Below are 230686 nucleotides of genomic sequence, written 5' to 3'. Positions count from 1 at the left end.
TTGCCGCGCCGCAGCCTGAACATTGATACGACCGAAATGGTCCCGCCGGGCAAGCTGCCGGACGGGACCAGTGTGCGTAAGTGGAAACTTTTAGGTTGCGCCCTGCACCGTGAGCTTGTACATTAGTAAATGACGACAATGGAGAGGGGAATCGGCTGTATGCAGATGCAGAGCATCGCGATAGACCGTGCGTTGTTTCAGGGCGCCGTGTCGGTGGAGCAGAAGGAAGACGGCTGGAAGCCGTGGCGCATTCCGTATAAGGAGTTTTCGCTGTTTCCGCCCAACGGCATAGGCGGAACCGCCGAAATATCGGCCGGGGTTCGTCTGCGGTTTTCGAGCGATACGACGACGGTCCGTTTGGAGCTGGCTCAACTGGAAACCCAGGTGCAAGTTGATTTGATATACGGGGAAGATACACTCGTGACGCGCGAGCTGGAGCCGGGCCGCACGACGGTCGAGTTCGATGGTTTGCCTGGTCAGGAGAAGCTGATCGAAATTTATTTGCCGCAGAAGGTGCCGACGATCGTGAAAGCGCTGACGATCGACGAAGGCGCGGTCTGGAATATCCCCGATATTGCAAGAACGAAGTGGGTGACGTACGGCAGTTCGATTACACAGTGCAACGCGGCATTCAGTCCGGCCCGGACGTGGCCGGCTCTCGTGGCGCGCCGGTTCGGGCTTGATTTGACGTGCCAGGGATTTTCGGGTAACTGCCATTTGGAGCCGATGGTCGCGCGGCAAATTCGCGATTTGCCAGCAGACATCATTTCCCTCTGTCTCGGCATCAACGTGTATGGCGGCGGAACGCTGAACCGGCGGACTTTCCAAGCGGCTGTTATCGGCTTCGTGCAGATTATCCGCGAGAAGCATCCCGATACGCCGATCGTGCTGATGTCGCCGATCTGGTCGCCTTCGAGAGAGCAAGTCACAGGGGCCTCCGGCTTCACGCTTTCCGAAATGCGCTCGGAAATCGAGGACGCGACGGCAAGGCTGAGCGCGCTCGGCGATCAAAACCTGCATTACGTAAACGGCTTGACGATATTCGACGAAACGTCCGCCGAGCATTTGCCTGACCAGCTTCATCCGAACGGACAGGGCTACTCGATTATGGGCAGCAACTTCGGCAGTCTGGTCATGCAGCCTTTACTGGAGCGTTACGGGTTGGACCGCCGGCCGGCAGTGGCGAACGGGTAGACGATTATAATTGATTTTTCGCTCCGAGGCGATTGACAGGCGAATTGCCCGCATGATAACGTTACAGGGTATCTACCGATTGCGATTCGGAAAGGAGAGACCGTTATGAAGATCGAACAATTCCGCACTTTTCCCACACGGCGGGCTGCCGGTATGGAATTCGATCGTGACAGGTCTTTCCGAAGCGTCGGGATTACGTCGCGGACGCGTTAACGCGCCGCAAGGTTATCGCACAACGCATGTCGGGGCGCCGTCACGGATACTCGTGGCGTGCGCCTTTTGCATATGGCGAAGCACACCGCTCACGGGCGGTGTGTTTTTTGTAGGAAACGGATGGGTAGAGAGGAGAGAGACAACACAGATGCTTTCCGTAATACGCAAGCTGAGTTGGTTTTTCCGTCAGGAGTGGAGACGCTACACGGTTGCCGTGGTGCTGCTGGTTATATCCGGCGTATTGGAAATTATTCCTCCGATGCTGGTCGGCCGCTCGATCGATACGATTCATATCGGCGGGATGGACTGGAACGTTATCGTACTGACGCTGACGCAACTGCTGACGATTACGGCCGCCGCGTACATCATCAACTTCGCATGGCATTACAAGCTGTTCGGAGGGGCCTTCGTCGTCGAGCGCCTCATGCGTTCCAGGCTGATGCGCCATTTTTTGCGCATGAGGCCTTCGTTTTACGAACGCAACCGGACCGGCGATCTGATGGCGCTGGCCACGAACGATTTGCAGGCGGTGTCGCAGACGGCCGGCTTCGGTATCTTGACGTTCATGGATTCGACGCTGTGGATGATGACGCTGCTCGTGACGATGACCGTTTTCGTTTCCTGGAAGCTGACGCTGGCGGCGATCCTGCCTTTGCCGGCTATGGCGATACTCGTCAGCGTCTACGGCAAGTGGATTCATAAGCGGTTTATGGCCGCCCAGGACGCGTTCGGTTCGATGAACGACGGTGTGCTGGAAACGATATCCGGCATCCGCGTCATTCGCGCTTATGTGCAGGAAAGGGCCGCGGAAAGCCGGTTTGCGGCGGTCACGAAAGACGTGCTGGACAAAAATATCGCCGTCGTGAAGATCGATGCCCTGTTCGAGCCGACGATGAAAATATTGACCGGAGCGAGCTATCTGATCGGCCTCGGCTACGGCGCCTATCTGGTGTACCACAATGAGCTGACGATCGGCGGGCTCGTCGCCTTCAACGTCTATTTGGGCATGCTCATCTGGCCGATGTTCGCCATCGGCGAGCTAATCAATATTATGCAGCGCGGCAACGCCTCGCTGGATCGCGTCAGCGGCACGCTCGACTGGAAGCCTGACGTCGAGGAGCCGGAGGAAGAGAAGCAAGCCCGGGTGCCGGATCGGCCCGGCGCCATCGAATTCCGTGATGTTACGTTCCGCTACCCGTCCTCGTCGGTAGACAATTTGCGCGACGTCTCGCTTGTGCTCCAGCCCGGTCAGACGCTAGGCATCGCCGGGCGGACCGGCAGCGGCAAGACGACGTTGATGAAGCAACTGCTGCGCGAATATCCGCCGGCCCAAGGAACGGTTGCGATCTCCGGTGCTCCGATCGAGACGATCGATATGGATCTGCTGAAATCGTGGTACGGCTATGTGCCGCAAGAGCAGTTTCTATTCTCGCGGACCGTAAGGGCCAACATTTTGTTCGGCACCCGTCGGGGAGAATCGACGGAGGAGGAGCTTCAGAACGCGATCGCAGCTTCGGCGCTGGCCGGCGACATGGCGTTTTTGCCCAAAGGACTGGAGACGACGGTGGGAGAAAGAGGGGTATCGCTATCTGGCGGGCAAAAGCAGCGGGTATCGATTGCTCGTGCGCTTATCGCCGATCCGGACATCCTGATGCTGGATGATGCCTTGTCCGCCGTAGACGCGAGGACGGAAGCGGAGATCGTGAACAATATCCGGACGACCCGCGCCGGGAAGACGACCTTGATCGCCACCCACCGGTTGTCGGCCATTCAGGAGGCCGACTGGATCGTCGTCCTGGACGACGGCGCCATTGCCGAGCAGGGAACGCACGAACAGCTGATGGAACGGGGCGGCTGGTACAAAGAGCAGTACGAACGGCAGCAAGTGGACGCCAAACGCTCGGAAGGCGGTGATGCATAATGAGTCAGGAGCAGGAACATTACGATCTGGATATCGACAAGACGGCGGCCAATCCTCTGCGTACGCTGCGCCGGCTCGTCGGCTACGCGTTGCATTTCAAAACCCAGCTGCTGCTGGCGCTGCTTATGCTGACCGTTGCGGTCGGCACCGAGCTGGCCGGTCCGCTTGTGGCGAAGCGGCTGATCGACGTGCATATTACCGGCATCGAGAAGCCGTGGTACGTAACGGCGCAGAGCGATTCCAGCCGTTTCGCCGTACCGCTTGACGGGGCGCTTTACAAACGGACGGACCGCTTTGCCGAGGGCGAGGCGCGGGGGGCGGAAGCGCGCGTGCTGCAGGTCGGGCGCAGCTATTATTTTATCGGAGAGCCCGTTCTCTTCGACGGGCAAAGAAGTCTGACGGCTGAAGGCGGGTTGTTCATCAAGCGGGGCTCCCAGGAGAAAACGTACGCGGCGCGGGAGCTGACCGCCTCGGAGATGTACTCCTTCTTCCGCCCCGAGCTCGGCGGACTGATCTGGCTTTGTTGGGCCTATTTCGGATTGCTCGTCGTGTCGGCCGCTTTCTCCTACGGACAGCGATTCGTGCTTCAGGCAGCTTCGAACCGGATTATCCGCAATATGCGCAGCGACGTATTCGGACAGATGAACCGGCTGCCGATCCGCTACTTCGACAATTTGCCGGCAGGCAAAGTCGTATCGCGGATCACGAACGACACGGAGACGATCCGCGAACTGTACGTAAACGTGCTGGCCAATTTTTTTACCGGAACGATCTACATGGCCGGCATCTTCGTCGCTCTGTTCCTGTTGGACGCGCGGCTCGCGGCGATCTGCCTGTTCATCATTCCGGTGCTGGTGGCGTGGGTTTATATCTATGGCCGGAAGGCGAAGCGCTATAACCGGGCGATCCGTTCGGCGGTAGGCGAAATTAACGGCGTCATCAACGAATCGATCCAGGGGATGCCGGTCGTGCAGGCATTTCGCGGCGAACGGCGGATGGAGGCGGAGTTCGAGCTGATCAATACGCGGTTGTTCGCGTTCCGTAATAAGCTGCTGAGCCTGAATTCGTGGACCGGCTATAACTTGGTCGGGGTGATCCGCAATATCGCGTTGGTGGCGCTGATTTGGTATTTCGGCGGAGAAGCCGTGGCCAGTCCGGAGGCTGTCGTTACGCTCGGCGTGCTGTATGCGTTCGTCGATTACTTGAACCGGCTGTTCAATCCGATCGTCAACATCGTCAACCAGCTGCCGAATCTGGAAACGGCTCTCGTATCGGCCGAGCGGGTATTCGTGCTGCTCGACGAAGAAGGGGAGGACGTCTCCGACCGCAGCATGCTGCGATTTGCCGGCAACGTGAAATTTGACGATGTGGCGTTCGCTTACAAAGACGACGAGTATGTGCTCAAGGGCATTTCATTCGAGGCGAGCCAGGGCCAAACGGTGGCGCTTGTCGGCCATACGGGCTCGGGCAAAAGCTCGATTCTCAATCTGCTCTTCCGTTTCTACGATCCCAATTCCGGCAGCATTACGATCGACGGCACCGATACCCGCCAGCTGCCGCGCCAAACGATGCGCGAGCATATGGGCATCGTGCTGCAGGATCCGTTCCTGTTCACGGGGACGATCGCGTCGAACGTCTCGTTGGACGATCCCGGCATCTCCCGGCAGCAGGTGGAGCAGGCGCTTGTCGATGTAGGCGCGGGACGTTGGCTCGCCCAACTGCCGAAAGGCGTCGACGAGCCGGTCATCGAGAAAGGCAGTACGCTGTCCGCCGGCCAACGGCAGCTTATCTCGTTCGCTCGCGCGCTCGCCTTCGATCCGGCGATTCTCATCTTGGACGAAGCGACGTCGAACATCGATACCGAAACCGAGGCGCTGATCCAGAACGCGCTCGAGGTCGTTAAGCAAGGGCGGACGACGTTCATCATCGCTCACCGGCTGTCCACGATCAAGAACGCGGATCTAATTCTTGTGCTTGATCGCGGTGAAATTGTCGAGCGGGGCAGTCACGACGAACTGATGCGGATTCAGGGAAAATATTATCAGATGGTTCAAATTCAGCAGGGGGAGCTTGCGCCGACCGTTACACGGTAACGGGGCGCAGCTTCTTTTTTTCTGCAGCGCGACATGTTCGGTCTTCACGGCGGCTGCCCGATTGACGGAGCGAAGGGGCGGCTTCCCCAATCGGCGATTTGTGCTATAATGCATAGGGGCTTGTGCAGCCCGGTTTAAGGGAAGGATGAGGACATGAACAAAAAAAGTAACGGTTCGAACCAGCAAGCATTGGTAGATGCGTTGCAGCAGCTCAAAAGCGAAGCGAAAAAGACGGAAGCCCGCGAAGAGGAGAAGCGCTGGTCGCCGATCGACGCGCCGCTTTCTCTCGAAGACGGATTATCCAGACTGACGAAGTCAGATCTTTCGGCCATCCGGTCGAATTGGAATATACGCGGGGCCAGCACGCTGAAAAAGCAGGAACTGATTGCCGTTTTGGAGAAAAATGCCGCCGCGGCGCTCGATTCGCTATGGCTGCTGATGGACGAGACGCAGTATGCGGTTATGAAGAAGGTTGCCGATAACGGCGGTCAAGCATTCGTCTCCTTGGAAGCGCACCAATTGGATTATTTCCAGGAGCGGGGCATGCTTTTTGCCGGTACATATGCAGGGGAAAAGACGCTGATTATGCCGCAAGAAATCGTCAAGCTATTCCGGGGATACGACACCAAGCAGTTGAGCGAGACGGCACGCCAGAATACGGAAACGATCACCCTTGCGCAAGGCATGCTCCACTATTACGGAATGATGAGCGTCACCGAGCTGTTGGATCGACTGAAGCCTCTGGTCGAAACGGAGTCGGAAACGTGGAAGACGATGCTTGTCCTCGAACAAGCGTCCGAGTATTACCGGTTGATGCGCATCGACGGCGAAACGATCATGCACGGCCGCGCATGGAATACGGAATTGATCCGGAAGGAGCTGGAGCAGCGCCCGACCGTGTCCCTTTATCCGTTCACCAAGGAGCAACTGCTGCGCGCGGGAGCGCCCGGCTTTTTGGATCGGTCTGCGAACCATGCGGCTCTTGTCGGCTTGCTGTTGAGCCATTACAACATTTCCGCAGAGGAAGCGGACTCCCAGGTAGAAGATATCGTATACAGCATCCGCAACGGCGGCGCTCTCGGTTCCTTGATGCAGCTGCTGCAAAGCCGCTTCGAGATTCACGATTTGGCGCTTGTTCAGCAGCTGATGGAGCATCTCGTCATTTTGTACAATGCGACCCGGCAATGGATACTTAAGGGCTACGCCCCGTCCGAGCTGTCGCCTTCCCGCAATGCGCCTGCCCGCCCGGTTCCGGCAAAAGGCGGTACCGTCATTGACTTTACAACGCGCAAAAAAGTCGGACGGAACGATCCTTGTCCGTGCGGCAGCGGCAAAAAGTTCAAAAAATGCTGTGGAAGCTAAGACGGAAGGGCGTATAGGCTGCGGCGGGAATGGAAAACTAGCCTAGAATGACCATTTCCGCAAGGAGGTTGCCTCTATGGCTTTGATTCCGTTCGAACCGTTCCGCAATATGGACGGCTGGAAGCGAGATTTTGACCGCATGTTCAACGATTTTCCCGCTTTCTTCCGCGGGGAGCAGCAGTTTGGGTCGCATCGGATCGACGTGCACGAGACGGACAGCGAGGTTGTCGCCACGTGCGATTTGCCGGGCCTGGAGAAAAAGGAAGACTTGCAGATCGACGTGCAAGGCACTACGCTGACGCTCTCCGGCTCGATCAACCGAGCCAACGATGTGAAGGAAGAGCATATGCATCAGCGCGAGCGTTTCTTCGGCCGCTTTCAGCGCTCGGTTGGACTGCCGTCGCCTGTCGACGAGGAGGGCGTGAAGGCGACCTACCGCAACGGCGTGCTGGAAATCCGCATGCGCAAGCTGCAGCCGCCGCCCAAGAAGCAGATCGATATCGAATTTCACTAAAACGATGGCGTCTGGCGTACAAAGCCCGAAATGCGTTGTGACCTTTGCGGTCTCAACGGTTTCGGGTTATTTGCGTCGCCCGGTCTGCCGGAGCCTGCTACTGTCCCCGCGAGGAATAGGCGAATCCCGTTTACCGAATAGAAGGGGGGCAAGAAGGTTGCTGGCACCGCTTCGACGGGCAAGAAGCAACGATTCGACCGGACGCGGCCTGCCTTTAACTGGCGTACGCTTCGTAATGTTCTTTTCTTGCCTGAACGGTTCATTTGTTGCCTGCGTCCGAATACGTGATTATTGCGCTTTCGTGCCGCTTCGACTTATAGTGGTTCATCATGCGGTTGCGGAGTTCGCCCCGATTGTCCCCGCTCCGGCACATGACAGTTATCGGATGATAACTGTTTTTGTCATTTTCCGAAAAAAGGAAGCCGGGTTCCGGCATCGAATTTGCAAATAAACAGCAATCATGCCAACGGGCTTGGGGGATAAGGGATGGAACGCAAAAAACGGTTGTTTCGAGCAATAACGTTCAAAAGAAAATTGATCTTCTATTCGATCCTGATCAGCACGATTCCCGTACTCCTGGTCGGACTGCTTGCCTCCTCCATCGCGGCGCGCATTATCCAGGAGGAAGTCAACATCAATCATCAAGCGTTGTTGAAGCAAGTCGAATATCGCCTGAATCACCTGATGGAAAATTTGAACATACATTCCGTTACGATCGCCACGAATGCAGCAGTGGAACGATCGGTCGAATCGGGGCCGCCGGACAAAAACGATGTCAGCCAATCGATGGAGATGATCGAAACGCTGCGCAAGCAGGTGAATTATTCGCCCATCCGCTACGATGTATCCCTGATTTACAAAAAATTCGATTACGTCTATTCTTCCGTCCATCAATCGATTGCCTATACTCGTTCCGTCTACGACACGATATTCCAGCATACGCGTACGAACCGCAACTTCCCGTTCGTCGTGACGCCGTATACGTATGGTAATAAAGAACTGATGCTGTTAAGGCCTGTTCCGCTCTATTCCTACTATACGGAAGGGGTCGTCGCGTTGAACGTCTCCATCGACGAATTGTCCAAGGTACTGGACGACAGCGGTTCGCCGGACAATTACCGCAGCACAATAGCGGTCGTGGACAAAGAAGGCAAAATGATGATCAGCAGCAACCACGACGATATCGGCTCGAAGCTGACTTCGATGACGGAGCTGTATCAATTTTGGCAAAACCCGCAAGGATATACCGGTTCGATCCGAATGAACGGCATAGCCTACAAGCTGGCGGCGCAGCGATTGCCCGTATACGACTGGACGATCATAGCAATGACGCCGACGCGCGAATTGACGAAGAAGTCCGACGCCATCATCCGGATCACGTGGGAAATTATCGGGGCGCTGGTCGTTTTCTGGATTTTCATCGCGTTTACCGGTTCGAACCGGATGTATGTTCCAATCGAACGCATGTTGCGGAAGATGCCGGCGGAATACGTCGGCTCGACGGATAGCGGCGACGGGCTGAAGACGCTGGAGATGCTGTTGCACGATACGATCCGCGACAACCGCCTGCTGCGGGATCAAATCAACGAGCATATGCCGTCTCTTCAAGAGAACATGTCCCATCACCTATTGTGGGGCGACATGACCGATGCGGAAATACGCCGGAAACGGGACCAGTTCGGCTTGCCGCTGCACGGCTCAACATTTCGGGTCTGCCTCGTCGCGGCGGACGATTATGCCGTTGTGGCGGAACATTACCGGGACAAAGACCATTCCTTGATTCATTATGCGCTGCGGAAAATGGCGGAGGAAATATGTGAAACCGCTTTCTCCTGCATTGTACTGACTCCGCAGCCGGGACAAGTGGCGGTCATCGTCAGCGAATCCGGCACAGAAGACGCGGACGGCGCTACGGAAGCAAAGCTGCATGACATCGCGGCGGACATACGGGGAAGCGTCGCGAAGTATTTCAAGTTCACCGTAAGCGTGGCGATCAGCCGCGCGTACGAAGGGTATTCGGGGATCAGGCATGGCTACCGGGAAGCGCTGGAGCTGTCCGCTTACCGGATGCTCATGGGGCCCGACGTCACGATCACCGAGCAAGAGGTCGAGCCGGCGATCAAGCAGTCGAGCCGCGATATCGTCCAATTGCAGAAGAGCATCCTATCCAATCTGATAGGCGGCAGCACGGACGAGGCGAAGGCTCTGTTGTCGCGGCTCGCTGAACGGATCGGCCAATCCGTCAACAATCCGGAAACGATGTTCGGTATTTTCGATTACTTGCTCGTCGAGCTGGATGCGTACATGCACGAGTTCGCATGCGAGCTGCGAGGGGCGTTCCGCGAAGATATTCATAAGAAGCTGCACAGTCTGAATTCTTTGGCAGCGGTGCAGGAGTGGCTATCGGATACGGTGTTCCCCGTCGTCGTCGCGCAATTGGAGACGGTGCGCGTATCGAAGCAAGAACGAGTCGTCCAGCACGTCCTGCAAAGCATACATAGCGAGTGGGATGCCGATTTGCAGCAAATCGCCCGCCAATACGCCATTTCGGTGCCGCATTTGAGCCGATTGTTCAAGGAAAAGACGGGCGAGCCTTTCTCCGACTATTTGATCCGGGAGCGCATGACGAAGGCGCAGGAATGGCTCACCCGCACCGGCGTGCCGGTCAAGGAAATCGCCGAGCGGCTCCATTATTCGACCATACAAAACTTCAACCGGGCGTTCAAGCAATATACCGGCATGCCGCCAGGGGAGTACCGGAAGCGGGCAGAGGCCGGGGAGCAGGCGGACGGATAGCCGGGAAGCAGCGATCTCGGACACTGGAAGGGGAACGAGGAGCATCGTTTGAAGGGCTTCACATGACGCGGGAAGCACCCGCCAGCGGTAACTTGTTCATATTTTGCGAAATCTGCTCATTTGTTTCCGGCAGGAAATAGGCGAATATTGCGCTTCACAACCATGGCGGAATACGATGTCCATGCCGGCGAAGCGCTTGGCGACAAATAACGATCAAAAAGGAGGAGACGCATGAGACAGATAGGCACAAAGCTCACCATGGGGTTGACGCTGCTTACGATTGCCATGCTTCCCGTATTATCGGCATGCAGCAAAGACACGGGGAGCTCGGCCGCGGGGACGACCGACTCGCCGAAGGCAAACAGCGTCAAGCCGAAAGAGCCAGTCAAGCTGCAAATTTTGACCACGCATGCCGGTGCGGAATATGCGAAGGATGTGAAGGTCGCCGACGATCCTTATATCAAGGAGTTGGGGAATCGCTCCGGCTACGACTTGAAGTTTGAATTTTTAGGGCAAGGCGAAGATTTCAACCAGCAATTGACGGTTCGGTTTGCCTCCAACAATTTGCCGGATTTGATCCGTACGGGCGGGATCGAGGCTTCCACGCATCCCGGAGCCCTGGAACAGGGCGTATTTCAGGATCTTGGCCCGTTACTTGATAAATACGGCCCGAACCTGAAAAAGAAAATCCCGAAAGAAGCATGGGATAGTCCGCAGGTCAGCAAAAACGGCAAAATATTCGGCATCCCCGCGTTTAGCGCCTTATCGGCATCCAAAGTGATTTATATCCGTCAAGATTGGCTGGACAAATTGAAGATGCCGCAGCCGAAGACGCTGGACGAATATGTTGCTTTCTTTGAAGCCGTGAAACAGAACGATATGAACGGCAACGGCAATCCGAACGACGAGTACGGTATTTATGTACAGGAAAATATGCTGTATGCCGATTTGTTCTTCACGGAATTTGGCGTATCGCCTCATGCGTGGCATGTGCAAAACGGCCAAATGGTCCCCGACATGATCCGGCCGGAAATGAAGGATGCCATCAAATTTTGGAAAATGCTGTACGATAAAGGTTACGTGAACCCGAATATGTTCACAACCAAGGGAGTCGACTGGGGGGCGGGCATTTGGCAAGGCAAAGCGGGATTGTGGGAAAACGATGTTATCCAATTGAATTCCACATGGTCGCTCGATAGATTCGTCAACCAGCCCGGCGCGGAAGTGAGCATGATCGCTCCCCCCGTCGGACCGAAAGGAAAAGGCGCCTTATCTTTGCCGTTTAACGGCATCTACTACGTCTGGGTTATTCCATCCTCGTCCAAACATGCGGAAGATGCCATCAAATTTTTGGACTGGGCCTGGTCGGATGAAGCGGACAAATTTTTTGCTTATGGCATAGAAGGGAAAAATTATTCGGTTGACAACGGAACCGTCAAATGGGATCCGGCAGCCCCCAGTAACGCGGAGAAAGGGGCGTCCATTTTCTACCAGATCGTCGTCAACCCGCGCGGAGACGGCCGCATGGTTCCGGATGTGCTGAAATTTACCCAAAATGGCGAAGCGATCACGCAAGGCATCGAGATAGCGAAGAATGCCGTTATTCAAATCGACAATACAGACATGCCGAAGCTGAAAGCCTTCGAGACGCATCCCGAGCTGGTGCCCGGGAACGGCTGGACGATCGGGGGACTTTTCCTCGATATGTTCGCCAAAGTGGTGACAGGCAAGGAGGAGCTTGAGCCGGCGTTCGACAAATTCGTCAGCGAATGGAAACGGCGGGGCGGGGATGAAGCGATTAAGGAAGCGACGGCCTGGTACAACAGCAAAGCCAAGAAATAATCACAGACCGGGACGGACCTGTACGGCGGGACAGTCAGGACGGACCATCGGCAGGCACCGGCCGCACGTCTATTACACTTACGATTATACGAGGAGAGAACGTCGTGCTGAACAGAACGATGCGAAACGACCGTTGGGCTCTGCTGATCCTGATGCTGCCGGGAATGCTGCATTTTCTTGTTTTTCGTTATGCGCCGTTGGCAGGCAACGTGATCGCTTTTCAGGACTATAACATGTTCAAGGGCATTTGGCATAGCGACTGGGTCGGACTCAAACATTTTATGACCATTTTTACGTACAAGGAATTTTATACCGTTATTCGCAATACGCTCGCCTTCAGCTTGCTGTCAATCGTATTCGGCTTCCCGGCACCGCTCGTTCTGGCCCTGCTGCTGAATGAGGTGAGGCGGATGTGGTTCAAGCGGCCGATTCAGACGCTGCTTTACTTGCCGCATTTCCTGTCCTGGGTCATCGTCGGAGGCATTTTCATCAATTTGCTTTCTCTGGATGGAGTCGTCAATTCCATACTTGTATGGTTCGGCGGAAAGCCAATCGATTTTTTGACGCAAGATGGATATTTCCGCGGGATCATTGTGGCGATCGGGATTTGGAAGGAGGTTGGCTGGGGAACGATTATTTACTTGGCCGCCCTTGCCGGCATCAACCCGAATTTGTACGAAGCGGCCGTCGTCGACGGAGCGGGCAGGTGGAAGCAAATGCGTTACGTGACGCTGCCGTCGCTGCTGCCGACGATCGTCGTCCTGCTGCTGTTGCGGATCGGAACCGTGCTGGATGGAAATGCGGAACAACTGCTCATTTTCCTCAATCCGCTCGTGAGGGATGTCGGCGAGGTCGTGGACACTTACGTTTACAGGGTCGGGCTGCTCAAGGCGCAATTCAGTTACACGACGGCGATCGGCCTATTTCAGTCGCTTGTCGGTCTGCTGCTCGTTACCAGTCTGAACGCGTTAAGCAAAAAAACGACCGGCGAAAGCATTTACTAGGAGGAAGGGAACTTGAACACAAGCCATTCCAACCGCATATTTCCTTGGGTGAACGGTGCCTTGTTAACGATAACGGCTCTGTCGATGGTGGTCCCGCTTATTCATCTGGCCGCCGTCTCGTTAAGCTCCCCCGTCTATGCGAATGCGAAACTCGTTTATTTGTGGCCGAAAGGCTTTCAATTGGATGTGTATCGAACGATCTTCGGCATGGAGACATTATGGCGTTCCATGGGCGTCACGATCGCCATCACCGTCGGGGGGACGTTCCTGTATCTTTTTTTTACGTCGACGATGGCGTATGGGTTATCCCGACCTCACGCTCCGGGCAGAAGCTTGATCATGCGACTCGTCCTCATCACCTTTATTTTTACTTCACCGTTAATTCCCGGTTATTTGGTCATCCGCTCGTTGGGACTGGAGAATACGTTGTGGGTGCTCATGCTGCCCGGAGCGATAAGCGCTTTCGGCGTCATTATTATGAAAACTTTTTTTCAAGGACTGTCGTCCGAGCTGTTCGATGCCGGAAAAATCGACGGATGCAGCGAGTTCGGAATTTACGGCCGCATTGCGATGCCGCTCTCGATGGCGGTCAATGCTACGCTTGCGCTCTTTCAGGCGGTAGGGCTATGGAACTCTTATTTCAGCGCGCTGATCTACATTCGCAACAAAGAGTTGTATCCGCTGCAAATTCTTCTCCGCAGCCTAATTCTTGAGGACGACAGCAGATTGAAGCCGCCGGGTGCAGGGAACCTGATGCCCGCTACCCCGGAGATGATGAAAGCCGGCGTCGTGTTGTTCGCGACCGTTCCGATTTTGCTCGTATACCCTTTCCTGCAAAAGTATTTTGTCAAGGGAGCGCTGCTGGGATCGCTCAAGGAGTAAGCGTGTTATCGCCAGTACGTTATCGTTTTGCAAAAAGAACCAACGATAAGGAAGGTGGCCCTGTATGCGCAAGTGGTTCACTCGGATAGTCTGCGTTGCCTTGCTGCTGCAAATGACTTTGCTCCTTGCGATCGGTCAATCAACCGCCTACGCGGATCAACCGGCGGAAACGGGAACGTTGATCTACAGCACGTCGTTCGAGAACCCGGGCATTACGACATGGAATTCCGCCCTGAGCAGCTACGACACCGCAGAGAAGCATACGGGGGCATATTCGTTGAAATATACGAAAACGACTGCCGGTTACGTGCTGCCATCGATGAAGGTCATGTCGTTCGACCCGGCCGCCCGCTATTATGCGACGGTATGGATCAAGACGAGGGGCTATTCGTCCAACGGAACGAGCGGCTCGAATTATGGCGCCTCGGTCATTTTGGACGCCTATGATGCCAATTGGACGAGTTGGAAAGGGGGAGTGGCAAGTCCGGGGGTAACAAGCAACGATTGGACCTTCGTGCGGACGCCCGTGTTCGCCGTTCCTGCCGGTACGGGGCGGCTTCACCTCGTTCCGAGTATGCCGCAAGGCGCGACCGGAGAAGTATGGTTCGACGACTTGCAGCTGTATCAGATCGGCGGCCAGCTGCCTGGCGCCGAACCGCCGGCCGATGTGAATGCGCAGCTCATTTACGACACCTCCTTTGAAAATATGGCCGACTCGACGTGGGTATCCGGCGTATCCAGCTACGATTCGAGTACGAGTCATTTGGGCGATTATTCCTTGAAATATAGGCGGACCGATCCGGCCAATTATACGCTGTTGACGAAACCGTTCGCCTTCGTTCCGAGCCAGAGCTACTACGCCTCCGCTTGGATCAAGACGTCGGGGCTTAGCGGAAACGGGGGCGGCACGATTGCGATCGAAGCGTGGGACGCCGCCGGGAACTGGCTCGGCGGCCAGTACAAGGCGGGCGTCAAATCCGGCGATTGGACGTTCCTCAAGCTGGACCCTTACAGCATTCCCGCTAACGCCGCCAGCGTGCACGTTACCCTGTATGTAGAGCGAAATACGACGGGCACCGTCTGGTTCGACGACTTGAAGCTGTACCGAATCAAGCCGGACATTTTGACCACCAAGCTGTTATCTCCTTCGTACCGTGGCTTGCTGATCGACGGCGATCATGACCAAATCGAAGTTGCGACGCATTTGAACGCCGACGCGAACGTGCTCGGCCAGTACCGCACCACAGTCAAGCTGCTCGATTCCGCCGCTCAGACGGTGGATACCCGGACCGCTCCGGCGGGTTCGGCGGATTACGGCGCCATATTCCCGTCTGCCGGGTTGTCCCCGGGGGCGTACAAGGTGCGCATCGAAGTGTCGGAGCTGGCGACGAACGCCGTCGTCGATTCGGACGAATGGACGGTCAAGAAGCTCGGGACGAACGAAACGAAGCCGGCTTCCTACGTCGACAAGTACGGGCGGCTGCTGGTGAACGGCGAACCGTTCTTTCCGCTCGGCTTCTTTGCCGGCGCCGTCGGAAACGCCGAATTGAGCGACTTGGCGAACAGCCCGTTCAATACGGTGCTGGCCTACAACTATCAAACGTTGACGACGGAAAAGCTCAACCAGATCGCCGCGAACGGACAGAAGCTGATTTTTTCGATCAAGGACTTTTTCCACGAAAGTCCGTATAAGCCGTCGTCCATTCAGACCGAAGCCGACGAAACGGCGGTCATCGCCCAGTATGTAAACCAGTTCAAGAACCATCCTGCGCTTCTGGCGTGGTACGTAAACGACGAGAGGCCCGCCGTCGAAAACCGGGAGCGGCTGATCGCCCATCACCAAGCAGTCGTCGCGAACGACGCCAACCATCCGACGTACTCCGTCGATTTGGCGTTGCCGCGCGCAGACATCATGATGAAGGCGACGGACATATTCGGCACCGACCAGTACCCTGTCTTCGGCCGTGCGGGCGACAACTTGACCATACCGGGTTCCTGGCAGCGAAGCACGAAGGCCTTGCTGCCGCACCGTGCCGCTTGGCAGGTTATCCAGGCGTTCAACTGGGCCAACTATAATGTGGACGGACTGCGGGCGCCGACGGTGGCGGAGCTGCGCTCGATGTCGTGGCAGTCGATCGCCGAGGGCGCGACCGGTCTTATTTACTATTCGTTGTTCGACATCCAGAACGACGCGAGCGGAGTGCCGTACGCCACCTTGCTGGCCAATATGAAGCTAGTCGGGCAGGAGATCAAGGACTTGGTCCCGGTTATTATGTCGGTAGAAGAGACGCCGGCTGTGACGGTGACAGGCGGAGGCAGCTGGCTGAATTGGACGGTGCGCCAATATAACGGGCGCCTCTACGTGATCGCGGCGAACAACGGCAAGGACAGCCATCCGAACGTAACGTTTCAGGTGCCCAACACGGTTTCCGCCAGCGTGTACCACGAGAATCGCTCGCTCCCCGTCGTCAGCGGTTCCTTTACCGATTCCTTCGCACCGCTTGCGGTTCATGTCTACGAGTTGACCCCGGCCCAGGCGCCGGCCGCGTTCGACGCGGCGATTGCGACGCCGGGCAATACGGTCGTAACCGGCACGCTGGCCGCCACGGCGAACGACGGAAGCGCGCTTACGTACAGTGTGACGGCGAACGGGACGAAAGGGACGGTCACCGTCACGAACGCTGCGTACGGCGCATACACGTATACGCCGCACTTGGGTCAGTCGGGGACGGATACGTTCGCGTTCCGCGCCTTTGACGGGAAGCGGTACTCGAACGAAGCGACGGTGACGGTGACGATTACCCCGCTGACGTTGGATGCGATGCTCGGACACGTCAGCCGGTATGAGACATCGGGCGACATCCATCCGGTCTTCGCGGCCGAACTGCGGTACCGGCTGTCGATCATCCGGCTGCTGCTGGAGCAGGGAGAGTGGAAGCAGGCTAGCGCGTACATGCGGGACTTCCGGGAGCACGTGAACGACCCGGCCGTACAGGCGCAGCAGCTGGTATCGCCGGCGGCGACGTAATTGCTCGATGCCGATGCCGCGACGTTGATGGAAAGCTGGACCTGACTCCTGATGCCGCCATAATCACGGACCTTCATGCTCCGATGCGAACATGGGGCAGTATCGCTGAGCTAGTACAAGTCGGACCGGATCAAGCTCTGATTTTGTACTAGTGGTTGCACAAAAAAAACCTTCCGGAAGCACGATTGTCGTGTTTCCAGAAGGTTTTTTTTGCATTGCGCGGCCCCGTTCGCTTCGCTCAATAGCCGTCTGTCGTGCGGCCCAGCTCTGCGGCCATATCTACCCCCTGCTGCTCCCCGACCGAGCCCGTAAGCCCGCCGGCCGAACCGGCCTGCATCAAGCTTTCGGACACTCTGCGACCATAATCCGGGTCCGCGTTCGTGAAGTATTCGATCATTTTCTCGCGTATGGATGGGCGGCAAACGAGGAGCGCTTCGGTCAAATTGGCGATAAGCTCGTCCCGCTCCCAATCCTCGAAGCGGCGGAACGTCTCGCCGGCTTGCTCGAAGTCGTTGGAGCGTTCGAGTTTGCGGCGAGTCAATTTATCGGCATAGGCCGGCTCGTGCTCTTTTCCAGATGGAGCGGCTTCTTTCAGACCGCCGATCGAAGACGGCTCATAGTTGACATGCGGATTTTGCCCGGGAGCCCCGTCGACCGCATAGGCCATCTGTCCGTCGCGCTGGTTGGTCGCGACTTGTTTTTTTGGGGCGTTGACCGGCAGCTGCAAATAGTTGGTGCCGACGCGATGCCGCTGAGTGTCCGAATAAGAAAAGGTTCGTCCCTGCAGCAGCTTGTCGTCCGAAAAATCAAGCCCGTCCACCAGCACGCCGGTGCCGAAAGCGGCCTGCTCCACTTCCGCGAAGTAGTTGTCCGGGTTTCGGTCCAGTACCATTTTTCCGATCGGCAAAAAAGGAAATAAGTCGGCGTCCCATAGCTTGGTCGGATCGAGCGGATCGAAATCAAGCTCCGGATGCTCGTCGTCGCTCATCATCTGTACGCACAGCTCCCATTCCGGGTACTCGCCGCGCTCGATGGCCTCGTACAAATCTTGCGTGGCATGGCTGTAATTTTTTCCCTGAATGACGTCCGCCTCTTTCTGAAGCAGGTTGCGGATCGGGGCGCCGAGCGGCTCCCAATGGTATTTCACAATAACGGCTTTCCCTTCCGCATTGACCCATTTGTACGTGTTGACGCCCGAGCCTTGCATTTGCCGGTAGTTGGCCGGAATGCCCCATGGCGAGAACAGGAACGTTACCATATGGGTTGCCTCCGGAGAGTTGGACAAGAAGTCGAACATTCTCTCCGGGTCGTTGACGTTCGTGACCGGATCGGGCTTGAATGCATGAACCATATCGGGAAATTTCAACGGATCGCGGATAAAGAAAATTTTCAGATTGTTGCCGACCAGATCCCAATTGCCGTCCTCCGTATAAAACTTTACGGCAAAACCGCGCGGATCGCGCAGCGTCTCCGGCGAATGCGCGCCGTGAACGACGGTCGAGAAGCGGACGAAGACGGGTGTGCGTTTGCCCGCTTCCTGAAACAGCTTGGCCCGCGTATAATCGGCGATTCGCCGGTCGCCCGCCCGTCCGTAGGCTTCAAAATAACCGTGCGCGCCGGCTCCGCGGGCATGGACGACCCGTTCGGGGATGCGTTCCCGGTCAAAATGCGATATTTTTTCGATAAAATGGTAGTTCTCGAGCGTGGACGGTCCGCGGCTCCCGATCGTACGTATATTTTGGTTGTCCGAGATAGGGTGACCTTGACGGTCGGTTAGCGTCATTGCGGCATCGCTCGCCGCAGACTTAGCTGCTTCATCAGGTGCGGTTGAAGCGGTCCCGCTTGCAGGTTGACGAGGTAAAGTCATAAGATTCGGTGGCCTCCTGGAACGTATTTGCATCCTGTTCCATTTTTTGCTTGCCGTCAGCGGATTATGCACGTCGGCACGCAAGACCTCCCGGCCAACCTCAGCCGGTCCCGTGTTCGTTTAAAAATCGGATTCTAAGGGAGCAGTTCCAGCAGCCGCTGCGCTGCGGCGGACAACGGTACGTCGCGCAGCGTGACGAGGCCGATATGACGGGCAGGCAGCGGCGGTTCGACGTCGACCTCGCGCAAGGCGCCTGACGCCAACTCTTCGGCGACGAATTCGCGGATCACGCAGCCGACGCCGAGCCCGATCCGGGCGAATTGGACAATCAGCTCGATGCTGCCTAGCTCGATTTCCGGATTCAGACGGATACCCTGTTGTTCGGCAAAAGCGTCGGCGTAGCTGCGGATGCTGCTGCCCTTCTCCAGCATAAGCAGCGGAAGGTCGTTCAGCTCCTTCCAGGACAACGGCGGCCGGGCGGTGAAAGCGGCAGCTTGTCCGGCAACGAAACAGTCGTGGAGAGCCATGCTTTCGCGAACGGTCAGCTGCCGCTCGTCGATGGGCAGGTTGACGACGCCGAAGTCGATCCGTCCTTCCTTGAGCAGAACGAGCGTTTCGCGGGTAGTGCGGTTCGTCACCTGGATTTTCACATCGGGGTACTGGCCGTGAAACGATTCCAGATACGGCAGCAAGTAATAGCGGCATAGCGTGTCGCCCGCCCCGATTTTGACTTCGCCGGTGATCAGATTGCGCATTTCGGCGATTTTTTTCTCCCCGTTTTCGAGAAAATGATGCGCCTGCGATACGAACTTCAGCAGTACCTCGCCTTCGGCCGTAAGCTTGACGCCCCGCGAAGTGCGAAAAAACAAAGGCCCGCCAAGGCGAAACTCCAACTGCTTGATCGAATGGCTGACGGCGGGTTGAGTAATGAACATCCGTTCGGCCGCTTTGGAGAAGCTGCCGGTTTGCGCTACCTCGTAAAAGGCGCGGTACCATTCCATGTTGTCGATCATCGTATACAGCTCCATTTGCTATCGATTTAACTTATATCAGATATTAGTACTATTGATTTTATTTATGGTATTCCTTTTATTATAATCGGTAGTGCAACAGCATAACAAGACCGGAAAGGGGAATGGCACATGCCGGTTACGGCGATTGTGGGAGCGAACTGGGGAGATGAGGGGAAGGGTAAAATAACGGACGCATTGGCCGGGACGTCCAAGTATGTGGTCCGGTTTCAAGGCGGAAGCAATGCCGGGCATACGATTATAAACGAATACGGCAAAATTGCCTTGAATTTGCTCCCTTCGGGCGTATGCCGTCCGGGAACGGTCAATGTGATTGGTCCGGGCGTCGCTTTTCATGCCGGAGATTTCTTCGCGGAGCTGGACGATTTGGCGCGCCGAGGAATTCCCGCGCCGGAGATAAGGCTGTCCGAGAGAGCCCAACTCGTGCTGCCTTACCACCGGCTGTTCGACTCTTTGGAAGAGGAACGGCTTGGAGACCGGCAGTTCGGATCGACGAAGAAAGGGATCGCGCCTTTTTATTCGGACAAATATTTGAAGCTGGGCGTTCAGGTTGCCGATCTGTTCGACAGGCCGCGGCTGCTCGGACGGCTGGAAGCGGCGCTTGAGACGAAAAATGTGCTGCTGGAGCATTTGTACGGCAAGTCCGCGTTGAATGCGGAAGCGTTGGCGGAGGAACTGCTGCTTGATGCGGAGCGGCTGAAGCCTTACGTATGCAACACGACCGAACTGCTGCAAGGAGCTTGGAAACGCGGCGAGTCGATTTTGGTGGAAGGTCAGCTCGGTGCTCTGCGCGACCCGGACCACGGCATATACCCTTACTCGACGTCCTCGTCGACGCTGGCCGGGTTCGCGCCGGTCGGGGCGGGGCTGCCGCCTTACGCCATCGATCGCGTCGTCGCGGTAACGAAGGCTTACTCGAGCTGCGTCGGCGCCGGTCCGTTCGTTACCGAGCTGTATGGCGACGAGGCCGAGGAGCTGCGCAAACGCGGCGGGTCCTCCGGAGAGTACGGAGTCGTGACCGGTCGACCGCGTCGGGTCGGCTGGTTCGATGCGGTGGCCACGCGGTACGGCTGCATGGTACAAGGGGCGACTGAGGTTGCGTTGACCAACCTGGACGTACTTGGTTATCTCGATGAAATACCGCTGTGCACCGCGTATCGGACAGCGACTGGCGGACTGACGGAGTCGTTTCCCGTCAATGCCGGGCTCGAAGCCGTGCAGCCCGTTCTCCAAACGATGCCGGGTTGGCGCACCGATATCTCGGCTGCGCGCGCGTTCGACGAGCTTCCGGCTGCGGCGCAAGCTTACGTACTGCGGGTGGAGGAACTGCTCGGCGTACCGGTGCGTCAAGTATCGGTCGGACCGCGCCGGGAGCAGATGTTCGTGCGATAATTGACCCCTCCATGGCTGCCCCTTGAGGCGCTGAGGCTGCTATAACCGGAACGGCTGCGCCTTCTTCGCGGAAGAGGGCAGCCGTTCCGTTTTATTGTCGCCACCCTGTCATCAAAGTGCCAAAACAAGTCATCAGCATCCTTGAATTGGAAGTTAGCCCCATACGATAATAGATTTGTATGATCAACTTATTGGAAGAGGAGGAAATGTTAAGATGAAGCGCAAACGGGTTTGGATGGGGCTGGCGGCACTGGCGGCGCTGCTCGTCATGCCGTTCACGGCCATGGCCTATTCGCCGGGGGAGGAAGTGACGATAAACTTCCCCAAAACGTTTTTGCCGTTCGACGCGACGAACGTCCATTTCGAAAAAACGGGAGGGCAGGTATTCGTTTCGAACGCGCCGGAAACGATCAACGAGAACGGGGCGTTGCGAGCGGACGGAAGCGTTATTGACGGACAATACAATGCTACGTTGTACCGGGACACGGTTACCGGCGCTTTTCGCTTCTGGGGGTCCCACTACAACAAAACGACGCACCCGCTGACCTTTTGGATTCATGTCAGCAATCCGTCTCAGCAGGAGATCCAATTTTATCGGTGGAACGAAGCTTATTCTGCCGCTTATGTCACGGTGGCAGCCAGCGAAGTAACCCGGACTTTTATGGATGCGCTTCCACAAAAAAGTTTGCTGGCGACAATTCCGGCCGGAGGCTCTTACTATTTTGCATATTCGGATGCGAACCATGTAGCCGTTGACCAGTCAGTCGTTTATTTCGCCCAGTTTTCGGCGGAATCGGCGGCGGACGGCCAAGATGCAGACGTGCTCGTCTCCCATGTCGTGACCACCGCGGACATTACCGATCCGACCCCTTATGCCACGGCGTCAACGATCGCCCGCACGAATGCGACCGATGCCAAATCCGACGATTACCGGGGACTGCTCGATCATTGGGGGCGGACCGGTACGTTAGATGCGACGTTAACCGACGCGAAACCCGTTATCGGACTGCGCCTCGGCGATTTGGGTTATTCCGGCGAACAGGAAAAGCTGCTTACGCGGTGGAACGTACTTGGCCAAGCCGTCGTACAGCAGGAAGTCCGATTCGTGACGCCGACGGTGAACAAGCTTCGCTTGGCATACTGGTATATCGATTACGACATGCATATTAGCATCACCAACGACACCGCCTTTCCCGCAGTCCATACGTTATACGGAAGCAACGGCACTAACCCCGGATTCGTCAATTACCAGCTTAACGGAGGACCGGCTAACAATTATCATTTTGCCGCGAACAAGGTCGTACCGGTGACGACCGCCACCGATTATCAGTTGCGCATGCTGGTCATGCCGTCCGCCTCGCTGCCATATGGCTTGTATGTGGTCGCAGGAAACGCTTCGGCAGTACCGGACGGGATAACCGTCGCCAGGGCGGAACATTCGCTTCCTGCGGCCGACGCCGATCAAGCGGCGGTTCTCGCGAATGCGCTGCACGCCGGTGCTGCGCGGGAGTAGTTGAACGCACGGCTCGGGCTCGTACGGCAGCGGATCTTCGCAGCGAGCGACCTTGGCGTCACGGAATAGAAGCTCCAACCTCAAACCGCCGGAAACGGCGGTTTTTTGTCGCGCATTTCATGTCGAAGCACAGCAATAATTTGAACGTCAATCAAAACATTATCCTATTTTTTCGCCGGCTGGAAATCTATATAATCCAAGTAACAAGCAAATTCCAGGCTCCCGGAAAACGATTCGGAAGCAAGGATAGCTTTGGAGAACTAGCAATCTTTTGCGATAAGCTCAAAATGTAAGCGTTTGCTTAATGGATTCGAATTACAGGACAACCCAAGGGAGGGAAAACGTTATGACGATGGAGCTCCACGACAACAGGTGAGAACGGCCCTACATGTAGACCGCAAAACGGCCATCGCTTGCCGAAGAGAAATCAATAGGAGGTCATGTTCATGAATAAAAAGATCGGATTGCCGCTGCTGCTCGGTGCCGCCATGCTGGGCGCGTCTGCCTGTGGCCAAAGCCAAACACCCGCCGGAGGACCGCAATCGCCGCAAGCCCCGTCCCAGACTCCAGCAACGCAAACGCCCGAGGTGAAGAAGGACCCGATTACATTAACCGTATTCGGACTCGGGGTGCCGGAGCAGGAGTTCAACGACCGGTTTCGGACTGCGCTCGAGAAGAAGTTTCCGTACATCACATTCAAGTATATCCCGCCGGATAAAGGCAACTCGCTGCCGGAACTGGTCGCTCGCGGCGAAACTCCCGATTTGATTCGCACCGACGTGCCCAATCTGAAAAACAACTACCTGGACCTGAAGCTTGGAACCGACCTGAACGAATATGTGCAAAAATTCAAAGTCGATCTGACCCGATTTAACGCGCCGTTCATCCAGGAAATGATCGATGCCGGGCAAACGGGAGCTTTGTACGGCATTCCATATTCCCCGTACTTCCCGATGGTGCTCACCTACAATAAAGATCTGTTCGACCAGTTCGGCGTCGCTTATCCGAAGGACGGGATGACGTTCGACGAGGTGTACGATCTTGCCCAGAAGATGAGCAGAGCCGAGGGTGGCAAGGTGTATCGCGGTTTTAGCGCCAATATTATGGCGATGCTGCGCGACAATACGTTCGGCTACCCGATTCTTGACCCGAATGCCGACGGTCTGTACGACCCGGAGAAATGGAAGCCGCTGTTCAACAACTTCAAGCGGTTTTACGAGCTGCCGAACAATACGATCGAGGTCACGCGGCCGGCGGAAATCAACGACGCCTTCAAGAAGGGCAATGTGGCGATGCAAATCAACCAGTACAGCCAATATTTGCCGATCCCGCCGGAAATCAATTGGGATATCGTATCGTACCCGACGCTCAAGGACGCTCCGCAAAAAATGGCTTGGCGCGGGCCGGCTTACTGGTCCGTCTCCGCGACGAGCAAGCACAAGGACGAGGCGTTTCAGGTCATCATGGAGATAGCGTCCGACGAAGTGCAGCTTGCCGATGCGAAGAAAGGGCTGCTTCCGACCGTTGCGAGCAAAAGCATCCGGGACGCCTTTGGGCAGGAACGGCCGGATCTGAAGAGCAAAAACAGCAAAGCGCTGTTTTATTACTCGGAATGGGCTCCTTACTCGCCAAAACGGAAGGCGGGATTGGCCAACGTCGCTACCGTCGTCCAGCAGGATGCCATGGCGCAGACGTTTCACGACGTGGCCACGAACAAGGTAGATGTCAACACGGGCTTGAGACAACTGGACGAGAAGCTGAAGGCGGAGCTGGCGAAGGAGAAGAGCAAGTGACAAGGGAGCGGCTCCTCCCGGGCTACTTCTCGATGCGCAGGGCATGCGCCGTCTGGACGCCGACGGTCTGACGGTATTGGTTCGGCGTCATGCCGACAAGCGATTTGAACACGCGGATGAAGTAATTGCTGTTGTCAAACCCGGTATCGCGGGCGATCGTCTCCAGCGTCTTGTTCGTCTGGCTCAGCAGGGCGGACGCTTTCTCGATGCGGATTTTGCGCAAATATTGCATCGGCTGTATGCCGGTTTTGCCCAGGAAGACGCGGCTGAAGTGGTATTTGGACAACCCCGACTTGGCGGCAATGTCGTCCAGGGAGAGAGGTGCGGCATATTGCGACTGCATGTGCCGGATGGCGATGCGGACCGGCTCGGGAGAATCTTTGAACTGCACGATATCGTAGCCCTCGGAAATGCGGTTCAACTCCATGACGAAGCGGTACAGCTGAGAGGAGACGTAGTATTTGTCAAGCTGGGCGTTGCTGTAAATGAGCGAGTACAGCTCGCTGATGCAATGAATCGGCTCCAACTGCTGCTCGAACGAGATGACCGGACCGAACCGCTCGATCAGCGACTGCCAATGGCGGACGGCATCCTCCCCGCGCACGGCGATGAACAGAAATTCCCAATGGCCGAACGATTCGTCGAAAAAGTACAGATGATCGCTCGGCAGCGTGCACAGAAAGCCGCAATGCTTCGGTACCATAAATTCGCGGTCGCCGTAGCGGATCGCGCCTTGGCCGGATAACGTGAACTGGAAGATGACGCCTTCGCCGTCGGTTCGCTTGATGCCGTCATAGCGGTAGCTTGGCGAATCGACATGCTGCCAGCCGATGCCGCCGAGACGCATGCTTAACATGGATGGGGTCAAGTACCGGTACTGGAACGTTTTACGGCTGCATTGCTCATGCGGGAACAGCAATATTATCCACCCCAATCATAAGAAATTGCTATATATACTCAACAGTATAGCAGATAAGATAACCAGTGTAAGGAGAATTATGGAATAAATAAAGAGCAACCAAATGACATGAATTTCGGAGGGAATGGAAAGTGGACAAAATTACGTTTATTGGAGCGGGAAGCGTGGCGTTCGCCAAAAACGTGCTGGGCGACTGTATGCTTGTACCGTCGCTGCAGTCGTTCGAGTTCGCCCTGTACGACATTGACGCGGAACGGTTGAAGGATGCCGAGCGGATGCTCGTTCATCTGATCGGCAAGCTTGGCAGCGGATGCGCGGCGAAGGCTTACGCCGATCGCAAGGAGGCGCTGCGGGGAGCGAAGTATGTGATCAACACGATCCAGGTCGGGGGCTACGATCCGTGCACGATTACCGATTTCGAGGTGCCGAACCGATACGGGCTGCGACAGACGATCGCCGATACGGTCGGGATAGGAGGCATTTTCCGCAGCCTGCGCACGATTCCGGTTATGCTCGATATAGCCCGCGATGTGCGGGAGGTTTGTCCGGAAGCTTGGTTTTTCAACTACACGAACCCGATGGCTGTGCTGACGAACGTCATGAATACGTATGGCGGGGTCAAGACGGTCGGCCTGTGCCACAGCGTGCAGGTGTGTGCGCCTCGGCTGCTGAAGCATCTGGGCATGGACCCTGCGGGCGTGCAGTGGAAAGTCGCCGGCATCAACCATATGGCCTGGCTGCTCGAGGTGACGAGGAACGGGGAGGATTTGTACCCGGAAATCAAGCGCCGGGCCGCCGACAAGCAGCAGGAGAAGCACAGCGACATGGTCCGCTTCGAGCTGATGCGGAGGTTCGGCTTTTACATCACCGAGTCGTCGGAGCATAACGCGGAGTACCACCCGTACTTCATTAAACGCCAATATCCGGAGCTGATCGAGCGGTTCAACATTCCGCTTGACGAGTACCCGCGCCGCTGCGTCTGGGCGATCGAGCGATGGAAGACAATGCGCGACGAGCTGGTGGGCAACGAAGGGCTGACGCATACTCGTTCCCATGAATACATCTCGTATATTTTAGATGGCATCGAGACCGACGTTCCGTTTAAATTCGGCGGGAACGTGATGAATACCGGGCTGATAACGAACTTGCCGGACGAGGCGTGCGTGGAGGTCGCCTGCATCGCCGACGCTAGCGGCGTGACGCCGACCTATGTTGGGAAGCTGCCCGCGCAATGCGCGGCGCTGAACCGGACGAATATCAACACCCAACTGCTGACGATCGAGGCGGCGATTACGCTGAAAAAAGACGCGATCTATCAAGCCGCGCTACTCGATCCGCATACGTCGGCGGAGCTGTCCATCGACGACATCGTGGCCATGTGCGACGATTTGATCGAACGGCACGGCAGCTGGCTGCCCGCTTATCATTGATTGCGGAGGAGGAAGAACCGATGACGACAAGACGATACGAGCTTAAGGCGGGCAAACTGGTTATTGTCGATAAGGCGGAAGGGGAACGGCTATGCGCCTTTCCTGCCGCCGCCGCATTCTCCGTCGGCGAGGGGAGCGAAACGTTCACGAGGCTGTTCGTCTTTTTCAGCCAGACGAAAGACGACGCCAACCTTCCTCCCTCCGTGGGACTGCGGATGTCCGATGACGGCGGGGCGACGTGGCCGCATTACCAGTCGCACGAATGGTTTCCGATCTCTCTGGTCAGGCTGCCGGACGGCGCGATCGGGGGACCCTCCTTCGTAACGGAGATGATCGGCGGCGAAGTATCCGACGAGCAGTGGGTACGCTGGATCGAATCGGCGGACGGGGGGATGACCTGGACCGTTGCCGAAGGCAGGCTCGTCACGCCGGTTCCAATGCGTTCCGTCGTCTCCGGCTCGGGGCGCGGCGGCTTTGCCTTCACCTGGCTGTTGGATATGGGGGAGGGCATGCTCGGCGCGGCATTGTACGGCTACTACGAAGCCGATACGAAATATCGTACGGTGTGGGCGCAGTCGACGGACCGGGGCGCGACGTGGAGCATCGTCTCGACGGTCGCTTACGACCCGCAGGCCGGTCCGGAAGGATATTGCGAGCCGACCGTTGCCCGCGTCGCCGACGGTACCCTGCTATGCGTCATGCGGATCGGCAGCAACAAGCCGCTGTACCAGTCGCGCTCCGCAGACAACGGACGGACGTGGAGCGTGCCGGTCATCGTGCCGGGACCCGCCCCGGAGCTTGCCCATAGCGTCCTGCCGGCTTTGCGATCGCTTCCCGACGGCAAGCTCGCGCTCAGCTACGGCCGACCGGGTACGCGCATGCTGCTGTCGGAGGACGGCTCCGGTCAAAGCTGGACGTCGTTTGCCACAACCTACGAAGGGTCGACGACCGGCTATACCGGCATTGCCATTGCGGGAGACGGCCGGCTGTTTTTGGCCGGAGACAAAGGGGCGAACTGGCAATACGATTTTTCCGCCGGCTTTCCAAGACCGAATCCGTTTACGATTTGGGGCAGATGGGTGGATATCGTCGAATGCGGCGAATAGGAGAAGAAGGCGGCCCGGACAGGCCGGGCGGGAACAGGCATATTCCATAAGAAAACGGGAGGTTTCGAATATGACGGAACAGCGCGAATCGACAGGAATGCCGGATGAACGTAACGAAGGGGAGATCAGGCCGCAGCAGCTTTCGCGGAGAGCGATGCTCGCCTCGCTCGGAATGGCCGGGGCCGCTATAGCCGTGGGCGGCGTCATCGGCGGCGGGACAGGCACGGTGCTGGGGGCGGAATCGACGGTGACCCATCAGATGTACGGCGGCGGATCGTTCAGCGAAGAGGGGGCGGACTGCTGCCTGTCCGTCACCATGGACGAGCTCCGTTCCTTGACCGATCCGGAGGAAGGACGCGTGTATTTCGTCACCGACGACAAGCGGGCGGGGCCTTTCGTCTACGTTTCGGGGGACGCGACTTCCGCCGATAACGGAGGGACCGTGCTTGTATCGGCTTTGGGCGCGCGCTTCAAGCGGCTGTTCGACGGCTCGCTGAACGTGAAATGGTTCGGAGCCAAGGGCGACGGAGCGAACGACGACGGCCCCGCCATCCAAAGCGCGATCAACGCCGGCGGGGCGAGGAGCAACATTTATTTCCCGCAGGGGTCGTACAGAATTACCGGTTCGCTGACCGTCAGCCAGCCCGAGGTGACGCTGTATTCCGACTTCAAGAGCGAATATACGCCGCGCATCGTTTGCACGACGCCGAATACGTGGATCGTCCGGGTGAAGCACTATTCCTTCTGTATGCGAGGGCTGCAGTTGGAAGGTGACGGGAACCTGACGCAAAACCCGTACGTGCCGACCGTCAGCGGCATCCTGTTCGATCGCTCCGACGGCAGCGGGGCGGAAACATTGTCCAACGTGGACGCCGACATCCAGTTTTGCGGATTTTTCAAGCTGAATGAATGCGTCCGCTGCGTCGGCCGCAACGTCTTTTTCAACTACAATATCTTTTCCAATAGCGTCAAGGCGGTTGTCGTCGATCTATACCCGAACGCCGAATGCCGGGGCTACCGGTTCGTCCAGAACCGATTCCACTCGATGGGCAAAGACTTAAGCTCGCTTGCGCCGGGCGTCGAATCGTGGTGCATCGAGTTCACGTCGATGCGGGCTTACGGCAATCAGGTAATCGGCAATATGGCCGATTTTTGCAAAGGCTTTTATAAGGGACCGGTCGACCGCAGCACGATCAACGACAACCAGGCGTACAATTCGTTCGGCGACGGCGTGAGGATCGTCAATTCTGACGGTACGACGACGCTATTCCAGCAAGGGTACGAAATTTGCGGCAACATCTTCGTGGGCGCGCAAAATCTCGGCTGGAACAAGGCGACGAGCGATGCCACCCAGCAAATGAATTACGGCATCGTCGCCGAAACGCCTTTGCTGCAAAACGGAATGATAAACAACAACGTCATTACCTTTTGCAATAAAGACGCCATTCGCCTCCAGAACTTGAGCGCGGGGGTCGTTCAGGACAACTACATATTGTCGCCGAACAAGCGGGCCGACATCGACGGCTCGATCTACGCCGGCATCAGCATCGCGACAGGCTCGCAAAATATGATTGCCGGCAATATGATCCGCTCTACGGTGCCGAACGGGGCTGCGCACAAAAACGGCATTTTTAACGGCGCGGGTGCATCCAAGCTGATCGACAACTTCGGCTTCAACCAATCGGGCGACTTTATCGTCAATCTGACTCCGGATACGACTGACGTCGTCGAAGCGGGCATCCCCCGATATGCGGAAACGTACAAGCGCAGCACTGCCGCCGAGACGTTCGGCATGCGGCTGTACACCCATAACGCCGCTGCGCAAAAAACGCTGTACGCCGAAGTCGTAGCCATGCAGCAAAGCTCTTCGGCGGGCGCGGAGAAGGCCGATCTGCAGTTCAACGCCATGTCGAACGGCACGGTTAAGCTTCTTATGCGGGCGTCGTGGCAGGGCGCTTTGTCGGTCGGCGACAGGGCGGGCAAGGAAACGATACAGAACGGCTATGTCAACGCCAAGGCGTTGAACGGGGAGCATGTGTCTTTCCTGCCGAGCACCGCCGCTTCCGTGCCGAACAGCTCGCTCTTTGTCGATGCGTCCGACGGGAAACTGAAATTCAAGGACGGCTCCGGCAGCGTGACTAGTTTAATCTAACGCGCGGAGACGCTTGAGGCGGCGCATGGGTAAGTTCCGGAAAGCGGGAGAAAGCTGACCCGGAAATAAGAAGATGAAGGAGGAGTCGTTTTGGCGCTTACGTCTTTCCGGCATATCATTCTGTACAAGGACCGGCAGTACAATGCGTTCCCGAACATCGTCATGAACAAGGAAGGGACGTACGTGACCGCCTTTCGTCAAGCGCCGGACCGGCAAGCATATGGCGGCGTTCAGCATATTGATCCTTCGTCCAAAGCGGTCTATATTACGTCGACCGACGGGGAAAACTGGAACGCCGAGCCGGGTATCCTGTACGACGATTTTTTCTACGGCGTGCAGGATCCGTGCCTGAACGTGCTTGCGGACGGCACGCTGTTCGCCACCTGCTTCATGTGGAAAGTGGCGGAGCGGGGCGACGTGCGGGACGATCCCGATTACAAATATAGCGCATATGACAACTGGCTCTGCAAGCAAGCCGGGGCGTATTCGCTAAGATCGGCGGACGGCGGCAAAACGTGGGATCGTCCGCTGCCGGTCGGCCTCGGCACTTTGGCGATTCGCGGCAATGCCGTCGAGCTGGACGATGGCAGTCTGCTCGTCCCCTTTTACGGCGAATCGAACGAACGGAAGGACGGCATTTCGCGGGCGATTGTGGCGAGAACGATAGACCGGGGCCGCTCGTGGACCGAACACGCCGTCATCGAGCCGGAGGAAGGGTACGGCCTGTTCGAGCCTAATCTGTACCGGACGCTGTCGGGCAAGCTCTTCTTGTTCGCCCGCTGCCACAAACGGAAGCCGCTGCCGGAGGACGGCCGCACGGCCTATCCGCTCGTGACCGCGGAGTCGCGAGACGGCGGCTTGACGTGGAGCGAGCCGATTCGGCGCCCCTTTTATTCGCCGAGCCCGTTTCACCCGCTGCGTTTGCACGACGGCCGGGTGCTGCTCACTTACGGCTATCGCCACAAGCCGTACGGTATTCGCGCCGTTCTGCTGGATGCGGAATGCGAGCGTTGGACGGAGGCGCAGGAGACGATGATCCGCGAGGATGGACATGGCGGCGATATCGGCTACACGTGCGCGGTTCAGCTCCTCGACGGCCGGGTGCTGATTACGTACTACTATTCCCGGGATGGCGAGCGCGAGCGCTATATCGCGGGGACGATATGCGAGCTGGCTTCCTTGGGCGGTTAGCCGATTGTTCAAACGACAAAGCCGCACTCTTCAAGAGAAGAATGCGGCTTGCCCGATGTATGTTAAATCTCCACTTTGATAACAACTTTCTTGACCGGGGCCGGGACATCGTTGACCGCAACGCACGGCATATGGACGTCCTGGGGAGCGAAGAAGGCGAAGTAGCCTTCCTGAAGCGTGAAGAAATTGCCGTTGGCCGAGAACAGGGCGTAATCGGAATCTTCCTTATAAGCGGTCGTAACCTCGGTCAAACCGATCGGCGAATGTCCCATCGACTCCTCGCCTTCGACTACGAGCTGGATGTCGAAATAGTTGCGGTGGGCTTCCCAAATGCTTTCTGCTTTCGGCTTCGTTTCATAATGCTGAACCAGGGCGAACAGATGGGTGCCGTCGATTTCGTATTTCCCCGGCTCCAGTTGTTTCACGTCGTGCGTGTTCAGAAACTCGATCGCTTGCTTGAAGCGGGGGTGAAAGCCGGCATATTGGCCGAGGTTGGCAATGGAATCCAGAATCAAATTCGATCTCTCCCTGGAATAAAATGGATGGAATGATGGCGTAGCATGATTAGAGACAATGTGTTTCCCGTGTTCATTGTAGTTGTTATGGATCGGATTGTAAAGACACCGGAAAGCGGCGTTTGCCAAGAGTGCCGAGGAGGGATAGTGGATGGAGGATGCTATTCGCATCGGTTCGAGAATCGAAATGTTTACGGACGACCGGCTGATTGCCGAGAGGTGCGGAATCCGGCTTGCGATGCACCCGCCGGAACGGAAAGAAGTGGTGCTGACGTTCCCTGAACCGTGGGAAGGACCGCACACCAGCTATTTTACGGTCATTCAGGACGAAGGCAGGGTACGGCTTTATTATCGAGGCAATACGGCTGCCGACGACTCCCACGAGCAGGTGACCTGTTATGCGGAAAGTGAGGACGGCATTCATTTCGTCAAGCCCGAGCTTGGTCTGGTCGAGTTTGCCGGCTCCAAGAGAAACAACATCGTGCTGAAGGGGGTGCTCGCGCACAATTTCGCCCCGTTCCGCGACCGATCGGCCCAAGCCTCGACGACCGGAACATACAAGGCGGTCGCCGGCATCGGCAATGCGGCCCAGACCGTGAACAATCGATCGCCGTTATATGCGCTGCGATCCGAGGATGGCCTCCGCTGGTCGATGCTGCAGGATGAGCCCGTCATGACGGACGGAGCGTTCGATTCGCAGAACATCGCCTTCTGGGACGGCGAGGCCGGGCAATACCGCTGCTACAATCGTTATTTTACATCCGACGGAATCCGTGGCGTGCAAAGCGCGCTTTCCTCCGATTTTATCCACTGGGGGCCGCAGCGGCGCAACACGTATTCGTATGGAGCGCCGATGGAGCATTTTTATACGAATGCGACGATTCCGTGCCCGCAGGTCGAGCATCTGTACTTGTCGTTCCCGATGCGCTTCGTGCCGGAACGCAAAAGGGTGGCCGGCCACGGGGAGCGGGGCGTCAGCGACGCCGTGTTCATGACGAGTCGCGATGGTACGACATGGGACCGAACGTTTATGGAGGGCTGGGTGCGGCCGGGCCTGGACGAGCGCAACTGGACGGACCGGAACATCATGCCGGCTTACGGCTGTGTGGAGAGCGATACGGAGTTCTCCTTCTACATCGGTGAGCATTACCGTTTCGACAGCGTGCGGCTGCGCCGCGTAGCGGTTAGAAAGCACGGTTTTGCTTCCGTGCAGGCGGATTACGCCGGCGGAGAGATGACGACGAAGCCGCTGCTTACAACCGGCGAACGGCTGGAGCTGAACTTCTCCACCTCGGCGGTCGGCTCGGTGCAGGTCGAGGTCGCGGACGAGTCCGGTCGCGCGCTGAACGGATTGTCCTTTGACGATATGGAGCCTCTGTACGGCGATTCGCTGCAGGAGACGGTGGTGTGGTCATCGGGAACAAGCTTGCGCGGGCTGGAAGGCCGGCCGATCCGTCTCCGCTTCCGGCTGAAGGACGCCGACGTGTATTCGTTCCGTATGAAAGGTTAAAGCCGGATAGCATGAAAGTGCCGGTTTGTCCGGTTTGGAAAGCTTGGGCTTCGGGTTCTGCTGCGGCGGGCCCGGGGCTTTTATTTTTAGGCGACAGATCGACAACTTTCGCAAACAATCGTGACAAAAAAATACAAATCGGTTACAATCGAACTATCGGATTATACAACTAAAAAGCAATAGGTTGATAGTATCAAAATCGTGTTCATAAACGAATCCAAAGGCACACTTATCGAAAGATAAGGTCGCAAAACCATTGGGGCTACCGTGTAACTTTCGTTACATCACGCCAGCCAGGTCGCCGAATTGTGAGACGGGCGCCCTCGATTTGATGAGGGCTTTTTTTGTTGATCGGATCTCCCGTATTTACAAGGCCACATTCGAACCTGAAATCGCTTTATGCCGAAAAGGGGGATTTATTATGTTGAGCGCGATCACCCGTCTATTGATTCGATTGTCGGATAAAGACAGGGAGACGCTTGAGCACGTTATGCGGGTAGGATCTTTGGCCCATTGCTGGACATCGTTCCATCAATTGTCGGATCAAGACGACCGGCAGGCTTTCATTGTAGGCTGTTTTGTCCACGACGTCGGTAAAATCATGATCGACGGCTCTATTTTGCAAAAATCGTCCAAGCTAGACCGGAGCGAATGGGATACCATGAGAACGCATCCGGAATGGGGCGAAAAGCTGCTGATCGAGGAACAGATGACGGACGGACGGCTGCTGGATATCGTCAAGCACCATCACGAACGGTGGGACGGCCGCGGGTATCCGATGGGGCTGCAGGGCGAGGAAATTCCGGTTCTTGCCCGCATGTGCTCGATTATCGATGCGTTCGATGCCATGATTTCCGACCGGCCTTACAAAAAAGGAATGTCGGTCGAACAGGCGAAAGAAGAGTTGGCCGTACAAAGCGGCATTCAGTTCGACGAATTTTACGTTCGGCAATTTCTCAGCTTGCCGGATCAATTGCTGCGCAATCCGATCCCGCTTAACCTGGAGCAGCTTGCCGTGGAAGGAACGTTATTCTACGAGCACTCCTCCTGGAAGGGGAACTGATTGGCTTAAGGAGTATACTCACCATGAATCAGAAACGTATTTATTCCCGCAGGGCCACTTTATCGTTAAAAATGTCCGAGTTCGAAGTTCCGCCGATGCAGGATCTGCTCGTGATCGGCCGCAGGGCACCCATCGGACCGGAAGCCGTCAGACGCATGGCTGAGGCGCTCTCGCCGGAGCAGTTCACGATTATGATGATCGACCATCCGAAGGTGGAGGCGGTGCTTATCCGCAATTCGCTTTTGCAAATGCTGGATAAGGACGTGCTGATCAACATCGTACTGGAGGAGGCGGATCGATTGATCAGCGATACGATGGTCATCCGGTCCGAGCTGAAAATCGAGGTGATGGTCCAGCGGGAGGTCGAACTGTCGTGAAGGTGGGCGAGCTGATGACTTCCCCGATCCGGACCGTGTCGTCGGACAAAAGCGTAAGACATGCATCCGAGCTGATGGCGAAGCTGGAGATCGGTTCCCTTGTCGTACAGGACCACGGGACGATCATAGGAATCGTCACCTCCCGCGACGTCAGGCAAACCCATCCGAACCGGATTGTCGCCGATGCGATGACGCCCAATCCGATGAGCGTGCATCAGGACCATTTTATATGGGATGCGCTCGGCACGATGGAGCGGCTTCGCATCGAGCGGCTGCTGGTCTCCGATGGAAATCGGGTGTGCGGGATCATAACCCGCGATACGATCCGGATTCAGCTGAGCGAGCTGCAGGACCCGCTCACCGGCCTGTTCCGTCCGGGCTATGTGCAGGCGGTCGGCAAGGAGATGCTGCGCAAACACGAATGGTTTCACCTGCTGTTCGTCGATCTGAACAACTTCGGCGAAATCAATAAACGATACGGTCACCCGGTCGGCGACGATATGATCAAAGGGTACGCCGACCGGCTGCTCTCCCTGGCAACGGCTGACGATTATTTGTGCCGCTATGCGGGCGACGAGTTCGTCATCTTGACGGTTCGCCCGGAGGGCGAGCTTCAGCAGCTTCTGGAAGCGCTGCGGGAGCCTCTCGTTATCGAGCACATTCCCGTGTCGACTACGGTCGGATTCGTATCCGGTCTGCGGGAGCCCGATTTTTTCTCCTTCTCGTTCCGCGATCTCATCAGCAAAGCCAGCCTGCTTTCCACTTCCTTGAAGCGGAACGGCTTATTAACCTCCTGACAGTCCGTTTATCTCGACCTAAGGCCTTCGCGGCTGCCGCGAAGGCTTGTTTCGTATGCGCGCAAGGGGGTATACTGACATTGTTCCGGCGATATAAGGAGTCGAAAACAACTTCTATCGCTTATTCCTGCATAGGGATGGCGGGGGATGCGGACATGCTGTCTCAGGCAAAGCGGAGGACGAAATGACGATCAAAAGACCGGTCGAGGCTGTACGCGGGCAGTCGTTATTCGACTTTGATTTTCCCGTGTACGTCAACAGAGCGAGGGAAACGTTCGCTCTTCAGGAGCATTCCCACGATTTTGTGGAGATGGCTTATGTCGAGGAAGGAAAAGGGTTTCATTATATAGACGACCAGGTCGTGCCTGCGGGCAAGGGCGATCTGTTCTACATACCGGTCGGCGTCTCCCACGTGTTCCGGCCGGCGGATGCGGCTGCGAAGCCGTTGATCGTATACAACTGCGTGTTCAGCCTCGAGCTGTTCGATCGGATCATCGACAGCCACTCGTTGCTGCTGCCGGCCGAGAAGGCCGACGCCCTGCTCGCGATTCGCAGCAGGACCACTTGGCTGCGAACGGAAGGGCCGATGGCGGACGAGGCCGGAAGACTGATGCTGAGACTGCACCAGGAATATGCGTTAAGGCGGGAAAATCGGGGGCTGATGATCGTAACGTATATCATCCAGCTGCTGCTGACGCTGGTTCGCTCGTTGGACGAGGAGAACCGCGGCACATTCGCCGGCGACGATTCGCGTATGGAGGCGGCTACCCGGCTTATTCGGCAGCATGTCCAAAACCCTTTGTCGCTGACGGACATTTCGACGAAAATCCATATCGGAAAACGCCAGTTTAACCGTCTGATCAAGAAGGCGACAGGCCAGACGTATACGGATTATGTCCATTCCCTGCAAATCGAGCGGTGCTGCGAGCTGCTCCGCACGACGGGCGGGAAAATCTATGAAATCGCCGAAAAATCAGGCTTTAAGGACATGAAGCATTTTCACGCCATCTTCAAACGCAAACTCGGTCTTTCGCCGCGGGAATACCGCAGGCGGGCAGAGCAGGCGGCAAGCGTAAAGGCAAATGCGATGCCGGAACAATGAGAGCGGGACGGACCGCCCGCCAGTCTCCGCCACGTCATGATGCTACAGATGCAAATCGTCCCCGACGGGCTCGATCTTATAGAAGTCTTTGGATCCGTCATGCGGTTTTCAAAGGCTTGTTCGGCGTATACCGGTCAATTTGAAGATTTACAGCCCCGGTAAAGTGGGATATAATGAAAACGTATTATTGAATACGTCGTATCATAATGAGAGACAATAACTTCTTTTTAAAAAGGTGAGAGAAGGGAAATCGACATGACTGAGCGAAAATCCGCCGGTTCTTCGGCCGGTGGGCCGTTAGTGGAGCGAGATACGATTCGTCTTGCCGTGCTCGGCATGGTGGACGGCAACGGACATCCTTATTCGTGGAGTGCGATGTTTAACGGCTACGACCCCGATGAGATGAAGCATTGTCCATATCCGGGCATCCCGGTCTATCTGGACAAAGAGCCGAAGCATACGCTGCGAATCCGGGGCGCGAACGTGACGCACATCTGGACCGACGACCCCGAGGATGCGGTGCGCGTATCCCGCGCCTCGCTCATTCCGCATATCGCGGACCGGCCTGAAGACGTGATCGGACATGTCGATGCGGTCATTATCGCAACGGACAAAGGCCACGAGCATGTGGAACGATGCCGCCCGTTCGTGGAGGCGGGTCTTCCGGTATTCGTCGACAAGCCGCTTACGGACAATGAGGCCGACCTGCTCGTCTTTGCCGACTGGGTCAGGCAGGGAAAGGCGATCATGTCCTCCAGCTCCATGCGCTACTGCAAGGAATTCATGCCTTACCGGATATCCACCTCCGAGCTGGGCGAATTGCGGTTCGCTTCGATCACGACGCCGAAGTCGTGGGAGCGCTACGGCATTCACGCGCTGGAGGGCATCTACCCGATCGTCGGCCCCGGCTTCGTGTCTGTCCGCAATGTCGGCAGCGAGCGGCAAAATATCGTTCACCTCAAGCACGAATGCGGGGCGGATATCGTAGTGGCGGCCACCGCCGACATGTACGGCGCATTCGGCTTGCTGCAGCTGTGCGGCACGGCGGGGCACGCGGTGACGAAAATCCAGGATACGTTCTATTCGTTCAAAACGCAGCTTCAGGCGTTTGTAGACTATTTGCGCAGCGGAGAGCGGCCGTTTCCGTTCGAGGAAACGATCGAGCTGATGAAGCTCGTCATCGCCGGCATCCGCAGCCGCGAGCAGGGCGGGCGAGAAGTGAGTTTGAGCGAGATCGCGCCGAAGCTCTAGCCCGATTCGGCCAACCAACCATCCAAGGAGGACGACAAACATGCCGCAAACCTATGCCATGCGCCACAGCCGGGTGCTTCAGAAGCTTAGAGCCGGACAGGTCGCTTATGCGACAAAGCTGAATTTGGGCGATTCGAGGGCGGCGGAGATCGCCGCGATGAGCGGCTTCGACTGCATCTGGACCGATATGGAGCATGTTCCGAACGACTGGTCTGCCATCGAAAAGCAAATATTGGCCGCCAAAGCGCACAATGTCGATACGGTCGTCCGGGTCGCCAGGGGCAGCTACAGCGACCTGGTCCGTCCGCTCGAAATGGACGCTACGGCGATTATGGTGCCGCATATTATGAGCGCCGCCGATGCCAAGGGCGTCATCCGCAGCACCAAGTTTCATCCGCTCGGCTTAAGGCCGGTCGACGGCGGCAACGCGGACGGGGCTTATTGCAACATCGGCTTCACCGACTATTTGCGTCAGGCGAACGAGCAGCGGTTCAATATTTTGCAGATCGAGGACGTGGAAGCGCTTGACGAGCTTGAGGAGATTATCGCTTTGCCCGGACTGGACATGATCTTTTTCGGACCGGGCGATTTCAGCCAATCGATCGGCGCGCCCGGGGAGATGAATCACCCGCTGATCGGCGAAACCCGCAAACGGATCGCGGAGCTTGCCGCCAAGCACGGCAAGTTCGCCGGCACGGTCGGCTCGACAGCTAACGCGGAGGAACTGGCCGCGATGGGCTACCGGTTCATCAGCGTCGGAGCGGACGTCATCGCCTTGACCCAATATTTCGGAGGCATCGTAAGCGAGCTGCACAAGCAGGAGGCGACGCGGATCGAGAGCGTATACGCCGATAAGCCGACCGGAGCGGGGGTATCCCCATGACAGTGCTGAATTCGTTCTCGCTGGAAGGAAAAGTGGCGGTCGTCACCGGCGGGGCCGGACTGTATGGCAGGCAGATCGCAATGGCGCTGGCGCAGGCCGGAGCGGCTACCCATATGACGTCTCGCAGCAGCGAGCAGCTGCCCGAGCTGGAGCGCAGCTTCGCGCAGGAGGGAGTAACGGTAACGGCCCATTGCTTCGATCAGGAGCAGGAATCGTCTATTCTGGCTTTGCGCGATGCCGTAATCGCCCGGCACGGGCGCATCGATATTCTCGTCAACAACGCGGTAGCCCGCACGATGGGGTCGTGGGACGATCCGCTCGAGGCGTTCGACCGCAGCATGCGCATCAATGCGACCGGCATGTTCGGCGTCACCCGGGCGTTCGGCGATCGGATGGCGGAGCAGGGCTCCGGCTCGATCATCAACATCGGCTCCATACAAGGCATGGTCGGACCGGATGGCACGCTTTACGAGGGCATGGGCTTTCACGGACTCGTCCCGGACTACTTCTTTCATAAAGGCGGCATGCTGAACTTCACCCGGTTCGTCGCTAGCTATTACGGTCCGAAAAACGTGCGCTGCAACTGCGTCAGTCCCGGCGGGCTGGCTTCCCACCGGACGCCGCAGGCGTTCGTCGAGCGTTATTCGCAGCGGACGCTGCTGGGCCGGATGGCCAACGAGACCGACCTGATGGGCAGCATCGTATTCTTGGCCTCGGACGCCTCGGCTTATGTAACGGGCGCGAACTTGGCGGTTGACGGCGGGTATACGGCGAAATAAGCATACTTCGGAGGGGAAGCCATGTTTGAGCACATCTTTTCGCTGGAGGGGAAAAGCGCGATCGTCACCGGCGGCAACGGGTATTTGGGAAGCGTTATTTCCCGCGCAATGGCCGACTTCGGAGCCGCTGTCGTCGTGGCCGATCTGGAGGAGCGCGAGCAGGACCACGAACGGCTTATTCCGATGGCGTGCGACGTCTCCGACACCGAGTCGATTCGCCGTTCGTTCCGGCTCGCGGCAGATAAGCTGGGTCGCATCGACGTTCTCGTCAATTGCGCCACCTACGGGGCCGGCTATGGGCCGCTCGGCACGATCGGGAGAATGAGCGACGACGATTGGCAAAAGGGTGTAGACGGCGCCGCCGGAACGGTGTTTCGCTGTACGCGCGAGGCGCTGCCTTATATGGAGGCGGCCGGAGGAGGCAGCATCGTCAACTTCGGCTCGATGTACGGCATCGTCTCGCCCGATCCGTCCATCTATGGCGACAGCGGGGCGAACAATCCGGCCAATTACGGTGCCGGCAAGGCCGCGGTGCTGCAGTTCACGCGCTACAGCGCGGCGCATCTGGCCGCCAAAGGCATTCGCGTCAACAGCATCTCGCCGGGACCGTTTCCGAATCCCGGCACGCAGCAGGATCGGGCGTTTCTGGAGAAGCTCGGCAGCAAGACGATGCTGGGGCGGCCCGGCACGGCCGAGGAAATCGCCGGGGCGGTCGTGTTCCTTGCCTCCGCGGCTTCCAGCTACATGACCGGCGCGAACATCGCCGTGGACGGCGGATGGACGGCATGGTAAAGAAGAAGGAAGCGATGCCGACTGAGCCCGATACCGGGACGCAGGCCGGGCAACGGCCGACAGCCGGAACAACGACGGGGAGAGGGACAACGGTGGAAACGATATCCAAACTGACGCTCGGCACGGTGCAGCTAGGTATGCCATACGGCATTCATAACCGGGACGGCATGCCTTCCGAGGAAAGCAGCTTCGAGCTGTTGAACCGCGCGTGGGAGGGGGGCGTCGTCTCGTACGATACGGCGGCCGCCTACGGGCAGTCCGAAACGATACTGGGCCGTTTTTTTCACGGCAAGCATCCGCTTATTACGACCAAGATTCATCTGTTTCCGCAGCCGGGAGACAGCGGAGCGCAGATCGGGCGGGATATGCGCGAGCGCGTCAGCGGCTCGCTGAAGAGGCTGGGGCTGGACTCGGTTCCGATTCTGATGCTGCACAATACCGACGTCATGGAGCATTTCGGCGGAGCGATCACCGAAGCGTTTGCCGAATTGAAGCAAGAAGGGCTGATCGGCAGAGCGGGCATCTCGGTATCGCAAAATTCCGCGGAGGAATACCGCTTTCTGTGGCCCTACTTGCAAAACGACCTTTATGAAGCCGTGCAAATTCCGATGAACGTGCTGGACCACAGGCCGATCCGCAACGGCTGTCTCGGGATGCTCGGCCAGGCCGGGAAAACGGTGTTCGTGCGCAGCGTGTTTTTGCAGGGGCTGTTGTATATGAAGGACGAGGAGCTTCCCGTCAAGCTCGCTGCCGCCAAAGCCCCGCTCGCCGCGCTGCGCGAGCTATCCGAGCGGTATGGGATCGGCATCGCGCAGCTCGCCGTCTCGTTCATCCGCGATATGGAGGGCGTTGACAGTCTCGTGATCGGAGCCGAAACAAGGGAGCAGGTAAGCGACAACCTCGCGCTGCTTGACGGACCGCCGCTGCCGGAGACGCTGCGGGAACAATTGGCATCGGCCTTCCACGACGTGCCCGAGCAGGTAATTACGCCGCATATGTGGAAGTAAACAGTGGACCTGAAACGTGACGGAAGTCCAGGCAAACATAGAGAGGGAGGTCGCCTATGAACATAGTCCGCAGTGCAAGCCGCCGGTTTCACGATATGACATTGGCGAGGAAAATGTGGCTGTCCGTCGCTTTCGTTTCGCTGCTTACGCTGGCCACCTTTGCCCTCCTGGCTTCGACCCAGATCAAGAATCTGATGACCGAGCGCGAGGGCAATATCCGGGTGCAGCAGCTCGACTATTACACAGGCAGCATCAACCATTACTTTCAGAATATCCAGAAGTCGGCCCAGGTGCTGCTGTACAACCCCGATATCCAGAAGCGGTTCAGCGGGGACATGGAGGAGCTGAGCGGCTCCGAGCGGATTCGCGCCTTCAACGAGGTGTACGACCAGCTTCACCGGATGTGGGACAATTTGTACGGCATCGACGCGATTTATTTGATCGACCGGCACCAGAACGTATTCAAAATAAGCGTCGAGGATGCCAACATGCCGACGTTTCTCACCGGTGCGGAGTTTGCCGAGCAAGGCTGGTACGACCGCCTCGATAAGTCCGAGGGCTCCTCCTATTGGTCGTTCGTCCGATGGAGCGATAATAAGGCGTCGATCCTGATGCTCGGGGCGATGTACAACAAAGCCGATCTGTCGCTGATCGGGCATTTGGTCATTTCCGTCTCCCCGCAGGTGTTCGACAGCTTCCTGTCCGCCTCCAAGCTGGGCGAAGGCACCAACAGCATCATCGATCTGGCAGGGATGGCCTATACGTCGGGGAGGGGACTGTCCTCCGACTCGCCGTACGACATTACCGCCATGTCCGGCAATAGCGGTTATTCGTCCATCCGCCAGAACGACGAGCCGTACATGGTCGCTTACGCCAAAAACGAGCTGACCGGCTGGACGTTCGTGCATGCCGTGCCCCAGCGTCTCGTGCTGAAAGATTTGAAAAACGTCAATACGCTGTGGCTGTTTTTCCTGTTCGTCTCGATCCTGCTGATGACCGTCGTATCCGCCTTCCTGCTGCGCACGATTACGATGCCGCTCGGCAAGCTGGTGCGCCTCGTGCGCGAGGTCGAACGCGGCAAGCTGGGCGGACGGTTTCACGTCCAGTACAAGGATGAGCTCGGCAAGCTCGGCCACGCCTTCAACCATATGCTCGACAAGCTGCAGGAAGGCATTCCGCTGATTCGCGAGAAATTTATCCGCTCGCTGCTCGAACGCAAGCTGAGCGAGGAAGAATTGCGGGATTACGAATCGAAGCTCGATTTCCGCTTCGAACGGCCGTTTTTTCAGGTTGTGCTGCTGTATGTGCATGAAGAAAACGACGAAAGCGCATTGCAGGCGGTCGGGACGGCGGTCCGCGATATGGAGCAGCATGGCGGGCTCATTACGGATACGCTGTCGGCGAATCAATACTGCCTGATCTTCAACTGTCCGCAGGAAGAGACGCTCGCGCTCGTCGAGCCGCTGCTCGACCGGCTGCGGAGCGAATGTGGGGTGCGTCCTTACGCATTCGTCGGCAATTGCTACGAGAGCATCCAACTGGTGAAAAACTCGTTCGAGGAAGCGAAGACGCAGCTGAAATACCGGGTCAGCGACACCATGGACGAGGAGCCTGCGGTCTTTTTTACCGGAGATTCGTGGGAGCAGCATTACCCGGAATCGTACGAGAACCGGCTGTTGTATTATATGGACGAGGGCGATTTCGATATGTGCGCCGCCGTGATGGAGGAACTGATCGCCGCGATGCGCGTCAAACCGATCGCCCCGCCGGTCATCCATACGTTTCTGACGGCAATGCATTACCATCTGAACAAGCAGCTCATACAGATCGGCGCCGCCGACCGCGGTCCCGATGCCGATTGGCTCGGCAAGCTGAACCGCAGGCTGTCGCTCGAGCCGTTCGAGAAGAATGCCCGCGATTTTATCGCGCTCGTGCGCAAGCAGCTCGGTCCGCTCGTGCACAAGCGTATTCGGCATAGTCCGAATATCGCGAGATCGCTGCAATTGATTCAGGAGCAGTACGAAAGCCCGAACTTGAGCGTCGACTACGCGGCGCGTACGCTCGGCTTGAATACGAACTATTTCAGCCAACTGTTCAAGAAAGAACTGGGCGTCGGTTTTGCGGAATATGTAAGCGGTTTAAGAATGGAACGGGCGCAAAAGCTGCTGAGCGAAACCCCGCTGAAAATCAAAGAAGTGGCGGAACAGGTCGGCTTTGCCGACTCCCACTATTTCGGCGTCTGGTTCAAGGAAAATACCGGCTTGTCTCCGACCCAATACCGCAAAGGCAATCAGGCGGTTTCCGACTGGATCGGGCCGGCGGAGGCTGTGGGGCGCAGTTCGGCCAATTAGGCCTACAATAAGGCGCAAACTGACGAATCCCCCTCATATCTGTGGAAATTCACCTACCGTTCCCTTTGTCGGACGTGGTACGTTGATAGCGCGGCACAATGCTGGAAGCCGCCTACACTATACTTACGTACCGATCAGGAGGGGCGAATATGGGAAAATCAAGGAACTTGGGGTTCCAGCGGGAATGGAGCGGCTGGTTGTTCGTTTTGCCGATGCTGCTGTTTTTTCTCGCATTTGTCGTATATCCGATTTTGTCTTCCATATGGGGCAGCTTGTATGCGTTCGACTATACCGGCTATACGTTCGCCGGGCTGGACAACTACAAGCAGCTGCTGGGAGACTCGCTGTTCTGGAAGGCGGTCTGGAACACCATCGTCTTCGTGCTTTACCTCGTTCCGTCGATTACGGTGATCGCGCTGCTGCTGGCCGCTCTGATTCACAAGTATCCGCAGAAAATGCAATCGTTTTTCAAAGCGGCGTTTTACGTTCCGGGCGTTACGTCGATCGTCAGTCTGGCCATGGTCTGGGAATATATTTATAACAACCAGTTTGGCATCGGCAACTACGTGCTCAAGCTGTTCGGTCGGGAGCCTATTAATTTTCTCGGCGGCGAATACGCTTACACGTCGTTGGCAGTCATTCTCGTCACGATCTCGCTAGGCGCCTCGCTGGTCGTCTTTTCCGCGGCGCTGAACGGCATTCCGCGCGATTTGTACGAATCCGCATCGCTGGACGGGGCCACTCCGACACAGACGTTTATGCAAATTACGCTGCCGATGCTGAAGCCTTCCGTGCTTTATGTCGTCGTTACCTCGACGATCGGCGCTTTCCAGGTGTTCGCCATTATCCTGCTGATGACCGGAGGAGGGCCGGCCTACAAGACGACGACGATCCTGATGCTCATCTACCGCGAAGCGTTCGTCAACATGAACTTCGGTCTGGCTAACGCCATGGGGATCTTGCTGTGTCTGCTCATCTGCCTGATCGCCTTCATTCAGTTCAAACTGCTGAAATCCGACGTGGAATATTGAGGGGGGCGACCAGTATGCTAAGAAAACTGCCGTTCGCCGTCGGAAATGTTTTGCTGTGGATCAGCACCTTGTTTTTTCTGTGGCCGATTTACTGGATGCTTGTCAGCGCCTTCAAGCAGTTGAAAGTAGCTCTGCAAATTCCGCCGCAATGGTACCCGCACGAGCCGACGCTGGAAAATTTCAAAATACTAGTATTCGATTTTCCATTGTTCCGCTGGTTGTACAACAGCATGTTTATTTCGGTCGTGGCGACGCTACTCGTCGTGGCGGTAAGCTCTTTGGCCGCCTATGCATTCGCCAAAGTGCCGTTCCGCGGCTCGAAGTGGCTATTTGCCGGCATGATCGCTTCGATGTCGATCCCGCATACGGTGCTGCTCATTCCGCTGTTCCAAATGATGAACAAGCTCGGGCTGACCAATACGCTGTGGGGCGTGCTGCTCCCGCTCGTCGGCTGGCCGTTCGGCGTGTTCCTGCTCAAGCAGTTTATGCAAACGCTGCCGGGTGCCTTGATCGAGGCGGCGATGATCGACGGCTGCAACGAATGGCAGACGTTCTCGCGGGTCATGCTGCCGCTCGCCAAGCCGGGCCTGGCGGTGCTGGGCATCTTTACTTTCGTCAATTCTTGGAACGACTACGTATGGCAGATGGTCATGCTGAAAGACAAGCTGATGTATACGCTCCCGGTCGGGGTGAAGATCGCCCGGCAAGTGCAGGAGGTCGATATCAATTACGGCGTGGCGATGGCTGGCGCCTTGTGCGCTACTTTGCCGGTGCTACTCGTCTTCCTGTTTTTCCAGCGCTTTTTTACCCAAGGCATTACGTTCGGGGCATTGAAAGGATGACGCACGGAACTTAACCAGAATGCGGAGGAAAGCGTTATGAGCGACAACAGCAGCCGCATCACGGCCATCGTGAATGCGAAGCTGGTCACGCCATGGTCCGTCGTAGAAGACGGGGTGGTGCTGATCGAGGGAGAGCGGATCGTCGAATGCGGTCCGCGAGACCGTGTGGACGTTCCCGCGAACGCCCTCGTGATCGACGCGGGCGGCGATTACGTCGGACCGGGCTTTATCGACATCCATTGCCACGGCGGCGGAGGGCACTGGTCGTGGGAGGAGCCTTACCTGTTCGCGCTATCCCATCTGCGGCACGGTACGACGGGCGTGCTCCCTACGCTCGTCTACAACCAAAGCCGCGAGGAGATGCTGGCGGGGGTGCGGAACATCGTGGAGATGGAGGAGCGGCCCTACAGCTCGGCGATCGTCGGCATCCACATGGAAGGCCCGTATATCAATAAAAAGTACGGGGCAGTGACGTCGCCGATCCGCGCGGTCGACCCGGAGGAATACAACGAGCTGCTCGAGCTTGCCGGCGACCGCATCAAAGTATGGACGCTCGCTCCCGAGCTGCCGGGTCAGGAAGCGTTCGCCGAAGCCGCCTCCCGGTACGGCATCGCTTTATCGGTCGGGCATTCCGAGGCCGATGCCGACACGATCTTCTCGTTCGTTCGCCACGGCCTGCAGATCGGTTGCCATTGCACGAACGCGAGCGGAACGACCCCGTCGCCTTCCCGGTACGGAGGGACGAGGGAAATCGGCGTAGACGAGGCAGTGCTCGTTCATGACGATATTTACGCCGAAGTGATCCCCGATGCCAACGGCATCCATGTGCGTCCGCTTATGTGCCGGCTTATTCGCAAGGCGAAAGGAACGGACCGTGTCATCATCATCACCGATGCGATCGATGAAGCCGGCCTCCCTGTCGAGCCGGACGATCCGTACGAGGATGTGCGGTATATCGAAGGCGTCGGCTTGTCCGGCAGCAAGCTGACGATGGACCGGGCGGTCCGCAATATGATGCGGCATACCGGGGCGGGCATCGCGGAAGCATTCGTGATGGCTTCGCTTAACCCGGCCAAGGTGCTGAAGACCGACCGCGACATGGGCAGCGTGGAGAAAGGCAAGCTGGCTAATCTCGTGATCGTCACGGGAGACATCGAAGTGCGCCGAGTGCTGTTGCGCGGACAGATTGTGGAATAGGAAACGAAATACGGGCTGTCCATCGCGTCTGACGCGACGGGGCAGCCCGATTTTCGCTCCATAGGGCGTATTGGGTAACGATGGAGGCGGTAGGATACGAATAAGGATTCGCATGGCGGAACGCCTTTCCGATTTTTGCCAAGTGGCACAAAGAGGTCGAGCAGCGCGAATCGACCGGAGGATGTGAAATCCGCCTAACCTCTGATATGGTGTGAGGGAAGCGTGCGGCTGATTCGCTTCGTCCCGAGGCGAGATAGGGGCACTGTTTTTGCGGAGTGCGGCCAGAATGCATCTCGCGGTGCCTGACAGACGCGACCGTAATCCCTACTCCATGTGCAGATTGATCTGGAGGAGCCTCGGGGGTATACTTCTATTATTGTCCCGCTGGGGAGGCTTAAGGGAGGCAAATGGCGTTCGAGACAGACGGCGATCATGCTCGACAGAGCAGCCAGCTTCTGCTTGAAGCGTCGTTTTTCCCATTTTCCGGTTCAATCCTTCAGTTGCGGGGCCATACTGATCATTTCAACCCAAACCTTACGAATTTCACCTACTGATAACAGCGGTTCCATGCTACAGTGGCATCAGGTTTTCGGCTGTCCGAGTGAAGGGCTGCCGGAACATGGAACGAGATATGATTCAAGGGAGGGTTTACAGATGGGCAAATTAACGGGCCTCGGCACATGGGGCATCAAGCGCACAGTCGCTTTGCCGGTCGCTTTGGCTTTATCCGTATTCGCTTACGGATGCAGCTCGGGTTCGGGCACGACGAATACCGCGAACGAACCGGCGAAGAGCGGTCAAACGGCTGCGGTCAGCGAGAAAGACGAGAAGACCGAGCTGACGCTGTGGATGACGCAAACCGGAACGCTCAAATCCGGGCAGAAGCCGGGCGAATGGGTGAAGGACGATCTCGTGCCGGAATGGAACAAGCTGTATCCGAACATCAAGATCAATGTAGAGATTATTCCATTTGACGGCATCAACGAAAAAATTACGACCGCGATCGCCTCCAGTACGGCGCCGAATTTATTGTTCGATACGCCGGTGCGTACACTCGCTTACGCACAAATGGGTGCGCTTGCACCGTTAAACGACGTCATTCCGGCCAGCGATCTGGAGCTGATCAAGAAAAATCCGGATGTCATGAAAATGGTGTCGGTCAATAACAATATCGTGACCATGCCGTATTCGGCCACCGTCTCCGCGCTGATTTTGAACAAATCGCTCTGGAGGGAAGCAGGCGCGGAAAATTTGCTGCCGCAGGATGAATTCCGCACGTGGACGCCGGATCAATTCAAAGCAGCTTTGAAAGCGGTTGCCAACAAAGACAAGGGCGTATACGGCACGACGCTGTTCGCTCTGAACGAGCAGGGCGACCAGTTGTACAACAACATCATGGTCGGATACGGCGCCAAGCTGTTCAGCGACGACTATTCCAAATACACGGCGCCCGACAGCCCGGCAGGCGAACAGTCAATGGCCTTCTTCAAGTCGCTCGTCGACGAAGGGCTCGTGCATCCTCATCCGGAGACGCTGTCCGCCGTGAATGCGCTCGACTATTGGAAGCAGCGGAAGACCGGCATGATCGTAGCCGGTACGTCCCACGCAGGTCTTGTGCAGACCGGACTTAAGGACGGCTCCGTTATCGGCCCGCACGAGTACATGTACGTGAACTATCCTTCTCCGAACAAAGGGCAATCGGCGCTCAAGATGGAATTCGGCTTCGGCGTCGTCTTTAAGAACAAGGACGCATTGAAGGATAAATGGGCGAAAAAATTCCTGTATTGGGCGCAAACGCAAAACCAGGTTTACAGCGCTGCGATGAAGACGTTCAACCCGTTCGGCGAAGCGCCGGCTTGGACGAAAGACGATCCCGAGCTGCAATTCCTGTTCAAGCTGACGACCAAAGCGAAGGAATGGCCGGTCGTCGATCCGGGCTGGGGCATCAAGGGTTACCCGGAAATGCGCGCGGCGATGTTCCCGGAAATGCAGCGAATGTTCATCAATGAGGCGACGCCGAAGCAAGCGCTCGACAACATCTCCAAAAAGTTCAACGATATTATTAAAAAATACAATAAGTAAGCCGCAGTCCAGAGCTGCCCCGGAATCGTTGAGATCCGGGGCGGCTTTATTATGCGTTGATAGACTGTACAGGCTACCAGTTCGCATCGCGGAAAGCTGCAGAAAATGCGGGGGCCCGCCTGCAGCCGAATTTCCCGGATCGTTGTTCCTTTTCTCCGTCCCTTTTTGCTATAATATATCGTAACGCGATAAGAGACAACGGAGTGAAAGATGACTCCGTCAGTATGAAAAGACGAGTCAAACCTTAAGGAGACTGTGAACCGACGATGGAAGAACGCAAGCCGGCCAAAGAAGCCCCTTATTTTATGATTCAGTCCGTCGACCGGACGCTGATGATTTTGCAATGCTTTATCGACGAACGGCGCCCTCTGGGCGTTAGCGAAGCGGCACGCATGCTGAAGCTGAACAAAAGCGTCGTGCATCGCCTGATGCTGACGCTGCTGACGCACGGCTACCTGGAGCAGCTCAAAAACACGGACAAGTACATGATTGGGCCGAAAGCGTTCGAGCTCGGCTCGGTGTTCACCAACTCCACCAATCTCGTCGACGAAGGGAAAAAGGTGCTCATCGAGCTGGTCGACCGGATCGGCTGTACTGCGCATTTGGCCATCCTGGAAAAAGATTCGGTCCTGTACCTCGTCAACGTCGAGCCGGATCATCTCAAATATTTGTTCGGCGCGGTAGGACAGCGCCGGCCGGTGTACAATACGGCGCTCGGCAAATGCTTGACCGCCTGGTTGCCCGAGGAAGAGACGCGTCGGGTGCTGGAGCACTGCACGTTCGAGAAAATTACCGACCGTACGATTACGTCGCTTGAAGGGTTTCTGGAGGAGTTGGAGCGCGTCCGCCAGCGCGGCTTCGCCGTGGACGACGAGGAGACAGGCTTCGGCGTCCGCTGCTTCGCCGCTCCGGTGCGCAGCAAGGACGGGGACGTGATTGCCGCGATCAGCGTCAGCGGTTACGGCGTCGAGGAGGAGAAGCCGAACGACATCGGCCTTACAGTGAAAAGCCTCGCTTCCCAGCTGTCGCGGCGTATCGGCTATTTCGCCGAGCCGTGACCGAAGGCTGCTGCGGTCAAGACTGGTAGCGCCTGCTGTCTTGTCCGGCGGGCGTTCCCGGACGCAGCGTCCCGCACTTGAAGGCTCGACTGCATAAGCAAGGGGCAGCCGGTCTCGCGTATGGCGAGTCGGCTGCCCCTTTTCATCGTGTTGTTTTTCACACCGTTGTTAACACCCGGCGTGCGCTGGTGCGCCGCATGATGCGGTCAGCATTAGAACGGCCGGTCGATTACCGCGCCGCCGAGGCATGTCTCGCCGTCGTAGAAGACAACGGCTTGTCCCGGCGTGATTGCCTTTTGAGGCTTGTCGAACACGACCTCCAAGCGGCCCTCGCCGAGGAAGCGGACGGTTACGCCTTGATCCGGCTGACGGTAGCGGAACTTGGCCGTGCACGCGAACGGCGATTCCGGAAGCGCCTGGGCGATCCAATTGAGATCCGTCGCGAGCAGACCTTGCGTGTACAGATGCGGGTCGGTTTCGCCCTGCACGACGTACAGCACGTTGCGCTCCAGATCTTTGCCGGCGACGAACCAAGGCTCTCCGTTGCCCGATCCGCCGATGCCGAGCCCTTGCCGCTGCCCGAGCGTGTAGTACATCAAGCCGTCGTGTCGTCCCTTCAGCTCGCCGTCGTACGTGCGGATCTCTCCGGGCTTGGCCGGCAAGTATTGGCTGAGAAACTCCTTGAAATTGCGCTCTCCGATAAAGCAGACGCCGGTGCTGTCCTTCTTCTTCGCCGTAGCCAGTCCGGCCTCCAGCGCAATGGCGCGCACTTCGGCCTTCGGCAGATGGCCGATGGGGAACATCGCCTTGGACAGCTGCTCCTGGTGGAGCGCGTTCAGGAAATAAGTCTGATCCTTATTGGCGTCGACCCCGCGCAGCAGCCTATAGACGCCGTCTTTCCGCTCGACCCGAGCGTAGTGGCCAGTTGCCAAGTAGTCGGCGCCGAGCGAGAGCGCCTTCTGTAAAAATTCCCCGAACTTGATCTCGCGGTTGCACATAACGTCGGGATTCGGCGTACGGCCTTTGCGATATTCGTCAAGGAAATATTGAAACACTTTCTCGGAATATTGTTTCTCAAAATTGACTGTATAGTAGGGGATATCGATCTGGGCGCATACGCGCCGTACGTCTTCGGCGTCTTCCTCGGCCGTGCAATGGCCGAACTCGTCGGTATCGTCCCAGTTTTTCATGAATATGCCGATCACGTCGAAGCCCTGCCGCTTCAAAAGCAGCGCGGTGACCGAGGAATCGACCCCGCCGGACATGCCTACGACGATTCTTGTATTCGCGTTGTTGGTTGCCATCTGCGCTTTCCCTCTTTCCCTTGTTCCATCTGAAGCTTATCCTCCTATATTACCACAAATGCAATAAAATCGCTTTTTCCGGCGAAAATTGCACATTAGGGCGCAAAAGTCCACAAAAACGATAGAAATTCAAAACTTTTCATGAAGATGCCATCGTTTACGGATACCATAACCGGGTTTTTTATGTTAACATATAGTTGATATTCGTCGCCATATTGAATTTATTTCCAACTATGTGCCTTCCGGCACGTAAACATAAGTCTCAACTTGGCAATGATAGAAGAGAGAACGAATTGAAGCTATGAATGAGGTGTCATTTTGAAAATATCGACAAAAGGCCGTTACGGGCTTACTATCATGATGGAACTGGCCTCGAAGTTCGGTGAAGGACCTACTTCATTGAAGAGCATTGCCGAGAAAAATCAGCTATCCGAGCATTACCTCGAGCAGCTTATCGCGCCGCTCCGCAACGCCGGGCTGGTCAAGAGCATTCGCGGTGCGTACGGCGGCTACATACTGTCCCGTCAGCCGGAGGACATTACGGCCGGCGACATTATCCGCGTCCTGGAGGGACCCATCAGTCCGGTCGATTTTACCGACGAGGACGATCCGGCCAAGCGCGATTTGTGGATTCGGATCAAGAACAGCATTGCCGAAGTGCTCGATTCGACCACGCTTGCCAACCTGATTACGTATCAGGACGAAGGCAAAAACGAAAATTTCATGTTTTACATCTAGGCCGGCCCTCATGGACCCGATCTATTTCGATCATGCGGCTACGACCCCGATGCGCGCCGAGGTGGTGGAAGCGATGCTTCCCTACTTCACGGAGAAGTTCGGCAATCCGTCCAGCCTGCACGCATTCGGAAGAGAGGCGCGTACGGCGCTGGGCCGCTCCCGCGACCGGCTGGCCGGTCTGATCGGCTGCGAGCCGGGAGAGCTGCTATTCACGGGCGGCGGCACCGAGAGCGACAATACGGCGCTGTTCGGTGCCGCAGCGCAATACGGCGCGGTCAAGAAGCATATCATCACGACCGAGATCGAGCATCATGCCGTGCTGCACGCTTGCCGGCAGCTTGAGCACAGCGGCTACGATGTGACCTACCTGCCCGTCGACTCCGCCGGCAGGGTGCACCCGGAGCAGTTGGAAGAAGCGGTGCGCGAGGATACGTTCCTCGTCAGCGTCATGCACGGGAATAATGAAGTCGGCACCGTTCAGCCGATTGAGGCTATCGGGCAATGGACCCGGGCACGGGGCATTTTGTTTCACGTCGACGCCGTCCAGTCGCTGGGCCTGCTGCCTGTCGACCTGGCGCGGCTGCCCGTGGATATGATGAGTTTCTCCGCGCACAAAATATACGGTCCGAAGGGCGTAGGCGCCTTGTATGTGTCCAAGCGGATCGCGATCGTTCCCCATCTGGTCGGAGGCTCTCAGGAGCGCAAGCGCCGGGCCGGCACGGAGAATGTCTCCGGCATTATCGGATTCGTCCGCGCGGCCGAGCTGGCAGTCTCCGAACAGGAGCGCAACCGGCTGCACGTGCAGAGCTTGCGCGATCGTATGATCGAAGCGTTGAATCGGACGGTTGGCCCGTCCGCCTTTACTGTGAACGGCCACCCTACGGATGTTTTGCCGCATATTCTCAACGTTAGTTTTCCCGGCGTCGATACCGAAACGATGCTGATGAGCTTGGACCTCGAAGGAATAGCCGCAGCCAGCGGCTCCGCCTGTACATCCGGTTCCCTGGAATTGTCGCACGTACTGCGCGCAATGAAGCTGCCGGAGGACGTTATGCGCTCCGCCATTCGATTCAGCTTCGGTTTTTCGCAAAATATCGAACAAATTGATACTGCAACCGAAAAAGTTGCAACCATTTTACGGCGTTTACGTAAAACATAATAGGCTACGGCCGTATCGTTTTTTCCAAGGAGGTGGGACAAGCCGCATTTGCGCGAAACGTCTATTTTTTCATACGCCAAGGCATACCGGCGCAAGGTTATGGAATAACATTCCGCCAAGCGCGCATCATATATAAAAAGTTTTCAGGAGGTTCACCTTGCGTAGAGCACAAGACATCATCGGACTTCCCGTCATTTCCATCGGGACGGGCAAGCAGTTAGGAACAGCGAAAGACGTTCTGATCGACAAGGATTGGAACGTTCAGGGTGTACTTCTCGACTCCAAGCATTGGTTCGGCTCTTCCCGTCATATCGGCTGGGACGATGTCGTATCGGTCGGCTCCGACGCGGTCACCGTCAAGGAAGAAGGCGTAGTCCGCGAGTTGGACGATCATACGGCTGGGACGCTCCTGTCGTTGAACGGCGAGTTCAAGCTGAAAGGGTTGCCGGTCATTACCGAAGCGGGAGATCAACTCGGATACGTGGAAGATGTTTATTTTGCCAAACAATTGGATAAAAAGATAGTAGGATACGAATTGTCCGGGGGGTTGATTGACGACCTCAAAGAAGGGCGTAAATGGCTCCCTTCGTCGGAAGAGGCGAAAATCGGAGAGGATGCGGTCATCGTACCGCTCCATTGCGTAGTGCAAGAAACACCATCATTTGAAGAAATAGGGTGAGAATCATGCTCAGATGTCCGAATTGCAACTCCAAAGATATTGGGAAGATCGGCTCCCATCAATTTTATTGCTGGAGCTGCTTTATCGAATTGACCGTAAATGGCGATAAAATGTCCGTCTATCAGGTAGAAGAAGACGGGACGCTCAGCTCGCTTGACGATTTGTTCTTCGAGGACGAGATTCCCGAAGTACACGCCAATTGAAAGACTGGCCCTCGGGCTGCTAATAGGAACGGAATAAGGGCATTCGCTTCTCTTTAAGAGAAACGGGTGCCCTTTTGCTGTCAGAGCCGATGCTTTTTGCGGAATTCCGAAGGCGGAATGCCCAGCTTGCTGGCGAACAATCGACTAATATACGAACCGTTGCGGTAGCCACATTTTTCGGCAATTTCCTCCAGATTCAGATCGGTTTCCTGCAGCAACTGGCCCGCCCGCTCCAATCGCAGCGAGGTCAAGTAGCCCAGCGGGCTGATCTTGTACGCGGAGGTAAACCGTCTGGAGAATTGTACCGGCGTCAGTCCGAACGAAGCCGCCACCTGCAGCAGGCTGATCTCCGAGAAAGCTTGAAGCTTGATAGCCAAAGCGGCCTGATCCATCAACGGGTCGGAAGACGGGCGTTTCGTGTGCATGGGGACCAGTTGTTGCTCCGTTACATAAAGAAAGAGAAGGTCGTCCAGTAAATGACCGATCCACCTCAGGACGTGCTCGGGGGCGCCGATGTGAGGGAAAGAGCGCAAAAAGGCGAAGCTGGACTTCAGCCGATTGGTTTGGGCTAGCGCTGCTTTTCTCGGCAGAGCGGCCAGCAGCTCTTCCGGGTCCGACACGAGCTCCCCGGTCGCGATATGGACCCAGTCGATGTAAAAGTAATGAAACGACAGCGGTAACACCACATTCCTCTGAAAGGGCACCCCGGGCGGACAGAGCACCAAATCCCCGTTCATGGCTCTCCCTGTGGCATCTCCGATCCGATAGGCAAATTCGCCGTCCTCTACAGCAAACCCGCACCATTTTTCATAAATGGCCGTTTCGATGGAAAATTGGCTTTTTCGGTTCCAATAGGCATAATATTTGACCTTCGAGCGGATCTGTCCAATTTCTGTCATTCGTTCATCTCCCGATTTGAACTGAAATAACGTATAAGATTTATTATAAGTTTGTTTATTCAAAAGTAAATAGAAGCCAAGTAGACTTGAAATAGCGTACATAGAGGTCCAAGGCATGGCGGGAAGCGAATCTAGGCGAATCGCCCCGAGCAAGCCAAGGGTCGCTGTATATCCAATACGGAAGGGGATTTCGCATGAAAGCATGGAGAGAGAAGAGCGTTTTGGCTTTAGTACCGTTGATAGCGCTATCATTGAGCGCGTGCGGGGGAAACGAAACAAGCGGTAAGACCGGGCAAGAAGGGAAGTCGGCCGGTACGTCTGCTCCGAAGGAGGTGACGCTCAAGATCGGGCTGCCCGGCGCCTACGACATTACCAAAAAAGAGATCATCGACGGATTTCAGGCCAAATACCCGCATATCAAGCTGAAGATCGACGAGTCGCCGTGGTCCGATTTTTCGCAAAAAATTACGGCCCAGGTCGCTGCCGGCAATCCGCCGGACGTGTGGTTTCAGGAAAATGCGGTCATTCTCGGCTACGGAAAGCGCGGCGCCGCCGAAAACCTCGCTCCCTACATCAAGCGCGATCTGAAGCAGGACGATTACAACAAAGGGCTGTTCGCCGCGCAAACGGCCGATGGCAGCGTATGGGGCGTCCCTCACGGCTTGAATCCGGCGACGCTTGTTTACAACAAAAAGCTGTTTGCGGATAACGGCATTCCGGCGCCCACGAACAACTGGACGTACCAGGATATGCTGGATGCGGCGAAAAAGCTGACGAAGGATACGAACGGCGACGGCAAGACCGACTTCTACGGCTTTAATGTCGCTTCCTCCATTACGGTGGGGTGGTTCCCATGGTCGAAAATTTACGGGGGCGGCATACTCGACGAGACGAAGACGAAAGCGATCGTTACCGATCCGAAGACGATTCAGGGGCTGGACAAATGGGTGAGCGTCGTCAAGGAAGGCATTTCCCCCACGGAGGATATTTTGAAGGCAGGAGGCGGAGAGGCGCAGATGTTCGGCAGCGGCAAAATCGCTATGCTATTCTCCCAGTACAGCAACCAGCTGATCTATGCGAAAAACTACCCCGATCTGGATTACGATGCGGCGCCTATGCCGAAAGGCATGGACGGCAAGCGCGTCGTTCCCCTCGTCACCAACTCCTGGGTGGTCTACTCCAGGGCGTCGCAGGAGGTCAAGGATGCGGCATGGCAGTTTCTCCAGTATTACTTGAGCGACGAAGCGCAGGAGACATTGGCGAAGAGCGGCAATGCCTTGCCGGTGAAGAAGAGTGCGGAAGCGAAGCTGGATCCGACGACCCGTCCTCAGAACAAGAAGGCTTACGCTGACGGGGTGGCGGAAGCGGGGACGACGACAGACGAGAACCCGTCCTGGCAAGAATGGCGTCTGGCTGCGCAGCCGATCTTCACCGAAATCTATCAGCAGCGCAAAACGCCCGAGCAAGGAGCAAAGGAAATTCAGGAGAAAATTCAGGCCGTGCTCGACAAGAACAAGTAACAACGTCCGATCGGCGCCCTGTCCTCCGGACCGGGCACCGAGAGGCTTGATGATTGGAGACATGCGCGTTGCATAAGTATAACCACTGGGGCTACATTCTGACTTCCCCGTTTGTGCTCGGTTTTCTGCTCTTTTCGGCTTTTCCGTTTCTGTACTCGCTGTACTTGACGTTTACCGATTGGGATATGTTCAATCCGCCGCGGTGGATCGGGGCGGCCAATTGGATACAAGTCGTCCAAGAAGCTCCCTTCTGGTATTCGCTGCGCAATATCGTTTATTTTGCCCTTCTGTTTGTGCCGCTGCAAACGTTTTTTGCCTTGATTGCGGCTTATGTGCTGAACCAGTCCATCCGCGCCAAAGGTTTGTACCGGGTGCTTTACTTTTTGCCGGTGGTGACGCCTTGGATCGCCGGCGGCCTTCTATGGAAGTGGCTCCTGGATTCCAATTTTGGGCTATTGAACTTGATAGCGGGCTATGTGGGGTTCGGTCCTTACAAATTTTTGGACAACCCGCACTGGTGGGTGGTGATCGCGAGTATCGCCGTCGCCAACGTCTGGAAGGGCGTCGGCTCCTCCATGGTGATTTTGCTGGCCGGCATGCAGAACATTTCGAAAGAAATCTACGAAGCGGCGGAAATGGACGGCTGTCCGAAATGGAAAATGTTCACGAACATTGTCATTCCGCTTGTATCGCCGATGGTGTACATGGTGCTGATCCTGTCGACCATTTCGGCCTTCCATGCCTTCGACGTGTTCCTCGTCATGCTAGACTCGCCGGCAACGGTGAAGGATCAGCTGTTGACGACCAACATTCTCATTTACCGGGATGCGTTCATGACCTTCAAGATGGGACCGGCGTCGACTACGGCCTGGCTGCTTTTTATATTGATCTTGGGCATTACGCTGCTTCAGCGGATGATGGAGAAGAGGTGGGTGCACTATGAATAGCTCGCGTATCGCCAAATCGCTGCTGCAGCACGTGGTCATCGGCATAGGGGCGCTCGCGATGTTCATCCCGTTCTACTGGATGGTGGCAACCTCGTTCAAGACCGGGGCCAAGGTGCTGGAGCTTCCGCCCAGTTGGATTCCCAACCCGATCACGCTGGAGCATTACGTCGCCGCATGGACGAAGGTCAACTTTGCCCGCTATATGTTCAACAGCACCGTCGTGGTTATTGCCGATCTCGTCGGCACGCTGCTGTCCTGCGCAATGGTCGGATTCGGGCTGGCCATGTTCCAGTTCCGCATGAAAACGCCCATTTATATGGCAATGCTGTCCACGCTCATTTTGCCTGCGCAGGTGACCCTGGTGCCGACGTACTTCATCTGGAAAAACCTGCACGCGTTCGACACGTACTTTCCGCTCATCGTCCCGAGCTTTCTCGGAGGAGCGTTCGGTATTTTTCTGATGCACCAATTTTACAAAAGCTTGCCCAAGGAAATGTTCGAGGCGGCGATCGTCGACGGTTATCGTCCGTGGAGCGTGCTGTGGCGTATCTATTTCCCGCTTTCGCGGCCAGCCTTGTCAGCGCTGGCGGTCTTTACGTTTATCGGCGCATGGAGCAACACGCTTGGCCCTTTGCTGTATCTGCAGGATAAGAAGCTATTTACGCTGCCGCTCGGACTGCTGTTCCTGCGCTCCAACCTGCAGCCTTCGGAAACGCCGCTCATTATGGCAGGGGCTGTCATCGTGACGCTTCCCGTCATTGTGCTGTTTTTGCTGGCGCAAAAGCAATTCATTCAAGGCATGGCTTCGACAGGCATCAAGGGATGACAGCCGGCTCATATCCGCTTATTAGGAGGAAATCCTTATGCGATTGGTACACAAAGGCTTGTCAAGATGGACCGCTATGCTTCTTATTCTCGCGCTTGTCCTGCAATCGGCAACCCTGGTCGGGGCGGCAGGCTCGCAGGAGGGGCGGCAGTCGGACGGCGTGACGGGTGCGGTGTACGACGCCGTATATGGAACCGAGCCCGTTTCGCTGGTGCTCAACGGCGGCTTTGAAGAGGAAGCGAACGGCATTCCTCTTCACTGGAAGGCAATGAACGACAACTGGAACGGCGGCATCGCTCGGTCGGCGGCTGCGGCATATGCCGGGCAGTACGGAATCTCGATACAGACGGCTACGACCAACAACCCGTGGGTGGTTCAGATTGTCCCGGTGGAGGAGGGCGTCACGTACGAGCTCTCTTCCTTCATCAAGGCGACCGGCGTGACTCAGAGTGCGGGCTACAAGGTCGAATATTACAAAGGCTACCAAAATACCGGCGAAAACTGGATCAACGCCTCGGGCTACTCCCTTGACGCTTCCCGACTAACCGGCGACTGGCAGGCTTACAAGGAGGAGACGACCGCTCCCCGAGGAGCCCGGTACGCGTATATGTACTTGCGCCTGTACGGTACGGGGACCGTCTTCTTCGACGAGGTGTCGATGCGGATGAGCAAGCCAAAGCCTTCCATGACGTTCGCTCTCGACCACCAATTTTATTATACGGATTGGACGGAAGGCCATGTACGGCTTGATTTGCAAAAAACGGCCGATGCGGAAGGGCCATGGACGGCGGATATTCGGATTGCCGACAAGGAGACGCAAGCCGTCGTATTCCAAAGCATGGGTATCGCTGCGGCACCGCATCTGGACATTCCGTTCCTATTAAGCCTGCTGAATGTCCGCAAGCCGTACGAGGTGGAAGCGACGCTTCGCAACGGCAGCGGGCAAATCGTCGAGCAGGAGCGAAAGGAGGTATACCGCTGGGAGCGCCCCGTCGCGCTGCCTCAAAACGGACCGATTCTGGTGGATGGCGAGCCCTTTTATCCCATCATCATGTATCACGTGGATATTGGCGACTTTGCCCGGGTGAAGGAGATCGGGGTGAATACCGTCCAGGGGAAAGTTACGACAAGCGAGGCGGTTCTGCAAAATACGCTGGATGCCGCCCAGCTCTACGGCCTGAAGGTGATCGTGCCGTTGTATCCGAACATGAAGGTCAAGGAAAACGCGGATTTGCTCGCCCGGCTGGTCAACCGGTTTAAAACGCATCCGGCCGTCCTGGCCTGGATGATTATGGATGAGCCGACGCCGAACGGGATTCCTTTGACGGAGCTTCTGGATGCGTACCGAAGCGTGCGGACGCTGGACCCGCTTCACGCGACGTATATGGTCGAGATCAGCGCGGAGGACTACGATATTGCGGCCAAGGCGACCGACGTATTTGTGATCGATCATTATCCTTTGCCGAGAAGTCCAATCGCGACCTTGACCGAGCATGTGCAGGCGGCCGAACGTGCGGTCGGGCACGGCAAGCCGATCTGGTCGCTGCTGCAGGCATTCCGTGTCCCGGGAACGGTCTGGTCGTATTTGCCCACGATCGAAGAGATACGCAACATGGCCTATCAAGGCGTATTGTCGGGCGCTACCGGGCTAGGCTACTATTCCTTGCGCGATCCGGGCTGGAATCTGGCCACGTCCGAGCTGTGGTCGGGGCTTGTGGACTTCCGCGAGGAACTGGAGCTCATCTCTACGCTTGTGACGGACTCGGAGAAAATAGACGGAGTCCTTGGCACTTCTACGCAATGGGGGCTTTGGCGCCACGGGGACGAGCGCTACGTCGTTGCGCTCAATTTGACGAAGGAGCCTCGGACGCTGTCCGTACCGCTGGATGGGAGCGGTTACGGCTACGAGCGCATATTCGGAAGCCCGCCGGTCTCGGGAGGCAGCACGGGCGAGGAACTGGAGCTGACTCTTGGCGCGGAGCAGACCGTCGTCTTCCGGTTGACCCCGTTCACGACTGCAGCCGATCGCTCCTTGTCTGTCATGGAGGAAGCGTCCGGCCAAATTTTCGAAAACGACTGGAGGCTGCAAACGTCCGAAATAGTCTCCCTTCTGGAACAGCTTGAACAAAAGCTTGCTCTGGACGATACAGGGGCTGCGGTCTGGAACGCGCTTCTGGCCCGTGAGAAGTTACGCTTGCTAAACGAGTGGGTGCGCGAGCAGGTAGACGCAACCTTGGAGGGTAAGCGGGACCTTTTGCTGGATCGCATCGCCGTCGCGAACGAGACGCTTCACGGAATGGCCGCTACCTTGGCGGAAACGGAGCTGCAGGTGACGGCGCAGCCGGTCGTGGCCGACGATAGCGTGACCGTATCGGTTTATGTGCGCAATCAAGCGGATGCCGCCTTTGCGAATATGGTCGTGACGGTCGAGCAAGAAAGTGGCTTTGCCGTCGAGAATGTCGGTACGCTGGCGGCTGGCGACAGCGTCTCGTTTGCGAAGACGTTTGCTGTCGCCGACGAAGCAGCCGGTCCATGGTCCTTGCGGATGAAGGCGAGTTTCGTCTATAAAGGGATCCCGGTCACCCTTGTCCAAAGCCGAACGTACGAAGGGAAGCCGCGCATTCAAATGAAGGTGGGTCCGGACCTGCTGAACATCAAGCAGCCCGGCGCCTATCCGTTTACGCTGGAGCTGTCCAATGGTTCGGGAGCGTCTGTTCCAGTAGAGCTGACGGTTCAATCGCCCGGCGCCGGAGGGCTTGCGGTCAGTCTGAACGCCTCGTCTGCCATATTGGCTGCCCGCGGAGTCATGACGGTTCAAGGAACGGTCTATGCGGACGCCTCGGTCGAAGAGGGGAATTACTCCATCGCGCTGCATGCCGGGTCGGGCGGCGCCTATGAGGCATCCGCTGCGCTGCTTGTTCAGGTGGACGATAACAAAGTCGTGAACGGCAGCTTCGAACCCCATCCGAAGCTGGGCTCTTTGGAAGGATGGTCCTTGCGTTCATCCGGCGTCTGGGATTTCCGAACGTACCGCAGCGGAAGCTATGCCGTTCGCTTATCGCCGGACGCCGCCAACGCCAATAACCGGATCAATACGTCGGGCTATGCGATCGACGTGACGCCGGGGGAAACCTATTTGCTTCAAGGCTGGATGAAAAATGCTTCTACCGCCGGCACCGTTGTGTTTGGAGTCCGGGAAGTGAACGCATCGGGAGGAACCGTGCGGCAAAACTTCGCAACCGCGGCCAAAGCGTCCGACTGGAGAAGGTACGAGGTGGCGTTCACCGCCCAGCCGGCTACAGTCAAGGTCGAAATCGTTTTCCTTATGGACGTCTATGCGAACGGAGATGCCTGGCTGGACGACGTTTATATGCAGAAGCAGCGCAACCGGGTACGCAATGGCGATTTCGAGGCTCCCGACGCATCGGGCGTCAAGCCCGACGGATGGGCGCTGAGAAGCGCCGATGCGGCATGGGTGCACGATGTGTCGCATAGAGGGAATAGCTCGGTCCGGCTCCAGCCGAATAGTCAGAATGCGATGATACGCGTCAATACGACCATCTATCCGATCATAGTTTCGCCGGGAGACGCGTTTACGCTGAAAGGCTGGATCAAAAATGAATCGTCTGCGGGCAGCGTAGCTTTCGGCGTGAGGGAAATCAACGCGTCGGGAAGTACGGTACGCCAAAACTTCGTGGAGGCGGCCAAACAATCCGACTGGAGCCCCTATGAGGTGACATTTACGACACAGCCTGCCACTGTTAAGCTGGAGATCGTCTTCCAGATGGATACGGCAGCCAACGGGATGGCCTGGCTGGATGATGTATTCATGAGCAACTTGGGGAATTAGTTACAAAAAATGGAATGAAAAGACATCTGCCCTTCAATATTTGGGCCGATGTCTTCTTTTGTCTTATAGCCCCTGACAGTTCCGTCTTTTTGATTCTCTCTCCGTTTTTTGACGCTTCCGATTGCAAGTATGCTCGTTGACGGTGCCGTTGGCTCTCTAGGTTTATTTTGAATGAACTCGACGGGGTTGTACATATACTGTAATGTACCGATGGGAAAGGGGGCCAAAACCGATGGAGAAGTTTTTAAAAAGCAAGCTGTTCGTCACGCTCGTCTACGTGCTGCTCGGGCTTGCCGTTCTGTTTATGATGCAGCAGATCGAGCCGCTGCTATCGACGGCTTACGGTTTTTTGAAGGCGGTACTGGCGCCCTTCCTGATTGCTCTTATCATTTCTTATGTGCTCAATCCGGTCGTGCGGATGCTCAACGAACGGAAAGTGCCGAGAACGGCCGCCGTGCTGCTTATCTACGCCGTGTTTATAACGTCGCTCGTCGTGGTGGTCATGAACTTGACGCCGATTTTCGTCGACCAGATCGGGGAGCTGAACGAACATATGCCCGAACTGACGATGCGCGCCCAAGGGCTGGTAGATGGTTTGAACGACAACCGGATGCTGCCCGAAGGGGTGCGGAGCGGCATCAACAATGCTTTGATGAAGGCGGATGAAGGACTCTCGACGTTTATTTCCAACTTCGTCGACGGAATCGGCAGCACGATCAATATGCTGATGATCGCCTTTATCGTGCCGTTTCTCGCGTTTTACATATTGAAGGATTATCGGGTTATCGAGAAGACGATGCTGGCGACCGTGCCGCGCGCTCACCGGACGAATGCGATCAAGCTGGTGATCGATATCGACACGGCGCTGGGCAATTACATCCGCGGGCAATTTATCGTCTGCATCCTTGTCGGCCTGCTCGCCTATATCGGGTATTGGCTGATCGGCATGCCGTATGCATTGCTGTTGGCCAGCATCGTAGCCGTCTTTAACATAATCCCGTACCTCGGACCTTTTTTCGGAGCGGCGCCGGCCATTGTAATGGCCTCCACGGTATCGTTCAAAATGGTGCTGTTCGTCGTCTTCGTCAATTTGCTCGTGCAAATATTGGAGGGAAACGTTATTTCCCCCCAAGTGGTCGGACGGACGCTGCACATGCACCCGCTGCTTATCATATTCGCCCTGCTTGTCGGGGGCGAGCTGGCCGGCATTGTGGGCCTTATTTTGGCCGTGCCGTGCTTTGCGGTATTGAAAGTAATCATTCAGCACATTTATGTGTATTACGTGCACCGGCGTCCGACCGTATAACGGCCGGGAGCTTCTCCCGATTAGGAGGAAGGGAGCCGTGTAGCGGCGGAAGCATACAGCTCGGGCCGGCGGTCGTAGAACGGGGAAACCCCGCCCTCGGCGCGGTTTTGCGCGAGCAGAGCCAAATCCGCCGCTCCGGTAACGAGTCCGTTGCGATTGGGCGAACCGACGGCGATAATGCCGTTATCCGGAAACGGTTTGTCGCACGGGGCAAACACCCCGGCTTGACAGTACCCGGCGTCGACCTGCTCCACCCCCGGCATTTGCCCGACCAGCCCGCTCAGCACGACATACAGCTGATTCTCGACCGCCCGCGCCTGACTGCAATGACGGACCCGCCAATAGCCCGCGGCCGCATCGGTGTAGGACGGACACAAAATAATTTCCGCGCCCATATCGGCTACAATCCGCGTGCTTTCCGGAAATTCGATATCGTAGCAGATTTGCATCGCTATCCGCCCCATTTCCGTATCGAGCACGGTGTAGCGGTCGCCCGCCAGCAAGGGCCAAGCCCGGCGCTCCTCCGGGGTAAGGTGGATTTTTTTATACCCTTCGATTCGTCCGTCGGGGAAAAACAGAAACGCTTCGTTGTAGTAAGCCGCCGCTCCCGAAGGGCCGCTGGGGGCGCCTTCGCGGTGAATGTGGGTACCGGCCAAAATCATCAGTCCGGTTTCGCGGCTCATCCGGACGAAACGCGATTTATATTCATCGGTAAAGCGATGCAAATATTCGCATGCCTGCTCGTTATTCATGGCCGAGGCGAGGGAAAGCAAATGACCGGTCAAATATTCGGGAAACACGATTAGTCCGGCTCCTTGCGTTTGCGCCTTGGCGACGTGACGGCGAATACGGTTCCAGAACTCGTTCTCGGAACGGAGCGGTCCGATGCCGTACTGGACGGCGGCAATGCTGCTCGTTTTCATATCAGCTGTCCCTTCCTTTCCGTGGATTCGGCGAAAGCCGGGTTGGTCCATTCGACAAGCACCGCTTTATGGAGCGACTCCTCGTCCTCTACATAATCGTCCAACACCTGGATAGGTCTCAATCCTTGCCGCAGCATAAACGACAGGACGAGATCTTTATACTCGCCCGCCGCCACCCGCCGCACGTATTCGTCCGCGTCCATCCGGTCTGCGTACCGGCAGAAGCCCGGAATGCGGCATCCGGCCAGAAATCGCTTCAGTCCGGAGCGGACGACCAACTGCTTGCGCGCCTCGTACAGCGCTGCGGCAATGCCCCGCGACCGGAAGGCCGGGCGGACGCACAGATCGATGCCGTACAAGCTGTCCCCGAGCGGCTCATGGGTGTTGCGGATACAGCCGTTGTCGGATATGTCGACCCATGTATGCGGGCGCCCGGTATGGGTGACGATCAAGGATGTAGCGGAGCCCGCTGCGATTCCGTCGCAGAAGGCGATCATGGCGCCTTGCGGATACACGTCCTCATGAGCGGCAATTTGCTCCTTCCGCCACCACAGCTCTTCCGGGAACGGCGGGGGAAAAGCTTCCCGTTGAATGGCGACAAGCTCTTCGTAATCATGGATACGGTAAGGACGGATTTCAATGGATTCGGTCATGACGTACCTCCTTTCACCAAAAAGCGCGAAACGAGCGCAGAGGGGACGTGGTCGCCAGCAAATAAGCGATGCCTCCGCATTCCCGCAGCGTATAGTAGGCGAGCCGCAGCGGCTTGATTTGCACCGGCTCCACCGTTGAGGGGATACCGAGCGTTTCGGCTGTCATACGGGCCCGCAGGGCGTGATAGCCGTGCGTCACCAGAACGGCGCTGCGCATATCGTGCTCGCGCATCAGTTCCTGGCTGTTGGCCAGATTTTCCCGCGTGTTGCGGGAATTGTCCTCGACCAGAATGGCTTCCGCGGGAACGCCCCGGGCTGCCAGATACGATTTGATGACGGAAGCCTCGGAAGGTTCGCCGGGCAGCCCGATGCCGCCGGTCGCGATAATCATGGGGGCCAGCTTATGATTCCAGGCGTCAAGCGCGACATCGAGTCTCTCGCGCAGCGCCGGGCTCGGCTTGCCGTTCCAGACGGCGGCTCCGAGTACGATGATGCAGTCTGCCGGGGACCCTCGCGACGTTTTCCACGTATGCATAATCATCCAGCTCATGCTGCCGACGTATAAGCCTGCAAGAAGTAAGGCCGACAGCAGAAGGCGGAGGATGAGCCAGATCGGATGAAGCTTCTTCGTTTGTTTGCGCATGTCTAAAAGCTCCCCGCCATCTTGTCGAATAAGTTTCATTATACCCCTTGTCCGTTCGCTTCGCCATTGCCGCGGTCGGCGAAACGACATTTTTGTCGAAATTGTGAAACTTGACATCGCCGGGCGCGTATTACTAATTGACTGGCAAGGTTGTGTACACTTTGGAAAAATGTACGTGAAAGGAAATCGGGAGGGGAGCGACGTGGAGCAACTGTTTTGGGCTTGCCTGGCCGGAGGCGTTATGTTTGCCGTCGTCACCGTCATATTCGGAGATCTGATCAGCAACGCGGTGGACGGCGTCCTCGATTTTTTGTCCGTGGATCAGCTGCGCAAAATTCGCCCGATGGTCGTGGTCAGCGCGATTACGGCTTTCGGAGGAGCGGGCCTGCTCCTTCTGCATTACACGCAGCTGCCGGCGGCACTGGACGTCGCGTTGGGAGCGGCCGCGGGGATCGCGGTCGGCGCGCTTGTCTATGTGGTCTACGTGCGGCCGATGGAAAACAGCGAGAACTCCACGGGCTTCTCGATCCGCGAGCTGGCCGGACGAATCGGCGAAGTGCTCGTCCCGGTGCCGCCAAAAGGCTACGGCGAAGTGATGGTCAAGATCGGACATTCGCATACGAACCAGATCGCCGCCAGCTTTGACGGCGATACGCTGGAAGCGGGTGCGCGGGTCGTAATCGTGGAGGTCCGGGAAGATACGTTATTCGTCAGCCGTCTGGACAAAGACACGGGCCTGAGAGACAGTCAATAACAGGGAGGAGAGATGGAATGGAATTTACTGAAGCGTTGGTCGTCCCCGGAGTGGTGATTGCGGTTATTATCGTGCTGGGCTTGGCGTTCTGGGCCCGCTACAAGACGGTCAGCCCGGATCAGGCGATGATCGTAACGGGTTCATTTCTCGGCAGCAAAAATACGCTCGTCGACGAATCCGGGCGACGTATCAAAATCGTACGGGGAGGCGGAGCGTTCATCCTGCCGATATTCCAGAATGCGGAATTTTTATCGCTCTTATCGCATAAGCTGGATGTCTCCACCCCCGAGGTGTATACCGAGCAGGGCGTCCCGGTCATGACCGACGCCGTGGCGATTATTAAAATCGGCGGCTCCGTAGAGGACGTGGCAACGGCGGCCGAGCAGTTCATGGGCAAGCCGACGGAAGCGCTGAAGAGCGAGGCTCAGGAAGTGCTGGAAGGCCATCTTCGCTCGATCCTGGGCTCGATGACGGTAGAGGAAGTGTACCGCAACCGCGACAGATTCGCGCAGGAAGTGCAAGGCGTTGCCGCCAAAGATTTGAAGAAGATGGGGCTGCAGATCGTCTCCTTCACGATCAAGGATGTCCGCGACAAGCACGGCTATCTCGATTCGCTAGGGAAGCCGCGGATCGCCGCAGTGAAGCGCGACGCCGAGATTGCCGAAGCCGAGGCGGTACGGGACGCGCGCATACAGAAAGCAAACGCCGAGGAGCAAGGGATGAAGGCGGAGCTGCTGCGCGACACGAACATCGCGGAAGCCGCCAAGGAGAAGGAATTGAAGACCGCGGCGTTTAAAAAAGACCAGGATATGGCGAAGGCCGAAGCGGATCAGGCTTATTACATCCAGGAGGCGCGTTCGAAGCAAAGCGTGGTCGAAGAGCAGATGAAGGTCGAGCTCGTCCGCAAAGAGCGTGAGATCGATATGGAAGGCAAAGAAATTTTGCGCCGCGAGAAGCAGTACGACGCCGAAGTGAAGAAGAAAGCCGACGCGGACCGCTATGCGGTCGAGCAGGCGGCGGAAGCGGACAAGGCGCGCCGTCTGCGCGAAGCCGACGCGATGCAGTATACGATCGAGGCCGAAGCGAAGGCGAAAGCTGAGCAGAAACGGCTCGAAGGTATGGCCATCGCCGATGCGGAGCGGGCCAAAGGGACAGCGGACGCCGAAGTCATCCGGCTGCGCGGTCTGGCCGAAGCGGAAGCGAAACAAAAGCTGGCCGAGGCGTTCGAGAAATTCGGCGAAGCGGCAATCCTCGACATTATCGTAAAAATGCTGCCGGAACTGGCCGGCAAAGTGGCCGAGCCGATCTCTGCGATCGACAAGCTGACGGTCGTCGATACGGGACACGGCGAAGGAGCCGCTCGTGTCAGCAACTACGTCACTTCGCTTATGGCAACAGCACCGGAAATGCTCAAGAGCGTATCCGGCATCGACCTTGACCAATTGGTCAAAGGGCTGACGAGCAAAATCGCCGGCAGCGGTGCGCCGAAAGCCGCATCGGTCCCGTTCCCTGTGGCATCGCTCCCGGTCCAGCCGGCAGCCGCTCCGGAAGGGAACAGCAACGTCAATAAAGATGAAGGCTGATAAGCCAGGCGCTCTTGCGTCGAGTCATCGGAAGCTGCGGACGACCCGAACGGTCGCTCCGCGGCTTTTTTTCATGCATGGACTGTGACGGATAGGGAATCCTACTCCTAAAACGAGGAGGGATCGCCTTGCGAAACAGCGGAATCGGAACAGGCCGTTTGACGGCGGCAGCTCTTGGATTGACGCTCGCTCTGAGCGTCGCTCTGACGGGATGCGGAGGGAAGACGGAAGGGAAAGACAAGTCCAAAGCGCAGCAGCAGCAAGGAAGCCAGCCCAGCGCGATTGATGAGGAGTTGAAGCGGCAGTACAAGATGTATAAGGAAATGCGGCAGTATCAGCTCCAGGAGCAGGAGAAAGCCGAGAAGGAAGCGGAGAAAAAGAAAAAGCAGAGCGATAAAGCTTCGAAAAGCCAAGATCAGGAAAAGGGTGGCAGCAAGAGCGGGGGCGACGAGAAGGAGTAACATCGGGCTATGACTTCGTCAAAGGTCGCATCTTTGCTTGACTCGGGGTTGTTGGGTTGGAAGGGCTTCAAATGGATAACAGAAGGGTCAGCAGAGTCATTCAACGGGTCGCAGCGCGCTGTCCAATAAAAGACCGGAAGGAAACGGCGAAGAGCGTTTTCCTTCCGGCGGATTAAGCGGCCAGGCGGTGGGAAGATAGCGAAAATGAAGTCAAGTCTATTACGGAAAAGGTAACGGATTCCGGATGGCAGGCAGGTTAGAACAACCACGCCGCCTAATGCCGGTCTATTTGTCGTTGGCGTCGATTTTGGACAAATACTGCTTGGGCGTGCAGCCGTTAAATCGTTTGAACAGCTCGTAAAAATGCGCCATGTTCTCGATGCCGACTGCCCTGGCGATTTCGCCTACGTTTTGTCCGCTCGTAACGAGCAGCCGTTCCGCTTTGGCGATTCGCTTCCGGTTTACATAATCGGTAAACGAAGCGCCCATCGATTTTTTGAAATATTTGGAGAAGTAGAAGTAGCTCATGCCGGCGATCTGGCTGACCTGTTCCAGCTCGATTTTCTCTGCCAGGTGTGTGTCGACGTATTCGAGAATCGGCTTGATGACGCCTGGATCGACGGAATCGTGCGCCTTCAGCAAGCCGCGCGTATCCCCGCGCAGCAGCGTAAGCAGCAGATGCTTAATGTGCATGCTGGCGGCAATTTCGTAGCCGGTCGATTTGCCCATGATTTCGTCGTGAATCCGCTCGATGATAAGCCCGACTTCCTCCCGTACGCGCGGGTTGTCGCGGAACATATAGTTCAATTCCTCAAGCGGCTGGTGCACCTCGGAAAAGTGGCGATAATACCTCATCATGGCCGGATCGAAGTATGGCTCCAGATCGACATGGAGGACAATATAGATTAGCTTTTCCTCGCCTACGAGGCGAGAACGGTGAAGCTGGGAAGAGCCGACGACCATCACGTCTCCGGCTTGGAGCATATATGCGTGGTTCGGGGTATGCATTTCGTGCATCCCCTGCTGGACAAGAATAAACTCTACCTCTTTGTGATAATGCCAGCGAACCTTCTGAATCGACGAGGGCAACGTGGTCGTGCTCTGGGCCTGAAACTGCCAAACTTTGATGCAGAGCACGGGGTTCTGGTAATGAATCGGTTCCTTATATATATCCATGACGGAAAAACACCTGCGCTTTCGGACATGACAAAATTGGATACAAAACCGACAAATGACGGCATATACGTCGGCAGGGAAAGGTTGTATCGTTGGCCTTAGGTTTATTATACATCGAAATGAAGAGAGGGAAAGCTATGAAAGTAGCCATCGTCGGCTGCGGAGGCTTGGGCAACGTCCATGCCAGCTGTTATGCCCAAATTCCCGGCGTAACCGTTGTCGGTGTATGCGACACGGATCGGGAGCTCGTACAGCAAATGGCCGAGCGCACCGGAGCGACCGCGTACGAATCGTTCGACGACATGCTGGAGCAATCCGGCTGCGAGGTCGTCAGCGTCACCTTGCCGAGCTTCCTGCACAAGCCGTTCTCGATCAAGGCGGCGCAAGCGGGCAAACACGTCATCTGCGAAAAGCCGATCGCTTTGAATTTGGAGGACGCCGCTGACATGATCCGTGTCTGCGAAGAGAACAACGTCCGGTTGTTTGTCGGTCATGTCGTTCGCTTTTTTCCGGAATATGCCCAAATGCACGACAAAATAAAGCAAGGCGCTCTCGGACGCGTCGGCGTCGCTCATGCGAAGCGGATCGGCAGCCATCCGGGAGAACGCCGCCACTGGTTCAAGGAAGACGACAAGAGCGGCGGCGTGGTCATCGATCTGATGATTCACGACATCGATTTCTTGCGCTGGTCGATCGGCGAAGTGAAATCCGTGTTCGGCTTCCGCAAAGTGGAAGGCTTCGTGGACTATGCGACGGCGACGCTCGTGTTCGAGAACGGCGCGGTTGCGAACGTGGAAGCGCACTGGGGTTACCCGGGGCCGTTCACGACGGCCGCGGAAATCGCCGGCAGCAGCGGTGTCATCCGCAGCGACAGCTCGAAGACGATCTCGCTGCAGGTGCGCAAGGCGGCCAGCGAAAGCTCGTCCGGACCGTTCGTGGATATTCCGCAAAGCCCGGGCTACCGCAGCCCGTTCCAGCTCGAAATCTCGCACTTCATCGAGTGCATTCGGGACAGCAAGGAGTCGCTCGTAACGGCTCGGGACGCGTACAAGGCGCTGGAAATCGGTCTTGCGATCGAAGAGTCCGCGCGGTCCGGTCAAGCGGTTCTGTTGAATCATAGCGCACAGGAGGGATCGCGATGAACAAGCTGAAAGTAGGCATGATCAGCTTCGCGCACGGCCATGCCAACTCCTACCTGCATTCGCTGCTCACGCTTCCTCAGGCGGAGGTCGTGGCGATCGCGGATGAAGTCAAGAGCCGCGTGGAAGGCTCCCTGGACAAGTATGGAATCGATTATTATGCGGATTACCGCGATTTGTTGGCCAAGGCGGATATCGATGCTGTCGTCATCTGTTCGGAGAATGCGCTGCATGCGCAGCACGTCATTGCTGCCGCGAAGGCGAAGAAGCATGTGATTTGCGAGAAGCCGCTCGGCATCGACGTGAACGAGATGGAGCAGATGATCGCTGTTTGCCAAGAAAACGGTGTCGAGCTGTTTACTGCCTTCCCTTGCCGCTATTTGGCGGCGGTCGTCAATGCCAAGCAAGCCGTCGACAACGGGGAGATCGGGGATATTTTGGCGATCAAGGGTACGAATCGCGGTACGATGCCGGGCAAATGGTTCGTGGAGCCGGAGCTTTCCGGCGGCGGGGCGCTGCTGGACCACACGGTGCATGTCATGGACCTGATGAACTGGATCACCGGCTCCAAGGTGACTGACGTGTACGCCTATGCGGCCACGCTGTTCCATGAAGGGCTCAAGGTGGACGACGCCGGCATGATCAGCGTCCGTTTCGAGAACGGCGTCGTCGGTGTGCTCGATACGAGCTGGTCGCGGCCGAAGGTGTTCCCGACGTGGGGCGACGTGACGATGGAGATCGTCGGCACGAAAGGCACCATTTCCGTCGACAGCTTTGCGCAAAAGAACGAGCTGTTCAGCAACGAAATCGGCAGAGGCCTCTACCTGCCGTGGTCGGAATCGATGGACTATTATATGATAGAATCGTTCGTCGACGCGCTGCTGCAGGGCAAGCCTGCCCCGGTGTCCGGTCTGGATGGACTCCGTTCGGCAGAAGTGGCGCTTGCCGGCTACCGGTCGGTCCAATCCGGCCAGCCTGTGAAGCTGCACGGCTAAACACCGCCATGATGGCGGTCAAAGACGCTTTCCCTTCCGCTTGCTGCGGTAGGGCAGGCGTCTTTGTTTTTTCTTGGACAAGCTCGCGGAATCCCCTTATACTGGGAAAAAAGAGGCAGGTAAAGGGGAGCAGGACTGTATGACCAATCGTTATGCTATCGTTTTCGATGTCGGCGGTACGTCGATCAAGGCGGCCGTTGTCCGCGACAACGGGGAAACGGTTGCCGGAACCGTCGATACGTTTCCGGCAAGATCGGGGGAAGACCGGGAGACGCTGCTCGACCATTTCTACGGGCTGATCGCCGGAAGGGCGGCGCTGCTGGAGCAGGCGGAAGAGGGGCGGCCTTACGAGATCGCCGGCATCGGCTACGCATTTCCGTCGCCGTTCGATTTCGAGAACGGAATATGCTACATTCGCGGACAGGACAAGTATGACGCTTTGTACGGAACGAATATACGCGAAGCGATGGAAGGGAGGATCGCCGCCGATCCCGCCGTAGCCGCGAGAATGGGGGCAGGGGCGCCGATCGTATTCGATAACGATGCGGCCTTGTTCGCCGCAGGCCAGCTTCACTTCGGCCATGCCCGCCGCTACAGGCGGTCGCTGTGCATAACAATCGGAACGGGGACGGGCTCTTCGTTCATCGACGAGGGCGGGATTGTAAAGGGCCGCGAGCTGTGGGCCGATCCTTTCCGCGACAGCATCGCCGACGATTATATTTCCAAGCGGGGCGTGCAGCGGATTGCGGCGCAATGCGGCTTCGGCGGAGACGCCGACGTGAAGGCGATTGCCGACGCCGCAAGGGCCGGGGACGAGCGGGCTGCGGCGGTGTTTGCGGCGTTCGGCCGCCTGTTCGGCGAGCTGCTCGTCCCGTATGTGCGGGAGTTTCGGCCGGAGGCGGTGATCGTAGGCGGCAACATTGCCAAGAGCGCCGATCTGTTCATCCCTGACGCGCGCGCGGAACTATCCGCAACCGGCTTCGGAGAAGCGGACGTGCCGGCGTTCGAGACGGTTGAGGATACGTCGGGAAGCGCCTTTGCCGGCGCGCTGGCGCTCGTCAAGGCCCGGCTCCGGAAGACCGCCGCCGAGCGGTTCGGAGTTTAAGAGCGAGGTTTACGCGTATTTCAAAGTCAGACTGCGCAGCTCCGCATGCGGCGGCGACCAGGCGGGCGCCCCGTGCTTGGCGACGTAACCGAGCTGGTTCACGTAGCCGTCCACGGGCTTCTCGCGGTTCATCTGCTGCAGAAGCTCCCAGCAGGCGACGACGTCGTTGAGCGCGCGGTGGCTGCCGTTCAGCTGTACGCCGTAGCGCTTGCACATTTCGGTCAATGTATGCGGATACGTCTGCCGGTCGCGGGCGATCGTCAGCGTATCGATAAAATCGTTGGAAAACGACCTGCCGGCAAAGCGCATCAGCCCGTAATGCAGAAAGGCGAGATCGAAAGCGGCGTTATGGGCGACGATCGTATTGGAGCCGATCAGCCGGTTCAAAATCCGGAACGAGGTTTCTTCGTCCATTCCGGCTTTCAGATCCTCGTCCGTAATGCCGGTCAGCTCGGTGATTTTGGGCGCAAGCGGACGATCTGTCTTCACCAGCGTGCTGAACTGGCTGACGATACCGGTGTCGTCGCAGCGGACGACGGCAATCTCGATTACCCGATCGTGCTGCGGATTCAGACCGGTCGTCTCGAAGTCGAGGACGGTAATATCCGATAAATGCATGGACGTATGCTCCCTTCTGCGGCCCGGGCTGCACCTTTTTCCATGCTCGGTGGAAAGGGCTGCCAGAGGGCGGTTGTACATGGAAACATTCTACGCGTTCGACAAATTTCCTGCCTTTTCCACACGTAGAACGGTCAAAAAATGGCGCAAAGCAAATACCCGCAACATTTTCACTTGTCCCATCCACCCGGATCTTCACCGCCCCCAAACGTCGGCCGAAACCAGATAGAGCGGAGAGGCTGCATGCTTGAATGCAAAAAACGCTTCCGACGCCACTTCTGCTAAGTGGGTTTGGAGGCGTTTTTGCCAATGTTTCGGGAGCGATGCGCTTGCGGCAATCGGAATGTGCAGTTCCTGCTACGATTATGCAGCCCTTGCTAGGATTGCGAAACTCCTGCTATGACTGCGCAACCCCTGATACAATGCAGCTCCTGCTATTCGACTTCGGCGTTCGCCGGGCCTTGCAGCTCATCGTCCTCTTTGTTGTCGCGGACCGTCTTTTGCAGCACGAACGACGACATGGTCAGAAACAGGGCGCACACCGCATAATAGCCTTGCACCGAAAGCGGCTGCTGCAAATTGAAGATGCCGATAAACATGGCGATCAGAGCGGTGGAGAAGGCGGCCCAGGCGAGGAAGTTGAAGGCGCCGCTGTTGCGCTTTCTCCCCGCATCCGCATCTTCCTGGTTGTCGCGGATCGTCTTCTGAAGGACGAAAGCCGACATCGTCAAGTAAAGTGCGGCCACCGCGTAGTATCCTTTGACCGACAACGATTCTTCCAGCGTATAAATACCGATGAACATCCCCGCGAACGCGCAAGCGAACGAAGCCCAAGCCATAAACGAAAATGCCGTCGTATTTCTTTTTCTCATCATATCCAACACCCCGATCGGAAGTTTTGACGCCTGCCTGCCCGCGTTAGCCGGCTGCCGTTTATACGGTCCGGGCTTTTCTGCGCTTGGTTTGGCGCCTCGTCTTAGTACCTGCTCCTATCATAAAGCGAACTGTCCCCGCCGGACAGTTCTAACTTTTCGTAGTACCTTCTTTTGCCATTCCAAAAAGTTGAACGAAAGAACTTCTTGGAAAAGTGGAGCTTTGAACTCCTACCGCTACAAGGTTTATTCCATAAAAGGAGTTCAAAACAACATGTTTGAAGCGGCAAGGCCATCCTTTTCGGAATGCAACGGGCTTCAATCATTCGTTCAACTTTTATAGTCATTTTCGATTATTTTTTCGAGTTTTGATTCCCGAAGTTAAGCGCTTATACAACAATCTCTTATGGGGAGCATGTCTCTTTTTATCGTTTAAACGCGAAATACGTTCGAATTTGCTCCGTTTACAACCGTTCATACAACTAAAGTTGCTTGAGCGGAGCTTAGAATGCTGCGATACTTCTTGGTAGAAGAACCCGATTTTAATTTGATATCCGAGTTATCTCATGTGAAAAGTGAGATAAACGAGGGAAGAGCGACTATTCATAGAGGGGGGAATGTCCGGTGAAAAAAGTCATCGTCATCGCAAGCGCAGCATTGATAGGCGGAGCGCTTCTGGGGGGCTGCGGCAAAGAAAACGCAAGTGTGGGAGCGACAAAAGACGCTAAGGAGGAGATCACCCAGGAAGCGATCGAGCTAACCGTTTACAACCAATATGTACAGAACATTACCGACGACGAATTCGAGCTGCTGATTGCCAAGCCCGTCAAGGCCAAATATCCGAATATTACGATGAAGCTCGTTCGCTCGTCTACAGCCGGAAAGCTGGAGGATCTGGTGGCGGCCGGAACGTTGCCCGATATGGTCTTTACCGAAGACGGCGGCATCAATAATTACGAAATGCTAAAAATCGTCGATGATTTGAAACCTCTTGCGCAAAGCAGAGGACTGGATATCGGCAAGTTCGATCCGGGCGCCATCCAAAATCTCACTTCTCAGACTACCGCGGGTCAGCTGTTTGCCATTCCCTTTTCTTTAATTACGCCCGTCTTGTTTTACAACAAGGATATCTTCGATAAATTCGGCGCCCCCTATCCGAAGGACAACATGCTGTGGGAGGAAGCGATCGACCTCGCCCGCAAAGTCACCCGTCAGGACGGCGGCATCCAGTACAAAGGGCTGCATCCGCAAAATATGCAGAACGTGTCCAGCGCTCTGGCTCTTCCTTTTGTAGACGCAGGCGGCAAGGCGCAGCTCGTTACGGACGGCTGGAAACGGGGCATGGAAGTGTACAGTACGATTATGCAAATCGAAGGAAACAAATGGCCGGCCGATGTGTCGGACGTAGCCGCCTTCACCGTACAGCGCGATACGGCCATGCTCGCCAATTACAATGCGCGGATCGGCGAATTGGACCGGCTGCAGAAGGAAGGCAATGGCATCAATTGGGATATGGCCTCCATGCCGACTTTCAAGGAAGCGCCCGGCAAGAACTGGCCCGTCATCCAGCATGTGCTCATGATCTCGTCGACATCCAAGCATAAGACGGAGGCGTTCCGGGTCATTGAACTGCTTACCGATGCGGAAAACCAGACACGCGTGGCGAAACGCGGCCGTGTTCCTTCCTTGAAGGATCCGAAAGTCAAGGAGTCGTTCGGAACCGATTTGGCGACGCTGAAAGGCAAAAACACGAATGTCATCCTGAACGTGAATCCCGCCAATAAGCGGGCGTTCAGCCCTTATAACAAATATGTCAGCGCCGAAATTGCCAAAGTCGTCCCGCTCGTCGTGAACAACAAGCTGGACATTAACTCCGCGCTGCGTCAAGCGCAAGATGCGTCCGACCTGGCCATTAAGGATGCGAAATCCAGAGGCGAATAAAGTACCGACCGGAAGAAGCGGAGGAACTTTCATGAAAACCGTACTGTTCAAAGACCGTCTGATCCCGAAAGAGGAAGTAAGCGTATCGATTGACGACAGAGGCTATTACTTTGGAGACGGGGTCTATGATGTATTCCGAATCTATAACGGACGGCTTTACGAGCAAGAAGCTCATTTGCTGAGGCTGGAACGAAGCGCCTGGGAAGCGCGGATCGCTCTTCCGTACCCCATAAGGGAAATCGGGCGAAAGCTGGAGGAACTGCTGAACGAGGAAAAGGTGCTCGGAGGTACGCTCTACGTGCAAATTACGAGAGGAGAAGCGGAACGGATCCATCATTTCCCGGAGCGGGCTTTTCCCGTACTTTCGGCTTTTTGCAAAAGCGCGGAGCGGCCGCTCGAAAAAATTCGCGGAGGCATCCGTGCCTTGCTGCTGCCCGACCTGAGATGGCTGCGCTGCGATATCAAGTCTCTCAACATGATGCCTAATGTGATGGCGAAGCAGCAGGCGATCGATTCGGGTTACGATGAAGCCATTTTCGAGCGCAACGGGATCGTGACGGAATGCACGTCCTCCAATCTTCTGATTGCCAAAGAGGGCACGTTATATACTCATCCGGCCAATGAATTCATTTTGCACGGCATTACGCGCGGGGTCGTCATCCGGCTCGCTGCCGAGCTCGGCGTTCCGCTTCTCGAGCAAGCTTTTACCGTAGAGCAATTGATGAAAGCGGACGAGGTGATGGTAATTGGGACGATGGCCGAAGTGACCCCCGTCGTTCAGATCGACGGCAAGCCGGTCGGCGCCGGACAGGTCGGCCCTCTTGCCCAAAAGCTGCAAGCCGCCTTCGAAGCCACCTTCGATCCGGATCGAACAGGAGGAACGGAACCATGACCGAGCCCGATTGGAAGCTTTTCGAGGACGACACGAACGTTCTCATGGAAAAATATCGCATTCCGGGCATCGCGGTCGCGGTCGCCCGCCACGGTCAGATCGAGTTTGAACGCGGTTTCGGCGTCCGCGACGAGGCGGGTTCTGCTGTAACCCCGGACACGGTATTCGGCATCGCCTCGATTACCAAATCGTTTACTTGCATGGCCATTCTTCAGCTACAAGAAGCAGGGAAGCTGAAGGTGACCGATCCGGTCGTCAAGTATTTGCCGGAATTCCGTACCCCGAATCCGCAGCATACGGAACAGGTTGCGATTCATCATTTGATGACGCATACAGCCGGTCTGCCGCCTTTGCCGACGGTGGCCAAAGGGATGGTCAGCTTCATGAATAAAGGGCTGCCGGATAGCGGCGGCGAACATGCGCCCGGCTTCATTCATTCTTTGGAGCACCTGCTGGAACGTATCGGCCAACTGGACTACGAGCTGCTTGGACCCCCGGGAACAGAGTTCAGTTACTCCAACGACGGCTTTGCCCTGCTTGGCGGAATAGCCGGCAGGGTGTCGGCAAAACCGTTTGCCGATCTGATCGAGGAAACGATCGCGAAGCCGGCGGGAATGATGAGAACCGTCTTTGACCGCATCCGATTGCCGGAAGGAACGCACACCACGGACCTATTTATCCGAAACGGGCAAGGCGGCATTCAAGCTTCTCCGCACTGGGAAGGAGCACCGGCTGTGCTTGGTTCCGGCTTCCTCTGGTCTACCTTGAGCGACCTGATGCGGTATATGGAGCTATTCCGCACCGGCGGCACAGTCGGCGGCGAACGGATTTTGTCCGAGCAAAGCGTGCGCGAAATGCTGCATCCTCATGCGGCTCTCGGTATCGGCAACGGTTACGGATATGGGATGATGGTTTTGCCGAATGCAGGCGGCATCGGGGTTACTTTAATCGGTCATAACGGTGGACAGCGCGGCATCTCGTCGCGAATGAGCCTTATTCCCGAGAAGGGGCTCACCGGTGTTGTGTTGACGAATCTCGCCGACGTTCCCGCCTCCCGCATCTTGCGCGGAGCCATGAACGCAGCGCAGGGCCTCGCACCTTCGGCGCCGCTGCGAACATTTCCCGACTTCACTCCGGACCCGGGCGAATTGGACCGTTACGCAGGTACCTATCAATCCATGGAGGGCGGCACGGACGTAGTGACGTTCCATGAGGGCGTGCTGCGGATTTCCCCGTCGGCACAAGCGGAGGGCGAGCCGCTGCGGCCGTTCGCGCCGGATTTATTTACGGTCAGCGCAGGCGAGGAGCAGCTGCCTGTTCGATTTATTCGGAATCGCCAAGGCAACGTCGTTCGAGTGCTGCTCCGTTCGAGGCAGCTGACCAAAATAAACGATATAAGTTGAACGAAAGAACTTCATGGAAAGGCGGAGTGAAATGGAGAAAAGGGATGAGCCTTGCAAGCGAGTTTTGGCTTTGAACTCCTACCGCTACAAGGTTTATTCCATAAAAAGGAGTTCAAAACAACATGTTTGAAGCGGCAAGGCCATCCTTTTCGGAATGGAACGGACTTCCATCATTCGTTCAACTTATATAGAGGAGGATTCACCGCATGAAATTGTTTATAACCGCCGACATGGAAGGGATTACCGGACTGACGGATTACAGCTTCGTACGCCAAGGCGAGCTGAACTATTTGCGAGGCCGGGAAATCATGACCGACGATGTGAACCACGTCATCGAAAGCGCCTACGCAGCGGGAGCCCAAGAGATCGTGGTGAACGACAGCCACGGCAAAATGCACAACTTGCTGATCGAGCGCATTCATCCGGATGTGCGCCTTATAACGGGCAATGTTAAACCGTTAAGCATGGTGCAAGGGCTCGACTCCAGCTATGACGCCGCTTTATTCGTGGGCTACCATTCGAGTGCGGCGAAGAAAGGAATCATGTCCCACACGATGACGAATTTCACCCATCAAGTGTATATCGACGATGCTCCCGTTGGCGAGATCGGTTTGAACGCTTATGTCGCCGGCTATTACGGCGTACCGGTTATTTTGGTAACGGGCGACGATCAAGCCGCACAGGAGGCGGAGGAGCTGATCCCGGGAATTACGACGGCAGTCGTAAAGGAACAAATCACCCGGTCGACCGCCATCTGTCTGACTCCGCAAAAAAGCGGCGAGCTGCTTCGACGGCAAACGAGCGAGGCCCTGCAAAACCGGAGTCGCGTGAAGCCGCTCGTCCCCGCGGATAAGCCGCTGCTTCGCGTCCATTTCAACTCGAACGGGCATGCGGAATGGGCCAATTTGATTCCGGGAACGGAGATCGAAGGCAATACGCCGGTCGTTCGTTACCAGGCAAAGGATATGCTGGACGCTTATAAAACGTTTATGGCGATGGTGAATTTAGCCAAACATACGACCTACAGCTGAGCACATGGCGGAGCCAAAAAAAGGAGCGGGTTTGATGGGGGAAGCGGACATAACGATACCGGTCCGCCGGCAGCTCACGGCTTATAACGACCGAAATATAGAAGATTTCATTCGTTGCTTTGCCGAGGATTGTATCGTCGAGGACGGAATTGGACGCGTGCTGATGCGCGGTACGGAAGAAATTCGCCCGTTTTACGGGAAGCTGTTTGCCAATAGCCCGAATTTGCGCTGCGAGCTGGTCTCGAGGACGGTCATTAACGATTACGTCGTCGACGAGGAACGGATTACCGGCCGCGGAGAGCAAAACGAGATTAGGCGGGCCGTAGTCGTTTATCACCTTACGGAAGGCCGGATCGATCATATGCGCTTATTAAGGTAGGAGAAATTTCGCTTAAGCCAAGCTGCCATTTCGAACGGGAGAAGGGAGACTTCACGATGGAAACCGATCTGCAGGCCAAGCGCCGCTCGGCCGTCGTCTTGCTGCTAAGCATGTTATGCCCGCTCCTGCTCGTTCTGACGGCATGCAGCGGCGATGAAGGGAAGGTGGCGGAGAAGATGTCGGAGGCTGCGAACGTAACCGCGAACGTGAACCAAAACCAGAACAACGGAAACGCACAGCAGGACGAATGGAAACGGCAAGCCGATCTCTATTTGGAGAAGAACAGCTTCAACGGGGCGGTGCTTGTCGCAAGGAAAGGGGAGGTTCTCTTCAGCAAAGGATACGGCAAAGCGACGGAGAGCGCGGCGAACACGCCGGATACCGTTTTCCGTATCATGTCGCTGTCCAAGGCGTTCACGGCTGCCGCGATTTTGCAGCTGCAAGAAAAAAACCTGCTTCAAGTAACCGATACTCTCGACAAATACGTTCCGGATTTCAAAAACGGCTCCACCATCACGATTCATCATCTCTTGTCGCATAGTTCGGGTATCCCGAGAGAGTTTCCGAGAATGCTGAACGTGCCGATTAAAGAGACGATCGATGCGATCAAGTCGCGCGATCTCGAGTTTGCGCCCGGCACCAAATACAGCTACAGCAATTCCGGTTACATCATACTCGCCTACATCATTGCGACGGTCTCGGGACAATCTTACAAGCAGTATATGGAGGACCACATTTTCGGGCCGCTGAACATGACCAAGTCCGGCGAGTCCATTGTGCCCGAAGATAAGAAGGAGCCCATGTCGACGGGGTATGTGAAGAATGGCAATGCAGTGACTCCGGCCCCTTATTTCGTCACCCAATCGGGAGGCGGCAGTTTGTATTCGACGGTCGGGGATTTATTGCTGTGGGATCGCGCGCTTTACGGGGAAACCGTATTGAAGCAAAGCTCCATAACGAAGTTGTTCGCGCCCAATCTGGACAATTACGGATACGGGTGGAGCTACCGGCCCAAGAAGGGAAACGTCGTCGTGCATAACGGATCCGGCAGCGGATACTCCACCTTCATCTATCGCAAGCTGGATAGCCAGGACCTGGTCGTCGTCTTGAGCAACGTATCCGACGTTCCGGCTGAGCAAATTGGCTTCGAGCTGGCCGGGAAAATGCCGCATAACTGATCGATCCGTCCGAAGAAGAAGGGAGAAGCAAAGATGGGACTCCGACTATTAGCTACATCTCGATTGGCGGCCATTCCTCTTTTCGGCCTGTTAATCCCTGCGCTGTTTCTGACGATGGCGGGCGCCAGCGGGCAAGGGGATTCGTCTCCGCAAAGCGTTACGGTAAGCCAATACACCTACTCGGAACCGTGGAAGCAGGAGGTCGATCTCTATTTGCAGCAAAACGGCTTCAACGGAACGGTTCTGATCGCCCGGGAGGGCGAGGTGCTATTTAGCAGCGGCTACGGCAAGGAAACGGAAAGCACAACGAATTCGGAGCAAACCGTTTTCCGGCTCATGTCGATGTCGAAGCCGTTTACGGCGACCGCAATCATGCAGCTCGAGGAGCAAAATCGGCTTGAACTGACCGATACGCTCGATCAGTACGTTCCGGACTTTCTGAACGGCGATCAGATTACGATCCATCATCTGCTGTCCCATAGCTCCGGCATCCCGCGGGATTTCCCCAGAGTGCTGAACGCCACATTGCAGCAGACCGTGGACAGTATCAAATCGCGCAGCCTCGACTTCACGCCCGGTACGCAGTACAACTACAGCAACTCGGGTTATGTCGTGCTCGCCTCTATCATCCAGACCGTCTCGGGACAGTCGTATGAACAGTACATGCAGGATCATCTATTTGGACCGCTCGGCATGACGCATTCCGGCGAATCCTTGCTTCCTACGGACACGATGCCCCATAAGGCTGCGGGGTACCGGAAAAACAGCGCCGGCACGGCTTTGATCGCGGCTCCTTTTTTCGTCACTCAATCGGGAGGCGGCAGCCTGTATTCAACCGTGGGCGATTTGCTGTTATGGGACCGGGCCTTGTACGGCAACACTGTCTTGCAGCAGAGCTCCATCGCCAAGATGTTCACGCCCAATCTGGGCAATTACGGCTACGGTTGGAGCATAAGGCCGAAGAGGGGCAACGTCGTCGTCCATAACGGATCGGGCAACGGATTTTCCACTTTCATTTACCGCAATCTCGATAGCGAGACGCTGGTCGTCGTTTTGAGCAATGTGACCGATGTAGCTGCGGAACAAATCGGCTTCGACCTCGCCGCCAAAATACCGCCCGGCTGAGCAAGGCAAAGGGTCACCGCAGCCTCGCTTTGCCGCCGATTTTTCTTGTGCGACTGCCCTGCTGACGAGCCGGCCAAACATTGACAAACGGTATTCCCGACGATAAAATAGTGGGGATAAATGCGGGTTATGTTTTCTTTTATGAAACCCCTTAACGATATCCCCAACGCTATGATGAAACGAGTAGGTCGTAGTCCTTGATCCAGAGAAAAGGCTCCGGCGCGGGACAATATTCCGCCGCCGCGCTGGAAGAGCCTTTATGAAGAAGGACGACTGAAGCTGCTTCGGAGCGTGGATGAACTCCACCGGCGCGGAACCGTTATTTTCCGATAAAGGCGATTGCGGGCTGAAGCCCGGAGGCAGGCCGATAAGAGCGGCATTCCCGTAGCGGATGCGGCGGGGCGGAGCGTTCCGGAGAACAAGCGCAATAACCAGGGTGGTACCGCGAGAGAAGACTCGTCCCTGATCATTTCAGGGGCGTTTTTTGTTTTTCGGCAGTTTGGCGTATAGATCGCACCCCATAACCCCAAATGACGGAGGAATAGTTATGAAAGCAAGTGAAATTCGCAGCAAATGGCTGGAGTTTTTCGCCGAAAAAGGACATAAAATCGAGCCGAGCGCCTCGCTCGTGCCCCATAACGACCCGTCGCTGCTCTGGATCAATGCCGGGATGGCGCCGCTGAAGCCGTATTTCGACGGACGGGTCGTGCCGGAAAACCCGCGTATCGCCAATTCGCAGAAGTGCATCCGCACCAACGACATCGAGAATGTCGGCAAGACGCGCCGCCATCATACGATGTTCGAGATGCTAGGCAATTTCTCGATCGGCGACTACTTTAAAGAAGAAACGATTACATGGGCGTGGGAATTTTTGACGAGTCCGAAGTGGATCGGCTTTGCGCCGGAACGGATGTCGGTCACCGTCTACGAGGAGGATGCGGAGGCGTACGAGCTGTGGCACCGCAAAATCGGCCTGCCCCAGGAGCGTATTTACAAGCTCGGGCGCGACGAGAACTTCTGGGATATCGGCGAAGGTCCCTGTGGTCCGTGTACGGAAATTTTTTACGACCGCGGCGACAAATACGGCGATCTGAGCGATCCCGAGTGCTGGCCCGGCGGAGAGAACGAGCGGTTTCTCGAGGTGTGGAACCTCGTTTTCTCGCAGTTCAACCATAACAAGGACGGCAGTTACACGCCGCTGCCGAACAAAAACATCGATACCGGCGCCGGTCTGGAGCGTTTCGCTTCGATTTTGCAGGATGTCGACTCCAATTTCGACACCGACCTGTTCCAGCCTATCATTCAAGCAACGAGCAAAATCGCCGGCGTTGCGTACCACTCGAATGCCGAACACGATGTGGCGCTGAAAGTGATCGCCGACCATATCCGTACGGTCGTCTTCTCCGTCGGCGACGGGGTGCTGCCGTCCAACGAAGGCCGCGGCTACATTATCCGCCGTCTGCTGCGCCGCGCCGTGCGCTATGGGAAGTCGCTCGGCATCGGCAAGCCGTTCATGTTCGAGCTGACCTCCGTCGTCGGCGATATTATGGGCTCGTACTACCCGGAAGTGGTCGAGAAGCGGGAGTTTATCGAGAAGGTGATCCGCACCGAGGAAGAACGGTTCCACGAAACGTTGTCCGACGGATTGGACATGCTGACGACGATTATCGCCGGGTTGAAGAAGGAAGGCCGCACCGTGATCGGCGGACAGGACGCGTTCCGTCTGTACGATACGTACGGGTTCCCGCTTGATCTCACCGACGACTTCGCTGCGGAGAGCGGTTTTACCGTCGACAGCGAAGGCTTCGAGCGGGAGATGGAAGCCCAGCGCAGCCGGGCCCGGTCGGCCCGTCAAGAGACGGACAGCATGAAGGTGCAGGGCGGTCCGTTCGCCGAATACACGGTTAAAACCGAATTTGTTGGATATACTGAGCTGGTAACAAGTGCTAAAATTGCCGCCATCGTGCACGGGGATTCGTTCGTCGATCTCGTCGGGGCCGGCGAGACGTGCCAGGTCGTATTGGACCGGACGCCGTTCTACGCCGAAAGCGGCGGTCAAGTAAGCGACCGCGGTACGCTCTCGAACGGCCAGGCTCAGGCCGCGGTCGAGGACGTATGGAAGGCGCCCCACGGGCAAACCGTGCAGACGGTCAAGGTGCTCCAGGGCACGCTGCGCAAAGGCGATACGGTGGAAGCCGCAGTCAACGGCGGCAAGCGCGGCGATATCGTCAAAAACCATACCGCCACGCACCTGCTGCACAAGGCGCTCAAGGAAACGCTCGGCGAGCACGTCAACCAGGCCGGATCGCTTGTAGAGCCCGACCGGCTGCGCTTCGACTTCTCCCACTTCGGCAGCATCAGCGCCGAAGAGCTGGCGGCGGTCGAGCAGCGGGTCAACGAGCAGATCTGGAAGCAGACCGGCGTAACGATACAGCAAAAACCGATCGCCGAGGCGAAAGCGATGGGCGCCATGGCGCTGTTCGGCGAGAAATACGGCGACGTCGTTCGCGTCGTGCAGGTCGGCGACTACAGCATCGAGCTTTGCGGCGGCTGTCATGTCGGCAATACGGCGGAGATCGGTTTATTCAAAATAGTGAGCGAAAGCGGCATCGGCTCGGGCGTACGCCGGATCGAGGCGGTAACCGGCCGCAGCGCGTACGAGTATTTGGACGGCCAGCTCCAGCTGCTGCGCGAAGCGGCGGCGCTGCTCAAGTCCAACGTACCGGATGTGCCGAAGCGGGTGGAGGGAGCGCTCGCCCAGATCCGGGAGCTGAACCGCGAGAACGAATCGCTGCGCGGCAAGCTCGGGGCGATCGAGGCGGGATCGCTGGTCGACAGCGCCAAGACGGTTGGCGGGGTCACCCTGCTGACGGCGAAAGTCGGCGCCGGCGATATGGATTCGCTGCGCAACATCGTCGACCAGATGAAGGCAAAGCTCGGCTCTGCGGTTATCGTGCTCGGTTCGGTCAGCGACGACAAGGTCAACCTGGTCGCTGCCGTCACGCCCGATCTGGTGCAGAAGGGCTTCCATGCCGGCAAGCTGGTGAAGGAAGCGGCGGCCCGCTGCGGAGGCGGCGGAGGCGGCCGGCCGGATATGGCGCAAGCCGGCGGCAAGGAGCCGGCCAAGCTGGGCGAGGCGCTGCAAGCGGTCGAATCGCTCGTAGCGGCCCAAGGCGCCAGCGCTCAATAAGCGAATTTGCGAGTAAAGTGTGAATTTTTCATCGGTTCGACAGGAATTTTGCGGAGAATGGCGAATAAATAGATGTATAGCGCATGCTAAATATTTACAATCGCAGGAAACCATGGCGTTTCAGCAATCGGGGGGTGTTCTGGTAATGAATCCGATGGACAAAACGATGAAATTCGACGTAAAAGCCGAAGGCGTGGAAACTTCGCCGAAGGAGGTCCTTCTGGCCGTGTATGACGCCTTGCAGGAGAAGGGCTACAATCCGATTAACCAAATCGTCGGCTATTTGTTATCCGGCGACCCTGCGTTCATACCCCGCCATAACAACGCGAGAAGCCTTATCCGCAAAAGGGAACGGGACGAACTGATCGAGGAATTGGTCCGGTTCTATCTGCAGCACCATAAATAACCGCCGGCCGGTGGAGTTATCCATCGGCTTCCCGTATTGCGCGCCCTTCCGGGCGCCTAGGCGGGCGAGACGATAAGGACCGGGGCGGAGCAGCACGGAAGGACACGACGAGACAATGGGCAGGATCATGGGTTTGGATTACGGCGATAAAACGATCGGCGTCGCCATCAGCGACGCGTTCGGCTGGACGGCGCAAGGCGTCGAGGTCGTCCGGCGGCGCAGGCCGGAGGACGATATGGCCCGGCTGCGCCAACTGGTTGGCGAGAACGAAGTCACGGACATCGTGCTGGGCTTGCCGAAGAACATGAACAACACGATCGGACCGCGCGGGGAGATGTGTTTGGCGTTTGCCGAGTCGCTCCGCGAAGCGCTGGAGCTGCCGGTCGTCATGTGGGACGAACGACTGTCCACCGCGGCCGCGCAGCGGACGCTGCTGGAGGCCGACGTGAGCCGCAAGAAGCGGAAGCAGGTTGTCGACAAGATGGCGGCGGCGATTATTTTGCAAAACTATCTGGATTCCAAATCGAACAGGTGAGGTGTGTTATGACCAAGGAAGAGCTTAACGCGGAAGAGCCGGAGATCATCTACATTCCTGACGAGGACGGCAACGAAGAGGAATTCGAAGTCATCATGAAATTCGAAGTCGAAAGCGGCCAGTTTGCCGGCAACCTGTATATGATGGTCGTTCCGGTCGAGACCGACGAGACGGACGAGGAAACCGACGAGGTATACGCGTTCCGTTACGAGGAAGACGGCGACGATCTTCAGCTGTATACGATCGAGAACGAAGAAGAATGGAATGAAGTGGAAGAAACGTTCAATACGCTCGTGGCCGAGTCGGAGCTGGGGGAAGAAGACAAGTGAGCGACCGTTCGGATTGGCACCGGGCCGAGTCGGCCCGGCGGCTGCGCGATGCATACGGGGACGAAATCGAGCTGTTCGACGAACAGGAGGAATCGGTCGTTCACCGGATATTGGCCGAATTTCGCCATGAGGGCGCTTTGTACGCCGTGCTCCAGTCGAAGCAGTTGAAGAAGGAAAAGGAAGTAGCCATCTTTAAAGTGACGGAGTCCGGCGACGGGGAACTGACGCTGGAAACGATCGAAGATGACGACGAATGGGAAACGGTCTCGGAGCTGTACGACGAGATGTCGTTTCCTATTCAAGACCGGCCTTGATCCGGGCGTCATCGCCCGGCAAGACGGTTCAACAAATGGCGCGACCACGGGCGGCTGACGGTACCGCTCTTTTTTTCGTATACCGGTCCGTACTCCGCTCCAGGATCGGCGCCTGACGGCTTAGTGTCTGTGACAACAATCAGAGATAATGGGAGAGAGTCCGTTGAAACGAATCGCCTGGATTACGCTCTGGTGCGTGCTGCTCGTACTGGTGTTGGCCGGAATCGGCACGGCGATGTATGCCACGTATGCGATGAAACCGACCGAAGCGGACGGGAAAGAGGTGCGGTTCACCGTACCGTCCGGTTACGGATCGGGGCGAATCGCCAACATACTGGAGCAGAACGGCCTTATTCGCGATGCCCGCGTATTTCGCTATTATTTGATTTATAAAAAAGAAGGCGGCCGGTTTAAGGCGGGCGAGTACGCCATGACGCCCGGCATGGAGCTGGACGAGATTATCGACACATTGAATGCGGGCGGCACAACGAGGGAAGAGGGGCTCCGTTTTACGATACCGGAAGGAATGACCGTGCTGCAAATCGCAGACAAGCTGGAGGAGCTGCCGGGAGGCTTCGACCGGGAGGCGTTTCTCGCCTATGCGGAGAACAAGCAAGAGTTCGCGTCGGTCAAATGGGCGTCGGACATCCCCGACGATGCCCGGCTGCGGCACCGGCTGGAGGGCTACCTGTTCCCCGAAACGTATGAAATGAAACTGGAGAGCACCGCGCCGGATATCGTCAAACGGATGGTTGCGGAGCTGGACAAGAAGCTGGCCAGGCTGCCGGCCGATTGGCCGGACATGCTGAAGCAGAGAGGGCTGACGTTCCATCAGCTGTTGACCGTAGCTTCCTTGATCGAGCGCGAGGTCGTCCACGACGAGGAACGTCCGCTCGTCGCGAGCGTCATTTACAACCGGATGAAAATCGGCATGAAACTGCAAATCGACGCCACCATACAATACGTGCTGGACAAGCCGAAGGAAAAGCTGTACGAGAAAGACTTGCTGATCGACAGCCCGTACAATACGTACAAAATCTCCGGATTGCCGCCCGGGCCGATCGCTAGCCCAAGCCTGCAATCGATCGAGGCGGCGCTTTATCCTCAGGAGACGAACTATTTGTTTTATGTCACGAAAGGCGACGGATCGCAGAAGCATGCGTTCGCGGAAACGTACGACCAGCATTTGAAAAATAAAGCGGACAGCCAGAAGAGGTGACAACGCGATGAGCGATACGACAAATAAGCCGGACGCCGCCGTCGGCGGCTCTCCGCAGCCGGTCGAAGAGGGAAGGCTCCGCAAGCCGGAGCTGTTGATCGGCGCCGGTTCGGTCGAGGAGATCGGACGGCTGGCGGACGCCGGAGCCGACGCGTTCCATATTGGAGACGAGCGCTTCGGCATGCGCCTGTCCGGACATATTCCGCCCGAACGGATCGCGGATGTTATTCGACAGGCCCACAACCGGAAGACGAAAGCCTATGTGGTCTGTAACGGTATTCTGCACAACGAGGCGCTTCCGGCGCTGCCCGGCTATTTGAAGCTTGTGGCCGAAGCGGGAGCCGACGCGATTGTGTTCGGCGATCCCGCGGTGCTCATCGCAATGCGGCAGGCCGGCGTGCGGCTGCCGCTTCACTGGAACGCCGAGATGACCTCGACCAACTACGCGACGGCGAACTACTGGGTCGGCAAAGGAGCGAGCCGCGTCTATTTGGCGCGGGAGCTGAATATGGACGAGGTGACGGAAGCCAAACGGCACGTGCAGGCGGAAGTCCAGGTGCAGGTTCACGGCATGACGAACATTTACCACTCGAAACGGGGACTCTTGACGAACTACTGGGCCCACCAGAGAAAGTCCGCCGAGGGCGAGCGGCTCGATGCAGAGCGGGGGCTCTTTCTGATCGAGGAGGAGCGCAAGGAAGAGAAGCATCCGATCTTCGAGGATGCGAACGGGACGCATGTGATGAGCGCGGACGATATGTGCATGCTGGAAAGCTTGCATGAGCTGATGGAGGCCGGCATCGACAGCTTCCGCATCGAGGGGCTGCTGCAGACGCCGGCGTACAACGAGACGGTTGTCCGCTGTTACCGCCGCGTCATCGATGCATATGTCTCCGATCCCGCCGGGTACGAATTCGACGAGGAATGGCTGGAGCCGATCCGCGCGCTGCAAAACCCGGATCGCGAGCTGTCGTTCGGCTTTTACTATAAGGAACAGGTATATTGATAGACCGATTGCGTGCAAAAGCAAGCCGGCACGAACTAACGAAGAGGTGTTGAAAGTTGAGCAAGGTGCTGGAACGAAGCGTTCCGACGACGTTGAAGCCGGGGCAGAAGCCCGAGCTGCTCGCTCCCGGCGGCAGCCTGGAGAAGCTGAAATTCGCCATCCATTACGGCGCCGACGCCGTCTATATCGGCGGGCAAAAATACGGGCTGCGCTCCAATGCCGACAATTTCACGTTCGAGGAAATGCGCGAAGCCGTCGAATTTGCCGACCGGTATGGGGCGAAGGTGTTTGTCGCGGCGAACATTTACGCCCATAACGAAGATATCGCGGGCATCGAGGACTACTTGCGCGAGCTGCAACATGCCGGGATCGCGGCGATTATCGTGGCCGATCCGGTCATTATCGAGACGTGCCGGCGGGTGGCGCCCAAGCTGGAAATCCATCTGAGCACGCAGCAGTCGACGGTTAACTGGCAGGCGGTGCAGTTTTGGAAGGAAGACGGCGTTCACCGGGTCGTTCTCGGGCGGGAAGCGACGATGGAAGAGATCCATGAGATCAAGCGGAACGTCGAGATCGAGATCGAGACGTTCATCCATGGCGCGATGTGCAGCTCCTACTCGGGCCGCTGCGTATTGTCGAACCACTTCACCGATCGCGATTCGAACCGCGGGGGCTGCTGCCAGTCGTGCCGCTGGAAATACGAGCTGTTCGAGGACAGCGACGCCGAGATCGGCCAGCTGGTGTCAACGGAGCAAGCCGCAGCGGACAAGTCCGTCGCGCGGTACAAGGAAGGGATGACCGGAACGCCGCTGTTTCCCGGAGAAGATCCGTTTATGATGAGCGCCAAAGATTTGTGCATGATCGAGCATATTCCAGAGATGGTGCTGTCCGGCGTGGAAAGCTTTAAAATCGAGGGCCGGATGAAAAGCATTCATTATGTGGCGACGGTGGTCAACGCCTACCGGCAAGCGATCGATGCCTATTATGCCGATCCTGAAGGGTATGTGCTGAAGGAAGAGTGGCTGCAGGAAATTTACAAGGCCGCCAACCGGCCGCTGAATACCGGATTTTTCCTCGACGAACCGGATCACGAGGATCATATTTTCGGTCCCGAAGACAAGCGGATCGATTACGATTTTGCCGGGCTGGTCGTCGATTACGAGGAAGCGACGGGGATCGCGACGGTTCAGCAGCGCAACCATTTCAAACCGGGTCAGGACGTGGAGTTTTTCGGCCCGGGCGGCACGCTGTTCAAGCAACGCGTCGGCGAGTTGACCGACGAGGAGGGCAACGTGCTGGACGCCGCCCGCCACCCGCTGCAGCGAGTCCGATTCAAGGTCGAGCAGCCGGTGAAGCCGATGGATATGATGCGCAAGCAGGTCGGACGAAAAAAATAGACCGTTTCGCCGTTCCGGGCGAATGCAGAAAAGGGAAGAGAGACGTCGCCGTCCTCTTCCCTTATTTCATTCCGCTCAATTGGCCAGCAAAAGCCGCTTGATCAGTTTAATGTCGGAGTCATGCTCCTGCACTTGGCGGTACAGCTCGACGATGGGGACTGCAGCTCGCTGGCGCTTGCCGTCTGCTCGATGACGCTCATTTTGCGTTTGACGTATGCGATATCCTGCTGCGCCAGCGCAACCTTCGTTTCCAGCGTATCGAACCGGTTGTTCATTTCGCCTACTATAGTTTCCATATATTTACTAGTTCGTATAGACTGCATTCGACAGGAATTGCGGTTTTTCCCGTTTGTTCGCTGCGTCCTTTGTCGATACTGGTAGGTAAAGGGACGCGACAACGACGAAAAGGGATGACCCGATGAGACAGCGTAGAATCTGGTTCGGTCTGCTCGCCATGACGGCGGCGATCGCGGTATTGCTCGGCCGTCTGGCCTGGATTCAAGTGATTGACACAGCCAGCTTTTCCCGCCGCGAGGTGGATCTTGTGGCGAATTCGGTCGCCCAGCGGGAGCAGGGCATCGAGCTGGACAGCGGCAGAGGACAGTTTGTCGACCGCAACGGCAAGCCCATTACCGGAGAAACCGTGCGGGCGCTTGTCGTTTTCCCGGTGAGACAAGGGGAATTCGACACAGCCGGGGCGATGCGGCAGATCGCCTCCATTTTGCATGCCGACGAACGGGCATGGACCGATTTCTATAAGCAGGCGAAGGCGCCAGCCATGTGGAGCGAAGCGGCGACAGGGCTGCCCGTTCCACTGACCGCCAGCCAGGCGGCGAATATCGATAAGCTGGGCGTGCCCGGCGTGAAGACGATGGACACCGTCAGGCGCTATCCCGTCGATACGGCCGCAAAGCATGCTATCGGATTTATCGGGCAAAACCCGGAGCTGGTCGGAACGTTGTATCGCAAGCAGCTGTCGCGGGGCAGCCTGTCGCTGACGAGCCGGATCGGCGCTTCCGGGCTGGAGAAGACGATGGAGTCGTATTTGCAGGGCGTCGGCGGCACGTCGGTCAGCCTGTTCACCGACGGAGCCGGCCGGCCGCTGCCGGGGCTCGACGTGCGGCTCGTGCGGCCCGGCAACCCGTTTTACCCGCTGCGCATCGGGACGACGCTCGATCTGGATATTCAGGGGCAGGTCGAGCGCATTCTTGACAAGGCCGGCATCGCCTCCGGAGCGGCGGTCGTTCTCGATGCGGAGCAGGCCGACGTGTTGGCGATGGCGAGCCGCCCCGATTTCGATCCGTACCGCATCGCACCGGGAAGCGATGCCTGGGGCAACAAGGCGCTCAAAGCGATTCCGCCCGGCTCGATATTCAAAACGGTCGTTGCCGCCGCGGCACTGGAGCAAGGGGTCGTCAAACCCGGCGAAATGTTCGAATGCAACGGCTCGTTCGGCAAATACGGCTTCACCTGCTGGCTGCATGGCGGCCACGGCCACCTTACACTGGAGCAGGCGTACGCCCAATCCTGCAACGTCGTCTTCGCCAAAGTGATGCAGCGGCTGAGCGGGGCGCAGCTTCAGGCGGCGGCGTGCCAGCTCGGCTTAGACCGGCTCGTGGGCTGGTCGGAGGAGACAGGGCAAGCGGGATGGAGCCAGTTCGATGCGGAGGAGCGGGGGCAAGTGTTCCATGCGAGGACCCCTTCCGAAGACGAAGGTATACGCATCCAGACGGCGATCGGCCAGCGTGACGTGCTCGTCTCGCCGCTTCAGGCGGCCAATCTGGTCGTTACGCTGCTGCACGGCGGGGAGGTGCTGAGCCCCCGGATCGTCAAGGATGTGCGCTATGCGACGGGGGGCGTCGCGCGCGTATTTGCCGATCGCCGGCTGCCTGCGGAAGGAGCGCAAATCGCTCCGCGTACGGCCAATACACTGTTAAAGTGGATGCAGGAGGTCGTGAGCGAAGGGACGGGGCAATCGCTGCAGCGGTCTAAATGGCGCGTAGCCGGCAAGTCCGGCACGGCGCAAACGACAGTCGGCGGGCATGCGGCGGTTCACCAATGGTTTATCGGCTACGGGCCGGTCGAGCGGCCCCGGTATGCGGTGGCGGTCGTCGCCGAGAACGAGCCGGAGAACGGGGCCAATCGGGCGATCGCGGCCTTCCGCGACATTATGGATGTCTTGGCCGAACAGTGAGAAGCGGCTTATGCCCGGGGGCATATGAACAGGAAGATGTCCGTACCCCGGCATACGATATAGCGTTATCCGTACCGGTACTGCTGCAGCATGGCGCTTTCCGCGGAAGGATTTGGCCGCCGGACTGAGCTATGGCGACATCGAACGGAATGGCTGCTTCAGAAACTTGGAGGAGGGATATGAATGGAACAGATGCCTCAAGAGGAGGGAATGGAAGCGAAAATCGCGTCGGCCGAGCCGGCAACGGCCTCGGCCGCTGCCGCGGGACCGCCCGTAGCGCAAGAACCCGGACATACGGCGGATACGGAGGAGAAAGCGACCGTATCGCGCCAGGTGGCCAGCAAATGGGTAAAGACGTCGGTCCTCCGTCAGGACAGCCGGGTGGCGCCTTATATTCCCGAGACCCGCATTTTTTCTCCGGATAACCTGTCCGCCATGCTTGGCCATTACGGGAGAGTCGTTATCAAACCGGTGGTGGGCACAGGCGGACAAGGCGTTATTATGATCATAAAATCGGGTTCTTCCTACGTGATGCGCCACCGCCGCAAAGTGCGTCGCTTCGGCAGCTTCGGCGGCCTGCTCGCGGCGGTCCGCTCGCTGCGGCGCAAGCGCACGTATTTGATCCAGCGGGGAATTCAACTGGCGACAATCCGCGGAAGACCGATCGATTACCGGGTCAAGATGGTGAAGGAGAAAGGCAACTGGGTAACCCGCTCCATGGTCGGGCGGCTGGCCAATCCGGGCATGTTCGTCACGAACCTGTGCCGGGGAGGCACGATGATGTCGTCCGCCCAAGGGATTCGCCGTTCGTTGTCCAGTAAGGTCGTTCGGCGCAAGAAGAACGAAATGCGTAATGTGACCCGGATCAGCATCCCTCTGCTGGAGCGGCATTTTCCCGGCATCGGGCAGTTGGGCTTCGACTACGGCTTCGATCGTTCCGGGAAGATGTGGATCTTCGAAGTCAATACGCGACCGCATTGATGGCTTCCGACAGGAGGCTGCCTGCGAATAAGGACGCTTTCGACGACTGCTTGCAAAGGGTCTCGACGGCATCCTTCTATGCGCTGTGATTGTTCGTCGCCAACCGCTCGCCCGATGCGACGGTTGACGTTGCATTGGAGGGTCTCGCGGCCTCGCCCCGGCCGGAGTCGGCCGTCGTGCTAGCCGCGGACGATTACCGGTCGCCGATGAGGGAGGTCGAGCCCCGGTTCGAGGGCGGCAAGCTGCTGCCGCCGCCGCTGGCCGTCGCGAGATTGCGCTACCGTCTCGGCTTTGACCGGGAAGCGAACGGGTGACGATCTGATTCGATGAAAAAGAAAGAAGCTCAAGCCGGATTCGGGCTTGGGCTTCTTTGGCGATCTTTGGCGACACGGTACGTCCGGACTTGAGCGGTTCGGGACTAACCCGACCGGAAGGCGATTGAAAGACTGAACCGATTAACCGCTGCGATTTGTCCGGCTGTGCTATATTCCTCTTGCTCCGGCTTCGCACCACCAAACGCTTGCGAAACCTTGCGAAACGCTTCGCGCTGCCTGGCTCCGCTTGTTCAGACGGAGCCGAATATTTTGTCCCCTCGCGGGCGGTCGCCCTTGTCGTCGGGTTCTAACGTGATGCCGATGGCGTCGAAGGTCAGCGTGTCCGACTGAATCGGCATCGCCAGCACGCCGACGCCTTTGTCATCGCCGTTGACCCGGAATGTGCCCGCACTGCGCCGCACGCCGTTTTCGATCAGCCATACCTGATAAGCCTGGTCGCCGACCGTGGCGGCCGCACCGTATACATAGACGACAAATTGCTTGCTCCTGCCGTTGTCGACCACGCAGGCGATGCCGTACGCCCGTGCTTGCGCCGCCGACTGGGATTGGAGCGAGACGACCTGCTTGACCTGCGAGGCGGGCACGGACAACGCCTGCTCGATCGGGATCGGCGCGCGGCTGTGGTCGCGGTACAGCGACACGTTCCATGCAGTGCCGACGGCCAGCGCGGCGAGCAGGAGAGCGCCGGCGGTCGCAGGCAGCCACCGTCTTGTCCGGGCAGGCGCGGTTCTGCCCGGCTTGCTGTCATTTGGCGTTTGGGCAACGCCTTCCGGCAGGTCCGCATCGGCAGCCAGCGCCGCATTCATTACCTGCTGCTTCAAATCGCGCGGCGGTTCGATCAGTTCCATATCGGCGTATAGCGCCTCCCATATGAGCTGCAGCTCTTCGTTTTCGGCTCGGCAGGCGTCGCATCCGGGCAGATGACGTTCGAAAGCAAGCCGCTCTTCCTTTGTGCACGAGCCGGACAGCACGTCCAGACGCAAGTCGCATGCGGATGCCGGATTGTTTTTCATCGTCATCCCTCCCCTTCCGTAAGCAGATGTCTGCGCAATATTTTTAACGTTTGATGGAGTCTGTTTTTTACGGTGCCGATTGGCTCCTTGTAATGGTCGGCCAGCTCCGTCAAGCTGTACCCTTGCCAGTAAAAATGCTCCAGCAGCTCGATTTGCCGCTGGGACAAATAGCGGTAGGCGCTGCGGATCTGCTCTTTCAACGACTGCTGCTCGGCCTGCGCCTCCGGCGACGCCCCCCTGTCGGGAATGCGCTCCAGCTCCTCGGGCAAGTAGGGGAGCAGCCCCTCGGCATGCCGCTGCCGCTTGCGCAGCAAGTCGGTGGTCATATTCCGGGTAATCGTAATCAGCCAGCTCGTGAACCGGCCCTTGTCGGGGCTGTAGTCCGATTCGGTCGTCCATAGACGGACGAATACGGATTGAACGATATCCCTGGCCGCCTGCTCGTCCCTCAGCGCCTTCCAGGCGAAGGAGAAGACGAGTGACGCGTACCGGTCGTACAAAACGGACAACGCCTCCTGCCGCTTGCGCTTGACGAGCAGCATCAATTCGTAATCGGAGAAAGTATGCATGGAATATGGCCTCCAGGGTATAACCCGATCTTATCATACTGGAAAGGCGGCGATATGGCGAGCCGGGAGCGGCAATGAGCAGGGAAACCGGCGCGCGGTAGCCCTGCTCATGGCGGACATCGATTCGTTACACATGTCAGTTGGTATTGACAAGGATGGTGCCTTTCATACCCGGATGGGGGGCGCAAAAATAATCGAAGGTGCCCTCCTTGCCGAAAGTGATCGTCTTGGACTCGTCTTTTCCCAGCAGGTCGGTGTCGAACGACTTGTCCGTTGCAGTGGCCGTATGCTTAATGTCATCGCGGTTCACGAACCGGACGGAGTCGCCGGCGCGAATGTCCAGCTTGGCGGGCGAGAAGGCGAAATCGACAATTTCGACGACATGGACCTTTGCCGGCGGTTTCTCCGCCTGCGTCGGAATCGCGGGCGATGTCGCCGGAGGTTCGACCGAAGGCGGAGGGCTGGCGGGCTGCGCCTGATCGGTACTGCCGGGGGCGGCCGTGCCGGGTTGAGCGTCTGCGTTAGCCGAGCCCGAGCTGGCGGACGGGGCCGCAGCCGTTTGCCCGGCGGGTATCTCGGGTTGAACCGCCGGAACGCCGCTGCCGGCTTTTTCGCCTGCGTCAGCGTGAGCCGAGCCCGAGCTGCCGGACGTAGCCGCCACCGGCTGCCCGCCGGGCATCCCGGGGTGAGTCGCCGCAGCGCCGCTGTCGGCTTTTTCGCCTGCGTCAGCGTGAGCCGAGCCCGAGCTGCCGGACGTAGCCGCCACCGGCTGCCCACTGGGAATCCCGGAGTGAGCCGCAGGAGCGCCGCTGCCAGGATTTCCGCCTGCGCCATTCCCCGCTCCGGCCCCGCCCTTTTCCGTCGCGGTGGCCGCCTGAGGGCTTGGTACGCCGCCTGCCTGATGCCCGCCGGTATTCCCGCCATCCGCGGAGCCGCAGGCGGACAGCAGCGCAATCCCGATCAAGGCGCCAATAAAAGCCGTATGCTTCGCGCGAATGGCCCTCATTTTACGACGATCTGGCCGGTCATAAAAGCTTTATGCGGCTCGCAGTAGTAGTCGTACGTGCCCGGCTCGTTCAGCGTAATCGTGTAAGACTCTCCTTTGGCCAGCAGCGGAGTAGAGAAGCTGCCGCCTGTCGCCACCGCGTTATGCTTCATATCGTCGTAGTTGGTGAACACGATGCTTGACCCGGCTTCGACGGTAAGCGGGCCGGAGCCGAACGAAAATTGCTTGATATCGATGCGGTACGTTTTCGCTTCGTCCGCCGGTGCGGCCGGTGCGGCCGGTAGCTGCCCGTTCGCTTCGGTGGCCGGCTGTTCCGCGGGAGCGACGCCGAAGGTCGCCGTATCGACGACGAACCAAACCTGATTGACATTTTGACCTGTCGCATCGCCATGCTTCGCGTCCTTGACGAAATAATAGAGCGGGTACCCTTTATAAGTCGCTTGCGAGCTGCCGTCCGCGCGGGTAATGAAGCCGAAGTCGGCGGCGTTCAGCGTGGAGGGCAAGCTGCCGGACACGCTCCCGTATGCGGGCCAATTGGTCAGGCACATCCCCTCGCATGCGCTCATTTGCGGCATGTCTTTGGCGAAATAGTACAGCGTGCGGCCATAGCCGTCGGTCAAATAGCGACCCAACTCGGGACTGGAGCCGATCATGACGCGGTAATCGGGCTTGGCGGCAAACCATACGCCGTTCACGCCTTCGCCCAGTGCGCTGCCCGCAGCCTTGTCTTTTACGAACGTATAGAGCGGCCAGCCTTTGTACATCCATTGCTGCGTACCGTTGGCATGGGTCGTCTTGGAGAAATCCGCTGCGTCGAGCGTGGCGGGAATTTGCAGCTGCTCCGAATCCAGGAGCGGCCAGTTCGCGATGCACGCGCCTTGGCAGGCGTCCAGATTTTGCGCGTCGTTGGAGAATACGTACAGCGTTTGCCCTTCCTTATCGGTCAACACCGTGCCGAGCGCGGCGTCGGCGCGCAGGCCGATTCGTTCGCCAGCCGGCAGTACCGACGCTGCGGGAACGGAGCCGGATTGTTTCAGCTTGTCCAGCAAAACGCCGCCCCCGGGAAGCTTCGCCGATAGCGATTCGACCAGCGCCGTAGCGATATGGGCGTTGGTTAGAGTGGAGACGCCGGCTATGCCTGTCAAGCCTTTGCCGGCAGCGAACGTTTCCGTATCCTTATAGGCGAAATCGGAATCGGATTTGTAGCCGGCGGCCTCGAGCAGCACTTTGTACAGCTGCTGCGAGCTGATCGGCGCGAGCGGGTTGAAGCGGTTCGCGCCTTCGCCGGTCCAGCCGTATTCCGGATGGCTGTGCAGGTACGCCATAATGGCCTGGTTGCCGGCGCTGACCAGCGAAGCGTCGTCAAAGTTGCTTTTGCCGGTAAACGCGGTCGCCTCGTCCAGCTTGCCCTGAAGCCGAAGCGAAACAATCGCGGCCTGAATGCGCATCGACCCTTTGGCCAAATAGTCGGCATTGACGCCGTTCCCGTCTCCGGCGAGCAGCCCCAATTGCTCGGCCGTCTGCGCATCCGTCTTCACGTTCGCCGCGCCCCCGGCTTGACCCGGCGCGGTTTCCGCCGATGCCAAAGCGGCTGGCAGCAGCAGCGCCGCGCCGAGCGCTAGCGCAATCAGCTTGCGTCCAAACTTGTTCATCCCCAAACAACCTCCTTCGTGATTGGCTATCCGTTAGAGGTAACGCCGGGAATGGACAAGCGGTTCGAGGCCGCCTGATTTTTTTTGAAAAAAGCATTCGCCCCGCGTCGGGAGCTTCTGTCCGGCTCCCTCCAAACGGACCGAGGCCGGCAACCGACTGTTACTTTGCGGAGACGGCCAAATAACGGGCGAACTGATACGGAAGCATGAAGCAGCGTTTGGCCGCTTCTTCGCCGTAGACGCGGCGAATGACCGATTTGCCGGGCTTGATGTTGGCCTCCAGCAGCCAAAGGGCCCCCGAGCGGTCGACGGCAAAGTCCAAGCCGAACTCGACGAATCGCTTGCCGTAATCAGCTTCCAGATGCGCCGGAATATGTGTCGAGAGGCGGCAAATCTGCTCCATAAGCTCATCCACCTTCTCGGGCTCGAACAGCTGCAGCAGGTAGGCTTTCGTCTCGTGCGCCGATCCGCCTCCACATATGTTCGAAGTGATGCTGTGCCGCGCTCCCTCGCGCACCGCCGTGCCGGTCGTCACCCATTGTCCGGAGCCGTCCTTCTGCACCAGCGAGCGGATGTCGAACACGCGTCCGTCCGGATTGCGAATATCGATCCAGCGCTGCAGCAGGTAGCCGCCCTTGCCGAGGGTGCGGCGCAGCGCGTTCCGTACGGCCGCCTCCGAACCGCTCACCGGCTCCCTGCTCCCGGCCTGCATCGACCAGCCGCGTTCGGTCGAGCCGAGCCGCACGATGCCTTTGCCGCCCTTGCCGTTGATCGGCTTGATCATGATCGAGCCGTGCGTGCGGGCGAAGGCGAACGCGTCCGCAGCCGACTTCATCGGCACGGTCGGCAATAGATGGGGCTCCAGCTCCGCCGAGGCGAGCAGATGCTGCTGGATCGTCCATTTGTTGCCGGAGGCGAAGCCCGTAAAGCGGATCGGCGTGGCATGCTTGACCCGGATCGACTGGAGCACGGTCTCCCGCCTCGTATAGTAGCCGATGTCGACAGCCACGTCCGGATAGGCGCACAGCGTCTTCGTCCAGCCTGAGCCGGGCGTGTATACGCTGCCGACAATGCGCTTCCGCGCCATCCGTACGCCGTCCGGCGCGAACAGCACGACGCCCGAGAAGCCGGCGGCCACGGCGGCTCGCGCATGCCGCAAATACCGTCCCGGCCGGTCGGCCCGGTGCGTCATGATCCCCAGCAGGTTCGCTTTCATCTGATATCCCCCGTCATTCGTTATTGGTCCTTATGCTTTTCCATGGTTCAGCATATGCCTCTCGTCCGGCATGGTGCTGTCGTCCATCCTAATTCGGGCGCGCCTGTTTAAGGCTGATGGGAAAAGTAAACAATGTTAAATGTACGTTCGACTGTACACCTATTCGATCAGACAAAAGGAGGAAACCGCATGATTCGCAACAAGCCCGGCCTGCTTGTCCTTAGCCTGCTGATGCTGGCCGCGGCCGGTTGTCAGGCCAAGCCGGCTTCGGTCGGCGCGGCGGAAGCGGCCGGCTCCGTCGTGAACACGACGATTGTGAATACCGCAGGGAAGACGATCGGCAGCGGCACGCTGACGCAAGAGCCGGAAGGCGTACGCATTCGTCTGGAAGTGAAAGGGATCGCCGAGGGCGTGCACGGGTTCCACTTTCACGAGAAGGGGCTGTGTGAGCCGCCCGAGTTTACATCGGCCGGGGCTCACTTCAATCCGGCGCACAAAAAACACGGCTTGCTCAGTCTGGAAGGACCGCACGCCGGGGATTTGCCGAATCTCGTCGCCGGAGCCGACGGAAGCGCCAAGGCGGAATGGCTCGCTGCGGGCGTGACGCTGCAAAAGGGACGTCCGAACTCGCTGCTCAAGGAAGGCGGCACGGCCATCGTCATTCATGAGAAAGCCGATGACGGCATGACCGATCCGGCAGGCAATTCGGGCGCGCGCATCGCGTGCGGCGTTATCCGTTAAGGACAGGACAAGGCAAGCGCTACGGCCGCTAGGGCTACGTTGGCCGGACGGGCCAGCAACGGGCCTTCGCAACCCGGAAGCGAAGCTGAACGCATGCGGGAGCGTTTCATCCCATTTTTAGTCATGTCATTAAATAGTCTTTAAGTGAAAAGGGTCGTCTCCGACGATCCTTTTTCTGTTACACTTTGTGCATGAAAGCAAGGGCTTGTCCGGCGAGAGCCGGTCGAAGGGGAAACGACTGACGGAGCAAAGGGGGAGCGAACGCATGACATTGCTTGGCGGAGTCGATATAGGGGGCACGAAGTGTGCCGTTACGCTTGGGGAAGCGGAAGAAGGGGTTGTACGGATCGTCAGGAAGGAGCAGTTTCCGACGCCGGTCGCGCCGGAGGAGACGATCGCGCGCCTTCGGGAGCTGTTGGCCGCGCATCTGGCCGAATACAACGGCGGAACGCTTGAGGCGATCGGCATCAGCTGCGGAGGACCGCTCGACAGCCGCAGCGGGCTCGTACTGTCGCCGCCTAATTTGCCGTCGTGGGATCGGATCGATTGCGTCACGCCATTCAAAGAGCAATTTGGCGTGCCGACGGCGCTGCAGAACGACGCCAACGCCTGCGCGCTGGCCGAGTGGAAGTGGGGAGCTGGGAAAGGAACGCGCAATATGGTGTTCCTGACGTTCGGCACCGGCATGGGAGCGGGGCTTATTCTGGACGGCAAGCTGTACGCCGGTACGAACGATATGGCCGGCGAGGTCGGACATGTCCGTATGGCCGAGGAAGGGCCGGTCGGCTTCGGCAAGGCGGGCTCGTTCGAAGGGTTTTGCAGCGGCGGCGGCATCGCCCGGCTGGCCCGGGCCAGAGCGGAGGAGGCGATCCGGCGAGGCGTTCCGCCGGCGTTTTGTCCGGTACCGGAGCAGCTTGTGCATGTTACCGCCAAGTCGGTCGGGGAAGCGGCGGAGCGGGGCGATCCGCTGGCGCTTGGCATTTACCGCACCGTCGGGGAGAAGCTGGGGCGCGGCTTGGCGATCCTGGTCGACCTGCTCAACCCCGAGGCCATCGTCATCGGCAGCATTTACGGACGGCAGCGCGCGCTGCTGGAGCCGATCGTCAGAGCGGAGCTGGAGAAGGAGGCGCTGCCGATCGCGCTTGGCGTCTGTCGCATCGTGCCGGCGGGCCTGGGCGAGAAGGTCGGCGATTACGCCGGGCTGTCGGTCGCGCTAAACGTGCTGGAACGGTAAACCGTCCTCGTCTGCAAGCTAAAGGAATCATTCGCAAAGCGCTTTTCCGATCGGCCGTTCCGCTTAGGCGGAGATCGGAAGGGCGCTTTTTTTGTCGTACCGCTGCGCCGCGCCAGCCCGGCTGCCGATCCCTTCCCTGTCGGGGCCTGAAGACGACAGTCAGCGCGGCTCGCCGTTCGGTGCTTTTGGTCGCTAATCGGCTCGAAGGAATATAAACGTTGGATGTAGAATCGTTTACATGGTGTATTCTGTAAAGTTATGATGAAAACGGCGAATTGGAATGTTTGGATTGGGAAGAGGTGCGGCATGTATAAATTGTTTATCGTTGACGATAACCCTCGCGACCGCGGCGGCGTGGCCGGTTTGCTCGACTGGGGGTCGATGGGGCTTCGCATCGTCGGCATATTTCCCGACGGCGCGGAGGCGTTCCGGGAAGCGGAACGGGAATGTCCGGATATCGTGCTGACCGACGTGCAGATGCCCGGCATGGACGGACTCGAGCTCGGACGCCGCATCAAGGAGCGGTATCCCGCCACGAAGCTCATCTTCATGAGCGGGCACGACGATTTCGCATATGCCAAGTCGGCGCTCCAACTCGACGCGGAAAATTATGTTTTGAAGCCGATTCGCAAAAACGAGCTGCGGGAGGCGGTCGCCAAGGCGGCGGACAAGCTGTCGCAGGAGCGCACCGCAATGCAGGAGAAGGACGAGCTGCAGCAGCAGATCAAACGCTCGCTGCCGCTTCATCAGGACCGGTTCGTACGCGAGCTGCTGTTCGGCTCGTTCTCCGGGATGAGCGGGGAGCTGCTGCGCAAACGGATGGAGCTGCTGGAAATCCGTCTGCCTGCAGACGGCCATTACCGCGTGCTGCTGCTGCAGACGGCCGGGGCCGGCTCCGGCGAGACGGAAATTCCCGACTACGTCCGGCTTATGCACCATCTGGACGACGAATTGTCCGCTCTGCGCGATCAGCCGCCGGGACTCCATATCCGTATGGTTCCGCTGTCGGACCGGCAGCTCGCCTTTATTGCCGGCAGCGAGACGGCCATTGCGCAGAGCGACATGAAGGCGCTCGATTGGGTGCTGCAAGCCGAGGAGCGGATGGACGAATCGCTCCAGCATGTGCTTTCGATCGGCATCAGCAGGCAGGGCCGTCTGGCCGATCTGCCAAAGCTGTACGCTCAGTCGGCGCGCGCGCTCGAGGCTAAAGTGTACAGCGACCGGACTCCGCGCATCATGTTCTACGAAGAAATCGACGAGAGCGAGGAAAGCCCCGGCATCGTAACGCCCGATGCGGACGAATGGCTGCAGGATATCCGCGAGCTGTTGTTTTCGGAGAAGGCGCCGGCTATCGAGCCGCTGCTCGACCGGTATTTAAGCGGCAGCGGGGCGCCGCTGACCGACCGCGAATTGAAGCCGTTTCTGCTGCTGCTGTCGGGGACGCTGCAGCGCATCTACGTAGAAGCGGGCAAATCCGTCAACGGCCTGATCATCCTGTTCCTCAGCCTGTGGAACAAGCTGGAGACGGCGACCGGACTGAACGATATCCGCACGGCGGTCGATCAGCTGATCGGACTTGCCCGCAGCCAGCTTGTCGACGAGCAAAGGCCCTACTACGATCAGGTCGTCAAAGACATTAAGCGGATCGTCATGAAGCGGTACATGGACCCCATCACTATCCAGGAAATCGCCGACGACGTGTTTTTAAGCCTGAGCCATGCGAACAACATTTTCAAAAACAAGACAGGCCGAAAAATTTTCGACTATTTGACCGAATACCGGATGGAAAAGGCGAAGTCGCTGCTAAGGGAGCCGGGCAGCAAAATTTACCTGGTCGCGCAGCAGGTCGGCTATACGAACAAATCGCATTTCTGCCTGATCTTCAAAAAATATTCCGGGCTAACGCCGTCGGAATACAAAAACCGCTCGGAATAAAGGGGGGATGACAGGTGGCCATAACGGTGCGGCAGCGCGTCCGGGCGGTATTTGCCCGATTGCAGTACAGGCAGAAGCTGCTGGTGGCGATCTTGTCCGTGGCGCTCCTTCCGGTAATCGCCGTCTCCTCCGTTTATTTGATCGCCTATGCGCAGGCGAAAACCGGAGACATTTTGGACGGGGAGAAAAACCGGTTCGCCGGGGAGTGGCAGCAGCTCGACAACAAGTTTTATTCCGGGATTAAGAAGTCGGTATATATTACGAATAATTTGCAGATCGTGCAAATGCTCAAGGCCGACTACCAGGACGATCTGCTGGCGTATATGAACAATCTGGAAAACGTGAAGGCGGTATTGGAAGCGCTTAAATCGGACGATCTGCAAAGCGAAATCGCCATCTACGGGTACAATCCCTCGCTGTACCGCACTGACATCGTCAAAAAAATCGGCGACATGGACCCCGCGCTCAAAGACCGGGTCATGCAAAACCGCGATACGTACCCGGTGCGCACGTTCGGCAGATCGCCCGCGAACGGCAGAATGGAAGTGCGCATTTACAGCAAAATCATGGATCTCAGCGAAACGCTGGCCGTGACGGAGGTCGTCCTCCCGCTGGAAGAATCGTTCGACCGGCTCCGTGCGCTGCTTGCGCCCGGAAGTTTCTTGACGTATCGGGCCAAAAACGGGGAAACGTTTCTCGTCGGGACGAACGGCGTGAAGGGCGAGCCGGACGCGAAGGGTTATTACGCCATCCCGTTCGAGCTCAAATCGGCTCAGGACCGGATGGTGCTGTTCGTCGGGAAAACGTCCGTTTGGCAGCGTCTCGGGAGCAAGCTGGCGATTCCGCTCGTCATGCTGCTCGGGCTCGTGCTTACGATCGCCTTCACGATCAAGTCGGTCACTTTTTTGCTGACGAAACGGCTGACCGATCTGATGGGAACGGTCCGTACGGGGATGGATGGGCTGGAACCCGCGGCAGCAAGTACGGCCGAGGAGGGCAACGACGAACTAGGCCAGCTCGACCGTACGTTCAAAGAGCTGGTCGTGCACATTCACGAGCATTATCGGCAGGCGGCCGCCCACGAAGTGGAACGGAGACTGCTGGAGACCGAACTGCTGCAGCTGAACATCAATCCGCACGTGCTGTACAATACGCTGTCGTCGATCAAATGGGTGTACGGAAGCGGGGACGGCAAGCTCGACAAGCTGATCGACGACATGGTGGACTTTTACCGCCTGTTTCTGAACCGCGGGGAGGCGTCCCGTCCGCTTGTGCAGGAAATCGGCATGGTCGAGAAGTATATGGAAATTCACAAATTTTCGTACGATGCCGAGTTTGATTACGAGGTGAGCATCGACGAAGCGGTACGGGAGACGGTGCTGCTGCGCAACATGCTGCAGCCGATCGTCGAGAACGGTATCGTGCACGGGATCAGCCGCCTGCACGAGGGAGGGCGTCTGACGATTACGGCGGGGAGGGACGGGGACTGCGTCGTCATCGAGGTGGCCGACAACGGGCCGGGCATGGACCGTGCGCCGGCGGCGCTCTTGGCGGAAGAGACGGCCTCGGGCGGGCGCGAATCTTCGGCGGCTACGCGGTTCGGCAGCGGTTACGCGCTGACCAACATCGACCGGAGAATCAAGCTGTATTACGGGGAAAGCTACGGCATCCGCATTGCCGGCTCGCCGGGCGCCGGAACGGTCGTCACGCTGCGCCTGCCGTTTCATACGGCGACTTAGCGAGTGCAACATTCCGTTCCTTTTTACAACATTCGAATCTTGATCGGGAAACCGTTTTCACAGACAATAAAAGCAAGGGAACAGCGCCGGTATCTTCCCCCGGTCGGCGGCGGCGGGGGAGCAGGAGCGGAGCATTGCTGTTCGCTAACATGTAATAAAATTCAATAAAATAAATTATTTAGTAAAAATCCTTTCCGGCCGGAATGGAGAGAGGGAGCCTGCTGTTGATGAAAAGGATGACCGAGACCTGGGGCCAACTCCGTAAAGACCGCTACGTCTATTTGCTTCTCGTCCCCGCCGTATTGTTCGTGTTCGTTTTCGCTTATATGCCGCTGCCGGGCATTCTCGTCGCGTTCAAGGATTACGACGTGTTCAAAGGATTTTGGGGCAGCTCGTGGGTCGGCCTGAAGCATGTTCGCGAAGTGTTCGAGCTGCCGATGATGCGGGAGGCGATCGTCCAGACGCTGTGGATCAGCTGCCTGACGCTGATCGTCGCGTTTCCCGCCCCGATCGTGCTGGCGCTGCTACTGAACGAGCTGCGGCTGCAGCTGTTCAAACGGATTGCTCAAACGCTGCTGTATTTGCCGCACTTCCTGTCGTGGATATCTGTCATCGGGATCGCCTACGCGTTCTACTCGATGTACGGCCCGCTCAACGACATCCGCCTCGTGCTGTTCGGGGAAGGCACGGAGCGGCTCATGTTTTTGTCCGACGAAAGCTTCTTCATCCCGAATGTGCTGCTGCTGACGCTGTGGAAGGAGACCGGCTGGAGCACGATCATCTTCCTCGCCGCGATCTCCGCCGTCGATCCCCAGCTGTACGAAGCGGCCTACATCGACGGGGCGAACCGGTTCAAGCAAGTGTGGCATGTGACGCTCCCGACGATATTGCCGACCGTCATGATTATGCTTATTTTCCAGCTCGGCGGCCTGTTCCAGAGCAACTTCGAGCTGATCTACGGCTTACAAAATCCTTACGTCGACGTGGAAGTCATCTCGACCGTCATTTACAAGCAGGGCATCCAGCAGGGGGCTTACGCTTTGTCGACGACGCTTGGCTTTATCCAGGGGCTGATCGCCTTGCTGCTTACGGTAGGAGCCAACCTCGTATCCAAAAAAATCAGCCGCGTCGGCATCTGGTAACGAAAGGGACGATTTCGGACATGACATTCCATAGAGGCGCCGCTTACCGCATGTTTACCGTGTGCAATATCGCGTTCATCGCCCTGCTCTCGCTGGCGGCGCTGTATCCGTACTTGAACACCGTCGCGGTCGCCCTGAACGACGGAGGGGACAGCTCGCTCGGAGGGATAACGTTTTACCCGCGCGTCCCGACGTTAAGCAATTTCGCCACGCTGCTGAAGGACGAGACGATCTTGAAGGCGCTGGTCGTCTCGACGGCGAAAGTGCTCGTCGGCACGCTGCTTGCCTTGATCGTGCAATTTACGGCCGGGTATGCGCTTACCAAGCGCAGGCTTGTCGGCAGAAACGCCGTATTGCTGTACTTCATGATTCCGATGTTTTTCAGCGGGGGCTTGATTCCCACATACTTGCTGTATTCGAAAATCGGCCTGCTCAATCATTTTCTCGTCTACGTGCTGCCCGGTGCGTTCGCCTTTTTCAACGTCATCATTATCCGCACGTATTTGTACACGATTCCGGAAAGTCTGGAGGAATCGGCGAAGATCGACGGCGCGAACGAGCTGACGATATTGTGGCGCATCGTCATTCCGCTATCCCGCCCGATTTTGGCGACGATCGCCTTATGGACGGCGGTTACGCATTGGAACGATTGGACGACGACGCTCAATTTCGTCACGAATCCGGGCCTGCAGACGCTGCAGTTCAAGCTGATGCTCATGATCAAGGAAAGCGATATGATCGCGAGCCTGATCCAGGAGGCGTCCCAACGGGGGGCGACGGACATGGGCGGCTACCTGCGCGTCACGCCCGAGGCGATACGCGCGGCGCAAGTCGTCATTACGACAATCCCGATCATCATCGTCTATCCGCTGCTGCAAAAGCATTTTATTAAAGGCGTCATGATCGGTTCAGTCAAAGAATAAGGCAAAAAGGGGAGGAAAGGTCCGCATGAAGCTATGGAAAAAGGGCGGTTCGCTCTTGATGGCCGGGGCGCTCGGGCTTACCGTCATAAGCGGCTGCACGGGCGGCGGGAAAGAAGCTGCATCGACGCCGGACAAACCGGGCGGGGCGAAAGGTACGGAAACGCTAGCCGCGATACCGGCCGGCGTGAAGGACAGCTCGGATTTGCCGGACTGGGGCGGCAAGCAGTTGAAGCTGAAAGTATGGTTCAATCACGGCACGGGCGGCATCTTCGCCGGGGCGCGCAAATACAAGGACGATCTGGTCACGAACGAAATCGCTCGCGTCACCGGGGTCCGAATCGATCTGGACAATTCGTTCGACAATGGAGGGAATACGACCGGAGCGGTGAAGCTGGGCATGCTGGCCGCAACGAACAGCTGGCCGGATCTGGTCGTCAACGGCAACGAGCTGAAATCGCTCGTCGACAACAACAAGCTGTACGACTTGACCGATCTGCTGCCGAAGTATGCGCCGAACTTGATGAAGAAAGTGCCCAAGACGCTCGACACGGTATGGGGAAAGCCCTATATCGGCGTCGACGGCAAGGTGTATGCGATCCCTACGTCCATTTACGAAAACGCTCTGCCCCTGCTCGATCCGAGTCTCGACGCCAGCCAGTTTCCGATCTCGCACCCGATGGGCTACGTATACGTCCGCGACGATATTTTGAAGCAGCTTTACCCGAAGGCGAAGACGCAAAAAGAAATCGAAGATTTGTATATGAAAAACGGCAAGTTTGCAAAAGAAGACATTTTGGACGTGCCCATCAAGTCGACCTCCGAATTCGTGCAGTTTCTGTATGACATCAAGAAGCTGGGCGTCAAGGAAGGCAATCAGGAAGTGTCGCCGTTCTTCCTGTACTCGGGTCAGGACAACTGGAACCTGATGACGATTCTGTTCAGCGCGCTGGCCGGCGGGGGAAGCACGAGCGGCGACAATTCGTATTTCACGTATTGGGACAACAAGACGAAGAAAACGGAATGGGGGTTCAAGCAGCCGTTCTTCAAGGATTTGTCGAAGCAGATGAACGTGCTGCTGCGCGACGGCGTCACTTCCAAAGAAGCGATGGTCGATCCGTACACCACCTTCCAGCAAAAGCTGAACAACGGATTGTACGCGGTTTCCTACGGTTATCTCGTCCCGGACAACGTAGCCTTGAAAAAAGCGGGCAAGCCCTACCAATACCGCAAAGTGTTCCTGGATATCCCGTACAAAAACGACCAGTTCGTGTTCCCCGCCTCATTTCCCGACACGGGTACGCGTATCGCCGTATTCAAGGATTCGGTCAAGGAGGAAGACCTTCCGCAGGTGCTTCGCTGGATCGACTTCCTCGTCTCCGACGCGGGGGAGAAGCTATGGTTCTGGGGGCCTCGCAGCGCCGGTCTGTTCGAAGAGAAGGACGGCAAGCGCGCCTACAAGGACAAGGAGCTGGAGGAGCAGATGGTGTACGGCAAGCCGGGCGCGAAGGCGCAGCAGTACGGTTTGAAGCTGACGAACGGCTCGAACGACGACCGCAGCAAAAGCGACTATTTCAGCTTCACCGGCAAAGGCAAGTTTTACCCGCCGAACTGGTACGACAAGATGCGCAGTCCGGACGAGGCGGCCGGTTACTTCGAGATGAGCCGCGTCGAGCGTGCGCCGTCGACCGACACGCTTACGCCGAAAATCTACAATTTCCTGACGGCCGTCCCGGAGGCGGATAAGGCGTGGAAGGCGCGAAAATCGTTCGAGGACGCGTTGACCAAAGTGTTGGTCGCCAAAACCGACGAAGAGTTCGAGAAGCTGTACGCCGATTTTACGGCTGCCGCCGAAAAGAGCGGGTACACCGACGATCTGCTGGCCAAGGTGGACGCCGCGTTCCGCAAGGACAACGGGAAATATATGCCGAATCTGCTCAAGTAGACCGCAATTTACGTGTACGCGGGAAGAAGGGAAACGCGGGGGCGGCGTTCCCTCGCCTTCTTCCCGATTAAATCGATCGGGGAAGGGGAATATGCAATGTCCATGCTGCCATTCCGCAAGCTGGAACGGTTCCTGACGACTCGTCTGCTCTGCCTTTGTCTGCTCGCCGCTCTCGTCCTCCCGTCCGCCGCTTATGCGGACGATCCGCTGAATGTGTGGGATACGCATATATACGGCAATACGCAAGGAAGCGCTTTGTTCGGCTCCGACTCGTTCGCGATCAAAACGAATGGCTCCAACGTCTGGGGGGCGGCCGACGAATTTACGTTCGTCTCGCGGCAGATGCCGTTTCTGTTCGACGAATGCAGCCGAATCGTCATTACCGCGAAGATCGACTCGATCGAGGATTTCCAGAACTTGAACGCCGCGGCGGGACCGATGTTCCGCGACAGCGATACGCCCGAATCGAAAAACGTCATGTGGCGCGTGCTGCCGGACGGCGGCTTGCGATTTACATATCGGCTCGTGGACGGCGGACCGTCAAGTAACGTCAGCGGACCGAAGCTTACGTTTCCCGTCGAGCTGAAGCTCGTGCGCCAAGGCAATATCTTCACCTCGTTCTACAAGCAGGACGGCGTTTGGAAAACGCATAAATATATCCAGATCGATATGGGAACGAACGTTATGGCCGGCGTCGGCGCTTTCTCGATTACGTCCCATCCGATTACGGCGCATTTCTCCAACGTCTCCGTTGCCGGCGAGGATGACTATACCCCGCCAGACGGCGAATACGTCGACCCCGGTCCGGTTACGGATCATCTGCTGCTGCGCGACAACTTTGAAGACGGCTCGGTAACGAACAAGCCGGCCTCGGTGACGAATCCGCTGTGGGATGGCGTCAAGCTCGCCTGTATCGTGAAGGAGCCGGACGGCAATCATGTCTGGAAGCGGAACGGCATGAACGGCATCGTCTTGGCCGGGAGTAAAGCGTGGACCGACTACGAGGCGTCGCTGGACGTCCGGTTCGATCCCGCCAGCGCGGGGAAGAACGTCGCCGAGCTCGTCGTGAGAGGCCGCAAAACGGTGCTGTTCGGAGACTTCTATTACGCGGCGGGCTTTGCCGACGGGAACAAGCTGGTGCTGGAGAAGGCTAGTGCGGGCGGCGCGACCCGTGTGAAGGAAGCGGCGATCGGCAGCTACGTCGATGGCGTCATACGAACGCTCAAGGTCGTCGTCCTGGACAATCAGATTGAGGTCTACGTGGACGGAGCGCTCAAAATCCGGTATACGGACGAATTGCTGCCCAATTTGAAAGGCGCCGTCGGCATCCGGACCGAGGAAAGCTTCGTTACTTTCGATAATGTCGTCGTCAACCGGATCGACGATCCGCTCGGGGGCAACTACGACAACGAGGTCGGAGGCAACTTCGACAAGCCCGCTCCTGTGGATTGAGTGTACGGCGGCGCGGTTCCATCTCTTTCTGCCGGCGTTTTTGTTTCGCATTTCCCATTCCCTTCCCGAGGAGGTATCGGTTTCGGATGAACAAGCTGCATCGCATGTTCGCTCCCGTCTCCCAGTTTCTCGTTATGGTCCTCGTCATGGCCAGCATCGGCGGTTTATTCGCCGTTTCTTATCCAGCGCCTGCTGCGTATGCGGATTCCCCGTCCGGGAGCCCGGCCAGCGCTTTCGCGACGATTCAGGCCGAAAGCTACGCCGAAGCGACTTATGCGAAAATTATCGGCACGTACATTGGAGATTTGCGCGGAGGGAATTGGATCAAATACAGCCAGATCGACTTCGATACCGGCGCCAAGGACGCCGTATTCCGGATCGGGCTACCGCCGAGCGCGGCGGGCAACAAAATCGAAATCCGGCTGGACGGCCCGACCGGCCCGCTGATCGGAACGCTGCGGACCCGCTCCACGGGCGCCTACGGCACGTTCGCGGAGCAAGCGGTTGCCGTCTCCGGCGCGACCGGCGTTCATGACGTCTATCTGGTTCTGATCGGCGGCACCGGCATCGGCAATCTGGACTGGTTCAAATTCAACAGGGAATACAGCAGGACGGATACGGTCGCTCCGGTTACGACCGCAGCCGTTCAGGGCGAATGGAACGGAAGCCATTACGTATCTGCCGTTACCGTTACGCTGTCGGCCTACGACGATTACCGCGGAGTCGCGTCTACCGTGTACAGCCTGAACGAAGGCGCAACTTGGCAAGCGTATACGCAACCGATCGAAGTCGCCCAGGAAGGGAGCCTCGAGCTGCTGTACCGGTCGGTCGATTACGCGGGCAACGAGGAAACGTCCCATCGCTTGCCGCTTGTGTTAAGCGGTCTGCCTTCCCCGGTCGTCTTCTGGGCGGCGAACCGGCTGGAGCCGGGCGACGCCGGCATGCTGACCGGCGAATATATGGCAGCGGCGGCAAGCGTGAAGCTGTACCGGCTGCATGACGACCCCGTGATCGGCAAAGCTCCGCTTTACGTGAAGCAGCCGAAACCGGGAGCTTCGCTCGCGGCGGACGATAATCCGCGCTCCGTCGAACCGGTCTGGGAGGAAGCGCAGGCTATATCGTTGGCGATTCAGCAGAAGACGCAGCAATCGCTCAAATTCGTCCTCCCCGATACGCTTGCCCGCGGCGTGTACGCGGTTGTACCGGTCGTCTACGGCAAGACGGTGAGGCCCGTCTACCTGAATGCGCCTGAAGTCACCTGGGCGCAAGGCGATCAGGGCACGAGCGGCACACCCGGCGGATGGATGAGGCTGTTCGGGCAAAATATCGCCGGGAAGGACGGTACGCCGCCGCAAGTCGTGCTGGAGGCCGTATACGGAGGACCGCTGCTGCGTCTTGCCGCCGACCGGGCGTACGACGACTACTCCGCCGAAGTGCGGCTGCCGGCCGATCTGGAGGAGGGGGATTACCGCGTATACGTGCATAACGGATCGGGAGGAGAGACGGCCTGGAGCCCGCCCGTAAAGTTCCGCGTCGCAGCGAAGGAAGTTTGGCTGCAGACGGTATTTAATGTGAAAGATTACGGCGCCAAAGGCGACGGTGCATTTAACGATACGGCAGCTGTCCGCGATGCGCTTCGCGCGGTCCGTGCAGCGGGCGGAGGCATTCTTTACTTTCCGCGGGGGCGCTACCATTTGTCCAATACGCTTGAGCTGCCCGCCTATACGGTCATGCGTGGAGAATCGCGGGAATTGACACAGGTGTTCTGGTCGCCGTACGTCTGGGATTTGGGCGAGCTGCCTGCCGCGATGATCAAGGGAACGCATCATTTTGCCATCGAGGATATTAGCTTCAATACGTCGCGGACAGGCAATTTTATCGTCTCCGACATCAAGGTGCCGGAAGCGGGCCATATTGCGATCAAGCGGATTCGCATCCGCGCCAACCCGTTCGTCGGACATCTGACGACGGAGAAGCACAAACTGCTCGGCGACGAAATCGGCGCCAGCCTGTTCGATCTGCTGAAGTTGGGCGGGGAGAACGTGCAGATCGTCGACAGCGACCTGTACGGCCCGAACCGTCCTTTCTCGTTGAACAGCGTTAAAGGGGCCTACGTGAAAGGAAATACGTTCTATAACGGTTATGCCGGCTGGTGGTCGATCGGCGGTCCGGACGGCGTCATCTTCGAGGACAATCGGATCGTGTCGGCCGATATGACGTCGGCCGGAGGCGGGGCCAACAACCTCGGCTACTACAAGACGCAGAACGTGTATTTCGCCCGGAATACGATCGAACGCACGCCGGGCAACGACCGCGAGCCGATTACGACCGACGGCGGGGGCGGCGTCTATCACGGAAAGCTCCAGTCGGTTGCGGGCAATACGCTCGTCTTGCCGAATGGGGGCAAGGACGCCAGCTGGGTTGCGAACACGTGGATCGGCGCGGGCGTGTTTATCCTGTCCGGCAAAGGCGCGGGCCAATACCGCGAAATCGTCAGCCATACGAAGGATACGATCGTGCTGGACAGCGCCTTCGAGGTAAGCCCGGACGCAGTGTCGCTCGTCTCGATTACGTCTCTGTCGCGCAACGGCTATTACGTGGGCAACACGTTCGAGGATACGGGGACGTTCCAGTTTTACGGAACGGCGGTTCATGTCGTCGTGGATGGCAACCATATGAGCCGCGGGAACGGCTTCCATGGCTGGGGACGGTTCGTGTATGGCGGCTTTCAGCCGAATTGGTACGTCGACTATGTGAACAACCGGATCGACGAAGGCAATTACTATCATTGGTACGGAGCCGGGGACCGCTGGTCCGGCATGGCGTTTTTGCGAATATCGGCACAGGGCGACGATACGCTGAATCTGGGCACGATGGTCAGGCGCAACCGGTTGAGCGAGAATTCATTTATCTCCGTGCTCGGCGGCACGCCCGCTAGCAGCTTGAAGGACGCCATCGTGAGCGATAATACGGTGACCGATTCTGAGAAAGGGATCGAAGTGAGCGGCGGGGTAAGCGGCATTCTGCTGCACGGCAATCGGTTTGAGAACGTCGTCAAGCCCCTGACGGTCGCGCCGCAGCTGCTGGACAGCGGCCGCGTGAAGATCGTCGAGCCGTCCGGCGGCGGTCAATAGCCGATCGTCCCGGGGGAGTGCAACCACACTTCAAGCCTAAGAAGGAGCAAACACATTGGACATTTTCATGAGTTTGCCCTAGAGCAGAACGTAAAGGGAGGATCACGTATGAGAACCCGGGTAGCGGGCATACCGGTGAACGCCGTTGTACGGGGAGAGGCGAGGAGCGTCTTTTCCTTGGACGGGACATGGAAGCTGAAGCTGGACCCTGCAAACAGGGGCATGGCGGAGCAATGGGCTTCCCGGCCGCTCGAGACGGAGCAATTCTGCTCCGTTCCCGGCGGCATCCAGTCGGTCAAGGAGCTGGCGGAGCCGTACCCGTCCGTCGTCGGCATGCAGAACGGATATCTGGGGACGGCTTGGCTTGAGTGCGGGTTCGGGCTTCCCGAAGCCTTCGCGGGCGGGCGGCAGGTCTGGATCAAATTCGGCGGGGTCGCTCCCGCCGCCCATATATGGATGAACGGACAATATGTCGGCTATCATTCCCACGCCCCTGTAAGCGCAAAATGGAACGTAACCGATCTGGTGTCGTCCGGGGAAGGCAACCGGGTGACCGTGGCGGTCGTCGAGGAGGACAAAGGGATGCTTGGCGGCCTCCGGTTCGGCGAAATGTTCTGGTCCGGCGTGTACCGTTCGGTCGAGATCGAAGCGGCCGGCGATATCCGGCTGGAAAACGTTTATCTTCGCCCGGATGAAGAAGGAAAGCGGCTGATCGTCGAAGGCGTCGTTTGCAATGACCGGAGCGTTGCCGTTCAAGTCGTTCCTGCCTTTCGCGCCGATTGGCGGGCAAACTTGGAGAACGCGCGTCTCTACCGGGCCGAACAAATCGAAGTCCGGCCAGGGGAACAAGCCCCGATTTCCTTTGCGGCAAAGCTTCCGGACACGAAGCGATGGAGCTGCGGCGAGCCCCATCTGTACACCATGTCCGTCGTGCTGCTGGAAAAGAAGCAGCTTATCGACGAATACCGCACGAGGCTCGGGATACGCCATTTCGGCCCCGAGGGAGCGGCTTTGCGGCTGAACGGCAAGCCGTTTATGGCGCGGGGCGTCGGACAGGAATATTTCTCGCCGACGATTGCCCCGCTCGTCGATCGGGAGCTGATCCGCGCCCGCTTCCGCTCGGTCAAGGAGCATGGCTTTAATTTCGTCCGCTACCATACATACACGCCGACGCCGGAGGAGCTGGACATAGCCGACGAGCTCGGGCTGCTGCTCGTCTCGGAAATCAGTCTCGTCTCGAATTTCGGCAAAACGTTCCCGGTTCCGGAAGGGCTGGAGCTGCTGCGCGAGCATATCGTGCAGACGCGCAACCACCCTTCGCTCGGCATGTACGGCCTCGGCAACGAAGGCAGCCAGCTGATGATTATCCGGGAGGACGAGCGCGAGCACGCGAGGGCCGGCTATGCCGCGATCAAACGGCATGCTCCCGGTCATCCGGCGATTATCGCCTTCGGCATGCAGGGCGAGCTGCCCGGGCTGCCGAACGATGCGGAGACGCCGCATCTGTGGAGCCACCAGTTTCTATGGGCCTACGACGGGCTGAGCCGCATTCCTTGGCGCGCACTGGCGCCGCTTGCGGCAGAAAAGCCGTGCATCGTGCACGAGTACGGCAAATTCGGGGTATGGCCCGATGCCGCAGAGGAGTCTCTGTACCCGCCCGACGGCTTCGCCGCCTCGTTCGGCGTAAAAGGACGGAAGGCGCTGCAGGCAGCCGGAATCGGCGAGTGGGAGACGGCGATTATCGCCAATTCGCGCAAGCTTGCGTTTCTGTGCAACACGTCGGCCATCGAGCAGGCACGCCGGCAGCCGAATGTGGACGGCTACGTCATGTGGACGTTTTTCCGCCACGGCGGGCGAAATGCCGGGTATGTCGACGATATGGGCGGGAAACCGGATTTCGATCCGGCGTTGTACCGGGAAGGCTGCAACGCTCCGCTCGCCGTGCTGATCGACCGGGACTTCGATAGGCGGACGTGGTTCGGCGGCGAACAGATCGAAATCGGCGTCCATCTGTCCAACTACTCCGGCTCCGCCCTCCGCGGGGCGATCGTGGAATGGCGGATCGGCGACAGCGGCGAAACATGGCTGGAAGGGCGGTTCGAGGTCGCCGGCTTTGCCGACGGGCGAAACGGCCCGGCCGGCTCCATCCGGGGTATCGTACCGGTCAAGCCGTCCCCCGCGAAGATCGGCTTGTCCATTCGGGTGAGAGCGGGCGAACGGATCGTTTCCGCCAATCGCTGGGACTTCTGGGCATTCCCGCTGCGGCGCAGGGAAACGGAGACCATGATCGCCTGCGATTTTGCCGATGCAGCGTATGCCCGTTCGTTTCGTTCACGAGTGCCGGGCGCGGTTCGTCTGGCCGATCTGGATTCGATGGTGCGCGGCTGCCGGTCCTGGGCCGGTCCCGATTATGCGGCGACGCTCGAATCGTTCCGTCCGCAGCTATTCGTAGCCGACCGGTTCGGGGAAGAGGCGCGCTTGATGCTGGGGCACGGCATCCCGGTGCTGCTGCTGGACACGGGCTGCTTCGGGGACGATTGGTATCCGGCGACGCATCCGTCCGGAACGAACGGTTTCGATTATTACCGGCAGTTCAGCAGCTTTCGGGCGGGGTGGGACAAAGGCAACATCGCGACGATCGTGCACGACGATCCTCTGCTCGGCGATTTCCCGCATGAAGGATACTGCGACGCCCAGTTTTACTCCATGGTGCAGGAGGCAAGCCCGCTTCGCCTGGAGGCGGTGGCCGGGACCATCGGCGTCCGGGGCGCTGCTGTCGTCCGTTCCGTTCCGCGAATGCAGACGGAGGAGACGGATTCGGTCATCCTGCAGGACCCGAATGCAAGAAACGAGCAAAAGCAATGGATTATGCGGCAAATCGCCACCGAGGACCGGGCTTATTTGCTCAAGACGGAGACGGCCGGAGTACAGTTGGCCGTATGCTCTCTCCGGCTGTTCGACGATCCGGCGGGGAGTTATATGCTCGACAGCCTGCTGGAGGGAATGATTGGGGACCCGGCGTAATGATCGGCTGCGCAGGCGGAATGCCGAACGGACAAAACACGCGTACGAAAGGTGGAGCTTGGCTTGGACTTTTTCCGATTGGACGGACAGACGGCCGTCGTGACCGGGGGGAACCGGGGGCTAGGCCGCGCGATGGCGGCGGCTCTGGCGGAGGTTGGCGCGGACATCGCGCTCGTGCAGCGCCGAGGCGACGAGGGCGAGACGAAGCGGCTCGTCGAGTCGTACGGTCGCCGCTGCGAAATCGTTCCGTGCGATCTCGGCGACAAGGAGCAGGTGCTCCGCGTCATGCCGGAAACGGAAGCCAGATTGGGACGAATCGATATTCTCGTCAACAATGCGGGCATTCAGCGGCGCCATCCGGCGACGGAGTTTCCGGAGCGGGACTGGGAAGAGGTGCTGGACGTCAACCTGAAATCCGTCTTCCTGCTCTGCCAGCAGGCGGGCGTTCGCATGCTTCGGCAGGGGCGCGGCAAAATCATTAATATCGCTTCCCTGCTGTCGTTCCAAGGCGGCATCACGGTTCCGGCGTACGCGGCGGCGAAGGGCGGAGTGGCGCAGCTTACGAAGGCGTTGTCGAACGAATGGGCGGCAGGCGGCGTCAACGTGAACGCGATCGCTCCGGGTTACATGGGAACCGAGATGAACGAGCGGCTGATGAACGATGCGACGAGAAACCGGCAAATCGTCGAGCGCATTCCGGCAGGCCGATGGGGGCAGCCCGACGATATGAAGGGGGCGGTCGTCTTCCTCGCCTCCCGCGCCTCGGACTACGTGCACGGTCACATTCTTCCGGTGGACGGCGGCTGGCTCGGCCGGTAAGCGCCGGAAACGCCGGTGAAACAGACGCGCCGGTCAAACAGGACGCAGATTCATTGCCCGGGAGGAAGAACGCATTTCAGTAATCGGCGGACGCAGGTGAATCATTTTAAAGCACCGGTACCATGGATATGAGGAGGAAAACGGATGATGGAACAATCCGATACGGCGCATTTGGATACGCAGGGAAACCGGAGGCCGGGAGACGGCTGGCACTATGCCTCTTCCGAAGCGGAAGGGCTGCATACGGTGATCGCGCCCGACCGCTCGGAATGTCGGGTGACATATGCGTTTCGGCTCAATTTGCCTGAGGGCGGCTCGCACGTATTGGAGTCCGGGGAGCTGGAGCTGAACGGAGCGGTCATTCGCGGCGAAGCGGAGATCGAATGGGAGCCGGGGCGTCATACCCTCGGCCGATACGACAGCTTTTATGTGCCCAGCGGACATACGGTGACGATCCGGACGGTTAAGCCCCTCACGATGTACATCGGCGGGGCGCCGTGCGACGGGATTGGTCGGCCGTTCATGCGCAAGTACGACGACGCGCTTCCGCTCGGAGCGGTCCGGCAAGTTCACGGGGAAGGTCGGTCGAGAAGGGATGTATTCCTGACGCTGGACGACGCCGTGCCCGCTTCGCGGCTTATTTGCGGTATTACGCGGAGCGGGATCGGGCAATGGACGAGCTGGCCGCCGCATCAGCACGAGCTGCATCTGGAGGAGGTTTACTGCTATTTCGATATGCCCGCGTCGCGTCCGGGGCTGCATATCGCCTATACGGAGCCCGGCAAGTTCAGCGAGGCCGCCGTTCATGTCGTCACGGACGGCAGCATGGTGGCGATTCCGCGCGGCTATCATCCGACGGTCGCTTCGCCGGACGGCACGAACCGGTATTTTTGGATCATGGCGGCGCATACGCCGGAAAGCCGCAGCTACCGGCTGGCGGTGGCGGACCCGCTGTTTGTCGAACCGGACGGGGGCGTAAGCAGCTGCGAACAATAACAGTGCAGCCCTTCGCGCTCGGAAGCGAAGGGCCTATGGCGTTTGGGGGGAATGTCCATTTCATAACGAAGCGGTGTTCTGCCGCCGACTTGACGGGGGACGGTATAAACGGTTTAATGGAAGTAAACGATTGCTGGGAGAATGAATGGTTTGATGAAAAAATCGCTCACGATACACGATATCGCCAAAATCGCCGACGTTTCGTCCGCCACCGTATCGCGCGTGCTCAGCAACAGCAGCTACCCGGTCAGTCCCGAGCTGCGTTCCAAAATATTGCGGATTGCCAAAGAGCATAACTACGTGCCCAACCTGCTCGGCAAGCAGCTCAAGACGAAGACGAGCATGACGATCGGAGTCATTATTCCTACCATTACGAATTCTTTCTATTCTTCCGTTATTCTCGGCGTCGAGGAGATCGCCCGTAAAAACAACTACCAGGTGCTGCTGTGCAACTCGTTCCAGAACCCGGAGCTTGAGGACAAGTACATCCAGGGCATGTTCGAGAAGCAGGTCCGAGGCCTGATCATCTCGTCTATTTCGAGCGACAAGAAACAGCTTAAACATTTTATCGATATGGGCTTGAACGTTGTGGCGCTCGACCAGAAAATGGATATGCCGGACGTATGCGAGGTCGATTTCGATTACAACAAAGGCGGCTATATGGCCACCCGGCATTTGATTGGCAAAGGGCACAAACACATCGCCTACGTCACCGCTCCGCTCGATCGCCCTAGCCGGCTGAGCATTCACAACGGCTATCTGACAGCGATGCGCGAAGCCGGCCTTGAGCCGCTTGTGGAGGAAGGCGGACGCGAATCGTACAGCGGAACGTACGAGTTCGAGAACGGCAAGATGCTTACCCGCAGGTTGATGAATGGCGGCTGGCGACCGAGCGCGATCTTCGCCTGCAACGACATGACGGCCTTCGGGGTAGTCGGCGAGCTGGCCGCCCTCGGTCTGAAGGTACCTCAGGATGTATCGGTCATGGGCTTTGACGGTATCGACTTTGGGCAGATGATCACGCCCCCGTTGACTACGGTGCTTCAGCCGACCTACGAGATGGGGCGGATCGCTTGCGACATGCTGCTGGATATGCTGTTGGACGGCAAGAAGCCGAACTCGGGCATTATGCTTCTTCCGGAGCTGCTGGAGCGGGATTCGGTGGCCGAGCCCAGCGTCGGGCCGGCTGCGGAAACCGCGGCGGGTACGATGCACTGACAACCGCCACTCCAAGCCAGGCCCCGGCTCGACAGGCCAGGCGAAGAAGGAAGCCGAGACACCCGTATCCGTTTGGCGTCGAAGCGCCGTCGAATACAGGGGCATCGTTCGTCTCCGGAGCGGAATTCTTCACCGGATATATAGATGAAAAAAAGACCGTTTCGGCTTATGCCGAGCGGTCTTTTTTTGGGGGATGGACGCCTTTCCCGGGCGCGTCGCTCATTCCCGGCATTTGGCCAAGGTGCCTCCGGGAAATAGCTCGTAGTCCGAGATGTATTCGTTTAAAATATCGGTTCGTTTGCGCTGAATGATATCGATCAGGCGCAGGACGGGAATTTCCTTTTGACTGCCGCCATGGAGCATCGTCGTCAGCTGGGGCACGCTCAGCCGGACCAGCTCCGTAAACTCGTTGCCGATGAGGCTAATTTCCCCCGGCACGTCGATGCCTAGCCGTTTCAAACCTTGCAGCACGCCGAATTGAATGATCGTATTGGTGCAATAAGCGGCCGTATACTCGATGTTCATTTCATGAAGACGGTTGCACAGCTCGTCGCCGTCTTCTTCTTTTCCAGTCTGGATGAGCGATTTGTCTATCTCGATGCCGGCTTCCTCCAGAGCTTCGGTGTAGCCGGCCAGCTCGCGCTTGTTGACGAGCAGACCGAGGCTGCCGGAGAAGAAGGCGATCCGCCGATGGCCGAGTTCGATCAGCTGGCGCACCGCCAAGTACGCCGCTTTGTGGTGATTCGATACGACCACATGGATATCGGTCCGTTCGGTGCAGCCGAAATAAAGATGAGGGACCTTCGATTCCTCCAAAATGCCGATCACCGTTTCGTCCAGCAAGCCCGATACGATGATGCCGGCCGTGTCCTGACTTCGGGCGAGTTCGTTCAGCCGCTGATGGTCCTGCGGGTTCGGGCGGATGCTCATGAACAGAAGCGTGTACCCGAAGCGGGCCGCCGCCGCCTCCGTAATCTTCAAGTGCTGGAGGTAACGCGGATCGTTGGATTCGCGGTTATAAAAAACGTAGCATATTTTTGGCTTGACTTCCGTATCTTTATAACCCATCTCCTTGGCGGCTTTCAATATAAGCGCCCGCGTTTTCTCGGAGACGGTGCTGTTCGGCGCGTTGTTCAGAACGAGCGAGACGGCTGTCCGGGATACGCCGACATAATCGGCGATGTCTTTTTGTGTTACCATTACCTTCATCCTCATTCCATATGATTGAGAAAATATAAACGAGTTTATGCTACTTCATATTATCGGCGATGCTGCCGGGCGAGTCAACGATTTTGCAGAAAAACCCCGTAAAATCGGCTATTATTAAGGTTTTGAGACAAGCTCGTTCACACGCTCGGGATGTTTTTTTGAATAAGATCTTTTAAATCTGCATAACATATGTTATACTCAACGCAAGAGAAATCGATTTCTAGAAAGCGGATACTTTACGAAAATGCATGAATTCCGGCTGGAATTAGTAGATTTCATGGAATTTGTGAACATTTTTCGTATAAATCGCGTTATGAAGTCGGTTGCTTTGCAAGTACAAGGCAATCTTAAGTTTACCATCGTTGGTTCCGGAATGCGAGACATGAGCTTTAAGTCGCCAGAATTGCCGTCTTTTTTGTTAGCGATTGTCCTGCTTAAGCCGCCCGGGAGTATGATCTGGCGGGCGCCGATCGATGAAATGCGTCGGAAGACGTTTTTCTAAAAAACGAACATTTCAGTTGGAGGGGTTACGGTGAACAAAAAGTTTGTCATTGCAACGACAACAATGCTAGCGCTTTCAATCGCAGGCTGTTCTTCGAAGGACAGCGGCGGCACGAAGGAAGGGACAACCGGCGCAGGGACGGGCGCGCCCAAAAACGTAACGCTGAAGATCGGTTTGCCGGGTGCATACGATGTAACGAAAAAAGAAATTATCGACGGCTTTATCGCCAAGCACCCGAATATCAAAGTTGAAGTGCAGGACGCTCCTTGGGGAGATTTCGTCGCCAAAATCGCCACCCAGATCGCCGGCAGCACGACGCCGGACGTATGGCTGCAGGAAAACGCCGTTATTCTCGGCTACGGCAAGCGCGGCGTAGCGGAGGACTTGTCGGCCTACATCAAGCGGGACCTGAAGGACGCCGATTACATCTCCGGCCTGTACGCGGCGAAGACGCCGGACGGCAAAGTATGGGGCGTTCCGCACGGCATTAACCCGATAGCGCTCGCCTACAACAAGAAAGCGTTTACGGATGCCGGCGCGGCGCTTCCGAACGACAATTGGACGTTCAACGATCTGATCGAAACGTCCAAAAAGCTGACGAAAAACGGCGCGGACGGCAAGCCTTCGACATTCGGCTTCGTCGGTTCCTCCAGCATTACGCAAGGCTGGTTCCCGTGGATCAAGCAGGCCGGCGGGCAAGCGCTGGACAGCACGCTGACCAAATCGATGTTCAACGATCCGAAGACGATTACCGGCTTGAAGCAGCTGGCCGACGGCATCAAGCAGGGCTATTTTACGAACAACGACTTCCTCAAGGCGAACGGCGGCGAGGTGCAAGCATTCGCTACCGGCAAGGCGGGCATGTATTTCCTGCAATACAGCAATCAGGTGACCATGAACAAAAGCTTCCCGGACGCCGACTGGGACGTCGTGAAAATTCCGAAAGCCGTCGACGGCAAACGGTACGTGCCGATGGTGACGAACTCCTGGCTCATATCGTCCAAAGCGAAGCAGGACGTGAAGGATGCCGCATGGGAATTCTTGAAGTATTACTTGGGCGACGAAGCGCAAAACCTCGTAGCCGAAAGCGGAGCATCGCTGCCGGTCAAGAAAACGGCGCTGCAAGTAGTCGAGAAGTCGACAACCAAGCCGCTGAACAAGAAAGCATTCACCGACGGCATCTCCGAAGGCGGTGTGACGCTCGACGAGAACGCCAGCTGGAACGAATGGCGCGGCGTGGCTCAGCCGATCATCAATGATATTGTCGTCACCGGCAATATTTCCGCGGAAGAAGGAGTCAAGCAAATTCACGAGAAAGTGCAAGCGGTTCTGGATAATAATAAGTAAGTAAATCGCGTTATGGCAGGCTTCTTACCGGGAATGGAGCAGAGCGGGGACGATCGGCACGCAGCGTTGCGCAGCAAAAAAACGCGCAGCGGCGCGCCGGTGCCGCTCTCCCGCCGTTCCCGGTGGTTGTCCGGCCGTGGTGGAGGTTCCGCCGTGCTGGCGGGTTTTGACGGAAAGGTGGTGTCCGGGTGCATAAACAAAATTACTGGGGATATATATTTACGTTGCCGTTTACGATCAATATTCTCGTATTCACGGCGTTTCCCGTCGTTTTCTCCGCGTATGTCTCGTTTGTGAAGTGGGATTTGTTCAACCCGCCCTTATGGATCGGTTTGGAAAATTGGAGGCAAGTATTCGGGCAGCAGGTGTTCTGGATTTCGATTCGCAACGTGTTTTATTTCGCTCTCGTGTTCGTGCCGCTGCAAACGATTTTCGCGCTGGTCGTCGCGCATTTGCTCAATCAGGCGATCCGCGGGCAATCGCTGCTTCGGTTGTTCTACTTCCTTCCGGTCGTAACGCCGTGGATTGCCGGCGGCGTGCTGTGGGCGTGGCTGTACAATACGAAGTACGGCTTGCTGAACTGGGTGCTGGAAACCCTCCACATGAGTCCGGTGAAATGGCTGGACAGCAAGTACTGGTGGGTCGTCATCGGCAGCATCGCGCTCGTCAACGTATGGAAGGGCGTCGGTTCGTCCATGATTTTGCTGCTTGCCGGGATGCAGAACATCTCGAAGGAAATGAAGGAAGCGGCGCAGATCGACGGAGCGTCGGGCTGGATGTATTTTACGAGAATCGTGTTCCCGCTCGTCTCGCCGATGATTTACATGGTCATGATTTTGTCCACGATTGCTGCCTTTCAGGCGTTCGACGTGTTCCTCAGCATGTTCGGCTCGCAGATGAGCAACGTGCCGGAGCGCAACATGGTGACCAACATGCTCATCTACCGGGATGCGTTCCAGCTGTTCAAAATGGGACCGGCTTCGGCGGCCGCGTGGGCGCTGTTCGCGATCATTTTGATCATCACGCTTTTCCAACGGTATTTCGAGAAAAGGTGGGTGCACTATGACTAATTTTCGCGTAATCGGCCGGGGCTTGACGTATTTCGTGCTGTTTTTCGGGGCGCTGCTGATGCTGTTTCCGTTCATCTGGATGCTCTCCACCTCGCTCAAGACGACCGGAGCGGTCGGACAACTGCCTCCGCAGTTGATCCCGAATCCGGTTAGCTGGGAAAACTACAAAATCGTCTGGGATAAAGTCAATTTCGGGCGGTACACGTTCAACAGCTTGTTTCTTGTCGTGGCGGATATGATCGGCTCGCTGTTGTCGTGCTCGATGATCGCTTTCGGGCTGGCGCTGTTCGATTTCAAGCTGCGCAAGCCGCTTTACATCGCCATGCTGGCGACGCTGATGATTCCGTTTCAGGTTACGCTCATTCCGAGCTACTTTATATGGAAAACGTTCGGCATGCTCGACACGTATTATCCGCTTATCATTCCGAGCTTTCTCGGAGGAGCGTTCGGCATTTTTCTAATGCATCAGTTCATCAAGGGGCTGCCCAGGGAGCTGTATGAAGCGGCCGTCGTCGACGGCTACAATCCGATGGGCATCTTCTGGAAAATTTACATTCCGCTATGCAAGCCGGCTTTGGCCGCGCTCGGGGTATTTACGTTTATGGGCGCGTGGAACAATACGCTCGGACCGCTTATTTATTTGCAGGACAAGAAGCTGTACACGCTGCCCGTCGGACTGCTTTATCTGAAAAACGACACCGAGGTCAGCACGGCGCTGCTGATGGCGGGGGCCGTCATCGTCACCATCCCGGTCGTGATCATCTATCTGATTGCGCAAAAGCAGTTTGTGCAGGGGATTGCTTCCACCGGCCTGAAGGGATAACCGAAAGACGACTATTCATGCTTGCCGGCGGACGCGCGGACCTGGACCGGCAGGTTCGATCGAACGTCGGCATGGGCATTCCATACGACAATATTTCCGTTGGCAAATCGGTTTCCCTATGGTAAACTGAGTACAGAAATCGATTACTACACATTCTGCAGTTTTTTCAGACGCTCACCGGGCGGTTTGCCCCAACGTTAATCGATTTCTTGCCTTTACATGGACTAGGGAGAGAGCAGATGAACTCGGATATACGAACAGCCCGAAGATTCGATACCGGCGAAGTCGTGGACGTTCGTTTTGCGGGGGGCGCCATTACCGAAATCAGCCCGCATAGCGACCGATCCGGCGACGCGGCCGAGGCCCCGGACGTGAAGTCCGGACTGCCATGGATATCCCCCGGGTGGATCGACCTGCAGGTCAACGGGTACGCAGGCTTTGATTTCAATGCCGATCCGATCACGGTACGGGACGTGCTTGGGGTTACGGAGCAGATGAACCGGTACGGGGTAACCGCGTATTTGCCTACGGTCATTACCGGCAGCTACGAGCGGATGAAGCAAGCGGTCGGTCTGATCGGCCAAGTATGCGACGAGCAGGAGTCGGCGACGGCTTCGATCGTAGGCATCCATGTCGAGGGGCCGTACTTGTCCCGCGAGGACGGACCGCGCGGTGCTCACCCGCGGGAGCATGTGCGCGAGCCGGACTACGGCGAGTGGCAGCGGCTGCAGGAGGCGAGCGGCAACCGCATCCGGATGATCACGATCGCGCCAGAGCGCGAAGGAATGGCCGGCTTCGTCAAGCGGCTGGCCGAGGAAGGCATAATCGTCTGCATCGGGCATACGGCCGCCGATCCGCACGAGCTGGACGCCGCCGTCGCCGCGGGAGCGGTGTTGTCGACGCATCTGGGCAACGGCTCGCATCCGACGCTTGCCCGCCATCCGAACTATATATGGCACCAGCTCGGAGAGGATCGGCTGTGGGCATCGTTCATACCGGACGGTCACCATCTTGCGCCGGCCGTATTGAAGTCGATGATCCGGGCGAAGCGGGACCGTTTCGTTCTGGTGACCGACTGCGTTGCCCTCGGCGGCATGCCGCCCGGCACATACCGCTCGCTCGTCGGGGGCGAGGTCGAGGTGCACGCGAACGGACGTCTCAGCACGGCGCACAATCCGAACATATTGGCGGGTTCGGGCGTCACGATGCCGGAATGCGTGGCGAATGCGGTCCGTATGGCGGGCTTGACGCTGCGCGAGGCGGTCGAGGCGGTGACGGTGAGGCCGGCGACGGTGCTAGGCCGTCCGGATCTGGGGCGTCTCGTTCCGGGCGCCGCTGCCGATCTGACGCTGTTCCATACGCATGCGGACGGAAGCTTGACGGTTGCGGAAACGATCGTAAAGGGCAAGACCGCGTTCAAGCGGCAATACGAGGGATGAGGCGGGACCGTAGGGCGGTCCGCCGAATAAGGTCAGGGGAGAGAGTGAGCTAACCATGAAAAAATATGTGATCGTCGGTGCGGGAGGAAGAGCGCTCGGCATGTTTGCCAGACCGTTCGCGTCCGAGCTCAAAGGGGTCGCGGAGCTGGTAGGCGTTTACGACGTCAATCCGGTCAGGGCGACGATATTGAGCGAAAAAGCGGGAGGCGTGCCCGTTTTCGATCATTTCGAGAATATGATCGCGGCCACGAAGCCGGACGCCGTCATCGTGACGACGCCGGACAGCCTGCATGACGAATATATTATCCGTGCGCTCGAGGCGGGATGCGACGCTATCTCGGAGAAGCCGATGACGACCGATGCAGAGAAATGCCGGGCGATCATCGAGGCCGAGAAGAGAACCGGCAAGCGCGTCGTCGTTACGTTCAACTGTCGCTTCATGCCCTACGTGGTGCGAGTCAAGGAGCTGCTCAAGGAAGGAACGATCGGCGATATTTTGCACGTTACGCTGAACTGGTCGCTCGATACGCGGCACGGCGCGGATTATTTCCGCCGCTGGCACCGCCAGATGAAGAACAGCGGCGGCCTGCTCATCCACAAATCGACCCATCACTTCGATATGGTCAACTGGTGGCTGGACGACGAGCCGGCAACGGTTTATGCGGACGGATCCAGGCTGTTCTACGGCCCGACCCGCGAAAACCGCGGCAAAACATGCTCGACATGCTCCCATACGAAAAGCTGCGAGTTTTACTTCGACATTTCGGCCAACGAGTTTACAAGGACGTTCTATAAAGAAGCCGAGCAATACGACGGGTATTACCGCGACCAGTGCGTCTTTGGCGAAGATATCGACATTTACGATACGATGTCGCTTAACGTCAAATACGGCAAAGGCACGCAGCTGTCGTATTCGCTGAACGCCTACAGCCCGTACGAAGGCTGGAAAGCCACCTTCGTCGGGACGAAGGGGCGTATCGAGGCGGAGACGAGCCATAGCGGGCTCGAGACGGACAACGATTTCGAATACATTCGCATTTATAACCATAATAATGAGCTGCTTACCTTGCAAAGCCGCAAAGCCGGCGGCGACCACGGCGGCGGCGACGCGCGTCTGCGCCGGATGATCTTCGTCGGCGACGTAGCCGATCCGCTCGGTCAAATGGCCGGCTCGCGGGCGGGAGCAATGTCGCTTTTGATCGGCGCGGCCGCCAATATTTCGATCGCCGAGAGCAAGCGGGTCGTCATCGACGAGCTGCTCAAGGAAACCGTCACGCATTGATTGGACCTAAAACGGGGAGGAACGGACTTATGAGTATTGTCATATCGGAAACACCGGAGCTGCTGGGAGCGGCTGCGGCACAAAAAGCGGGGGACGTCGTACGCGGCGCCATTCGCGCTAAAGGAAAGGCGCGCATCGTGCTGTCGACGGGCGCATCGCAGTTCCAATTCATTCAAGCGTTCGTGAAGGAAGAGCTGGACTGGAGCAAGGTAGAAATGTTCCATCTGGACGAATACGTGGGCTTGCCGGAAAGCCATATTGCCAGCTTCCGCAAATATTTGAAGGAGCGCTTTACCGAGATTGTTCCGCTCGGAGCCGCTCATTTCGTCAACGGCGAAGGCGACGTGCAGGCGAATATCGCCGCGCTGACCGCCGAGCTGCGCAAGGAGCCGATCGATCTCGCTCTGATCGGCATCGGCGAGAACAGCCATATCGCGTTCAACGATCCGCCCGCCAACTTCGATACGAAGGAAGCGTACATCGTGGTCGACCTGGACGATGCCTGCAAAAACCAGCAAGTCGGCGAAGGGTGGTTCGCCACGCTTGACGATGTGCCCAAGCAAGCCATCTCCATGACGGTATACCAAATCATGCAGGCCGAAGCGATCATCTCCTGCGTGCCGCATAAAGTGAAAGCCAATGCGATCAAGCTGACGATGGAGAACGAGCTGACGAACCTCGTTCCGTCGACTATGCTCAAGACGCATGCGGACTGGTCGCTGTATCTGGATCGCGAATCGGCTTCCCTGCTTGATTCGGCCGCCGTTCAGAACGCCTGAGTTAACCGCATTGCCGTAAAATAAGCTTGTTAAGCCCCCGGCCGGAATAAAGAGGCGGGGGCTTTCTTGACGTTGCGCCAGTGGAACGCGAGTCATCATTCTCCATAAGAAGGTCATCGAATTGATATGGCGAAAGCGGCTGGGGTTCCTTACAATACAGATAGCAGGATCAGCTGTGGCTTGTACCTTTTTCTACATAACGGTTAACAATGGGGGAAAGCGAAATGAAACTTGCGGCATTCGGAGACAGCATTACGGCAGGCCAATATTTGGCGGAGGATGAGACGTACGTAAGCAAGCTGGCGTCCCGATTCGGGCTGGAGACCGTGAATGCGGGCGTTCCCGGCAACACGACCGGACAAGGGCTGGCCCGGTTCGAGAGCGACGTGTTGGAGAGGCGGCCGAATCTGTGCATCGTTGCGTTCGGCATGAACGATCATGTGAACACCGCGCCGGAGACGGCCAAAACGCCGCTGCCCCAATTTCGCGCCAATCTGACGCTAATCGTCGAGAGGCTGCACGCCGAGGGAATCGCGCCTTTGTTTTGCACCGTCAATCCGATCATAGAGGGAGACGCCGAGCTGTATTACTACAGCCGTCATCCGCGCGAATGGTATCGCAATCCAGATGGTGCCCAGGCATGGATCGACGTATACAACGAAACGATCCGGGAGGTGGCGGAGGAGACGGATACGCCGCTCGCCGACATCGCGCTCGAATGGCGGCGCTATCTCTCCGCAGGGGGGAGCTTGAACGACCTGCTGCGCACAGTCGAGAACAGCGGGGCCGCCGACGGCGTTCATCCGACTGCCGCCGGGCAGGAGCTGTTCGCGTCATGCATCGGCGAAGTGCTGGCCGCGCGGTTCCCGGTGCGCGAGGTCCGCTAAAGGCGACGGCAGTCCCGGCGCTTCGATCCGGGTGCAGGTGAACAACCTGGCCGGCTACCATGCCAAGCTGCTAGGCAAGCAGTTCAAGTATGCCCGGCCGGGGATCGAGACGACACCTTGGAAGACGCGGGAAGTGTCCATCCAGGACCCGGCAGGCAACCGGATTCATTTTTACGAGAACCTGTAAGCCGTTCAGGAGAAGACATCGAAAAAGCTGCCCGGAGATCCTTCGTGGACCTTCGGGCAGCTTTTTCTAAACAGACAAAGCATTATTGCACGTTGATAAACGGTGTCGCGCCCCCGGTTACGTTAGGCAGCTTGCCGTCCCATTTCTCGATCGCTTTCAGTTGGGCTTCGATCTGGCGAAGCTCGATCAGCTGAGGCGTCACTTCTTCCTTCTGCAAGCGAAGCGCTTCAGCCTGCGCCTGGGCGCGCGTAATTTCCTGCTCCTTCTCGATCTTGATCCGTTCGAGGTCAAGCTTGGATTTGAGCGCTTGCTGCTCGGCGATTTGCTTCTGCTCGATGGCACGGTCAAACTCTTCGGAGAACTTGAATTCGGTGATGTTGATGTCGTCGAGAATCATGTTGTACAAGCTTAACTTGGCAGAGAGCACTTCTTTCACCTTGGAGCTGACCTCCGACCGTTTGGAGATCAAATCCTCGGCGGTGTATTGGGCGGTAATCGCCTTCAACGACTCTCCGATCGCGGGATCGACGATCCGGTTGCGGTATTCCATCCCGACCGTTTTGTACAAATTGTTGATGGTTGTTCCGTCCAAATGGTAGTTGACGGCCAGCGTCGTCGTCACGGTTTGCAAATCGCGGCTCGCGGATACTTGATTCGATTCCGCTTTCTGGACCCGCACCTCGATCGGGACGACCGTCTGAATAAACGGCATTTTAAAATGCAGTCCCTCCTCCAGCACTTTTGGCTGGACGGCGCCCAACTGCAAAATCACTCCGCGATGGCCCGCTTGCACGATCGTAAACGACTGAAAGGCCAGCACGGCAATAACTACGACGATAATAAGACCCGTAACCCCTCTGGAGACCATTTTCGGATTGGGCGGCCGTACGACACTCGGTTCGCTCATACACATGTTCCTTTCTATTTTGATCATGTGGCACATCTAACTATACGCACAATAACGGGTGCGGTTTCAAAAAAACACGAAAATCGCATAAAAAACGCGAAACAACGGCAGAAGACGCCGCATTTTCGCGTTTTTGGTCATTTGTATGCAAATTTGGAGCAATTCGGGTAAATGTTCTGGTGATTAGGCCGGTTCCGTTCCGTTCAATATCGTATCGATCGCGTCGAGCTCCTCCGCGCTGAATTCGAGGTTATTCAAGGCGCCGACGTTTTCCTCGATCTGTCTGACGCGGCTCGCACCGATCAGCGCCGAAGTGACTCGTCCGCCGCGCAGCACCCAGGCCAGCGCCATTTGCGCCAAAGATTGCCCACGCTGCTCGGCGATCCGGTGCAGCGCGTTGATTTTGGCCAGCTTTTCCTCGGTCAAATCGTTCGCTTTCAAAAATACGCTTGATTTGGCCACCCGCGAATCCTCTGGAATGCCGGATATGTAGCGGTTGGTCAGCAGTCCTTGGGCCAACGGACAGAAGGCGATCGAGCCGACTCCCGATTCGTCGAGCACATCCTGCAGACCGTTCTCGATCCAGCGGTTGAGCATCGAGTAGGACGGCTGGTGAATAAGCAGAGGCGTGCCCAGCTTGTTCAGAATGGCCGCCGCCTGAGCAGTCTGCTCGGCGTTATAGGAGGAGATGCCGACATAGAGCGCTTTTCCTTGGCGGACGATCTGATCCAGGGCAAGCATCGTTTCCTCGAGAGGCGTTTCCGGATCGGGACGGTGCGAATAAAAAATATCCACATAGTCGACTCCCATCCGCTTCAGGCTTTGATCGAGGCTGGAAATCAAATATTTGCGCGAGCCCCACTCTCCGTATGGGCCCGGCCACATGTAATAGCCCGCTTTGGTGGAAATGACCAGCTCGTCGCGATGCCCGGCAAAGTCGGATTTCAGGATGCTGCCGAAATGTTCCTCGGCGCTCCCCGGAGGAGGCCCGTAATTGTTCGCCAAATCGAAATGGGTGATGCCGAGGTCGAACGAGCGGCGCAGCATGGCCCGCATATTTTCCAAAACATCGACGCCGCCGAAGTTATGCCACAATCCGAGGGATATGGCGGGCAGCTTCAGGCCGGAACGGCCGCACCGGTTGTATTTCATATCGGCATAGCGGCTTTCGGCTGGGAAATAGGTCATTGCCGTGTCAGCTCCTTTTTCGTACGGTTCTTCCTCATCATAACGCGCCCCTTGGGAGACCGCAACCGGAAACTTGGCCGGCGCAACAAAGCGATTTACAATCCGTGTTCCGCCAGCTATAGGCTTCTCCTATCGGGATCATATGATTCCGGTATTTCCATTCTTTTGGTTTGCACCGCTATACTTAAGCTCAAACCAGAAGGAGGACGATCACCATGACGAACGATTCGGTCAAACGGCAGTTCAACGAGGCGGCGGCCCGCTATGACGGAGAGCGATCCGGGCTGATTCCCTGCTATGACGATTTCTACGGGATGGCGGTATCATGGGCGGAGACGGACAAAAGCGCGCCCCGCATCCTTGACCTCGGAGCGGGGACCGGGCTGTTCGCCAGTCTGGCGAAACGCAAATATCCCGAAGGGATGTTTACGCTCATCGATCTGAGCCCCAATATGATCGAGTCGGCACGCAGCCGCTTCCGAGACGACCCGAGCGTGACATGCATCGTAGCGGATTATACCCAATACGATTTTGGCGAAAGCTACGATCTTGTCATCTCGTCCTTGTCCATCCATCATTTACCACATCCGGACAAACAAGCTTTGTTCGCCAAAATACGCGGCCTGCTGGCGCCGGGCGGCATGTTCGTCAATGCGGACCAAGCGTCGGGAACGAACGGGGCGTTCGACAGGCGGTTCAAGGAACGCTGGGAAGCATCGGTCGCCGGCAGCGGGTTGCCCGCGGAAGCGATCGCGTCTTCGAAAGCCAGAAGAGAGCTCGACGTGAACGCGCCGGTTGCCGAGCAGCTCGAATGGCTGCGCGCTGCGGGCTTTGCGGAAGCCGACTGCGTATACAAATACAATGAATTCGCGGTATTTGCCGCTTACGCTTGAGACGCGCAGCGTAGTCGGCAACTTTAACTGGCTGCGGGCAGCTCGGGAAGCAGCCGGATCAGCAGTGCGTTGCCGTTCGCGCCGACTTTGACCTCGGCGTACTTGGCTGCGCGTTCCGTCTCAATGCCGGTTCCCTCAGGAACAAAAAACGTCTCGATGCCGTACTCGATCCGGTTCCACCGCCATTTGCCGTTCATGATCGATTCGCCGGGGAGAAGGACATAGCCGTCCTCTCGCAGCTGTTTGAAGACGGATAGCCCGGACGGAGTGCGGGTCAGGACGACGGTTACTTTCGCGCCATCGGCCAACTGCTTCTCCAGCCGCTCCTTGAGTACTTCCGGCAGCGATGCGGCGGTATAGCGCAGCTCGACGTAGTCTCCTTGCAGCATCGAGCGCGGATCGCGCGGCTGCAGCTCCAAGTAAATCGTCTCGCCGCGGGCGATAATCGTTTCGCTGCGTCCGATCTGCAGGGTGACGATCAGCAAGGCGGCCAGCACGGTCGCCGCGATCCATAACATCCGGCTGCGCGAGCGGGCTTCGGCCGGAACCGGCTCGACGGTTTTCAAGTATTTCCGCTCCAGCGCATAAGCGCCGATCATGATCAGGCAGCCGATAAGCGCCAAACTCCACGATTTGTGCAGCAGCTTCCAGGCGGTGTCGTAATATTTCCACATCAGAAACAACGACCAGAAAGCCAAAGCGATCCGGAACGCCCACAAGTCGCCGCGGCGATGGGCGATGGCGATACACGCCAGTACGATGAAGAAATACGCTCCGTCATAGGCGTATCGGCCGGCTTGAAACGTGAGGATGAAGAACAGCGTCAAAAATCCGTAGTAGCCGCTCAGCCGCAGCGCCGTCCGCAGCCCGGTATCCGCCGTCAGGCGATGCAGCAGCCAGACGACCGGCATGGCCGCGGTCAATATCGTCAGCACGTTCGTCGTCTCGCCGTCCAGGGTAAACTCCAGCCATACCCCGACTATAGCCGTCGTTACGGCAAACCACATCAACCGCTCCGCCAAGCCGGCCCCGAACAGGAAAGCGGCGGCGGCAATGGCTGCGTATGCGAGCAGCAGCCAATGGAATTCGGCCGCTACGGCCGTTCCTGCGCCTATGCACAACCCGATCGCCATTACCGTATAGCGGAAAATCGGATTCAGCTTGCGGGCGGCCAGCATGCCGAGGGAAGCAAGCAGGCCAAATACGGTCAACGCGTACTCCGGGTCTTCGAATTCGGTGACGAGCAGGACGAAGCCCAGCAGCGTAATCGAGCCGACGATCGTGCCCACGACGATAATGACAATCGAAAGCGCCCGGACGATCATGGAGCGGGCCGCTCCGTTCCGCGGTTTGCTTTCCTGGCCCTGCCCTTGTCCCTGCTCCGTTTCCATCCCGGCTTCCGGCGAATCGTCCGCAGGGGAGAGCGATTTAATATATTGAATCCACTTGGCTCCGCCCCAGATGAAAAGCGCCACGAAGAACAAGCCGGTGACAAAAAACGTTTCCAAGCCGTCGAAATAGACGAGCAGCTCAACGTATTTCATAACGAGAAAAGCGGCGGCAAGCAGGCCATTCCACAGCAAATACGGCTGATTGGCCGAACGGATGAAGCGCATCGTAAAGTAGGCCCCCAGAATAACCGCGGCCGCGTCGAACCAGCCGAAATAAGCCTCGAACTGAAAGGAATTGGACATGGCTACGGCGCTTCCCATTAGCATCGAATACGATAAAAAGCCGATGGCGGGCGAATGCAGCCGTTTCGCTTGGATGATTCCGAAAATAAGCCCGTTGGCCGCGGCCATCACCGCCATAATGCCGACAACCGTACCCTCGCTGTAATCGCTCCCGCCCACTGTCGGAAAAAAATAAAGAAAGTACGTCGCATGGGCGAGCGCGTAAGCCAGCACGTAGAACGGCTGCCAGCGCACGACGACCGACAAGGCGGCAGCGGCAAGAAACCAGACTGCGAACAGGCTATAGCTGTCGGCGTGCGAGTTGTAGGTTTGTCCGACGAGGGCCAGGCCGATTCCGAAGGCGAGGCAGCAGCTCAACAAGGACAGGCGGCTAAGGAACAGCCGGTTCGGGCGGAACGACAGCCACACATGCAAGCCGTACAGGACGACGATGAGCGCCGTCATGGGCGCCAGCTTTTGCCACCGTTCCAGATAACCCCAGTTGGAGGCGAAAAAATAGACGAGAGCGGCAAGCAGCGAGCTGCTGCCCAGCGCATACCCTACATTAAAGCCAATCGTTTTTGTTTTCACGGGTAATCCCCCTTTAGCGCTAGCGACTGATCTGACCTAGCTTGGACGGCGCTTCGTTTGCGACAGGCAGCGCATTTTATCGATAAGTCCTCTCTTATGTATTGTACTCTATGGCGAAATTGAACCAAAGTGCTAACTTTTCATAGTACCCCAAAAAAGCAAGAAAGACGGCCCGCCCCGTCCTGTCCGGGGTAGAACCGCCTTGCCTGCTTGCAGTGTCGCGTTCGCCGCGGACCTTCTTGTTTTACGATTCCAGCCATCCTCGGACAGAGCCGATCAGCGCAGCCTGCGAGCGGAAGCCGACCGTTTTGTTGACGGGCTCGCCATCGCGGAACAGCACGAATGTCGGAACGCCCATGATGCCTAGCTTACCCGCCAGTCCGGGGTGATCGTCCACGTTCATCTTCGCTACTGCGAGCCGGTCGCCCAGCTCGAGCTCCAACTGCTCCAGAGCCGGCGCGGCCGCCCGGCAAGGCCCGCAATACGGACTGTCGAAATCGACGAGCACGCAGTCGCGCTCGTTGACGATTTGCGTCCAATTGCTATCGGTCATCGTGATTGCCATCGTCCATCGCTCCTTCTATAGGGATTCCCGGCGAGATCCGCCGTTCCTCGAGAATCGCTTGAACCCGCTCGTGCAAATTCGAGCGAATCCGGCCAAGCAGGCGGATTTGTTCGTCCAGCTCGGCGATTTTGCTTTCGTATACGGGCAACACGTCCCGGCAGAACGATTCCTTGTTTTGCAGCACACAGTTTAAAAATCCGCCGATTTGCTCCGTGGAGAAGCCCATGTTCAAATAAAACTTGATCGTCTCCACCTGTTCAACAGCAAACGGGCTATACTCCCGGTAGCCGTTGTCGGCCCGGATAGGGGAGATGAGTTTTTGCTGTTCATAGTAGCGCAGCGAACGCAGGCTGACGCCGGTCCGATGGGCAAGCTCTCCGATTTTCATCGTATACCGCACCTTTCGGGAATCGCGGTCGGTCGTTCCATGCCGCACTCCCAGTATAAACCTTGACATTGGTGTCAAGGTCAAGCGAATATTTCCCTTCCACTTTATCGCTTTTTGGCCATCGTCGCCATCTATATAAGTTGAACGAATATTGGGAACCCATTTCATTCCGAGAAGGACTGCCTTGCTGCTCAGACATCCGTACAAAGCAGAGCTTATCCTGCTTGACGCAGGGTGATGGCGGGTATATAATCGGGGTATTATTGTACTGGGAGAGATTTTGATGTCGGTGAAGGTTCTTAACTAACAAATTCCATAGCGAGACTTGTTCAGGCTTGGCTTCAAAAACGCTCGATAGAGACGTTTTATTTCGTGATGCCTGCCGCTTGTCTCCGGATTTGAGTTAAGAACAGCGGATATCAGACCAAAGCCCGGGAACTCCAGTTTCTGTGCGCCGAAATCCGTGCTGTCGTTCAGCACGTTTTTTTATTTTCGGCCTGCGCGGAAACCGGAATACGGAAGGCAAGGAATGAGATGTGCTCATTCTTTGCCTTTCTTTTTTTTGCACGAAATGCGGTATGGAAAAAATGAAAACAGGGAGAGATACACGATATGATGAATGATATGACTTTGCAGCGTTTGGACTACCCGGACATCAAGCGCAAGGTGACGGAATACGCCGTCTCTTATTTGGGTCGAAGGCAGGCGGAAAGCTTGAGCCCGTCCTTGAACGTACGGGCTGCGCGGGATGCGCTCGACCAGACAGCGGAAGCGCTCGGCTTGCTCGGCTCCGGCGCCAGCGTTCCGATCCCGTCGCTGACCGGCATCGAAACCGTGCTAGATTTGCTCGGCACCGGCTACGTTTTTCATGAGGACGACTTCGTCCATATTCGGCAGTTTCTGCACGGCTGCGGACAGCTTCGCGCTTATATGGCGGCCAAGCTGCGCATAGCCCCTCGCGTCGCCGCTTACGCCCAATCGATGCATGATTTGGAGCCGGTGAAACAGGAGATCGACCGGTGCATCCGCAACGGCCGGATCGATGACGGGGCAAGCCGGGATTTGATGAAAATACGTCGTAAAATGGCCGCCACCTCGGAAAAGATCAAAAGCCGCATGGACAGTCTGATGAACCGGCACCGTTCCATCATGCAGGAGCAACTGTACAGCGTTCGTTCGGACCGGTACGTCTTGCCGATCAAGAAGGAGTTCCGCAAGCTCATTACGGGCAGCGTGTTGGACGAATCGTCCAGCGGGCAGACGGTCTACGTACAGCCGCAGGAAATCGCCCATTTGCAGCACGAGTTGGCTGAGCTTCGCGGCGATGAGGCTAGGGAAGAGGCCAAGGTGCTGGCCGGGCTGACCGAATGGGTCGAGAAGGTGGCGTACGAGCTGCAAACGAATGTCGATACGATCGGCACTTACGATTTTCTTTTCGCCAAAGCCAAATATGCCATGGCGATCGGCGGCCGCAACGTCGCTTTAAACGACCGCGGCGAGATCAGGCTCCACCGGGCGGTGCACCCGCTGCTCGGCTCGGCGATGGTGCCGCTGGATTTCGCCATAGGGAACGCGTACCGGTCGCTTATCATTACCGGACCTAACACCGGAGGTAAAACCGTCGCCCTAAAGACGGTCGGGCTGCTCGTATTGATGGTTCAGTCGGGCTTGTTGGTGCCGGTTGGCGAGGGCAGCGAGCTGTCGGTGTTCGCCGGGGTCGCCGCCGATATCGGAGACGGGCAAAGCATCGAGCAGTCGTTAAGTACGTTCTCCGCGCACATTCGCCATATGGCGGAGATTTTACGGACAGCCGACGACTCTACTTTGGTGCTGCTTGACGAGCTGGCCGGGGGGACCGATCCCGGCGAAGGCGTCGGGTTGTCTATCGCCCTTTTGGAGGCGCTGCACGAGCAGGGTGCTACCGTCGTCGCTACCACGCATTTTAACGAAATCAAGCACTTCGCGGCATCGACGAAAGGATTCGAGAACGCGCGGATGGAGTTTGATGCGGATACGCTGCAGCCGCTTTACCGGCTGCGCATCGGAGAAGCGGGGGAGAGCTACGCGCTGCTCATCGCCAAGAAGTTCGGCATTCCCGATACGCTCATCGTCCGTTCCCGACAGCTGGGAGCGGCAGCTTCAGCCGAACGCACCGGTTCGCCAGCCTCCTCGTCTCACGCTCAGGCTTTAGCGGCGGCTCGCGGGGGCGATCTCGCTTCCGGCAGCGGCGCGGCGTTGGTAGAGGGAACGGCGGCGAGGCTTATTGAAAATAACAAGGAGGCCGGGTCAGGCGGCTTCGAACGTTTGGCTGCGCTGCAAACGGACGGCGTCGAACTCGACAGTGCGGATGCGGAGGACGGAGCAGCGTCAGCGGGAGAGCGGGATAGGGAGGACGCGCAGAGCGGTATGACTTCTGCGGGCGATCTTGAGACGGACCGGATGGTTGGTGATAGAACGGAAACGATAAGGGGTGCTTTCGCCAACGAGCCGAGGCAGGAGAGTGACAATCACGGTGGAGCGGTTGATGTCCGGGGTGTTGCTGCGGGCGTGCCAAGGCAGGGGAGTGATGACTCCGACGGAAGGGGTGATGCCCAGGGTGTTGCTGCAGGCGAGCGGAGGCAGGAGAGTGACAATCACGGCGGAGCGGTTGATGTCCGGGGTGTTGCTGCGGGCGAGCGGAGGCAGGAGAGTGACAATCACGGCGGAACGGTTGATGCCCGGGGTGTTGCTGCGGGCGAGCGGAGGCAGGAGAGTGACAATCACGGCGGAACGGTTGATGCCCGGGGAACTGCTGCAGGCAAGCAGGACCGGGTCAAGAATGGTAGAGCGGAGAGTGCTAGAGGAGCTTCAACGGGCGATACGGAGGAAGAGAGCGGAAGGAAGCGCTTTGAGGTTGGGGACAGCGTGCGGATCGCTTATCTGGGCACCACCGGTATTGTCTGTGAACTTGAAGATTCTCGTGGCATGGTTGGGGTTCTGATTCACAAGCAAAAATGCAAGATCAACAAAAAGAGGCTGAGCCTCTACATTCCCAAAAAAGAACTGTACCCCGACGATTACGATATGGACATTGTGCTCGAGACCAAGCAAAACCGCAAACTAAAAAAGTTGATGAGCCGTAAGCACGTCGAAGGAGCGGAAATTATCCGGAAACCCGGGGAGTAACCCAAAGAAAAAGTAACATTCATCCTGTGAGTTCGAAAAGGCCCGTCCCCTGCTGTGTTGGGGGATTGGGCCTTTATGATTATCATCGAACTGGACTTGTCAAAGGACTTCCGTGTGCGAGAGTGCTCGCAAGAGTGGAGTTTGTTGGGGAATAGGAAAAAAGAGGGCGAGTTGCAGGCTGAGCTTCTTCGAGTGATACGCGACGCCAAAAGCGGCCGAGCCCGTTTGATCCGCTGCCCCCGCCGAATTCGCCGAACCCGCTGAACTCGCTGCCCCCGCTAACCCCGCTGCCCCCGCTAACTCCGCTAACCCCACCAACCCGATCAACCCCCTAAACCGGCCAAGCCCTCTGCTCCCCATCGAACCCGTCTTTCCAGGCCGCGGCGGCAGTCGTTAGTGTTACAAAGAGCATTAACGGCTCCAAAAGGGAGCCGATTTTCGGAGATAGTGCTCTTTCGAGCACTACGCGACGCCAAAAGCCGCCGAACCCGTCTTTCCCGATCGCGGTGGCAGTCGTTAGTGCTAGAAAGAGCATTAACGACTCCAAAAGGGAGCCGATTTGCTGAGTTAGTGCTCTTTCGAGCACTACGCGACACCAAAAGCCGCAGAACCCGTCTTTCCAGGCCGCGGCGGCAGTCGTTAGTGCTAGAAAGAGCATTAACGGCTCCAAAAGGGAGCCGATTTGCTGAGTTAGTGCTCTTTCGAGCACTACGCGACGCCAAAAGCCGCCGAACCCGTCTTTCCAGGCCGCGGCGGCAGTCGTTAGTGCTAGAAAGAGCATTAACGGCTCCAAAAGGGAGCCGATTTTCGGAGTTAGTGCTCTTTCGAGCACTACGCGACGCCAAAAGCCGCCGAACCCGTCTTTCCCGATCGCGGTGGCAGTCGTTAGTGCTAGAAAGAGCATTAACGACTCCAAAAGGGAGCCGATTTGCTGAGTTAGTGCTCTTTCGAGCACTACGTGACGAGAAAAGCGCCCGAGCCCGTCGATCTGCTGAAGTGGCCAAACCCGTCTTTCCCGGCCGCGGCGGCAGTCGGATAGTGTCAGAAAGAGCATAAACGGCTCCCAAAAAGGGAGCCAATTTGCGAAGATGGCGCTCCTTCGAGCACTATCTTTTTTCCTCGCATCCATGCCTTTACATTGCCCTTCCGCTCTAACGCAGCAGCTCCGCTGTCTTCTGGGCCCATTCGTCCACGTAGTGGTCGGTCGCCCATTGCGCCATGACAACGGTTTCCTTCGTTTTCAGTTTGATGGACAAAGCCGGCTCGCCGCCCAACTGGTTCGGGCTGCCGAAGACGAGCAGCATTCCGTCCGCGTTAACGATCGTCATATCGTTCTCCGGCGAGGAGAACATATCGCTAGCGCCGGGGAAGCGTGAACCGATCTCGCTCCATGTGCAGCAGATCTCATCATGATTAATGACGGTCTTCGGCAGCTGAACGTCCAACTGTCGGTACTCGCCACCTGACGTACTGGACCTGTCGGTAGAGGTCATGGCGACCCAACGTCCTTGATCGCGGGTAACGAACCATTGATCCAGAGCAAAATCTTCCTTCTTCGCAGCCGCGCTCAGCACTTCCCCGAGCGTAACCGGCTTGCGCTTGGAAGCCAGTGCGGGTATGGTCGTCGTCCACGTTTTGCTGACCGTGCTGGACGGGACACGGGTGGACGTTTCGTTGGTTTCGAGAGAAACGTATTCGTTGGCGGCGAACAATATTTTTTCCGTATGAATCACTTTTTCCGACGGATCGTCCTTGAACAGGGTTGGTCCGATCGTACGGGCTTCCACGGCTCGCTGAGTGGCGGGATGCGCGATGAAGAAATCATGACGATCCGTCACGGTCTCGTAATGAAGCGGTTCGATTCTCCAAAAATCCCGCTTATACGGAACGAGAATACCGCTTCCTTGGGCAACCACGGCGGGACGGTCATTCCGCGGGGCGATATAGAGTGTCCGGTATGAGGTGTCCCGGTCGTCGTTGCGCAGGCCGATCAGCAGCCCGGACGTAAACGAGTTTTGGCTGCCGTATGCGTCGAACAAGGCTGCCTGGTCCGGTTGGAGTGCCGTCGTGTTATGTTCCGTCAGGGCGATATTTTTGGCTTCCTCGCCGTTAACCAGGAATACTGTGATCGCGGCGACAATCACCGCGGCGGAGCAGAAGGAGCCGACGACCTTCAGCCAGGAACGAGTGCACGGGATTTTCTCGTCCACGCGCGTTTCGATCCGTTTGCGCAAATCGTCGGAAAAGCCTCTTTGCCGCAACGGGGATACAGACAGCTCCCGCTTTAGCTCTTCGGCTTCAAACTCCGCTTCAATCCGTTTCATCATTCCCGCGCTCCTTCGCCTTCAATATGTTCAGCCGGGCGTGATGCAGCCGCGACTTGACCGTTCCGACGCTGATGCCGAGCACATCGGCAATTTCCTTCATCGACAACTGATGGTGAGCGAATAAAATGAGCACTTCCCGATATTTCGGCGGCAATTGAAGCACCTGCGTCCAGATGCTGCTGACCGTCATATTCTCCATCGCCTCGTTCTCCGCAGACCGGTGAGAGCCGTGCGGGGATATAACGTCCATCAGCGTCACTCTGCGCCAAAAGGCCGATCGTTTATAGTCGAGCGCGGTATTGCGCGTTATGGTAAGCAGCCACGTTTTCACGGAAGATTCTCCGCGAAACGACGTGAGTCTGCGGTATACTTTCAAAAAAACATCTTGGGTGATGTCGTCGGCCAAGTCGGCTTTGCGACTTATGCTGAAGGCATAATTCCACACGTCGTCGCCATAGGCGGACATGAGCTCGCGCAAAATGGTTTTTTGATCGGTTGTCTCGGCTATGTATCGCAAATAGTCGAATTGTTCGCTGGCGCCGGTTTCCACTTGCTTCACCTCTTTCATTAGACGGTGCCTCCCCCTTGCCGGTTCAAATCCGACCGATACCAAATTTATGCACTTTTTTAATTATAGCAGGCAGCCGCCTTTGCCGCATCGGAAATTGTTGGATTGTCCCGTTTTTTTTGACGCTTTGCGGCACATTCTGCCAAAACCTGCGACTATGCGCGGAGAACGGGAAAACGCCCATTTTTCGGGTAAAATCGGTTTGCTGCGTTAAAGCTTCCCAGCAGCCTATTGCGCGAATCGCGCGAATCTTCTATAATTTCATTCATAAGTTCGAGTCGATGACGGAGATAAGTAAGCGAATGAACAGCCGCAACAGGGACGGAGCGCCGATAGACTGAGAGCGCCCGACGGCCGTTTCGCCGAAATTCACTCCCGAGCAGGGCCTTGAAAGGCGCAGAGCGGATCAGCCGTATTCGTCCGCAGCGCGCGAGTAGAACGCCCCGGCCGCATGCCGTTACCGTGCTTCAAGCTGAGAAACGACCGGTCCGCTTTCCGCAAGCGGCTGCGCGCTGTTTCTAATAAGGGTGGTACCGCGGTTCCCCGTCCCTTGAGGACGAGGGGCTTTTTTGCGTTTAAACCGGATGCCAAAAGGAGAACCATAAGACAAAAGGAGAGAATGATGATGAGCCATATGCAAATCGAACAATTGAGGGGTCGTCTTGACGAACTGAACAGCCAACTGCTGGAGCTGCTTTCGGAGAGAGCGGAGATCGGCCAGCAGATCGGCGAATGGAAACGGAACGCGGGCTTGCCGCTGCACGATCCGGTACGGGAAAAAGAGATGCTGGACCGCCTTGCCGCACAAAACTCCGGTCCGCTGGACGAAGCGACGGTCCGCCGCTTGTTCGGGGATATTTTCAAGGCGACGCTTCAGGTGCAGATCGAAGCTCCGGCCAAACGGAAGCTGCTCGTCAGCCGCGCCAGTCACCGTGAAGACACGGTCGTGCAGATTGGCGATACGGCGATCGGCGGCGGGGAGCCGGTGCTCGTAGCCGGGCCGTGCTCGGTGGAGAGCCGCGAGCAGGTGCGGGAGGTGGCTGCCGCGCTGAAACGCGCCGGCGTGCCGGTTATTCGCGGAGGGGCGTTCAAGCCGCGGACATCGCCTTACGATTTCCAGGGGCTCGGGTTCGAAGGGTTGAAGCTGCTGAAGGAGGCGGCCGACGAGTTCGGATTGCTCACGATTAGCGAAATTGTGACGCCGGCCCATCTGGAGGAAGCGGCGCAGTATGTGGATATTATTCAGATCGGAGCGCGCAATATGCAAAACTTCGAGCTGCTCAAGGCGGCGGGCGATATGCGCAAGCCGGTGCTGCTCAAGCGGGGTTTGGCGGCGACGATGGACGAATTTTTGCATGCGGCCGAATATATCGTCTCCCGCGGCAACAGCCAGGTGATGCTGATCGAGCGCGGCATCCGGACGTACGAGAAATGGACGCGCAATACGCTGGATATTTCCGCTGTACCGCTATTGAAGCGGGAAAGCCATTTGCCGGTGCTCGTCGACGTCAGTCATTCGACCGGCCGCAAGGATATTATGGCGCCGTGCGCCAAAGCGGCGCTGGCGGCGGGAGCCGACGGCATCATGGTGGAGACGCACCCGAATCCGGCGGCTGCCTTGTCGGACGCCGATCAGCAGCTCGACCTCGGCGAATTCGCCGAATTCGTCCGCGATGTGCAAAGCTCCGGTCTGTACCGGGCAATAAAATCATAATAGATATGTTAACCGCATGGAAAAGAGCAATGCGCGCCGGCTAGCCTGCTCGGCAAATAGAACACAAGACGAAGCTGCCGACGCCAATCGGCAGCTTTGCTTTTTCAACGGGCAACCGAAGGCCGAAGACCGAAGAACAAAGAACAAAGAACGGGACAAAATCGGACCGCGATCACCACGTGACGCGGTCTTTGGACAGAAAGGCGGTGACGGCGCTGAACGCCGCGCCCATGACGGCGGAGCGCTCGCCGAGCGAGGCGAAGCGGATTTGCGCCTGCCTGCGGTGAAACGGCAGCGCGCGGGCGGACACGGTCCGTTCGATAGCGGTCCGTATCCAAGGCTCGGCAAGAACCATGCGGTTGCCGATCAGGACCAGCTCGGGATTGAACGCATTGATGACGTTGGCGATGCCGATCCCGAGGCTTTCGCCGACCTCGTGAAACAGCCGGATTGCCTCCGGCGCGTCCTGCTTGGCCAGCTCGATCAGCTCGCCGAAGCGGGCTACGCCGAGCGGCCGGGCCAGCTCCAGCGCGGCGCTCTCCGAGGCGTACTGCTCCCAGCAGCCTTTGTTGCCGCAGCGGCAGCGCTTGCCGTTCGTCTCGATCGTCGTATGGCCAAGCTCGCCGGAGAAGCCGCCGGCTCCCTTCATCAAGCTGCCTCCCGTGACAATGCCCGCCCCTATGCCGGCGCCGACGCTCAAGTAGACGATGCCGGACGCTTCCTTGCCTGCGCCGTATTGCAGCTCGCCGAGCGCGCCGGCGTTCGCCTCGTTATCGATCGTTACCGGTACGGCAAGGGATTCGCGAAGCAGCCGCTCCAGCTCAACCTGCTCCCATTCCAGATTGGGGGCGAACAGAACGGTGCCTTTGTCGTCTACGATGCCGGCGACGCCTACTCCCGCGCCGATGACGCCGTAGGCGCTCGGCGGCGCTTCGCCGATCAGCGAGCGGGCCGCCCCGGTCAGAAGCTCCAGCACGCTTGCGGGATCGTGGCGTTCCAGCTCGACCTGCCGCTCAGCGATGACCCGGCCGTCCAGATCAGTCATGACAGCGAGCATATGACGCACCTCGAGATCGATTCCGATGGCATAGCCGGCCGATTTGTTGAACATGAGCATCACCGGCTTGCGGCCGCCGCTGGAACGGCCGAAGCCGATTTCGTAGACGAGCTTTTCCTCGATCAACTCCCCGACGAGCGTCGAGACGGTGCCTTTGTTAAGCCCGCACATGTCCGAAAGCTGGGCGCGCGAAAGCGGACAATGCCTGACGATGGCGTCCAGCACGATGGCTTTGTTTATTTTTTTGACCAAAAATTGATCGCCGGTAGTTTGCAAGCGGGTTCTCCTCTGTTACTTGGTTTGTCCATGCATTGTACGAATAGTTCCAGTGTATTCGACGTTATTCGAAAAATCAAATGAGAATATCACGAAAACTTTGTTTAATGGATATACAAAGTTAATGCCGTTTGATATGATGGGGCTGTAATGATTCTGCGGCATTGCGCCTCATACGATGATGGAGGGATTCGCGTGTCCTATTTTCCACAAATTACCGTTATTCCGTACGAAGGGGCTGACTCGGCCAATCCGTTCGCCTTCAAGCATTACGATCCGGACGCCGTCGTGGCAGGCAAAACGATGAAGGAGCAGCTGCGCTTCGCGGCCGCTTATTGGCACACGCTGACGGCCGATCTGTCCGATCCGTTTGGCGCGGGTACCGCGGTACGCGGCTGGAACCGCTTTACCGGCCTGGACTTGGCCAAGGCGCGCGTCGAGGCGGCATTCGAGCTGTTCGTCAAGCTGGGCGTGCCGTACTTCTGCTTCCATGATCGCGATATCGCTCCGGAGGGGAGCAGTTTGCGGGAGACGAACCGCAACCTCGATACGATCGTGGCGCTGATCAAGGAGCATATGCAGTCGACCGGCGTCAAGCTGCTGTGGAATACGGCCAATATGTTCACGCATCCGCGCTTCGTGCACGGGGCCGGAACGACGAGCAACGCCGACGTCTACGCTTACGCGGCGGCGCAGGTCAAGAAGGGGCTAGAGGTCGGCAAGGAACTGAGTGCGGAAAATTACGTGTTCTGGGGCGGCCGCGAAGGATACGAGACGCTGCTCAATACGGATATGCGGCTGGAGCTGGACAATCTGGCCCGGCTGTACCGGATGGCGGACGATTACGCCGCGGAGATCGGCTTTAACGCCCAATTCCTGATCGAGCCGAAGCCGAAGGAGCCGACGAAGCACCAGTACGATTTCGATGCTGCGACGACAATCGCTTTCCTTCAACGCTACGGTTTGCAGGACCGCTTCAAGCTGAATCTGGAGGCCAACCATGCGACGCTTGCCGGCCATACGTTCGAGCATGAGCTGCGCGTGGCGCGCCTGCACGGCATGCTCGGCTCGCTGGACGCCAACCAAGGCGACATGCTGCTCGGCTGGGATACGGACGAATTCCCGACCGACCTGTACGCCACGACGCTGACGATGTACGAGGTGCTGCAAAACGGCGGCATCGGCCGGGGTGGCATCAATTTCGACGCCAAGGTGCGCCGCGCCTCGTTCGAGCCGGACGATCTGTTCCTGGCCCATATCGCTGGGATGGATGCTTATGCCAAAGGCTTGAAGACGGCCGCAAGGCTGATCGCGGACGGCGTCTTCGAAAGCGCAATCGAGCGCCGCTACTCCAGCTTCAAGGAAGGGATCGGGCTCGATATCGTGTCGGACAAAGCGACATTGGCCTCGCTCGAGCAGTACGCGTTCGACCACGACGACATTCGCAACGTCTCCGGTCGTCAGGAGCGGCTGAAGGCGCTGCTCAATCAATACGTGCTGGCCGCTGACTGAGGTTGCCGGTACGAAAGGGGGATTGCGTTGAAGAACTATTATGTGATCGGCATCGACCTGGGTACCAGCGCCGTGAAAGCGCTGCTTGTCGACCGGGAGGGACAGGTGCGAGGCGAGGCGACGGCCGCGTATCCGCTCATTCAGGAGCAGCCGGGCTACAATGAACAGGACCCCGAGCAATGGGTGCAAGGGACCGTCCAAGCTCTGCGAGAACTGGTGCGAGAATCCGGGCTCGCGCCCGCGGAGGTGGCGGGCATCAGCTTCTCGGGACAGATGCACGGGCTCGTGCTGCTCGATGCGGAGCGCCGCGTGCTGCGCCGGGCGATATTATGGAACGATACGCGCACGACCGCGCAATGCCGCGAGATCGGGGAAGTATTGGGCGAGAGGCTGCTCGCGGTGGCCAAAAACCGCGCGCTCGAAGGCTTTACGCTGCCCAAGCTGCTTTGGGTGCGGCAGCACGAGCCGGAGCTGTTCGCGCGGGCCGACGTCTTGCTGCTGCCGAAAGATTACGTGCGCTACCGGCTGACCGGACATATCGCTTCCGAATACTCCGATGCGGCCGGGACGCTGCTGTTGGACGTAGCGGGTAAGCGCTGGAGCCGCGAAATTGCCGACGCGTTCGGCCTGGCGGAATCGCTCTGTCCTCCACTCGTCGAGTCGCAGGCGAAGGTCGGCACGCTGCTGCCGGACATCGCCCGCGCGACAGGCCTGGCCGAGACGGTCGGCGTATACGCCGGGGGGGCGGACAATGCCTGCGGCGCGATCGGCGCGGGCATCTTGTCTCCGGGTGAAACGATGTGCAGCATCGGCACGTCCGGCGTCGTACTCTCGCATATGGACGCCAGCCCGCCGGATACCGAAGGCAAGCTGCATGTGTTCAACCACGGACAGGCGGACGCCTACTATGCGATGGGCGTCACGCTGGCGGCGGGCTACAGCCTGACCTGGTTCAAGGACACGTTCGCGCCGGATCTTTCGTTCGAGACGCTGCTGCACGGACTTGCGGACACGTCGCCGGGCGCAGGGGGCCTGCTGTTTACCCCGTATTTGGCTGGGGAGCGGACCCCGCATGCCGATGCGAGCATTCGCGCCAGTTTTATCGGCATGGACGCCTCGCACAAGCTGCCGCATTTTACGCGGGCGGTCGTGGAGGGCGTGACGTTTTCCTTGAAGGAATCGGTCGAGCTGCTGCGCGGTGCCGGCTGCGATATCCGCTCGCTGGTCTCGATCGGCGGCGGAGCGAAGAACGAGCATTGGCTGCAAATACAAGCCGACATATTCGGAGCGGACGTTCACAGGCTGGAAAGCGAGCAGGGGCCGGCGCTCGGCGCGGCGATGCTTGCGGCTTGCGGCAGCGGCTGGTTCGCTTCGCTGCGGGAATGCGCGGAGACGTTTGTCCGGCGCAGCCGCACGTACCGTCCGAGACCGGAGGAGGCGGAACGTTACGCCGGCTTGTTCCGGATCTATGAGCAGGTTTATGCAAATACGCGGCATTTAAATGAAGCGTTAGCCGAATTCCGCTCCTGAGGACCGTTCGCTTTCGGATCTGAAGCAGCGGTGTAATCATCCTTTTGCTGGATTGCCGAAGAAGCCCTTCTTTTCCCGATGACCCGGAGGGCACGGTTCACGAAGCTGACTTTTCTCTCGAAAAGTCCCGGGAGGTCATAACGATGAATGCCGTACGAGTGGGCATGGTGGGCTACAAATTTATGGGGAAGGCGCACAGTCACGCCTACCGGGATATCCCGATGTTTTTTCCGGATGCGCCGGTCCCGGTCATGCAGGCGATCTGCGGCCGCAGCGCGGAGGGAGTCGGCCGAGCGGCGGCGCAGTTCGGCTGGGCGGAGGCGGTTACCGACTGGCGGGAACTCGTCGCCCGCGACGATATCGATCTGGTGGACATTAACGCCCCGAGCGACGCGCACAAGGAAATCGCCCTCGCGGCGGCTCGGGCGGGGAAGCATCTGTTTTGCGAGAAGCCGCTCGCGCTGACGCTGGCCGATTCCAGAGACATGCTGGAGGCGGCGGAGGCGGCCGGGGTGAAGCATATGATCGGCTTCAACTACCGGTTCGCGCCTGCAGTGCAATTGGCCCGAAAGCTGATCGCCGAAGGGCGGCTCGGGCGTATCCATCATTTTCGCGCCGTCTTCCTGCAGGACTGGATCATGGACCCGGCGTTTCCGCTCGTCTGGCGTCTGGACAAAAAGGTGGCGGGCTCCGGCGCTCATGGCGACCTGGGGGCGCATCTGATCGATCTGGCGCGCTTTCTCGTCGGCGAGCTGAAGGAGGTCGTCGGCATGAGCGAGACGTTCGTCAAGGAACGGCCGCTGCCGAGCTCCATGACCGGCTTGAGCGCGCACGGCAGCGCCGACGGGGCGACCGGACCGGTGACGGTGGACGACGCGACCTTATTCCTGGCCCGCTTTGAGAGCGGCGCGCTGGGCAGCTTCGAGGCGACGCGCTTCGCCGGCGGACACCGCTGCACGAACGCGTTCGAAATTAACGGCAGCTTGGGCAGCGTGAAATTCGATTTCGAGCGGATGAACGAGCTTCAGGTGTATTTTACCGGCGACGATGCCGACGTCCAAGGGTTTCGCCGGGTGCTCGCCACCGATCCGGCCCATGCTTACGCGGAGGCTTGGTGGCCCCCGGGGCATACGATCGGCTACGAGCATACGTTTATTCACGAAATTGTCGAATTATTGAAATCGTTGCAGGAAAACCGACAGCCGGTGCCGAATTTCCACGACGGTGTGCTTTGCCAGGCGGTATTGGAAGCGGTGGAACGTTCGATCGCCGAAAAGCGATGGGTCTCCATCGATGAAATGTGAGGGGGGCGGCACCTATGGACAAACGGGCGCTGATCGTGTGGGGCGGCTGGCTCGGACATGAGCCGGAGCAGGTCGCGGGGCTGTTCCGCGGCATTCTGGAAAGCGAAGGCTTTGCGGTGGACGTATCGGATACGTTGGAAGCGTTCGCCGACGCGGAGCGGCTGAAAGCGCTTGATCTGATCGTGCCGGTATGGACGATGGGACAGATCGAGCAGGAGTGGGCGAAGCATGTCTCCTCCGCCGTTCAGGCGGGAGTCGGCTTGGCCGGCTGCCACGGCGGCATGTGCGACGCGTTCCGCACGAACGTTGACTGGCAATTCATGACCGGCGGCCAGTGGGTGGCCCATCCGGGCAACGACGGGGTCGAGTACACGGTGAACATCGCCAACAGCTCAAGTCCGATCGTGGACGGGCTGACGGATTTTACCGTCAGGAGCGAGCAATATTACTTGCACGTCGATCCGGCCGTCGAGGTGCTGGCATCGACCCGCTTTCCCGTTGCGCCCGGCCCGCATTCGCTTAACAAGGCGGTCGATATGCCAGTTGTCTGGACGAAGCGATGGGGCGTCGGCCGCGTCTATTACTGCTCGCTCGGGCATAAGGCGGATATTGTGGCCATGCCGGAGGTCGAGCTGCTGATGCGGCGAGGCTTCCTTTGGGCGGCAGACGGCAAGCGGCGCGCTGCGGAGGCGGCGCGTGCTTCTGAAAATGCCGGCTCGAAGCAAACGTACACCGGAATGGCGGATAGTCAACTATAAAAGTGGAGGGGACCTGCTTCTTATGAATAAGGTCAAAGTGGGCATTATCGGCTGCGGCAATATTAGCGCCATCTATTTCAAAAACTGCAAGCTGTACCGGGGACTCGAAGTGGTCGCCTGCGCGGATATCGACGTATCCCGGGCGCAAGCGCGCGCCGAGGAATTCGGCGTGCCGAAGGCTTGCTCCGTAGAAGAGCTGCTGGCCGATCCGGACGTCGAGATGGTGATCAACCTGACGATTCCGGCAGCCCATGCGGAGATTTGCCAGCGGGCGCTGCATGCCGGCAAGCACGTGTATGTGGAGAAGCCGCTTGCCGTGACGCGGGAAGACGGCCGCAAAACCTTGGAGCTGGCCAAAGAGAAAAACTTGCTCGTCGGCTGTGCCCCGGATACGTTCCTCGGCGGCGGCATCCAGACGAGCATCAAGCTCATTCGGGACGGCTGGATCGGCGAGCCGCTCGCGGCAACCGCCTTCATGATGGCGCGCGGTCCCGAGGGCTGGCATCCGGACCCGGTTTTCTTCTACAAACAAGGCGGCGGACCGATGTTCGATATGGGACCTTACTATTTGACGGCGCTCGTCGCCATGCTCGGACCTATCAACCGGATCGCCGGCATGACGAAGAAGAGCTTCCCCGAACGGCGCATTACGAGCCAAGCCAAATACGGCGAAATGATCCAAGTGGACATCCCGACGCACGTCGCCGGCTTGCTGGAATTCGATTCCGGCGCGATCGGCACGATCATCACGAGCTTTGACATCATGGGCGGGGCAGACTTGCCGCGCATTGAAATATACGGAAGCGAAGGCTCGCTCAGCGTGCCCGACCCGAACACGTTCGGTGGCCCTGTGAGGTTCCGCCGCAAGGGCTCGAAGGAGTGGGGCGAAATCCCGCTGACGCACGGCTTCGCGGAAAACAGCCGCAGCGTCGGCGCCCTCGACATGGCGCTGGCGATCGCCGAGAACCGGCCGCATCGGGCCAGCGGCGACCTCGCGTACCATGTGCTCGAAGCGATGCACGGCTTCCACGACGCCTCGGACCAGGCAAGCCACTACGTCATGCAAAGCAAATGCGCATCGCCCGAGCCGATGCCGCTGGATGCGGACAGCTTGTGGTTGTAAGATTGCAGAGTGACAAAACCCCGGTGCCGATTGCGGCGCCGGGGTTTTATCGCTATGATACCGCCTCCGCTAGCTTCTTTATGGGAACTACTTTTCCTGGGCCTATCCCTCCGCCATACGCTTTTCTCGCCGGTATTCGAGCGGCGTCAAGCCGGTTAGCTTACGGAACATGCGGGTGAACGAATTGGCGTTCTGGTAGCCGACCCGCGAGGCGACCTCGTGGATTTTGCAATCGGTCCCTTCCAAAAACTGCTTCGCCTTGCTTACCCGCACTTCATTCAGCAAGTCGGTAAACGTCTCGCCGCAACGGCTTTTAATGTAGCTGCACATATAGCCGCTAGATATGTTCAGCTTGCCTGCCACCGTCTCCTGCTGGATGTCCTCCCCGTAGTGCTTCTCCACATAGCTGCGCACATAATCGAGAATCGGATCTTTCTCGCTGGATTTGGCCGCAATCAGCTCCGCAGCCCGTATAATCCATGATTGTACACATTCTATGTACTCTTCCGCAGTCGCGATTTGTTTGGCCTGCTCGTAAAGAGGACGCTCTCCTTTCCATTCGCCGGCATCGATCTTTTGTGCGGCTAGCGCCATTAGCAGCTTTGAAACGATAACCTGGGCCAATTGCCGGTATGCCCAAGCGGTGCCTCCGTTGCGCTCCACCCGGGCGATGATCCGCCTGATCAGTTCAATGGCGCCTGCCGAGCTGCCGGTTTGCAGATGGGAATCGAATTCCCGCTCCTCAGCCGGGCTGAAGTGAATATCGTGGAGGCCCGGACTTGATTGCGTAATGATCTGGGTTTCGCCGTTTAACCGACGCTGGTGCAGCAGCTCCATGCCATCCTCGTACGCAGCAGTAAATTCGCTTGCGCCGCGCAATGTCGGATTCGCCGCTACGGTTAAATAATAAAAGCCGCTGTCCCGGTCGAACACCGGCTTCATTCGGTCCAGCAGTTCGTGCCATTTAACGCTGTCCTCCGGCTTGGCGAAGACGATGCTGAATAAGATGTCTTTGTCGCTCTGCGCCGTTACCGAACCGGGGAATTGCTGCTGCATCGTCAAATTTATAAACTCGACGATATAGGTCGTCAATCCTTGCTCGTCGATGTCCAGCTCGCGAAATCGACGGGTGCGCTCGATTTGAATCAGGACGAAGAAGAACGGTCTGGACGTATCGACCAAAGAATGGACGTCCTTATGATTGACGTTAATCCGTTTAACAAGGTCCAAATAGCCGTATTTCTCCAGCATCTTCGTTTTGCGCTGCAAATCTTCGCGTATCGAATCGGTCGAGACGATCATATGCTGGAGACGATCGCCGATAAGCTTGAATTCGGCGATTTTGCTGCGCAGCTGGAAGTTCGGATTCATCCTTTGGAGCGAGTGGACTAGCTTCTGGATCGGCTGCTTGAACTTGAAGCTCAAAATGATCGAGAGAATAATGCTGGATAGGACGGACAGTACCAGCAGCGAATAGAGGACGATATTTAAACGGGATATTTGCCCGGCAATATTTTCGTTCGGCACGATGTTGAGGTATGTAAGGCCGGATGCTTGACCGGCATGTTCAAATACGTAGTTGCCATTGTCAGAGAAGAAGCTGCCCGCACCGGATCGCGAAACGGGAATATGGGCTGCAACGCCGGTCAGTTCATTCGGATTGGAGCTGTATAGTAACGTACCATCGCGGTCAATGATCTGGAACAGGTCGTTTCCCGACAACGAGTAGCTGCGAAATACGGCTTCGGCATCGAGAAATGCGCCGATATAGAACGAATGATTGATTTTATGCTTGAACAGGACCGGGATATATAGGCCGGTCTCCGCTATGGATCCGTCCAATTGCTCCTTCTTGAAATGCACGGCCGGATAAATGCGGTACCGATCCGGTCCCGTGAATGGATCCGTCCAGAAGCGCTCCTCGTACATCGGGTGGACGTAATCCCGCGTGAACATGTTTTGCACGGACACTAGCCCGGTTTTGTCGATGACAAACGGCTGGTTTTGAAAGGAGACGAATACATTTTGTACATACAAATGGTTGGCTGAGGAGGAAAGAAGAGCTAATTCGTCCCTAAGTTTGTTGACGGCCGAGAAATAAACGAATTTATCGGCGGAATTGGCGACGACGGTGCCTACATTCGGATTATTGAGAAGAGGGGCGACCGCTTCCTCCAGTTTGCGGAAATGATCTTCGTAATTGGATACGGTGTAATTCATGCGCAAATCGGTGTTTTTTACAATTTCCGCACGAATATTTCCGATAAAGAAACGGAAGGCAAACATATGGAACAGGAACGGGACGGTTCCGACGATTAGAAAAGCGAGCAGCAGCTTCGTAAAAAAGCTGTTCCGGCGTACATTCCAGAACGGCGTCATAAGATCCCTCCAAAAAAACGTTTTCAACATATTACATATTATATATAATGCATGTAAAGTGCGAAACTGTTTTGTTGCCAAAAGTCATTAATTATTCCGTAATTTATATTTGTACGGCAATTTATGAATCCGCGCATGAAACGTGAGAACTTGCCGCTTCCGAATGCAGCGGGCATGAGCTAATCTGCAATTGCCGGCTAACAATTTCGGGGAGGCGATAAGACAAAGAGGGGGAAGCCGAATGGCAGTCGGTACCGTGATCAGGTTGATCGTATTGTTAATGGTAACAGCGCTGAGCGGGTGCCAGCGGATCGTTGAGACGGCAGCTATTGAACCAAGCAACGGTTCAACCGGCGAAAATCAATCCATGCGGGCTGAACGGCCGGCTCGTTCAGGCGCCGCTATCGAAATAGCTGCGCTTGGCAAGGACCGTTACGACGCTCCTATTACGCTGACGACGATTCGCACGAACGAGCCGGGTGTGCGTTTCGACGCAGGAGATTCATATGGTGACAACGAGTGGATTCGCGCTTATGAACGGGAACTCGGCATTCGTGTTAAGATGCTGTGGACCGAAGACTCCGTTCAATACAACCGCAAGCTGGACTTGCTGATCGCGTCGGGAGACATTCCGGATTTCTTCCGGGTGAACGGTACGCAATTACGCCAACTGATCGACAGCGGGTTGATCGCCGATTTGAGCGCCGTATACGCTGCCAGCGCATCGGACAAGGTGAAGAAACTATTGGAGGAAAGGGGCAAGGATCCGTTCGTATCGGCGACGGTTAACGGCAAGCTGATGGCGATCCCCTCTATGAGCATGATGACGGAAAACGCGGCCGTGCTGCACGTGCGCTCCGACTGGCTGGAGAAGCTGAATTTGTCCATGCCGGACACCCTTTCCGATGTGCTGAATATGAGCCGTGCTTTCACGACGCAGGACCCGGACGGCAATGGGATGCATGATACGTTCGGACTTGCCGTGGATCAAAATTTTACATTGGCCAACGGCTTTCTCAACGGCTTTCACGCCTACCGGGGCATATGGATCGGGTCCGGCAGCAAGCTGGCGTACAGCTCGGTCCAGCCTGAAATGAAACAGGCGCTCAGCGGCTTGCGGGATTTATATGCAGCCGGACAAATCGACCCCGATTTCGGTATGAAGGACGAATCCAAGGTGTACGAATCGATCGCTGGCGGCAAAATCGGGATGTTTTACAGTTCTCCGTTCGCCGGATCGTTTCCGCTGCAGCAGGCGAAAAAACGGAATCCTTCAATGGAATGGAAAGCGGTTCCGCTTCCTTCGGTTGACGGAAGCAGAGCGCTGCCGCAAGTGGTTCCCGGCAGCGGGTATTGGGTCGTCAACAAAGAAGTGCAGCATCCGGAGGCGATATTCCGTCTGCTCGACTTTTGGGTGGAGACGTTCTATGACAACAAGTCGGACGATCTGTATTACAAATACAACCAATCGAAGGATAACAATCCGGTATGGAAAATGAACGCAATCGCCGTAACGAAGGAATACAAAAACGTCGAGGAGAGCTTGCGGATCATTGAAGCGATTGATAAGAAAGACCGGTCGAAGCTGACCCCGGAAGACAAAGGCGTCTTGCAGCGGATCGAAAGCTATGTTACCGGCGGAGCGGTTGACGGCTGGATGTGGAATTATATGTTCAACAAAGGCGGGACGCTGTCCATTGCAGACTATTACCGGCGCAATAATTTGTACAAGCGTGAACAGTTCACTTCCATTCCGCTGCCGAATTTACAGCGTAAAAGCTCCGAGCTTGGAAAACTGGAAGCGGAAACGTTTACGAAAATCGTACTGGGCCTTATGCCTGTCGCGGATTTCGACCGGTTTGTGGAGCAGTGGAAGGCGGCTGGCGGGGATGACATTACGAATGAGGTTAACGATTGGTACAGGAACAATCAATAAGGATGCGAATGATCGGGGGATGTATAGATGGCAAGGAAGATGTTGTCGCTGTTTTGTGCGATGTCATTCGTTGCATTGGCGGCGTGCGGAGGAACGGAAAGCGGAACGGACGGAACGGGAAAGGAGGATCAATCGGGAAAGGCCGCAGGGGGGAGCTCCGCCCAAGAAGCGGTCAAGCCAAGCGAACCGGTGGAACTCGTCTTTCACACGAGTACGTCGGATACGGAGGATACGTTTAACGGGCTTTATGGAAACATGCTAAAGAAAAAATTTCCGAATTACAAAATCAAATTCGTCCAGAGCAAGCCGGGCCAGACATTGCCCGAATTGCTGGCGCAAAAGCAGCCGGTCGACGTTCTGTACCAGTCCGTCTCCTACTATCCGACGATGGTGGAAGCGTCCCAACTTCAATACGATATGACCGATCTGGCCAAAAAGCACAATGTGGATTTGAGCGCATTCATGCCAACACTCGTAGACGGGATCCGGAATTCGAACGGCGGCAAGCTGACTGCATTGCCGGTCACCAATACGGTGCAAGTGCTGTATTACAATAAAGGAATATTCGACCAGTTCGGCGTATCTTATCCGAAAGACGGAATGACTTGGGATGAAACGCTGGATATAGCCAAAAAGCTGACACGTAAAGACGGAGACAAGCAATATCTCGGCTTTGCCTCCTCTCCGGCAAACATGCTCGGCGCCAATCAGTTTTCTCTACCGTATCTGGATCCGAAGACAGAAAAGGCGACTTATCAGGATGACGGCTGGAAGAAGCTGTTCGATACTTTATATGTTGCGCCTGGAGAAGATCCCGCTTATAAAAGCCGGGTTGCCGCTTTGAAAGCGCTGCCGTACCGATTGGAGCTGACAAACTCCCAGGAGCTGGCGATGTTTGCCTTTCATTCGCAGTTTCCATTCGCCGTTCCGAAGGACGTAGAGAAAATACAGTGGGATCTCGTCTCGCTGCCTACGTTCAAGGAGAAGCCTGGCCTCGGCTCGCAAATGATTCCGTTCGTGTTCGGGGTTGCCTCGATCTCGACAAATAAAGATGCCGCGATGGAGGTGATCAAATATCTTACGTCGACGGAAGCGCAGATGCTGTTCTCGAAACAAGGCATTATGCCGGTCATTAATGACGATTCGGTAAAAAAAGCGTTCGCGCAAGAATCCCAGTTCAAGGACAAAAACTGGAAGTCGCTGTTTCTGAATCAACCGGCTCCAATGGCTCCCAAAACAAAATACCAAATTATGGTGGAGGGAGCGCTGACGAAGCAGCTGCCGGAAATCGTCACGGGAGCCGTGGATCTGAATACGGCGATGCGTACGGCGGCAGAAGCGGCGGACAAAGCAGTAGCAGACGAGAAATTGAAGCAGAAGTAAAGGGCGGGGGAGAAATCCCCCATCAGGACTGGCCGTGTTGAAAAAGAGGAAGGATGGAGAGATAACGATGACTTTATACCGCAATACGTTACGTAGAGGGTTACTGGATTTCCATATCGGGGAGGCGGTGCCGGAAATCTCCTTCGATGTCCCGCGCTATATGCGGGAAATGGCGGAGGCTGGCATGCAGACGCTCACCTTCATGACCAAGGATGCGTTCGGAACGTCCTACTACGATACAAGCATCGGACACAAGAACTCGAAGCTCCGGACGGACCTTCTTGAAGAAGCGGTACGGGAAGCGCGAAAATATGGCATCCGTCTCATCGCTTACTATAACGTCGGGCTGAACAGCTTCGTCGCGAATGCCAACCCGGATTACCGGCAGCGGGACAAGGACGGCAATGCGGTGACGAATGCGTTCGGCTACTACGATATGCTTTGTCTCAATTCCCCGTATCGGGATTATGTAGCCGCACAGCTGGCAGAAATTGCCGAGAGGTACGAGGTTGACGGTTTTTTCTTCGATATTACTTACGTATGGCCGTCCTCCTGCCATTGTGAATATTGCAAGAAATGGTATGTGGAGAAATACGGGCAGACGCCTCCGCCATCGCCCCAACCGGGGAGCGTGGAGCTGCGGCGGTGGCAGCAGTTCCAGAAAGACATACGCGCCGATTTTCTGCGTTTCATCACCGGTCGGTTAAAGCGGATTGCCCCGGGGCTGGAGATCGGCTGGAATCATGCGGGAGACTTGGCCTTTGCTCATGTCGAGCCGGATACGCTTGCCGATTACTTGACTTCCGAGTTCCACCCGCCCATTTACTTGTACGGGAGCTTGCTGGCCAAGTGGAAAAGGACGACCGGCAAGCCGTTCGAGCTGATGATGCCGAGCGAGATGGGGAGCTGGGGGGAATGGACGATGGCTCCTGCGGCCACCTTGAAAACGGCTGCAGCCATCGCTATTGCGGGAGGAGGCTCGATCAGCTTCGGACATGTGCCGATTCCGTCCGGAGCGCTCAAAGGGGCGCTGCCGCCGCCGGTCGTGGGGGCGATGAAGGAAGCGAACGAGTTTGTCCGCGAGCGGGAGGAGTGGCTGCTACACGCGGAGAGCGTTCCCGACGTGGCGGTGCTGTACGGCGTCGAGAACAGGCGGATGATCGAGTCGACATCGCTTCCGAACCATGTCGACGATGCGATGAACGGCGCGAACCGGATGCTGATCGAAGGCAATATTCATTTCGACGTCCTATCGGGGCAAAACTTGCCGAAGAAGCTGGGCGGCTATTCGGTGCTAATCATGCCGGATCAAGCCTATGTCACGCCGGAGGTCGAAGAAGCCGTACGCGGGTTCGTACACGGAGGCGGCTTGCTGATCGCGAGCCAACGGACGTCTTTGTACGGTGAAGACGGGATTCGCAAAGCAAACTTCGGCCTGGCCGACGTGTTTGGTGTCGATTTCGACGATACGTCCCGGTACAGCGTTGCTTATTTGGCCGACTTTGCCGGCGAGCATTTTGCCGACGTTCCCGATATGCCCGTGCTCGTCAAAGGGGTGAGCGCGCCGGTTTTGCGCGTACGCCTTGCCGCGGAAGCGCGAGCGGTGTCCGCCTTCATGGAGCCCGCGATGGAGTCGAAGACGTACCGTCACGTGTATCACCAGCATGCGCATCCGGCGATCCGGACGGACGATCCGGCGATAACGGTACATCCATTCGGCAAAGGGGCTTGCGTCTACATAGCCGCGCCGGTCGAAGCATCGTTTTGGCGCACAGGCTCTCCTTGGCTTCGCCGCATTTATATGGATTGTCTCAAGCTGCTTCGTCCGGAACCGCTGCTTGAGGTCGAAGCGCCGATTGGGATTGAAGTCAATTTGATGCGCCAAGGAACGCGGCTGATCGTCCATCTTGTACAGGTGCGCGAGGAGAAAGCCGGCGGCTCGAAAACATTTATTGAAGAAATATGGCCGGTATTTAATATCCGGGTCAAAATCCGCGCCAAGCCGCAGTCGGCTTATTTGGCTCCGGACCGTCAGCCGCTCGCGCTGGTAGAGGAGGGAGACGGCGTCTCGCTCATCGTTCCCGAGGTCGGCCTGCATGCGATGGTCGTTCTGGAGGGCTGCTGACGCGCCGGCGGAAGCGGTCTCGATTCAGCACGACAACGAAAGCCGCGCACCCTTTGCGAAGGATGCGCGGCTTGTTTCGGTTGCGTCGTCATCGGAACGACGTGAAGCCCGGATAGACGTTTTCTTATTGCAGGGACGACTTCATGGCATAAGCGACCATGCCGATCAGATACGAAAGCCCGGTCGCGCTGACGAACTCATTGACATAGAAGGCGATGCGCGGGCTAAGCCCGAACTGCTTTTCTTTGCCGGCCTCCTTAAGCTTGTTCAAATATTGCTCCTTGCGGCCTTTATACGAACGCAGCATGAACGAGCAGAAGACGATCCCCCACAAGACGGCCGCGACGAATACAATCGACAACGACGCATTGAAATAACCGATGATAATGCCGGCAATGATATGGATTTTCAACTCTAAAGCCCCCCGAACTCGAAGTATACCTTTCCATTATAGCATAGCGGCCGAGATTCGCACGAAAGCAGCTGTCGACGTAGGCAACCGCACTAGAAGCAGGTAGGCGTTTGGATAGAAGGCCCAGCCAACATTTGTTTTGGCATTCAGTCCCATTTGGTCGACGTATTTGGGAAACTTTTTCCTTGCTGTATCGTCTACATAGTATATATACCAAGCGGTATGCAAAAAGGCAGGTCATCCTTCCCGTACCAGCGGGGACGAGTGTCAATGTCTATACGGACGGGAGAGGCGGAACACGATTGACGAAAAAAACGGTGCATACCCAGCAGGCAAAACGGAAAACCGGCCCGGCGAATTCGCTGGATGTCGCAAAGCGGGAGGGACGCGTGCTGCGTCGGCTATTGCCGGTCTCGCTGCTGCTCGCCTCCTCTTGGACGATGGCCGTATCCGCGGCTGCGGCCGATGTCAAAGCCGACAGCTTCGCGGAGACGGCTTCCAAAACAGCCGATGAGGCTGTATGGCCATGGACCGACGGACGTCCGGCGCTGCCTGTCGAGGGCTTCGACCTGGAACCGAGAGCGGTGTTTCGGGATATGAACGTTCAGCCCATCCCGGTCAAGCTGGTCAACGGCACGATGATGGCGCCTGGACGTGCTCTGCTGGAGAGCTACGGTTTTCGCCTAGCTGAAGGAGAGTCGCGTCCGGGCGAGCTGCGCGCGGTCCGCCCAAGCGGCGGAACATGGACGCTGCATGCCGGAGAGGCGACTCTGGATACCGGCGACGGGAAGATGATTGCGCTCCCCGAGCCGCCTTATTTGGAGGCAGGCTCGCTCTGGATACCGCTGCGGGCTCCGTCCGAGGCGCACGGTCTCAAGGTCAGCTGGACGGAGGAGAATAGGACGGCGACAGTACAGGACCCGAATGCGCCGCTTCGCTTCACCGTCGCTACCCGGGCGGATTATGGGAACGTCCAACTCTCGGAACGGCTAGCCGCTTATATGAAGACGGAATGGAAGGCCGATCCCAGTCTCATCTTGATCCCGCCCGAGAACTACACGCCAAAAGCGCATACGATGATCGCCGCCGGTGCTCCGGCCGATCTGATGCTGCTTGCCCAGCCGTATCTGCTGGGGGAAGAGCTGTTTATAAGCGTGGCCAGCGATCTGACCGATCTGCTCGGCCGGTTTCCACGGCTGAAGGCGTTGGCGGAAGGAGAGTCGCCATCCGTACGCACGATTGGCGGACGTATTTACGGCATTCCGCGGCTGGGCAATGTGCATGACGCGCCGTTTCCGGCTTTACGCCAGGACTGGCTCGACAAGCTGGGACTGAAAACGCCGGAAACGATGGACGAGTTGTACCAAACGTTGGTTCGTTTCGTGAAATACGATCCTGACGGCGACGGCCGGGACAATACGATCGGTTTGAGCGGCACCGTCAGCGATTACGACCTTGGAACGCTGCAATGGGTCGAACAGTCTTTTACCGGCTCACCCGACCGGTTTGTCGTGGAGAACGGTCGGGTGATCGATACCGTGGCCGGCAGCGGCGAATGGAAAGCGCTGCAATGGCTGGCCAACGCCTACAAGGACGGGCTGATTGACAAGGAATTTGCGATCATAAGCAAAGAGCAGTTGAACGGCCGATTGAGCCAGGGGCGCACCGGCATGGCGGCCATGCGTCCGGAGGAGGCGGCCAAGCTCACGACGGACGGGAGTGCGGCCGCAGGCCAGTTGCAGGAGTGGACCCCTCTGCCGGCGCTGCAAAGGGAAGGTTCGACGGAACGGTTCGCCCCTTGGAGCAAGGAAGGGGCCGGGCTGTATATCATCCCCCGCACCGTTTCGTCCGACAAGGCGGTGCGTTTGCTGGAATGGCTCGACCGCGGTCTGGAGCAATCCCGCTCTGGCCAATGGAGCTCCGTACCCGGGGTGACGGAGGACGATCTGGTGGTGGCGGACAGCGTATTCGGCAAAGAGTCGGCCATCGGAGGCTCTGGTTCGTTTGAGAAGCTGCGGCCGCAAGTCCGGTCCGTTTACGAGAAGGTTATTGCCTCTTGGGACAAGGTCAGTTATGCCGGCAGCCTGTCTTCGACCGTCTCCGCTGCGAGCGCTCAAGGGGAGTACACCGAGATGAACCGCAAGCTCAATCAGGTGAAGATTAAGGCGATTATGGGCGGCATCACGTTGGAGCAGTGGAACGCCTATATAGCCGAGATGCAGGCCTCGGAGCCGTATAAGGCGATGATGGCGCAGTTGAACGCGGCCGCACGCTAACGGCCAGCGGTTGCCTGCCTGAGGCAGGCTGGCCGGCTTGAAGCCCGTTCAGGTTACGCGCGCTGTAGGGACGAGGTCCGCGTTAGGCTCCATAAGGTCAGCTTTTTTATTTCGATATCAGCCGGATGGCCGACACAGCACGACCCGCTTGCAGCGCAAGCGGGTCTTCTTTGTTTTCGGGACCATATCCCAAGGGAAGGGGAACTTAATAAAATAGTAAAAAAAACGTTCGGCAGGCAGGGATTTTCATTTTTATGTCAAAATGTTTTCTCCATACACTACATTCCGAACTATAAGAGGGATGACAAGAGAATGGCAAATTTTTTAGAACATGTCGGCCATATGCATGCGGCATTGCTGGAGTCGTTCATGACTTATACAAGCGATGGCATCGTTGTTGTCGATTTGGACGGAAAAGTGCTGGAGGTTAACCGCGCTTTCGAGACGCTGCACGGCTGGACCCGGGAAGAGGCGATCGGCATGCTGCTGCCGATGACGCCCGCGCATATGCACGACGAGGTCCGTCAGCTGTACGGCGAAGTTGCGGCAGGACGCGATGTAAACGGTTACGAGACCGTGAAGTTGAAAAAAGACGGCAGCTGGTTTCACGCCAGCGTGACGCTGTCGCCGATCAAGGACGACTTGGGGCGGGTCATCGCCTTGATCGGCGTGGAGAGGGATATAACGGCGCAGAAAAGGGCAGAGACAGATTTGGCGAAAAGCGAGGAACGGTACCGCATGCTGGTCGAGCTGTCGCCGGAGCCGATTATCGGGCTGGACGATTACGAAGTGTACTACGCCAATCCGGCGGCCGTCAGTCTGCTGGGCGCGCAGTCGATGCAGGAGGTGAACGGCCGCTGCTTCCTCGATTTTATCGGTTCGGAGCATGCGGTCGATCTGGCGGCGTATATCGAGCATTTGCTCGGCTCGGAGCAGTCGTCGGACGTCATGCCGATGAAGCTCGTGCGGCTGGATCATACATGCCTCGACGTGGAAGTGAAGGTGGTGCCGCTCGCTTCGCGCGGCAGCTCGTCGATGCAGCTGCTGCTCCGGGATGTTTCTCAGCGGCGCTCGTCGGAGGCGTCTCTGCTGGAGACGGAGATGCTGTACGAATGCCTGGTTGAGAACGCTATGACCGGCGTCTACCTATACCAGGAAGACAAAATCGTGTACGCCAACCCGTATCTGTGCCGTCTATTCGGATACGGGCATGACGAAGCGCTGCGGCTGGGACTGGAGACGATTATCGTTGCAGAGGACTGGGCGGCGCTGCAGAGCATCGCTTCGCGGACCTTGGAAGGGAGGTTGTCGGCTTTTCCTTTTTCGGTAAGGGGGATGAAGAAGGACGGCACACTCGTTTATATGGAAGGTCTCGTGACGTCAACGAAATATAAAGGAAAACCGTCGCTGCTCGGCACGTTCCAAGACATGACCTACAAGAACGACGCCGAGGAGGCCCTGCGCGAAAGCGCCCAGCGATACCAGCGGCTCATCAAGTTTTTGCCGGAGCCGATCGTCGTCAGCGACGAGGGCGTGGTGCTGTATGCCAATAAATCCGCGATGAAGCTGTTCCGCGCCGGTGAAGAAGGCGAGCTTGTAGGCAAAAGCCTGTTTCATTTTATTCAAGCCGATCACCACAAGCCGGTCAAAAAAATATTGCGCAAGGTGTTGACGACCGACGAGCCTTCGCAATTCCAGGAAATTCAGATTGTCTGCTCCGACGGGGAGCCCATCGAGGCGGAGATGTCCAGCATCCGGATTCATCATTATATGGGCAAGACGGTGACGGTGAGCGTGCTGCGCGACGTGACCGACCGCAAGCAGGCCGAGGAGATGCTGATCCGCTCGGAGAAGCTGTCGATCGTGGGGCAGTTGGCGGCCGGGCTGGCGCATGAAATACGCAACCCGCTGACGTCGCTTAAAGGGTTCACGCAGCTGCTGAAGTCGCGAAGCAAGGACGACGCGTTTTACTTCGACACGATGCTGACAGAGCTGGAGCGGATCAATCTGATCGTTAACGATTTCATGACGCTGGCGAAGCCGCAGCTGTCCCAGTTCGGCTACGGAAACGTGAACGGGATGCTGGAGCACGTCATTTCGATTTTGAGCCACCAGGCGATTATGATGAATGTCGCTCTGATCTCGAAGGCGCACAAGGCGCTGCCGGACATTTATTGCGACGAGAACCAGTTGAAGCAGGTGTTTATCAATCTGATCAAAAACGCCATCGAAGCGATGCCGAAAGGGGGCAATGTGACCATAACCGCGGAACAGACGAATTCCGAGCAGCTGCGCATTCGCATCAGGGACCAAGGGGAGGGAATTCCGGACACCATCGCCAATAAGCTGGGGGAGCCGTTTCTGACGACCAAATCGAACGGAACCGGACTCGGGCTTATGATCAGCTACCGCATTGTGGAACAGCATCACGGCTCGATGACGATCAAGAGCAGCGAGAACAAAGGAACGACGATCGAGCTGCTGCTGCCGGTCCACGGCGAGCCGCTCAACAAAACGCCGACTGCCCATATCGGCTAAGCGCTATCGCACGAGTAAGGGAAGCAGCCGCTTGACGTCTGGGTGACGTGAAGCCGGTTGCTTCCTTTTTGTCCTTTTTATACAAGCGCTTTTGAAAAAAAGTGCATATTGTATTAAATTCATCTATCGTTTTATCCCCATTCTGCCGTGTATACTGAAGAAGGAACGATAAATAAATGCATAAACAGCAGGATAGGGAGCGGAAGCATGGGGAGCGAACGTACCGATTTTGATGTAATCGTAGCAGGGGGAGGCCCCGCCGGAATCGCTGCCGCCGTCGCTTCGGCGCGCGAAGGAGCGAGAACGCTGCTGGTTGAGCGTTACGGTTTTCTCGGCGGTGCGGGGACCGCGATGATGGTCAATCCGTGGATGTCCTACCGCGCGGGGAAAGGCGGGGTGCAGCTTATATTCGGGGTGCTGCAGGAGCTGATCGATGGAATGACCGAGATGGGCATGTACGGGCATCGGCTTGTCCCGAACGCTTTCGATCCGGAAGCGTTGAAAGTGGTAGCGGAACGGCTTTGTCTGGAGGCGGGGGTAACCTTGTTGTACCATACGTTTCTGGCCGGTGTGCACATGTCCGACGATGGCAGGACGATCCGTTCGCTGCAATTGGCCAACAAGGCCGGTCTCGTGGAGATGAGCGCGCGGATGTACGTGGACGCGACGGGAGACGCGGATTTGGCCGCGATGGCCGGTGCGGTCGTAGAGAAGGGCAGGGAAGTGGACAGCAACTGCCAGCCGATGACGCTTAATTTCCGTATGGCCGATGTCGATTTGCAGCGCATCCCGGACAAAAACGAAATAACGCGCCTTTACTTGGCCGCGAAGGAGCGGGGAGAGGTAGACTGTCCGCGCGAGGACGTGCTGTGGTTTTATGCCAACCAGCCGGACGTTTTGCATTTTAATACGACCCGGGTCATTTTGAAGGACGCGACGGATCCGTGGCAATTGACCGAAGCGGAAATCGAGGGCAGACGTCAAGTGCAGCAGCTCGTTCGCTTTTTGCAAAAAGACGTCAAAGGATTTGAAAACGCTTACCTCCAAACGACAGCGCCGCAAATCGGCGTCCGCGAATCGCGCAGGGTGATCGGGGAGCATGTGCTGACGGCGGAGGAGCTGCTTGCGGCATGCAAGTTCGACGACTGCATCGCCCGCGGGGCGTATCCGGTCGACATTCATAACCCGACCGGCAGCGGAACGGTCATCCAAAGCTTGAAGCTGGGGGAATGGTACGACATTCCGCTTCGCTCGCTGATCCCGCTGAAGCTCGATAATCTGCTCGTCGGCGGCCGGCCGATATCCGCCACTCACGAGGCCCATTCCGCGATCCGCGTACAGCCGATCGCCATGGCTGTCGGTCAGGCGGCCGGCACCGCGGCAGCTTTATGCGCGCGAAGCGGCGTAACGCCGCGCGCGATTCCGGCGCGAGAGGTGCGGCAGTCGTTAACGAAGCAGGGTGCATTGCCGGATGGAGAGTAAGACTGCCTATAAGAGAGAGGATGATAACGTATGTTTCAAAGGGGTTGGCATCGTATTGGCTTAATCGCGATGACGGGGGTCGTCGTGTGGGCGACGGCGGGATGCGGCAATTCCGCGCCGCCGGCCGAAGCCGGCAAGGAGGGAAGCGCAGGAGCGCCGCCCGCTCCGGTGACGTTGAACTTTTTTACGCACGGCAATTCGATGGTGCTGGCGGAAACGATCGAGACGCTCGTGCGCCAGAAATTTCCGCATATTACGATTAGGACGACGAAGGATGGCAAAGGCACGACGATCTTCGACGTGCTGAACGCCGGCCAGACGCCAGACTTGATCTCTTATTCGCTCGGCAGCGTGCAGGATTTGAGAACGCTTCGTCTGCTCAGCGACTTGACGCCGCTTATTCAGCAGCACAAATTCGATTTGAACCGTCTCGTACCCGGAGCGGTCGAGGCTGCGAAAGCGTTTTCCGACAAAGGCGAACTGCTGCTCATGCCGTTCGAGTTGAACAACAATGCGATTTATTACAACAAGACGATATTCGACAAGTTCGGTGTTTCCTACCCGCAGGACGGCATGACGTGGGAGCAACTGCTCGACTTGGCCAAAAAGGTGACGAGAACCGATGGCGGCGTTTCTTACAAAGGATTTCAGTATAGCGCGCTGAATCTGGTGTATAAGGATCAGTTGGCGCTAGGCTTCGTCGATCCGAAGACGAACAAGGCGGCCGTTAACAATGATGCTTGGAAACGCTGGCTGGACGTCATGACATCTTTCTACAAAATCGACGGCAACGCCCAGGCGGGCGACGAGAAGGCCAACTTCCTGAAAAACCAGACCGTGGCGATGCGCACCGGGCCGAACTATTTGACCGAGCTGCCGGCGGCCATGGATGCCGGACTGAACGTCGATTTCGCCGCGCTGCCCCGCTTCGAGGGGATGAGTGCCGTAAGCTCGCAAATGAACGCGCCGTTTTATGTCATTCCGCCTTCTACCCCGCACAAGGATGAGGCGTTCCAGGTAATCGCTTACCTGCTGTCTGACGAAGTGCAGACGCTGATGGCGCGCCAGGGCCGTATCCCGATTGTGAAGGAGGAGAGCGTTCGCAAGGAATATGCCAAAGATTTGAAAGGAATGGATGGGAAAAACCTGGCCGCCTTTTTCCAGGACGCGATTGCAAAGCCGGCTCCGTCGACACCCTATGACGGTCAGGCGAAGTCGATCTTTACGAATGCCGCTCTTGTTCCGGTGTACCAGGGCAAAGCAGATATCAATACCGCTCTGCGCGAAGCGGAGGAGCAGATCAACAAATTTATCGAGGCGGAGCAGAAAAAGTAAAGCATTTCGCGGCAGTTGGTTACCTCCCTGACGGCGGCGTCCGGTCTCTTTCGCGGCAGCCGGGACAGCCGGAACATCATTGTGCGCAGGTGCGGAGCCATGTAGGCGGGGGAACCTTGCTTGGACGTTGACGTTTGTCAGCGTCCTTTCTTTCATTTTCCTTTGCAGCCCGCGTTTTGACCCCTTGTCCGGCAGCCGCGGCTGGGATACGATGGAGGACAAAGCGGCTTGCGCGGTTCATGCCGCATACTTCGACCTCAAGGGAAAGGGGAGACCGGCGATGCTTATTCATCCAATCAATCTGATCAGCAACAGCTACTGGAAGGAAAAGCAGTCTTTCGTGCAGTCGTATGAGCGGGAGCGATGCTGGATCATGATCGCCGTCGAAGCGGGCCGGTTTCGTTTCACGGTGGACGGGATAGACGGAGAGGCCGGCTCCGGGGATATGGTGCTCTGCCCGCCTTACGTCGATTTTTACCGGGAAACGATCTCGCCTTTGTCTTTTTTCTATATCAAGTTTTATTATGCGGGGGTGGAGGACGGCGAAGAGCAGCGGCTCGTGGAGCAGTTGCGCCGTTTGTTCGGTTTCAAGCTCGTCTCTCCGGAACGGGATCGCATCTTCAACGACTATCGGCACCTGCTCCGGGCGAGCCGAATGAGCCGTCTGGATCATCTGCGCTGGGCGAGCCATTTCGTGTACGATCTATGGCTCTTGTTTTGCATGGAGGCGGAGGCGCTCGGGCAATTCGGCAGCGGCGCAGCCAGCGATCCGCTTATGAAAGAAGCGAAGGAGCTGATCGAGCGCCATGCGTTTCGCGACGTGCAGATGCAGGACATCATCGAGTATATCGGCATCAGCGGGGTTCAATTTACGCGGCGCTTCCAAGCGGCTTTTGGCATGCCGCCCTCCAAGTACTTGTACGCGATCCGCATGGAGAAGGCGAAGTCGCTGCTCGTGCAGACGAATTATTCGATCGATCGGATAGCCAGGCAGTGCGGCTACGAGAACGGCTTGTATTTCAGCCGCATGTTTACGAAATATTTCAGAATGAATCCTTCCCGCTACCGTAAAGTTCACGCGCTGCCTTCGCCGTAAAACAGCCGCTCCCCGCGCTAGCGCGCAGGAAGCGGCCTTTTGCGTTGCCGTCATCTTCCGTCCAAACCACGACCGGTTCATCCCCCGACCGCCGCTTATGGCTGTTCTAGTACAAAGTCAGACCTTAAACGGTATCCTTGGAATGGACCCAATCCCTTGTACCCCAAGGGATCAAGCCTCCAGGAATACACAGAATTAGCTCTGACTTTGTACTATTTCAAGGTATGTCCCCGCAATATGCCGGAGCCGATCAATCTCGTCGTAATAGTAATAGGTTACGAGGACGCGGCCGTCGTCCAGCTGGACGGAGCTCGTATAGCCGATATCCACGCCGGGGCCGTCTTCGCGAAGAACCGTCTCCGCAGCGGTACCCAGATCCGCGCATTCTGCATCGAGCGCGATGGCCCGGATGCCGTAAGGCTCGTACCGGTAGCCGTACGTCAGCAGGACGCGGCCGTCCCGCAGGGGCAGCAGATGGAACGGGCTCGGCGAATAAATATCGTGCCGGCGAGGCTCGCTCCAGGTATGTCCCCCGTCCAGCGATTCGGCCGTGTACAGCGGCGATCTCGTCTTCTCCTCGTTTGCGGACGCGACCTTCTTCCGGCTGCGGGTAAACAGAATCAGCTTGCCGGACGGAGCCCTGTACAGGGTCGGCTCGTGAAAATGATGACCGTCCATGCCCGGAATCGTCGCCAGCCGCGTCCACGTCAGACCGCGGTCGGCGGTGCGGCCGATCACCACATTGGACGTGCCGTCCTCTTCTCCGTATAGCGGGGCGAGAATCGCGCCGTCGTCGGTCTCCAGACAATTGCCGCGCAGCGCCATATCGGGAATCGACACGGCGATCGGACGATCCCACGTCCGTCCCCCGTCGGCCGAGCGCAGCGTATAGCAGCCTACGTTGCGCGCCGCCCAATGGCCGAGCACGTTGTGCCACATGCCGGAATCGCGGCTCGGCGCCTCGTCCCGCTCGTACACTTTCCACATGAAGCAGGTGGCGAACAGGCTGCCGTCGCCAAGCACGTTCAGGAACGGGTCCTGGACGCCGTAGAAGAAGTCGTCCCACAGAATGTCGGCCGTCCCGCTCCACGACACCCCGTCGCGAGTTGAAATGGTAACCGCCTTGGAGGAGGTGTCGACATGGGTGACGGAGCCATATGCGTCCTGACGTTCCGGCGCTTGGCGGAAGCCGAGCAGGAAGGAGCCGTCGTTCAGTTTGACGACGCTCGGAAAGCTGTTGTACTGTTTGTCTTTGTACAAAACGGTATGCCCGATAATGCGAATGGCGCTCATAGTAAGCCGTCTCCTTTCGATCGGATCGGTTCAGCCTTTGACCGACCCGATCATCGCCCCTTTGACGAAATATTTTTGAATAAACGGATACACGACCACGATGGGCAGCGTGCATACGATAATAACCGCGGACTTGAGCGTTTGCGGCGGAGGCAGCGCCTCGACGAGCTGGTCGTGCGGCATATCCGATTGGGCCATCAGGCCGCTCAGCAGGATGTTGCGCATGACCATCTGGACCGGCATCTTCGCTTGGTCGTCGATATAGATGGCCGCATCGAACCAGGCGTTCCAATGACCGACGGCGTAGAACAGCCCGATCGTGGCAAACGACGGCAGTGATACGGGCAGGATGATCCGCCACAAAATCGTAAACGCATTGGCTCCGTCCACGACGGCCGATTCCTCCAGCTCCGGGGGAATGTTGAGAAAAAATGTGCGCATGATGAACATGTTCCACGCGCTTACGAGACCGGGCAGCACGAGCACCCAGACGGAGTTGCGCAGGCCCATGGCGTCGATCAGCATGAAGGACGGGACCAGCCCGCCGCTGAAAATCATCGTAACGAAGATGAACGTGACGATTCCGTTGCGGCCGGGCAGCGTCCGCTTGGCCAGCCCGTAGGCGAGCATGGCGGTTACAACCAAGTTGAGCGTCGTGCCGACTGCGACGCGAAACAGCGTCACCTGGTAGGCGCCGAGCAGCGCCGACGACTTGCTGAAAATCAGCTTGTAGGCGGACAGGTCGAACGTTTGCGGAACGAGAATGAATGCGCCCCGTCTTGCCGATTCGGCTTCGCTGACGAACGAGGTGGAGAGCACCATCAGGAACGGGATCAGGAACGCCAGGCTGACAACGACGAGCAGGACGGCGTTCACCGCATGGAATACGGTTTCGCTTTTCGTGCGGGCATAGGGATGCATGACGCGTTCCTCCTTACCATATGCCGGTCTGGTTCAGCCGCCGGGCGATCCAGTTGGCGCCTACGATCAGGCACATAGCCAGCACGTTTTTGAAAATGCCGACCGCAGCCGCGTACGAATATTGCATCTGGATCAAGCCTTCGCGGTAGACGTAGGTATCGATAATGTCGCCGACCTGATAGACGGAGGGCGAGTAGAGCAGCATGATCTGCTCGAAGCCGGCGTTCAGCAAGCCGCCGATATTGAAAATAAGCAGAATGACCATGACGGGTACGATGCCTGGCAGCGTAATGTGCCAGATTTGACGCCGCTTGCCAGCCCCGTCGATGACGGCCGCCTCATACAGCTGCGGGTCGATGCCGGTCATGGCGGCCAAGTACAGGATGCTCCCCCAGCCGACGCCCTGCCAGATGTGGGCGATGACGAGAATGCTCCGGAAGTAATGGGCGTCCCCGAGAAAGTTGACCGGCTCCCCGCCGAACAGGCGAACGATTTCATTGACAAGCCCTCCGTTGGTCGTCAGCAGATGCATGACCAGTCCTGAGACGACCACCATCGAGATGAAATGGGGCAAATACGAGATCGTCTGCACGGTTTTGCGGAACCAGCGCGTACGCGCCTCGTTGATCATCAGAGCGAGCAGTATCGGCGCGGGAAAGCCGAACAGCAGCTTGTAGAAGCTGATGATCACCGTGTTGCCGAGCACGTTCCAGAAATAATACGAATCGAAAAACCGCCGGAAATGCTTCAAGCCGACCCATTCGCCGTGCAAAATCCCGTGAATGCCCTCGAACGGGGCCACGTCCTTGAAGGCGATGATAACGCCGAACATAGGCAAATAGTCGAAGATCAGAAAGTACAGCAAGCCGGGTAAAATAAGCCAGTAATAAAATTTGTGCAGCCGGATTCGGTTCCAAAGCGGCGAGCGTTTCCGCGCCGCGGGACGTACCGTTCGTACCGCCTGCGCCTGCTCCATATCCAAGCTAGAAGTCGCCTCCCTGGAGTATAGTAGGGAGCGCTTGCGCTCCCGGCGAAATTATTTTTTGGCGACGAAGCCGTTGTATTGGCGCGTCATTTCGTCGATCCATTTGCCGAGCCCGGCCTTCTGAAGCTCGTCGACAAACTTGTCGTACTCGGCCAGCGGGCGCGCGCCCATGATGAACTTGACCGTCTCCTCGTTGATCAGGCGGGTAATGTCGCCCGCATTCGGAACCTTCTCGGCCAGCTCCTTCCGGTCATAAATGAACCCGGAATCAAGCGGCCGTTTGGCATTCTCGAACTTGAACATTTCGGTATTGAAATAGTCGGTCATCATCGCCGTCTCCGGAGAAAACGTCGATACGTTGTTGTTCAGGTCCACCAGGTTCGCCATGGCGAATTCCGAGCCGTACGGCTGGTCGGACTTGGTCAGCTCGTAGACGAGCTTGGAGCGGTCCGTCCATTTCCAATCCTCGCCCTCAACGCCGCGGATAGCCGTCATCCAGTTGCTGATATCCGCATAGTTCCAGTCGTAGAATTTGATAACCGCCTCCGGATTGGCGGCTTTCCGCGATATGAGAATCGCATAGGAGCTGAAGGCGGTGGACGTCTGCAGCTTGCCCTTCGGGCCGGTAATGCCTTTGGCGATCTGGTGGTCCATCTCCGGGAACGACGGCGTGAGCTTCGGCTGATTCAGCGTGACGCGGCTGTACCATTTCGCCGTAACGCCTACCCGATTCGTCTTGAGCAGCTCCGGCGCGTCGTCCTTCGTGAAGGCTTCCTTGTCGATATAGCCGTTTTTGTACCAGTCGGCCATTTTGGCCAAAAAATCTTTGTAGCCGGGATGCAGCTCGATCGGCTTCAATTTCTTGTCTGCGGGATCGAGGTAATTGCTGTATCCGCTTTCATTATCGATAAAACCGCCGAGAATGGCATAGCGCAAGCCCGACAGATCGGTGGCGAGCGGGATCGTATCCGCTTTTCCGTTGCCGTCCGGATCGCGTTCTTTAAACGCTTTCAAGACCGCCTCCAATTCGTCCAGATTTTTGGGCATTTGCAGCCCGAGCTTTTTCAGCCAATCGCCGCGGACGTAGATCGGGTAGGCGACGTAAGCGCGGGAGCCGGGAATGCCCCATATTTTGCCGTCCTTGTCGGTTACGCTTCGCCATTCCTCGGGAGTGAATACTTTCTTCAGGTTCTGCCCGTATTTGTCCAGCAGCTCGTTGAGCGGGACGATCATGTTTTTGGGCGCGTACTCGTCCCAAGAGCCGAGGAACGTGTCGATCGACTCGGAGGAGGACAGCAGCAGGTTCAGCTTGTCTTTGTCCGCGCCTTTGGGCGGGATGATGGCGATCGGATCGATGCCGACCTTTTGCCGGACCAGCTCCTGCATCTTCTTCAGCTTCTGCGGGTCGCTGCCCTGCGGGGAAGTGCCCATCAGCGTTCCGTTATTGGAATAAAAGTAAACTTTCGGCAGCGCCGCCGGCGCTGTCGCTCCTTGCTCCGGCTGGGCGGCCGGCGCCGTGCTGCTGCCCCCCGAGCAGCCCGCCAGCAGAACGGACAAGGCTAACGCGGCCGTCATCCAAAGTGCAATCGTTTTCAAAGGAATCTTCACGCTTAAACCCCTCTTTTCCCCGAAATCGGATTCTCTTGTTCAGGTGTCTGGTGCGCACCGTCTTCACCCGGTCTTCACCATAGCACAGGCGGCACTTTGCCGGAACGATACGATTTCCGAATAAGCCGCATTTTTTTGTCAAAAGCAAAAAAATACGGTGTACGCCATGTTTTGGCGGTAAGTCGCGGCCGTCCGGGCGACATAGGCTCAAGCGGCGGCAGAGTGCGGCTGGCGTGTCCTCCCGATCCTCCAATGCTAGTCCGCCGCCGGAGGATTCCTTAAACGGCCGCAGCAGGAATCGCATCCGACCCGAAAGACGAGCGGACCCTTTGGGGTTTCTGGGCTCAGCCGTCTTTGCGGAGCCGCCATTCTGGCACACATGCACTAGCCGCGGGCGCCGGCGCTTCGTTAGCCGGATCAGAGATGAAGTTTGCGGTACACTCCGGGCGTGACTCCGGCATGCTCCTTGAATACGCGGGTAAAGTAGTAGCCGTTCGGATATCCGACGCGCCTGCCGATTTCATTGATCTTCAGCTCCGGCTGCCGGAGCAGCTCCTTGCTTTTCTCGATGCGCAGCGCGGTTACATAGTCCACGAACGATTGGCCGGTCATCTGCTTGAACAGCCGGCTGACATAGGCGGGACTGAGCCCGAGGCTGTCGGATACGGTCTGCAGCGATACGTCGTTGGCGTATTCCCGGTCGAGCAGCTGCTTGATGCGGCCGGCATGTCCGTGCGCATGGGAGTTCAACTCCTGCCGCATCGCTTCCCCCAATTCCGCGATGAACGTCTCGAACCATCCGTCGATGGCCGACAACGAACGCTGACCGACGAGACTTTGGTAAGGACTGGCGTCCTTGAAAAAGCTTTGCATATCGAAGCCGGTCTGGCCTGCGGCGTCGATGATATCGTTCAGCAGCCTGACGAACAGCGGGACGATCTGGTTGTAGTGCAGCAGCTTGCCGTTGCGGCGGATATCGTCGGCGATGTCGCGGTAAGCGGCTGCGGCTTTGTCCGGCTGGCCGGATTTCACGTAGCCGCACAGCAGCTCGGATTGGGTCGCCGATATCGTATAATGGCGGCTTTGCCGGTCCGCCTCCACGTCTTCGCTCCAGATCATCTGGCCGCTTCCCCAAACGATCCGGTATTTCAACGCTTCCTCGGCCTCCTCGTAAGCCCTAGGCAGATCGGCTGCCGACTCGCAGTAACGGCTTACGCCGATGGTGATCGGCATGCCGAGCGCAAGCTCCAATTCCTCGATCAGAGCGAGTCCGATCTCGCCGGGAAAGGCGCGCGAACGGTCGCTGCCGCATCCCGCCAGAACGGCGATCTTGTCCGTATCGACCTCGACGGTGGCGAAGGCGGTGCCGGTTAGCGCTCCGGCGGACGATAGCGCCTCCATCAAGCGGAGCATATGGACGTAGCCTTCGGCTTGTCCTCCGGAGCCTTCGTCGGGCGGCTCGCAGGCGATCAGGAGGATGCGCAGACCGGTAAGCGGCACGCCGGCCTGCAGCTGCTCGACCTTGTCCGCGATGTCTTCGGGCGTATAGCCGTTCGGCCGCAGCAAGGACAGCTTAAATCGCTCGCGATAGTAAGGGAGGCTTTCCTCCAGCTTGTCGCGGAAATAATTGCGTTCGGTCAAGGCGAACGAAAACGGGCGATACAGCCGGTTGGACGACAGCACGGCTACGAGAACCGCGATCGCGACAAGCAGGGCGGCAGAGTACATAATATTGCGCTTCAAATACGTCAGTGAGTCGAGCACCTTGCCGAGGTCGGTCGCATGAATAAACCACCACCCCAGCACGGCGGATTTGGCGAACGAAGCTTGAACCGTCTCGCCCTTCCACTTGTCCTGAAGCGAGCCCGGGGAGGCCATGTGTGCGTCGAAACGGGCGAACAGCGTGCGGATGTCGCGGTGAACGAGCGATTCGTCGCGGCCCAGCAGAATGCGGCCGTCGCCGTTGGCCACATACAGCTCGTCCGAGCGGCTGAGCGAGCGCATGACATGATTGTACAGCTTGGCCGCGTCGAGGTTGACGATAATGGCGTTGTTTTTGGTTTCCGTGCGGATCAGGATGGTCAGCACGTTTTTTTGCGTTCCGTCATATTGCCTGGCAAGCCGGGTGTCGATGAAAGCGGGGGAGATGAGTGATTGCCGGAGCGGCTCCTCCCAGTCCTTGTCGTAAAATTGCTCGAACGGAGTCGATATACTGGAATTGTCGCTCGTCATCGCAAGCACGGTCCGCTTGTCGCTTTCGTACAGAAATACCGAATCGACAAACTCGTTGGACAGCTTGAACGTTTTGACGTTATCGCGCACGCTCTGCTTTTGGATCAAATACGAATAATTGCCCGCAAGATCGCGGGGCTCGATTCCCCCTTCGATCGTTTCGTAGTACATGCCGTTGGGGAAATTTTCAAAATCGCGGAAAGCCCGATTCAACACCAGCTGCTGCGAGCTGTCGAGAATTTGCCGGACGACGATCTCGACCGCTGTAATGGTCTGGTTCAGGTAATGGATGCTATTTTGCGCGGATTGTTTGCTAAAGGCGGTCGAGGCGTTGTAGTAGGCGACGATGCTCATCAGCAGATGTGGAACGATGCCGATGCAGATCATCGATACGAACAGCTTGGCGAAAAAAGCGCGGCCGCTCGGAAAGGGGGCGTTTCGTTCCGCGGCTTTGGACAAGTGCATGGCGGATCTGCTCCTTACTCGAAATGAATGCGTTTGCAGAGTGGTTTATCCCATACTATAGCATATTGAGACGATTTATACGGAAAATACTCCAAAAAGCAATAAAAAGAGCTATATCGTATCAGATTATGTGACGATGAGAGGAAATAACTGCATGCAAATGGAGCGGATGGCGAACGGAGCGCTAACGAGGCGTTTGGACCGGCTATTTCGTTCCGACTCGCAAAGGGCGTTTGGAGTTGGCTATGCTCTTTCTGGCAGTAACGACTGCCGCTTGTTCGGGAACGCCACGTCTGGCGGCTTTTGGCGGGGCGTAGTGCTCGAAAGAGTTACTACTTAGGTCAGGAGTGAGTCAAAAACGTGTTTCATTTCCGCCTTCATGATGGGCTCCAGGTTTTCCTTTACGAATTGAGTGACAACATTTTCAAATAGATCAGAGAGCAGGTTTTCGGGTATAGTAGTTATCGAGTAGGGTTCCTCCTTGGTGATGTCGCAGTCCCGAGGATACCCTACTTTTTTTGTGCCGACTAGGCCCAATACTTGGTACACAAACTATTTTACGTCATCCGGAACGCCCCGTCTGGCGGCATTTGGCGGCTCGTAGTGCTCGAAAGAGCACTATATCCGCAAATTGGCTCCCTCTGAGAGCTGTTAATGCTCTTTCTAGCACTAACGACCGCCGCTGTGGCCGAGAACGCCACGTCTGACGGCTTTTGGCGGGGCGTAGTGCTCAAAAGAGCACTATATCCGCAAATTGGCCCCCTCTGGGAGCTGTTAATGTTCTTTCTGTCACTAACGACCGCTGCAGAGGCCGAGAACGCCCTGTCTAGTGGCTTTTCGCGGCGCGTAGTGCTCGAAAGACCACTATTTCCACAAGTTGGATCTCTTTTGGAGCTGTTAATGCTCTTTTGGGCACTAACAACCGCCGAGTAACGACCGCCGCTGTGGCCAGAGAAGGCGGGTTCGGTTGGTTCGCTGGATTCAATGGATTCGATGGATCCAACGGCTTCGAAAGATTCAATGGGTTCGATCGATTGGATGGATCCAATGGGTTAGATCGATTCGATGGATCAATGGGTTCGAAAGATTCAATGGGTTCGATGGAATCGATAAAATCGAGAGGTTTGACGGGTTTGACGGGTTTGACGGGTTTGACGGGTTTGACGGGTTTGACGGGTTTGACGGGTTTGACGGGTTTGACGGGTTTGACGGGTTTGACGGGTTTGACGGGTTTGACGGGTTCGACGGGTTCAACGGGTTCAACGGGTTCAACGGGTTCAGCGGGTTCAGCGAATTCGGCGCGTACGGCCGACCTTGGCGTCATGTAATGCTCGAAGGAGCACTGCCTTCGCCTTAGCAAATCAGCACTTTGGAGCTATTAATTTTCAACAAACCCCGCTCTTGCGAACGCTCTCGCAAGGGAAGTTCCAAGTCACAGTTTGATTGATAATGATGAGAAGGCCAATCCCCTTACTCAGCAAAGGGACCGGTGGCCTTTTTTCGACGAAAAAAAGCTTTTCTTATATTTTGCCGATAATTGGGAATATTACTCAGGTCAAGGTTTATCATCTAGCGGATTGAGGGGGACTCATGATTTCTACGGTCGAGCAACTGGAGCAGCAAGCCCGCGAACTTGCTCTTATACATCATCCCGGCAAACCTGCCTACGGGTCCGTTACGTCGACTCGCAAGGCGCTTCGCCGTCATCTGGAGATGCTGCGTGCCTTCGCGGCCGGGCTCAAGCAAGTGGAGTCTTCCGCCTTGCAGCCGGCCGAGCATTGGCTGCTGGATCATGCCGATTTTATCGAGGCCGAAGCGTTTGCCGTCCGCGAGGAACTGGCCGGGCTGACGGCCGGCGGCTTGGCCCGGCTGCGGCCGGGAAACGAGCCGCGGGCGAAAGCGCTGTGCGGCGAATACGTGAAGCGCGTCGGTGGAGAACTGGACGTCCATTCGTTCGAGCGTTTCGTTCACGCTTATCAGGAGGTAGCCGTTCTTTCGGTCGCGGAAGTTGCCGCGCTGCCGGTTCTGCTGCGCGTCTCGATGATCGCCGGGCTGGCCGAGCTGATGGAAGTGGTCCGCGAGCGCAGGGAAGCGTACGATGAGGTCGACAAGCTGCTGGCGCCGTTCGCGGACGGAGGGGCCAAGCCCGATGCAGGCAAAATCAAGGAGGCGCTGGATGCGGCCGGCTATTTTGTGCCGCTTGCCGGTCCTGTCGTCGTCCATCTGGTTAGCCGGCTTAACGAATGGGCGGACGAGCTAGGCGACGTCCGCCACTGGCTGCTGTGCAAGCTGGATAACGGAGCGGAGGATTTTAACCGGCTTCTCGTATACGAGCATCAGCTGCAGGCGTCCTACGAATGGACGGCGGGCAATCTGATCCGTTCGCTGCGCGCCATGTCGCGAACCCGCTGGGATTCGCTGTTCGAACGGCTCAGCGTGGTGGAGCGAACATTGGGCGAGGAGCGGGCCGGAATGTATGCGCGAATGGACGAAAGAAGCCGCGCTACGCTTCGGGAGCAGGTGGAGCGGCTCGCTCAGCGCTATGGGATGCCGGAAAATGTCGTCGCCAGGCAAGCTGTCGCCTTGGCCGACCGCCGCTTCTATGCAGCCGAGCGCCCGTCGGAGGCTCCCGCAGCTGAGGAAACCCGCAGCGCCGGCACGGAGCCGGAGGGGGGGCTGCCGCCGCGGTCGGCATACGCCGCTTACTATTTGCTCGAATCCAAAGGCAGGGGCCTGCTGCGCGAATCGCTGCGCGAGTGCGGCCAGCCGAAGCGTTTGTTCGGCCGGATGGTTCCATACCCGCAGCCGGGGCCTTACCTGGCGGCGATGACGGCGCTATTCGCGGCTTTTCTCGCCTTGGCGCTTTGGCTGACGGCCGCCGCCAACGGCGGATTGCCCGGCGCAGGAGCGTGGATTGCCGCGGGGCTGCTGCTCGCGCTTCCGGCCAGCGAATGGACGGTTACCGCCGTACACAGCTGCCTGGAGCGTCTTTTTATACGTCGTCCCCTGCTGCGCTACGATTATGCGAGCGGCATTCCCGAGGACGCCGCCACGATAACGGTTATCCCGGTCATCTGGTCCAAGCCGGACGATGCGGTCCGAATGGCGGACAGGCTGGAGCTGCACTATTTGTCCAGTCCGGATCGGCATATGGGTTTCGCACTACTGGGCGATTTTACGGACGCCGTCTCGGAGCACGCCGAGGCCGACGAGGAGATCGTCGCCGCGGCGCGGAAGCGGATCGAAGAGCTGAACGCGCTTTACGGGGATCCCGATACGGGAACGGGGCCGTTTTATTTGTTTCAGCGCTCCCGTCGTTGGAATGAAACGGAGCGGACCTGGATGGGATGGGAGCGCAAGCGCGGCAAGCTGGTCGAGTTTGTGGAACTGCTCTCCGGCAAAACGGATACGAGCTATGCTCATATCGTTGGCGACGGCTCGCGGCTGGCGTCCTTCCGGTATGTGCTGACGCTGGACGCGGATACGGAGCTGCCGATTGGAGCGGCCCGGCGCATGGTGGCCACGATGCATTTGCCGTATAACCGGGCCCGTCTCAACGCCGCCGCAACGCGTGTAACCGAAGGCTACGGCGTCCTCCAACCCCGCGTCGGCATCAGCTACGATTCGGTGACCGTTTCCCGGCTCGCCCGTTTGTGGTCGTCCAAGCCCGGCATCGACCCTTATGCGTTCGCGATGTCCGACCCTTACCAGAACGCGTTCGGACAAGGTATTTTTACCGGAAAAGGACTGTTTGACGTCACTGCCTTCCGGCAAGTGCTGAACGACCGCATTCCGGATAACCGCGTGCTGAGCCACGATTTGCTGGAGGGAGGCTTCCTGCGCGGCGGTTTGCTGACCGACATCGAAGTCGTGGACGGGCATCCGGCCACGTTCTATTCTTACCAGCAGCGGCAGCACCGTTGGGTGCGCGGCGATTGGCAGCTGCTGTGCTGGTTGGCTCCGCGCGTGTCGGACCGCTGCGGCCAATCCCAGCCGGTTGATCTGTCGGTGCTGACCCGCTGGCAAATCGCCGACAACATGAGACGCAGCCTGGTGCAGCCGGGCTTGTACCTGTTATTCGCCGCCAGCCTGCTGATGTCCGGCGGAGCCGGTTGGCTGCTGTTCGCCGCCGGATTGCTGACGCTGATGCTCGGCATCGTCCGCAGCCTGCTCGCCCCGCGTTACCTGATGCGCAACCCGGCGGCGCTGCTGGCGGCGGCGGGTCAGTCGTTAACGCAATTTATCGTGCTGCCGTACCAGGCCGCCGTGATGGCGGATGCGATCGTCCGTACGTTGTTCCGGGTCGGCGTCAGCAAGAAGCGGCTGCTGGAATGGACCAGTTCGGCGGAGGTCGAGCGCCGCAGCCGGGTCGCTTCGCGTTCCGCGATGATGGGGGCGTGGGGCGGCCGGATACTGGTCTTGGCGTTCGCCGCCTGCGCCTTTGCAGCCCAGCCGCCTGCCTTGCGGGCTTTCGGACTTGCGATTGCGGTATTGTGGCTGCTTGCGCCGCTGGCCGTACAATGGCTCAACAGCCCTCCGAAAGTGCGTGCCGAAGAAGGCATAACCGCCGGGGAGCGGGAACGGCTGCACGAGCTGGCCGCGCAAATATGGGCTTATTACGAAGATTTCGCCGTCGAAGGCGACAATTGGCTGCCACCGGACAATGTGCAGCTGGAGCCTCCGAACGGAGTGGCGCATCGGACGTCGCCGACGAATATCGGGCTTGGACTCGTTTGTGCAGTGGCAGCACGCGATTTCGGCTTTATCGACACGCCGGGCTTGCTGGAGCGCGTCGAGCGGACGGTCGGCACGATCGAGCGGATGGAGAAATGGAACGGACATTTATACAACTGGTACGATACCGAATCGCTCCGGCCTTTGCCGCCGCTCTATGTATCTACAGTTGATTCCGGCAATTTCGTCGCCTACCTGATCGCGCTGACCCAAGGCGTTCTGGAATGGGGCGCACGGGACGAAGAGCAGCATGGCGCATCCGTTAGGGAGCGTGCCGGAAGGCTCGCCGAGCGCATCGAAGCGATCGTGCGAGGGACCGATTTCCGTCCTCTCTACGACGAAGAGTCCGAGCTGTTCTCGCTCGGCTACCAAGCGGCGCTTGACCGCCGCGAAACGATCTTGTACGACCTGCTGGCCTCCGAGGCCAGACAGGCGAGCTTTCTGGCTATCGCCTTCGGGCAGGCTCCTGTCTCGCACTGGTTCCGTCTGGGGCGCGCGATGGCCCGTTCCGGGGGCCGGCCGACGCTATTGTCGTGGTCGGGGACGATGTTCGAATATTTAATGCCGTCGCTGTTGATGCGCACATACCGCAATACGGTGTGGGATGCGACGTACCGGGGAGTCGTACGCCGGCAGATCGAATACGGCCGGCAGCGCGGTGTCCCGTTCGGCATTTCCGAATCGGGTTACCACGCTTACGATTACCAGATGAATTACCAGTACCGGGCGTTCGGCGTACCCGGCCTCGGCTTCCAGCGCGGCCTCGAGAACGACCTGGTGCTCGCTCCCTACGCCGCGATTATGGCGCTGCCGTTCGAGACGAAAGAATCGCTTGCTTCTTTGGCGCGGATGGAGCAGATGGGAGCGAAGGGTCCATACGGCTTCTACGAGGCGATCGACTGCACCGAGCAGCGTCTGCCGTCGGGCAGCGGACATGTCGTCATCCGCAGCTTTATGGCCCATCATCTTGGCATGAGCCTGCTGACGCTCGGCAATATGCTGCTGCCCCGTACGATGATCGACCGGTTCCATGCGGACAAGCGCGTACAGGCGGCCGAACTGCTGCTGCAGGAGCGCATCCCCGAGCGGCCGGCGATTATCAAGGATGCGGCGAAGCCGGCTTACGAACGGGCAAAGGAGCCACTTATGGGCACCCGGATTCCGCTTCGCGAATTTGCCGGTCCGGCGGAAGCTCCCGAGGCGTGCGTGCTGTCCAACGGAGCGTTTACGACCGTCGTTACCGACAGCGGGGCGGGCTACAGCCGTTGGGAAACGGTTAACGTCTCGCGTTGGCATGAGGACCCGGTAGCGGAAACGCCTGGCAGCTGCCTGTACATCCGCGACGTCTCCACCGGCGAGATCTGGTCGCCGACGTTCGAGCCTTGCCGCGTGCCGGCGGAGGAGCAGCGCGCACAATTTGCGCTGGACAAGGCAACCTTCTCCCGGCGCGACGGAAGCCTGCTGACGGAGCTGGATATTTGCGTGCCGCCCGACCAGAACGCCGAGCTTCGCCGGCTTTCCCTGACGAATACGGGAACGGAAGCGCGGATCGTCGAGATTACCGCCTATGTGGAGCTGTCACTGTCCGCCCCGGCCGCAGACGAAGCGCATCCGGCCTTCAGCAAGCTGTTCGTACAGACCGAATACGAAGCAGACCGGGAATGTCTGCTGGCGTACCGGCGTCCCCGCTCCGACGGGGAAAAAACGAAGTGGGCCGTAGGCCGGCTGTCGATCGGCTGCGAGGCGCTCGGACCGATCGAATATGAAACGGACCGCGCCCGGTTTATCGGCCGCGGCCATACGCTGGCCCGCCCGGCCAGCCTGGAGTGCCGCCTTTCGGGCACGGTCGGCGCCGTGCTCGATCCGGCCTTCGTCATGCGCCGCCGTGTGTCGATACAGCCGGGCGAGACCGTCAGGCTGCTGGCAGTGACCGGAGCGGCGGACAGCCGCGAGGAAGCGCTCGCCATCGCCGACGGGCTGTGCGGCGAGCGTCAGGCGGAGCGGGCGTTCCAACTGGCCTGGACGCACAGCCGGATCGACCTGCGCCACCAGCATATGACCGCCATGGAGGCGGCGGACTATCACGCGATGGCGGGCCGGCTGCTCATGCAGGCGCCTCTTCGGGAGGAGCGGGAGCGGGCCATTGCCGCCAACCGCTCCGGCCAGCCGGGTTTGTGGCCCTTGGGCATATCGGGGGATTTGCCGGTCGCGCTCGTCAAGATCCAGGACAAATCGCAAATGCCTTTCGCCCGGAAGATGCTGGTCGGACGCTCCTATTTGCGCGGCAAAGGGATCGGCTTCGATTTGGTCTTCCTGATCGAGCAGGCCGGCGGCTACTACCAGGACGTTCTGGACGAGCTGCGCCGCGCCATCGAGCAGACTGTGGGCGGAACGGGTGCCGGCGGGGGCATTTATCCGCTGATGGCCGACCGGCTTTCGCCGGAGCAGGCCGATCTGCTGGCCGCCATCGCCCGTCTGACGCTGCGCGCGGACGGAGCGAGCCTCAAGGCCCAACTGGCTGCCCGTCCGAAGCGGCGCAAGCGGCGCTATACGCTCGGGGAAGCACCCCAAGCCGACAGCTTGCCGACGATCGAAGGCTTGCCTGCGGATTACCGGCTGCTGCCGTTGAGGGAGGAAGAGGAGGCGCATTCCGGCTACAAGGCGGAGTCCGATCCGGCTCCCGATCCAGGACCGCTGGAGTTGTCGAACGGCTGGGGAGGCTTCGCCGAGGATGGGCGCGAATACCGGATCGCTATGCGCGGCGGCAAATATTTGCCAGCACCGTGGAGCAACGTGATGGCCAACCCGCACTTCGGCTGCCTTGTCACCGAACTCGGAACGGGTTATACGTGGTGGCGCAACAGCCGGGAATTCAAGCTGACGCCTTGGTCGAACGATCCGGTGCTCGATCCCCCTGGCGAAGCTCTATACATCCACGACGAGGAGAGCGGAGGCGTCTGGTCGGCGTCACCGTCTCCCGAGCTTGGCAAAGGTGCGTTCGAGGCCGATCACGGCTTCGGTTATTCCCGCTTCTCGCGGCAAACGCGTGGCATCCGCCACCGAATGACGATCTACGTCAATAAGGACGAGCCGGTCAAGTACGTGGCGCTCGAGCTGGAGAACGAAGGGGACGCGCCGCGCAGCCTGTCCGTCGCCTATTACTGCAACTGGGTGCTAGGCGTGCGCAGGCCGGGAAGCGCGTCGTACATCGTTTCCGAATGGGATGCGGAAAGCGGCTCGCTGTTTGCCCGCAACGGGTATCAAGAGCATTTCCGCGATTCGCTGGCGTTTCTGCATATGCATGCGCGTGATGACCGGAATCGGTCCGACGATGCGGAGGAGGCCGTTTCGTATACGGCCGATCGTGCGGAATTCATCGGACGCTCCGGCACGTTGGCGCAGCCGGAAGGCATGAGCCGGGCGAAGCTGTCCGATACGGACGGCATATTCGCCGACAGCTGCGGGGCGATCCGGCTGCAGTTGACGCTGCCTCCGCGCGGCAAGCGCACCGTCTACGTGCTGCTGGGCGCCGGGGAAAGCAAGGAGGCGCTGCGCGAACTGGTCGGCCGCTACCGGACCGGCGACGGCTGCGACCAGGCGCTGGCCGAGGTGACAGCGTTTTGGCGGGATACGCTCGGTCAGATCGAGGTGTCCACGCCAAGCCGCGAGCTGGATCTGATGCTGAACGGCTGGCTGCTGTATCAGGCGCTGTCGTGCCGAATGTGGGCCAGGACCGCTTTTTACCAAGCCGGCGGGGCTTACGGCTTCCGCGATCAGCTGCAGGATTCGCTGGCGCTGCTGCATACCGCCCCCGCACTGACCAGACGGCAAATCGTGCTGCACGCCGGGCACCAGTACGAGGAGGGCGATGTGCAGCATTGGTGGCACGAGGAGACGGGACGAGGCATTCGCACGCGCTACACGGACGATCTGCTGTGGCTGCCGTATGCGGTATCCCGGTATATCGTCCATACGGGCGACCTCTCCATTCTGGACGAGATTGCGCCATTTCTGACGAGCGGCGAGCTTACCGACGAAGAGCACGAAAGGTACGAGGAAACCGTCATCTCGCCTCGCTCGGCGTCGGTATACGAGCATTGTGTCCGGGCAATCGAGCGCGCTTCGCGCTACGGCGAGCACGGCATCCCGCTTATGGGCATCGGCGACTGGAACGACGGCATGAACTCGGTCGGCGACAAGGGCAAGGGCGAAAGCGTCTGGCTCGGCTGGTTTTTGTGCGAGGTGCTGGAGAAGTTCGCCGATACGTGCGCGCGCAAAGGGGACGAAGAACGCGCCGCCTCTTACCGCGAACGGAGAAGCTCGATCGCGCAGGCGCTGAACGAGCATGCGTGGGACGGCGAATGGTACCGCCGCGCGTTCACCGACGAAGGAACGTGGCTCGGCTCGACAAGCAACGGCGAATGCCGCATCGATGCGATCGCCCAGTCATGGTCGGCCATCTCCGAAGCGGCTCCGATCGAGCGGGCCCGAAGGGCGATGCAGTCGTTCGATCGCGAGCTGGTCGACCGCGACGTAGCGGTGGCCCGGCTGCTGACGCCGCCATTCGATAACACCGACCCGAGTCCGGGGTACATTCAGGGGTATCCGCCCGGCATTCGCGAGAACGGCGCGCAATATACGCACGGAGCAATCTGGAGTATCGTAGCCTGGAGCAAGCTGGGCGAAGGGGACAAGGCGTTCGAGCTGTTCCAGCTGCTCAATCCGGTCAACCATGCGCGAAGCTCGTCGGACGTGCGCGTTTACGCCGGGGAGCCGTACGTCATAGCGGCGGACGTCTACACACGCGAGCCGGTTATGGGCCGGGCGGGCTGGACCTGGTATACCGGCGCCTCGGGCTGGATGTATCAGGCCGGCGTCGAATGGCTTCTCGGTCTGCGTCGCGAAGCCGACAAGCTGCTCGTGCAGCCTGCGGTTCCGGCCGACTGGCCTTCCTTCGAGGTGCGGTACCGTTTCGGCAGCGCCGTCTACCGGATTGTCGTGCATACCGAGCGCGATGGAGCGGCGAATTCCGCAGAGCCCCGCCCGGTAACGCTGGACGGCCGCCCGGTCGGGCAGACATCCTCCGGCGGGACGTACATCCCGCTTGCGGACGACGGCCGGGAGCACGAGGCGGTCGTCGGCGTGCCGCAGGTCGGCTCCGTCGTCCGGAGCGTGCAGCCGTAAAGGGCCGGTTCCGTTGAGGCGGCCGCCGGGCTGTCCCGGTCGGCCGGCTGCGCAGCATGGGCAGCGTAGAAACGGATGAAGCGAACGGAGAGGAGCTTGCCTGGCGGCGGGCTCCTCTCCGTCGTTTTCGGCGATAGCCGGGGTTTCCTGTGCCCGCCTGGACGGTTCGACTTGAAAAAAACGCTGAGCAGGTTCAAACTATAGAAGTTGAGCTTGAGAGGTAACGAGCGTGACGCCGTTCCGTTCAACGGATATAGAGCATGCATGGTTTATCGGGAGCGGGCATGCCGGCTGCCGGACATATCCCATTAAGGGTAGGAGGAGTTGCCATGGAGATCGGCATCAGCACGTTTGTAGAGACGTCGCCGGATGTGCGGACAGGCGAGGTGATGAGTCATGCGCAGCGCCTGCGCGAGGTCGTTGAGGAAATCATACTGGCCGACCAAGTAGGGCTGGACGTATATGGCGTGGGGGAGCATCATCGCGAGGATTATGCGGCATCGTCTCCCGCCGTCGTTCTGGCGGCCGCCGCCCCGCAGACGAAGCGGATCAGGCTGACGAGCGCCGTGACGGTGCTATCCTCGGCCGATCCGGTACGGGTGTTTCAGGATTTTGCGACTTTGGACGGCATCTCGAACGGAAGAGCGGAGATTATGGCCGGGCGGGGTTCGTTTATCGAATCGTTCCCGCTGTTCGGCTACGATCTGAATGACTACGACGAGCTGTTCGAGGAAAATCTCGAGCTGCTGCTGCGCATACGCGAATCCGAGAAGGTGACGTGGAGAGGCGGTCACCGGCCGGCCATTCGTGATTTGGGTGTCTACCCCCGGCCCGTGCAAAATCCGTTGCCGGTATGGATCGGCAGCGGAGGCAACTCGGAGTCGGTCATCCGCGCGGGAGCGCTCGGACTGCCGCTCGTTCTGGCGATTATCGGCGGTCGTCCGGAGCAGTTCGCGCCGCTGGTGCAGTTGTACAAAAAAGCCGCGGCCCGCGCGGGACACGACCCTTCTCGTTTGCCGGTCGCATCGCATTCGCACGGCTTTATCGGGGAGGACGGTCAGGCCGCCGCCGACAAGTTTTTCCCGTCCACCCAGGACCGCATGAATGCGATCGGACGCGAACGGGGCTGGGGGCACTATAGCCGGGCGACCTACGATGCGGCGAGAAGCCTGGAGGGGGCGCTGTATGTAGGCGATCCGCAGACGGTTGCTGCGAAAATCGTCCATCTGCGCCAAAAGGTGGGCATTACCCGCTTCATGCTTCACGTTCCGCTCGGCACGATGCCGCACGAGGACGTGATGAAGGCGATCGAACTGCTGGGCACCGAGGTGGCGCCGCGGGTGCGAGAAGAGGTCGCGCGCTGGGAAGCCGACGGCGGGGAAACTACGTAAGCGCGCATTGAAGCATCCGCGATTCCGTACCGCTGCCGATCCGCAGTGAGCGGATGCCGAAGAGTGTAAGTAGGGACAGCGGGTATTCTTATGCTCGTAAAAGCAGGAAACAAAACAAAGACGCTCCCCGAACCGCCCTGAGGCGGTAAGAGGAGCGTTTTCTACGTATGTCCGCGCCAATCGCAGTCAGGACCGGCGATGGGCACAGGAGCTTGCGCCTGCGCCGCCCTCGGCGGTGTGTGTTTCTGTGGTACGCTCCTTGTCGCTTGCGCTTTTATCGTGTATACGCTTGCTCGTTGGTCGCGCGCTGTACTGCTTGCAGGCGCAATCAGCGGCGCCGAGTACGCAAGCTCAACAATGACCTGAAGGCAGCCGACCGTTTCGGTTCGCAGGCTTTACTTCCGGTCGCGCGGGCTGATGCCGTCGTCTAGGCCTACTGCGCTTGGGCCAGCAGGAAACGAACCGCTCCCGATATCGCAAAGCCGAACAGAACCGTACCTGCCCCGATGCCGGTGATAGCGCTGTTGGCTACCTGCCATTTTTTGGCCGCGATGGGGGATAGAACGGAAACCCCGATAAGCAAAATCGCCAGCGCATACAGGCTCGTGTCCTGGAACACGGATTTCAGCCAGAAAAAATGAACGCCGACAATAAAGGCAATCCACGGAGCTATGTAGTCCTTGCGTTTGAAGCGAATGAATAGGAAAGCGCCGACCGCCGCCAGAAGAACCTCGGCGAATACGAACGTGAGATAGGCCCGAAAGGCGCCTGCCTCCGCCAGAGCGGTGCGCTCGTGCCAATGCGTCACGCTCCAATAAATGCCGGCCAAGCCGACCAGAAAGGGAGCCGCAGATGCGATTCCGAGCCATTTGCGCCAGCTGGCTCGCGGATTTTCCTGTGCCCAGCCAAACCAGCTGAACCCAAAAATGCCGAAAATGGCCGCATACATCGCATAATCCCTCACGTAATCCATCGATAATCCCTCCTGTTCCTCCGCAAACGGTATTCTTCTTTCTATACTACCATGTTTGCAATCGCTTTACCCGGGCACTCGCGCCTGTCCCGCCTTCGTCAAGCGGGCCGAAAAGGCGTAAAAGCGCGGCGGGATAACATAAAGCCGACAAGATTTGCTATAATGAAGGTACGAATTTAGACAGGAGTCGACAAATCCGATGGACAACGAAAGGGCCCGCATCAGCGGAATCCGGGAGAAGCTGCTTAGCTGGCTGCAAACGTACGGCAAGGCTACGCTGCAGTTGGAGCAGCTGATTGCGTTGTTCGAGCACGACAGCGTACAGTACCGCGAGTTTGCCGAGGCGGTTGCGGCGCTGGAGACGGAAGGACTGCTCGTTCCCGTCGGAGCGGCGGGACGCAACGGCAAGCGGCCTTCGCTCGCCAACCGGTACCGGGTCGGAACGGGCAAGCTGAACCGGGATTACCGCCATCGCCTGCAGCAGCTAAGGCTGGCGCTGCATCCGGATATCGGCCTCGATGCGTATTTCGGCTTGGGCGAAGCGATCCTCGAGGCGGACTTGCCTTGGCTCGAACGCATTGACCGCCGTCTCCGGACGGAAGGACTGCCGCGAGAGCCGGCCAACGCCCCGGAGCGGAGCTTCGAGCTGGCCGGGGACGAGAAGTGGCTGACGGAAGGCGGAGGCCGGGCGGTGCTGGAGCGGATCGGTCTGTGGGACAAGCTGCTTGTTCAGCCTGCTTATGAGCCGCTTATGCTCGCCGTCAATACGGCGCTGTTGGCGTCCGCTCCGTCCGACGGGGCGTGCCTGCATCTGATCGTGGAAAACAAAACGACCTTTCATGCCCTGCTGCCCGTGCTCGGCGAAACGTCCTTTCATACGCTGATTTACGGCTGCGGCAACAAAATAGTCGGCAATATCGGGCTTTTCCCCCAGCAAGTGCCGCTGCCGGGACGAACCTCCGTTTTTTATTATTTCGGCGACATCGACCATAGCGGCATCGGAATTTGGCAGGAGGTCGCCGCCCGGTGCGGGGCGATTCCGGCGCTGCCTTTCTATGAGGCTTGCCTGTCCCGGCCGTGGCCGAGCGGCAAGACGAATCAGCCGCGCCGGGACGGCGCGGTGGAAGAATTCGCAGGTTACTTCCCGCCGGAGCAGCGGGATCGGCTGCATGCCTGCCTGCGCGCCGGCGGCTATTATCCGCAGGAGACGTTAACGACTCAAGAGCTTAGATCTATTTGGAGGAACGGATTATGGAAAGCTTGGAAGCCTTTGACCTGAAGCACGTGCTGGCCGGGTTTCAGGGACGGATGGCGAAGATCGCCTTGTTCGATCCGCTGTTCGAGCTGCAGCGCAAAAAACAGACGGACAGCGACGGCGCGGACGTGGACATGATGGAGATGGGCCTGCTGACGCTGCTGTTTTTCTTCGAACAGAAGTTGATGCGCAATACGAGAGCCGGGGTGAAGCAGCTGGCGCGCTTTCTGCTGCAGACAACGGAAGGCCGGCTGCGGCTCGGACCGGACGCCGCGGAGGAGTTGGCCCGCAGCGTCGTGCAGACGTTCCGGCCGGCCTCCGGCAAAAAGCGTTCGTTTTCGTTCTACAATTGGGAAACGGGGCGGGACGATACGGTGTTCACGTCTTTGCTGAAAGCCAGTTCGTTCGACGCGAAGACGAACACGCAATATTATGCGCTGGACGAGGACGGGCTGGAGCTTGTTTTTGCCACCAAGGAGTTCTATATGGAGTTCCAGCTGTCCATCCACCAGCTGCTGCTGCGCAAACAGCTGGAGAAGGGCGAGTTTCAGGGCGCGCTGAGGCAAATCAACGAGATGCGGGTCGATGTCGAGTCTTTGCAGGAGCGCATGCTCAAGCTGGAGCACGAGATCAAGCGCAGCATCGTCAGCGAGGAGACGCTGAAGCGGTACGGTTCGCTGCTCGACGATATTTACGTGCGGCTGCACAGGGAGAACGAAGAGTTCGAGGAGCTGCGGCAGTTCGTCAAGGAAACGCGGGAACGGCTGCTGGCCGACTCGCTCAAGCCGACGCCGCATAATGCCTATGAATATATTTTGCGCATCGCGGGCGAGTTGGAGAAGGTGCACGGCGAGCATACGGGCTTGCTGCAGCGCAGCATGGAGCTGAAAAATCAGGCGCTGCACGCAGCCAAGGAGTCGCTGTATTACACCGGTATGGCTTCGTTTAATTTCGAACAGGATATTGCCGGCTTGCTGATCGGCTCGCCTCTGCCGCTGGAAGCGTTAAAAGGCGTCGTGGCGCCTTTCCTCGGTCTGGGAAGAAACCGCGGCTGGTCTCCGCTCACCGTGTTCGCGGAGCAGAACATTTCCCGCGACGGCGAGGGAGAGGAGCCTGAGGAGGCGTTTCCCGACGTAGCGGGGAAGGAGCCGACGGACGGCTTCGTGCGCAAGCGCGGCAGGCTGTTCCGGCGGCTGATGGGCGATTTGCTGGAACGGCTGGAGCGGACGGGATCCGTAGAGCTGAAGGACATGATCGACGGTTACGCGGACGCTGCTGCCATGGCTCCCGAAGGCGATAACGGGCCGTACATGCAGATGGCTCTGCTGGACGAGGAGACAATCGGCGAGGCGGACAGAAGCTCCGCGGACGAAAGCCCCGATCGGGGAAGCTTGCCGGACGAAGCGGTAGAGGCGCCCAGGGACGCGCCGCCGCGGCGGCTGCTGGACAGCCGGGCTTTCTATGACTTCTGGCTCATCCTGCATCAGCGCAGTCCAGTCGGTGCCGCCGCGGAGCAGCGGGAAGATAACGGGCCTTCGGGCATGGAGGAAGCGCTCCGTCTGCTGGGGGAACGCAGTCTGGTCGTGGAGGAGCGGCCCGGCGTCATTCGGGCAAGCGGCCGGTTCCATATACAGAATATGACCGTCACATGGGGAGGAACGGACAATGGCATACGATAACGAGGTCGTCATGCGGGCGTTTCGGCTGTATGCGGAGCTGTCGCTGGACGGCTTCGTGGACAAGGAGCGGCTACAGGAATATATGGCGGACGACGAGGTAAGGGGACTGGTCGACCAGTTTGCGCGCGAGGTCGATTGCGTGACGTTGTCCGCGGGCAGCCAGCTTTATATGATTCCGCTGGTGCGGCTGTCCCCGTTCCATGTGACGAACGACTATTTGAAAAAAACGTATTTGCGCGCGCAGGCCGTCAACGCCGATCTGTATTTGCTTTATTTGACCGTTATCGTCTTCGTCGGGGCGTTCTACGACAGCTACCAAAGCATGGAGCCGACGCGCAACTTCATCCCGATGGACGAATGGACCGTACTCGTGCACGAGCGGATCGACACGTTGAAGGAGCATGACCCCGAAGAGCTGAAGGCGTACGAGCGCGAGTTTTCGTACAACTGGACGGCGATTGTGGAGAAATGGGATTCGATGGACGATATCAAGGAAACGGCGAAGCGGCAGACAGGCAACACGATCAGCAGGCTCAGCTTCATGGATACGGCCCGGCGCTTCCTGCTCGACACGCAGCTGGCCGAGGAGGTGGGCGCGGGCGAACTGACGCTGACCGAGAAAGCCAGCATCGTCGTGCAGCGCTACTATATGGAGTTGGAATACAATCGCGGCATTTTGCAGTTTTTATACCGGTTTGCCGACGAGAAGAAAGCAGTCCGCGAGCAAAAGGAGGAAGTGGAGCATGCCGTCGATCAGTAAAATCCGCTTTACTCATGTGCTCTACGAGGGCGGCAACAAGCGCTACAATGACGAAACGTTCTGGTTCGACGGGCATAACGGCGCCATCCTGCTGGAGAACGGCGGCGGTAAGACGGTATTCATCCAGACCGCGATTCAGGCGGTGCTGCCGCATACGGATTTGGCCGGGCGGAAGCTGAAGGATACGCTGCTGCTGGAAAACGGTCCGGCGCATATTGCGGTGGAATGGATTCTGAACGACAAGCCGCGCCGCCGCTATGCGGTAACGTGCGTCACCCTGTTCCAGAGCGGCCATGGCATCGATTCGTACCGGTACGCCTACGAGTACGGCGAACGCGACGATCACGGCCTGGACCACATTCCGTTCGTCAAGCCGTTTATGGGCAAAGCCCGGCCGGCGGACAAAGGCGAAATTCAGGAATATTACGCCTCCATGGCCAACCGTTTTCCGCTGACGGCTCGCCTGTTTTCCACGATCAAGGAATACAAGGCCCATCTCGAGGAGCAGTATCAGATCATTCCTTCGGAATGGGAGGCGATCGTGAAAATCAACGATACGGAAGGCGGTATCGAGAAGTTTTTCGACGATTGCAAAACGACGTCGCAGCTGCTCGACCGGCTGCTCCTGCCGACGGTGGAACAGGCGATGGAGGGCTACGAGGAAGGCTCGTTCGCCAAGCTGTTCGAGACGCATCGCGAAGGGTTCCGAAAATACAAGGAGCTGAAGGAGCAGATCGGCGAAAACCGGGCCATCCTTCAGGAGATGGACAAGGTGGTCCGGCTTTACGAGAAGCTGAGCGAGGCCGAGGAGCGGTATAATGACGCGCGCCGCGAAGCGAAGGCGCTGTGGAGGCTGTCGGCGGATGCCCGGCGGGCGGAGGAGAACGAGCGGGGTCTGGCCGAAGAACGGCTCAAGGATTGGGATCGGCGCAACAGCCGGCACGGCTGGAAGCGCAAATCGTTGGATATCGCCAAGCAGAAGCAAGTCAAGACAGTGCGCGAGAAGAAGCTGCAAGATATACAGGGGGACAAGGACAAGGCGGACGCTCAGTTGAAACGCGCGGAACGCCACTATTACTCGCTCCAGTTTGCCGAATACCGCGAAAAGCTGGAGGCCGCGGTCGGCCGCATGAACGTGCTGACGCAAAGTCTGGAGCGGCTGGACCGCTCCGACGACGAGCGCCAGCTGCAGGACCGGTGGGAGCTGAACGGCGGCCAGCTGCGCAGCGTGTTCGAGCGTCAGGAGCGGGCCGACGCGAAGCGGCAGACGGAGCTTGCCGCGGAGCTGAGCCGGACGGAGGAGCAGCTGAAAGTCGCGGAAGCCGAGCTGCAGACGCTGCTGGACGAGCAGCGCGACTGGTCGAAGCTGCTGCATACGAAGGAGACAGAAAAGCGGACGAAGCAGGACCGCCAGCTCAAGATCGCCCGCTCGATATTGGCTAATCCGCTGCTGGAGAAGGTGGAGGAGCAGTTTCACGCTTGGGCCAAGGAGCAGCAGCAGTTGGAGGACCGCCGGGTGGAATGGAAGCAGCGGCTGAAGCGGCTGGACGAGGAACGGGAAAGCGCGCAGCGGCGGCGTCTGCATGCGGAGTCGGAGCGCAGCCAGGCGGAGAAGGACGCGGCGCAACTCGAGGAGCGCGAGCGCCAGCTGGTTCGCGAGCAGCAGGAGATGAAGCGCGAGCTGGCGCGGCTTCGGCCGGCGTGGGACCGCCTCGGCTCGCTGTACGAGAAGCAAGCGTCGCTCGCCGAGCAGTTGGCCGAAGGCGCGGAGCTGAGGCAGCAGCAGAAGCAGCGGCTGCTCGATCAGGAGCGTCTCGCCTACCGTTTTGTCGACGACCATGGCGCCCAGCCGGTGTTTTACGCCGATCCGACGGTGGAGCGGATGGCCCGTCAATGGGAGCGGCAGTTTGCGCTGCTGCAGCTCGGAACGGAGTATGTTTCGGCGCTCGGGAGCGAAGCCGCCGAGCGGGTCCGGGCGGATAAGCTGTGGGCGGTCACGCTGGTGACGACCGGTCAGGAGAAACCGGCGCTGCAGCGAAAGCTGCGGGCGGCGGGCAAAGATTTCGCTTTCCCGATCCGCGTGCTGACGACGCTGGAGGCGGCCGAAGCCGTTGCCGGGATTAGCGATGGGGCTGGCGGCGCAGATGCGGATTCTCCATACGAAGCAGATGCCATGACCGGCGGGTCCGATGACCATGCATGGGTCGTACCGGAGCATTGGAGCGGCAACGAATCGCCTGCGGCGTTCGAGTTGTGGAAAACCGAGCTGCGGGAAAAGGCCGAGGCGGTCAAGTCCGACCGTGTCGGCAAAGAAAGCGAGCTCGCGGAATGGCAAACGGCGGAACGCCGGCTGGGCGCTTTTTTTCGCGATTATCCGCTGTCGGCGGCCCAAGCGCTGGAAGCGGGACTCAAGGAGAAGCGCGAACAGGTGTTGGCGCTGATCGACGAGCAGAAGAAGCTGGAGCGCGAGCTTCAGGCGAACCGCGAGGAAACGGACAAGCTGGGAGGCTCGCTGGTCGAGGCGGGCGAACGGATCGTCCAGCTCGGCATATGGCTGCGCGACGCGCAGGAGCATATCGAGCTCGGGCGGGAGATCGGCAAGCTCGAGCAGGAGCTGGCGCCGGTGCGCGAGCAGCTGGACAGTCTTGCGCAGCGTCAGCAGCGCCGGCAGGAGCATGGGAAGCTGCTCGCGGCGGAAGCGCAGGACATCCGCCAGCAGCTGCAGGATGTGCGCATTGCTGTGCAGGTGCTGAAGCAGGACGAGTTGTATAAGGACGTGCAGTCGTTTTCGTTCGTCGAGCCCGTAGCGCCGGCAGCCGAGCTGAAGGAGGAGCGGAAGGCGCTGGAGCTGGAACGTCACCGGATCGGCAAGGAGCGCTCCGCTCTGGAGACGGAATGGCGCAGCGAGCAGCAGCGGGCCGAAGATTGCCGGGGAGCGATGGACCGGCTCCGGCTGGAACGGCCGGACACGGAGGAGGACGCCCCGCTGCCGGCCGATCCGGAGGAGCGCAAGCGCGAATGGTGGGCGCGCATCGTGCAGCTGCGCGAGGAGACGAACGGCATCGCGGAGCTGCTGGTGCGCGAGGATACGGCGCTCAAGGAAATTGACGGCATGCTGCTTCTGCTTGACAGACAGTTCCAGGAGCAGTATTCCGGCGAAGCCCAAGCTTTGTTCGAAGGACCGCTTGCGGAAGCGGAGGCCGGGTTGGATGCCGAGGAAGCGCAGTTGCGCCGCGAGCGGCAGGAGCTGCTCCAGCGCAAGGAGCAGTTGGAACGCCAGCTTCGCGAGCTGGATGCAGTGCTGCAAACGTGGACGAAATATACGCTGACTTACCAGCTTGAGGATCCCCGCGTCGAAGCGGCGGCGTTGTCAGCCGAAGCGCAAAGCGATTTTGCCTACAAGCGGGCCGCACGGACGGAGGAAAGCCTGTCTGCGCTGCGGGGAAGGCACGAACGGGTCGAGCAGGAGCGCAAGGCGGTAGCGCAGGGCAAGCAGCGGCTGAAGGAATTTTGCCTCCAGCACGTTCAGGATATGAAGCTTCGGCAGCTGTTCGTCCAAGGCGTGGAGGCGAAGGAGAGCTATGCGGAGATCGCCGAGTTTCAGCAGACGATGGAGCATCGCATCCAACGGGCGATCCATATTTCGGAGCAGACGATCCAAACGCACGATCAGGACCTTCAGCATTATATCCAGCATATCCATACGCATTTGAAGCAGGTGATCCAGGAGCTGAAGGAGCTGCCGAAGAAAACGCGCGTCCGCACGGAGGACGGCTGGAAGGACATGTACGCCTTCACCGTTCCCGAATGGGACGAGCAGACGGGCAAGGAGCGAATCCGGCAGCATATCGAATGGATTCTGAAGCGGCTGGAGCACGACAAATACGCGGACGAGCCGGGAGAAGGCGGAGACCGGCAGGCGGCGGTGCGCAAAGACTTGGACAAATGGCTCGATTCGCGCCAGCTCATGCAGGTCGTCATGCAGAACGAAACGATCGGCATCACTTGCCGCAAAGTGTCCAACGACCATCAGGTGACGAAGGCGTCCTATTCGTGGGAGCAGTCGAACCGCTGGTCGGGCGGAGAGAAGTGGAGCAAAAACATGACGCTGTTCCTCGGTCTGCTCAATTACGTGGCCGAGCGCAAGCAGTTTATTCAGGGTTCGATGAAGCGCCATCGCACCGTCATTCTCGATAATCCGTTCGGCAAGGCGTCGAGCGATCACGTACTGAGTCCGGTGTTCTTCATCGCCGAGCAGCTCGGCTTCCAAATGATCGCGCTGACGGCGCACGCGGAGGGCAAATTTCTCCAGGACTATTTCCCGATCGTCTACAGCTGCCGGCTGCGGCAGGCCGCCGATTCGTCGAAGCAGGTTATGGAAGCGACGCAGCGCGTGCAGCATGCGCATTTCCGCGACAACGCCCCGGATACGCTGGAGCGCCTCGGGGCGCGGGTCGATCAGCTCGAGCTGTTTTAGACGTCGGCGCCTGCTTGGTTGTACAATCCGAATATGCGGGAGGATGAGCTGCTGATGAAGGAACTGGGCGATCGGTACCCCGAGGAAGGAGCCGCGATCAAAGAGCTGATGCCGGCTTGGAAGCGGCGGCGCTGAACATGCTGCGCAAAGAGATGGACATCCGGCTTGTGGCCGAGATTACCGGCATGAGCGAGGAGAAGATCGAAGCCTTGAAAAAGCGGCTGTAACTGTACTAGGAAGCCTTATCGTCAACGACGTCCTTTCTCAACGAAAGGAATCGTTAGCGGTAAGGCTTATTTGCCGTTCACCAGGACGTTGTCGGCTTGTCGGGCGTTGTCGGCGAATGGCCTTACACCCGGTGCGTGCTGCGGTACTGGGATGGGCTGAGGCGAATTTCCTTCGAGAAGACGCGGCTTAAATAAAAAGCGTTCTGGTAGCCGCAGCGCTCGGCGATCGTTTCCAGCGAGTCGTCCGTTTCGGTCAGCAGCAGCTTGGCTTTCTGCAGGCGAAGCTGCGTCAAATATTTCACCGGGGAGATCCCCATCTCCTTCTGAAACTTGCGGGTAAACTGCGATTGGCTTAACCCGGCACGGGACGCGGCAAGCTGCATGGACACATGGTCGAACGCGTGATCGCGGATGCACCGCAACGCTTCCCGGATCGCGGGGTCACGAGGCTGCCTTTCTTTATGCCGAACGGCCACTTCCCCGATATATTGATACAACAGGTCTGCGATGAGATGCTCCGTGTAGCGGGGGGATACAAGCCCCATTGATTCCCTGAGGGAGGCCAACGTCGACAACGAACGTACCGAATTTTGAAACGACAGCTTGCCCCGGTACGGAAAATCGACGGCCTCGCCTTTCTGGAACGCCCTCAGGCGAAATGTCGCGAAATGGAACGCTAGCGTTGTCAGCGCTCGGCGGTGCAGCGCCTCCCCTGGAGGGCATAACACGGCTTCCCCTGCCCGGACTTCGCCGGATTGCTCGGCGACTTGGAAGTGGAACTTTCCTTCCTCGCAGGCGAGCAGCGCCCATTCGGCGTATGTTTCCTGTGCGAAATTAAAGGAGCTCCGCTCCTTTGAGTAATAATGGGAGATGACCTCGATCTGGATCGTATCGATGGCTTCGGTGTGCATGCGGTCTCCTCCTTATTTACAAAAAAGTATATGTAAAATAATAAACCAATGCATGTTCTTTGTAAATGCAAAGGAGTACGATGATTTTGTAAAGCGACAAACAACAAAAAAGTGGAGGTAGATACAAGATGAGCACGATTTTATCGTACGAGCAATTGGAACAATATGGCCGGGACGGCTATCTGGTCCTGCGCGGGGTGTTCACCCGGGAAGAAGCGGCGCTTTGGAGGGCGGAATGCGAAAGACTTCTTAGCTTGAGCGATATCGTCGATCCGTTGAACATCCGCGTTGGCTTCCGCCAAGTTGGAGAAGAGAGCGCGGTTGAGAGATTTGACCCGCTGGTCGACATTTCCCCCGTATTTGCCGGGCTTGTCAAGGATGAGCGCATTTTAACCCCGCTGCGCGACATTTATCTGGACGAGCCGCTGCTGTTCAAAGACAAGCTGGTGTTCAAGCTGCCCGGCATGAGCGGATACACGATGCATCAGGACGGGGCTTGGTGGCAAGGCTTTCCCATCCAAGGGCTGATCTCGGTCATGGTGGCCATCGACGGAGCTTCCGGCGAAAACGGAGGTTTGGAATTGTTTCCGGGTTACCACGATCGGCTCCGCTCCGCGGCGGGCGAGCTGCGCAATATGAACGAGGCGGAAATCGCCGAAATCGATTTGGCCAAGGGCGAGCTTGTCGAAACCGAGCCGGGCGACATCATCCTGTTTCACTCGCTTGCGCCGCATCGCAGCGGCTCGAACACGGCGAACTATAGCCGCAAGCAGCTTTATTTGACATATTCGCCTTCACGGAACGGGCAATTGTACCAAGCGCATTACCAGCATTTCCATCGTTACGGAGCACGCGGAAAAAAGGAGGAGACCGTCCAGCAAAGCTATTTTCGCTAAAAAAAGTGTATGCTTTTTACCATCCTGACCCACGAGCGGTTTCGCACGCCTCGTTAACCGACGGATACAGTCCTTTGATTTTCCGGAAAAAACAAAAAGCCTTGCCGTAAACGGTCCTTTCTCTGGGGAAAGGGGAGCCGTTCACGATAAGGCTTTTTTAACCGGTAACCCATTAGCGGCTATCTGCTCGCGCCGCCGCCGCCGGAGCTGCCGCCCTTTCCTCCGATGCCGCCGCCCCGGCCACGAAACAGGAGGAGGATGAACAAGACGATGCGGGTAATGCGGCCCTTGAAAAACATAAAATCGCAGACGATCAGCATCACGCCGATGATAATGGCCAACGAGCGGAACGTGTCCAGTTCCAGCAGCTGCTCGAGCCAGTAGCGCCAATCGGCAAACAAGGGGGACGGCTCCGCACGGTCTTCGCTCGGCTCAACGTCGTCGCTATCGCCGCCGGAGACAACGATGGTAGCGTTATTGTTGACGTGAACGTCGACCTGGTAGGTGGTGCCGTTTCCACCATCTACGCTAATGCTGTAAGAGCTGCTGTACGCGCCGGATCCGGATGCCGACGGGTATGCGCTCCAGTCGAACGAGCCGTTCGTAAGCAGGGTATAGTACAAGGCTGAGTACGCGTTTTTTGCCGCGTCTTTCAGCTTGCCGCTCTCCATATACGGCACTGCGTACATGTCCAGCAGGCGTCCGGCTTTGGAATCCGTGATCACGTCTTCAAGACCGTATCCGACCTCGATCCGGATTTTCCGCTCTTCCGCCGCCAGGACGATCAGGATGCCGTTGTTTTTCTTTTTGTCGCCGAGCCCGTAAGTCCGAAACGCTTCGTTGGCAAATTCCGCCAGATCGCTTCCCTCGAGCGATTGGACGGTAAGCAGCGCCAGCTGCGTGCCGTTCGTCGCTTCCAGCGATTTGCCGGAGGCGACGAGCTGCGCCGCGTCCTTCTCGCTCAGCAGCCCGGCGTGGTCCTGCACGTAGATATCGCCGATTTGGCGCGGAACGCTTTTGGAAACAGCCATGGCGGGGAAGGAGAAGGAAGCGGCCGCTAGAAAGAAAAGGACAACGACCGGAACAAGCAGGCGGATCGTCTTCAAGGCTTCGCTCCTCCGAAATTGACGACAGGCGTTTCGCGTTCGCGTTCCGAAGCCTCGTAATACGGCTTAGGCTCCAGCCCAGATACCGAAGCGAGCACGTTGCCGGGGAACTGCCGGCGTTTGCTGTTGTATGCCGCGGCCGCTTCGTTATAGTCCCGGCGAGCTACGGCGAGACGGTTCTCGGTGCCTTCGAGCGAATCCATGAGTTGTTTAAACTGTTCGTTCGCCCGCAGCTCCGGGTATCCGCTGAAGGCGGTACGGAAGCTGCCCAGCGCTCCGGTCAGCAGCCAGTTGGACTGGATCAGATCGGCGGAGGTGGTCGCGCTGGCGACCCGGTTGCGCGCATTGGATACCGCCTCGATCGCTTCCTTTTCGTGGGCAGCATAGCCTTTTACCGTTTCCACCAGATTCGGAATCAAATCTGCGCGGCGCTTGAGCTGATTGTCCACCTGGGCCCATTTGGTGGCGGCGTTCTCTTCCGCCTGAATCAGCTGATTATGCGTCATGACGGTGTAGAGCACGACGGCGACGACGGCCGCCATGCCGAACAGAAGCATGGTGCTGATTTTAGTTTTCAAAACGTAGTGCCCCCTTATGATATCTATGAATTCACTGCGTCGTTTGCTGCAAAAAGTGACCGAAGAGTAGGTATTCCTGCCCATATATTGTATAAGACTGTCAATCGCGCGTCCATGCATTTTTTGCTCGCTTGTTAAGGGAAACAGTGCTTCCGGAAGACCGCCGGAAACGATAAAACAAATCGATTGACCGGGTAACACCTCGGTGGTATAGTGAGGAATAAACTCAAAGTATTTCTATCGGATATAATATAAAAAGAACGAATGGCTCGACCAGGCTGCTGGAGAGACACCCCTTTACAAGCTTTACAAGGGGTGTCTTCTTTTTTTTCGGCCGACGACACGCTCGGGGCCGCCGTCTTTGGCGGCACAGCGGTACGGAATCATTTTCGGTTACGAAGCGAAGGGAGGGCGGCACGGCGTGGAGCTTTATTGGAAGCGGAATTTGCGGATTTTATGGTTCGGGCTTTTTTTCAATCATATGGCCTATACGCTCTCGGTTCCGTTTTTCCCGCTGTTTTTGCAGCATGATCTCGGCATAACTCGAGGAGTGGAGGTTTGGGCGGGGGTGTCGATCTCCATCAGCTTCCTGATTGCCGGACTCTGCGCCCCGTTCTGGGGATCGCTCGCCGACAAGTACGGCAGCAAGCAGACGTTGATCCGTTCGGGTGTCGGCCTCGGAATAGCGCACCTGGCGAACTATTTCGTCTACGACCCGTATTCGTTTCTCGCCGTCCGTATTTTCCAAGGCTTGGTGGCGGGCTTCAATCCGGCCTCGGTCGCTCTGATCGGCACGAATACGCCGCAGAAGCATGTCGGCTATGCGCTCGGCGTCATCTCCACCTCGACGGCGGCAGGCAGCATTCTCGGTCCGCTGGCCGGAGGGGTGCTCAGCCACTGGATCGGTCTGCGGGAATGCTTTATCGCCTCCGGCGTCATGACCCTGCTCTCGGCTTTGATCGTCATCGGGGTGAAGGAGATTCACAAGCGAAGCGAGGGCCGGCGTCCCGGCGTCATCGACGACCTGAAACGGGCGGCGGGCAACCCTAGGCTGATGCGGGTATACGCCCTCATCCTGCTTGTATCGACATCGGTGTTCATCGTGGAGCCGCTGCTGACGATTTTCGTGGTCCAGCTCGGCGGCAGCGTCGACAATGCGGCGCTCAGCTCGGGCGTCGTGTTCTCGGCGGTCGGGGTCGCCACGGTCCTTATGGCTCCGCGTTGGGGGCGACTCGGCGCGCGGATCGGATACGAGAGGACGCTGTTCATCGGCTTGCTGGGCGGCGGGCTTGGCGGCATCGCGCAGCTGGCGGTGCAGCATATCGCCGCCTTCGGGATGCTGCGCTTCGGATACGGCTTGTTTTTCGCCGCGGTGTACCCGGCTCTTAACGCGCTCATTGTCCAGTACACGGAGGACGACTTCCGGGGGAGGGCGGTGAGCTTGAGTCAGAGCGCGAGTCAGTTCGGCATTGTCCTCGGACCGCTGCTCGGCGGTTTTCTCGGCGGCTGGATCGGCATTCCGTTCGTTTTTCTGTTGACGGGTTTGGCGCTGCTCGGAGCGGCCTGGGGCGTCCGGACGCTGCATCCGGGCAAGCAAGTCGTTTTGACATCGGACAGCGCCGCGCAGCCGCCGCCGGTGGAGCGGGCCGGACAGGACAATTCCTCACAGAGCGGCAGACACCTATAGAAGGAATCAATCGATCTATAGAACAATGCGATATACGCTTCGACCGTCTGTTGGTATACAGTAGAGTCAGGGATTAAATCCGATAAAACCTATATGTATATTTGGTTTAAAAAGGAGGCGGCAGCCCGTGCCATCACGTCAATTGAAGCTTGGAGCCAATTTGGCCGGAGTCGGCAACAGCATTTCATTCTGGAGACACCCTGACGTGCCGATCGACGCGAGCGTCAGTCTGGACTTTTACAAGAAACAGGCGCTCAAGGCGGAGGAAGGGAAATTCGATCTGCTCTTTATCGCCGACGGTCTGTACATTAACGAGAAATCCAATCCGCACTTTCTGAACCGGTTCGAGCCGCTTACTCTGCTGTCCGCCTTGACAGCCGTCACGACGAACATCGGGCTCGTTGCGACGTTGTCCACCTCTTACAGCGAGCCGTTCACGGTGGCCAGGCAGTTCGCTTCGATCGACAAGCTGAGCGGCGGGCGCGCCGGCTGGAACGTCGTCACCTCGCCGCTCGAGGGCTCCTCGCTAAACTTCGGCAAGGGCGAACATCCGAACCACGCCCTGCGCTACGAAATCGCCGAAGAGCATCTCGGCGTCGTCAAAGGGCTGTGGGATTCGTGGGAAGACGATGCCTTCGTCGGCGATAAAGCGAACGGGGTGTTTTTCGACCCGGGCAAGCTGCACACGCTCCATCATAAAGGAACGCACTTCTCCGTACAAGGTCCGCTCAACGTGGCCCGATCGAAGCAGGGCTATCCGGTTGTCTTTCAGGCCGGCTCGTCGGTGCCGGGCAAAGAGCTCGCGGCCAAATCGGCCGACGCAATCTATACGGCGCACGAGACGTTCGAGGAAGCCCAAGCGTTTTACCGGGACGTGAAGGCGCGGGCGGCGGCTTACGGAAGAAAGCCCGAGGATATATTGATTTTCCCGGGCATCGGCCCGATCGTCGGCAAGACCGAGGAAGAAGCCGAGCGGAAATACGAGGAAATCGCCGGTCTGGTTACGATCGAGCAGGCGCTGAACTATTTGGGGCGGTATTTCGAGCACTTCGACTTTTCCCGCTTCCCGCTGGACGAACCGTTTCCGGATATCGGCGATCTGGGCACCAACAGCTTCCGCAGCACGACCGACAAGATCAAGCAGGAAGCGAGGGAGCAAGGGCTTACGCTGCGTCAAACGGCGCTGCGGGCTTCTACGCCGCGCACCGCGTTTATCGGCACGCCGGAGCAGGTGGCCGACCGGATTCAGCACTGGTTCGAAGGGGGAGCCGCGGACGGCTTTAACATCCGCACGGTCGTGCCGGGCGGTTTGGCCGACTTCGTCGATCTGGTCGTGCCGATTTTGCAGCAGCGGGGATTGTTCCGTACGGAATACGAGAGCGCCACGCTGCGCGGGAATTTGGGGCTTGCCGTTCCGCGCAACCGGTATACGGCCGAACGGGAGCCCGCACGTTAATCGAGGAAAGTTGGAGCCGCCTGCACACGGCCGACGGCTGCGCGCGTCCGTCCATACTATGCAATCATTCGAGGGGGAGAGCGGTATGAGTCATCAAATCGATATTCAAGCTTTTTTGGAAACGCACAAGCAGCTCGTTCAAGCTGCGGAAGGACTGAGCAAGGAGCAATTGACGTGGAAGGCGTCGCCGCAGTCGTGGAGCGTAACCGAAGTGCTGGCCCATTTGGCCGACCACAGCATCGTCGTTTCTTTTCGCATCCGCGATATTTTGGCCGGGACGACCGAACGGCTTCCGGCTTTTCAACAGGACGCCTGGGTGAACGGGCAGAAGGCGAACGAGGCCGAGGCGGCGGATATTTTGGAGACGTTCGGGCAGCTGCTCCGGTATAACGGCCTGCTGCTGCAGCGGCTGGACGACGGCGACTGGGAGAAAAGCGGCGTGAACGCCAAAGGCGATCCGGTGCGAATCGCCGATATCGTCGCCGGCTTTACGAAACACGTGAGCCGGCATCTGGGCCAAATCGAGCGCATCCGGCAGGCTTACAGCGAAGCGCAGGCGGTCGTATAGAAACTTTCTATTCCGCGATAGAAGAACTCTTGAATCGGACCGATTGACGATAAGTAAGGGCAGTGATAAAGTAAGGAACAATAATTCATATATAACCAATAGGAATTATCAGGATTTATTTTTAAAAGATACAGGAGAGTGAAGATCCGTATGAAAAAGTCACGGTGGGTCAAGTTTATTGCAATCTTATCCGCATCGGTCCTGGCGCTGGCGGCGTGCGGAGAAGCCAAATCGGGCAACGGAGCGAATCCCGGCGCCGGGACGGGCGCGACGACGAAAACGCAAGCGGCTCCGGGGGGCGAGCTGTCGTTCGCGCTGGCGACGTCGCCGGATACGCTCGATCCTCATCGCAGCGGTCTGGCCGTAGCGGTTCGGGTTATCCGCACGATCTACGACAGCCTTGTCGTGCAGCTCCCGGACAATACGATCAAGCCGTGGCTGGCTACCGAGTGGACGATTTCCCCCGACGGCAAGAGCTACACGTTCAAGCTGCGCAAGGACGTGAAGTTCCATGACGGCACGCCGTTTAACGCCGAAGCGGTGAAATACAGCTACGATCGCATTCTCGATCCGGCGACCAAGGCCGCCAACGCCTCCGCGCTGCTGAAGCCGTACAAATCGTCGGAGATTATCGACGAATACACGATTAAGCTGAATCTGGAGACGCCGTCCGTCGCATTTCTGGGCAACCTGAGCCAGGCGCTGCTCGGCATCGTATCGCCGACGGCGGCGAAAAAGCACGGCGATCAATTCGGCAAAAACCCGGTCGGTACGGGCCCGTTCAAATACGTGAAATGGGACGACAACTCGGAGATCAAGGTCGAGCGCAACCCCGACTATGCCTGGGCCCCCGAACTGGTGGACAACAAAGGCAAATCGTACTTGGACGCCATCGTTTTCAAGATCGTCCCGGAAGAAGCGACGCGCATCGGCAGCGTGCAGAGCGGGCAAGTGACCGCCGCCGAAACGGTTCCGCCGCAAAATATCGTATCGCTCAAAAACGACGCCAAGCTGCAGTTGCTCCAGGTCAATACGGGCGGCGTGCCCTACACGCTGTTCTTCAACCAAAAGCGGCCGCCGTGGGATAACGTCAAGGCGCGCCAAGCGGTGCAGTATGCGGTGGACATCGATTCGATCGTCAAAAGCCTCTATCTGGGCACGTATCCGCGGGCATGGTCGCCATTATCGCCGACGACGTTCGGCTACGATCCGTCGCTGGAGAACGGCGTCAAGCCCGATCTCGACAAAGCGAACCGGCTGCTCGACGAGCTGGGCTGGGTCAAGGGAGCCGACGGCGTGCGCGAGAAGGACGGCAAGAAGCTGACCTTGCACTATGTCGACGGTTCGCCGAACCGCGAGAAACGCAACGATATCGCCGCTATCATCCAGCAGCAGCTGAAGAAGGTCGGCATCGTCGTCGAAGTGGAAATTACGAAAGACACCGCAACCGTCGTTTACACGAATCAGGCGTATGACCTGTACGGCAACAGTCAGGTGAACTCCGACCCGGTCGCGCTCAACGCCTTCTACCATACGCCGGCGCCGAATGTGCGTCCGACGCTGTCGAAGCTTTCCGACCCGGAGATCGACAAGCTGCTCGACCAAGGCGTCGTAGAGACGGATACGGCCAAGCGCAAAGAAATTTACAAGAAGGTTCAGCATTACATTATCGACAATGCGGTCATTTTGCCGATCTATGTATTTCCTTACACGGTAGCGGCCTCCAAAAATGTGACCGGTCTGAAGTTCGACCCGCTCGGCTACCCGTTGTTCAACGACGTTTCGTTCATTAAAAAGTAAGGAGGCGGCGAAGATGGCCAAGGCCGTTGCGATTCGATTGCTGAGCTCTCTCCTCGTCATAGCGGGCTCTTCCATTCTGGTGTTTTGCGTGCTGTACGTGCTTCCCGGCGACGTGGTGATGAACATCGTCGACCCGAGCGCGATGAGCCCGGAGGCGCTCGCCAATCTGCGGCATCAGCTTGGCGTCGACCGCCCCTTCTATGAACAGTTTCTGAGCTATTTTCAAAACGTGCTGCGCGGCGACTTCGGACATTCGCTCGTCAATTCCGAGCCGGTACTGCCGAAGATCATTGCCCACTTCCCGGCTACGCTGGCGCTGACGACGGCGGCTTCCGTCGTCGCCGTCGCCGTCGGCGTGCTGCTGGGCGTGCTGTCCGCCATCCATCGCAACAAGGCGATCGATATCGTGGCGAGAATCATCGGGCTGTTCGGCATCTCGATGCCGACGTTCTGGTCGGGCATTCTGCTCATTCTGATCTTCTCCGTTTCCTTGGGCTGGCTGCCCGCGATGGGCTCGGATGGGCTGGCGACGCTGGTCCTTCCGGCGCTGACGCTAGGCCTGCTCGGAGCCGGCTTCATCGTCCGCATGGTGCGCAATTCCATGCTTGAAGTGCTCGGCGAGCCGTTCATGACGACGCTGCGCGCCAAAGGCTTGCTGGAGAGAGCGGTCATGTACCGCCATGCCTTGCGCAATGCGTTGATTCCGGCGGTGACGATGATGGGCATTCTGATTGGGGAAATGCTGGCCGGGGCGGTCGTCATCGAAACGGTATTTTCGCGGCAGGGCATCGGACGCATTATTTCCGACGCGATTATGACCAAAGACTTGCCGGTCGTGCAGGGCGTCGTCTTGTTCACGGCCATCGTGTATGTCGTCGTCAACGTGCTGGTGGACGTTTCGTATTCGTATATCGATCCGCGGGTCAGGCGCCTGCAAAGCTAGGAGGAGGAAGCTGCAATGAGAGAAGCTGCATCCGTTAAACCGTTATGGCAAGCGAAAGGGCCCGCAGCGGCGCGCCGGCGCGCGGTTCCGAAGATAGCCCTGTCGAAAGCGCTGGCGTACGGCGCCGGACTGGTCGTTCTGTTTCTGATCCTCTGCGCGCTGGCGCCGCAATGGATCGCTCCTTATTCGCCCACCGACATGCAGGCCGACCGCATTCTGCTTGCTCCGGGCTCGGCGCACTGGCTCGGCACCGACTATTTCGGCCGCGACATTCTTAGCGTCATCGTATTCGGAGCCCGCGAATCGCTGTTCATCGGCTTCGCTTCCGTCGCCGTCGGCGGGCTGTCGGGAGCGCTGCTCGGCGCGTTGGCCGGCTATTTCGGCAAATGGGTGGACACGGTTCTGATGCGCGTGGTCGACATTCTGATGACGATCCCCGGCGTGCTGCTCGCGCTGGCCGTCGCCGCCGCGCTCGGTCCCGGACTGTGGAACATTATATTGGCCGTGGCGATCGCATCGGCGCCGAACTACGCCAGAATCATGAGAGGGCAAATTCTGAGCATCAAAAACCGACCATTCATTACGGCATCCCGTTCAATCGGCGCCGCCGATCTGTCCGTGTTCGTCAAGCACGTGCTTCCCAATTCGCTTTCCCCGCTGCTGGTCATGGCCTGCATCGGTGTGGGCACCGCGATCCTGACCGGCTCGGGCTTGAGCTTCCTCGGTCTTGGCGTGCTGAAGGAGGTGCCGGACTGGGGGGCGCTGCTGTCCCAGGGCAGAGGGTATTTGACGGTCGCCTGGTGGATCTGCACGTTCCCGGGGCTGGCGATCACGCTGTTCGTACTATCGATCAATATTATCGGCGACGAGCTGCGCGATGCGCTCGATCCGAAGAAGCGGCACGCCTAAGAGGCGTACAGGAGGAGACGCAGATTGAGTCAATTGCTGGATATGGAACGCGTAAGCGTCGAATTCGCTACGGGCAGAGGCGCGCTGCAGGCAATCCGCGACGTCAGCTTCTCGATCGAGGCCGGCGAAACCGTATGCCTGGTCGGTGAATCGGGCAGCGGCAAGACAGTCACGTCCAAAGCCGTCATGCGGCTGATCGACGACGAGAACGGCAAGATCAGCTCCGGCACGATCAAGCTGGACGGCGTTGAGATCGTCGGTCTCCCCCAGCAGGCGCTCCGCTCGCTGCGCGGGAAGAAGATGGCGATGGTGTTCCAGGAGCCGATGGCGGCGTTCGATCCCGTGTTTACGATCGGCCGGCAGATCGTCGAAACGATCCAGCGCCACGACCGCCGTACGACGGCGAGCGAAGCGAAGCGGCGGGCCGTCTACCTGCTGCGCCGGGTCGGCATACCGGAGCCGGAGCTGCGGTTGAAGCAATACCCGAATGAGCTGTCCGGGGGAATGCTGCAGCGGGCGATGATCGCGATGGCGTTAAGCTGCCAGCCGGAGCTGCTAATTGCGGACGAACCGACGACGGCGCTCGACGTGACGATTCAGGCGCAAATTTTGCAGCTGCTGCAGGAGCTGAAGGACGAATTCAACATGGCGATTTTGCTCATTACCCACGATCTGGGCATTGCCGCGGAAATCGCCGACCGGGTCGTCGTCATGTATGCGGGGCAGGTGGTCGAACAGGCCGCGACCGAGGAGCTGTTCGCCGAGCCGCATCATCCATACACGCAGGGCTTGCTGCAGTCGATCACGACGATGGACAGCGACCGCTCGAAGCGGCTGTATACGATACCGGGCTCGATTCCGAGCCTGTCCGACTTGCCGGGCGGCTGCCGCTTCCATCCCCGCTGCCCGTACGCGACGGAGCAATGCGCGAGCGAGGCGCCCGCGCTGCTGAGCCGGGACGGCCGGCAAGCGGCGTGCTGGCACGTCGATCGAGTGATCGCCTCCGTAACCGCGACCGCACCGACGCCGCTGCAAGCAGAGCCGATCTCTTCGCCGGCGGTGGACACTGTCGATGTCGATTCTACTTCCGAGCCAGCGCTTGCATTCGCCGGGGTATCCCGGTCTTCGGCCGAAGTGTTGTTCGAGGTGCGCCATCTGACGAAGCATTACCCGTACGGTCGTTCGCTTTTTCCAGGGACCAAGAAGTCGATTCAGGCGGTCGAGGACGTCTCGTTCACGATTCGAAAGGGGGAAACGTTCGGCCTCGTCGGCGAATCGGGCAGCGGCAAGTCGACGCTCGGCCGGGTGCTGCTGCACCTGGAGAAGCCGACCTCCGGCTCCGTCCGGTTCGAGGGCCGGGAGCTGGGGGCGTTGTCCGGAGCCCGCCTGCGCGAGGAACGCAAGCATATGCAGATGATCTTCCAGGACCCTTACGGCTCGGTCGATCCGCGCTGGAAGGTAGGGGACATCATCGGCGAGCCGTTCGCGGTTCACGGCGGTTTGAACGCCGGCGGGAAGAAGGAGGCGGTGCTCGAGCTGCTGCGGCTCGTAGGCTTGAGTTCGAACGCTTACGACCGGTATCCCCACGAATTTTCCGGCGGACAGCGGCAGCGGATCGGCATCGCCCGGGCGATTGCTCTGCGGCCGAAGTTCGTGCTTGCCGACGAGGCCGTGTCCGCGCTGGACGTATCGGTACAAGCGCAGATCGTCAATCTGCTCCAGGAGCTTCGGCAGCGGCTCGATTTAACGTTCCTGTTCATCGGCCACGGACTGAATGTCGTACGCTATGTATCGGACCGCATCGGCGTTATGTACTTGGGCAAGCTGGTCGAAATCGCTCCCAGCGAGCAGCTGTTCCGCCGGCCGGCGCATCATTACACGAAGGCGCTCATCGCCTCGATCCCGGTTCCGGTTCCCGACCGGCAGCGCCAGTTCGCGGCCATTCAGGGGGAAATTCCGTCGCCGGCCAATCCGCCCTCCGGCTGCCGCTTCCGCACGCGCTGCCCGGCAGCTACCGCCCGATGCGCCGAGGAGCAGCCCGAATTCCGGGAGATCGCCCCAGACCATCTGGTGGCCTGCCACGACCCTGTCGGATAAAACATCCATCTTAATTCCGATTGACATACTTGGTTATGAAAAGTAGAGTAAAGGATACATCCAAATGAGCCGTGAATCGATCCCCGTCATGCGCGGGCGACCCGATCCACCGGTTATGCACAGCTGTCAACCGGCCGGCCGGAGACCTGCGACGCGACGTTGAGCCCGAATTTGCTTGCGAATGGGATCCGAACGCTTGTCAGGTCTCTTTGCCGTATCGTTGACGCTATGTTCCTCTACTTTACTACGTCGATCGGGAGACTTGGCCATGAATATCGAGAATATTGAAGCGTTCGTCTATGTGTTCCATTACGGCAGCTTTAACAAGGCGGCCGAGGTGCTGTATTTGTCGCAGCCGTCGGTTACCGCGCGCATCCAGTCGCTGGAACGGGAGCTGGACTGCCGGCTGTTCGACCGGATGGGCCGCCAGGTGCATCTGACCGAGAACGGAGTCAAGTTTCTGCCCTACGCCCAGCAGCTGCTGCAAACGTTCCAGAAAGGCAAGCAGCAGCTCCAGCGGACGCGGACGACTCCGAAGGAGCTGCGGATCGGCTGCACCGTGTCCGTCTCCAACTATATGATGGCGGAGCTGCTGCCGAAGCTGAAGGCGCGTTATCCCGGGGTGCATATGAAGGTGACGACGGCGGTAACCGACGAGATCGTCGGCAAGGTGCTGAACCGGGAGCTGGATATCGGCTTCGTCCGCAACGTGAACCATCCGAACTTGCAATCGGTGAAATTTTACGAGGACCCGATCCGTCTGTATACGTATGCCGACCATCCGCTTGCGGGAGCCGGGGAAGTGTCCGCCGAGCTGCTCGTCGACCAGCCGTTCGTGTTTTTCGAATGCGGCTCTCTCGACTGGCTGCGCATCCATCGCATGTTTCAAAGCCTGAACAGGCCGCCGGCAATCGAGATTCATACGGACAACGCGGAAATGGCGAAGAAGCTCGTCCTCAATCAAGCCGGCATCTGCTTCCTGCCGGGCCTGTGCGTCAGCAAGGAAGAGCGCGAGGGGCTGCTTTGCCCGGTCGATGTGGCCGAGGTGGCGGGAATCCGCCTGCAAACGAATATTATTAGCCTGAACGGCGAACAAACGGAAATCGTACGTTTTCTGATTGCCCATCGACCGGGCGAAGTCTATATATAGAACGGAGTGAATCGGTTAATGGCACTCAAGCTCAGCATTCTCGATCAAACCCCCATTCTGCCGGGGGAAACGCCGTCGCAAGCTTTCCGGCATACCATCGAGCTGGCCCGTCTGGCCGAACGGCTCGGGTATTACCGGTTCTGGGTATCGGAGCATCACGATTCCGAGCGCGTCGCGGGCACTTCGCCCGAGGTGCTCATCTCGCATCTGCTGGCGCATACGGAAAAGCTGCGCATCGGCGCCGGGGGAGTGATGCTGCAGCATTATAGCCCCTACAAGGTTGCGGAAAATTTCAACGTGCTCGCCTCGCTTGCGCCCGGACGGGTCGATCTCGGCATAGGCCGCGCGCCGGGCGGGCTGCCCCGCTCGACGCGGGCGCTGCAGCAGAACGCGGGGGAGACGGCCTCGCTGTCGGAGAAGCTGGCCGAGCTGCAGCGCTATATCGCCAACCAGGTGCCCGACGATCATCCGTACGCCGGCATTGTCGCCGGTCCCGTCGCCGAGCAGCCGGCCGATCTATACGTGCTCGGCACCAGCGTGTCCAGCGCCGAAATCGCCGCGGAGGCGGGCTTGCCCTACGTATTTGCACTGTTTATCAACAGCGATTCGCAGACGGCCCGGGAGGCGTTCCGGACGTATGCGGAGCGGTTCGAGCCGCAGCGCGGCCATGGGCCGCAGCCGATCCTGGCCTTGTCGGTCGCTGTGGCCGACACCGAGGAGGAGGCGCAAGAGCTCGCCCAGTCCTACAAGCTGGTCAAAATCAAGCTGGCCGGAGGCCGGACGCTGACCGTCGGAACGATCGAGCAGGCCGAGGAATACGGCCGGCAGTCAAACGAGCAGTACCACATCGAGACGCAGCAGGCGCAGATTGCCAAAGGGACGAAGGAATCGGTGCGCGCCCAGCTTCTGGAGCTGCAGCGGGAATACGGCGTGGAGGAATTGATCGTCGTCTCGACGCAGGTGCGCAGCTTCGAGGACCGCAAGCGCTCCTATACGCTGCTCCGGGAGGCGTTCGCCGGGGAAATCGGGGAGACGCGAGAGCAGGCGCCGGCCGCCATATCCTAAAGGCGATCCGGTCTGGCCAATGACATAATCTTAAATACCATATGGAGGAGATCGATTATGGGAACGAAGAGACAAATCAAACTGGGCGCCATTCTGCATGGCGTCGGCGGCAATATTTCGGGCTGGCGGCATCCCGACGCGATCACGGATGCGAGCGTTAATTTCGAGCTATACAAGAAATGGACGCAAAAAGCGGAAGAAGGCAAGTTCGACTTCGTCTTTATCGCCGACGGCTTGTACATTACGGAAAAATCGATCCCGCACTTCCTGAACCGGTTCGAGCCGATCTCGATTCTGAGTGCTCTGGCCGGGATCAGCTCGAAGATCGGGTTGGTCGGCACGCTGTCGACCTCTTACAGCGATCCCTTTACCGTATCCCGCCAGTTCGGTTCGCTGGATATGATCAGCGGCGGGCGCGCCGGATGGAACGTCGTCACCTCGCCGCTGGAAGGCTCCGCGCTCAACTTCGGCAAGACGGAGCAGCAGCACCCGACCCACCCGGAGCGCTACAAAATCGCCGACGAATATTTGCAGGTGGCGACCGGGCTGTGGGATTCGTGGGAAGATGACGCGTTTGTGCGCAACAAGGAAACGGGCGTCTTTTTCGATCCGGCCAAAATGCATACGCTCCACCATAAAGGCGACTACTTCTCGGTCAAAGGTCCGCTCAATATCGCCCGCTCCAGCCAAGGGCAGCCGGTTATTTTTCAGGCGGGGGCGTCCGAGTCCGGCAAGTCGTTTGCTGCCAAATGGGCGAATGCGATTTTCACCGGCCAGGAGACGCCGGAGGACGCCAAGCGCTATTACGACGATGTGAAGGGACGCGCCCGGGCGTTAGGACGCAATCCGGAGGAGATCGTCATTTTGCCGGGCATCGGCCCGATTATCGGCAGTACGCCGGAGGAAGCGGAGCGCAAATACGAAGAGATCGCCAACCTCGTCTCGATCGAGAAGGCGCTCGACTTTTTGGGCCGCTTCTACGAGCATCACGATTTCTCGCAGTATCCGCTCGACGAGCCGTTCCCGGAGCTTGGCGATCTGGGGCGCAACAGCTTCCAAAGCGCGACGGACCGTATGAAGGCCTGGGCCAAGGAGGAAGGGCTGACGCTCCGGCAGGTGGCGCTGCGGACGGCTACGCCGAAGCCGACGTTCATCGGCACGCCGGAGTCGGTCGCCGACAAGCTACAGGCGTGGTTTGAAGCCGGGGCAGCCGACGGCTTTATCGTCGGGGCGGCCGCTCCGCGCGGGCTGGAGGAATTCGTCGACCATGTCGTCCCGATCTTGCAGCAGCGCGGTCTGTTCCGCGAAGACTATGAAGCCGATACGCTGCGCGGCAACCTCGGACTGCCGGTTCCGGCGAACCGTTACGCCAAGCAGGCGGCCGGCGCCGCGACGGTGTAAAGGTAAGGAATGCGCCCGGATGCGCCGATGACGCCGAGCGGAGAGCCTGGCATGTTTCACGGGCATGAAGCGAGGCTGACCGACCGGCAAGCTTACCCGCGCTGGGAGCAGCTCCCGGCAAGCGGCTCGGCGCAGTATCGTAACATCGTATTGTATCCGGCAAGCATTAGCCTGCAAAAATCCTTTTTTTCACGTAAAAAGACGCCTTCTCTCCTTGTCCCAAGGGAGGGAAAGCGTCTTTTTGGTACGCGGCAGCCATAACGCCATCAGCCCGGGACAACTGCGTCCCGGGCTGGCGGTTCAGGCTATTGTGATGGATATGCGACGGTTATGGCTGTAAGGTATACAGATAGTAGCCGAAATCGGTCGGCGTGCCGGGATGTCCCAGTTGCCGAAGCATCGCGGTGACGTTCCCGCGATGGTACGTCCCGTGATTGACCATGTGCTGAATGAAGTCGAGGTAACGGGCTTGGAACGTTCCGGACGGGCACAGCGCCTCCAGATCTTCGTGGTTCTCGATGTACGCCCTGAACCGGACGGCCAGCTCGTTCATCATGCGGCTTAGCTCCTCGATCCGTTTGCCTTCCGTCTGAGCGACGAGCCGGTCGATCGAGTCCTTCAATTCCCGGAAATAGTCGGCCGACATGTCCGTGACGCCGCCCCGGGACAGGAGTGTCAACCAATTGCAGTCGATCACGTAGATGTGCGTCATGGCGTCGTAGATCGTCGGAAAGACGCTGACGATTTCCTGCCGGTACACGTCCTCGCCCAGTCCCTGCAAATGTGCGCACACCTGCTCGTTGGCCCATACATGGTAATCGAACTGCTGCAGTATATACGATTTCAAACGTGCTTCCCCTCTTGGCGGGGAATCGCGCAGTTTATGGGCAATTATGCGCTAAGCCCCATCAAGTTTGCCCCATGAATGCGAGTTGTTTTCATGACAAACGCCTCCCTAACGGAATCTACATTCTATTGTATCACAAACCATTCGGCTCCGGGCCTCCGGTCATGATTTGGCAAAGAAATCGCTTTACCTCGCCACGTTTGCCCGGGCTATCATCCGAGCCAGGCCTGGCCATTCCGCACGTCGCCGGGCTGTTTCCCGGCAATCGCCTGCCGTCAATGTTGATCAAGCTTGTCCTTGATAGGAACAAATGAAGCAACGGATAAGCCTGAGGAGATGCCGAAGCGATAATGATTCGCGGACCGGACGTCTAGTCCTTGTCATGGGAGGCGTCCCCATACAGCTCGACCGAGGCTTTGCCGTCGCGCAGCCTGACCAAGCTGAGACTCGCGGGCGGCAGATCGGGCAGCTCGCCCAGCTCCCGCAAGCTTTTGCCCTCATAGTGGCCGAGCACGGTTCGCAACGTTATGCGGTGAGTGACGATCAGCACATGGCCGCCCGCATGTTCGGCCGCAATCTTCTCTAGGGCGGGAAGTGTCCGCTTGAGCAGTTCCTCGTAGCTTTCTCCGCCCGCGGAAGGACGATAAAGGTGAGGCGCTTCCCAAAAATGCCGGTATCGCTCCGCGTCCTGCTTGCGGATCGTCTCTACCGATTCTCCCTCCCAGACGCCCATATTAATCTCCTTCAGCGCATCCCAAGTTCGCAGCTCTTCGCTCCGCTCGCCTCGAATGAGGCGGGCCGTGCTTACCGCCCGCGGACTGGTGCTGCTGTGCAGCGCGTCGAAAGTAACGGGCGAAAGCCGCTCTGCGAGCCGTTCGGCCTGCCGCCGCCCCTTCACGGTGAGCTCAGAATCCCGATGCCCCTGCATCCGTCCCTGTACGTTCCATTCCGTCTGCCCATGCCTGATGAAGTAAAGCATCGTTTCCGTCATTCCGCAGTCTCCTTTTCGCTAATGTTCAAAAGGAGTATACTATGTATATTCATATATAAAAATTATATTATTGTTATTATATATAACTTTTGTGTATATAGAAGGGATGGCGGAGCTATGCTGAACTTGCATGCACTAAGACTGTTTTACACGGTTGCCCGGAAGGGCAGCACGACCAAGGCGGCGCAGGCGCTGAACATGAGCCAGCCTGCCATATCCGCGCAGATCCGCAAATTCGAGAAGGAGCAAGGCATTGTGCTGTTTCAGATCGAGGGTCGGCGGCTTCGGCTGACCCCGCTCGGCCAATGCTTGCTTGAGCCGCTGGAGAAGCTGTTTCGCCTGGAAGCCCAGGTGCTGGAGCGGATGGAGGAGGAGCGGAATTTTCCGAAGGGGAGATTGCGGATTGTCGGCAACTATTTGGCCACCAGCCTGTTGATTCCCCGATGGGCGGCCCTTTTCAAGCAATCTCGTCCGGAGGTGGAGGTGCACATCGCAACGGCCAATTCCCGGACCGCTCTGGAGCGGCTGGTCGGTTTCGAGGCGGACGCGGCCGTCTACGGACTTGCCGACCTGCCTCTGCCGGCGGACGACGAGCTGTGCTGGACCGAACTGTACCGCGATGAGTTTTGGTTCGTAGTCGCACCGGGGCACAAGTACGCCGGTCGGGAGGTTGCTCTTGGCGATATGCTGGCCGAGCCATTCATCATGCGGGAGGAAGGCAGCGTCACCAGGGACAGGCTCATGCGTTTGTGCCGCGAGCGGCAGCTGGACCCGCCCCGGATCGAATTGCAATTTAACGATTTGAGCGGGACTCTCCATGCCGTGATGGCCGGCTACGGAACCACCTTTGTCTCATCCCTTGTCGCGGGAGGCTACGTGGAACGCGGCGAGCTCGCTAGAGTGCACGTGGCCGACGTCAGGGTCGCCAATACGATCGTACTGTGCACGCGGCGGCAGAGCCCGCCGGACCCGCTTGTCCGGGAATTTACCGCTATCGCCGTCCGCCATAAGCATTCTCCCGGACATGGCCTTTAAAAGAAAGATACGGCGGATAACTGCTCCGCCGCCCGCTACACGGGATTGCGCGAAGCGACGGCTTCGACGTCGCCCCCCGTCGCAGACTTGCAGGCTGCTTCGAACCGGCGACGAAACCGTGACGTTGCTCTCTCTTGCAAGATTGATCGATTGCTCGAAGGTGCTTATCCTGCCATCGAAAAATGATTGTGGTCCTCTTTCGATGCCATAAAGGATGCCTGCTTTTTCACGACCGCTCACCTCCCTTCGGAAACAGCAATATAGCTTGTGCAGCAAAAGACAGCGCAATTATGATCGAATCTATGAAAAAGTTGCTGCACACAATTAGGAGAGGAACCAACTTAAGCCAAGAAGTCCGCAGCATGGTCCCGCTTATCTCCAGCCGTCCAGGTGGAGGCATTGTGGATCATAAGCTGGCCAGTTGGGGACATCACGATTTTGTTACCGGACATCGCAATCACGCTTGCGGCTACCCCGACGATTTTGATCGTGACGTCCGCCTGATATGATCGCGACCTCCAAGTCGTCGCCGTTTGCGTCTGTTACCGCTCGCGCAATTTTTCCCGGACTCGTTGCCTCGATCTCGAACAAGTCATAAATCCATTGGTAATCGTTTGGAATAATAGTCCCTTTAATTTCGCTCCCCGTTGGCATTCGTTTGTTCACCCCCTTTCGGTGCTGAATTATTTGGAATCGTCGGCAGCTTCCCTTCCCGCTCCCACTCCCGCTCCAGCACATCGACATTGCTGTCCCAATCCATCCCGGTCAGCTCAGCCGTTTCCTTTTCGTGTGTGCTGAAGCCATTCGCGATCTTGCGCTCCGACGCCTCAACCTTTTTAAGCGGGTCGATCTGTCCCGGGCTAGGCCCAACCCATATCGCTTGACTCCAGAGCTTCCGGCGAATCGGATCCATAAAAAAACCGGGCGCCTGAATGCGTCCGGTTGCGACGGCCTCGAATAGCCATGTCTCGTATATATGGGTTGGCAAAAGTCCGCAGAAAACCAGTCCCTACGGTCCCGAAACGAACGCCATGCCTGTAAGAGCGCAGCACGGCTGGCGGAATAGCTACTATTGAACACGCTCAGCAGCACTTCATATGGCATATCCAGCGCTGCGCCGGCGAGCTGCGCCATCGCTCTGGTAAAGTATCAAAGCCGGATATCGGATGCTTGGGATTGCCGAACGTAACGTCTTCCCCTTCGCCAAGTACGTTAATGGTGCCTGGCCCCAACTCTTAAGAGGAAAGCCGTTCATCGGCCGGATACGTAGCTGATCCTCATCCGGAATTGACTGCCCGAACGAGATTTCGTTTTTCGGACCCTCGACCTTGATAAACGCAGTAAGAAAGCTGTTTATGATCGCAGCCGCGATTTCAGCCTCTGCATAGCGGCCCATCTGCTTGACCTGCTCGATGGCCGGCGCGAGATAGGGTACACCGCGGTATTGTTTAGCCCGCTCTGCATCCATAATGAATAGGACGTTTGGCAAGCCGTTGACCAGGTTGTTCGCTTCGCGATTTGTGATGTTCATATTTTTACTTTCCGGTTACTTTAGCTTTACCGGGTATCTTGGGATTGTAGAGTGGAAGTGAACCTTTGGATTTGTCCATACTGACCGAACACCTAAATAAAAGTTTAGGTAAGTTCTACATGGTCCTAAAGCACTCTTTTTTTTGTAAAATAAGGAAAAATGGTTGAAATAGTAAATGTTATTAATTACCATATTTGTGAGCGAGTAAATTATATTAAAGAAGAGGTGTTTCAAATCAAGTAGTCTTTTCAGCAACTCAATATAATATTGCAACAATTACTATCGATCATACAAATGTTTCTGCTTTATCATACTTCGGACCTACTTTTCGCGCTCACCTGGTTGGTCATGAGACTGGACATGCGTTAGGCCTAAATCACTTTTATAATTCTCCTGCACACACCGGCAGTCATTGGATGAATAATTGCAATCTTACTAATGCATGCATTTCTTCACCAACAGATACTGATAAATTACACTTACAAGTTAAATTTAACGATCAACTTTAATTAATCATTGAATGGAGTGATAATGATGAAAAAACGTCTAACAGTCTCCGTATTGGCAACATTACTTTTAGCTTCAGTTGGAACAATTCTGTATTCGATTGAAGATAACAAAATTTCAATAAAGGAGGTCCACGCTAGTGCTTGGGTAATCCCGTATAATAGCCTACAAGAGCTCGAAAAAGACCCAAAGGTTAATGTTATTGTTGAGGGGACAGTTACAGAGAATACAAGTCCTCGCAAAATTACAGGCAATCAAAGCCCTGTGAACTATAATGCAATGTTGACAGAGATAAAAATAGATAAAATAATCAAATCAGATGGAAAGATCGATAACAATAAAACAGTATTTATTCTGGAGCCAACATTTTTAGAAGATAACGGAATACTGCCGGGAAAAACAGAATATCCAATGTTCGACTACCTTAAAGCTACACCGGGAAGAAAGTATATTTTTTATTTAGCATGGAATGACTCGCAGCAGGCATACTGGGTGCACGGAGCTAACCAAGGAAAATATAATATTGACGGAAAAGATCAACGTGAACTGATAACTGAAAGTAATATTGAAAACTACCATAACTTAAAGAAAAGCGTACTTGAAAAGTATGGCCCCGATAATGGTAAGTAATTTCAGCCATTGCATAACCAAATAATAGATCCCTGACCGCCTAGAAATAGGCGGTCTTATTGATTCTGCTAGTAAAATGAAAACAGTATTATAAAGGGGAATGTAATTTGTGAACATCATAGACTGGACGATCGCTATTATCTCGCCGCAACGCGCGCTGAAACGTGAAGTAGCACGTGCAAGGCTTGGAGTTATGCGCAAGTTAACAAACAGCGGCTACTCCCACAGCGGCGCCAGCCGGAAGAAGAAATTCATGCAGAGTTGGGACAGCGCATCTCGATCGCCACAAGAGGACATTGGAAGCAATGTACAGTCGCTCCGGGAACGCAGCAGGGACCTGTATATGTCCGGCGGACTGGCTGCCGGGCGATCAAAAAGAACCAGTCGAATGTGCTAGGGTCAGGACTTACCTTGAAATGCAGCTCAATTATAAGATGCTCGGGATTACGCAGGAACAGGCTAAAGACTGGGAAGACCGGACCGAATTTGAGTTTGACCTTTGAGCTTCATCCAAAGTCGATCATACGGGTCTGAACGATTTTTATGACGCCCAGCGGATCATGCTGACAGGCTGGCTTCTGAACGGGGATTCCGTATCCATTGTTAAATACGCCGACAGGCCGGAAGCCCTCAACCCATATCGGCTTCGCCTGCATCTTGTTGAGGCGGATCGTTTAAGCTCTCCTGATCTATATACGGGAGTAACTGCCCCATTGGCGCTTTGGGGAGGCGGTAGCATCGAATTTCCTTCCTATATGGAATTGCCTGCCGGCGGAGCGATTCAAAACGGCGTGGAGACCGATGCGTCCGGAAAAGTGGTTGCTAATGGATTAGTAACAAGCATCCGAACTCCCTGCTTCCGACAAGAAAGCCGGTTAACTGGGCGCGCGTCAAAGCGAAGCTGCTATCAAACAAAGCGTGTTCCTCGAGCTTTTCGCCCTTCTCTTCCCACGTTTCACCAAGAACCAGACTTTGAGCGTTTCCGCCCGGTCCACCTCAAGAAATTGCCGAACAATATCTGACCACGATGGATTTGGTTCAGGTGAAAGCCTCACCTCACCGGAACGAATGCTTCTTTTGCGCGACCCATCGACCTTCCCCGCGTTTCCATTCCTTCTCGCTATGCAAACGCCGCAATGCTTGCAAACGTGCTGTACGGACTCGACGACAAACTCTTTGTCGGACGTTTGATCGTATTCAAATTTGATTTTCTGCCACTTCATCGGTTGCAGTTCGTTGTAGGAAGGCAGGGGAGGTTCCATTCCTCCATCGTGCTGTCGTTGTAAAACTGCTCGATCCGCGATACTTCTTTCAGCGTCGGCGTGGATACATAAATATGTTTCCGATTGAAAAACGTCTTAGTTCGTTGTGTCGCAAGTGTAATCGGGTCGCCCTCTTTCCCTGCCGATACTGGGTAACGGTCCACTTCATCGCAAAGTACAATGCGAATCGACCGGTTTGAAAGGGACGACGGCGAGTTTGCGCCGACAAGAGCAATATATCCGCCCGGAAATGATTCCTCCGAAATTGTATTACTGCTATCCCGGCTTTTGACCTCTGCCACTTTCCTCCGGAGCTGCAGGCTCGCTTCGATCATGGTTGCAAGGTGATTTTTCGAAAATGTCTCGATAAGGTCTTTCGTCGGGTTTCCGGGTGGGCGGATCAGCACCGCATTCTGACAACCGAAACGAGCGCGGAACCGGGACCGTGGCGAACCGACCGGGAGCCGTATCAGCTCGGGATTATGGAAAGCATCAACGACTCGGAAGTGAACAATACGATTGATTCCGCCATTCGGTAGTTCCCGGCGCGCGGCATTCGTAGCCTGTGGCGTTCATTCAACCGATTCTTCAGTTGGCACCCTGCTTAGGCTGAATGAAATCGCTGTTTTCTTTAATCACGCTGCCGGAAGAATCGAGAAACCGGATCAGCGGCTGCTTGTTGCCCGTGTAATACGAGGAGTGCATATACAGGTTGCGCAAGATCGGATCGAAGATGCCGACCAGCAGGGCGTTGCCAAACTCCCCGACGTCATTCGGAGCCAGTGTGATCTCGAGCGTGCTTCCGTTTGGCATCGAGATTTTCTGAAATGGGCTTTCCGGTTCGGCCGTGCGGTCCAGCCCGGCTAACAGCTTGTCGAAATCCTTTTTGGACAGGTGCAGCTTGTCCCAGTCGGCTGCGGTCAGCTCCCCCAGCTTTTTGTCTTTGAGCGTGTCCGCGTTTTTGCTCGCGTCCGCTTCCGCCGGTTGGGCGGGCGTCGGCGCATTGGGCGCCGATGCAGCGGGCGGGGCCGCAGCCGCAACGTTTGCGGAGGGAGGCTGCTCCGATTTGCCGCAGGCGGTCAGCGCGCCGAGCGCGAGTAGAGCGGATAGGGAGAGCAGTGTTGTTTTGTTCATCGAGATCCCCTTTGCGTTTGTGAAATATGCCGGACTTGCGTCCAAGCCGCTTGTGTAGTCTCCCAATAGTACGAAGGTTCAGGAAAAAGGTTCCAACAATTTTGTCGTCAGCGTCATGTCGCCTTTTTACAATACAGACATTCGTGGCGGAGCTACAATGGACAAGTACTGTTGCAAGCCGTTTTGTTCATACGGAGCGGCATTTGTTCCCGCCGATGAAATCGGTGGAAGATTACCAGAAACGAAACGGGAGGAATGGACATGACTGACTCTACCAACTATACGGGTGTGACGGGAGTGCATACGAAGAACGGGAAGCCGAACGGAAGCACCTCCATCACGCCCTTTATCGTCGTGAACGATCCGGCGGCGGCGATCGCCTTCTATGAAACGGTATTCGGAGCCAAAGCGAAAAGCGCAACGGAAGTGGATTACGAAGGAAACAAGATCATCGTTCATGCGGATTTGGATTTTGGTCACGGCTACTTGCAGTTGGGCGCCGCCACACCGGCGTACCGGCTCGTTCCGCCACCGGGCAACGGCGATGCTTGCTATTCGCTGGCCGTTTATGTGCCCGATGTGGATCGGACGTTGGATTTGGCCGTCGCCAACGGAGCGACCGTTCGGGAGCCGGCTGCGAATTTCGTTTCCGGCGACCGGTATTGCAGCATCCTGGACCCTTACGGCGTCCGGTGGTCGGTCATGACGCGTGTCGAGGATATTTCGGAGGAAGAAAGCTTTCGCCGTGTCGACGAGTGGAGCAAGAGCCTGTAAATCGTCGGACGACGACTCGGATCCGAGGACATGTCGCGTTTGACGGGCTCCGGGCAAGCGGCGCCGCTCTCCTGCTGGAACCGCTCGAATGACCGAGGCGGGAGGCAGGGGAGCGTGTTTTCGTTAGATCGAGCTGACGGACGGCGTTTGCGTCTCGCCAGCTCATGTACGATGATCATGCGGAAATGATCGCTCTCCGGGACGGTCAAGGAACGCGAAGAGCTTTTGGTACATGATATCGTTGCCGGAACCCAGCCAAATTAAATGACCCCATGAATCTAGCTCACATAGCTGGGCGTTAGGAATGTGTCGATGAGCATAACGAGCGTGTTCCACCGGCACGGAGGCATCATGAATGCTATGCAAGATCAAGGCAGGGCACTGGACGGCAAGAAGCTCGGCAGTTAGATCATGACCTGTCTGGTCCAAATCGAGGAGAAACCCATGCTTCGACCGTTGGCGGTTCAACATGCTCTTGAATTGTTTCCGGTCCTCTTCGCTGATCTGAGGCAACACCTTTTCCTTCGGAAGCTTGCTGAACGAAGCAAGCATGCTATTGAACAGAAAAGCCGGAAACAATGCGTTGATGAGCCGGATCGATGCCCAAAGATAGGCTTCGGTCGAAGGTCGAAACATCATCTTGGCGGATTTGTACAGATTGTCGTCGGGCAATAACCAGCGTTGGGACACCGCTGATTGCAGGACCAGACTCTTTACCCGATGCGGATAGCGCGAGGCCAGATGAATCCCGCTCGGACCTCCGGCCGAAATCCCGATGACATGCGCTTGGGAAATTTGCAAATGATCCAACAGTCCGATGTAGGCTTCGCATGCGGAAGCCATCGTGGCGCCCAGCTCTTTGGAGGTTTTTCCGTATCCCGGCCTTGAAGGAGTGATAACAGAAAAATGACGCGCCGTCAGCTCGCTGTAACCAAATGTTTCGTCACAGTTCGAATGTCCTCCATGCAGGACCAGAACGGGATCCCCCTGTCCGATCAGGCGATACTCCATGTTGAATCCATCTTTTGTCGTAAATTGACTCCTAGTATTGTCCATTGCGCTTCCTCCAAAAATGAATTATAGTTCATTATTAAGATAAAAAAACGAGCATACTTCTAGGAAAGAAATGCTCTCAGGCCTTGATACCAGAACAAAATGTATTGACGAATACTATGCTTGCAGTCCTCTGAATCCGGGTGGCTCCGAATAATCTCGAAGTATCCTTGCATGAAAGCTACCGCTACCGGCCAAGCCGTTTGCCGGTCAAACACTTCTTGTTTCTGATTGCCGTTGTACTGGGCCAAATGGTGGGCGACATTGTCGGCCATCATCTGGTGAAACTTCGAAACAGCGTTCTCATATCGGGTTCCTCCGGTACCGTCAATTAGAATTAAGAGAGGGATACGGTATTCCCCGACGACATGCGTCAAAGCCTCGACAACAAGTTCGAAAACATTCCTCTCCCGCTGCAGCGGGCCGGCATGATGCGAGATCAACGTTTCCCATTCCAGGTAGACCGGCGCGACGATGGCTTCGAACAAAATGTCCTTCCCCGAGTAATACCGATACAAGTTACCAACAGAAATGCCTGCTTTGGCTGCAATTCGTTTTACCGAGGCCGCCGCATAGCCGTATTGAAAAAACTCGTCCTGCGCATGTCGGATTATCGCTTGCCGCAACTCTTCTTTCAGAACCTGAACCATAAGTGAACCTCCGTTCATTTATGAATGATAACAGACATTGTCGGTGTTTGCAAGCTTTAAACGAACGGCTAGCGCTCCCGCTCCGCAAGCCCCGACTCGCACGCTTATACACGCAAAAGACACCTTCTCTCCCTGTAACCCAGGGAGGGAAAGCGTCTTTTTGGTACGCGGAAGCAACTTAGTCTTTGTAAACGGTATTCGTCACGGTTGTTTGTTTGCCGTATTTGTTGACGGCCAGCAGTGTGACGGTGTTCGCGCCTTTGACCAGGCTGACCGTTTTGCTGGAATTCCAGGTGCTTTGGAACTCGTCATTCACGTACAGCTTCGGCGAATTGTCGTTTTTGTCGCTGAGCGTCCACGTCACCGTCAACGATGAAGACGTCGTTCTGGAAGGCATGTACCCGGCCGTCAGCTTCGGAGCGGGAGGGTTGAACGTTACCGTCTTGGAGACGACCGTTTCCTTGCCGTTCGCATTGACCGCCTTGAACACGAGCACGTTTTCGCCGGGCTCCAAGGTCAGTGTGGCGCTGCTCTGCCATTTGGAATATTCTTTTTCGTTCAGGAACAGTCGTACCGAATCGTCGTTTTTATCGGTGACCGTCCACGACACGTTGAGCGTGGACGAGTCCGTCGAGGCGGGCAACGGATTTACTTTCAGTACCGGAGCGCCGGTTCCGAGAGAAATCTTTTTGGTGACCGTCGTGCTTTTGCCGAGCGAGTTGGTTGCCCGGAACACGATCGTATTAATGCCTTCGTTCAAGGCGATGGTTTTGCTGGAGGACCATTCCGATTGGGCTTCGTCGTTAATGTATACGATCGGCCTGCTGTCGTTTTTATCGGTGACGCTCCAGGAGACCATTACGCTCGTCTTGTCCGTCGAGTCCGGAATGTCGTTCACTTTCAATACGGGACCGCCGGTGCTCAGCGTGATCGTTTTGGTAACCGTCGTGCTTTTGCCGAGCGAGTTGGTGGCCTTGAACACGATCGTATTTGCGCCTTCGCTCAAGGAGATCGTTTTGCTGGAGGACCATTCCGATTGGGCCTCGTCGTTGATATACACTTTGGGCTTGCTGTCGTTTTTATCCGTTACGCTCCAGGAGACGTTTACGCTCGCCTTGTCCGTCGTATCCGGAATGTCGTTCACTTTCAGTACAGGACCGCCGGTGTTGAACACGATCGTTTTGGTAACCGTCGTGCTTTTGCCGAGCGAATTTGTCGCCTTGACGACAATCGTGTTCGTTCCTTCCGTCAGCTCGACCTTCTTCTGGTTGCTGTAATCGCGCTGCGCCTCGTTGTTGACATAGACGACCGTACGCGAGTCGTTCTCGTCGCGGACGCTCCACGAGACGGTAACGTACTGCTTGTCGGTTTCCTCCGGAATGTCGTTCACCGTAAGCTCCGGCCCGCCCTTCTCGTATTGGATCACCTTCGTTACGGTTTTGGACTTGCCTCCGGGCAAGCGCGCGGTGACCGTAACGGTATAGTCGCCTTCGCCTTGGTTGATTTTCAACCCTTCTTTAAACTGCCCTTGCACGACGCTGACCTCGCGGTTGTTGATCGTCACGGTCGCTCCGGGGGACGTCTCGCCAGAAACGTAGAATGTTCCGTTGGACGTCGTTTCCGGCACGTTCACGTTCAGTTGGATCGGAGCGTGGCCGTCGGCAGAGGCGTTTTTAATAATTTTGTACAGCAGGGTGGCCACTTCCGCGCGGGTCACCTGCTTGTCTCCCTTGAACGTCTGGTCGGGGTAGCCGCTGAACAGTTGCTTTTCGACGGCGAGCGCTACGTACGTTTTCAAATTCGGCGAGATCGAGTTGACATCCCGGAACGTATTCTCCAGAATGCGCGGGTTGCGCAGGTCGTCCGGCGTATAGCCGAGCGTCTTGACGAGCGTAACGGCCACGTCTTCGCGGGTGGCGTCCAGCGTCGGACTGAAAAACGCTTTGCCGGACGGCGGATAATAGCCGGTAAGAAATTCGCGGGACGCTTCTATGTACGGGAACGACCACCGGTCGGGCGAAACGTCGTAATAGGTGGCTTTGGCTCCGCTTTCCGGCAAGTCGAGATAGAACGTTTTGGCGACCAGCGAAGCGAATTCCTCCCGGGTCACCGGATTTTCCGGCTTGAAGGTGTTGTCCTCGTATCCCGAAATGACGTTGGTTTTGGCCAGATCGAGAATGGCGCTGCCGGCCCAGTAATCATTGTGGATATCGATGAAGCTGACTTGCTGGGTGATATAGGTGTTTCCTGCGGCATGGACGTATGAGTGCGCCGGGGCGAACGCGATTAGAACGGATGCCAAAGCACCCGCTATCTTTTTGCGCATAGCGATTGTTCCTCCTCTTTTATAATCGGCATACTGTTAATCTTAACCCACAAGACCTATTTCTGTCAGCATTTATTTGGCGAAAAATAGGACTATCGAATCAGTTGGCTGCGCCGTAACATGATCGATGTCCCAAGCTCGTTTTTTACCGCTATGAATTCAATAAGGAAGCCCTCCGGCATCGTCAAGACCGTTGTCCGGGTCATATTTTTGGTTCATCGTATGGACGCTACCGCCCAGCACTCCGTGTTCACCATTATTGCCGAAAATGCGCATAACGACGGATCATGGCTCGTTTACATTAAGAATGGAAGCAAGGCTTACTTGGGTTCGTGGAACGATTTCAGCTGCAGCCCTTTCGTAAGCAGCAGCCTGTAAGAGAGCATGCTTAACAGCATGCTTGTAATGGCTGCGGAGCCGGTGAAGGAAAAGACAATTAGAATTTGATAACGCACCGCTTCTACGGGATCGGCCCCCGCAACAATCATGCCGGTCATCATCCCGGGCAGCTGAACGAGGCCGACGGTCTTCATCCCGTCGATGGTGGGGATCATGCTGAATTTAACCGCCCTTTTCCGCACCTCCTGGAGCGCCTGCTTCGCTGTAGCCCCGAGCGCGAGCAGGACTTCAATCTCGCCTTTCGTAGACTGAACCTCTCTTCGGATTTGGTTCATGAACAGCCCGGCTACAATCATGGCGCTCCCGATGGTCATTCCGCTAATGGGAATGATGTATTGGGGAGAAGGCTCGATCATCTTCAAGCCCAGCAGCAGGCCCATCAACAGCAGCTCCGTCACCGCTATGGAAACCGCGACTCTCCATAGAATCCCCGGCATGCCGGCACCGCGCCGCGCCGCGTTGCTGGATGCTACTGCAATCATCAGCGCTATCATGAACACCAAATAGATAACATTCTCCGTGCGGAAAATGTACTGGAGCACATAGCCGATAGCCAGCAGTTGAACCGCCGATCGGACGGTACCGATCGCAATTTCTTTTTCCAGCCCCAGTTTCTGCCAAACCGAAACTAGCATGGTCGCCAATACGAACAACAAGGTGAAGCTAAGCGTCAACAGCGTCATAGCGTGGCCTCGTTTGCAGGAATCCGGATGAATTGACGTCCCGCTTCCGTTGCCGGTTGCCGAAAAAATTCCGCGGTCTGCCGGTCCTCCAGCAACGTACTGCCGGACATAAACCAGGTTCTATGGCTCGTACGCTCCGCCTGCTCCAAATCATGGGTGATCCAAATCATCGTCCCGCCCTCTTCCGCCTGCCAGCGCAGCAGCAGCTGTTCCACTGCCCGTGCGCTATTCCTGTCCAATGCGGACGTAACTTCGTCCAGTAATAGAACGGACGGCCGTAACAGCATCGATCGAATCAAGGCAATCCGCTGCTTCTCTCCGCCCGACAAATCGCCGGCCGGTTTATTCCGGTCCAGTTCCGCCAACATGGCTTCCTCGAGCAGCCGCGAGGCAAGACGTTCGTCATAGGAACCGCCATGGAGACGGCTTGCCGTTCGCAAGTTGTCCTCCACACTGCCCGGCAGCATGACCGCCTGCTGGGCGACGTAACAGATTTGCTTTCTCCACATCCTGGGATCGTACTTCCGGTACGAGACACCTTCATATATCATGTCGCCCTGATCCGGCGATTCAAGCAGTGCCAGCGTGCGCAGCAAGGTGCTTTTCCCTTGTCCCGAGGCGCCAATGACGGAGATGCGCTCCGGCTGTCCGATTACGGCCGATACTTCGGCAAATAAATAAGGGGAGCCCCCTTTTTCCTGATTCCGCAATTTTCTTGCCAATCCCTGAATTTCAAACCTGGCAGTCAAAATCGAGCTGCTCCTTTCCTTTATCTACGGTCGGCTTTCGCACCGAGTTCCCGTGGTATGTCCCAAGAAATACCGTGACCTATTATATCATGAACTTAGTCGGCTTCATGACCTGCTGAAATGCTCGTTTGAGTTTTTTTATACAAATGAACGAGATGTTAACGGGTGTGAAAAACTGGCATAATGACGTCCGATGATTATGCGCGTATTTCCACTCGCCTTCATTTGCAAGATTGGGAAGTTCCCGAAAGCTTGAATACCGAATCCATTGCGGCGGATACCGTTGATGTACATGAAGTTTATCGAATATTGCTTGAGGACGGCAATACCCCTAACGCGGTCATATTCAAGCATCAATTTAGAGCGAACGCGCCCAGCCATGTTCTCTTAACGTTGCGAAACGCTCAAGATGAAATTATGGCTCTCGCTTATTACAAAGTAATAAAGGTCGACCCGAACAGCCCTGTTCTTTCCGCAACGGCGTTTAATCTTCATTTCCGGCAGCCATTTGCGTTATCGCGCGAGGAACGAAAACAATTTTTGCAAGGTGTACTATACTCCATGAAACAGTTGGAGTTGCATGCCGTCAATTGTTTAATGTCTCTCAAGCATGCGGATGTATTTACGCTTCTGATTCGGGAAGGCTTCGACGAGATCCGCAGCAGCTTTTTCGCACTCACCAAGGCGGTAGGAGAGGGGAAATGAAACGATATAAAAACGCGCGCGATATCCTGCCAGAAAGCTTGATTCAAGAAATTCAGAAATATGTCAGAGGCCAACACCTGTATATTCCTCAGACCGAACGCAAGGGATGGGGAGCACATAGCGGAACTCGCGATGAAATGGCACGGAGAAACAAAGATATTTATCAGAAATATATGGATGGTGTCGGCATATCGGAATTATCTCGAATCTATCATTTGAGTGAAGAACGGATACGGGGAATCGTGTACGAAAATCATGCGAATCCCGAGTGAAGCGAAAACAAACCATTGAATCCGCAAGTGCAGCCGCACTTCGATTCAATGGTTTTTGCCTGTCATTCCATACGATATGGCGCCTTCGCAGTTTATTGCGTAACGGCGGCTATAAATTTCTCCAGAGCGGAGAGGTCGGTAATGTTTCGATTGCATTTCTCATGGTCGGTGCATAAATAATTGCCGACGGTCTTATAGTAATCGGGCGAGGCTTTTTCCGGTCTTTTCTTCGAAAGCGCCGAGAATAACGACAAATCCTCTTGCCGATTGCAAACAAAGCAGTAGCTTTTTTTATGCGTCGGTGTGAAGCTGCCCTCCAAGCCGATCCATTGGCCGTCCAGCGGATAAACCAGAAACATCTTGTTCGTCGCGATGTCCGTCCAGCTCAAGTAGGACAGGCTGCGTCGGTCCAACAGATTCAGATCCGGCACCTTGAGCTTCTTGTTCTTAGGAAACAGCTTTACAATCTGCTTCTCCGTCAGCGGCGGAAACTCTAGTAGCTCGGACTTCAACTCCGCTAAATACGCTTCAAACTGCTCCGCTATCTCCAATCGGGAAATGCCTTGAACCCGTTCGCGCTGCTCGGGCTCCCGAAACAGCTCGGCTATCGTGAACTCTGCGGTTTCTCTGACGGATTGGATCACATTGCGGTCGGCTACGGTACGCAGCGCATACAGCACCAGGCCGGCCTGTTTTTTGATCATATTATATTGATGGTTTCTAATAAATGGCGAATGCATCGCTTTACAGCCCTTTCTCCATAGATTCTTGGAAAATCAGGTGCAAAGCCCATTACCAGAAACGATGACTGCGGGTGCGGGCGATTTAGCTTGCCAAAACGTTCCGCCCATGCAAAGAATCGCCCCAATAACAGGCTTTGCATGAGACTTCGCCAATCCGGCAATCTTTTATTGCCATCGTTACCAGCTCCTTCGTTCCACGATAGCCTAAGTATAAAGAAAACGGTTCAGCTTTTCAATGACCTTTGCTTGCCATCCTGCATCGCCGGCAGCGGAGCGCTTGACGGGGATCGAGCTTAAAAGTGTTAAAATCGGTGGAGGTCTTATGAAAGAATTGAAGTTGACAAACCAGCAGGTTTCAGGAGCTCGTGGGCACCTATGATTTCTATGTAGATGGGTTGGACTCTTTTTTGAATATTGAAACGGGTGATGTTGTCACGTTACGAGAGTTTGACCGGGATGAAGAGGACGAAGAGTTAAACGAGGTCGTTGAAGAAGGGTTTAATGAAGTTTATTTTCGAATACCGCAGCGGGAGTCAGATGAAGGGTACACGGACATGATTGATTTTGCCGAAACGGTCGCAGATGAAAAATTAAGATCAACTTTGATTAGCGTCTTGAGCGGCGGCAAGAAAATATTCCGAAGATTCAAGGATGCATTAGGCGCCGATAGCGATCCAAACCGTTCGTGCGGCCTCAATGAATTTGGCTGCCGAATCGGCTTCAATGCTGCATTCGGGTTTTGGGGTACGACAAAAAGCCGCAAGGTGAAAGGTAACCTTTCAGCCGCAGCTTTATCGCAAGCGTATGAGACCGGGATACGCGAAACGGCGCATTTTCGCCGTCGCTGTAGAGACATCCGGTTTATACTGGCAGCCTGTTGTTGCAGTCGCCGTAAACGCAGTTGGGGTCCCGTTGGTATCCTAGCGGAAAACGTTCGTACCGAGCTGCACCCAAAAGCGGACCAAGGCTGTGCGCGTCGACTTGTAGCATGTTGACACTTTGCCGAATCTTAGTAATGAAATTACATTTGCAATAGCATATGGAAAACGGTGCGGGTTTGTTTTCAAGCAAATGGATTGGCCATCGCGTTTATGTTCAAGATAAAAACAACAATGGCGATGACGGCGATAACGAAAGCCGGTAGTGATTTACCGATCGGATCTTTGGCCCGAATATGCGCCAGGCACGCCCCGATCATTGTGACGCCCAACCAAAGGCCGGCCCAGCCTGCTAAACCCGGGAAGAAATAGCCGGCAATGAGTCCTGCCACTCCAATATATTGCACGAGGCCGGTGATGACGCGAAACCATTGTGGCAGCCCTAAATGCCGGAACGATTCGACTTGCTGCTTCGCACCCCCCAGCTTGCTGCCGCCGGCGGCTAGGAACAGAAGGGCTAGCAAGCTTTGCAGGACGATTGATACGATAGTCATTTCGTGAACAACTCCCTTATTTATAATTAGTAACTTACGTGCTATTATATAGAAAGCTTTGTGCTTTCGGAAGGAGGCACATTTAAGTGTCCCGGTAACCTTCAAGTAACCATGCATGAAAGGAGCCTATTGATGGAACACAATCCCGAATCCTGCATGCTCGATAAAACGTTGAACGTCATTGTTGGCAAATGGAAGCTGGCTATCCTGCATTTGCTTTTTCAAGGGACGAAACGGTTCAGCGAGCTGCAGCACGGCATTCCCGACATTACGAAAAAAGTGCTGACCGCCCATTTGCGGGAATTGGAGGAAGACGATATTATCAAACGGATCGTCTATGCGG

Annotated in this window: 179 protein-coding genes, 2 pseudogenes and 1 riboswitch (1 of these 182 only partly in view); of the genes and pseudogenes, 129 read left to right on the top strand and 52 right to left on the bottom strand. The window is 57.6% G+C overall.

What is annotated here, in order from left to right:
- The first annotated feature begins 159 nt into the window (after positions 1–159).
- The 10 genes from ABD796_RS20840 (at position 160) to ABD796_RS20795 (ending at position 16849) form a co-directional block, all read left to right on the top strand.
- A complete protein-coding gene (locus tag ABD796_RS20840) occupies positions 160–1194 on the top strand; it encodes an SGNH/GDSL hydrolase family protein (RefSeq protein WP_344911326.1) in 1035 nt (344 codons plus the stop codon).
- Positions 1195–1555: 361 nt separating this feature from the next.
- Positions 1556–3328 (top strand): ABC transporter ATP-binding protein, encoded by a 1773-nt coding sequence (locus ABD796_RS20835; protein WP_344911323.1) that lies wholly within the window; start codon positions 1556–1558, stop codon positions 3326–3328.
- Positions 3328–5421, top strand: a complete 2094-nt coding sequence (locus ABD796_RS20830; RefSeq protein ID WP_344911321.1) for an ABC transporter ATP-binding protein — start codon at positions 3328–3330, stop codon at positions 5419–5421. The genes ABD796_RS20835 and ABD796_RS20830 overlap by 1 nt, the downstream gene beginning before the upstream one ends.
- A gap of 153 nt (positions 5422–5574) precedes the next feature.
- On the top strand, positions 5575–6783 hold the full coding sequence (locus ABD796_RS20825; protein ID WP_344911319.1) for an SEC-C metal-binding domain-containing protein: 1209 nt from the start codon (positions 5575–5577) through the stop codon (positions 6781–6783).
- Between the two features lie 76 nt (positions 6784–6859).
- The gene (locus ABD796_RS20820) at positions 6860–7297 is read left to right on the top strand and encodes an Hsp20/alpha crystallin family protein (RefSeq protein WP_344911317.1); all 438 of its coding nucleotides are present in this window, start codon (positions 6860–6862) and stop codon (positions 7295–7297) included.
- 486 nt (positions 7298–7783) lie between these two features.
- Positions 7784–10093 (top strand): helix-turn-helix domain-containing protein, encoded by a 2310-nt coding sequence (locus ABD796_RS20815; protein ID WP_344911315.1) that lies wholly within the window; start codon positions 7784–7786, stop codon positions 10091–10093.
- Positions 10094–10324: 231 nt separating this feature from the next.
- Complete coding sequence (locus ABD796_RS20810) at positions 10325–11935, top strand: extracellular solute-binding protein (RefSeq protein ID WP_344911313.1); 1611 nt, start codon at positions 10325–10327, stop codon at positions 11933–11935.
- Between the two features lie 104 nt (positions 11936–12039).
- On the top strand, positions 12040–12939 hold the full coding sequence (locus ABD796_RS20805; RefSeq protein WP_344911311.1) for an ABC transporter permease: 900 nt from the start codon (positions 12040–12042) through the stop codon (positions 12937–12939).
- 12 nt (positions 12940–12951) lie between these two features.
- Positions 12952–13821, top strand: a complete 870-nt coding sequence (locus ABD796_RS20800; RefSeq protein ID WP_344911309.1) for a carbohydrate ABC transporter permease — start codon at positions 12952–12954, stop codon at positions 13819–13821.
- Positions 13822–13885: 64 nt separating this feature from the next.
- A complete protein-coding gene (locus tag ABD796_RS20795; protein ID WP_344911307.1) occupies positions 13886–16849 on the top strand; it encodes an Ig-like domain-containing protein in 2964 nt (987 codons plus the stop codon).
- A gap of 337 nt (positions 16850–17186) precedes the next feature.
- Here ABD796_RS20795 and ABD796_RS20790 read toward each other — a convergent pair.
- A pseudogene (locus tag ABD796_RS20790) lies at positions 17187–18632 on the bottom strand (catalase); the annotation flags it as partial.
- A gap of 218 nt (positions 18633–18850) precedes the next feature.
- On the bottom strand, positions 18851–19729 hold the full coding sequence (locus tag ABD796_RS20785) for a LysR family transcriptional regulator (protein WP_344911303.1): 879 nt from the start codon (positions 19727–19729) through the stop codon (positions 18851–18853).
- 129 nt (positions 19730–19858) lie between these two features.
- On the opposite strand from ABD796_RS20785, the gene ABD796_RS20780 reads away from it, so the two are divergent.
- From ABD796_RS20780 to ABD796_RS20770, 3 genes are all read left to right on the top strand, one after another.
- Positions 19859–21139: an adenylosuccinate synthase gene (locus ABD796_RS20780; protein WP_344911301.1), complete on the top strand. Its 1281-nt coding sequence runs from the start codon at positions 19859–19861 to the stop codon at positions 21137–21139.
- A 214-nt stretch (positions 21140–21353) separates the two neighbouring features.
- A complete protein-coding gene (locus ABD796_RS20775; RefSeq protein WP_344911299.1) occupies positions 21354–22652 on the top strand; it encodes a hypothetical protein in 1299 nt (432 codons plus the stop codon).
- 446 nt (positions 22653–23098) lie between these two features.
- A complete protein-coding gene (locus ABD796_RS20770; protein ID WP_344911298.1) occupies positions 23099–24445 on the top strand; it encodes an ABC transporter substrate-binding protein in 1347 nt (448 codons plus the stop codon).
- Positions 24446–24467: 22 nt separating this feature from the next.
- Here ABD796_RS20770 and ABD796_RS20765 read toward each other — a convergent pair whose 3' ends face one another.
- Positions 24468–25364: a helix-turn-helix domain-containing protein gene (locus tag ABD796_RS20765; protein WP_344911296.1), complete on the bottom strand. Its 897-nt coding sequence runs from the start codon at positions 25362–25364 to the stop codon at positions 24468–24470.
- Between the two features lie 131 nt (positions 25365–25495).
- Between ABD796_RS20765 and melA the strand changes: the two genes are divergently transcribed.
- The 4 genes from melA (at position 25496) to ABD796_RS20745 (ending at position 31243) form a co-directional block, all read left to right on the top strand.
- Positions 25496–26794: an alpha-glucosidase/alpha-galactosidase gene (gene melA, locus ABD796_RS20760; protein WP_344911294.1), complete on the top strand. Its 1299-nt coding sequence runs from the start codon at positions 25496–25498 to the stop codon at positions 26792–26794.
- A 20-nt stretch (positions 26795–26814) separates the two neighbouring features.
- On the top strand, positions 26815–27900 hold the full coding sequence (locus ABD796_RS20755; protein ID WP_344911292.1) for a sialidase family protein: 1086 nt from the start codon (positions 26815–26817) through the stop codon (positions 27898–27900).
- A gap of 70 nt (positions 27901–27970) precedes the next feature.
- Positions 27971–30052 (top strand): glycosyl hydrolase family 28-related protein, encoded by a 2082-nt coding sequence (locus ABD796_RS20750; protein WP_344911290.1) that lies wholly within the window; start codon positions 27971–27973, stop codon positions 30050–30052.
- Between the two features lie 90 nt (positions 30053–30142).
- Positions 30143–31243, top strand: coding sequence for a sialidase family protein (locus ABD796_RS20745; protein ID WP_344911288.1), 1101 nt, complete (start codon positions 30143–30145; stop codon positions 31241–31243).
- A gap of 62 nt (positions 31244–31305) precedes the next feature.
- Here ABD796_RS20745 and ABD796_RS20740 read toward each other — a convergent pair whose 3' ends face one another.
- The gene (locus tag ABD796_RS20740; RefSeq protein WP_344911286.1) at positions 31306–31758 is read right to left on the bottom strand and encodes a NanQ anomerase/TabA/YiaL family protein; all 453 of its coding nucleotides are present in this window, start codon (positions 31756–31758) and stop codon (positions 31306–31308) included.
- A 151-nt stretch (positions 31759–31909) separates the two neighbouring features.
- On the opposite strand from ABD796_RS20740, the gene ABD796_RS20735 reads away from it, so the two are divergent.
- From ABD796_RS20735 to ABD796_RS20660, 16 genes are all read left to right on the top strand, one after another.
- Positions 31910–33268: a glycoside hydrolase family protein gene (locus ABD796_RS20735; RefSeq protein WP_344911284.1), complete on the top strand. Its 1359-nt coding sequence runs from the start codon at positions 31910–31912 to the stop codon at positions 33266–33268.
- A 212-nt stretch (positions 33269–33480) separates the two neighbouring features.
- Positions 33481–33574: riboswitch (cyclic di-GMP riboswitch) on the top strand.
- A gap of 115 nt (positions 33575–33689) precedes the next feature.
- On the top strand, positions 33690–34331 hold the full coding sequence (locus tag ABD796_RS20730; protein WP_344911281.1) for an HD-GYP domain-containing protein: 642 nt from the start codon (positions 33690–33692) through the stop codon (positions 34329–34331).
- Positions 34332–34354: 23 nt separating this feature from the next.
- Positions 34355–34708, top strand: a complete 354-nt coding sequence (locus ABD796_RS20725) for a hypothetical protein (RefSeq protein WP_344911278.1) — start codon at positions 34355–34357, stop codon at positions 34706–34708.
- Positions 34705–35505, top strand: a complete 801-nt coding sequence (locus tag ABD796_RS20720) for a CBS domain-containing protein (RefSeq protein ID WP_344911275.1) — start codon at positions 34705–34707, stop codon at positions 35503–35505. Before ABD796_RS20725 ends, ABD796_RS20720 begins: the two co-directional genes overlap by 4 nt.
- A 184-nt stretch (positions 35506–35689) precedes the next feature.
- Positions 35690–36607, top strand: a complete 918-nt coding sequence (locus ABD796_RS20715) for a helix-turn-helix domain-containing protein (RefSeq protein WP_344911273.1) — start codon at positions 35690–35692, stop codon at positions 36605–36607.
- Between the two features lie 255 nt (positions 36608–36862).
- Entirely contained in the window at positions 36863–37858 is a 996-nt protein-coding gene (locus ABD796_RS20710) for a Gfo/Idh/MocA family protein (RefSeq protein ID WP_344911271.1), read from the top strand.
- A 40-nt stretch (positions 37859–37898) separates the two neighbouring features.
- Complete coding sequence (locus tag ABD796_RS20705; protein WP_344911269.1) at positions 37899–38741, top strand: HpcH/HpaI aldolase family protein; 843 nt, start codon at positions 37899–37901, stop codon at positions 38739–38741.
- On the top strand, positions 38738–39520 hold the full coding sequence (locus ABD796_RS20700) for an SDR family oxidoreductase (RefSeq protein ID WP_344911266.1): 783 nt from the start codon (positions 38738–38740) through the stop codon (positions 39518–39520). The genes ABD796_RS20705 and ABD796_RS20700 overlap by 4 nt, the downstream gene beginning before the upstream one ends.
- Positions 39521–39541: 21 nt before the next feature.
- Entirely contained in the window at positions 39542–40312 is a 771-nt protein-coding gene (locus tag ABD796_RS20695) for an SDR family oxidoreductase (protein ID WP_344911263.1), read from the top strand.
- Positions 40306–41319, top strand: coding sequence for an aldo/keto reductase (locus ABD796_RS20690; RefSeq protein ID WP_344911259.1), 1014 nt, complete (start codon positions 40306–40308; stop codon positions 41317–41319). Before ABD796_RS20695 ends, ABD796_RS20690 begins: the two co-directional genes overlap by 7 nt.
- A gap of 56 nt (positions 41320–41375) precedes the next feature.
- Complete coding sequence (locus tag ABD796_RS20685) at positions 41376–43670, top strand: helix-turn-helix domain-containing protein (RefSeq protein ID WP_344911257.1); 2295 nt, start codon at positions 41376–41378, stop codon at positions 43668–43670.
- 149 nt (positions 43671–43819) lie between these two features.
- Positions 43820–44701, top strand: coding sequence for a carbohydrate ABC transporter permease (locus ABD796_RS20680; protein WP_344911253.1), 882 nt, complete (start codon positions 43820–43822; stop codon positions 44699–44701).
- 14 nt (positions 44702–44715) lie between these two features.
- On the top strand, positions 44716–45543 hold the full coding sequence (locus ABD796_RS20675; protein ID WP_344911251.1) for a carbohydrate ABC transporter permease: 828 nt from the start codon (positions 44716–44718) through the stop codon (positions 45541–45543).
- Positions 45544–45579: 36 nt separating this feature from the next.
- A complete protein-coding gene (locus tag ABD796_RS20670; protein WP_344911249.1) occupies positions 45580–46740 on the top strand; it encodes an N-acetylglucosamine-6-phosphate deacetylase in 1161 nt (386 codons plus the stop codon).
- Positions 46741–47394: 654 nt separating this feature from the next.
- Complete coding sequence (locus ABD796_RS20665; protein WP_344911245.1) at positions 47395–48822, top strand: ABC transporter substrate-binding protein; 1428 nt, start codon at positions 47395–47397, stop codon at positions 48820–48822.
- 266 nt (positions 48823–49088) lie between these two features.
- A complete protein-coding gene (locus ABD796_RS20660; RefSeq protein ID WP_344911241.1) occupies positions 49089–49880 on the top strand; it encodes an IclR family transcriptional regulator in 792 nt (263 codons plus the stop codon).
- 212 nt (positions 49881–50092) lie between these two features.
- Here ABD796_RS20660 and mnmA read toward each other — a convergent pair whose 3' ends face one another.
- Positions 50093–51184, bottom strand: a complete 1092-nt coding sequence (mnmA, locus tag ABD796_RS20655; RefSeq protein ID WP_344911239.1) for a tRNA 2-thiouridine(34) synthase MnmA — start codon at positions 51182–51184, stop codon at positions 50093–50095.
- Between the two features lie 318 nt (positions 51185–51502).
- Between mnmA and cymR the strand changes: the two genes are divergently transcribed.
- The 4 genes from cymR to ABD796_RS20635 all read left to right on the top strand — a co-directional run bounded on the left by cymR (position 51503) and on the right by ABD796_RS20635 (position 53963).
- Complete coding sequence (gene cymR / locus ABD796_RS20650; protein WP_344911237.1) at positions 51503–51922, top strand: cysteine metabolism transcriptional regulator CymR; 420 nt, start codon at positions 51503–51505, stop codon at positions 51920–51922.
- 10 nt (positions 51923–51932) lie between these two features.
- Positions 51933–53081, top strand: coding sequence for a cysteine desulfurase family protein (locus tag ABD796_RS20645; protein WP_344911235.1), 1149 nt, complete (start codon positions 51933–51935; stop codon positions 53079–53081).
- A 157-nt stretch (positions 53082–53238) separates the two neighbouring features.
- A complete protein-coding gene (locus ABD796_RS20640) occupies positions 53239–53760 on the top strand; it encodes a PRC-barrel domain-containing protein (RefSeq protein WP_344911233.1) in 522 nt (173 codons plus the stop codon).
- Between the two features lie 5 nt (positions 53761–53765).
- Positions 53766–53963, top strand: a complete 198-nt coding sequence (locus tag ABD796_RS20635) for a hypothetical protein (protein ID WP_344911231.1) — start codon at positions 53766–53768, stop codon at positions 53961–53963.
- Positions 53964–54043: 80 nt separating this feature from the next.
- On the opposite strand, the gene ABD796_RS20630 is transcribed toward ABD796_RS20635, so the two are convergent.
- The gene (locus tag ABD796_RS20630; RefSeq protein ID WP_344911229.1) at positions 54044–54862 is read right to left on the bottom strand and encodes a helix-turn-helix domain-containing protein; all 819 of its coding nucleotides are present in this window, start codon (positions 54860–54862) and stop codon (positions 54044–54046) included.
- Between the two features lie 194 nt (positions 54863–55056).
- Between ABD796_RS20630 and ABD796_RS20625 the strand changes: the two genes are divergently transcribed.
- The 5 genes from ABD796_RS20625 to ABD796_RS20605 all read left to right on the top strand — a co-directional run bounded on the left by ABD796_RS20625 (position 55057) and on the right by ABD796_RS20605 (position 63311).
- The gene (locus ABD796_RS20625; RefSeq protein ID WP_344911227.1) at positions 55057–56382 is read left to right on the top strand and encodes an ABC transporter substrate-binding protein; all 1326 of its coding nucleotides are present in this window, start codon (positions 55057–55059) and stop codon (positions 56380–56382) included.
- Positions 56383–56450: 68 nt separating this feature from the next.
- Entirely contained in the window at positions 56451–57329 is an 879-nt protein-coding gene (locus ABD796_RS20620) for a carbohydrate ABC transporter permease (protein WP_344911224.1), read from the top strand.
- On the top strand, positions 57322–58155 hold the full coding sequence (locus ABD796_RS20615) for a carbohydrate ABC transporter permease (RefSeq protein WP_344911222.1): 834 nt from the start codon (positions 57322–57324) through the stop codon (positions 58153–58155). Before ABD796_RS20620 ends, ABD796_RS20615 begins: the two co-directional genes overlap by 8 nt.
- A 37-nt stretch (positions 58156–58192) precedes the next feature.
- Positions 58193–62005: a carbohydrate binding domain-containing protein gene (locus ABD796_RS20610; RefSeq protein ID WP_344911220.1), complete on the top strand. Its 3813-nt coding sequence runs from the start codon at positions 58193–58195 to the stop codon at positions 62003–62005.
- A gap of 232 nt (positions 62006–62237) precedes the next feature.
- Complete coding sequence (locus tag ABD796_RS20605; protein WP_344911218.1) at positions 62238–63311, top strand: AI-2E family transporter; 1074 nt, start codon at positions 62238–62240, stop codon at positions 63309–63311.
- A 20-nt stretch (positions 63312–63331) separates the two neighbouring features.
- On the opposite strand, the gene ABD796_RS20600 is transcribed toward ABD796_RS20605, so the two are convergent.
- The 3 genes from ABD796_RS20600 to ABD796_RS20590 are packed head-to-tail and all read right to left on the bottom strand — an operon-like array spanning position 63332 to position 65530.
- A complete protein-coding gene (locus tag ABD796_RS20600; RefSeq protein ID WP_344911216.1) occupies positions 63332–64234 on the bottom strand; it encodes a carbon-nitrogen hydrolase family protein in 903 nt (300 codons plus the stop codon).
- Entirely contained in the window at positions 64231–64887 is a 657-nt protein-coding gene (locus ABD796_RS20595; RefSeq protein ID WP_344911214.1) for a GNAT family N-acetyltransferase, read from the bottom strand. The genes ABD796_RS20600 and ABD796_RS20595 overlap by 4 nt, the downstream gene beginning before the upstream one ends.
- A gap of 13 nt (positions 64888–64900) precedes the next feature.
- Positions 64901–65530, bottom strand: coding sequence for a YdcF family protein (locus tag ABD796_RS20590; protein WP_344911212.1), 630 nt, complete (start codon positions 65528–65530; stop codon positions 64901–64903).
- A 202-nt stretch (positions 65531–65732) separates the two neighbouring features.
- Here ABD796_RS20590 and ABD796_RS20585 point away from each other — a divergent pair, with 202 nt between their 5' ends.
- The 3 genes from ABD796_RS20585 to ABD796_RS20575 all read left to right on the top strand — a co-directional run bounded on the left by ABD796_RS20585 (position 65733) and on the right by ABD796_RS20575 (position 68328).
- Positions 65733–66284: an NfeD family membrane protein gene (locus tag ABD796_RS20585; protein WP_344911210.1), complete on the top strand. Its 552-nt coding sequence runs from the start codon at positions 65733–65735 to the stop codon at positions 66282–66284.
- 17 nt (positions 66285–66301) lie between these two features.
- A complete protein-coding gene (gene floT, locus ABD796_RS20580) occupies positions 66302–67867 on the top strand; it encodes a flotillin lipid rafts scaffold protein FloT (RefSeq protein WP_344911208.1) in 1566 nt (521 codons plus the stop codon).
- Between the two features lie 128 nt (positions 67868–67995).
- On the top strand, positions 67996–68328 hold the full coding sequence (locus tag ABD796_RS20575; RefSeq protein WP_344911206.1) for a hypothetical protein: 333 nt from the start codon (positions 67996–67998) through the stop codon (positions 68326–68328).
- A gap of 285 nt (positions 68329–68613) precedes the next feature.
- On the opposite strand, the gene ABD796_RS20570 is transcribed toward ABD796_RS20575, so the two are convergent.
- Positions 68614–69504, bottom strand: coding sequence for a helix-turn-helix transcriptional regulator (locus ABD796_RS20570; protein WP_344911203.1), 891 nt, complete (start codon positions 69502–69504; stop codon positions 68614–68616).
- 137 nt (positions 69505–69641) lie between these two features.
- Here ABD796_RS20570 and ABD796_RS20565 point away from each other — a divergent pair, with 137 nt between their 5' ends.
- From ABD796_RS20565 to ABD796_RS20555, 3 genes are all read left to right on the top strand, one after another.
- Positions 69642–70646 (top strand): Gfo/Idh/MocA family protein, encoded by a 1005-nt coding sequence (locus tag ABD796_RS20565; protein ID WP_344911201.1) that lies wholly within the window; start codon positions 69642–69644, stop codon positions 70644–70646.
- Entirely contained in the window at positions 70643–71638 is a 996-nt protein-coding gene (locus ABD796_RS20560; protein ID WP_344911199.1) for a Gfo/Idh/MocA family protein, read from the top strand. Before ABD796_RS20565 ends, ABD796_RS20560 begins: the two co-directional genes overlap by 4 nt.
- Positions 71639–71777: 139 nt before the next feature.
- On the top strand, positions 71778–72743 hold the full coding sequence (locus ABD796_RS20555) for an ROK family protein (RefSeq protein ID WP_344911197.1): 966 nt from the start codon (positions 71778–71780) through the stop codon (positions 72741–72743).
- A 9-nt stretch (positions 72744–72752) separates the two neighbouring features.
- Here the strand turns inward: ABD796_RS20555 and ABD796_RS20550 are convergent, their stop codons facing one another.
- From ABD796_RS20550 to ABD796_RS20540, 3 genes and pseudogenes are all read right to left on the bottom strand, one after another.
- Positions 72753–73361, bottom strand: a complete 609-nt coding sequence (locus ABD796_RS20550; RefSeq protein WP_344911195.1) for a 3'-5' exonuclease — start codon at positions 73359–73361, stop codon at positions 72753–72755.
- A 434-nt stretch (positions 73362–73795) separates the two neighbouring features.
- The gene (locus ABD796_RS20545) at positions 73796–74059 is read right to left on the bottom strand and encodes a YiaA/YiaB family inner membrane protein (protein ID WP_344912902.1); all 264 of its coding nucleotides are present in this window, start codon (positions 74057–74059) and stop codon (positions 73796–73798) included.
- Positions 74039–74233: pseudogene (locus ABD796_RS20540) on the bottom strand (YiaA/YiaB family inner membrane protein); the annotation flags it as partial. The gene ABD796_RS20545 and the pseudogene ABD796_RS20540, both read right to left, overlap by 21 nt.
- Positions 74234–74857: 624 nt before the next feature.
- On the opposite strand from ABD796_RS20540, the gene ABD796_RS20535 reads away from it, so the two are divergent.
- The 15 genes from ABD796_RS20535 (at position 74858) to ABD796_RS20465 (ending at position 90578) form a co-directional block, all read left to right on the top strand.
- Complete coding sequence (locus ABD796_RS20535) at positions 74858–76174, top strand: ABC transporter substrate-binding protein (RefSeq protein ID WP_344911193.1); 1317 nt, start codon at positions 74858–74860, stop codon at positions 76172–76174.
- Positions 76175–76205: 31 nt separating this feature from the next.
- Entirely contained in the window at positions 76206–77066 is an 861-nt protein-coding gene (gene dat, locus ABD796_RS20530) for a D-amino-acid transaminase (RefSeq protein ID WP_344911191.1), read from the top strand.
- Positions 77063–78469 carry a serine hydrolase gene (locus tag ABD796_RS20525; RefSeq protein ID WP_344911189.1) on the top strand — a complete coding sequence of 469 codons (1407 nt, stop codon included), beginning with the start codon at positions 77063–77065 and terminating at the stop codon, positions 78467–78469. Before dat ends, ABD796_RS20525 begins: the two co-directional genes overlap by 4 nt.
- 206 nt (positions 78470–78675) lie before the next feature.
- On the top strand, positions 78676–79500 hold the full coding sequence (locus ABD796_RS20520; RefSeq protein WP_344911187.1) for a M55 family metallopeptidase: 825 nt from the start codon (positions 78676–78678) through the stop codon (positions 79498–79500).
- A gap of 34 nt (positions 79501–79534) precedes the next feature.
- Complete coding sequence (locus tag ABD796_RS20515) at positions 79535–79879, top strand: nuclear transport factor 2 family protein (protein WP_344911185.1); 345 nt, start codon at positions 79535–79537, stop codon at positions 79877–79879.
- 56 nt (positions 79880–79935) lie between these two features.
- Entirely contained in the window at positions 79936–81057 is a 1122-nt protein-coding gene (locus tag ABD796_RS20510) for a serine hydrolase domain-containing protein (RefSeq protein WP_344911183.1), read from the top strand.
- A gap of 33 nt (positions 81058–81090) precedes the next feature.
- Positions 81091–82182 (top strand): serine hydrolase domain-containing protein, encoded by a 1092-nt coding sequence (locus ABD796_RS20505; RefSeq protein WP_344911181.1) that lies wholly within the window; start codon positions 81091–81093, stop codon positions 82180–82182.
- Between the two features lie 547 nt (positions 82183–82729).
- Complete coding sequence (gene alaS / locus ABD796_RS20500) at positions 82730–85372, top strand: alanine--tRNA ligase (RefSeq protein WP_344911179.1); 2643 nt, start codon at positions 82730–82732, stop codon at positions 85370–85372.
- A 145-nt stretch (positions 85373–85517) separates the two neighbouring features.
- Positions 85518–85778 (top strand): IreB family regulatory phosphoprotein, encoded by a 261-nt coding sequence (locus ABD796_RS20495; protein ID WP_110841271.1) that lies wholly within the window; start codon positions 85518–85520, stop codon positions 85776–85778.
- Positions 85779–85893: 115 nt separating this feature from the next.
- Positions 85894–86313 (top strand): Holliday junction resolvase RuvX, encoded by a 420-nt coding sequence (gene ruvX, locus ABD796_RS20490; RefSeq protein WP_344911171.1) that lies wholly within the window; start codon positions 85894–85896, stop codon positions 86311–86313.
- A gap of 8 nt (positions 86314–86321) precedes the next feature.
- Entirely contained in the window at positions 86322–86642 is a 321-nt protein-coding gene (locus ABD796_RS20485; RefSeq protein ID WP_344911168.1) for a DUF1292 domain-containing protein, read from the top strand.
- On the top strand, positions 86639–86956 hold the full coding sequence (locus ABD796_RS20480; protein ID WP_344911166.1) for a DUF1292 domain-containing protein: 318 nt from the start codon (positions 86639–86641) through the stop codon (positions 86954–86956). The genes ABD796_RS20485 and ABD796_RS20480 overlap by 4 nt, the downstream gene beginning before the upstream one ends.
- Positions 86957–87119: 163 nt before the next feature.
- Positions 87120–88175: an endolytic transglycosylase MltG gene (gene mltG, locus ABD796_RS20475; protein ID WP_344911163.1), complete on the top strand. Its 1056-nt coding sequence runs from the start codon at positions 87120–87122 to the stop codon at positions 88173–88175.
- A gap of 7 nt (positions 88176–88182) precedes the next feature.
- Complete coding sequence (locus ABD796_RS20470) at positions 88183–89181, top strand: peptidase U32 family protein (protein ID WP_344911160.1); 999 nt, start codon at positions 88183–88185, stop codon at positions 89179–89181.
- Between the two features lie 56 nt (positions 89182–89237).
- Positions 89238–90578 carry a peptidase U32 family protein gene (locus tag ABD796_RS20465; protein ID WP_344911157.1) on the top strand — a complete coding sequence of 447 codons (1341 nt, stop codon included), beginning with the start codon at positions 89238–89240 and terminating at the stop codon, positions 90576–90578.
- Between the two features lie 101 nt (positions 90579–90679).
- Here the strand turns inward: ABD796_RS20465 and ABD796_RS20460 are convergent, their stop codons facing one another.
- The gene (locus ABD796_RS20460; RefSeq protein ID WP_344911155.1) at positions 90680–90874 is read right to left on the bottom strand and encodes a hypothetical protein; all 195 of its coding nucleotides are present in this window, start codon (positions 90872–90874) and stop codon (positions 90680–90682) included.
- Positions 90875–90996: 122 nt separating this feature from the next.
- On the opposite strand from ABD796_RS20460, the gene ABD796_RS20455 reads away from it, so the two are divergent.
- The 3 genes from ABD796_RS20455 to ABD796_RS20445 all read left to right on the top strand — a co-directional run bounded on the left by ABD796_RS20455 (position 90997) and on the right by ABD796_RS20445 (position 94067).
- On the top strand, positions 90997–92772 hold the full coding sequence (locus ABD796_RS20455) for a peptidoglycan D,D-transpeptidase FtsI family protein (RefSeq protein ID WP_344911152.1): 1776 nt from the start codon (positions 90997–90999) through the stop codon (positions 92770–92772).
- Between the two features lie 183 nt (positions 92773–92955).
- Complete coding sequence (locus ABD796_RS20450) at positions 92956–93753, top strand: YheC/YheD family protein (RefSeq protein ID WP_344911149.1); 798 nt, start codon at positions 92956–92958, stop codon at positions 93751–93753.
- Between the two features lie 134 nt (positions 93754–93887).
- Positions 93888–94067: a hypothetical protein gene (locus ABD796_RS20445; RefSeq protein WP_344911147.1), complete on the top strand. Its 180-nt coding sequence runs from the start codon at positions 93888–93890 to the stop codon at positions 94065–94067.
- A 251-nt stretch (positions 94068–94318) separates the two neighbouring features.
- Here the strand turns inward: ABD796_RS20445 and ABD796_RS20440 are convergent, their stop codons facing one another.
- The 5 genes from ABD796_RS20440 to ABD796_RS20420 all read right to left on the bottom strand — a co-directional run bounded on the left by ABD796_RS20440 (position 94319) and on the right by ABD796_RS20420 (position 99544).
- Positions 94319–95101, bottom strand: coding sequence for an anti-sigma factor (locus tag ABD796_RS20440; RefSeq protein ID WP_344911145.1), 783 nt, complete (start codon positions 95099–95101; stop codon positions 94319–94321).
- Between the two features lie 2 nt (positions 95102–95103).
- Positions 95104–95670: an RNA polymerase sigma factor gene (locus ABD796_RS20435; protein ID WP_344911141.1), complete on the bottom strand. Its 567-nt coding sequence runs from the start codon at positions 95668–95670 to the stop codon at positions 95104–95106.
- Between the two features lie 136 nt (positions 95671–95806).
- Positions 95807–96676, bottom strand: a complete 870-nt coding sequence (locus ABD796_RS20430; RefSeq protein ID WP_344911138.1) for a plastocyanin/azurin family copper-binding protein — start codon at positions 96674–96676, stop codon at positions 95807–95809.
- Positions 96673–98328, bottom strand: a complete 1656-nt coding sequence (locus ABD796_RS20425) for a plastocyanin/azurin family copper-binding protein (RefSeq protein ID WP_344911134.1) — start codon at positions 98326–98328, stop codon at positions 96673–96675. The genes ABD796_RS20430 and ABD796_RS20425 overlap by 4 nt, the downstream gene beginning before the upstream one ends.
- A 160-nt stretch (positions 98329–98488) precedes the next feature.
- Entirely contained in the window at positions 98489–99544 is a 1056-nt protein-coding gene (locus tag ABD796_RS20420) for a YheC/YheD family endospore coat-associated protein (RefSeq protein ID WP_344911132.1), read from the bottom strand.
- A gap of 189 nt (positions 99545–99733) precedes the next feature.
- Here ABD796_RS20420 and ABD796_RS20415 point away from each other — a divergent pair, with 189 nt between their 5' ends.
- From ABD796_RS20415 to ABD796_RS20355, 13 genes are all read left to right on the top strand, one after another.
- The gene (locus ABD796_RS20415; protein WP_344911130.1) at positions 99734–100285 is read left to right on the top strand and encodes a superoxide dismutase family protein; all 552 of its coding nucleotides are present in this window, start codon (positions 99734–99736) and stop codon (positions 100283–100285) included.
- 265 nt (positions 100286–100550) lie between these two features.
- The gene (locus ABD796_RS20410) at positions 100551–101519 is read left to right on the top strand and encodes an ROK family protein (RefSeq protein ID WP_344911129.1); all 969 of its coding nucleotides are present in this window, start codon (positions 100551–100553) and stop codon (positions 101517–101519) included.
- 306 nt (positions 101520–101825) lie between these two features.
- Positions 101826–103454: a response regulator gene (locus ABD796_RS20405; protein ID WP_344911125.1), complete on the top strand. Its 1629-nt coding sequence runs from the start codon at positions 101826–101828 to the stop codon at positions 103452–103454.
- Positions 103455–103468: 14 nt separating this feature from the next.
- Positions 103469–105193, top strand: a complete 1725-nt coding sequence (locus ABD796_RS20400; RefSeq protein WP_344911123.1) for a sensor histidine kinase — start codon at positions 103469–103471, stop codon at positions 105191–105193.
- A 227-nt stretch (positions 105194–105420) separates the two neighbouring features.
- Positions 105421–106335 carry an ABC transporter permease gene (locus tag ABD796_RS20395; RefSeq protein ID WP_344911119.1) on the top strand — a complete coding sequence of 305 codons (915 nt, stop codon included), beginning with the start codon at positions 105421–105423 and terminating at the stop codon, positions 106333–106335.
- A 20-nt stretch (positions 106336–106355) separates the two neighbouring features.
- On the top strand, positions 106356–107258 hold the full coding sequence (locus tag ABD796_RS20390; protein WP_344911115.1) for a carbohydrate ABC transporter permease: 903 nt from the start codon (positions 106356–106358) through the stop codon (positions 107256–107258).
- A 25-nt stretch (positions 107259–107283) separates the two neighbouring features.
- A complete protein-coding gene (locus ABD796_RS20385; protein ID WP_344911111.1) occupies positions 107284–109200 on the top strand; it encodes a type 2 periplasmic-binding domain-containing protein in 1917 nt (638 codons plus the stop codon).
- A gap of 96 nt (positions 109201–109296) precedes the next feature.
- Positions 109297–110652, top strand: a complete 1356-nt coding sequence (locus ABD796_RS20380; RefSeq protein WP_344911109.1) for a LamG domain-containing protein — start codon at positions 109297–109299, stop codon at positions 110650–110652.
- Between the two features lie 86 nt (positions 110653–110738).
- Positions 110739–113786 carry a carbohydrate-binding protein gene (locus ABD796_RS20375; protein ID WP_344911107.1) on the top strand — a complete coding sequence of 1016 codons (3048 nt, stop codon included), beginning with the start codon at positions 110739–110741 and terminating at the stop codon, positions 113784–113786.
- 108 nt (positions 113787–113894) lie between these two features.
- Positions 113895–116810, top strand: coding sequence for a glycoside hydrolase family 2 protein (locus tag ABD796_RS20370; protein WP_344911105.1), 2916 nt, complete (start codon positions 113895–113897; stop codon positions 116808–116810).
- Positions 116811–116873: 63 nt separating this feature from the next.
- Entirely contained in the window at positions 116874–117629 is a 756-nt protein-coding gene (gene kduD, locus ABD796_RS20365) for a 2-dehydro-3-deoxy-D-gluconate 5-dehydrogenase KduD (protein WP_344911103.1), read from the top strand.
- A 144-nt stretch (positions 117630–117773) separates the two neighbouring features.
- Positions 117774–118625 (top strand): 5-deoxy-glucuronate isomerase, encoded by an 852-nt coding sequence (locus ABD796_RS20360; RefSeq protein WP_344911100.1) that lies wholly within the window; start codon positions 117774–117776, stop codon positions 118623–118625.
- A 153-nt stretch (positions 118626–118778) separates the two neighbouring features.
- Complete coding sequence (locus ABD796_RS20355; protein ID WP_344911098.1) at positions 118779–119843, top strand: LacI family DNA-binding transcriptional regulator; 1065 nt, start codon at positions 118779–118781, stop codon at positions 119841–119843.
- Between the two features lie 219 nt (positions 119844–120062).
- On the opposite strand, the gene ABD796_RS20350 is transcribed toward ABD796_RS20355, so the two are convergent.
- Positions 120063–121043, bottom strand: coding sequence for a LacI family DNA-binding transcriptional regulator (locus ABD796_RS20350; RefSeq protein ID WP_344911096.1), 981 nt, complete (start codon positions 121041–121043; stop codon positions 120063–120065).
- A gap of 541 nt (positions 121044–121584) precedes the next feature.
- On the opposite strand from ABD796_RS20350, the gene ABD796_RS20345 reads away from it, so the two are divergent.
- The 8 genes from ABD796_RS20345 to ABD796_RS20310 all read left to right on the top strand — a co-directional run bounded on the left by ABD796_RS20345 (position 121585) and on the right by ABD796_RS20310 (position 129368).
- Positions 121585–122901 carry an ABC transporter substrate-binding protein gene (locus tag ABD796_RS20345; RefSeq protein ID WP_344911093.1) on the top strand — a complete coding sequence of 439 codons (1317 nt, stop codon included), beginning with the start codon at positions 121585–121587 and terminating at the stop codon, positions 122899–122901.
- Between the two features lie 188 nt (positions 122902–123089).
- Positions 123090–123971 carry a carbohydrate ABC transporter permease gene (locus tag ABD796_RS20340; RefSeq protein WP_344911091.1) on the top strand — a complete coding sequence of 294 codons (882 nt, stop codon included), beginning with the start codon at positions 123090–123092 and terminating at the stop codon, positions 123969–123971.
- Entirely contained in the window at positions 123964–124794 is an 831-nt protein-coding gene (locus ABD796_RS20335; protein ID WP_344911089.1) for a carbohydrate ABC transporter permease, read from the top strand. The genes ABD796_RS20340 and ABD796_RS20335 overlap by 8 nt, the downstream gene beginning before the upstream one ends.
- A gap of 239 nt (positions 124795–125033) precedes the next feature.
- The gene (gene nagA / locus ABD796_RS20330) at positions 125034–126233 is read left to right on the top strand and encodes an N-acetylglucosamine-6-phosphate deacetylase (protein WP_344911087.1); all 1200 of its coding nucleotides are present in this window, start codon (positions 125034–125036) and stop codon (positions 126231–126233) included.
- A 55-nt stretch (positions 126234–126288) separates the two neighbouring features.
- Complete coding sequence (locus ABD796_RS20325) at positions 126289–127515, top strand: Gfo/Idh/MocA family protein (RefSeq protein WP_344911084.1); 1227 nt, start codon at positions 126289–126291, stop codon at positions 127513–127515.
- Positions 127516–127544: 29 nt separating this feature from the next.
- Positions 127545–128294, top strand: a complete 750-nt coding sequence (locus tag ABD796_RS20320; protein WP_344911082.1) for a glucosamine-6-phosphate deaminase — start codon at positions 127545–127547, stop codon at positions 128292–128294.
- Between the two features lie 224 nt (positions 128295–128518).
- A complete protein-coding gene (locus ABD796_RS20315) occupies positions 128519–129181 on the top strand; it encodes an SGNH/GDSL hydrolase family protein (RefSeq protein WP_344911080.1) in 663 nt (220 codons plus the stop codon).
- Positions 129182–129212: 31 nt separating this feature from the next.
- Positions 129213–129368, top strand: a complete 156-nt coding sequence (locus tag ABD796_RS20310) for a glyoxalase superfamily protein (protein WP_344911078.1) — start codon at positions 129213–129215, stop codon at positions 129366–129368.
- Between the two features lie 82 nt (positions 129369–129450).
- Here ABD796_RS20310 and ABD796_RS20305 read toward each other — a convergent pair whose 3' ends face one another.
- Positions 129451–130236: a prohibitin family protein gene (locus ABD796_RS20305; RefSeq protein ID WP_379117675.1), complete on the bottom strand. Its 786-nt coding sequence runs from the start codon at positions 130234–130236 to the stop codon at positions 129451–129453.
- Positions 130237–130458: 222 nt separating this feature from the next.
- Positions 130459–131463, bottom strand: a complete 1005-nt coding sequence (gene mgrA, locus ABD796_RS20300; protein ID WP_344911074.1) for an L-glyceraldehyde 3-phosphate reductase — start codon at positions 131461–131463, stop codon at positions 130459–130461.
- A 215-nt stretch (positions 131464–131678) separates the two neighbouring features.
- Between mgrA and ABD796_RS20295 the strand changes: the two genes are divergently transcribed.
- Positions 131679–132356: a class I SAM-dependent methyltransferase gene (locus tag ABD796_RS20295; RefSeq protein WP_344911072.1), complete on the top strand. Its 678-nt coding sequence runs from the start codon at positions 131679–131681 to the stop codon at positions 132354–132356.
- Between the two features lie 23 nt (positions 132357–132379).
- Here ABD796_RS20295 and ABD796_RS20290 read toward each other — a convergent pair whose 3' ends face one another.
- The 3 genes from ABD796_RS20290 to ABD796_RS20280 form a co-directional block, all read right to left on the bottom strand.
- Positions 132380–134620: a GDYXXLXY domain-containing protein gene (locus ABD796_RS20290; protein ID WP_344911070.1), complete on the bottom strand. Its 2241-nt coding sequence runs from the start codon at positions 134618–134620 to the stop codon at positions 132380–132382.
- A gap of 244 nt (positions 134621–134864) precedes the next feature.
- Positions 134865–135185, bottom strand: a complete 321-nt coding sequence (locus ABD796_RS20285; protein WP_344911068.1) for a thioredoxin family protein — start codon at positions 135183–135185, stop codon at positions 134865–134867.
- On the bottom strand, positions 135163–135573 hold the full coding sequence (locus ABD796_RS20280; RefSeq protein ID WP_344911066.1) for a MerR family transcriptional regulator: 411 nt from the start codon (positions 135571–135573) through the stop codon (positions 135163–135165). Before ABD796_RS20280 ends, ABD796_RS20285 begins: the two co-directional genes overlap by 23 nt.
- 615 nt (positions 135574–136188) lie before the next feature.
- Here ABD796_RS20280 and ABD796_RS20275 point away from each other — a divergent pair.
- Entirely contained in the window at positions 136189–138738 is a 2550-nt protein-coding gene (locus tag ABD796_RS20275; protein ID WP_344912900.1) for an endonuclease MutS2, read from the top strand.
- A gap of 1151 nt (positions 138739–139889) precedes the next feature.
- Here ABD796_RS20275 and ABD796_RS20270 read toward each other — a convergent pair.
- Both ABD796_RS20270 and ABD796_RS20265 read right to left on the bottom strand, forming a co-directional pair.
- Complete coding sequence (locus ABD796_RS20270) at positions 139890–141065, bottom strand: hypothetical protein (RefSeq protein WP_344911064.1); 1176 nt, start codon at positions 141063–141065, stop codon at positions 139890–139892.
- The gene (locus tag ABD796_RS20265) at positions 141049–141633 is read right to left on the bottom strand and encodes an RNA polymerase sigma factor (protein WP_344911062.1); all 585 of its coding nucleotides are present in this window, start codon (positions 141631–141633) and stop codon (positions 141049–141051) included. The genes ABD796_RS20270 and ABD796_RS20265 overlap by 17 nt, the downstream gene beginning before the upstream one ends.
- Before the next feature lie 625 nt (positions 141634–142258).
- Between ABD796_RS20265 and ABD796_RS20260 the strand changes: the two genes are divergently transcribed.
- Complete coding sequence (locus ABD796_RS20260; protein WP_344911060.1) at positions 142259–143347, top strand: bifunctional 3-deoxy-7-phosphoheptulonate synthase/chorismate mutase; 1089 nt, start codon at positions 142259–142261, stop codon at positions 143345–143347.
- A 172-nt stretch (positions 143348–143519) separates the two neighbouring features.
- Here the strand turns inward: ABD796_RS20260 and ABD796_RS20255 are convergent, their stop codons facing one another.
- Positions 143520–144680, bottom strand: coding sequence for an ROK family protein (locus ABD796_RS20255; protein ID WP_344911058.1), 1161 nt, complete (start codon positions 144678–144680; stop codon positions 143520–143522).
- A 195-nt stretch (positions 144681–144875) separates the two neighbouring features.
- On the opposite strand from ABD796_RS20255, the gene xylA reads away from it, so the two are divergent.
- The 5 genes from xylA (at position 144876) to ABD796_RS20230 (ending at position 150907) form a co-directional block, all read left to right on the top strand.
- Positions 144876–146192, top strand: a complete 1317-nt coding sequence (xylA, locus tag ABD796_RS20250; RefSeq protein ID WP_344911056.1) for a xylose isomerase — start codon at positions 144876–144878, stop codon at positions 146190–146192.
- Between the two features lie 27 nt (positions 146193–146219).
- Positions 146220–147722 (top strand): xylulokinase, encoded by a 1503-nt coding sequence (gene xylB / locus ABD796_RS20245; protein WP_344911054.1) that lies wholly within the window; start codon positions 146220–146222, stop codon positions 147720–147722.
- A 143-nt stretch (positions 147723–147865) separates the two neighbouring features.
- The gene (locus ABD796_RS20240) at positions 147866–149026 is read left to right on the top strand and encodes a Gfo/Idh/MocA family protein (protein ID WP_344911052.1); all 1161 of its coding nucleotides are present in this window, start codon (positions 147866–147868) and stop codon (positions 149024–149026) included.
- 14 nt (positions 149027–149040) lie between these two features.
- Positions 149041–149784, top strand: coding sequence for a ThuA domain-containing protein (locus tag ABD796_RS20235; RefSeq protein ID WP_344911050.1), 744 nt, complete (start codon positions 149041–149043; stop codon positions 149782–149784).
- A 22-nt stretch (positions 149785–149806) separates the two neighbouring features.
- Complete coding sequence (locus ABD796_RS20230) at positions 149807–150907, top strand: Gfo/Idh/MocA family protein (protein WP_344911048.1); 1101 nt, start codon at positions 149807–149809, stop codon at positions 150905–150907.
- Between the two features lie 102 nt (positions 150908–151009).
- Here ABD796_RS20230 and ABD796_RS20225 read toward each other — a convergent pair whose 3' ends face one another.
- Entirely contained in the window at positions 151010–153286 is a 2277-nt protein-coding gene (locus tag ABD796_RS20225; RefSeq protein ID WP_344911046.1) for a helix-turn-helix domain-containing protein, read from the bottom strand.
- Positions 153287–153527: 241 nt separating this feature from the next.
- On the opposite strand from ABD796_RS20225, the gene ABD796_RS20220 reads away from it, so the two are divergent.
- The 3 genes from ABD796_RS20220 (at position 153528) to ABD796_RS20210 (ending at position 158730) form a co-directional block, all read left to right on the top strand.
- The gene (locus tag ABD796_RS20220; protein ID WP_344911043.1) at positions 153528–155222 is read left to right on the top strand and encodes an extracellular solute-binding protein; all 1695 of its coding nucleotides are present in this window, start codon (positions 153528–153530) and stop codon (positions 155220–155222) included.
- Between the two features lie 27 nt (positions 155223–155249).
- Positions 155250–156605 carry an ABC transporter substrate-binding protein gene (locus ABD796_RS20215; RefSeq protein WP_344911040.1) on the top strand — a complete coding sequence of 452 codons (1356 nt, stop codon included), beginning with the start codon at positions 155250–155252 and terminating at the stop codon, positions 156603–156605.
- A gap of 67 nt (positions 156606–156672) precedes the next feature.
- Positions 156673–158730, top strand: a complete 2058-nt coding sequence (locus tag ABD796_RS20210; RefSeq protein ID WP_344911037.1) for a beta-galactosidase trimerization domain-containing protein — start codon at positions 156673–156675, stop codon at positions 158728–158730.
- Positions 158731–158854: 124 nt separating this feature from the next.
- Here ABD796_RS20210 and ABD796_RS20205 read toward each other — a convergent pair whose 3' ends face one another.
- Positions 158855–159142, bottom strand: coding sequence for a hypothetical protein (locus ABD796_RS20205; RefSeq protein ID WP_344911032.1), 288 nt, complete (start codon positions 159140–159142; stop codon positions 158855–158857).
- A 302-nt stretch (positions 159143–159444) separates the two neighbouring features.
- Between ABD796_RS20205 and ABD796_RS20200 the strand changes: the two genes are divergently transcribed.
- From ABD796_RS20200 to ABD796_RS20180, 5 genes are all read left to right on the top strand, one after another.
- Entirely contained in the window at positions 159445–161418 is a 1974-nt protein-coding gene (locus ABD796_RS20200) for a stalk domain-containing protein (protein WP_344911029.1), read from the top strand.
- A 312-nt stretch (positions 161419–161730) separates the two neighbouring features.
- Complete coding sequence (locus ABD796_RS20195; RefSeq protein ID WP_344911024.1) at positions 161731–163956, top strand: PAS domain S-box protein; 2226 nt, start codon at positions 161731–161733, stop codon at positions 163954–163956.
- A 207-nt stretch (positions 163957–164163) separates the two neighbouring features.
- The gene (locus tag ABD796_RS20190) at positions 164164–165438 is read left to right on the top strand and encodes an FAD-dependent oxidoreductase (RefSeq protein ID WP_344911020.1); all 1275 of its coding nucleotides are present in this window, start codon (positions 164164–164166) and stop codon (positions 165436–165438) included.
- A 30-nt stretch (positions 165439–165468) separates the two neighbouring features.
- A complete protein-coding gene (locus tag ABD796_RS20185; RefSeq protein WP_344911017.1) occupies positions 165469–166773 on the top strand; it encodes an ABC transporter substrate-binding protein in 1305 nt (434 codons plus the stop codon).
- 280 nt (positions 166774–167053) lie between these two features.
- Positions 167054–167869: a helix-turn-helix domain-containing protein gene (locus tag ABD796_RS20180; RefSeq protein WP_344911015.1), complete on the top strand. Its 816-nt coding sequence runs from the start codon at positions 167054–167056 to the stop codon at positions 167867–167869.
- Positions 167870–168064: 195 nt separating this feature from the next.
- On the opposite strand, the gene ABD796_RS20175 is transcribed toward ABD796_RS20180, so the two are convergent.
- From ABD796_RS20175 to ABD796_RS20155, 5 genes are all read right to left on the bottom strand, one after another.
- The gene (locus ABD796_RS20175) at positions 168065–169162 is read right to left on the bottom strand and encodes an exo-alpha-sialidase (protein ID WP_344911013.1); all 1098 of its coding nucleotides are present in this window, start codon (positions 169160–169162) and stop codon (positions 168065–168067) included.
- Positions 169163–169192: 30 nt separating this feature from the next.
- The gene (locus tag ABD796_RS20170; RefSeq protein WP_344911011.1) at positions 169193–170083 is read right to left on the bottom strand and encodes a carbohydrate ABC transporter permease; all 891 of its coding nucleotides are present in this window, start codon (positions 170081–170083) and stop codon (positions 169193–169195) included.
- A 13-nt stretch (positions 170084–170096) separates the two neighbouring features.
- Positions 170097–171059, bottom strand: a complete 963-nt coding sequence (locus ABD796_RS20165) for an ABC transporter permease (protein ID WP_344912898.1) — start codon at positions 171057–171059, stop codon at positions 170097–170099.
- Between the two features lie 60 nt (positions 171060–171119).
- Positions 171120–172676 carry a type 2 periplasmic-binding domain-containing protein gene (locus ABD796_RS20160; protein ID WP_344911008.1) on the bottom strand — a complete coding sequence of 519 codons (1557 nt, stop codon included), beginning with the start codon at positions 172674–172676 and terminating at the stop codon, positions 171120–171122.
- Between the two features lie 417 nt (positions 172677–173093).
- Entirely contained in the window at positions 173094–175373 is a 2280-nt protein-coding gene (locus ABD796_RS20155; RefSeq protein ID WP_344911006.1) for a helix-turn-helix domain-containing protein, read from the bottom strand.
- Between the two features lie 967 nt (positions 175374–176340).
- On the opposite strand from ABD796_RS20155, the gene ABD796_RS20150 reads away from it, so the two are divergent.
- The 3 genes from ABD796_RS20150 to ABD796_RS20140 all read left to right on the top strand — a co-directional run bounded on the left by ABD796_RS20150 (position 176341) and on the right by ABD796_RS20140 (position 186682).
- Positions 176341–176730, top strand: coding sequence for a hypothetical protein (locus ABD796_RS20150; RefSeq protein WP_344911004.1), 390 nt, complete (start codon positions 176341–176343; stop codon positions 176728–176730).
- A 233-nt stretch (positions 176731–176963) separates the two neighbouring features.
- Positions 176964–185291 carry a glycoside hydrolase family 94 protein gene (locus tag ABD796_RS20145; protein ID WP_344911002.1) on the top strand — a complete coding sequence of 2776 codons (8328 nt, stop codon included), beginning with the start codon at positions 176964–176966 and terminating at the stop codon, positions 185289–185291.
- A 329-nt stretch (positions 185292–185620) separates the two neighbouring features.
- Complete coding sequence (locus tag ABD796_RS20140; RefSeq protein ID WP_344911000.1) at positions 185621–186682, top strand: LLM class flavin-dependent oxidoreductase; 1062 nt, start codon at positions 185621–185623, stop codon at positions 186680–186682.
- 433 nt (positions 186683–187115) lie between these two features.
- Here ABD796_RS20140 and ABD796_RS20135 read toward each other — a convergent pair whose 3' ends face one another.
- Positions 187116–187655: a hypothetical protein gene (locus ABD796_RS20135; protein WP_344910998.1), complete on the bottom strand. Its 540-nt coding sequence runs from the start codon at positions 187653–187655 to the stop codon at positions 187116–187118.
- A gap of 199 nt (positions 187656–187854) precedes the next feature.
- Between ABD796_RS20135 and ABD796_RS20130 the strand changes: the two genes are divergently transcribed.
- Genes ABD796_RS20130 through ABD796_RS20115 form a run of 4 tightly spaced genes read left to right on the top strand, consistent with a single transcriptional unit; the run spans position 187855 to position 195826 of the window.
- Complete coding sequence (locus ABD796_RS20130) at positions 187855–188934, top strand: Wadjet anti-phage system protein JetD domain-containing protein (RefSeq protein ID WP_344910996.1); 1080 nt, start codon at positions 187855–187857, stop codon at positions 188932–188934.
- Entirely contained in the window at positions 188907–190589 is a 1683-nt protein-coding gene (locus ABD796_RS20125; protein WP_344910994.1) for a replicative DNA helicase, read from the top strand. The genes ABD796_RS20130 and ABD796_RS20125 overlap by 28 nt, the downstream gene beginning before the upstream one ends.
- Positions 190576–191349, top strand: coding sequence for a DUF6063 family protein (locus tag ABD796_RS20120; RefSeq protein ID WP_344910992.1), 774 nt, complete (start codon positions 190576–190578; stop codon positions 191347–191349). The genes ABD796_RS20125 and ABD796_RS20120 overlap by 14 nt, the downstream gene beginning before the upstream one ends.
- The gene (locus tag ABD796_RS20115) at positions 191333–195826 is read left to right on the top strand and encodes a chromosome segregation ATPase (RefSeq protein WP_344910990.1); all 4494 of its coding nucleotides are present in this window, start codon (positions 191333–191335) and stop codon (positions 195824–195826) included. Before ABD796_RS20120 ends, ABD796_RS20115 begins: the two co-directional genes overlap by 17 nt.
- A gap of 349 nt (positions 195827–196175) precedes the next feature.
- Here ABD796_RS20115 and ABD796_RS20110 read toward each other — a convergent pair whose 3' ends face one another.
- Entirely contained in the window at positions 196176–196964 is a 789-nt protein-coding gene (locus tag ABD796_RS20110) for a helix-turn-helix domain-containing protein (protein ID WP_344910988.1), read from the bottom strand.
- Positions 196965–197092: 128 nt separating this feature from the next.
- Here ABD796_RS20110 and ABD796_RS20105 point away from each other — a divergent pair, with 128 nt between their 5' ends.
- Positions 197093–197860: a phytanoyl-CoA dioxygenase family protein gene (locus ABD796_RS20105; protein ID WP_344910986.1), complete on the top strand. Its 768-nt coding sequence runs from the start codon at positions 197093–197095 to the stop codon at positions 197858–197860.
- A gap of 179 nt (positions 197861–198039) precedes the next feature.
- On the opposite strand, the gene ABD796_RS20100 is transcribed toward ABD796_RS20105, so the two are convergent.
- Positions 198040–198966 carry a TPM domain-containing protein gene (locus ABD796_RS20100; protein WP_344910984.1) on the bottom strand — a complete coding sequence of 309 codons (927 nt, stop codon included), beginning with the start codon at positions 198964–198966 and terminating at the stop codon, positions 198040–198042.
- The gene (locus ABD796_RS20095; protein ID WP_344910982.1) at positions 198963–199544 is read right to left on the bottom strand and encodes a LemA family protein; all 582 of its coding nucleotides are present in this window, start codon (positions 199542–199544) and stop codon (positions 198963–198965) included. The genes ABD796_RS20100 and ABD796_RS20095 overlap by 4 nt, the downstream gene beginning before the upstream one ends.
- A gap of 361 nt (positions 199545–199905) precedes the next feature.
- On the opposite strand from ABD796_RS20095, the gene ABD796_RS20090 reads away from it, so the two are divergent.
- From ABD796_RS20090 to ABD796_RS20045, 10 genes are all read left to right on the top strand, one after another.
- Entirely contained in the window at positions 199906–201231 is a 1326-nt protein-coding gene (locus ABD796_RS20090) for an MFS transporter (protein ID WP_344910979.1), read from the top strand.
- A 127-nt stretch (positions 201232–201358) separates the two neighbouring features.
- Entirely contained in the window at positions 201359–202687 is a 1329-nt protein-coding gene (locus ABD796_RS20085) for an LLM class flavin-dependent oxidoreductase (protein WP_344910977.1), read from the top strand.
- Between the two features lie 85 nt (positions 202688–202772).
- On the top strand, positions 202773–203255 hold the full coding sequence (locus ABD796_RS20080) for a DinB family protein (protein ID WP_344910975.1): 483 nt from the start codon (positions 202773–202775) through the stop codon (positions 203253–203255).
- Between the two features lie 150 nt (positions 203256–203405).
- On the top strand, positions 203406–205055 hold the full coding sequence (locus ABD796_RS20075) for an ABC transporter substrate-binding protein (protein ID WP_344910973.1): 1650 nt from the start codon (positions 203406–203408) through the stop codon (positions 205053–205055).
- A gap of 13 nt (positions 205056–205068) precedes the next feature.
- Positions 205069–205998, top strand: coding sequence for an ABC transporter permease (locus ABD796_RS20070; protein ID WP_344910972.1), 930 nt, complete (start codon positions 205069–205071; stop codon positions 205996–205998).
- A gap of 15 nt (positions 205999–206013) precedes the next feature.
- On the top strand, positions 206014–206907 hold the full coding sequence (locus ABD796_RS20065; RefSeq protein WP_344910970.1) for an ABC transporter permease: 894 nt from the start codon (positions 206014–206016) through the stop codon (positions 206905–206907).
- Positions 206908–206931: 24 nt separating this feature from the next.
- Positions 206932–209004 carry an ABC transporter ATP-binding protein gene (locus tag ABD796_RS20060; protein ID WP_344910968.1) on the top strand — a complete coding sequence of 691 codons (2073 nt, stop codon included), beginning with the start codon at positions 206932–206934 and terminating at the stop codon, positions 209002–209004.
- 268 nt (positions 209005–209272) lie between these two features.
- Positions 209273–210154 (top strand): LysR family transcriptional regulator, encoded by an 882-nt coding sequence (locus ABD796_RS20055; RefSeq protein ID WP_344910966.1) that lies wholly within the window; start codon positions 209273–209275, stop codon positions 210152–210154.
- Between the two features lie 18 nt (positions 210155–210172).
- Complete coding sequence (locus tag ABD796_RS20050; RefSeq protein WP_344910964.1) at positions 210173–211219, top strand: LLM class flavin-dependent oxidoreductase; 1047 nt, start codon at positions 210173–210175, stop codon at positions 211217–211219.
- Positions 211220–211276: 57 nt separating this feature from the next.
- Entirely contained in the window at positions 211277–212620 is a 1344-nt protein-coding gene (locus tag ABD796_RS20045) for an LLM class flavin-dependent oxidoreductase (protein ID WP_344910962.1), read from the top strand.
- 328 nt (positions 212621–212948) lie between these two features.
- On the opposite strand, the gene ABD796_RS20040 is transcribed toward ABD796_RS20045, so the two are convergent.
- Both ABD796_RS20040 and ABD796_RS20035 read right to left on the bottom strand, forming a co-directional pair.
- Positions 212949–213467: a DinB family protein gene (locus ABD796_RS20040; RefSeq protein WP_344910959.1), complete on the bottom strand. Its 519-nt coding sequence runs from the start codon at positions 213465–213467 to the stop codon at positions 212949–212951.
- 370 nt (positions 213468–213837) lie between these two features.
- The gene (locus tag ABD796_RS20035; protein WP_344910956.1) at positions 213838–214458 is read right to left on the bottom strand and encodes a histidine phosphatase family protein; all 621 of its coding nucleotides are present in this window, start codon (positions 214456–214458) and stop codon (positions 213838–213840) included.
- Positions 214459–214575: 117 nt separating this feature from the next.
- On the opposite strand from ABD796_RS20035, the gene ABD796_RS20030 reads away from it, so the two are divergent.
- A complete protein-coding gene (locus ABD796_RS20030) occupies positions 214576–215493 on the top strand; it encodes a LysR family transcriptional regulator (protein ID WP_344910954.1) in 918 nt (305 codons plus the stop codon).
- Between the two features lie 631 nt (positions 215494–216124).
- On the opposite strand, the gene ABD796_RS20025 is transcribed toward ABD796_RS20030, so the two are convergent.
- Both ABD796_RS20025 and ABD796_RS20020 read right to left on the bottom strand, forming a co-directional pair.
- Positions 216125–216406, bottom strand: a complete 282-nt coding sequence (locus tag ABD796_RS20025; protein ID WP_344912959.1) for a hypothetical protein — start codon at positions 216404–216406, stop codon at positions 216125–216127.
- Positions 216407–216586: 180 nt separating this feature from the next.
- A complete protein-coding gene (locus tag ABD796_RS20020) occupies positions 216587–217024 on the bottom strand; it encodes a phage portal protein (RefSeq protein ID WP_344910952.1) in 438 nt (145 codons plus the stop codon).
- 531 nt (positions 217025–217555) lie between these two features.
- Between ABD796_RS20020 and ABD796_RS20015 the strand changes: the two genes are divergently transcribed.
- Both ABD796_RS20015 and ABD796_RS20010 read left to right on the top strand, forming a co-directional pair.
- The gene (locus ABD796_RS20015) at positions 217556–218161 is read left to right on the top strand and encodes a hypothetical protein (RefSeq protein WP_344910950.1); all 606 of its coding nucleotides are present in this window, start codon (positions 217556–217558) and stop codon (positions 218159–218161) included.
- Positions 218162–218721: 560 nt separating this feature from the next.
- The gene (locus tag ABD796_RS20010; RefSeq protein WP_344910949.1) at positions 218722–219183 is read left to right on the top strand and encodes a hypothetical protein; all 462 of its coding nucleotides are present in this window, start codon (positions 218722–218724) and stop codon (positions 219181–219183) included.
- 197 nt (positions 219184–219380) lie between these two features.
- On the opposite strand, the gene ABD796_RS20005 is transcribed toward ABD796_RS20010, so the two are convergent.
- Positions 219381–219830 (bottom strand): phage terminase large subunit family protein, encoded by a 450-nt coding sequence (locus ABD796_RS20005; protein WP_344910946.1) that lies wholly within the window; start codon positions 219828–219830, stop codon positions 219381–219383.
- Positions 219831–220011: 181 nt separating this feature from the next.
- On the bottom strand, positions 220012–220557 hold the full coding sequence (locus ABD796_RS20000) for a hypothetical protein (RefSeq protein WP_344910944.1): 546 nt from the start codon (positions 220555–220557) through the stop codon (positions 220012–220014).
- A gap of 261 nt (positions 220558–220818) precedes the next feature.
- Between ABD796_RS20000 and ABD796_RS19995 the strand changes: the two genes are divergently transcribed.
- Positions 220819–221331, top strand: a complete 513-nt coding sequence (locus tag ABD796_RS19995) for a VOC family protein (RefSeq protein ID WP_344910942.1) — start codon at positions 220819–220821, stop codon at positions 221329–221331.
- A gap of 162 nt (positions 221332–221493) precedes the next feature.
- Here ABD796_RS19995 and ABD796_RS19990 read toward each other — a convergent pair whose 3' ends face one another.
- From ABD796_RS19990 to ABD796_RS19970, 5 genes are all read right to left on the bottom strand, one after another.
- Positions 221494–222387 (bottom strand): alpha/beta fold hydrolase, encoded by an 894-nt coding sequence (locus ABD796_RS19990; protein WP_344910941.1) that lies wholly within the window; start codon positions 222385–222387, stop codon positions 221494–221496.
- A 59-nt stretch (positions 222388–222446) separates the two neighbouring features.
- Positions 222447–223034 carry a TetR/AcrR family transcriptional regulator gene (locus tag ABD796_RS19985; protein WP_344910939.1) on the bottom strand — a complete coding sequence of 196 codons (588 nt, stop codon included), beginning with the start codon at positions 223032–223034 and terminating at the stop codon, positions 222447–222449.
- Positions 223035–223212: 178 nt separating this feature from the next.
- Complete coding sequence (locus ABD796_RS19980; protein ID WP_344910938.1) at positions 223213–225360, bottom strand: S-layer homology domain-containing protein; 2148 nt, start codon at positions 225358–225360, stop codon at positions 223213–223215.
- 320 nt (positions 225361–225680) lie between these two features.
- On the bottom strand, positions 225681–226442 hold the full coding sequence (locus tag ABD796_RS19975; RefSeq protein WP_344910936.1) for an ABC transporter permease: 762 nt from the start codon (positions 226440–226442) through the stop codon (positions 225681–225683).
- Positions 226439–227191, bottom strand: a complete 753-nt coding sequence (locus ABD796_RS19970) for an ABC transporter ATP-binding protein (protein WP_344910933.1) — start codon at positions 227189–227191, stop codon at positions 226439–226441. The genes ABD796_RS19975 and ABD796_RS19970 overlap by 4 nt, the downstream gene beginning before the upstream one ends.
- 183 nt (positions 227192–227374) lie before the next feature.
- Between ABD796_RS19970 and ABD796_RS19965 the strand changes: the two genes are divergently transcribed.
- Both ABD796_RS19965 and ABD796_RS19960 read left to right on the top strand, forming a co-directional pair.
- On the top strand, positions 227375–227896 hold the full coding sequence (locus ABD796_RS19965; RefSeq protein WP_344910931.1) for a hypothetical protein: 522 nt from the start codon (positions 227375–227377) through the stop codon (positions 227894–227896).
- Positions 227893–228168 (top strand): CD3324 family protein, encoded by a 276-nt coding sequence (locus tag ABD796_RS19960; protein ID WP_344910929.1) that lies wholly within the window; start codon positions 227893–227895, stop codon positions 228166–228168. Before ABD796_RS19965 ends, ABD796_RS19960 begins: the two co-directional genes overlap by 4 nt.
- Positions 228169–228260: 92 nt before the next feature.
- Here the strand turns inward: ABD796_RS19960 and ABD796_RS19955 are convergent, their stop codons facing one another.
- Complete coding sequence (locus ABD796_RS19955; RefSeq protein ID WP_344910925.1) at positions 228261–228908, bottom strand: FusB/FusC family EF-G-binding protein; 648 nt, start codon at positions 228906–228908, stop codon at positions 228261–228263.
- A 368-nt stretch (positions 228909–229276) separates the two neighbouring features.
- Here ABD796_RS19955 and ABD796_RS19950 point away from each other — a divergent pair, with 368 nt between their 5' ends.
- The gene (locus ABD796_RS19950) at positions 229277–229906 is read left to right on the top strand and encodes a hypothetical protein (protein WP_344910922.1); all 630 of its coding nucleotides are present in this window, start codon (positions 229277–229279) and stop codon (positions 229904–229906) included.
- 68 nt (positions 229907–229974) lie between these two features.
- Here ABD796_RS19950 and ABD796_RS19945 read toward each other — a convergent pair whose 3' ends face one another.
- On the bottom strand, positions 229975–230343 hold the full coding sequence (locus ABD796_RS19945) for a DoxX family protein (RefSeq protein ID WP_344910920.1): 369 nt from the start codon (positions 230341–230343) through the stop codon (positions 229975–229977).
- 132 nt (positions 230344–230475) lie between these two features.
- Here ABD796_RS19945 and ABD796_RS19940 point away from each other — a divergent pair, with 132 nt between their 5' ends.
- Positions 230476–230686: the 5' portion of a winged helix-turn-helix transcriptional regulator gene (locus ABD796_RS19940; RefSeq protein WP_344910918.1), read on the top strand. Its footprint extends 173 nt past the window's final position; 211 of the gene's 384 nt are visible here — the first part of the coding sequence; it begins with the start codon at positions 230476–230478; the stop codon falls past the right edge of the window.

This window comes from Paenibacillus hodogayensis (genome assembly GCF_039536325.1).
GTDB lineage: Bacteria > Bacillota > Bacilli > Paenibacillales > NBRC-103111 > Paenibacillus_AB > Paenibacillus_AB hodogayensis.
Note: the sequence above shows the minus strand (reverse complement) of the source record. Positions and strands in the feature narration are given on the sequence as shown.

Excerpts from the sequence above, each read along its gene's own strand:
- ABD796_RS20320 (WP_344911082.1), top strand. The coding sequence starts at position 127,545 with ATGAGTATTGTCATATCGGAAACACCGGAGCTGCTGGGAGCGGCTGCG.
- ABD796_RS20135 (WP_344910998.1), bottom strand. The coding sequence starts at position 187,655 with ATGGATTACGTGAGGGATTATGCGATGTATGCGGCCATTTTCGGCATT.
- ABD796_RS20715 (WP_344911273.1), top strand. The coding sequence starts at position 35,690 with ATGACGATCAAAAGACCGGTCGAGGCTGTACGCGGGCAGTCGTTATTC.
- ABD796_RS20730 (WP_344911281.1), top strand. The coding sequence starts at position 33,690 with ATGTTGAGCGCGATCACCCGTCTATTGATTCGATTGTCGGATAAAGAC.
- ABD796_RS20700 (WP_344911266.1), top strand. The coding sequence starts at position 38,738 with ATGACAGTGCTGAATTCGTTCTCGCTGGAAGGAAAAGTGGCGGTCGTC.
- ABD796_RS20010 (WP_344910949.1), top strand. The coding sequence starts at position 218,722 with ATGCTGACAGGCTGGCTTCTGAACGGGGATTCCGTATCCATTGTTAAA.
- ABD796_RS20810 (WP_344911313.1), top strand. The coding sequence starts at position 10,325 with ATGAGACAGATAGGCACAAAGCTCACCATGGGGTTGACGCTGCTTACG.
- ABD796_RS20140 (WP_344911000.1), top strand. The coding sequence starts at position 185,621 with ATGGAGATCGGCATCAGCACGTTTGTAGAGACGTCGCCGGATGTGCGG.
- ABD796_RS20105 (WP_344910986.1), top strand. The coding sequence starts at position 197,093 with ATGAGCACGATTTTATCGTACGAGCAATTGGAACAATATGGCCGGGAC.
- ABD796_RS20680 (WP_344911253.1), top strand. The coding sequence starts at position 43,820 with ATGGGAAAATCAAGGAACTTGGGGTTCCAGCGGGAATGGAGCGGCTGG.
- nagA (WP_344911087.1), top strand. The coding sequence starts at position 125,034 with ATGAACTCGGATATACGAACAGCCCGAAGATTCGATACCGGCGAAGTC.
- ABD796_RS20430 (WP_344911138.1), bottom strand. The coding sequence starts at position 96,676 with ATGAGGGCCATTCGCGCGAAGCATACGGCTTTTATTGGCGCCTTGATC.
- ABD796_RS20505 (WP_344911181.1), top strand. The coding sequence starts at position 81,091 with ATGGGACTCCGACTATTAGCTACATCTCGATTGGCGGCCATTCCTCTT.
- ABD796_RS20335 (WP_344911089.1), top strand. The coding sequence starts at position 123,964 with ATGACTAATTTTCGCGTAATCGGCCGGGGCTTGACGTATTTCGTGCTG.
- ABD796_RS20660 (WP_344911241.1), top strand. The coding sequence starts at position 49,089 with ATGGAAGAACGCAAGCCGGCCAAAGAAGCCCCTTATTTTATGATTCAG.
- ABD796_RS20595 (WP_344911214.1), bottom strand. The coding sequence starts at position 64,887 with ATGACCGAATCCATTGAAATCCGTCCTTACCGTATCCATGATTACGAA.
- ABD796_RS20130 (WP_344910996.1), top strand. The coding sequence starts at position 187,855 with ATGGACAACGAAAGGGCCCGCATCAGCGGAATCCGGGAGAAGCTGCTT.
- ABD796_RS19960 (WP_344910929.1), top strand. The coding sequence starts at position 227,893 with ATGAAACGATATAAAAACGCGCGCGATATCCTGCCAGAAAGCTTGATT.
- ABD796_RS20175 (WP_344911013.1), bottom strand. The coding sequence starts at position 169,162 with ATGAGCGCCATTCGCATTATCGGGCATACCGTTTTGTACAAAGACAAA.
- ABD796_RS19965 (WP_344910931.1), top strand. The coding sequence starts at position 227,375 with ATGACGTCCGATGATTATGCGCGTATTTCCACTCGCCTTCATTTGCAA.
- ABD796_RS20065 (WP_344910970.1), top strand. The coding sequence starts at position 206,014 with ATGAGAGAAGCTGCATCCGTTAAACCGTTATGGCAAGCGAAAGGGCCC.
- ABD796_RS20280 (WP_344911066.1), bottom strand. The coding sequence starts at position 135,573 with ATGAAAATCGGAGAGCTTGCCCATCGGACCGGCGTCAGCCTGCGTTCG.
- ABD796_RS20315 (WP_344911080.1), top strand. The coding sequence starts at position 128,519 with ATGAAACTTGCGGCATTCGGAGACAGCATTACGGCAGGCCAATATTTG.
- ABD796_RS20025 (WP_344912959.1), bottom strand. The coding sequence starts at position 216,406 with ATGGATCCGATTCGCCGGAAGCTCTGGAGTCAAGCGATATGGGTTGGG.
- ABD796_RS20030 (WP_344910954.1), top strand. The coding sequence starts at position 214,576 with ATGCTGAACTTGCATGCACTAAGACTGTTTTACACGGTTGCCCGGAAG.
- ABD796_RS20685 (WP_344911257.1), top strand. The coding sequence starts at position 41,376 with ATGAACATAGTCCGCAGTGCAAGCCGCCGGTTTCACGATATGACATTG.
- ABD796_RS20360 (WP_344911100.1), top strand. The coding sequence starts at position 117,774 with ATGATGGAACAATCCGATACGGCGCATTTGGATACGCAGGGAAACCGG.
- ABD796_RS20440 (WP_344911145.1), bottom strand. The coding sequence starts at position 95,101 with ATGAAAAACAATCCGGCATCCGCATGCGACTTGCGTCTGGACGTGCTG.
- ABD796_RS19945 (WP_344910920.1), bottom strand. The coding sequence starts at position 230,343 with ATGACTATCGTATCAATCGTCCTGCAAAGCTTGCTAGCCCTTCTGTTC.
- ABD796_RS20220 (WP_344911043.1), top strand. The coding sequence starts at position 153,528 with ATGGCAGTCGGTACCGTGATCAGGTTGATCGTATTGTTAATGGTAACA.
- ABD796_RS20590 (WP_344911212.1), bottom strand. The coding sequence starts at position 65,530 with ATGCGCAAACAAACGAAGAAGCTTCATCCGATCTGGCTCATCCTCCGC.
- ABD796_RS20385 (WP_344911111.1), top strand. The coding sequence starts at position 107,284 with ATGAAGCTATGGAAAAAGGGCGGTTCGCTCTTGATGGCCGGGGCGCTC.
- ABD796_RS20070 (WP_344910972.1), top strand. The coding sequence starts at position 205,069 with ATGGCCAAGGCCGTTGCGATTCGATTGCTGAGCTCTCTCCTCGTCATA.
- ABD796_RS20230 (WP_344911048.1), top strand. The coding sequence starts at position 149,807 with ATGAATAAGGTCAAAGTGGGCATTATCGGCTGCGGCAATATTAGCGCC.
- ABD796_RS20460 (WP_344911155.1), bottom strand. The coding sequence starts at position 90,874 with ATGGAAACTATAGTAGGCGAAATGAACAACCGGTTCGATACGCTGGAA.
- ABD796_RS20610 (WP_344911220.1), top strand. The coding sequence starts at position 58,193 with ATGCGATTGGTACACAAAGGCTTGTCAAGATGGACCGCTATGCTTCTT.
- ABD796_RS20055 (WP_344910966.1), top strand. The coding sequence starts at position 209,273 with ATGAATATCGAGAATATTGAAGCGTTCGTCTATGTGTTCCATTACGGC.
- ABD796_RS20420 (WP_344911132.1), bottom strand. The coding sequence starts at position 99,544 with ATGAAAGCGAACCTGCTGGGGATCATGACGCACCGGGCCGACCGGCCG.
- ABD796_RS20780 (WP_344911301.1), top strand. The coding sequence starts at position 19,859 with ATGCCGGTTACGGCGATTGTGGGAGCGAACTGGGGAGATGAGGGGAAG.
- ABD796_RS20305 (WP_379117675.1), bottom strand. The coding sequence starts at position 130,236 with ATGGTCTCCAGAGGGGTTACGGGTCTTATTATCGTCGTAGTTATTGCC.
- ABD796_RS20785 (WP_344911303.1), bottom strand. The coding sequence starts at position 19,729 with ATGATCGACAACATGGAATGGTACCGCGCCTTTTACGAGGTAGCGCAA.
- ABD796_RS19955 (WP_344910925.1), bottom strand. The coding sequence starts at position 228,908 with ATGCATTCGCCATTTATTAGAAACCATCAATATAATATGATCAAAAAA.
- ABD796_RS20555 (WP_344911197.1), top strand. The coding sequence starts at position 71,778 with ATGACCAATCGTTATGCTATCGTTTTCGATGTCGGCGGTACGTCGATC.
- ABD796_RS20550 (WP_344911195.1), bottom strand. The coding sequence starts at position 73,361 with ATGCATTTATCGGATATTACCGTCCTCGACTTCGAGACGACCGGTCTG.
- ABD796_RS20210 (WP_344911037.1), top strand. The coding sequence starts at position 156,673 with ATGACTTTATACCGCAATACGTTACGTAGAGGGTTACTGGATTTCCAT.
- ABD796_RS20165 (WP_344912898.1), bottom strand. The coding sequence starts at position 171,059 with ATGGAGCAGGCGCAGGCGGTACGAACGGTACGTCCCGCGGCGCGGAAA.
- ABD796_RS20235 (WP_344911050.1), top strand. The coding sequence starts at position 149,041 with ATGGACAAACGGGCGCTGATCGTGTGGGGCGGCTGGCTCGGACATGAG.
- ABD796_RS20000 (WP_344910944.1), bottom strand. The coding sequence starts at position 220,557 with ATGAACAAAACAACACTGCTCTCCCTATCCGCTCTACTCGCGCTCGGC.
- ABD796_RS20225 (WP_344911046.1), bottom strand. The coding sequence starts at position 153,286 with ATGACGCCGTTCTGGAATGTACGCCGGAACAGCTTTTTTACGAAGCTG.
- ABD796_RS20020 (WP_344910952.1), bottom strand. The coding sequence starts at position 217,024 with ATGAACATCACAAATCGCGAAGCGAACAACCTGGTCAACGGCTTGCCA.
- mgrA (WP_344911074.1), bottom strand. The coding sequence starts at position 131,463 with ATGACCTATTTCCCAGCCGAAAGCCGCTATGCCGATATGAAATACAAC.
- ABD796_RS20675 (WP_344911251.1), top strand. The coding sequence starts at position 44,716 with ATGCTAAGAAAACTGCCGTTCGCCGTCGGAAATGTTTTGCTGTGGATC.
- ABD796_RS20350 (WP_344911096.1), bottom strand. The coding sequence starts at position 121,043 with ATGGTAACACAAAAAGACATCGCCGATTATGTCGGCGTATCCCGGACA.
- ABD796_RS20725 (WP_344911278.1), top strand. The coding sequence starts at position 34,355 with ATGAATCAGAAACGTATTTATTCCCGCAGGGCCACTTTATCGTTAAAA.
- ABD796_RS20355 (WP_344911098.1), top strand. The coding sequence starts at position 118,779 with ATGAAAAAATCGCTCACGATACACGATATCGCCAAAATCGCCGACGTT.
- ABD796_RS20370 (WP_344911105.1), top strand. The coding sequence starts at position 113,895 with ATGAGAACCCGGGTAGCGGGCATACCGGTGAACGCCGTTGTACGGGGA.
- ABD796_RS20470 (WP_344911160.1), top strand. The coding sequence starts at position 88,183 with ATGAGCGATACGACAAATAAGCCGGACGCCGCCGTCGGCGGCTCTCCG.
- ABD796_RS20705 (WP_344911269.1), top strand. The coding sequence starts at position 37,899 with ATGCCGCAAACCTATGCCATGCGCCACAGCCGGGTGCTTCAGAAGCTT.
- ABD796_RS20775 (WP_344911299.1), top strand. The coding sequence starts at position 21,354 with ATGAAGCGCAAACGGGTTTGGATGGGGCTGGCGGCACTGGCGGCGCTG.
- ABD796_RS20695 (WP_344911263.1), top strand. The coding sequence starts at position 39,542 with ATGTTTGAGCACATCTTTTCGCTGGAGGGGAAAAGCGCGATCGTCACC.
- ABD796_RS20425 (WP_344911134.1), bottom strand. The coding sequence starts at position 98,328 with ATGAACAAGTTTGGACGCAAGCTGATTGCGCTAGCGCTCGGCGCGGCG.
- ABD796_RS20605 (WP_344911218.1), top strand. The coding sequence starts at position 62,238 with ATGGAGAAGTTTTTAAAAAGCAAGCTGTTCGTCACGCTCGTCTACGTG.
- ABD796_RS20625 (WP_344911227.1), top strand. The coding sequence starts at position 55,057 with ATGAAAGCATGGAGAGAGAAGAGCGTTTTGGCTTTAGTACCGTTGATA.
- ABD796_RS20565 (WP_344911201.1), top strand. The coding sequence starts at position 69,642 with ATGAAAGTAGCCATCGTCGGCTGCGGAGGCTTGGGCAACGTCCATGCC.
- ABD796_RS20485 (WP_344911168.1), top strand. The coding sequence starts at position 86,322 with ATGACCAAGGAAGAGCTTAACGCGGAAGAGCCGGAGATCATCTACATT.
- ABD796_RS20630 (WP_344911229.1), bottom strand. The coding sequence starts at position 54,862 with ATGACAGAAATTGGACAGATCCGCTCGAAGGTCAAATATTATGCCTAT.
- ABD796_RS20600 (WP_344911216.1), bottom strand. The coding sequence starts at position 64,234 with ATGAAAACGAGCAGCATTGCCGCCGTCCAGTACGGCATCGGACCGCTC.
- ABD796_RS20795 (WP_344911307.1), top strand. The coding sequence starts at position 13,886 with ATGCGCAAGTGGTTCACTCGGATAGTCTGCGTTGCCTTGCTGCTGCAA.
- ABD796_RS20375 (WP_344911107.1), top strand. The coding sequence starts at position 110,739 with ATGAACAAGCTGCATCGCATGTTCGCTCCCGTCTCCCAGTTTCTCGTT.
- ABD796_RS20495 (WP_110841271.1), top strand. The coding sequence starts at position 85,518 with ATGAATCCGATGGACAAAACGATGAAATTCGACGTAAAAGCCGAAGGC.
- ABD796_RS20815 (WP_344911315.1), top strand. The coding sequence starts at position 7,784 with ATGGAACGCAAAAAACGGTTGTTTCGAGCAATAACGTTCAAAAGAAAA.
- ABD796_RS20735 (WP_344911284.1), top strand. The coding sequence starts at position 31,910 with ATGGAGGATGCTATTCGCATCGGTTCGAGAATCGAAATGTTTACGGAC.
- ABD796_RS20050 (WP_344910964.1), top strand. The coding sequence starts at position 210,173 with ATGGCACTCAAGCTCAGCATTCTCGATCAAACCCCCATTCTGCCGGGG.
- ABD796_RS20395 (WP_344911119.1), top strand. The coding sequence starts at position 105,421 with ATGAAAAGGATGACCGAGACCTGGGGCCAACTCCGTAAAGACCGCTAC.
- ABD796_RS20380 (WP_344911109.1), top strand. The coding sequence starts at position 109,297 with ATGTCCATGCTGCCATTCCGCAAGCTGGAACGGTTCCTGACGACTCGT.
- ABD796_RS20820 (WP_344911317.1), top strand. The coding sequence starts at position 6,860 with ATGGCTTTGATTCCGTTCGAACCGTTCCGCAATATGGACGGCTGGAAG.
- ABD796_RS20645 (WP_344911235.1), top strand. The coding sequence starts at position 51,933 with ATGGACCCGATCTATTTCGATCATGCGGCTACGACCCCGATGCGCGCC.
- ABD796_RS20260 (WP_344911060.1), top strand. The coding sequence starts at position 142,259 with ATGAGCCATATGCAAATCGAACAATTGAGGGGTCGTCTTGACGAACTG.
- ABD796_RS20750 (WP_344911290.1), top strand. The coding sequence starts at position 27,971 with ATGACGGAACAGCGCGAATCGACAGGAATGCCGGATGAACGTAACGAA.
- ABD796_RS20710 (WP_344911271.1), top strand. The coding sequence starts at position 36,863 with ATGACTGAGCGAAAATCCGCCGGTTCTTCGGCCGGTGGGCCGTTAGTG.
- ABD796_RS20830 (WP_344911321.1), top strand. The coding sequence starts at position 3,328 with ATGAGTCAGGAGCAGGAACATTACGATCTGGATATCGACAAGACGGCG.
- ABD796_RS20295 (WP_344911072.1), top strand. The coding sequence starts at position 131,679 with ATGACGAACGATTCGGTCAAACGGCAGTTCAACGAGGCGGCGGCCCGC.
- ABD796_RS19990 (WP_344910941.1), bottom strand. The coding sequence starts at position 222,387 with ATGGACAATACTAGGAGTCAATTTACGACAAAAGATGGATTCAACATG.
- ABD796_RS20155 (WP_344911006.1), bottom strand. The coding sequence starts at position 175,373 with ATGCACTTGTCCAAAGCCGCGGAACGAAACGCCCCCTTTCCGAGCGGC.
- ABD796_RS20670 (WP_344911249.1), top strand. The coding sequence starts at position 45,580 with ATGAGCGACAACAGCAGCCGCATCACGGCCATCGTGAATGCGAAGCTG.
- ABD796_RS20240 (WP_344911052.1), top strand. The coding sequence starts at position 147,866 with ATGAATGCCGTACGAGTGGGCATGGTGGGCTACAAATTTATGGGGAAG.
- ABD796_RS20170 (WP_344911011.1), bottom strand. The coding sequence starts at position 170,083 with ATGCATCCCTATGCCCGCACGAAAAGCGAAACCGTATTCCATGCGGTG.
- ABD796_RS20635 (WP_344911231.1), top strand. The coding sequence starts at position 53,766 with ATGCTCAGATGTCCGAATTGCAACTCCAAAGATATTGGGAAGATCGGC.
- ABD796_RS20120 (WP_344910992.1), top strand. The coding sequence starts at position 190,576 with ATGGCATACGATAACGAGGTCGTCATGCGGGCGTTTCGGCTGTATGCG.
- ABD796_RS19995 (WP_344910942.1), top strand. The coding sequence starts at position 220,819 with ATGACTGACTCTACCAACTATACGGGTGTGACGGGAGTGCATACGAAG.
- ABD796_RS20285 (WP_344911068.1), bottom strand. The coding sequence starts at position 135,185 with ATGGCAATCACGATGACCGATAGCAATTGGACGCAAATCGTCAACGAG.
- ABD796_RS20520 (WP_344911187.1), top strand. The coding sequence starts at position 78,676 with ATGAAATTGTTTATAACCGCCGACATGGAAGGGATTACCGGACTGACG.
- ABD796_RS20410 (WP_344911129.1), top strand. The coding sequence starts at position 100,551 with ATGACATTGCTTGGCGGAGTCGATATAGGGGGCACGAAGTGTGCCGTT.
- ABD796_RS20390 (WP_344911115.1), top strand. The coding sequence starts at position 106,356 with ATGACATTCCATAGAGGCGCCGCTTACCGCATGTTTACCGTGTGCAAT.
- ABD796_RS20510 (WP_344911183.1), top strand. The coding sequence starts at position 79,936 with ATGGAAACCGATCTGCAGGCCAAGCGCCGCTCGGCCGTCGTCTTGCTG.
- ABD796_RS20125 (WP_344910994.1), top strand. The coding sequence starts at position 188,907 with ATGGAAAGCTTGGAAGCCTTTGACCTGAAGCACGTGCTGGCCGGGTTT.
- ABD796_RS20275 (WP_344912900.1), top strand. The coding sequence starts at position 136,189 with ATGAATGATATGACTTTGCAGCGTTTGGACTACCCGGACATCAAGCGC.
- ABD796_RS20215 (WP_344911040.1), top strand. The coding sequence starts at position 155,250 with ATGGCAAGGAAGATGTTGTCGCTGTTTTGTGCGATGTCATTCGTTGCA.
- alaS (WP_344911179.1), top strand. The coding sequence starts at position 82,730 with ATGAAAGCAAGTGAAATTCGCAGCAAATGGCTGGAGTTTTTCGCCGAA.
- ABD796_RS20045 (WP_344910962.1), top strand. The coding sequence starts at position 211,277 with ATGGGAACGAAGAGACAAATCAAACTGGGCGCCATTCTGCATGGCGTC.
- ABD796_RS19980 (WP_344910938.1), bottom strand. The coding sequence starts at position 225,360 with ATGCGCAAAAAGATAGCGGGTGCTTTGGCATCCGTTCTAATCGCGTTC.
- floT (WP_344911208.1), top strand. The coding sequence starts at position 66,302 with ATGGAATTTACTGAAGCGTTGGTCGTCCCCGGAGTGGTGATTGCGGTT.
- dat (WP_344911191.1), top strand. The coding sequence starts at position 76,206 with ATGAAAACCGTACTGTTCAAAGACCGTCTGATCCCGAAAGAGGAAGTA.
- ABD796_RS20265 (WP_344911062.1), bottom strand. The coding sequence starts at position 141,633 with ATGAAAGAGGTGAAGCAAGTGGAAACCGGCGCCAGCGAACAATTCGAC.
- ABD796_RS20185 (WP_344911017.1), top strand. The coding sequence starts at position 165,469 with ATGTTTCAAAGGGGTTGGCATCGTATTGGCTTAATCGCGATGACGGGG.
- ABD796_RS19985 (WP_344910939.1), bottom strand. The coding sequence starts at position 223,034 with ATGGTTCAGGTTCTGAAAGAAGAGTTGCGGCAAGCGATAATCCGACAT.
- ABD796_RS20455 (WP_344911152.1), top strand. The coding sequence starts at position 90,997 with ATGAGACAGCGTAGAATCTGGTTCGGTCTGCTCGCCATGACGGCGGCG.
- ABD796_RS20690 (WP_344911259.1), top strand. The coding sequence starts at position 40,306 with ATGGTAAAGAAGAAGGAAGCGATGCCGACTGAGCCCGATACCGGGACG.
- ABD796_RS20825 (WP_344911319.1), top strand. The coding sequence starts at position 5,575 with ATGAACAAAAAAAGTAACGGTTCGAACCAGCAAGCATTGGTAGATGCG.
- ABD796_RS20075 (WP_344910973.1), top strand. The coding sequence starts at position 203,406 with ATGAAAAAGTCACGGTGGGTCAAGTTTATTGCAATCTTATCCGCATCG.
- ABD796_RS20665 (WP_344911245.1), top strand. The coding sequence starts at position 47,395 with ATGGGCAAATTAACGGGCCTCGGCACATGGGGCATCAAGCGCACAGTC.
- ABD796_RS20560 (WP_344911199.1), top strand. The coding sequence starts at position 70,643 with ATGAACAAGCTGAAAGTAGGCATGATCAGCTTCGCGCACGGCCATGCC.
- ABD796_RS20115 (WP_344910990.1), top strand. The coding sequence starts at position 191,333 with ATGCCGTCGATCAGTAAAATCCGCTTTACTCATGTGCTCTACGAGGGC.
- ABD796_RS20035 (WP_344910956.1), bottom strand. The coding sequence starts at position 214,458 with ATGACGGAAACGATGCTTTACTTCATCAGGCATGGGCAGACGGAATGG.
- ABD796_RS20570 (WP_344911203.1), bottom strand. The coding sequence starts at position 69,504 with ATGGATATATATAAGGAACCGATTCATTACCAGAACCCCGTGCTCTGC.
- ABD796_RS20015 (WP_344910950.1), top strand. The coding sequence starts at position 217,556 with ATGATGAAAAAACGTCTAACAGTCTCCGTATTGGCAACATTACTTTTA.
- ABD796_RS20435 (WP_344911141.1), bottom strand. The coding sequence starts at position 95,670 with ATGCATACTTTCTCCGATTACGAATTGATGCTGCTCGTCAAGCGCAAG.
- ABD796_RS20755 (WP_344911292.1), top strand. The coding sequence starts at position 26,815 with ATGACGACAAGACGATACGAGCTTAAGGCGGGCAAACTGGTTATTGTC.
- ABD796_RS20525 (WP_344911189.1), top strand. The coding sequence starts at position 77,063 with ATGACCGAGCCCGATTGGAAGCTTTTCGAGGACGACACGAACGTTCTC.
- ABD796_RS20515 (WP_344911185.1), top strand. The coding sequence starts at position 79,535 with ATGGGGGAAGCGGACATAACGATACCGGTCCGCCGGCAGCTCACGGCT.
- ABD796_RS20835 (WP_344911323.1), top strand. The coding sequence starts at position 1,556 with ATGCTTTCCGTAATACGCAAGCTGAGTTGGTTTTTCCGTCAGGAGTGG.
- ABD796_RS20840 (WP_344911326.1), top strand. The coding sequence starts at position 160 with ATGCAGATGCAGAGCATCGCGATAGACCGTGCGTTGTTTCAGGGCGCC.
- ABD796_RS20415 (WP_344911130.1), top strand. The coding sequence starts at position 99,734 with ATGATTCGCAACAAGCCCGGCCTGCTTGTCCTTAGCCTGCTGATGCTG.
- ABD796_RS20450 (WP_344911149.1), top strand. The coding sequence starts at position 92,956 with ATGGAACAGATGCCTCAAGAGGAGGGAATGGAAGCGAAAATCGCGTCG.
- ABD796_RS20110 (WP_344910988.1), bottom strand. The coding sequence starts at position 196,964 with ATGCACACCGAAGCCATCGATACGATCCAGATCGAGGTCATCTCCCAT.
- ABD796_RS20615 (WP_344911222.1), top strand. The coding sequence starts at position 57,322 with ATGAATAGCTCGCGTATCGCCAAATCGCTGCTGCAGCACGTGGTCATC.
- ABD796_RS20195 (WP_344911024.1), top strand. The coding sequence starts at position 161,731 with ATGGCAAATTTTTTAGAACATGTCGGCCATATGCATGCGGCATTGCTG.
- ABD796_RS20770 (WP_344911298.1), top strand. The coding sequence starts at position 23,099 with ATGAATAAAAAGATCGGATTGCCGCTGCTGCTCGGTGCCGCCATGCTG.
- ABD796_RS20190 (WP_344911020.1), top strand. The coding sequence starts at position 164,164 with ATGGGGAGCGAACGTACCGATTTTGATGTAATCGTAGCAGGGGGAGGC.
- ABD796_RS20080 (WP_344910975.1), top strand. The coding sequence starts at position 202,773 with ATGAGTCATCAAATCGATATTCAAGCTTTTTTGGAAACGCACAAGCAG.
- mnmA (WP_344911239.1), bottom strand. The coding sequence starts at position 51,184 with ATGGCAACCAACAACGCGAATACAAGAATCGTCGTAGGCATGTCCGGC.
- ABD796_RS20405 (WP_344911125.1), top strand. The coding sequence starts at position 101,826 with ATGTATAAATTGTTTATCGTTGACGATAACCCTCGCGACCGCGGCGGC.
- ABD796_RS20270 (WP_344911064.1), bottom strand. The coding sequence starts at position 141,065 with ATGATGAAACGGATTGAAGCGGAGTTTGAAGCCGAAGAGCTAAAGCGG.
- ABD796_RS20145 (WP_344911002.1), top strand. The coding sequence starts at position 176,964 with ATGATTTCTACGGTCGAGCAACTGGAGCAGCAAGCCCGCGAACTTGCT.
- ABD796_RS19975 (WP_344910936.1), bottom strand. The coding sequence starts at position 226,442 with ATGACGCTGTTGACGCTTAGCTTCACCTTGTTGTTCGTATTGGCGACC.
- ABD796_RS20325 (WP_344911084.1), top strand. The coding sequence starts at position 126,289 with ATGAAAAAATATGTGATCGTCGGTGCGGGAGGAAGAGCGCTCGGCATG.
- ruvX (WP_344911171.1), top strand. The coding sequence starts at position 85,894 with ATGGGCAGGATCATGGGTTTGGATTACGGCGATAAAACGATCGGCGTC.
- ABD796_RS20180 (WP_344911015.1), top strand. The coding sequence starts at position 167,054 with ATGCTTATTCATCCAATCAATCTGATCAGCAACAGCTACTGGAAGGAA.